The organism is Planococcus sp. CPCC 101016, assembly GCF_007859295.1.
Taxonomy (GTDB): Bacteria; Bacillota; Bacilli; order Bacillales_A; family Planococcaceae; genus Planococcus.
Window position 1 is genome coordinate 115,343 of sequence record NZ_VOHB01000002.1, and the last position, 230,686, is coordinate 346,028.

Here is a 230,686-nt window from a genome sequence, read left to right on the forward strand (position 1 = left end):
TTAACGGTTTGGGAACTGCAGCAGTCGGGAGTCGATGTCACTTTGATCACAGATAGCATGGCTGCGCACACCATTGGAGCCAAAGGAATCGAAGCCATTATTGTCGGTGCCGACCGGATTGCTGCCAATGGTGACACGGCTAATAAAATCGGAACTTATAATTTGGCGTTGCTTGCATCGGCTTTCAACATCCCGTTTTATGTAGCAGCTCCAGCGTCCACTTTCGATTTATCGATTGAAGACGGATCAGCGATTCCGATTGAAGAGCGCAACCCGGAGGAAATTACCCATATGAGCGGCCAGCCGGTTGCTCCTCTCGGCACAAAAGTATTCAATCCGGCATTTGATGTGACACCGTCGCATTTGATTACCGCAATTATTACCGAAAAAGGCATCATCAATGAAGATTACTCAAAAAACATCCCTGATTTGCTTGGCGCATCTACAGGAAAAGGAGAAAGAATATGAAAAAACAATCCATCTGGCTGCTTGCCGCACTCTTGTTGATCAGTATGTTATTGGCTGCTTGCCAACCAAAAGGAGAGGTCAGCGAAGAAGCAACTTCTTCAGGCACTGAAGGCAATGCTTCAGACCATCCACTTGCAGGCAAGGAAATTGCATTGATTATGCAAATTAACCTGGGTACATTTTCTGCCCAGTATATTGCAGGGGTAGAAGAACAAGTCGAGAAATTCGGCGGAAAAGCGACTGTTTTCACTTCCGAAGGTGATTTGGCGAAAATGGCGTCCAATCTTGATGCCGCTATCAACCAGGGTGTCGATGGCATCTTAATTGACCATGGGACAAAAGAAGCCTTGAACCAAGGTGTAGAAAAGGCGCTCGAAGCTGGGATTCCAGTAGTAGCGTTTGATGCAGGCATCGATGTAGAAGGCGTTGTATCTTTGGAACAAGGCGATCAGAAAATGGCTGAAATGACCTTGGAAAAGTTGGCTGAAGATAGCAATGGTGAAGCCAATATCGTTAAAATCTGGACAGCTGGATTTGCTCCGATGGAAAGACGTCAAGTGGCGTATGAAAAATTCCTAACGGACAACCCGGGCATTCAGGAAGTCACATCGTTTGGTGCGGCAACCAATAATACGGCATTGGATACACAGTCACAGATGGAAGCGGTATTGAAGCAATATCCAAATGAAGGTGACATTACAGCAGTATGGGCTTCTTGGGATGAATTCGCCAAAGGCGCTGTCCGCGCAATTGAACAGGCGGGACGCACAGACATTAAAGTGTACGGCATTGATATGAGTGATGAGGATCTGCAATTGATGCAAAAAGAAAATAGCCCATGGGTAGCTTCTGCAGCTGTAGACCCGACAGATATCGGGCGCATTCAAGTGCGTTACCTGTACCAGCTATTAAACGGCGAACAGCCGGAAGAAAAAGTGATTTTAGAGCCGGTTTTTGTTGAAGCGGAGAGCTTGCCGGAAGAAACGGTAACAACCGAAGAATTGAGCGAATACGTGGAAGGCTGGGGCGCAAGCGACCAAGGTTATACAGACGACCTGCGCGAATTGGAAGGCCAATAAACTTCACCATTTCGAGCTGTCCTGAACGATAGGGACAGCTCTTTTAGCAGAAAGGGGCATTTCTATGGGAGAACTTTTACTTTCCATGACCGCCATTGGAAAAAAATTCGGCCCAGTGACGGCGCTTCAAGGAGCGGAATTCCAGTTGAATAAAGGAGAAGTCCATGCCATTCTTGGCGTCAACGGAGCAGGAAAAAGCACATTGATCAAGATTTTATCAGGAGTCTATCCGCAGGATGAAGGAAAGATTCGCCTGGACGGTTCAGATATTCGACTGGAATCACCGAAAGCGGCCAAAGAGCAAGGAATCTACTGCGTCTATCAGGAAGTGGACACTGCAATTGTGGCGGAATTGACGGTTGGGGAAAATATTCTTCTCGACACGTTTGCAGAGAAGGGCAATCCCTTCGTCTCTAAACAGAAAATCAACAAGCGGGCTTATTCGGCATTGCTTGAGCTTCAAGCGGAAAGCATCGATGTCCAGCAAAAAGCTGCAAACCTGACATTGGCGGAAAAACAGATGGTGTTAATCGCAAGAGCCTTGGTCCACTCCGCAAAAATCATCATATTCGATGAACCGACAGCGCCGCTGTCGATTCATGAATCGGAAAAACTGTATGCTGTCATCACGAAATTAAAAGCACAGGGTGTAGGATGTGTTTTCATTTCCCACCGTTTGCCTGAAGTGTTTGAAATCAGCGACCGGATCACGGTTATGCGGGAAGGCACCCTTGTCAAAACCTATGAGACTTCGGAAGCTGATCAAGATCAGGTCATTGAAGCAATGCTCGGGGCAGCGCTAAGCAATGAGCTGGAACCGCGGGCGCACGACATCGGTACGACGTTGCTGGAAGTGGAAAATTTATCGGATGGCCAAAAGCTCAAAGACTTGTCGCTGACGGTTGCACGTGGTGAAGTGGTTGGTGTCGTCGGTTTGGTGGGTGCAGGCAAAACGGAACTGGCGAAAGCATTGTTTGGCGGCACTCCTTTAACCTCGGGTACGATTAAGCTGTCAGGAAAAACAGCTAAAATCAAACACCCAGCAGATGCCATCAAAGCAGGAATGGCACTGATTCCTGAGGAACGCAGAAAAGAAGGGTTATTTGTTCAGGAGTCACTGGAAACCAACGCTTCATTTCCGAACCTGAAGAAATTTTCCAAGCGTCTATTGATGGATCGTAAAGAAGAAAAGCGCTTTGCTGATCAAATCATTGAACGGCTGCGCATCAAAACCAATAATACCGAAACACCGCTTATTCACTTAAGTGGAGGAAATCAACAAAAAGTAGCAATCGGCAAATGGATTTCCCTCGATTCGGCCTTGTACTTGTTCGATGAGCCGACCAAAGGCGTAGACATCGGAGCCAAAGTCGATATATTTAAATTGATTCGCCAATTGGCCGAAAACGGCAAAGGGTGTTTATATTTTTCAAGTGAAATTCATGAAGCCATCGGAATCTCCGATCGTATTCTGGTAATGTACAATGGTCAAATCGTGAAAGAACTATCACGACAAGAAGCGACCCAAGAAAGGATTTTATTGTATGCAAGCGGCGGAAAAGAAGAACTTGGGGAAGAACAAAAGCTCGGTGAAAGACAACGCAATTCAGTTTCTATTTAAATATGGCGCCATTGCGCTGCTGGTCTTTATCATCTTTTATTTCAGCACAATCAGTGATGCCTTTTTCACATATGGCAATTTCACAGACATCCTGCGCTCCATTTCCATCGTCACTTTATTGGCTTTAGGGGTGACGTTCACTTTGGTGGTGGATGGCTTTGATCTTTCTGTAGGTTCGACAATGTCTCTGTCTACGGTCGTTGCTGCCTCATTGATGGTTTGGTATGATATGCCGTTGTGGCTTGTGTTGGTCTTGCCGCTGCTTATTGGGGTTGCAGTCGGAGCGGTCAATAGCTTCCTTATTGTTGTAATAGGCATTCCGGATTTGCTGGCAACTTTGAGCATGATGTATATCGTCGCCGGTTTGCACCGTACGTATACGGAAGGCTACTCCATCTATAACAATATGCCTCTGACTTCGGGTGGGACTGCTCCTGGACAGCTATCGGAAGCATTTTTGTGGATCGGTCAAGGGCAGATGCTGGGTCTGCCCGTTCCGGTTTGGATCATGTTGGTGATGGTTCTCGCTTCTTACGTCATCCTCAACCATACACGCTGGGGAAGAGTGCTTTATATGACTGGTGGAAATGCGGAAGCAGCTACCTTGTCAGGTGTCAGCGTAAAAAAAGTGAAGTTTACCGCTTACGTCGTTTCAGGTATCTTTGCTTCCATGGCCGGTATCCTGTTTACAGCCCGCGTAGGTTCGGGGCAGATTGATGCGGGAGCTCCATTGATGATGGAAGCTGTTGCAGCTGTCTTTGTCGGCTACTCGGTGTTAGGAGCAGGCAAACCGAATGCGCTCGGTACATTTTTCGGAGCTGCAGTCATCGGTATCCTGTTGAACGGCTTAACGATTTTGAACCTTCCTTACTACGCTTTCGATATTATCAAAGGAGGCGTGCTGGTCGCTGCATTGGCAGTCACCTATGTCTACGCCAAAAAGAAATTCAGCAAGACATGATGGCCCAAACAAAAAGGCTCCCTTTAGGGGAGCTTTTTGTTTTGGGTTTATCTGTCCGGAGTATAGCTGGCGATCAGAACACCGGCGTCTGTCGAACGGATTTCCTGGAGGTTGAACATTTTCTGATCGGCGTTTTCCTTGAACAACCGTTTGCCTTCCCCTAAAACCAGCGGGAATGTCATGAGGTGCAATTCATCGATTAAATCATGCTTCAGCAAGGTTTCAATGAGCTCGGCACTGCCGTAGACTAAGAGCCGCTGTCCCGTTTTTTTCAGTCTGGCGACTTCCTGAGGGACATGGGTGGTAATAAGGCGCGCATTCCATTCTGTACGCTTCAAGCTAGTGGAAGCCACATACTTCGGCAATTTGTTCATCCGGTCAGCAAACCCTTCTTCATCTTCCGCCGCTGGCCAAGCTGCCGCAAATCCTTCATACGTTACCCGGCCAAGCAGGAGGGCGTCGCTGCCGAACAGCAAATCCAGCTGGAACTTCGCTATTTCGTCGTCCCAATAAGGTGCAGTCCACGACGGCTCTTCCATGACCCCATCAAGCGTAAGATACATCGCTACAATGATTTTTCCCATGACCATTCTCCTTTGTGAATGAAATAAGAGCGGGCTTTTGTTTTAGTTGCAAAGCAGAGTTAGCGTATTCCCATATACTAAAATAAATTCTAGCTTAACTGGAAATACCCTTTAATTAAGAAGGGTGCTGAAAAATATTCTTGAGAATAGACTAGAAAGGATAAAGAAAAATTTGAACTTTTTAACAAAAAACTAACATCTCTTATGACATATAAAGTAAACTATAAGTACTATATAGCAGGGAGTGAAGCAGTGTGCAATGCAATAGCTGTTCAGTAGCAGCCATTAAGTTTGAAATCAAACTGGAAGGTGAAACAAATCTTTCCGTTTTGCAGATAGTCTTAGATCATTTGAAGAGAAGAGAAATTGAAGTCGTCCAGAAAAAAAACAAGTTGCAGATGACTGAAAAAGGAGCCCGTGAATTTCTGGATTTTTGCGCGGACCTGTTGGATTTAGACCAAGCCGTGTTCCGTATCGATCAGGAAGCATGGCAGCCTTTAAGGGAAATGAGCCAGGTTTTTGCAACCGAATGGATTGACGAGGTCATCAAAAATGAACGGCTGACGTGCCATTACCAGCCGATTGTGGATGCCGATGAAAACATCTTTGCCTACGAAATGCTGGCGCGTTTCCAAAATGAAGACGGTTCGATGATTTATCCGAATGAGATTTTCCCTGCAGCAAAAACCCGCGGTCGTCTTTATGCACTAGACCGGGTTTGCCGAATGACTGCGGTGAAATATGCGGCTGTACTGAAAAAGGAAAAGGCCTTCATCAACTTTATTCCTACCTCCATTTATTCACCTGAATTTTGTCTGCGCTCGACGATTTCGTTGTCTCAGCAATTAGGGGTAGATCCGAAATCCTTGGTATTTGAAGTGGTGGAAACAGAAAAAGTGGACGACTTGGATCATTTGAAGAAAATCCTGGCTTATTACAAGGAAAAGGGATTCGACTATGCCTTGGATGATGTGGGTGAGGGGTATAGCACAATTGAAATGCTGGCGGATCTTAGGCCAAAGTATATGAAACTGGATATGCAATTTGTTCAAGATGTCTCGACTGATCCCGAAAAGCAAAGAATTGCCGATAAGTTTCTGAAGAAAGCATTGGAGATCGGCTCTGTTCCATTAGCGGAAGGAATCGAAACCCAGAAAGACTTTGACTGGCTAAAACAGCAAGGCTATCAATTATTCCAAGGCTATTATTTCGGCAAGCCGGCAGCATCGCCTTTATACAAAAAGCAAATAGAAGTATAAAACAAAACCCAGAACCGAAGAAGGTTGTTGGGTTTTATCTAACTATGATTTTATGGAAAAACGAAATTTTCATAGAACCATTTACATGAAAATAAAAACACAGGAACCTTCGCTAAGAAGATTCCTGTGTTTTCGTTTGTCATTTTTTTAGCAGCAAGTAAATGAAATAAGGAGCGCCGATCAGCGCGGCCATGATGCCTGCTGGAATTCCAGAAGGTTCGAGCAGGTTGCGGCCGACGGTATCCGCCAATAGCAACAGCCAGCCGCCGATTAAAATAGCAAGCGGCAGAAACAGTTGATGACGCGGGCCGACGAGAGATTTGGCGATATGCGGTGCCATCAGGCCGATGAACGCGATTCCGCCAGTAACCGAGACAGCTGCTGCAGCAAGCGCAACAGCGGCGATCAGCAATCCCAGCCTTTCCTTTTCGATGGAAACGCCTATGCCGACAGCGACTGGATCGCTGAGACCCAGGACATTCATTCGATTGGCTTTATAGAGGGTGAAGGGGATCAGCACCAGCAGCCATGGCAGAATGGCCACAATGAATGGCCAATCAGCTCCCCAAATATTGCCGGCCAGCCAACTTGCGATGAAGTCGACTTTTTCAGGTTCTGCCGAAGAAATCAACACGATCATGACTCCGGACAAGGCCATTGAAAAGCCAATTCCGACAAGTACCAAACGGATTGGCTGCAAGCCAGTAGTGCGGGAGTAAGAGAATGCGTAAATAAGTGCAGCGGTCGCAAGTGCTCCGCCAAATGCCACAAGCGGCAGCAGGTAAACAAAAGCGCCAGCCTCTACCGGAATGAACAGGAAGAACACCGCAATGGCGACGCCGGCTCCAGAGTTGATGCCAATGATCCCAGGGTCTGCCAAATCATTGCGCGTTACACTTTGCAAAATCGCACCGGATAAAGCCAGCGCCATACCGGCCAGCAACGTGATTAAAACACGCGGAAGCCGAATGGAAAACAGGATAAAGTCTTCCTTAAACGTCCCTTGTCCGAAAATTGCCGGTAATAGACGGTCATAGGAAATAGGGGAATAGCCAAGGCCCATACTGGCGACCACTGTTAAAACGATTAAAGCAAGCAACAGATAGAACGAAATACGTTGTTTTTTAAGTAAACCTGGATGGATCATGCGAATGCTTTCCCTCCTTTACGGACAATAATCAGGAAGAATGGCAATCCAATGATCGCGATAATTGCTGCAACCGGTGTTTCGTATGGTGAATTGATAGTCCGGCCAATCAGATCGGCGAGCAGCATGAAAATGGCACCGGCCACTGCAGACATTGGAAGGATGAAGCGGTAATCAGTTCCGACAATCGCCCGCACCACATGTGGAATCATTAGCCCGATAAAAGCCATATTGCCGGCAAGTGCAACGGCGGCACCTGCAAGGAGGGTGATAATGACAAAAAGAATTGCTTTGATTTGTGCCGTTTTCTGGCCCAAACCTATTGCAGCTTCTTCGCTCAAACTGAGAATGGTCAATTGCCGGGACAATAGCAGCGCAATGAGCAGAGACACCGCTATGAATGGGACAACTACCTGCAGCTGACCCCAAGAGGTGCCAATCAATCCGCCGGCAGTCCACTGGGAAACGTTTTTTGAGATATTGAAGTACAAACCGATGCCTTCAGCAATTGCTGTCAGAAAGGCCGAAATGGCAGCGCCTGCAAGAACAATTCGGAAAGGGGAAAAGCCGCCTTTTTTCGCAGCGCCGATGCCAAACACCAAGCCTGCACCTACAGCAGCGCCGATAAAGCAGGCAATCATAATGCCAAAATAATTGGCGGCTGGGATGAATGCCAATGTGAAAGCAAGAGCCGCATTGGCTCCTGCCGTCAGGCCAAGAAGACCTGGATCGGCCAGCGGATTGCGGGTCATGCCCTGCATCATCGCTCCTGACACTGCAAGGGCGGCACCTACGAAGATGGCCGCAACTTCACGCGGCAGCCGGATTTCACGAATGACGCCGATGCCATCACTAGAGCTGGTAGAAAACAAGGCCAGCCCTACTTCCTTCAGGCTGATGTCCGCCGCTCCAAAAATCAATGAGACGATAAGCGTAAGCACCAGTAGGAGCAGACTTAAGATAAATTTCATTGGAAAGGGAATTTTAGGACTCATTAATCATCATCTTTTCCTAAGAATAAAAGAGGAATTCCAAAATCAGAATTCCTCTTCTTTGGTATTAAAGTTTAACATAATAAATCACTTTTATAGTTCGCATGAATAACTCTATACGTTGAACTCAAGAATCCTAGCTTAAAGCAGAGCCGCTGTTTTGCAGAATACTGGAAGTGAAAAAGATTCGTTCAACTTATCCGGAGAAAGTTCGATAACTTATCTTAGTCACTTGCCTAAGAAGTTTTCAATGAAGAATTCCAATTGGTATTCCAGTGTAATCGGGTCATTGAAGTAGAATTCTTTTGCGTTAGCTTCAAAGATTTGGCCATTTTTGGCTGCAGGTGTATTTTTGTACAGGTCAGTTTCCTGGAAAGAGTTATCTTGCGTGCTGTCTTTGCTGAAAATCACGTAGTCACCCATGTATTCAGGCAATACTTCCTGTGACAACATATAGTAACCGTCTGCTAAAGCCATTTCTTCCACTTTTGCGGGCATTTTTAATTTCATTTCCTGGTAAAGGATTTCGGTTCCGCGTCCCCAGTTGTCTCCGAATACATATATTTGCTTATCGAAGTTTTCAATAACGGAAACAGTCGTTTCCTCGCCAATTTTAGCACGGATGTCTTCACCGGCTTGCTGTGCACGATCCTGGAAATCAGTAATCCAAGCCTGTGCTTCTTTTTCTTTGTTCAGCACTTTGCCGATTGCCAGGTGCTGATCCAAGTAACTCAACTTGCCGTAAGTGAATGTAACTGTTGGTGCGATTTCGCTTAATTTGTCGATGTTGTTAAGAGTGGAGCCGCCAAGGATCAAGTCGGGCTCAAGTTCAATGATTTTTTCAAGGTCTGTGTCTGCTACTTCTTCCACATCTTTTAGCTCTTCTTCAAAGCGCGGATTGTTTTTTGACCATGAATCGACTCCTACTAGAGGAACGTCCAAGGATAATACGTCACCGGTATAAGAAGAAAGGACAATGACGCGTTGTGGATCTGCAGGAACTTCCACAGGACCGCTTTCAGATTCATATGTAATGGTTTCTGGGGCTTTATCGGTTTCTGCAGCGTCTGCTTCCTCGGAAGTTGAATCGGAATTGCAGGCACCCAGGATCAGCAGCAAAGCAAATAAAAATAAAGGCAAGAATAGTTTTTTCATGTCGGTCAGACTCCTTTGATTAGGTTATATGTAGTGCACATTGGTTTTTGTGTTCTCGGATCCAGCCCGATTTCCGCGTCAATTCGGAAAACCTCTTTTAAGACAGGCTGAGTAATGACTTCATGACAGGTGCCGGCTTTGACAATTTGGCCGTCTTTCATGGCGATGATATGGTCGGCAAATCGTGCTGCCTGATTCAGGTCGTGCAGCACCATGATAATGGTGCGTTCCTGTTCCTGGTTCAGTTGTTGCAGCAGTTCGAGGATTTCCAGCTGATGGGCCATGTCCAGATACGTGGTCGGTTCATCCAGAAAAATCATTTCGGTTTCTTGTGCCAATGCCATGGCAATCCAAACACGCTGGCGCTGGCCACCGGATAAAGCGTCAACCGGATGATATTTAAAGAACTGGGTGCCCGTCACGTCAAGGGCCCAATTGATGATTTCGTAATCTCTTTTCGACAAGCGTCCAAAACCTTTCTGGTATGGGAAGCGGCCGTAGGAAACCAGTTCACCGACCGTCAATCCTGCAGCGCTGTCAGGCGTTTGGGGCAGGATAGCCATTTTCTTAGCCAGTGACTTGGTGTTTTCCTGAGCAATATTGCTGCCATCCAACACCACTGATCCGGATTGATGCGAAATCACGCGAGTAATCGCTTTTAACAGCGTTGATTTGCCGCAGCCGTTAGAGCCGATGATGGTGGTGATTTTTTTATCGGGAATTTGAACGGTCAGATCTTTAACGATCAAACGGTCTCCGTAACCAATATTCAGCTCCTCGGTGAACAAACGCACCATTCCAAAAAACCTCCTTTTCTAAATAAATACTCTTTATCGTTGATAATGATTCTCATTTTCAGTACAATCAATACTATAAGACTAATTTGTGAGGTTGTCAATACAAATTATAGATGAGCGGGAGTGAAGATAGATGGGGGAAAATGAGCTTTTTGATGTAACGATTATAGGTGGGGGACCAGCAGGATTATATTCAGCTTTTTATAGTGGCTTACGGGAAATGAAAACAAAAATTATCGAATTCCAACCGCAATTGGGGGGCAAAATCCATGTCTATCCCGAAAAAATGATTTGGGACGTGGGAGGGCAGCCGCCAATCCAGGGAGCTAAGCTCATCGATCAATTGGTCGCGCAGGGTCTGACATTCCAACCGGAAGTTGTATTAAACGAAAAAGTGGAGTCCATAGCGAAAAACGAAGAAGGAATCTTTGAAATGACTGGTTCATCGGGTATAGTGCATTTATCAAAAACAGTCATAGTGGCAGTTGGGGGCGGCATCCTGAATCCTCAAAAACTGAAGATTGAAGGAGCAGAACGCTTTGAAGTGTCTAACCTGAATTACACCGTCAAGTCCCTGGAGCACTTTAAAGGCAAGACAGTTCTCATTTCAGGCGGCGGGAACTCGGCAATTGACTGGGCAAATGAACTGGAGCCGATTGCCAAGCAAGTGTATGTCACCTACCGCAAGCCCGAACTTGCTGGGCACGAAGCACAGGTAACGCAATTGATGAACGGTTCAGCGATTTGCTGCCTGCACACCAATATCACACGCCTGATCGCCTCGGATGATCGAGATGCCATCGAATTTGTCGAATTGACCCATCAGGAAACGACCGAAAAGCAAATATTGCCGATCGATGAAATGATCATCAACCACGGCTACGAACGCGACATCAGTTTACTTGGCAACAGTCCATTGAATATTGAAATTGCCGATGATTATTACATTGCCGGAACGCCGAGCAGTGAATCTTCAGTGGCTGGACTCTTTGCGGCAGGGGATATTCTTCAGCATCAAGGGAAACTGAATTTAATTGCAGGGACTTTCCAAGACGCGGCAAACGCCGTCAATAAAGCGAAGCATTACATTCAGCCGGATGCGAATAAAATCGCTATGGTGTCTTCTCATAATGAAGTATTCAAAAAGCGCAACAAGGAATTGGTCAAGCAATTGTTGGTGTAGAAAAGTGCTTTTTCGGATTGTTTGATACAGCCCAAACTGAGGTATAGGAGGCTGTTAAGAAAATTCGGAGGAGGAATCGGCTATGGAATTAAAAGATTACGGAGCAGAATCATTCGTAGTGAATATCGAAGAGGCAACCAAGCAAAATGAAACGTTCCGCACGGCATTATGGACAGGTAAAAACTTGCAGGTCACCGTGATGAGCATCGAAGTGGGTGACGACATCGGCCTGGAAGTCCATGAAGGCGATCAATTCTTACGGATCGAAGCTGGAAAAGGCTTTGTCCAAATGGGAGACAGTGAAGACAAGCTGACTTTTGAAGAAAATGCCGAAGACGATTATGCCATCATGATTCCAGCAGGAAAATGGCATAACGTCACCAACACCGGGGATAAGCCTTTAAAAATCTATTCGATCTATGCGCCGCCTGAACATCCACATGGCACGGTTCACCAGACGAAGGCGATTGCTGAAAAAGAGGAAGAATAAGAAAAAACGACCCGAAAGGTGAAGGGTCATTTGAAGTGGTGAAAACTCTATGAAATTGCAGAAGGAGACCTGATTCGCAGCTGAATAGGTCTCTTTTTTTATTTTTAGCTGGGTTAAACAATAGTGCTAGTTTTAAAATTTGAAGAACAATACTTGTGTGCTGCTATCAAACCGACAGCCTTGTTCTTCCGTCATTTTCATCGGTAATGTATTCAATGTTTTCAAATCCGCAATTGTGTGCGTGTGTATACAAAAGTTCAAGTTTCTCGCTATTTTTACAGTAAACAGTCGCATAATAGCAGTCCACTACTAACAAAACAAGTTCACACTCGCTTTTCACAAACTCTTCATAAGTATTGATTTCTGTTACTTTTCCTTTTGGATGTGCCTGCAAATCAGCAACTATAACATAATAAGGGTTGTTTTCCAGCAATTTTTTGAGTAGTTTACCTTCTATTAACTTTTCATCTTCAAGGAACAGGTTTTCACTCAATTCGTTATTTACTACCTTGTAAGACTCTCCGCTGCCGAGGCGCCAACTTAAGGCAGTCATATCAATTGGCTTAAGTATTTCGGCAAGAAAGAATCCATATTCATTTGGCAGTTCAAAAGAGATCCCTCTTTTCATAAAATCCCTCCGATATGCTTCAAGATTTTTTATTTATAAGCTAAAGCAGCAGCATCTGTCCGCTCTTTTTTGCCATGCAATAAATAGTACAGGAACGCAGTGGCAATAACCGCAAAGCCAAGAATACCGTACAGCGAACTATAGCCGATTATTGGAATGACAAAGCCGAGCAAGTAGGGACCAAAGCCAAGTCCTGCATCCATTGAGATGAAGAATGTTGAAGTGGCAAGTCCCATGCGGTGTGGCGGCGTTAACTTAACCGCTACAGCCTGTGCTGTCGACTGCATATTTCCGAAACCGAAACCAATCAATGCACCCGCAACAAGCAAGCCTGTACTGCTGCTCGAGATGCTCAATAGAAACAAACCGGCTGCAAAGACAGCAAAAGCCGGATACATGATAAAGTTAGCGCCTTTCAAGTCCATGAGCCGCCCGGTGAAGGGGCGCGAAACCATTATTGCCAAGGCGTAGACCAAGAAAAAATAGCTTGCAGCTTCGACTAAATTCTCTTCCATTGCATAGAAATTGATAAAGGACAAAACACTCGAATAGCAAAGAGCAATCGCCAAACAAACGAGTGCAATCGGAACCGCTTTTGGTTCGATGTAATCGGCAATTTTGAATCCTTTCTTTTCGTCAGTTCCAGGAGGAATGATAATCGGCGGTACATAAAGAAATAAAGAGACGATTAGGCTGACCACGCCAAGAGCCAGACATAAAGAGAAAATCATTTCGTAGCTGCTGTACTGGCTCATCATCAGACCGATGAATGGTCCGAATGCAGTTGCCAAAGTGGCACTGAGGCTGAAATAACCGATGCCTTCGCCTTTGCGTCTCATCGGAATGATTTGTGCAACGATTGTTCCGGCTGCCGTGCTGGCCATTCCCAATGTCATGCCGTGAAGAAAACGGTTGAGCAGCAGAAAGGGAAGCCCAAAATTCAAAAAATAGAAGAATGTAGTCAGTGTGAACAAAACGAGCCCAATGATCAAGGTCCGTTTCCGGCCGATTTTATCAATGGTTCGGCCAATGACCAGTCTGCCTGCTAAAGCACCGAGAATGAAAATCCCGGTAACCAGTCCGGCTTCGCTTGCGGAAGCCCCGTATTCTTCAACGGCATACACGGCAATGGTAACCATCAAGAGATAGAAAATTAGAATTAAAAAAAAGTTTACCAAGGCAGTGACGATAAAGTCTTTTGTCCATAAAGCGGGTTTTGAATTGTTCAAGAGTATGCTCCTTGCTGTTAAATGTAATCCATCGGACGGAGAAATAGAGAGGCATTAATGCGAAACTTTAATCAGTGGAACCAAATCTCCACTAATCATTAGTTGGTGTAATTGGACTTTTACGGTCAGTGGATCATCTTCTAGAGGGTCTTGCTGGCCGTTCGGGATAAAAGAAACAGACAGCCAAAATTAGGCTATCTGTCTGCAATCATCAGTTTGAAGTTTTCGCTTCAATAAGTGCGGCAATTTTGGTGATGACTAATTCACTGCCAAGCATAGGTGATTCTTTTTTTGGTTCATCGCTGTCTGCATTGGCTTCGGGGCGTTTATGGGCTTCTTTAAAGGTATCACTGGTTTTCCAAGCTTCAAAGTTCTCCAATTTCTCCCAATACATATTAACGTTCAACTCGTCGTATTCGGTTAAGTTCTGTGTAATCGTGACTTCGACTTTGACGAAACCTTCCATTTCCTGCAAAGCACCTGGACGTGCAAAGTTAGGGGCCATTTTTTCTGCGAAGCCCGGTTTCATTTTAATGCGGTTCGTTACGATATACATCAAAAATCTCTCCCTTTTCATTCGTATTTGATTGCTCACTGTAATCAACTTTATCACATTCTTTAAATTGATGTGGGTTCTGATGGTGCATTCATTATTATCTACACAACTGGTCTGGATTGACTTATAATTGTAAGAATATTGAAAGTGGGGTTAATTACATGAAACACCAAATAAAAAAACTCAGTTGGGTAGGGAGTCAGAATGCATATATTGATCAGCCCGATGTTTACCAACCTGCTGAAATGACCGTAACACTTGGCAGGTTCGGTGGGAATTCAGCTGCTGGGCAGTACAAAAATGAAGATGGCTGCCTCATTTGGACAGACGAGCTAGAGGATTGGGAGTTCGTAATGATTTTGGATGCGCATAATTCTACTCAAAGTGCCGAATTGGTCATCGGACAAGTAGAAAAATATGAAGCGGCAGTCACTTCGCTACTATCGGGTAATGTCAGTGTTGGAGTGTTTGATGAAATTGAAAAAAAGTTGCTGGAACTTTTTCAAAAAGACAGCTTTATGGAAGCATGCAGACAAGTGCAAGGTGAAACTGCCTGCCTGATTGCTATAAGAAAAGGCAAATACCTGTACTGGCTGTCTATTGGCGATTGCCTGTTGTACATCTTTCATCCGGAACTGGTCGCTTTTGGGCAATATCAAATCAATCAGCGGCAATTTTACGAATGGATTGGGCAAGTGAATACCTTCGAACAGGCAGTTCCGTGCTTCAGCAGCGGCGTTCGGGAGTTAAGGCAAGGGGAGAACCAGATTCTGCTGACAACAGATGGACTGGTGGAATGTCCGGGAGCAGTGTTTGCAGAGCCTCAGAGCATCTGGCAGCAATGCAAGGAAGCCACAGCTGCTGATGGAGTAGCTTCTTTACTCTCCGCCATCCAAAAAAACCACGTCCGCGACAGCACGACAGTGGTTTCATGGAAAATAAATAGGTCGGAAAGGGCAAGCTATGCCAGCAATCAGTAACTTTCGCTTCTTACTAAATGAGCCGTGCAATTATACAGTGGACAATCCCACTGGCTTTCAACATTTTTCAAAATTGTAATGGAGGTATTGTTTAAAGAGGTTTTTTGAAATTGTCCAGGCAATAGCTTTTTGAGCGTCAGACCAATTAAAGCGCCATGACTGACTAACAGAACGCGCTGGTCTTTGAAATTTTCCAGGACGTCTTCAATGCAGGCAAGTCCTCTTTGGGCTGCCTCGTCCAAATCTTCCATCGCCAAATCAAGTTCGCGCCAGTCCGCTCCCCATTTCGCAAGGCGTTCCTCTTCTGTAGTCCCTTCAATTTTGCCGCCGCTTCTTTCGCGGAGCCGTGTATCAAAATGGCTGACGGGCAAATGCAGCTTACTGCCAATAATTTCAGCTGTTTCTTTTGCGCGGGATAAATCACTGGAAATAATAAGATCCCATCCTTCTTCCGATACCAGCCGGTTCGCCAGCGACTCAGCCTGCAACCTGCCTGTTTCGTTCAAGGGGACATCTGAAGAGCCCTGGGCAATGCCTTGAATGTTCCAATCCGTTATGCCGTGACGTACAAAGCCGATTGTTGTCAATTGAGCCAACTCCTTTTACTTACTGATTAAAATGATAACTGAAATCCGAATTAGAAGAAAGGAAGGACAATCCATGATGTATTTACAAGAAATCTACCGCCAATTGCCCGAAATCGATACGGAACGTTTACTGCTTCGGAAGATAAAGATGAACGATGCCTCGGATCTTTTTGAGTATGCTTCGCAGCCAGCGGTTTGCACCTTTGTACCATGGCAAATGCATCAATCAATTGAGGATTCGAAAGCATTCTTGTCATTGATTTTAGATGGCTACGATCAGCAGTCTAAATTGACATGGGCCATTGAATTAAAGAACAGCAACAAAATGATCGGCACCATTGATTTCTTCAATTGGAGTCAAAAGCGCTATAAAGTGGAAATTGCCTATGTGCTGTCGCCTCAATACTGGGGGAAAGGTTTAATGGCTGAAGCAGCAAATGCCCTACTTTCTTTTGGTTTCAAAAACATGGAGCTGAATAAGGTAGAAGCGTCGATCATGCTGGAAAACCAACAATCCCAACGACTGGCAGAAAAACTGGGAATGGTGCGGGAAGGTGTGGCCAGACAGCACATGATCATGAAAGGCAGCTTCGTAGATATGGCCATGTATGCGGTGCTTAAGAGTGAATTTGAGCCTTACAATTAAATAGCTGCAGAAAAAAAGGCTGCCTAATCGGCAGCCTTTTAAATGGATTATGCAGTTATTCGCTTTTTTTCATTTTTATCAATTACTGTGCTGCCAACAAGGTCACCAGTTACATTCAGTGCTGTACAGCCCATCCCGACTAATGCATCGATGGCAGTCAACAAAGCGACAGCTTCCATCGGCAAGCCCAGCTGAACAAATACCGTAGCAATCATGACAATGCCTGCACCTGGAACGCCAGCAGTTCCAACCGATGCCAAAGTTCCGATCAGAACGACCATTAGCATTTCGGATAAGCTTAAAGGATCGCCCACCAGATTTGCCGCGAATACGGCGGAAACAGCAATGCGGATAGCAGCTCCGTCCATATTGATGGTCGCACCAAGCGGCAGGCTGAATCCGTACAGGCTTTTGGACAAGCCTAAGTTTTTAGCGGCATTCAAAGTCAGTGGCAACGTCCCTGAACTGCTTTGGGTGACAAAGGCAGTCAACATAGGTGTACGCGCCTGCTTGAAAAACTGTCCTGGTGTAACTTTGAATAACAGCAGTACCAAAGTGTAAAGCAGAATCTGTGCAAACAAGGCGATGTATAACACGAGTACCATTTCACCAAGAGACAGTAGCGTATTGAGTCCTTGGCTCCCGACAATCTCTGCCATAATGGCAAAAATACCGATCGGCACATATTGAAGTACAGCCTTCAGCACCAACATAGTCATTTCATTCAAGGCATTTACGGTTTTATACAGGTGCTCACCCAAGCTTGCGAATTCACTTGACTGGCGCATATAGGACAGCGCAATGCCAAAGGCGAAAGCGGTGAAAATGATGCCGAGCAAATTAAGCTCAGTAAAAGCCGTGAAAATATTGGATGGGACAATATTCAACAGCACACTGGTAATTCCAGGATTTTCAGGGACGTCGAAAGTTTCATTGCCCTGCAGCTGCATACCGGTGCCGGGTTGGAACAAACTCGCTATGGTCAAACCAACAACAATGGCAAATGCGGAACTGAGGGTATAGTAGATGAATACTTTCCCTCCCATGCGGCCGAGATCCCTAGTAGAGGATTGGTTGATTCCGACCATCATGGTAAATAAGATCAGGGGGATGATCAGAAAAGTCAGCAGATTCAGCAACAAATCGCCAAACGGAGCTAAAACAGCGGCCTGCTCCCCAAAAATCAGACCGACGGCGATGCCGAGAATAAGTGCAATGGTGATTTTGAAGATCAATGAAGCATTAAGATAATGTTTCCATAAGGATTTCATAGGAGGTCTCCTTTTTAGTAAAATTTTAATTCATATAAATTCTATCGGAATTAACTAGATTAACTTATAACATGTTAAGCCGTGCTGTCAAAATGTCTGCTTGTTCTAATCAAAACTAGTAAGGCATAAAATCCCACACGGTACAATGGCTAAAGGTGTGAGGTCAAAATGCTAAACAACAATAAAATAACCCGCGAAACAACATAGAAGCTGCTGTTTCACGGGTTATTCAAGTTGTTTCTTTAAATAAACTGAAAATGGCCTTTGCCGTTGGCTTTGACCTGATACATCGCTTTATCCGCTTTTTTCATTAGATCCATGGGAGTTGCAGCATCCAGTGGGAAAACGGCAATGCCGATGCTCGGCAGGCTGATAATTTCAGTACCACCGATTTGGTGAGGTTGTTTCAAGGAACCCAGAATTTTCTCGGCGGCCTGTTGGACTGCGTCCAAATCACCGGTGTCACGTATAAGCAATGTGAATTCATCACCGCCAAGCCTTGATGCGATGTCATTTTCACCGACGCAGTTTTTAAGCCTGCTGGCTACAGAAACCAGCAGTTCATCTCCGATGTCATGTCCTAAAGTGTCATTGATCTGTTTAAAATGATCCAGATCAATAAACATGACGGCGAACATTTCGTTTAGAACTTCGGCTTCGGCCACAGTTTTTTTCAACGACTCCCCGAAATATAATCGGTTGGCTAAACCGGTTAAAGGGTCATGATAGGCCAGAAATTGAATTTTCTCTTCATTCTTTTTGTTCTCTGTAATGTCTTTGCCGATTCCAAAGATGCCGACAATATTATTGCGCACCTTAATCGGAATATTGGTGATGCTCAAGTGGTGGAATTTGCCTAGGCGGCTGTGTATCGGCAATTCATAACTTTGGGGCTGGCCTTTTAATGAGCTGGTCAAAATTTCAGAAGCTCTTTGCTGCTTTTCTTTATCGATAAAAACAGTGCTCGAGAGACCAATCAATTCGTTTTTTTCGTAGCCGAAAAGAGCAACGGTGGCAGGATTGGCACTTTCAAAACGTCCTGTTACATCAAGAGAAAAGACAGCGTCGGGATGATAATCAAACAAGGATTTGTAGCGCTGTTCGCTGACATCCAGTTCTTCTGTTTTACAATGATATTGGCGAAGCAGTTGCTGATTTTCCGAAATGATTAAAATTTGCCTCAAGATGACAAGCAAAATTGAAATTCCAGAACCGATGGTGACGATATCGATGCCAGTAGACCTGGAACCCATGAAGACAAATAAAATCAGTACATTTACATAGGGAAGCGAGAGGCGGAAAGCGTCCAATTGTTGTGGAGCCGCTTGCTCGGTTGAAGAAGAGCTTGGTTGCTGAACGGTTTCTGTCCGCAGGAATCCAGCAAATCCAACAAACAGAATAGCCAATATAAACAAAGGATCAATTATACTTCCAGATTCATACTGATCGAGAGAAACCAAATACAGATAAGCAGAATCTGCGGTTATTTGGAAAAAGAGCCCAATCGATAAAAAGAATAAGTTCGTAGTAAAAGAGGATTTTTGTGTGCCAAGATAGATGCTGACAATTCCAAAAAGAAGAGCCAAGTCACCGATCGGATAGGCAAGAGAAACAAGTAAGGGATAGATGGAAAGGTCGCCTGCTTTAATGATCGGACTGATTAAAAAATGCCAGCTGAACGTTGAAGCCACGGTCATGACAATCAAAACATCGAAGAGGTATTTCGTGAATTGATATTTTCTCGTCTCTTTGATTAATTTATAAGAAAAGGCTGCCAAATAAAAAACAATTTGCAGCATGTAAAACAAGTCGGGAGGTCCTGGAAACGGAACTTCGACGCCCGCTATGTTTTCATATGCTATCCACAGAAATTCGGCAATAAAATAACTGAACGTCCCGATCGATAGAAGCAGCCAAAATACCTTTTCGTCTTTGCTGCTTTTTCTAAAAGCTCTAAACAGCCAGATGCAGGCGATGAAGCAGCCTAATGTCGAAAGGATATTGCCTCCCAAAGTTAAAAGTGATTCATGATCTTTCCAAGTGCTCACCCAAAAAAAGTAAAAGGAAGTATAAAACAAAATGAAGAAAATGCCTAAAAGCCCTTTGAATTGTGTAGTCATATGTCATTGCTCCCTGCTTCTTGAAAAATTGACATGAGTTAAGTTCCAGAACAGGAAGTTAACGGGACAGTTCAAGAATAAACGTCTATTATCATACTACTGTATATATGCAAGAAAGATAATATTATTTTGAATTTATTGAGAGAAATTTATAATTAATTAGAACTAATTTACATTTATAAGGGTATTAACATCAAAATTCGTGAGTCGATAAAAAAGAAGCCCTTTTTTTAATAAAGGACTTCTTATTGCAATTAAAAACTGAAATTATCAGGATCTGGACCGACTCTCCGATTTTCGTTGAGTGCTGAAATTCGTTCCATATCGTCATCTGTCAGTTCAAAGTCGAAAATCTGAGAGTTTTGGATAATTCGTACGTCCTTGCTGGATTTTGGAATAGTCACAACGTCATTTTGCAGATCCCAGCGAAGAATAACCTGGGCCACTGTTTTTTCAGTTTTAGAAGCAATTTCAACAAGCGTAGGATGATCCAATAATTTTCCTTGCATTAAAGGAGACCAGGCTTCCAGCTGAATATTATGATCCTTACAATAGTTTTGCAAGTCATTCTGTGTCAGGAGCGGATGGTATTCGACCTGATTGACCATCGGTGTAATTTCCGCGTCTTTCATCAACTCTTCCAATTGGTGAATATGAAAGTTGCTGACGCCGATTGCTTTGACGCGGTTTTCCTTATAGAGAGTTTCAAGAGCACGCCAGGCTTCTTTGTATTTTTCCTCAACCGGCCAGTGAATCAGGTAAAGATCCAAATAATCTAGACCGAGTTTCTTCAAGCTGGTTTCATAAGCGGCTATTGTCGACTCATAACCGAGATCTGAATTCCATACTTTGGAAGTAACGAAAATCTCTTCTCTAGAAATGCCAGCTTCCTTTATGCCTTCGCGGATTCCTTGGCCGACGCCTTCTTCGTTGCCATAGAGAGCGGCTGTGTCGATGCTGCGGTAGCCATGGGAAATCGCAGTTTTAACCGCGTCAATAACTTCTGCTCCTTCATTGATGTTAGATACGCCCAAACCAAACCAGGGCATTTCGACGCCATTGTGCAAAGTAGTGGTATCCTGCAATTTTTTCATTTTACTATCCCCCATTAATTTAGTTGGTAGTGTGTCCTGTAAGGTAAGAAATATTCCGTTACTGAATATTATTTTTTCCGGTCGCCTAGTAAAATTGCGGAAGCACGAATCTAGAAAGAGTGAGTCCTGGTGATTCAGCAACAAAATCATTCCGAAAAGCTGTGAGGGTGAGGTACAGCGTCTTCGTTTGGTACCTTAATTCCCAAAAGAGTCACCATCTGAACTGTCGTTCCCTCCATGTTCCTTGAGACGAAGAGATTCATGGCGATGTTGACCAATCCAGTGTTTGGAAGTAATGTTAGTCCCGATAGCCATGAATACCCTTTGGGTAAAAGCTGGAAACCTCCGAGCCCGAATCCTCTTAAAGCAAAATTCGCGAGGGTACGCGATCATCCTTTAGGAGGATTCGGTGTGCTAAAAAACCATTTACAGATAATCGAAAAAAATGCTAGGATATAAAAAACAAAATGCCTTGAAGAGAAGAGTAGATCCGTTCGTTCTTTCCAGAGAGTTCCGGCAGCTGAAAAGGAACAGGAATGGCTGATTGAAACAAAACTCTGAGCAGCACATCGGAACCGGTTACCGGGTGATGATGTGACAGGAGCTCCTGTTACAGAGCTAAAGTATAAGCAGGGATCCTGCCGTACTTGATGAGTTCAATATGGCGACATATTGAAAAACTGGAGTGGCACCGCGAAAACCAAAACCGCCTCCAAGACGATTGTCTTGGAGGTGGTTTTTTTTTTATTTCTGAATAAAAAGGTGGAGCGGGGAGGAAAAGAAAATGGCTAACTGGAGAACGCCATTTATCATGTTGATGGCCATCGGAATAGCAAATATAGGGGCATGGATTTATTTAATAGCAATGAACTTGCTGGTGTTGGATATGACGGGAGGGTCGGCTCTGGCAGTGGCCGGCCTTTACCTGATGCAGCCAGCCGCTGCATTGCTTACGAATGTTTGGGGAGGAACCTTAATCGATCGGATGAATAAGCGGTCACTGCTCATCGCACTGGATATTTTGCGGGCGGTATTGATCGGGGTATTGCCTTTTTTCCATTCGCTGCCCTTTATTTACTTTTTTGTCTTTCTGATTGGAATGGGAAGTGCCATTTTTCAGCCGGCTTCCATGACCTATATCACGATGCTGCTGAATCCTGAACAACGTAAGAGGTTCAATTCCTTTAGAAGCCTAATTGATTCAGGAGCTTTTCTCGTAGGGCCTGCAGCAGCCGGCTTGCTGTTTTTGATTGGAACACCAAGCTTTGCGCTCTATATCAATGCAGCGGCTTTACTAATTTCAGCTGTACTGATCCTGCTGCTGCCAAACTTGGAGAAGGAGCTCCCTGTCACGAACAGTTTTTCTGTTCGCTTGTTGCTAAAAGACTGGAAGCTTGTTAAAGAATTCAGCATGAGTAACATTGACGTTATGGGAATGTATTTGCTGTTCAGCAGTTTTCTCGTATTTACAGCGGCACTTGATTCACTGGAAGCCGCTTTCTCGATTACGGTTCTAGGCCTGTCACAACAGCAATATGGACTTTTAGTCAGCCTGGCAGGGGCCGGAATTATTGCCGGTTCAATCATTATTTCGGCAGGAGCGAATCGGTTTTCAGTCTCTTTTCTGATGGCTGGCGGTGCGGTATTCACTTCTGTCGGTTACATCATATATGCACTTTCCACCAGCTTTGAAGGAGCGGCGTTTGGCTTTCTGGTGCTGGCGTTTTCTCTCGCTTTTGCCAATACCGGATTCCAGACCTATATCCAGGACCATGTCCCAGTTGGAATGATGGGCAGAGTAGTCAGCCTGTATGGATTGGTGGAAGCGATATTCCTAATTGTAATAATAGTGGCGGCTGGAATGGTAGCAGAACTTTTTTCCATAAGACCAGTAATTTTGATCGGATCCTTATGCATGCTATTAATTGGTGGGCTGATCCTCTATTTGTTTTTGAGCAGAAGGCGGGAAAGCATCCACACTGAAGCGAAAGATCCGGCATTATGACACCTATGTCTTTATTCCATCATAGAAATGCTTACATGGCTGGCCCGGTTGACCATCTTGCTTGAATCAGAAAACAAATTCAAGATACTTCTCCTAGAGTAGAATGTTATGGTGCAGGACGCGTGGTATTTAAGCTTTCCCAGGATACGGAGCGCAAGCCCGCGGAAAGCGTCCGCCTTGAAGCGGAGGATCCGGTACATAGTCTATGACACCTATGTCTTTATTCCATTATAGAAATAATTATTTTTTATCCTACAACTTTAAAGCTCGTTCCTTTTAGAAAGGAACGAGCTTTTTCAGCTATAAACGCTTATACGACATTGCCTCGCGCATATCCTGAAGGGCTTTTTTGCCTTCATTGCCGCGGGCGATCATCAGATTGGTGTAGAGGGCATCAATTAAACTCAATTGGGCAATACGGGAGGACAGAGCTTCAGAACGGAAATCAGTTTCTTCCGAAAGAGTATAGAGGGCAATGTCCGCTTCTTTGGACAAAGGCGATTTGGCGAAATTGGTGACACAGATGATGGTGACGCCTTTTTCCTTCAGAACCCGCAAGACATCCAGCACATCCGTAGTGGAGCCGGAATGGGAAATGACAATCGCTACATCATCCGATTGAAGTTGGGAAGCCGCCATCAGCTGCATATGGGAATCCAAATTCATGGATACTTGAAGGCCCAAGCGGACAAATTTATGGTAACCGTCCATAGCGACCATGGCAGAGCCGCCATTGCCATAGAAATCGATTTTTCGGGCTTTCATCAAGCAGTCAGTCGCTTGTTCCATCGCTATCGCATCAACAATCTGGAGCGTATCTTCCAATGTCTTGATGTTGGAGCGGAATACTTTCTCAGTAACGGCACTGATGCTGTCGCCTTCTTCAATTTTTTCGTGAATGTCTTTTAAAGGAGCCACCACTTCTGCGGCAAGCGATATCTTAAATGCCTGGAATCCTTTAAAGCCGATTCGTTGGCAAAAGCGGAAAATGGTGGATTCAGCCAGTCCCAATTCATCGGCGATCTGGTTAATAGTCAAATGGATGATGTTCTTTGGGTCGTTCAATACATAATCTGCAATCTTTTTTTCTTTCTCACTAAAAAGGCGGTAACTACCGCGTATGGCAGCCAGCGCAAATTGCTGTTCTTTCATGATCCGCGCCTCGTTTCTCTGGAAGTATTTTTGTTAATTATACAATAACATGTTGCGTACGGAAAAATATTTGATACAATGAATTCATTAAGGAAAAAAATTCTTTTATTTCAAAGGAGGATTCCGCAATGGAAATCGGAATTATTGGCTTAGGCAAGATGGGGTTGAACCTTGCATTAAATTTAAGCGATCACGGCCATCAAGTTGTCGGATATGACAGTTACGCAGCAATTGAAGAAAGCGGTTTCAAAAAAGTTTCTTCTATAGAAGAAATGGTGAAAGAACTGAAAGCACCTCGTACGCTTTGGCTAATGGTGCCAGCCGGTGAAATTACAGAATCGGTCATCGAGCAGTTGATTCCTTTGCTTGAAGAAGGAGATTCAATTATCGATGGCGGGAACTCGAACTACAAAGATACGGTGCGACGCGCTGAAACTTTGAAAAACCACGGCATCTACTTTTTTGATTGCGGGACGAGCGGCGGAACAGAAGGAGCGCGTCATGGTATTTGTGCAATGATCGGCGGCGATGCAGAAAAATTCAAATCCATTGAACCGCTATTGCAGGATATTTCTGTAGAAGACGGCTATTTGTATACAGGAGAAGCAGGAAGCGGACATTTCCTGAAAATGATCCATAACGGCATTGAATACGGCATGATGCAATCCATCGCAGAAGGCTTCGACATCCTGAACAAAAGCCCATTTGATTTTGATTACGAAAAAGTGGCTGGCGTTTGGAACAACGGCTCGATCATCAGCTCTTACTTAATGGAAGTGACAAAGAGCGCATTTTCAAAAGATGCTAAATTGGAAAGCATCAAAGGTGTGATGAATTCGTCAGGCGAAGGGAAATGGACAGTGGAAACCGCGCTTGACTTGAATGTTCCGGCACCGGTGATTACATTGTCGCTGATGATGCGCTACCGCTCATTGGAAGAGGATACCTTTGCAGGGAAAGTCGTGGCAGCTCAGCGCAATGAGTTCGGCGGTCACGCAGTAGAGAAAAAATAAAGAAAGTCATTCTTTTATCGCAAAACCGCTGAATGATAGGGAGACTTTATGCTGGCGCATGCAGGGGATGGGCGTCAGCAAAGCTCAGAGCGGAGCAAAAGCTGATTTTTTACTTCAACTTAAGCAGTTGAAGTTACATATTGAGGGGGAGAAAATATGTCGGGTTCAACGTTGATTATGGTCGCACTTGCAGGTATATTCTTATTGTTGTTTTTGGTTATTCGCACTAAATTGCATGCGTTCGTCGCATTATTGCTGGTCAGTTTGCTAGTGGGCATCGCTGCGGGCATGCCGCTGAATGAAGTGATTACCTCGATTCAAAATGGGATGGGCGGAACACTGGGCTTTGTAGCTGTAGTGGTCGGTCTAGGTGCCATGTTCGGTAAAATGCTGGAAGTATCGGGTGGAGCAGAACGTCTGGCCGCTACGATGATCAGCAAATTCGGTGAAGACAAGGCGCAATGGGCGTTGGGTGTAACCGGCTTTATTGTTGCGATTCCGGTATTTTTTGATGTCGGCTTTATTATCTTGGTGCCGATCGTCTACGGTTTGGCAAGAAAGACAGGAAAGTCGCTATTGCATTACGGGATTCCGCTGTTAGCGGGTCTTGCCGTTACACATAGTTTCATCCCGCCTACTCCGGGACCGATTGCCGTTGCTGAATTGGTCGGAGCAGAACTTGGATGGGTTATCTTGTTCGGGGTGCTTGCAGGAATTCCAGCCATGATTTTGGCAGGACCTGTGTTCGGACGTTTCATCGGCAATAAAATTCATGTCGCCATTCCGGATTATATGGAACTTGAACAAAAGGAATACGATAAGGATCTGCCGAGCTTCGGTATGATTACTTCGTTGATCCTGATTCCGTTAGTCTTGATTTTATTGAATACGCTATCAGGTGTCTTGCTGGATGAAGGCAATACAGTGCGTGAAATCCTGACATTCCTTGGTCACCCATTCGTGGCATTGACGATTGCTACATTGCTGACTTTCTATCTATTGGGTACCAAGCGCGGCTATTCAAGACAGGAAGTACAGGATATTGCGACTAAAGCGCTTGAACCTGCCGGGATCATCATCCTGGTAACAGGAGCAGGCGGTGTTTTCAAACAAGTGCTGATCGACTCTGGGGTCGGTGATGTACTGGGTGAAATGATGGGCGATTCGGCTTTGCCGCCTATCGTTCTGGCGTTCTTGATTGCTACAGCTGTGCGTGTGGCTCAGGGTTCTGCAACCGTTGCGATGGTAACGGCAGCCGGCTTGATCACACCGCTTCTTGAAATGGTCGGCATGACCGGACCGGCTTTGGGCTTGATCGTTATCGCCATCGCTTCAGGTGCGACTGTCCTGTCCCACGTCAACGACTCGGGCTTCTGGCTTGTTAACCGTTACTTCGGCATGGATGTCAAGGACACCTTAAAGTCCTGGACAGTCATGGAAACCATTATCGGTCTTACCGGTTTCGTGGTAGTGTTGATCATAAGCTTTTTTATCTAACGAAACTCGAAAAGAAAAAGGGAGCACTTCCTTTTTCTTTTTCTTGTATATAGAGGAGGGCCCTTATGCCTGAACAGTCATATTATCTTGGAGTGGACATCGGTACCACATCCACCAAAGCAGTGTTATTCAATAAATCCGGTAAAGTCATAGAAGCCGATACCGTCTTTTATGCATTGGAGACGCCAAGTCCGCTGATAGCGGAGCAAGATCCGGAGGAAATTTTCCGTGCCGTCTTGACCGCTGTCCGCAAAACCATCCACCAAAGCGATATTGACACGCAGCAGCTAAAACTGGTGTCTTTCAGTTCAGCGATGCACAGCCTCATTGCGGTGGATGCTTCCGGTAACCTGTTGACACAAAGCATTACCTGGGCCGACACGAGAAGTTCCAAGCATGCTAAGCACATAAAAGAACAGCTGAACGGCCATGAAATCTACTTGCGCACAGGAACGCCCATCCATGCGATGTCACCTTTGGCGAAATTGGTCTGGCTGAAAGATGACCAGCCTGAAGTATGCGAAAAGGCAGCGAAATTCATTGGCATCAAAGAATTTATTTTCCACGAATTATTCGGCGAATATGTCATCGACCATTCGATTGCTTCGGCAACAGGACTCTTCAACCTGAAACAATTGGATTGGGACGAAGAAGCTTTGGCGGTTGCCGGTATTACACCTGAGCAGCTGTCACGGCCGGTGCCGACGACGCAGCAGCTGACTGGTCTTGTTCCGGAACATGCGCTGTTCATGGGCATCCCTGAAAACACCCCTTTTATCATTGGCGCCAGTGACGGCGTATTGGCGAACTTGGGGGTCGACGCGATTGAACCTGGCGTTTTAGCAGTAACAATCGGCACAAGCGGTGCTATCCGTACCGTCATTACTGAACCGAAAACGGATCCGAAAGGGCGGACGTTCTGCTACGCGTTGACTGAAAACCATTGGGTTGTCGGCGGACCTGTCAACAATGGCGGCATTGTCCTGCGCTGGCTGCGGGACGAGTTTGCTTCCTCAGAAGTGGAAACAGCGAAGCGCCTTGGCATTGATTCGTATGACGTGCTGACAAAAATCGCCGAAACGGTCAATCCGGGAGCGGACGGCTTGTTGTTCCACCCTTATTTGACGGGGGAACGGGCACCGCTTTGGGATGCCAATGCACGCGGGTCATTTTTCGGGCTCAGCATTCATCATAAAAAGCAGCACATGATTCGCTCAGTTTTGGAAGGCATCGTCTTCAATTTGTATACGGTGCTGCTGGCGGTCGAGGAATTGACCGGCGAACCGACACGCATCCAGGCTTCGGGCGGCTTTGCCCGTTCGGGACTGTGGCGCCAGCTGCTGGCAGATGTCTTCGATAAACCGGTGGTTATTCCGGAAAGCTTCGAAAGCTCCTGCCTCGGCGCTGTCGTTCTCGGCATGTACGCAACGGGAGAAATCGAGGATTTTAGCATTGTTTCCGAAATGATCGGCCAGACACATACACATGAACCTGAAGAAACGGCAGCCGGTGTTTACCGCGAACTGTTGCCGATCTATATCCGCCTATCACGCCTTTTGACAGAAGAATACGAGAGCATCTCAAACTTCCAACGGAAGCATTTGGGGTAAAGTGAAGCACTCGAGACCAGAAAGCTGGTCTCGAGTGCTTTTTTGTGTTGATTTCTTGGGAATATTTTCTTTCTTTATTCGAATAAAATCTGTTACTTGCTTTAAGCAGGATTTACAGTCGCTCAACAAAATTTACGGACGTTCAAGAAAAAATACGGTCGCTCAGCAAAATTTATAGTCGCTCAGAAAAAAATACAGTCGCTCAGTGTTTTCGCGTCAGAATAAATAAAACAGTCAGAAAACGAATGAAAAATATCTATAATTTTCCAATCTCACATGATACGATAAAGAGAAACTTCAATCAGTGGGGCATCCCCACGGATTGTTAGTTGATCCAATCGAGCTTTTATGGTCAGTGGATCTCCCACTTGCAGAGCGGGAGTAATACTGACCGTTAAAGCGGGATAAAAGTAGGAATGAATCATTCAACATCAAGGGGGATGTACGGATGGAATTCGACGCAATTGTGGTAGGGGCAGGCCTTGCAGGGCTGGTGGCGGCAGCGGAAATCGCTGACGCGGGCAAAAAAGTGTTGTTGTTGGACCAGGAACCGGAAGCGTCTTTCGGCGGACAGGCGTGGTGGTCATTCGGCGGGTTGTTTCTGATCGATTCGCCCGAACAGCGACGGATGGGCATTAACGACTCAAAGGAATTGGCTTGGCAGGACTGGCTTGGGGCAGCCGGTTTTGATCGAGAACAAGACGAGGATCATTGGGGCAAAAAATGGGCGGAAGCTTATGTGGATTTTGCGGCGAATGAAAAGCGGACATGGCTTGCCGGCATGGGCGTCAAGTTCTTTCCAGTCGTCGGCTGGGCGGAGCGCGGCGGTTACTTGGCGGAAGGGCATGGCAATTCGGTGCCGCGCTTTCATATTGTCTGGGGAACAGGTCCGGGCATTGTGGCGCCGTTTGAACGGCGGGTCCGTGAACACATAAAAAATGGGCTTGTTGATTATCGGCCAAGGCATCAGGTGGATGAACTGCTGACTGACGGAGAAATTGTGACGGGTGTATCCGGGTCCTTACTGGAACCGAGTGATGCCAAGCGAGGGGAAGCCAGTTCACGGCAAGTTGTCGCCAAATTTCGGTGCGAAGCAAAGGCCGTCGTAGTGACGAGCGGCGGCATCGGCGGCAATCATGAGTTGATCAGAAAAAATTGGCCGAGCCGTTTAGGGAAAGCCCCGGAAACCATGCTGTCCGGCGTACCGGCGCATGTCGATGGCAGAATGCTTGCCATTACGGAAAAAGCAGGCGGGCGAATCGTTAACCGCGACCGGATGTGGCATTACACCGAAGGCATCAAGAATTGGAATCCGGTCTGGAGCAAACACGGCATACGCATTTTGCCGGGACCTTCTTCGATGTGGTTTGACGCCACCGGCAACCGTTTTCCAGCACCTAATTTTCCAGGATTCGACACACTCGGAACGCTCGAGACCATCCAAAAAACGGGCTACAGCTATTCCTGGTTTATTTTGACGCAGAAAATCATCGAGAAGGAGTTTGCGCTGTCTGGTTCCGAGCAAAATCCGGATTTGACCGGCAAGAGCATTCCGCAAGTATTATCACGTGTCCGCGCTGGAGCGACGGCGCCTGTGCAGGCGTTTATGGACAAGGGAGAAGATTTTATCGTAGCGGAGACATTGGAGGAATTGGTGGAAGGCATGAACAGGCTGACCGGGGAACCGCTGGTGGACTTTGGACGGATCAAACAGCAAATCGAATCGCGCGACCGGCAGCTCGACAATGCCTTCTCAAAAGATCTGCAGATTACAGCCATGCGCGGTGCCCGGAATTACCGGGGCGACCGGCTGATCCGGGTAGCGGCACCGCATAAACTAATGGACCGGAAAAAAGGGCCGCTCATTGCGGTTCGTTTGAACATCGTCAGCCGTAAAACTTTGGGCGGCCTGCAGACGGATCTATCTGCAAGGGTGTTGAATGACAGGGGACAACCCGTTCCCGGTTTATATGCCGCAGGAGAAGTGGCTGGCTTTGGGGGTGGTGGTGTCCATGGCTACCGGTCGCTCGAAGGGACGTTTCTCGGAGGCTGTCTGTTTTCCGGAAGAATAGCGGGAAGGGCGATAGCAGCCGAAGGAGGTGCCGGAAATGATGTTTGAAGACGCAGGCTGGCGTTTCGCCCTTTTTTTGCTAGGGGCTGGATCCAGTATCTATTTGGTGAACATACTCTTAAGAAAAATTTTTGGTGTGGAAAGAAAGGAATTTTTTTCAGATAACCGTGTAAATGAAACGCATAAAAAATGGGACAGAATCGTGAATGGCTTATCCGCTGTCATTGTGTTTGTCACGTCGTTTGCGGTTTATGAATATGGTCCAGCCGCCAGCCTGTATTTATTGCTGATTACTGCAGCTGTAGGACTTGTACAGGTATTGGTTCGCGCAGGATTCGAAAAAAAGTACGCGGACAACACGAATGAGTATCTGTATACGCTCTTTGAATCCTTGACGGGAACGGTTATTATTGTCACTTTTGGCGTGAGTTTATTTCCGGAAATGCTCGGCTATATGTTCAACATATAAATCTTGAGGGGGAATAAGAAATGGGCGATATTATTGCAGCACTTGCTTTGCTTTTCCCTGTTTTTATCGTGGCTATGGCAGTGAGATGGGTGCGGATGATTCGTATTAATTCAGAAAAGCAAATCCAGCAAAATAAAGAAATCATCAGCTTGCTGAAAGAGAACAAGGAGAGAGGAAGCCAGTGAATATATCAAAAGATGCGTTGATTCGGCCATACCGTGAAGATGATTTTCCTGCTATCCAACAATTGAATAGGCAGGAACAATGGAATAACCTTGTCGCAAAAGAGCAGGATACAAAACAGGCCTGGGCCAATTCAACAATTGCAGTCGTAGCGGAAATGGATGGGCAAGTGGCCGGTTATTTGCGTGGGCTGACAGACGGCTTTATTTCCCTGTATATTTGCGAATTGCTGATCAACCAGCACTATAGGCAAACAGGTCTTGGAAAACAACTCATGCACCATGTTCACAGTCTCTACCCGAAAACCCGCATAGAATTATTAGCCAGCAGTACTTCCCGCACCTTTTACGAAGCACAAGGGTACCGGTCTTTTTATGGTTTCCGCAAAACAATAGAAGAATAAAACAACTCGGTTATGAGCTGTTTCACGTGGAACGTTTTAACATAAGGGAGCGATGAACAAATGAGGGGCGAACAAGTACATATCAGGTTTTTGCGTGCCGAGGATGCAGCAGAAAAGCTGAGACTGGAAGTAGAGAACCGCGCTTTTTTTGAAGCATACTCAATGACCCGCTACAGCGACTTCTATACATTACCGATACAGCAGGAGCTGATTGAGATTTATGCAGAACAAAAGGAAAACGATCAGGCATACAGCTTCGGAATATTCGAAAACGAAACAAATATATTGGTGGGGACGATCAGTTTAGTTCAAGTGATGAGAGGTCCGTTGCAAAACGCGGTCTTAGGATATGCGATGGATAAGAACTATAACAATAAAGGCTACACGACAGAAGCAGTCAAACTGATCGTTGCTTATGGTTTTCAAAAGTTGGCTTTACATCGTATTGAGGCTGGGGTTATGCCGGGAAATGATGCGTCTATTCGCGTTTTGGAAAAGGCTGGCTTCCATAAGGAAGGACTTGCAGTGAAAAATGTTCAGATTAACGGCGAATGGCGGGATCATCAAGTACTTGCCCGCATCAATCCGAGAGATTGTTGAAAAGAGATGTCAAGAAAGGGGCTGTTTGCATGTATATTCAGTCTGACAGGCTCGAGTTTCGTTCTTACACAGATGAGGATTTCCATTTTTTGTGGTCGTTATTGGCGGATTCCGAAGTGGTCCGCTATATCGGCAAAGGGCAGACTAGAGACAGAAGTGAAGCGCTGGAATTTCTTTATTGGATTTATCGTTCTTATAAGGAAAATCCGCAAGGCGGTCTCCGCTTGCTCATTCGTAAAGAGGATGGCAGGCGAATTGGACATGCCGGACTGGTGTACCAAAACATTGAAGGCATTGATGAGCTGGAAGTCGGCTATTGGATTGCCAAAGAATTTTGGGGACAAGGTTACGCTAAAGAGGCAGCCGTGGCTTTACGCGATTATGGACTGCATCAGCTGGATCGACAAAGATTGATTTCGCTGATTCAACCTGGCAATAAAGCTTCGCAAAAAGTAGCGCAGCATATTGGAATGTCAGTGGAAAAGGAAATTGTGCTGTCGGGGAAAAATGTCTGTGTCTACGCCATTGAAAAGGAGGAGAGCGATGGATTTTCCGATTTTTGAAACCGAGAGACTGCATTTGAATAATGTGGAAGAAGAAGACATGACCGCCTTTTTTGATATCATGTCGCGGGAGGAAGTTATTTCTTATTACGGCATGGATGCTTTGGTTCATCCGGAAGAGGCGGTGGAAATCATCCGTTCGTTTCATACGAACTTCAACTTTAAACGAGGTATGCGCTGGGCAATTCGGTCTAAAGAAACAAACGAATTTATTGGCACAATCGGACTGAATAATTTGAACCTGAGAGCGAAAAAAGCGGAGATCGGCTATGAGCTGCATCCCGATTATTGGCGTCAAGGCTTAATGCAGGAAGCTATAATTGCAGTTTTGCGGTATGCTTTTGCAGAACTTGACCTGTACCGGATTGGAGCGGTAACGTTTCCAGAAAACACTTCATCAAATCAGCTGTTGGAAAAGCTGGGCTTTACACTGGAAGGGCGCCTGCGCGGATATTTGTACCAACGGAATCACTCTTATGATGCGTTCGTATTCTCTTTATTAAAGACGGAATGGCCGGAGTGGGATAGGGCAACGGCCAATTCCAAAGAGGAGGGAGAAGCTTGATAGTCGAAGCGCTCATTCTTTGTTTGGGTTTTATAGTGGTTAATTTTTTTGTGGGGCGGTACATAAGGCGGCGCTGGGAAATCACGAAGCGCAAGGAATGGCTGTATTGGCCACTGAACCGGACTCATGCTTTAATCGAAGCATTTCTGATGATCAGTTTTCTTATTGGAGCAGTCGTTTTAGGAAACCGGTTGATGGGAACCATCAATTGGGTCTATTATCTCTTTTTCTTTTTTGTGGTCGTTTCAGTGAGCCGAGCATTTATGGAATGGAAATACGCCAAAAGCGACAATATGTGGATCAGCCAATTGACAGAAGCAAGTATTGCAGCCCTGCTGCTGCTAAGCTTTTTTTTCCCGCTTTAACGGAGTATAGCCCTTCATCCGCAGTAGATTTTATGGGAGTTTAGCCTGTAAAGGAACTTTTCTTCTGATGATATTAGCACGTCTGAAAAAAGGAAGGATTAAGTGCACCCCTAGAGGGGAATAGCATCAGCAACCAAACTATGCACTACCTAAAGGAGAAGCGGCTATGAAAAGGGAAAAAACGATTGAAGCGGAAATCAGCGGCTATATTTCCGGACTATTGCGCGCTCATTTTGGAAAAGGGCCAACATCAGTGTATGTAGCAGTCCGCGAACCATTTATTGTGATTCATTTGCGTGAATTTTTGTCGCCTACTGAAAAAGTGTTGATGAAGCAAAACGAAACGGTACGAGTGCAAGTCATCAGGGATTTGCTGATGAATGATCTAAATGAGCAGATTAAACTGGATCTGTTAAAGTCTCTGGAACTTGATGTCAAAGAAATTTATGCAGATTGGAACCTGGATAATAAAACTGGGTTGTTGACTCTGGTGCTCAATGAAAAGGCCGTAGAAAAAGCCAGTGAATGGCCGAAGGGCATAGATAAAAAGGCATTTTATGAGGAAGTGGACGAGGCCAGCAGAAAAGCCCAAAAAGAACCTGAAAAAACCGAAGTATTCTGGCTGAATGAGCGGACGGTACTGATTCAAAGAAAAGGGATTTTGATCGAACTTGAAAAAGAGTTGGTCAAAAATAATTTTTCAGAAGAACTCAAATTGGCCAAACGTCCGCTGGAGTCAAAGCTCATTTATAGCTCCTCACTCGAGATGATTATGAAACGTAGAATAAACGAGGCATTTACCAACTGGGATTTTCATGAGGATATGGGGTATATAGTGTTGCTGATCGAACCGGAACGTTGACATTAACTAGTTAGAACACGAAAGCCGAAAGCTTCTATGTCAGATGCTTTCGGCTTGTTTATTTTTCTGGTATTTCAATCATTTTCTGCATGAGCGGCATTACCTTATTGCGCTCAAGAATCTGCATATCAATCCAGTCCATTTCCTTAGCCAGCAGGTGTTTGATATGCAAGGCAGCAGCTGCATGGTCGGCTGGTGTCATCAGGCTGGAGATTTTCTCGATTTCTGTAAAAACAGTTGGCGGCAAGGAACGGCTTATGGTTTTTAAGCCCAATTGCGCCCGGTGGGGTGCATACCGGTGCAGCAAAACCCGCGCTAAATGCTCCAGCACATGTGACAGCATCTTCACTGCCCAGACACCGTTCCCTCTGGCGCCCGCTTTGCGGTACTGAAATAAAAACCAGGCCACATCGATTACATGCTCGTTGTATTCTTCTTCGCTAAGCTTCAGATTTTGTGATTCGGTAAATTGGTTCAATAGATTTTCGGGATCGTATAGAACTTTAAAGTAATCCTTTGGTGAAAATGATTCCACTGTTACCGTAAACAAGTCGATATGCAGCAAATCATCGAAAACCGCTATGAGTTGAGGGGCAATGATGAAGATATCGTCTTGGAACAACACCGGTCGGTAAGTTTGGAGATGAGTCATGCGTTCAGAAAGAAACAATTCTTCGTGTTCTTGGTTGACCAGGCAATACAAATCGATATCTGAATGTTCATCGTGTTCATTTCTGCCCATGGATCCTTTCAGGAAAACAGCCCGGACATAAGGGCTTTCGATTAAACTGGCTGTTATTTTTTCTGTTGCGACTTCCTGCACAAGCATGGGGAACCCTCCTATGGCTGAGAATGTTTTTTTTACTATAGCACAGAAGGATAAACCTTCCAATTTGAAGAATGAATAGAGATAGGAATTTAAGGAAGGTGAAGAATATGCGTCAAATCATAGCGATGGGCGGCGGCGGTTTCTCAATGGAGCCCGACAATCCCTTATTGGATCAATACATACTGAAGCAAGTTAATAAATCCCAGCCGAAAATCTGCTTTATCCCAACAGCAAGCGGAGATGCCGATAGCTATATTGAAAAGTTCTATGATTTCTTTAACCAACAGGAATGCATTCCAAGTCATTTGTCTTTATTCAAGCCGCCGACACGTGATTTGGAGCGGTTTGTACTGGAGCAGGACATCCTATATGTGGGCGGCGGAAATACCAAAAATCTGTTAGTGCTTTGGAAAGAATGGGGACTGGATGAAATTTTAAAGAAGGCATGGAATCAGGGAATTGTGCTGGCAGGACTCAGTGCAGGCTCGATCTGCTGGTTTGAAGAAGGGGTCACCGATTCATACGGCGACCAACTTGAACCGCTCCAGGCGCTGGGTTTTCTGAAAGGCAGCCATTGTCCGCATTATGACGGAGAAGCTGAACGGAGGCCGGCCTACCGCCAATTTATTGACGAAGGACTCCTGCAGGATGGTATAGCGGCCGATGATGGTGCAGCTATTCACTATGCCGGTCAGGAGATAAAGCGCATTGTCAGTTCCAGACCCACAGCCAAAGCTTACCAAGTTTACAAAGGCGGGGAAAATGAACTGGCGACCGAGTATTTGGGCGAGCGTGAGACATAAAGGAGAATAGAGATGCTGGATATTTTTCCGATACCGATAAACTCTTTACAACAAGAGAGAAGGATTCAGGTTTACTTGCCTCAAAGCTATTCGCTTAGCCAAAAGAACTACCCGGTGCTGTACATGCATGATGGACAAAACGTTTTTCGAAACGATGGTGCGATTGGCGGGATTTCTCTGGAGCTTGAGAGATATTTAGATGAAAAAGACTTGGATGTCATTGTAGTGGCCATCGATCAAAACAGCAGCGTACGGAAAAATGAGTACTGTCCTTGGGAGAATGGTGCATACAGCCAGAAATTTTTAGGAGCGGAAAGTCTTTCTTTTGGAGGCCACGGCAAACAATACCTTGAATTCATTGTTGAAGAGCTTAAACCCTATATTGATGAAAAATACAGAACGATAACAAATCGCACGGCAATGGCCGGAATTTCGATGGGCGGTTTGATTAGCTTGTATGCAGCTTGCCATTACCCGAAGATATTCACTGATCTTATTCTTTTTTCCTCCGCATTTTATGCAAATCAAGAAAAGATAGAGGAATTGGTAAAGAGAACAGACCTCTCTAGCATCAACAGTCTATATATGGATTGCGGCACAGGTGAGGCTGGAATTGGAACGTCTACAAGCAAGGAGTTCCTGGTTTCCAATAACGCGGTTTATGAATTGCTGAGAAATAAGGTGCCTGCAGTAAACTTTAATGTCCTGGAAGGGGAGCAGCATAACTATCGATCTTTCCAGAAAAGGGTTCCAAAGCTTTTTTCTTTTTTGGAAGGGAAGTGACTCGATGAAAATTGAACTGGAAAAAGCAACGGCCATGGATGCAACAGCTATATTGTCCATGCAAAGGTCAGCATTTTTGCCGCTTTTGGAGAAGTACCAGGACATGGATACCAATCCGGCAAATGAAACGGCGGAACGGATTCTTACCAGAATAAACAGCCCTGGATCTTTCTATTATAAAATCTTGAATCAAGGAAAAATGGTGGGTGCCATTCGAGTGAAGTCTGATAAAGATCGCCGGTTTTGGATCAGCCCTTTATTCATCGACCCAGCTTACCAAAGGCTCGGGATAGCAGGGCGGGCGATGCAATTAACTGAACTTTTGCATGCAGAAGCCAAAACGTGGGAGCTGGCGACCATCCTTCAAGAGGAGGCGAATTGCCGGTTCTATGAGAAAATGGGATACAAGGCGACAGGTGCCACCGAACGGTTGAATGACAGAGCCACTTTGGGCTATTTCAGAAAATCAGCAAAGGGCGTGGAATAAATGAAACTGACGGCAGAGCTGTCAAAATTCAAAGTCAAAGAAGGAAAAGCGGAAGTGGTCGACCAATGGATGGCTTTCTTGAATGAGCATATGGATAGTGTACTGCTGACACTCGAAGATGAAAAAATGTTTGTCGAAACGATTTTCAAAGAAGAGATCGAGGGAGCAGCCTATTTGTATTGGTATTCAGTTCAAGGAGAAGGGGGAAGCGAACTGGAAAACTCGGATCATGAAGTAGATAAGAAACATATGGAATTCTGGAATGAATGCATCGATTTCAACTATCCATCAACGGACATGGATGCTCAAGTTGTGATGATACAGAAAAAAATCAGAACTGTAATGACGTAAAAGAAGAATATAACAGAGCAACGCACAACTAAACCAGAGCAGTGACCGCCTTCAGCATATCGAAAATGCTAAAGGTTTTTTTGTGTAGAAAAACTTCTTCTTTTTGTTAGGTTTACTGACATCAAATGATGAATTAGTACTATGTAAGCGCTTGAAAAAAGTATTAATGAAGGGTAATGCTGAAAATAGAGAGATTATTTTAAATTTGATGTTAGGTTTAATTACATTTAGAGTTGACAGCAAATGAGTATCCATCTATATTTAATAAAATAAAAATTTGAATAGTTTGATAACTAAGCGAAAGAAAACAAGCTTTCAAAAAATCAAGAACGGCTGCACCTATTCTATTTGGAAGGGTTGATAAGATGAGCAAACAAAAATTACTACTGATCGGCAACGGGATGGCAGGGATACGGGCCATCGAAGAAATATTGAAGCTAGCTCCAGATAAATTCGATATCACGGTTTTTGGAGATGAGCCATATCCCAACTATAATCGGATTCAATTGTCAAAAGTTTTGCAGGGAGATACGGAAATTGCGGATATTACGCTAAATGATTGGAACTGGTATGAAGAGAATGGAATTTCCCTATACACAGGAGAGTCAGTTACTGGCATCGATACAAAACAGCAAACAATTTCCACTGATAAAGGGCGCAAGATTGCTTACGACAAACTGATTATCGCAACCGGTTCAGTGCCTTTTATGCTGCCGCTTCCGGGAGCAGATAAAGAAGGAGTCACCGCTTTCCGCAATATAAGAGATTGCGAACAAATGATTCAAGCTTCGCAGGAGCATAAAAAAGCGGTGGTTATTGGCGGGGGATTACTCGGATTAGAGGCTGCTCGGGGCTTGTTAAACCTTGGAATGACGGTGGATGTTGTTCATCTTTCTGACACCCTGATGGAACGGCAATTGGACAAAACAGCTGGCAAGATGCTGCAAAAGGAATTGGAAAGCCAAGGCATGAATTTTTTATTGGAAAAGCAGTCAGCTGAAATAATAGGAGAAGAACGGGTTGCCGGCTTGAAATTCGCAGATGGTGAGGAAGTCCAGGCCGATCTGGTCGTCATGGCTGTCGGCATCAAGCCAAATGCAGCACTCGCGAAAGACAGCGGCATTGAAGTTAACAGAGGAATTATCGTCAATGACTATTTGGAAACAAACGTGGCCGGCGTTTATGCTGTCGGTGAGTGTGTTGAGCATCGGGGAGCGGTATATGGACTTGTTGCTCCGTTGTATCAGCAAGGACAGGAAATGGCGAAGCGGATTTGCGGAACAGAAAGTGTGGGCTATCAAGGATCTGTCTTGTCTACTCAACTGAAGGTTTCAGGTGTAGATGTTTTCTCTGCAGGGAAAATCGTTGAGGACGAAGAGACGAAATCAGTGAAAGTATTTGATGATTGGCGAGGCGTCTATCAAAAAGTGTTAATAGATGAGGGAAAAATCACCGGTGCAGTCCTATTCGGAGATACCAAAGATGGCAACCGCTTACTGGGCTTGATCAATAAATCAGCGCCTATTGAAGAGTATATGGATAATGCAGCATCGCAAGAAACAGGAGTCGATCTGGTCGCTTCTATGCCAAACGAAGAAATCATTTGCGGCTGCAACGGTGTAACCAAAGGGGCAATTGTCGATGCCATCAACAGCCAGGGGTTGACGACGGTCGAGCAGGTCAAAGGGTGCACCAGTGCCTCCCGGTCATGTGGAGGATGTACATCGCTTGTTTCCGATTTAGTGGCATGTACGATAGGGGATGCTTTTGAGCAGAATCAAAAAGAGTCGGTATGTTCATGTACGACTTTGTCCAAGGACGAAGTAATCGAAGAAATCAAAGCAAAAGGATTGTCTCATACTAGAGAAGTGATGAACGTTCTCGGATGGACATCAGAAGAAGGCTGTTCGAAATGCCGCCCTGCTTTAAATTACTATTTGGGCATGCTGAATCCCACAGGCTATAAAGATGAAAAAGAATCACGTTACGTTAATGAAAGACTGCGAGCCAACATTCAAAAAGACGGCACCTATAGTGTGGTGCCAAGAATGTACGGAGGGGTAACCAACTCAAAAGACTTGCGGAAAATCGCCGATGTTGCAGATAAATACGAAGTGAAATTAATTAAAGTGACAGGTGGACAGCGAATTGATTTGTTTGGTGTTAAAAAAGACGATTTACCGAGCATCTGGGCAGAATTGGATATGCCTTCAGGAGCCGCATATGCCAAAGGCTTACGTACAGTAAAAACGTGCGTAGGCGCAGACTTTTGCCGATTCGGAACTTCAGATTCCATCGGTTTGGGAACACAATTAGAGAAGAAATTTGAAGGCATGAACGCACCGCATAAAGTGAAAATGAGTGTCTCAGCTTGTCCGAGAAATTGTGCAGAAGGCGCCGTGAAAGATGTAGGGATCATCGGGTTGGACGGCGAATACGAAATATACGTTGGGGGAAATGCCGGAACGCATATGAGACAGGCCGAACTACTGGCTAAAGTGAAAACTGAGAAAGAAGTCTTGGAGACGACGGCCGCATTTTTGCAATATTACCGGGAAACAGCGAATTACTTGGACCGGACATCTGTGTGGGTGGAGCGGATGGGAATCGATCATATTAAAGAAGTTCTCGCGGACGAGCAGACCTTTAAAGAGTTGAACAAACGAATGGATGAAAACATGTCTGTCGTCCAGGATGGCTGGAAAGAAGTATTGGAAGACAAAACAATGGCTAGAGATCTTTATGAGAATGTGAAAATACCTGTAGGGACAAAATGATAAAGGGGGATGGATATGGAGAAATTGATCAGCCGTGTTTTTATAGCGAAAGTTGATGAGCTTCCGAAAAATTTGGGGAAGAGAGTCTATGTAGGCGACGGCAATTTAGAATTGGCCGTCTTCAAGCTGGCTAATGGAGACATACGGGCCATCGAAAACCGCTGTCCGCATAAAGCTGGGGTTTTATCCGAAGGAATGGTAAGCGGAGAATATGTTTTTTGTCCCATGCATGACTGGAAAATCAGCGTGGTGGACGGAAAAGCCCAAGGGCCGGATGTCGGTTGTGTCAAAACTTTCAAAGTGGCAGTGGAAGACGGCGAAGTCTATGTATTGCTCGGGGAAGCTGAAGAAGCATCCCTCCCGTCAGAATGCAGCCATTCTTAAGGAAACAGCGATCAATTTCTAAGGCTGTAAAAAAGGGCAGGCAAATGAGGAAAGGTGGCAATAATATGGTGGGTACAGTCTATTTAGTAGGAGCAGGTCCTGGAGATCCTGAGTTAATCACCGTCAAAGGACTTCGCCTTTTGGAGTCTGCAGACGTCATTTTATACGATCGGCTCGTGAACCGGGAACTGCTCGAACATGCGAAAGAAGATGCGCAGCTTATCTATTGCGGAAAACTTCCTCATTACCATACGATGAAGCAGGAAACCATCAATCATTTTCTGGTGAAGTACGCGAAAAAAGGGTTACAGGTCGTCCGCTTAAAGGGAGGAGATCCGTTTGTTTTTGGGAGAGGCGGAGAAGAGGCGGAGGAATGCGCGAAAAACGGTGTTAATTTTGAAGTGGTGCCGGGCATTACCTCAGGGATAGCTGCTGCTGCTTATGCGGGAATTCCGGTGACTCATAGAACCTTAAGCAAGAGTTTTGCGTTTGTTACAGGGCACCAGGCTGGAGATGTAGAAGCCGAGCACCAATGGGAGCATCTGGCTAAAGCAGTGGACACCATTTGTGTATATATGGGCGTTCAGCAATTGCCGAACATTATCAATCACTTGATCAATAATGGCAAGTCTTCAAAAACACCGATTGCACTTGTGCATTGGGGGACATTAAATGAACAGCGTACAGTGGTGGGTACTTTGGAGACGATTGAAAACCAAGTGAAGGAAGCGGATATTTCCAATCCAAGCATGATCATCATTGGTGAAGTGGTCCAGCTTCATCGAAAGATCAATTGGTTTGACGAAGAAATTGTCCCGCACTTGCCAGTTATGCAGAATTGAGAGGGGGTTCTGCCTGTGAAGGCGATATTATATGTAGGGCATGGCACACGTTCAAAAAAAGGAGCTGCAGAAGCGACAGGATTCTTGGAAAAGATTATCGGACAAAATCCAATTTCCATTCAGGAGATCAGCTTCTTGGAGCTAACTGAACCTTTTATTGAAGAAGGTTTTACCCGATGTGTCGAAAAAGGGGCTACAAAAATCACTGTTGTACCGCTTTTCCTGTTGGCGGCCGGACATATTAAGACCGATATTCCAGAAGCCCTTCTTCCTTTGCAACGACAATACCCGCAAATTCAAGTTACTGTTGCCGATCCATTCGGCGTACAGAAGCGGATATTGGATGCAATTGCGGAAATGGTCAGAGCCGGCCGCGTATGGAGCGGCACAGAAGCACTCTTGGTTGTTGGCAGAGGCAGCAGTGATCCCGCCATACATAAAGCTTTTGGGGAAATAGCTGAAGGTTTAAAGCAGCGGTTAGGGACTGAAACCATCTCCCTTTGTTACCTCGCAGCAACAACTCCAACTTTTCAACAAGGCATAAAAGATATTTCCCGGGAAATAGAGTCGCGTGTCATTGTTATCCCGTATTTATTGTTCGAGGGACTCCTGCTGGATGAAATTGAGCGGGAAGTGGACAAGAGAAAAGGTCAGGGCCAGCAAATTTCACATACAGGTTGCTTGAGCCGTCATCAGGCTATACAAGAAATTATCTTGGAGCGTTCGGCGGAGGATCAAGAAGAAACAGGCGAAAGCGGGCGGGTGTCGATTCCCTGAAGTCTTGCTAAGCTTGTTTTTTTATTGAAAAGTAGTTGAAGAGAATTTCTTGAAAGACAAAGAGTGTTCCAATATCGTGGCTTCTGCTATAGTGGCAATAAGGGCGGTATCGTTGTTGAACTGCACCTCTTAAAGATACTCAACAATCGAATAGTTCTGCCTTGATCTTACATCGACAGGGACGGAGAAAACCTATAGTGAATTTACTGCCCGTCTGTCCAGCGTTGGAACCGATGGGCTTTATTTCGGTTTTCCTCCCAAAAGGAGAGAAAAAAATGAAGAATACGGCATCACTCACCAAAATGAAAGCACAGGATGAAAAAATTGCCATGCTAACAGCCTACGATTACCCGTCAGCGAAGCTGGCCGAACAAGCCGGAGTAGATGTAATCCTGGTAGGGGACTCTCTTGGCATGGTTGTCTTGGGTTATGAATCGACTGTCAAAGTGACGCTCAACGACATGATTCATCACGGCAAAGCAGCCAGGCGCGGAGCTCCCGAGACGTTCCTGGTAGTGGATATGCCATTTGCTTCGTTTCATGGAAGCGCTGAGCGCACTCTCGATAATGCGGTTCGCATCTTTCAGGAAACCGGAGCGGAAGCGCTGAAGCTGGAAGGCGCAGATGAAGTCGTCGACGTGGTGAAATTATTGACACGCACTGGAATTCCGGTTGTCGCCCATCTCGGTCTTCTGCCGCAAATGGCGGGTGTCTTAGGTGGCTATAAGGTGCAAGGAAAGACAGCAGATGCAGCACAGAAGCTGATTGAAGATGCAAAAGCATGTGAAGCGGCAGGAGCCTGCATGCTGGTTCTTGAATGCATTCCCTATCAATTGGCTCAGAAAGTCACAGCGGCACTGACGATTCCGGTAATCGGTATTGGGGCCGGCAGTGAAACAGATGGACAGGTGCTCGTTTACCACGATGTCCTGAAATACGGATCACATCATTTAGCGAAGTTCGTCCGTTCTTACGCAGAAGCGGGAGACATCATGAAACAAGGTTTGAGTCAATACGTTGATGAAGTAAAAGCAGGTGCTTTTCCTGCTGAGGAACACCGCTTTACCATGAAAGAAGAAGAGCTCCAGCTATTGTATGGCGGAAAAGAATAGATAGAAGGAAATCCTGGTATCTTGGAGAAGATGCCGGGGTTTTTTATGGTTCAATTGACGATCTGTATTTTCAACTTTGGTTTATGTGCTTCTGCAGCCAAAGTTTGCGATATTTCGTAAATCACCTTAAAAAAGATTGTTTTCTTCGATTGTTTCTAAAAAGCGTTCGTAAAGATTATGTAAATTGGCGAACGTTCGCAAAGTAGTTTGCTGAATTTACGAACGCTCTTTTTGCCGGTTTTAAGTCCTGTTGGGGTGTTCGTAAAGGTATACTTTTACGAACGGTTTTATTCTACTTAAGTTTGTTTATGGTGTTAAGTAGTAAGAATTTTTGTTAAACTTTAGTTAAGGAATTTTATGGTAGATTCAATTCATAAAATAGAATGATTATTTTTCTAGAACTCCAAAGGAGGAGTAATCGATGCTTAAATTCTTGAAAAGAGTCATTTTTACGAGATGGGAATTGTATCATACAACGGCTAATATAGATCAACACTTTTCTATGTTAGAAGAACTTAGAAACAGTGGAATTGATTTTAAAACAAAGGGTTAAATTTTGGTGGGGGATATGGAGGAGGAAGTGGATTTAGTACTGTTTATCATATATATACAAAAAATTAAAGAGCAATCAAAGTGAGAGAAAAAGCAAATCATATCTTCTCTCACTTTTTCATGTGTAAAAGTGTACTTTTACGATCGCTTGAGAGGGAGTAATTCAATTCAATAGAGTTAATAGTTTTGATCAGCTGTCAGCATACTTAAAAAAATACACTGAACTAAATGTATCTATTAGGTCCATTAATAATGAGAGTTCTAAAAAAATTATTAGAGAAAATTTCTGCTTACAGAAAAATTCATAAGCTAAATCTTAAATCAGAAATGTTGGTCAGTAAATTTTCTCGTGCTGTTAAAACACCTGTGGAAATTATAATAAGAGGGGGATATTATGAAAAGATTATCTTTGGGCTTATTAATTTTTATTTTTGTAGTAAGTTTCTTCGTTGTGCAAAACAACATCGAACTTGCTATGAACGTGACTGGAATAATAGGACTCGTAGGCATCTTGATAGGGGGCTTTTTGAAAACAGGTTTCATTAGCTCTACTGCCCCTGTTATCGGAAATTTGGCCATAATAAAATTAGATGAAACACTCAACTTATCAAACACTATCCTCCTGATTGCTTTGCCTAATTTTATCGGGGCCATCTTGTTGTATTTTTTAAATTAGACTATATATTTTGCGGTTAACTAGTTTACATATCATCACTTTATCGAAAGAGAGGAACTTTGTAACAAAGTTCCTCTCTTTTTTATTCATGAAGGTTGATGCAAATATCAGTGAAGTTCAAAAATTTTGCTGCTTTACGTTCTGCCATAAACGATATACTGGTTCCGATCAGTTTTTTTGGCTTCATACAGAGCCATATCTGCGTACTTTATCAGCTGCTTTTCATTGACAGAGTCGTCCGGATAAAGGGCAATGCCAATCCCTGCACCTATCTTAATTTGTACTCCATTAAATGTGAAAGGTTCTTCAAAACACATCAGAATCTGCTTTGCCATATCTTCGGCTACTTCCAATGAATCTAGTTCAGGCAAAACAACCCCCATTTCATCGCCGCCTAGTCGGGCCGCCGTATCAGCTGAGCGAACGCAAGATTGCAGACGGATGGCCATCTCCTTAATGACAGCATCTCCTGCGTCATGACCGAACTGATCGTTGATCTGTTTAAACTTACGTCCATCCAGGAGTAAGACAGCCACTTTTTTGCCGGAACGATTTGCTTGATGGATTGCCGTTTGAAGCCTGTTATCAAAAGTGCGCCGGTTGGGTATGCCCGATAAGTGGTCATAGAAAGCCATTTTTGCAATTTTATCCTGCAGTCGCTTTCTCTCCGTTATATCTCTGGCAATGGTAAGTACTTGATTCACTTTTCCATTTGTTACAACAGGTGTTGGAGATACTTCCATCCAGATCCAATGCCCATCTTGATGTAGAAAGCGAGCTTCAATATTGGCCGGATTGTTTCCATCCAGAAGGGACGTTACCGTTTCGATTAAACCGAATGCATCTTCCGGATGCACGTTAGTGGTAAAGGGATTTCCAATATACGCTGAATCTGGATAGCCCAGAAGCTTCTCATTAGAAGGAGACACGTATTCGATTAGGCCAGCAGGGCTGATCAACGTAATGACGTCGAAAGCACTTTCCGTGATCAGCTTGTATTTCTCTTGGGTTTTCTGCAGTTCCTTTTCGGCCTTTTTAAGTTTCGTCACATTTTTGTAGAAGATGGTTGCACCGATGATTTCTTTGTTTGTATTTTTTACCGGGGTGTAGGAAGAGATTATATTTAATAGTTTCCCGCTCTTTGTTATGCGCATGGTTTCATGTGAAGTAACCGTTTCGCCTTTCATGATGCTTTCTACGATGGCTAAAGGGTCAAATTTCAAATGTTGCGGAATGATGGAACCTTTTTGATTTACCATTTCTTCTTCGCTGTACTCGAACGTTTTTTCAAAGGCCTGATTGACCTTTATTATTTTCCCACTAGTATTAATGAAAAAAACAGGATCCGTGGAATTTTCCCAAAAAACTTCAAGTTCTTCTTTTGTTTCAGCCAACGCTTTCTGTGCTCGTTCTCTCTCCGTGACATCCCTTACGATGGCTAAAATATACTTACAATAGCCTTTTTCTGTCAGGATAGGATTGAGGACGGTTTCCCCTAGGCGTTCTTCGTTTTCAGTTTCTATCTTCTGGGTAAATTCAACCGGTTTTTGCGTAGATTGAACTTCGCGGTAATTCCGGATCAAAAGTTGGGCTTGCACTGGGGGCATCACGTCTTCTATTCGGCTTCCAATAATATTGTCATCGAGGTGGAGAATTTCAAAGGCGGCTGGATTAGCATAAACATAACGAAACGTTTCATGATCTTCCTCCATTAGAAAAACCAAATCTTGGATCAAATCAAAAAGAGCGGTGGAAGCTAAAATATCCAATCCTAATTCCCCTGAAAAATGTTTCATGATTTTGTCTCCCCCTCAGCATCTAAAGTAAAGTTACCTTTTCTATTCGGACTACATGCAGTGCTTCTCAGCATTTTATGAGAACCGCTTCTATTTTTGCTGTTGCTCGTATATCCCAGAATCCCGTAATTTGTTATACATCTTCAACTACAGATGAATAAATTTCCATATTTCTTAAATGTTTTTAGGTATATTGTAACATAATTGGTATTTAAAAAATTTTCAAATTAGTAAATCATTTTATAAAAATAATTCGAAATATTTTTCAGTTTATATATGAGGGGTTATCGATAGGGAAGAGACTTCATAGAAAGTCTCTTCTTTTTTTGTTCATGTAAGTGTACTTTTACGAACGCTTTTTCTAAACTTTATAAACTTACTTTATTGAAGTAAACAAAAATTCTTTTCTATAATTTATATATGAAAACAAAAGACGCTGTGAAGTTGAATAATTTATCAACTTCACAGCGTCTTTTATTTCAGAAAGCATTGCTTCTAGTTTTTTCGGTTCTTTTCCATCATTTCGGCCAATTGCTTCGAATCTGGATTTTCTTCATTGTGCAATTGCTCGACGATGTTCGCATAATCCGTTTCGTTTCGATTCTGGCTTAATTTATAGGCAGCCTGTATTTCTCCAACCTTAATCTTGAATCCAACAATTCCTTTTATTTCTTTTTCCACTAACGAAGGGGAGAGCTTGTCCCAAAGAACGGGATCTTCCCGATGTTTCTCGTATTTGTCCAATAGCTTTGTCAGGTCCTGTTTCAATTCTTCTTCGGCCAAAATAGTGGCAGTTCCATATGCATGCACCGCCTGATAGTTCCAGGTCGGCACATTTTCCTGCTCGTACCAGGAAGAAGAAATATAAGCGTGCGGTCCTTGGAACATCACCAATACTTCTTCCGTGGTTTCAAATGTCCGCCATTGCGGATTGCCGTAAGCCATGTGCCCAGTGATATAAAAATCATCTGCTTCTTTCACGAATTGCAAGGGAAGGTGAGTGGCAATGGGTCTTCCTTTTTTAGTGGTAACAAGTGTTCCGAAGGAATTCGTTTGAACGAACTCCTGGATTTCTTCAAAATCAGTGACTTTAAAATGCTTCGGTGTATACATGACAAGCCGCCTTTCACTAAAAATTATTGGAGTGTTTTCGTCATGATCAGGTCCACTTGTTCGTCATCACCCATAAAAAAGGAGTGGGAGCCGGTTTGGACAAACCCCTTTTTCTGATAGAACGCAATGGCGTTTTCATTATCTTCCCAGACGCCTAGCCAGATTTTCTTTTTCTGCTGTTCCAGCGCAATTTCCATCGCTTTGTTCATCAGGTGTTTCCCAAGACCGTGTTTCTGAAATTTCTTCTTTACATAAATCCGCTCGACTTCCAGTGAGTCATCATCCATTGTTTCTGACTGGGCCTCATCGGTATTAACCTTCAGATAGCCAGCTAGTTCCTCGTCCAAATAAACCAAATAGAATTGCGAAGAGGGATTGGCTATCTCTTGGATGAGTTGGTCCAGGTTGTAGGCTCTTTCCAAATAGGCATTCAAGTGCTCTGGCGAATTCTGTTCCTGGAAAGTTTCTCGGAAAGTTTCCGTGCTGATTGTTTGCAGATTCGAGACATCTTCTAAGGTACACTTCTTCATCATTATCATTTAGGTAGTTCGCCCCTTCAGCTTGTTAGTAATCTCGCTTATTGCCTTTTTTAACAAATTCCCAGTCCTTCTCGACATTTTTCCGGATTCGCTCCAAAAGCTCATAGGCAGTCGCCATTTCTTGATCAGAAAAGCCCGCTAAAGCCATACGATCAGAATGTTCATTTTCCCTTTTGATGAAAGGGTAGACCGTTCTTCCTTTTTCCGTTGGAAATAGCTTTTTATTTTTTTTGTTGTGTGGATCTTCTTTCTTTTCAATAAAGCCGTTCATTTCTAATTTTTGAATTGCACGGGTTGCGGTAGAGCGATCCACCTTAATCATGTCGCTCACTTGTTGCTGAATGATTCCTGGGTTCTCACAGATCCGCACCAAGTACAAATACTGCCCTTTTGTCAGATCCATTTCTTTGAATTCGATATTGCTGATAGAGTCCAATGCGCGGGCTATCATGCCGACTTCTCGTAAAATATCTTTCATAATCGTCTCCTCAATAACTTTATTGTTGCAAATGCACCTATAAAAGTATATATTCAATGTAAATCATTTTTGTTGCAATTGCAACTTAGAATTAATGGAAATTTGAATTTAAAGGGTGGAACAAAATGTTGACAACGAAAATAACAGAACAAGAAGAATTGAAAAAAGCTTTGGCGATTCGTGAAGAAGTATTTGTAAATGAACAAGGTTGTCCTCTAGAAGATGAGTTCGACCAATTTGATAACCTCGATGGCATGTGTAAACACATACTCGTTCATTATCATGATCAAGCGGTCGGAACGGGAAGAGTTAGATTCGTACAGGATGTAGGCAAGTTGGAAAGAATCTGCATTCTTGAACCTTACCGGAAATTTGGTATCGGAAAAGTCATCGTCAGCAAGTTAGAGGAAATAGCCGTAGAACAGGGAGCTGCACAAGTAAAATTACATGGGCAGACGCATGCAGAAGGTTTCTATCATAAACTTGGTTATCAAACTGCATCTGAATCGTTTATCGAAGATGGCATTCCACACGTTCTCATGATAAAGGAAGTAGCTAATTAAGGCTTGGTAATTGGGGGAATAAAATGAAATATGTGTTCTATATTATCGGGATTTTACTGCTGACCCTTGGTCTTTCACTCACGATTCAGTCCAATCTAGGAACGTCGCCTTTTGACGCCGTGTTGGTAGGGCTAGCTAGAAATGTTGGCCTTACTGTGGGAAGCTGGGAAATCATATTGGCTGTGTTAATGATCGGCTCCAATTCGATTTTAATACGGAAAAAACCGGAAGTACTGGGAGTGGCCACTGCAATTGTAGCGGGAATTGGCATTGATTTTTGGCTTTTCTTATTGGGCAATTCGATTACGCCAGAACTCTGGCCACAAAAAGCCGTGTGCTTTTCTGTAGGCTTAATCACTATTGGAATCGGAACGGCCATTTATTTGCATACAAATTTTGCACCGATACCAGTGGACCGTTTCACCTTAATCCTGAAGGAATTGACCAGAACCAATTTGTTTTTTTCAAGAACGCTCGTTTATCTCCTGTTCTTAATTTTGGCCATACTTGTAGATGGACCAGTCGGCATTGGAACGGTGTTAACGGTCTGTTTTGGTGGACTGATCCTTAATTTCTTCATGCCCCCTATTGGCAAAGTATTGGACGGTATATCAATGATTTTAACTAAATCGCTTAATAATCTCGAAAGATAGAATCAGAAGTTACAAATTAACCTATCATGCCTAATCGTAAATTGCAGGGAATCCTCCCGCATCTAAAATCAAAAGGAAGAAATTATGCTTATAATTGAGCACGATTTCTTCTTTTCTTTATGGAACCGATCTATTGAGATCGTCACTTTTTTAATGGTTCAAGTCACTCTTTCTTCTGCTACTTACATGGGAAGGCGCTAGTTAAACTAATGAGGGAGTTAGGACGAATAAAATATGATTCGGTTCATCACTCTTGTTTAAAAACCGGTGTTTTACGTTTGGTGGAATGCGGACGACATCTCCTTCATTTAAAAAGTATTCGGTGCTTTCCAGTTCGACATACGCTTGTCCTTTCATGACGACCGCGATTTCTTCTTGATTGCCGTGTGAATAATGGCTTTCCGTTGTGCTTGAGTGTGCCTTTAAATCCATAATTAAGAGTTCAATAGGAGCTTTCATGAAGTCGGGTGTCAACACATCATAGACAATATGATCACTATTTTCACGATATACATTCTTTCGGTCCTGTTTTCTGGATATGAGCGAATCCGTATCAATTTCGTTGATGAAGAGGGTGAAGAGGGGAACATTCAAAGTTTGCGCAATCAATGTAAGCACGCTTAACGAGGGATTTGCCTGTCCTCGTTCAATTTGGCTAATAAGTGACGTGCTGATGCCTGCAGACTCGGCGAACTCCCGAATGGTCATACCATTTTTTTTTCGATAATTTAACACGGTTTGCCCGAGGCGATGATTGTTCATCGAATAACTCCTTTCTAACATAATGTCTGTTTCCTTCATTCTGTGCTGACTTACTAAACACGGAGAATTAAACTCCCATCCGCCACAGAAGTATTTTATACTTACATTTGTACAGTATAATGGATTCATTTTATTATTGTATACAGACAGCTAGGGGGAAACAGAAGTGAAATCACCATTTATTGCGTACGCAGCTTTATTTTTGGGCGTATTTGCATTATCGACTTCAGCCATTTTTGTAAAGCTGGCAGATGCACCTGCGGAAATTACAGCATTTTACCGGATGCTTTTTGCAGCAGCCATGCTTTTGCCCTTCTTATTGGTCAGTAAAAAGAATCAGCAAGAATTACGGGGGCTATCAAAAAAACAATGGGGATTGGGTTTGTTATCAGGCGTATTTCTGGCAGCCCATTATGTGTTGTGGTTTGAATCCTTAAATTACACCTCTGTAGCAAGCTCGACAGTTATAGTTACCTTACAGCCCCTCTTTTCGGTGGTGGGCGGTTATTTTCTATTCAAAGAACGCTTCAGCAAAGGGGCTATAACGGGCTGTCTCGTTGCGATTGCCGGAAGTATTATCATCGGTTGGCAGGATTTTCAAATCAGCGGGCAGGCCTTATTTGGCGATATACTGGCATTTATCGCAGCCGGCATCATCACGGCCTACTTTTTCATTGGCCAGCATGTCCGGAAAACGCTCTCCCTTGTCCCCTATGCGGTTATCGGGTATGGGAGCAGTGCTGTGTTTTTAGGGATTTTTGCCTTCAGTCAGCAAACCCCTTTCTTTACTTATTCTGCGAACACCTGGTGGTCCTTTATCGGGTTAGCGTTTATTGCCACCATACTAGGGCAAACCGTTTTCAATTATCTGTTGAAATGGTTAAGTACTTCAATTATTTCAATGGCTATATTAGGCGAGATCATTGGAACTTGTTTACTGGCTTATTTCATTTTGGGTGAGGTGATTACTTTGCAGCAAGGTTTGGGAATCGGATTCGTTCTGATCGGCTTAACATTATTTCTACTGCAGCAAAGAACGAAGAAACCTGTCTCTGATACAGATAGTTAAAATTAAAAGCTAAAAGTATTCGACGGAGAATTAATAATCTTAAATAGAACATCAAATAATTTTGGGAAGAAACATTGAAATATTAAGTTTACATATGACACCTTATCGGAAGGAGAGAAGTGATAGACATAGCTTCTCTCCTTTCTTTTGTTTGTAAAAGTGTACTTTAATGAACATTTACTCATAAATAGTTACCTGAGCTGGCATCTAAAAGACCCTAGTGTGTTGTAATGAATACTTATTGAAAGTTTCATTACAACACGCTAGGGTTTTTACAAAATGAAGGTTATTTATTAATGATAATTGATAATTTATAGTTCACATGCTCATTTAATTTAACCAGAAACTCATCCAGTTTCTCGTTGGATGGAAATTTGCATTCGAGAATATAGCAGCTGTCACCACTGATTTTGTAGTTGTTGATTATATATTGCTCTTGTGTCTTCAAGAAAGACAAATACGGCTGATGATGGGTACTTTTGGTGAAGATGTTTATCATTGCATGAACAAAATAACCCATCTTCGTCTGGTTCACTTTAATAGTGTATCCTTCAATTATGCCCGCGATTTCCAACTTTTCCACTCGTGCCGAAGTGGCGGGACTGCTCAAATGGACCCGTTCACTCAACTCTTTCATGGTGATTCGGCTGTTCTTGGAAAGTTCATCCAAAATTCGCAAATCCGTCTGATCCAAGATTTTTTCAATTCCTTTCATTTATAAAGTCAAAGCGGCAAAAGACTTTAGTTAATCTATATAAATTCGAATTGGCTCTAGTATACAATGGGTGGACATCAAACAAAAGGAGTTGGAATTATGAACATCCACCACATTCGTAACGCAACCTTGGTTGTAGACTATGCAGGGAAAAAGTTTTTAGTTGATCCATTTTTAGCTGAGAAAGGGACGCTTCCGCCTTTTCCGAATTCAGCAAGACAAGACCAGAACAATCCGCTCGTCAGCTTACCCATTTCCATTGAAGAAGTAACTGCTGGCGTAGATGCCGTGATTGTCACACATACCCACTTGGATCATTGGGACGACGCAGCAAAAGACGCGTTGCCAAAAGACATCAAACTGTTCACACAAAATGAAGAAGACAAAATTGAGATTGAAGGCGCAGGCTTCACTAACATCGAAGTGCTTCAGGAAGATACGGTATTTGAAGGCATCCAATTGATTAAGACAAAAGGCGAACACGGCAGAGGCGAAATCTTGAAAATGGCTGGCCATGTATGCGGCGTTGTCTTCAAGCATGAAGATGAAAAAACACTTTATGTAGCCGGGGACACTGTGTGGTATGAAGAAGTACAAAAAACGATTGATGCCCACCATCCGGAAATTATCGTCGTAAATGCAGGAGACAACCAATTTCTTGAAGGCGGTTCGCTCGTCATGAACGAAGATGATGTTTACGAAGTGCACAAAGCTGCACCAAAGGCAAAAATTATTTCTGTTCATATGGAAGCGGTCAATCACTGGGCTTTATCCAGGGAAAAATTAAAGAATTTCGCTCAAGAAAAAGGAATGTCTTCAAATTTAATGGTCCCTAACGATGGAGAAGCGTATTCATTTTGATTGAAATACGAATGAAAATGAAATAAAACTTACACCATTTTAATCATTTAAAAAGAAGGAAGAATGCCGAATTTTAAGCATCCTTCCTTCTTTTTCTCGCTTACATTGCGGATTGTAGCTTTGTAAGAAATAAATCAAAAAGGTTTTACTCGGAGAATATAATGTTTTTTGTCAAAAGATGATCAAACCTCTTTACATACTGTGGGGGGGTATTGTATATTGGTTTACGAAGATAGGAGAGCGTACGAATCGAAATCAGCATCTTAAAAAGGGTCGATTCGAAGCTTCACATACAAAAGAATTTTCTTGAAATATGTCTCAGAAAATTCTGCAACCACTCGTGGAGATCTTCATCAGAATAACCGAATAGGCAGATTTCTTCGCTAATTTTTTTGTATTTTATATACCCCATAGATGTATAGAGTATAGTTTCGGTGTTTGATGATTGCTGCATTCCTCTATACTACCGATATAAAAAAGAAAGGAAGGCAAAGACGAGTATGGAAAACAAAGAGAAAGTAAAATTGCCATTAATGGCGGCATCGGATTCAGGGCCAAGCTCACAGCCAAACAACTGGTGACCATTTCAAAATACATGGACGAGCAGGATGCACTGGCAAATTAACTGGAACTAGGAGGAGATTCAACTATGGCAACACATTCACAACCACTTCAACAAGCAGATCCTAAACGCTGGAAAGCGTTAGCGCTTTTGTGCTTTGCAAACTTCCTCGTCATGATGGATTCGGCGATTGTCCAGATCGCCCTGCCCTCGATTAAAGAGACGCTCGGCTATAGTCAGGAAAGCCTGCAATGGGTGATGAGTGCTTTTCTGCTTTTCTTTGGGGGATTCCTGCTATTAGGCGGAAGATTAGCGGATTTATTCGGCAACCGCCGCATCTTTAATCTAGGGGTTATTATTTTAATCGTATCTTCTTTGTTTGCCGGTCTGGCTTGGAATGAAACGAGCTTGAACGCAGCACGAGGCGCCCAAGGATTGGCCTCTGCTTTCATTGCACCGGCTGCGCTCTCCTTGATTATGCTGCTGTTTTCCGGTAATTCAAAAGAGATGGGGAAAGCTTTGGCTTTCTGGGGGCTTTCCGGGGCAGCAGGTGGCGCTTTGGGCATCGTCTTCGGCGGTGTGATCACGGAATTGTTCAGTTGGCGCTGGACATTATTGATCTATGTTCCACTGGGCATGATTGTACTGTTCCTGTCACCGAAGTTTTTACAGAAAACCGCGCGCAAAGCGGCTGGCCGCGTCGATTACTTGGGTGCTGTTTTAGTGACCGTTTCACTTATGTTTATTGTGTATGGCATAGTCATGGCGGAACAAAACGGCTGGCAGTCGTTCAATACCTTGGCTGCGATGGCAGTCGGGGGAATCCTGTTCTTGGTATTCCTGTTGGTACAGGCCAAGAAAACAGATCCGCTCGTGCCGCTCAACATTTTCAAATCGCCTAATCTGACCATCGGGAACATCTCGGTCTTCCTGATTGCGGCATCGTGGTTCCCGCTGATCTATATTCTCGTTTTGTATTTGCAGCAAGTCTTGCAGCTTTCGCCGTTAGGCGGGGCGATGGCCTTGTTGCCAATGCCAATCTTGATGGCTATCTTCATGATTGCCGTAGCAGAAAAACTGATGGCCAAACTCGGCATCAAAAAAACGATGATTGTCGGTTTCATCATCCTCGGCAGCGGGGCCATCCTGTTTTCACAAACAGCCGCAATTGACGGGAATTACTGGACGAATGTCCTGCTGGCTTCACTGCTGACGGCACTCGGCAATGCGCTCGCATATTTGCCTGCTACTACGGCATCTGTTTCCGCAGTTCCATCAGAAAGTTCTGGACTGGCGTCAGGTCTGTACAATACGTTTTACCAAATCGGTTCCGCGATCGGTCTGGCCGTCATGGTGGCCATTGCTGGGGCAGCGACGGCTTCCAGTGCTTCTGCCGATCCAGTTGTGGCATTGAACGCCGGCTTTCAGCAAGCATTCTTCTGGTCAGGATTAGTGGCTTTCGCAGGAGCTATACTCGCATTTGCGTTTGTCCGTTCACCCGAACTGGCAGCAACTCCTGTAAAAAAATCAGAAGAATCTCCAACGAATCAGTTGCTTTGACAATCTCAAAAACCCTTAGTATAATACGGGTATAGGGTATAAAACCAGGAGGTCAAAGAAATGGAAGAAACGATGAAATCGACAGTGCAGCCAAACAAACAGCAGCTTTTGAACCGACTAAAACGGATTGAAGGGCAGGTTCGCGGGGTTCATCAAATGGTGGAAAACGATCGTTACTGTGTAGACATCCTGCATCAAGTCAGTGCCATTCAATCGGCGATGAATAAAGTCTCTCTGGCTTTATTGGAAGACCATACACATCACTGTGTAGCAAAAGCCATTAAAGAAAATAAGGGCGAAGAAGCCATCAATGAATTGATGGAAGTTATGAAAACTATGACGAAGTAAGTGAGAAGAAACAAAAAGCTTGATATACCCTCTTAGTGTATATTAGGCTTAAGGAAATCAAATCTTAGGAGGAAATCCAATGAATGAAACATTAAAAGTAGAAGGCATGTCTTGTGCACACTGTGTAAATGCGGTTGAATCGAGTGTCGGAGAGCTTCAAGGCGTTTCGTCTGTAAAAGTTGATCTTCAAAACGGCCAGGTTGCCGTAAATTTCGATGACAGCAAAACGTCACTGGGCGAAATCAAAGAAACAATCGAAGACCAGGGATATGACGTAGTTTAAGAGTGCTTGAGCAGCACTCTTCTCTTTTAAACAAAATATACCCCCTCATAGTATAGGGAGGAGGAGAACATTATGGCAACAGAAACAAAAGAAGCGAATTTTCAAATCACAGGAATGACCTGTGCTGCCTGTGCAACTCGAATCGAAAAAGGGTTGAGCAAAATGGAAGGTGTCGAAAAGGCGAACGTCAACTTGGCGCTTGAAAAGTCATCGATCCAATACGATTCCACAAAACTTACTGAAGCGGATTTTGAAAAGAAAATCGATGCGCTTGGGTACGGCGTCGTAAAACAGAAAGCGGAATTTGATATTACTGGCATGACCTGTGCGGCATGCGCAACCCGAATCGAAAAAGGGTTGAACAAACTAAGTGGAGTCGGGGCGGCGAACGTCAATTTGGCGCTCGAAAAAGCCACCATAGAATTTAACCCTTCTGAAGTAGCGATTGGTGATATCATCGCGAAAGTGGAGAAATTAGGCTATGGAGCACATCAGCAACAGGAAGACGCGGAGAAAGTAGATTACCGTGAAAAAGCCATTCAGGACCAGAAATGGAAGTTCATTGCTTCAGCCCTGTTGTCTCTGCCTTTACTGTGGACGATGGTTGGTCATTTTTCCTTTACATCTTTCTTATATGTGCCGGAAATCCTGATGAATCCGTGGATTCAGATGCTTCTGGCGACACCGGTGCAATTTATCATCGGGAAACAGTTCTATGTGGGAGCGTACAAAGCGCTTCGCAACGGCAGCGCGAACATGGACGTACTGGTCGCGATGGGGACGTCGGCCGCTTATTTCTACAGCGTCTACCAGGCGATACTGCACGCCGGTTCCCCTCACGCAGCACATTTGTATTTTGAAACCAGTGCTGTCTTGATCACCCTGATTGTTCTGGGCAAATTGTTCGAAGCGAAAGCGAAAGGCCGTTCATCGGAAGCAATCAAGAAACTGATGGGTCTCCAAGCGAAAACCGCTGTCGTTCTGCGCAGCGGCGTCGAAAAAGTAGTGCCATTGGAAGAAGTAGTAATTGGCGATACCATCTTCGTTAAACCGGGTGAAAAAATTCCGGTAGACGGTGAAGTGCTGGAAGGAACCACGGCGGTCGATGAGTCAATGTTGACGGGTGAGAGCTTGCCGGTGGATAAAGCGGCAGGTGATCTGCTGTACGGTTCAACCATCAACAGCAACGGCTCGATTCAAATGAAAGCAACGAAAGTAGGGCGCGACACAGCGCTGGCACAAATCATCAAAGTCGTGGAAGACGCGCAAGGAACAAAAGCGCCAATCCAGCGAATGGCAGATAAAATCTCTGGCATTTTCGTTCCGATTGTTGTCGGAATCGCCATTCTTACGTTCCTTGTCTGGTATTTCCTGGTTGAACCGGGCAATTTCACACCGGCGCTGGAAGTGCTGATTGCAGTATTGGTCATTGCCTGCCCATGTGCACTAGGCCTTGCAACACCGACCTCCATTATGGCAGGCTCCGGCCGGTCAGCTGAGATGGGCGTCCTGTTCAAAGGCGGGGAGCATTTGGAGCAAACTCAAAGCATCGACACGGTAATCGTCGATAAAACGGGTACAGTCACACACGGCAAACCGGTATTAACCGACGTTTCACTTGCTGATGGACAAGACGAAGAGCAAGTCCTTTCGTTAATCGGGGCAGCCGAGAAGCAATCCGAACATCCACTCGCGCAAGCAATTGTGCAAGGCATTCAGGAAAAAGGCATCGAACTCGGCAAAGTCCAATATTTCGAAGCTGTTCCTGGCTACGGCGTGCAAGCTACAGTATCAGGACAAGGCGTTCTGGTTGGCACACGCAAACTGATGCAGCAATATGGCATCGACGTTTCAGCGGTTTTGGCTGAAATGGAAGCATTGGAAAGCGACGGCAAGACAGCGATGCTTGCTGCAATCAACGGTGAGTATGCCGGCATTGTTGCGGTAGCGGACACAATTAAAGACACCTCCCGCGGCGCAATCGCACGCCTTCAAAAAATGGGGATAAAAGTTATCATGATGACAGGCGACAATGAGCGGGCCGCTCAAGCGATCGGCAAGGAAGTCGGCGTCGATGCAGTGATTTCGGAAGTGCTTCCGGAAGGCAAAGCGGATGAAGTCAAGAAATTGCAGCAGCAAGGAAAAAAAGTGGCGATGGTCGGCGACGGGATTAATGATGCACCGGCACTTGCGACAGCTGATATCGGCATGGCAATCGGCACAGGAACCGATGTGGCCATGGAAGCTGCGGACATCACATTGATCCGAGGCGACTTGAACAGCATTGCCGATGCGATTCTTATGAGCCGCAAGACGATGCGCAATATCAAACAGAACCTGTTCTGGGCATTTGCTTACAATACGGTGGGCATACCAATTGCCGCCATCGGCCTGCTAGCACCATGGGTAGCGGGTGCTGCGATGGCCTTCAGTTCCGTGTCGGTTGTCTTGAACTCATTGCGATTGCAGCGGGTGAAATTAGGGAAATGATTTTGAATAAAATGATTAGAGAAGACCAAAAGTGAATATTGCTTTCAGGTCTTCTTTTTATAAAAAAGTGAAAATTATAACAAGGTATGGAACAGAAATAAGCGGTTAAGAGGTGTATTTAAATGGCGAAAAGTGAAGAACATCACCAAGATGACCATAAACATACGCATCATCATTTCGAGCAGGATGAATCCACAATGCAAGAAGACCAAGCAGAACACGGGAACGGCAATCACGACCATGGAGGCCATCAGGGACACGGAGATATGGTGGAGGATTTCAAAAAACGCTTTTATATTTCGCTGATCCTTACCATTCCGATTTTGGCATTGTCGCCGATGATCCAGCATTTCATGGGCGTCGATTGGCGCTTTGATAACGATATGTATATCTTGTTCGGCCTATCGACGGTTGTCTTCTTTTATGGGGGCTGGCCATTTCTGACTGGCGGCATTTCTGAACTGAAAGACCGGAATCCAGGTATGATGACTTTAATTGCGCTGGCGATTTCCATCGCCTATACCTACAGCACGCTCGTCGTGTTCGGCTGGGACGGCAACCAGCTCTACTGGGAACTGGCGACACTCGTGGTCATTATGCTGCTTGGCCATTGGATTGAAATGCGTTCCATAATGGGAGCTTCGAATGCCCTGGAGCAATTGGTGAAATTAATGCCGAATGAAGCACATAGACTGGATGAACACAATCAGGTCCAGGACGTTCCGTTATCAGAAATCCGGAATAAGGACCGGGTATTGGTGAAACCGGGTGAAAAGATACCGGTTGATGGAAGAATAGTGGAAGGCAAGTCGGCGATTGACGAATCGATGCTGACAGGTGAATCCATTCCGATTGAAAAAGAAGAAGGCAGTGAAGTGATTGGTGGCTCCGTGAACAAAGAAGGTTCCTTAATTGTCGAAGTGGAAAAAACCGGTGAAGAATCGTATTTGTCCCAAGTGATTACGATGGTCAAGGAAGCACAGGAATCCAAATCCAGAACACAGGATTTGACGAACCGCGCAGCTAAATGGTTGTTCTATCTGGCATTGGTTGCGGGCTTTGTAACTTTGTTCGCTTGGCTGGCACTCGGCTATTCGTTTGATGTTGCCATTGAACGAATGGTGACCGTCATGGTCATTACCTGTCCCCATGCTTTAGGTCTGGCAGCGCCGTTGGTGATTGCCGTCTCCACATCTATTTCTGCTAAACAAGGCCTATTGATCCGGAATCGGGGAGATTTTGAAGGAGCACGAAACCTGAATGCGGTGGTATTCGATAAAACTGGAACACTGACGAAAGGGGAGTTTGGTGTCACAGATATCGTCTCCGAAAGCGGCTATACCGATAAAGAAGTATTGCAATTGGCAGCAGCCATCGAACAAAATTCAGAACACCCGATTGCGACAGGAATCGTGGCATCTGCCAAAGAAAAAGAGATTTCGATTGGCCGGGTAACCGATTTTGAATCCATCACAGGTAAAGGCATCGAAGGGCGCGTCGACGGACGGAAAGTGAATGTCGTCAGCCCTGGATATGTGAACAGCAATGGATTAGACTACAATCAAGTTCTTTTTAATGAACTATCGGAAAAAGGAAAAACGGTCGTATTCGTTATCGTGGAAGATGAACTGGCGGGTATGATCGCTTTAGCCGATATGGTGCGGGATACTGCAAAAGAAGCTGTAGCTGCCTTAAAAGCGAAAGGCATCCATTCGATTATGCTGACAGGCGACAATCGCAAAGTGGCAAACTGGGTAGCGGAACAAATTGGAATCGATGAAGTCTATGCAGAAGTGCTGCCAGACGACAAAGCCAATCAAATCAAAAAAATCCAGGAAAAAGGCTGGAGAGTCGCGATGACGGGAGACGGTGTGAACGATGCACCAGCCCTTGCGACAGCAGATCTCGGAATCGCTATTGGAGCTGGAACGGATGTGGCGATGGAAACGGCCGATGTCGTTCTTGTGAAAAGCAACCCGAATGACGTAGTGGCGTTAATTGATTTATCGAAAAAGACTTACCGGAAAATGGTCCAGAATTTATGGTGGGCTACCGGCTACAATATTTTTGCTATTCCGTTGGCTGCCGGCGTACTAGCACCATGGGGGATTGTGGTGAGCCCGGCAATTGGTGCCGTATTCATGAGTTTGAGTACCATTATTGTGGCTATTAATGCAAAACTATTAAAAGCTTGAATTGTAAGAACAACAATACGCATAACCGTACTGCAAATTAAAACTATTTGTTCGCGAATATATTGCTAAAACTGTTAGAAAATAAGAGAAGTGTTCCATAGAAAAAAGCATTGGCCCACCCAAAAGGGGCCAATGCTTGTCTTGCTGAATATTATAGCTCTTTCCCATTTGTAGCAATGAGGTTTTGGTACCAGTAGAAAGACTTCTTCTTCGTGCGCTCAAGAGTACCGCTTCCGTCATCGTGCTTGTCGACATAGATAAAGCCGTAGCGCTTGGACATTTCACCAGTGGAAGCACTCACTAGATCGATGCAGCCCCAAGGAGTGTAGCCCATCAGTTCAACGCCGTCCTCGATCGCTTCACCCATCGCTTCAATATGCTCGCGCAAGTATTTGATGCGGTAGTCATCATTGATGCTTCCGTCTTCTTCTACTTTATCGTACGCGCCAAGCCCGTTTTCTACGATGAATAACGGTACCCGGTAGCGGTCGTATAATTGGTTTAATGCAATCTGTAAACCGGTAGGGTCAATTTCCCAGCCCCAGTCACTTGCACTTAAGAATGGATTTTTTACACCTGCCATGATGTTTCCTGCTGATTGCTCTTCTGCGGTTTTTTCTTTCTTTTCCGTACGTGACATGTAGTAGCTGAGAGAAATAAAGTCAACCGGGTGGTGTTTAATGATCTCTAAGTCGTTTTCCTGCATGTCGATATGGATGTCATTTTCTTTGAAATAGCGTTTGGTAAATGCAGGGTATTCACCACGCACCTGAACATCTCCGCAAATGTAGTTGAAGATTTGCTCTTCCTTCATTGCATGCAGCACATTTGCTGGATTGCTGTCGTATGCGTAAACCGGAGCGTACAGCAACATGCAGCCGATTTGGGCATCAGGACTGATTTCGTGGCAAGCTTTAACTGCTAAGCTGCTCGCTACAAATTGGTGGTGCAGCCCTTGGAAGCTTTCCTGCAAACGAACTTCTTCAGTAGCAGGAGAAAAGCCAAGACCGAAAATTGGCATGTGTGTTGCGCCGTTGATTTCATTGAAGGTCAACCAGTATTTCACTTTATTTTTGTACCGGTTGAATAAAGTTGTGGCATAGCGCTCGAAGAAAGCGATGACTTCACGGCTTCTCCAACCACCATACTCTTTGATCAAGTATAAAGGCATCTCATAATGGGAAATCGTTACAAGGGGTTCCATCCCATGCTTCAAGCACTCATCGAATACACGGTCATAGAATGCAAGGCCTTCTTCGTTCGGCTCAAGCTCGTCGCCGTTCGGGAAAATGCGTGACCAAGCAATTGACAGACGGAAGGTCTTGAAACCCATCTCCGCAAATAGGGCAATGTCTTCAGCGTAACGGTGGTAAAAATCAATGGCATCATGGTTTGGATACGTATACGTTTCCTTGTCAATTTCAAAATCGAATCCAGGTGAAGTGATTAGTTTGAAACGAATTTTTCCACCCGGCATAACGTCTGCGAGGTTCATTCCTTTACCGCCTTCAAGATGCGCACCTTCTAATTGATTGGCAGCTGTCGCGCCGCCCCATAAAAAGTTTTCGGGAAATTGATATGTCTTTGTCATTTAAAAAACCTCCATTTATGTATGATGATTGCGTTTTCATGCGGGTAATAAAAAAACCTAAATCACGTAGGGAGACATACTCGTCCCGTAATCTACGTGATTTAGGTTTTGCCTGCATAATCAGTAACAATCCTAGAATATTTAATTGAATTAACTTTAACATTGCTTTTTTGATTAGGCAAATAATTTACAGAAAACTTTTCCGTTGTCTTTTCTGGTTTATGAAGAAACTTTCAAGATACTGAAAAGAGTGGAATACAAACAATAGCTTAAATTTAAAACTGTCTGGATAACTAAGAGAGAAGAGAAAGTTAGGAGTGTTCCCTTTTGATAGATCCTCTTCATTGCTTTGATCTTTATAAAGAAGAACTTATTCCAAACGAATAAATCAGCAGGTGCAGTAAACTTCAAAGTAAGGTTTTGCATAGATTTTTCGGATCCGAGTAAGCACCCCGACTCCATTGACAGGGAGTTGTGATTCCAGAAGTTTTGAAAACCAACTGAAACTCTTGAAGTTTTCGTAAAATTAAAAAATTTTAATGAAAGCGTTGACATCTAATTTCAGTGCTGATATATTTAACCCATCAACTACATATCAATCCCTTTAGGGTTGTTACTGGTGAAGCAGGCAAAACCTAAATCATAGAACGGTACAGAGATCTGTCTCTGACGTTGTATGATTTAGGTTTTTTTGTTTCTAAAATTAAATTGGTTGAATATCATGGGGGTGGAAAAGATGAAGTATGAGAAGTTGGCAAAAGAGATTATCGAGAATGTTGGAGGCCGCGAAAATATTAATAGTGTGGTGCATTGCATTACCCGGCTTCGCTTTAAACTGAAAGACGAAAGCAAGGCGAATAAAGAAGTATTAAAGAACATGGATGGTGTTGTAACAGTCATGCAAAGTGGCGGCCAGTATCAGGTGGTGATCGGCAATCATGTGCAAGACGTATACAAAGCAGTAGTTGAAGTAGGTGGCTTTGGAGCTAACGATGCGCCTGCAGAAGATTCAAGCGATACAAGTCTATTCAACCGATTTATCGACGTGATTTCCAGTATTTTCTCGCCTATTCTTGGCGTCCTTGCTGCAACCGGGATGATCAAAGGATTAAATGCATTGTTTGTAGCACTTGGATGGCTCGACACAACATCAGGTACATATCAGATCTTAAATGCAATCGGCGATTCACTCTTTTACTTTTTCCCTATTTTCCTTGGCTACACAGCAATTAAAAAATTCGGCGGCAGTCCTTTTATCGGAATGGCCATCGGAGCAGCACTTGTATATCCGACACTAACCAGTGTAACAGCAGGTGAACCGCTTTATACGCTGTTCAGCGGCACTCTTTTTGAATCACCTGTTTATATCACCTTTTTAGGGATTCCGGTAATCTTAATGAGTTATGCATCATCCGTTATTCCAATTATTCTTGCTTCATTTTTTGCAGCCAAAGTAGAAAAAGGATTTAGAAAAATCACACCGGATGTTGTAAAAACATTCATCGTTCCGTTTGCCACGTTGCTTGTCGTAGTGCCGATTACTTTCCTGTTGATTGGGCCAATTGCTACTTGGGCAGGCCAACTGCTTGGTCAATCGACACTCTTCATCTTTAATCTAAGTCCAATCATTGCTGGCTTGTTTATCGGAGGGTTGTGGCAAGTCTTTGTCATCTTTGGTCTGCATTGGGGACTTGTCCCAATTGCGATCAACAACTTGTCGGTTTATGGAGCAGATCCTGTCCTTGCGATGTCATTTGCAGCTTCATTTGCGCAAATTGGTGCTGTTCTTGCAGTTTGGATAAGAATCAAGGATCAAAAACTGAAATCACTTAGCATTCCGGCGTTCATCTCGGGTATTTTCGGTGTTACAGAACCGGCGATTTACGGAATTACGCTCCCATTGAAAAAGCCATTCATCATAAGTTGTATTGGTGGTGCTGTTGGCGGTGCCATTCTCGCGTTTGGGAATTCAGCGTTTTACATGATTGGCGGCCTTGGAATCTTTGGAATTCCGACGTTTATTCCCCCTACAGGAGGACTAGGTTTTAGTTTTTGGGCGGTGATGGCAGCAATTGCGGTTGCTTTTGTTCTAAGTTTTGTGCTTACTTACTTGTTCGGTATGCCGAAAGCAAGCACAACAACCGATCCTTCATCAGAAAAAGTAGCAGTTCAAAAAGAAGAAGCATTGCTTGTAGGAAATCAAATTGTAGCAAGCCCTATGCAGGGACTTGTTAAACCGCTTTCGGAAATCGGGGATGCTGCATTTTCATCAGGTGCTTTAGGCCAAGGGGTAGCAATCGAGCCGACAGAAGGAAAGTTGTTTGCACCGGTTTCCGGCACTGTCACCGCATTGTTTCCAACAAAACATGCAATCGGCATTACAGCAAACAGCGGTGCGGAAATATTGATCCATATTGGCATGAATACAGTTCAGCTTAACGGTCAGCATTTCACTGCTCTTGTAAAACAAGGTGCCCAGGTAGAAAAAGGGCAGCTGCTGATTGAATTTGATATTGAAGCAATTAAGAAAGCTGGATTTGAAGTGACAACGCCTGTAGTCATCACAGATACTGGAAAATATGCTCAGGTCAACACAACAACAGACAAACAAATCAAGTGGGGCGAACCGCTCATTTCATTGGACATTTAATATCATAAAAATAAGTAGGAAGAAAAACGGAATTTCGTTTTTCTTCCATACATAAAAAAGGAGATAAACTCATGACATCTACTACATTTCCAAAAGGGTTTTTATGGGGCGGCGCGACAGCTGCCAATCAATTAGAAGGCGCATATAATGAAGGCGGAAAAGGGCTGTCGATTTTCGATATGGTATCGTTTGTACCGAAAGAAGAGCGCGGCAACGAAATTGAAATGGATGTAAAAAGCGAAGAAGAATTGAACGCACTGCTAGCGGAAGACGGGAAAACCAATTTCCCGAAGCGCCGTGGTATTGATTTCTATAACAGATACAAAGAAGATATTGCGCTTTTTGCAGAAATGGGATTTAAAACATATCGTCTGTCGATATCTTGGCCGCGTATTTTTCCAAATGGCGACGAGCAAACGCCAAATGAAGAAGGATTGGCCTTCTACGATCGAGTGTTTGATGAATTACAGAAACACGGCATTGAACCGTTAGTGACATTGTCCCATTATGAGATGCCTCTTCACTTGGTGCAGAAATACAATGGTTGGACTGATCGTCGCCTGGTTGACTTTTTCGTTCATTATGCAGAAACGGTCTTCAACCGCTACAAGGACAAAGTAAAGTATTGGCTGACATTCAATGAAATCAATATCTCTGTATTCTCACCATATATCGGCAGCGGAATTTTGGTTGACCGAGTTGAAAACAAAGAACAAGCTGTATATCAAGCGCTGCATCATCAATTTGTGGCAAGTGCAAGAGCGGTAAAGGCATGTCATGAGATTATACCTGGTTCACAGATCGGCTGTATGCTGGCCCGCATGGAATCTTATCCGGAAACATGCAGCCCGGACGACGTGTTGGCAGCATTGGACGAAGATCAGAAAAACTTATTTTTTACAGATGTTCAAGTACGCGGCTATTACCCGAGCTTCATGAACCGATATTTCAAAGAAAATAATGTTCAGATTGAAATGCTTCCAGGTGATAAAGAAATCTTGCTTCAGCACACTGTCGACTTTTTGTCATTCAGTTATTACATGACAATGGTTGCAAGCGGGCATCCTGATAAAGCAAAAGAGAAAGGAAACTTTTCTTTTGGTATCAAAAATCCGTATTTAGAAGCTTCGGATTGGGGATGGCAGATTGATCCGAAAGGCTTGCGCATAACGTTAAACAAAATGTATGACCGCTATCAAGTGCCGTTGTTCATAGTTGAAAACGGCTTAGGGGCATATGATGTAGTGGAAGAAGATGGCTCGATCAACGATGATTACCGCATCGATTATCTACAAGCTCATATTGAACAAATGGCAGAAGCAATTGAGGACGGCGTTGATCTTATGGGTTATACAAGCTGGGGATGCATCGATTTAATTTCAGCAGGTACATCAGAAATGTCGAAACGTTACGGGTTTATCTACGTTGATCAAGACGATTACGGCAACGGCACGCTGGAAAGAAAGAAGAAAAAGTCATTTGACTGGTACAAAAATGTAATCGCTACTAATGGCGAAGAATTGCATCAGAAAAGCTTAGATGAAGTGAAGTAATGAAAAAGTGCCTTACTCAATAGAGTAGGGCACTTTAAACTGGTTGTGAAAAAGTTTCCAGGTAAGGGCAGAAATAAACGAATGCTTTATACTGAATGATAGTACTATGTTTGAATTTAGGATAAGAGGGGGAGAATAATGAAACTGATTGCGATTGATTTAGATGGCACGTTGCTGTCACCCAAAATGGAAATTACGAAAGAAAATCTTGCAGCAATACGGGAAGCACAGAACCAGGGAAATATAGTGATGATCTGCTCCGGTCGCGCTCCGGAAGATATTCAACAAATCCTTGAAAAATATGATTTGTCGATTCCGTTGGCCGGAAGCAACGGATCCGTTGTGCAAGCCGAAGGCCGCGTCTTGCAAAGTGTATCTATGAACAGAGAAGATATCATCAAGACTGCAGAGAAGCTAGACGAGGATAAGTTTCCATATCGAATTTACACGAATTACGGGATTTATATACCTGCAGACTGGTCAGAACGAGTAGAACGTGCGATGAAACAGAAACAGATCAAGGTCGAGGGACTTTCAGAAGAAATTTATCAAAAGATTACGGAACAACCTCAAAAATCTAGTCTCATTAACTTTTTCGATCATTACAGCGAGTTATTTAACAGAGAAGAGTTAACCATTCAAAAATTCTTTGTACTGACTTTAAACGACGACAGTAAAACAGCATTAGCCAGCTATCTGGAGGATATCTCTACTATCGGCATTACTTCCTCGAGCCCTTTGAATATCGAAGTGATGGATCAGCACGGTAATAAAGGAAGCGCCCTGAAAAAAGTAGCTGAGCACTACGACATTCCTTTACACGATACCGTGGCTATTGGAGATAACTTTAATGACATTCCGATGCTTGAAGTGGCAGGGCTCTCAGTTGCCATGGGAAATGCAGAGCTTCAAGTGAAAGAGATTTGTGATGTTGTTACCCAGTCAAACGCTGAAGATGGTGTGGCGTATGCCATAAATAATTATGTGTTGACTACTATACAAGCCAAACAGTAAAGCCGGCAGGGATAAACGGTTAAAGCAAAAAAAGATGCCGAATACGGGCATCTTTTCTTTTTTCGGTATATAAGCGTCTTTTATGAAAGACTTGTACGTACTGTGTGATCTATCTTTTTACAACGCGTTCAATGTGAATCGTTAAGTAAAGCATTTCTTCATTGGTCAATTCATGGCCGTATTCTTTCTTAATGTATTCCTTGATCCTGTTTGTGCATTTTGCCGCGTCTGGATGCTTTTGTTTGACCATAGTATACAAATCGTCATCTGTACCTTCATAATGCGTACCTTTAAAAATGCGTTGTGCGAAAAATTTTAAATGGGTGATAAAGCGCATATAATTCAAGGAATCTTCTTCAAACTCTACTTTGAAATGATATTTGACGATGGTAATGATTTGGTGAATGAACTTGGTGATATCCAGCGTAGTCGACACATCTTCATTCATCTCTGCATTAATTAAATGGATCGCGATAAACCCGGCTTCGTCTTCGGACAACGACACATTGAATTTTTCGTTTATATGTTCTACTGCTTTAACGCCAACTAGAAATTCTTCCTTATAAAGCTGTTTAACTTCCCATAACAAAGCATTTTTTATTTCGATGCCATCCCGAAACCGCTCCATCGCAAAATTAATGTGATCTGTTAACGAAACATAGATATTTTCATTTAACTTCTTGCCCAGTTTATTTTTGGCATATGTAATGATTTCTTCAACCGCCACCATATGATCAACAGGCACTTCCCGAAGAAGCATTTTAAAATTATCGGACGTTTCTTTGTTTTTTAACGCAAATACTTTTTGGATTTTTTCTTGATCAACTTCTTGGCCAGGCTTTTTTTGAAAAGCCAGTCCAGTTCCCATTATAACCAGTTCCGAACCATCTGACTGCAGCACACTAATCACATTATTATTAATAACCTTGGCAATTTTCATGGCTTCTCCTCAGTTCTTTTGCTATCAAATATAAATAACCTAAGCCATACTAAAAACGGGAAAAATCACAGCGATTTTAACCTTTTAGCGACTTAGGTTTTGCCTGCACAACCAGTAACAATCCTAATTGCAATCTATTAATTTAGCTCAGTATATCGTTGACTTGCAGTCTTGTCAACGCTTTCAAAATTGCATTTTTGAAACTGAAAAATAAAATCCTTAGAAGTTCAGCGTCTGCAATTCTTATCAAATAGAATACCGAGAGTGGAACATGAATTCTCTCTATAGTGAAGTTTGATTGTCAGCAAAAAAGAGATGGGAAAACCTTTTTTGCTGTCTTCGATTAGTTTGTCAGATTATATTTCAGAGGCGTTAGTAAGGGATTAATTTATTGCGTTTGCTTCTTTCATCTGCTATTATCGTTTCAAAGCTAACGATTTTTAAAGTGCAAAGGCAGCCGATATTTGACTCTTTAATGAAAAAATAAAAAGGCAGGTGCAATGATGAGCAAAATTATTTTTATGGATATTGATGGGACGCTGGTTAATGACAAGGGTGTCATCCCTGAATCAGCCAAACAGGGCATTCAAAGAGCCAGAAGAAATGGCCATCTTGTTTTTATTTGTACGGGGCGGTCTAAAGCTGAATTGTTTCCAGAAATACTAGAAGTGGGATTTGACGGCATCATTGGCGCAGCTGGCGGCTATATCGAAGTGGAGGAAAAAGTCCTGTTACATGAACAGGTAAAGAAAGCGGATATTAAGCATCTTGTGGATTTTTTCAATCAGCATGAAGTCGATTTTTATTTGGAGTCGAACGGAGGATTGTTTGCTAGCGAAAATTGTAAAAAGCATATCCGTGCCATTATAGAAAAAATGATGGTTGAAAACCCCGAAGCTAAAGAAGAAATTGAAAAAGGATTGCAGCCTTTTCATGATCTATTAATAGAGGGGCAAGAATTAGTAAGGGATGATATTAACAAAATTTCTTTTTTAGGATCAGATGTACCTTACGAAGTTATAAAACAAGAATTTCAATCGAAATTTTTGGTTATTCCCAGCACGGTCCCAGCATTCGGTGAAAACAGCGGCGAATTATCGGTTATCGGTATTCATAAAGCAACGGCTATAAAGAAATTGATAGAGCACTTGGATTTAGAAAAACAAAATACATATGCTTACGGCGACGGAATAAACGATATCGAAATGCTTCAATTTGTTCAATACGGAATCGCCATGGGGAATGCAAAAGAAGCAGTAAAGAAAGCAGCCGATGATATTACGGATTCACATGATGAAGATGGCATTTACAATAGCTTTAAAAAATATGAATTGATTTAACTAATTGCTTAAGAGAAAAGAGCTGTTCCAATAGGTGCCTTTTTTCTTGCGTCTAAAAAAAATCTACTGACAATCTGTAAGTGATTTGATGCAACGAGTAAGATAAAATAGACAGTAGCATAGGGTGTAGGAGGTGAAAATATGACTGAAATTCAGTGGATAAGCAAGCAAGAAGAAGCTGAATTACCTGCATTTAAAAGTCATGAAGAAGCCCGAGATTATTTTGAAGAAAAGTATGGAGAAAAATTCGTGTTCGAAGAGTCTTCAACTGCAAGTGACGGATGGTGTTTCTTCTATCGACTAATCACAGATGAAGAGGCTTATATAAAAGGAGTTTCAGAGTTGAATGCCACTGGAAATATCGGGATCGAATTTATGAATAGCTATCAGCCAATTCAGATCATGGAGGACGGCAGCATACGTATCGTTCATTAAAAAAAGGGAGTCGAAGCTCCTAAAGAGCAAAATCATGGGGACAGCTGGATATGGCTGCCTCTATTAGCAGAGGGAAGTTTCAAAAGTGGCTTTTTCCGTTGCACTCCTTAATATGAAGGGACCTTTTCTAAACAATATAAAAAGCCTGCATCTTCCAAGAGATGCAGGCTTTTATCATATCATCGAATATAAGGAGTTGGGTTAACGGCATTTGAGCGCGCGCCATTCCAAGGTCCTACATGGATTTCAAAGTGAAGATGTGTTCCTGTTGAACGGCCTGTATTCCCCATTCCAGCAACTTGCTGGCCTTGTGAAACTGATTGGCCTACAGAAACGTTAATTGAGTTTAAGTGGGCATAGACAGTAGCGTGTGTCTGACCATTAATGGAATGTGTAAGAATAACCACATTTCCGTATCCGCCCATGTTGCCAGCGAAGGAAACCATTCCACTCGCTGCGGCAATGATCGGTGTGCCGGTTGAGTTTGCAATATCCATTCCAAGATGTGATTCAGCGCCGTCTCCGATGTCACGCCCACCGAATCCAGAAGTGAAGCGTCCAGCCGCAGGTACGATGAAGGTTGAACTGCCAGCGTTTGAAGAAACGGAAGCTTGTGTAACCGTTGCTGCCGGTGCTGAAGCAGCTGAAGCTTTCGATGCTGCAGCTTGACGTTGAGCTTCTGCTTTACGTGCTGCAGCTTCTTTGGCTAAGCGCGCTTCTTCAGCTTTTCTAGCGATTTCGGCCAGACGTGCTTGCTCTGCGCCAATTTTCTTCTCAAGGTCTGCATTAATGTTCATTGTTTCCGCATGTTCAGCTTGTAGAGAGGATTTCTCTTTCGCTAGGCGTTCCTGTTCTGCTTTTAAATCTTTTACAAGTTGTGCCTGTTCTTTCTTCTGTGCATCAAGTGAGTTTTTCAAGCTGACCAATTCTGCTTTTGCAGCTTCCTGTTCAGCCAACTTCGTTTCCACTTCAGCTTTTTGTTCAGCCAGCAGTTTTTTGTCAGCTGCTTGCTCACGCATAATTTCACGATCTGCTTCAATTAGGATGTTGACTGCTGAAAAGCGGTCAATAAAATCGACAAAGCTGTTAGCTCCAAGAAGAACATCTATATAATCGACTGAGCCGCCGCTTAACTGAATCGCACGTGCCCGCTCTTTCAAAAGTTCTTCACGTTCAGCAATTTTTCTTTCCAATTCTTCAATAGATTTTCTTAATTCGTCGATTTCGATTTTAGTTTGATCGATTTCGGCTTGAACTACGTCAATTTTGGTTTGGGTTTCGATGATTTGATTGTCCAACTCGCGGATTTTTGCGATGATTTTTTCGAGTGTGGTTTGGTTTTGAGAGATTTCATTTGTTTTCTGTTGAATCCCGGAGTTCAATTCGCTTTGCTTCTGTTGAACCTCCTGTTTTTGTTTCTCTAAATCGCTTAATTTGTCTGCATTTGCTGTAGGCAGAAACATTGTTAAAGCCAATACAGCTGACAAAGCGATCATCAGAAATTTTGATAATGTAGTCAAACTCTTGCTCCCCTTCCTTTTTTCCGTATTCATCTATAAGTTATTCTGAAAAATTTTTATATAATCGGTTGATTTTTTCCGAGCAATTTGATTGCTCCAGGAAAAATCCAGCAGACCCATTGTACCATCGCATAAACCTATTTATTATTACAGTTTCTTATCAATTTGAATTCGAACATGACAAAGTATCAGAAAACTCTCTTGAATTCATTGTTTATTTGTATTAATATGATGTTTTAGTGGAATACCATTTTCTTCTAGTAATTTTTTTGTTAATTAACTGATTCATATTAATACTCATGAAGTTTACAATTATGGTGAGGAAAAAAGGGCAAAAAAATGCCTTTTCCAAAAATCGTATTGGAAAAGGCTATCAGTTATTCATCTGCTAATACATCAGCCTGTTCTCTGCGGACGACCAATACGTCGCATTTGGCTGTGCGGACAATTCGCTCTGAGACGCTGCCCATTATGAATCGTTCTGCAGCATTCAATCCAGTAGCGCCGCAAACAATGACATCGATCTTCAGTTTAGGTGCCAATTCTTTGGGGATGGCAATCTTTGGAACGCCATATTCAATGATGACATTCACTTTCTCTACACCAGCAGCCAATGCTTCTTCTTTATACTTGGCTAATAATTCTTCGGATGTTTTTTTGGTGCGATCAGCAATTGTGCGATCATAAGCTTCGATGGAACCAAATGAACGGTTATCGATAATATGAGCCAAGTGCAAAGTGGCCTTATTGCGTTTGGCTGCGGCTGCGCCTTTCTTAAAGGCCAATTCAGCTTCTTTGGAACCGTCAACGGCTACTAAAATATTGGTATACTTTAAAGTCATCCAGCATTCCTCCTCGTCTCTATACTAAGGAACTTCGCTATCGGGACATGGAGTTCCTTCTTATCTGTTGTATTCTTTTGATGAGTCTGCAATGATTCTCATCTATATCGTGATTATGACGATGTTTCTGTCACCTCAGGCTGTTGAGCCGAAGGATGTGGTCGATTTCCCGATGGCCGAAAGCGATATAAGCCATACGCCGAAATGGCTGGAAAACTGGTGGGTTTGGATTGGACTCGCCATCGCTCTTATTTTAATTGCCTATGCGATTCCGTTAAGCCATATGATTCACCATGCACCACCAGGCTCAGAAGGATTCAAAACTTGGCAGGAGTTGAAGCGCAATGTTCACAATGGTCATCTCATTAATGGTTGTCTTTATCGCATTCACAGCGATGTTGGTTGAAATCTCTTCAACAGAAGAATGAACTAAAGGCAGGATTACCGGTTTTTCAATGTGATCTGGAAAAAGTAGCTAATATCTCATGAAAGAGCTCTTTGCGAAGAGCTCTTATCTATGCGTATTGGATTTATGGTCGTTTGGGCGAATTTGTGGTCGTTCAAAAAGATTTACGGTCGTTCAGCCCGATTTGCAGTCGTTCAAACGGATTTACAGTCGTTCGGCTGTAATTCTCACAAAAAACTCTTCTGCTGGAAGGTGGATTAAGCGAGTAAGCTTTAAAAAAAGTCAGCTTGTCGGCCGTTTCAAAGATGCCTGCGTTGCTATGAAGCTTTCTGGCAAGGGATAGCAATTGTATTGTTTTAACATGTTCTATATATTGAAGGAAAAGAACAGGAAGTTGAGGATTCTTTTATGACAATTATTGAATGGCTTTTTACGGCAGTGAGCTTATTTTGGGTTAGTGAATTCCTGATTTTCAGAAATCGCGGTATCGGTCAAGGCGACCCATTAGAAAAACGCACGTTCTTTTATATTTTATCTGCTTTGATCGGCACAATACTTGCAGCGGCTGTTTTGCAGGAGCTGAGAGGGATCGCGAGCATAGCTTTAATCAGTCAACTGGTAGGAGTCATTTTGTTGGCGCTCGGCGTATTTTTGCGGTTTTGGGGAATTGTTCACTTAAAGTCGCAATTCACACGTTACGTCACAGTTCGTGAAGGAGATGAAATTGTCAGCACCGGTCCTTACCGGAATCTGCGGCACCCGCTTTATACCGGTTTGCTGCTGATTACACTCGGTATGGCCTTTTTCTTCGGCAGCGCCATCGCGGCAGTCCTTGGCGGCGGCGCAATGATTTGGGCATTGCTGCAGCGCATCAATTACGAGGAGCGGCTGCTGATCGAGAAGTTCGGTCCGGATTACCAGGACTGGATGAAGCATCGGGCACGTCTGATTCCTTTCATTTATTAATCGTTGTCATCCGCATAGCTAGTAAAGAGGCATGCGTTACTAAAAGCTTTTATTCACCGCCATGGCGAATAAAAGCTTTTTATATTTTATTAACTTGAGCACATCCTTTTACATCGTACACGATATAATTTAATATAGATCGTGTAAGATATAAATGGATGGAGGAACTTAACAAATGAAAACACTATTTGAAACGACTATGATCAATACAGGCGGAAGAGACGGGGCAGTTTATTCACCGGATAACATTTTCTATTTGGATGTAGCAAAACCACAGGCTCTTGGAGGCTCAGCAACAACGGCAACGAATCCGGAACAGTTATTTGCAGCTGGCTATAGCGCCTGCTTCAATAGCGCATTGGAATTGGTGCTGGAAGCTGGTAAAGTGGAAATAGAGAAAAGCGAAGTAACGGCGACTGTCGCATTGATCGGAGACAAGGACAATGGCGGCGTTAAGCTGGCAGTAAAGCTTGTTGTAGATATTACTGGCATCGATGAAGATAAAAAACATGAATATGTAGAAAAAGCGCATCAGTATTGCCCATATTCAAAAGCCATCAAAGGATCTGTGGATGTGGAAATAAGCGTTCTATAATACTTAGTATAGGTGAGATGTAAATGGAGAAACCCACGAAACTCGAGCAGCAATTATGTTTTGAAGTCTATAAAGCTTCCAGCAATTTTTCGAAGATGTATGCCAAAGCATTGGAGCCGTTTAATCTAACTTTCCCGCAGTACCTGGTAATGTTGGTCCTATGGGAAGAGGACCAGTTGCTGACAAAAAACATCGGAGAACGGCTGGGGCTTGGCACCGGAACTTTGAATCCTATCATCAATCGCATGATCGAGCAGGGGCGCCTGATCAAACAGCAGTCTGAAACAGATAAACGTGCCTTTACAATCTCATTGACGGAAAAAGCGAAGAGTGAACAGGCGGACGTCGAACAGGCTGTTTTTAATAAACTCGTCAGCTGCAATTTTATGGGCGTAAATGCCATCACATTGATGAAAAACCTGAAAGAACTGAACGCCTCTTTCAAAGCCATGGATCTGTAACAGAAGATGCTTTGAGTCGCCACTTAAGGAGTGATGCCGGATGAATATTTATGATATCACCGTACCGAAGCCGAACGGAGAAGAATACCAATTAAGCGAATACAAAGGCAAAGTAATGCTAATTGTCAATACGGCCACGAAATGCGGACTGCGGGACCAATTCGACAGCCTGGAAAAAATGTATGAAGAGTATAAGGATCAGGGATTAGTGGTTCTGGGATTCCCATCCAATCAATTCGGGCAGGAAAAAGACAGCGGAGAAGAGGCACAGGAAGCATGCCGGATGGCTTATGGCGTCACTTTCCCGATGCATGACCTGATCAAAGTCAACGGCAAGAATGCGCATCCGCTTTTTAATTATTTGACCGATAACACAAAAGGATTTTTGTCGAGCGGCATCAAATGGAACTTCACAAAATTCCTTATTGACCAAAATGGCAACATTGTTTCACGGTTTTCACCGAAAGACAAACCCGAATCATTCGAAAAAGACATTCAAAAAGTGCTTGCTCAGTAAAGGGCGGCATGTAGAGCAAAGCCGTTTCATCACGGACTTGCTCTTTTTTTTACGCGAAAAATGACACTGTGTCATTTTTCGTTTGACATGTGACACTGTGTCATGTTATTCTTTATTTATCAAATATGACACAGTGTCATTCGAGTGTGGAAGAACGGCAGCCCAATGAATTAAGATGGAAAATCGAAGGAGACAATAAAATGGATGCTAGCTTAACCAAGGATTTAAGACAAATGAAAGGTTTCAAAAAAGAAATGATGCGATTTATGATGGGTTACAAATTCGCATTGGATGAAATCAATACAAAAATTACAATTTTGCAGCAGGAGTTTCAATATATTCATGACTACAACCCAATTGAAAATGTCAGTTCACGGGTGAAATCTCCTGAAAGCATCATGAAAAAAGCTGCTAAAAAAGAGATCGACCTTTCCTTATCAGCCATTAAAGCCGACATTAAAGATATTGCAGGAATCCGAATCACCTGTTCATTTGAAACGGATATTTATCAAATAAGCGACATGCTGCAAAACCAGGATGATTTAAAGGTGATTGAGGTAAAGGATTATATCAAAAATCCGAAATCAAACGGCTACCGCAGCCTGCATTTATTGCTGGTGGTGCCCATCTTCATGTCGGACCGTGTAGAGGAAATCTGTGTGGAGGTACAGATCAGAACCATTGCGATGGATTTCTGGGCAAGCCTCGAACATAAAATCTACTACAAATACAATAAAGAAGTGCCGCCAGATATTATAAGAGAATTGAAAGAAGCAGCGGATTCAGCTACTCAGCTGGATCGTAAAATGGAAAAGATCCAGTTGCGAATGAACAAGCTGAAGGATCAGGTGGGTGCGGATGAGGACTTTTCGGAAATATTAATTGATAAAGAGCGTTTCCGCTTGCCGAATACCTTCATATTAAACGGACCGGATGGCACCGGCCGTTAGAAAGGAGAGAGGAAATTGCCGAAACTGACTTTCTATAACCTATCTAAAGAAAAACAGCTCCATTTAATTGAAGCAGCTAAGGAAGAATTTTCAAACGCTTCTTTGTCGGACGCTTCCATTGCCAACATCGTTAAGGCAGCCGGAATCTCCCGGGGAAGCTTCTACCAGTATTTCGAAGGAAAAGAAGACCTGTACTTTCATTTGCTGAACAGCTATACGGCAGAACGCAAAGAATTCTTTAGAAAAACGCTTCAAAAAACAGATGGAGACCTGTTCCAAGCTATCAGGAACTTTTATATCTCTACAGTAAACGAAGAAGAATTACTCGATTTTAAACGGAATGTCCTTTTAAATATGACCGAGCAGGTGGAAACCAAATTCATCAAAATTGTCAGTGAAGAAGAATCCGAAGAGGCATTCAAGACTATCAGCAAGCTCATCGACGTGACTAAGCTGAATGTTTCAGGGAACAAAGAGCTGTACCACCTGTTGAAAATCCTCATGTCGGTGACCATCAGGAATTGGATTGAGCATTTCGCCAAAAATTTGACGATCAAAGAGTCCATTGCTAATTATGAACTTGAATTGAGGTTGTTGAAAAAAGGCCTTTCCCATCCGTAATGAGAACATTTCTGTTTCACTCTAAGCCTTGATGTGATAAGCTGTACATCATCGCAGCAGTAATGGAGTGATTAGAATGAGCAAAGCAAAAGCGAAAGCAAAAAGCGGTACAGGTCAAGGAACCGGCAAAAAAGGTTGGACCCGTTGGAAAGCTGGGGCCAATAAAGCCAAGAGCTTCAAGCCTTACACCAGCAAAACAAACAAAAAAACCGACGAGCCAAAAACAGAAAAAGAAATTGCCTCTCAATGGATTGATGCATAGATAAAGAACTAGAGTTGTCCGAAGGGGCAGCTTTTTTTAACGCTTTTTTAGCGGAAGTCTTTGAAGAATTCAAAACCCTTTACTCTACGAGTAAAGGGTTTTTTGCGGGCTCATATAGTTGATCTTCAAGGGGCGTTTCGATTGTTGCACTATCTTTTACGGGTGGGTTTGCCAGTAACGCCGCTACGATGCCGAAAATCGGGAAAATCATTAAAACCCATAAGATTTCCAGGTAGCCGCCGAAGACATCAAAAGCAATCCCGAGCGGCAATGGGCCAAGGGCCGATCCAGTGACGACCATGGCCATGGAAATGCCGCTGATGCTGCCGATATGCTTCCGGCCGAAATAATTTGGCCAGACGACTGCCATGACGATCCGTTCGATGCCCATGCTGATGCCCCAAACGACACCAAAAACAACAGCTGCTGCCAAGAAATCAGCTTTCTGCAAAAGGAATAAAGACAAAAGCTCTCCTGTAAAAACGAGTGTCAGCATATACTGTACTTTTACCTTTTCCAGAAGAATACCTGTGATGAAAGTGACCGGTAAGCCAATCAATGCCGTTAAACTTAAAATGCCGGCTGCAGTTTCAAGCGATAAGGATTTCTCGGCGAATATGGAGACCAGATGGAAGGTTAATCCCGTATTGACGATTCCAGGAATCGCGGCACACAGCAGCAATAGCCAGAAGGCTCTGGTTTTTGAAGCTTCGTTCACCGACCAGTTGACTTCTTCGAGTTCCTTTTTTACAGGTTCCTTCTTCAGCGCGTTGCCGTTGTCCGGCAATAAACCCATTTCTTCAGGAGAATTTTGAATGAGGAAAAGCGCAAGCGGAGTAAAACAGACAATGATGATGATTCCCAAAATGAGCCATGAACTGCGCCAGCCGAATGCTTCAATCAGCCAGACATTCAGCAGCGGGAAAGCTGCGGAACTGACCAGTCCGCCAATTGCGGCAATGCTGATGGCACGGCCTCTTTTTTTGACGAACCATTGCGGAATGAGGGAACTTGAAATAAGCGCCATGGATCCTTGTCCAAGCAGGCGGATAAAAAAGAAGCCGATGAACAGCATGACCAGACTTGTGACAAAACTATTGAAGAAGCAGGCGACAGCCAGGGCAATGGAAACAGCAACTGCCATTTTACGTGAACCGTTGCGGTCAATAAGGCGTCCAACAAAGAACAGCAAAAAGCCTGCTGTCAATGTTGCTGCTGAATAGATGCCGGAAACCGTCGAGCGGCTCCAACCGAATTCTTCTATATAATAGTCGATAAAAATCGAATTGGAATAAGTTTGTCCGGGGCCTGAGAAAAATTGAGATAAGGCAGCGATCGCGATAATGACCCAGCCGTAGTGAAAAGCATTTCCTGTTAATTGTTTCATCTTGCATCTCCAATTGCTATAACTTAAGGTTATTGTATTTCCAAATCCAGTATCTAAAAATAGTCTAAAATAACAATTTCCTATCATATCACAAATTTTCTACTACAATACTTTTGAAATATAACTGTAAATAAAAGAATGATTCAGATATTTTCGGAATCAGTTGAACCATGAAAGTTTTTCTGGAAAAGTGTAAGATAGAAGAACCGGCAGTTTCTGAGCCAGAAGGAGTGAAAGAAAATGCCCAATGTATCTACCCAGCCCTTAAGCATTTCTGAAAAAGAAGAGCTGTATCAGCAGATTGTGGAATATTCCGACGAAACAACCGTTATTCATTCAAATCAGAAAGTCCTATACATAAATCAGCCAGGTGCGGATTTTTTCAAAACGAGTAAAACGGCGCTGATCGGCGCCAATGTAGTAGACGTTTTTACTGAGGATTATCAGGAGTTAATCATTGAACGTATCCGTAAAGGGATGGAAGACCGAACAATCGCGGGGCTTATGGAGACGACTGTTAAGCGTGCTGATGGCAGCGTTGCGGATGTTGAATTGTACTGTTATCCAGTTCAATACGGAAAAACAGCAGCCATCCAATCAATCATCCGTGATGTAACTGCGCAGAATCAAACAATGCGCGACTTGCAGCAGTTGGAAAATGAAATTTCAACTCCTGTTGTTCCTATCATTGATGGCCTGGCCATATTGCCGTTGGTCGGCTCGGTAGACGGGAACCGAACAACTCAGCTGCTCGATATCATCCCGCAAAAAATCGAGGGGCAGAATTTGGATTGCCTCATCATTGACGTATCGGGAATCTACAATATCGATCATGTAGTAGCTGAATTCCTTTATAAAATCGATCACATTATGCGCTTATTGGGCATTAAGCTGATTTTTACAGGTATTCGTCCGGAGTTAGCGTTAAAAGCGATCGAAGCTCGTGTAGATTTCAGTCAACTGAAGACAATGGGAACGGTCAAGCAAGCATTAAAGCAATATTTGACCGCTAATTAAAACGCTCACGTTACGAGAGCTGCCTATTAAACAACTAGTGAGCTTGATTTTTTTCTGAATCAGAGCGAGCTCACTAAAAAGATCAAGAAGAAAGTTTGGATTGTGTCTATGAGACTAATATAACGCAACCATGGCTCAGCATAAGGTCTTATGCCGAATCGCAAATGTAAAATAAATAGTTTATTTTATAGAGTTAAAATTCCTTGTGAAATTCACGAAAATGTTTTATAGTTTATAAATACAATATTTAGTGATTTTTTCGCTTTATTAACGCTATATCAACTATATATAGTGGAACCGATAATGAGGGTGCCGATAAGGCATAATAGGGAATCCGGTTAAATTCCGGAGCTGTTCCCGCAACTGTAAGTGCTGACGAGCTATCATGATCCACTGTCCAATGGATGGGAAGGAGATAGCAGAGGGTGACGCACAAGCCAGTAGACCTGCCTTCGTTATAGTTTATGATCTTCTCCGGGAGTTGAGAGGGATAACGAAGGTATTATGCTTGAGGCAGTTGTTTTTTACTGTGCTCATCTGGTATTCTGCGTTTTCAGACCCATCCTCCTTGAGAGGATGGGTTTTTCTTTTTTATCAGAGCGGAGGATTGAATACATATGACGCAACCATTAGCCGCAGGCGTGGCGAGGACGATTCAAACAAGGCTGGTGCTGCCGCCGGACACCAATCACATGGGCACCATATTCGGTGGAACCGTATTGGCATATATTGATGAGATTGCGGCCATTACAGCCATGAGGCATAGTGGCAAAGCAGTCGTGACGGCTTCAATTGATACTGTCAACTTCTTATCTTCTGCTAAAGTGGGAGACATCCTCATTTTGGAGGGAGTCGTCATTTCTACAGGAAGAACATCAATGGAAGTGTACGTCAAAGCCGAATGCCAGCACATTGAAACCGGCGATAAAAGTTTAACGACTACGGCTATCCTGACGATGGTGGCTGTCGACAGCGAAGGCAAGCCGACGCCAGTAACCGGAGTGATTCCGGAAACGCCAGCTGAAGAGAAATTATTTAAAAGTGCACAAGAGCGGAAACAGCGCCGCATGAAAGTAAACGAATACGCAAAGGAGTTGGGCTGATATGAATACGAAAATTGAGGCAACAGAAATGAATGCAGTTGAAAGAGCGCTGCAACGGGCGACAGAGGTATACGGACTGGATACACGGGAACTGCTTGAACGAGCAGCGAATTTGGCTGAACAGGCAAAAGGAGAGCAGTCATTGCTGTATGCTTTGAACCGCATTACCATGGATGAACCGGCTTGGACCTACGTGGCGGCGGAATTATATGCCGGCGACTTGTACAAAAAAGCTGCAGAAAGCCGCAACTTTTCCGCTTCAGAGAAGTACGGCGACTTTTACAGCCTTATCGAAGAGCTTTCACAGATCGGCATTTATTCCGGAGAGCTTCTTACCGCTTATTCGAAAGAAGAAATCGCTGAACTAGGCAAAGAAATCGATCCGGAGCGGGATTTGCTGTTCAATTACATAGGCCTTTTCCTGCTGGCCGACCGCTATTTGGCGAAAGACTATGAAGGGCGTTTGTTCGAACTTCCACAGGAACGTTTTTTAGTCATCGCTATGACTTTAATGCAAAATGAATCGAAAGAGCAGCGGCTGGAATTGGTCAAAGAAGCTTACTGGGCAATGAGCAATCTTTATATGACCGTGGCGACACCAACTTTATCAAATGCCGGAAAGAGCTTCGGTCAATTGTCCTCGTGCTTTATCGATACAGTCGACGATTCATTGGACGGCATTTACTTGAACAACTGGGATATCGCGCGCCTTAGCAAAGATGGCGGCGGAATCGGGATTTATTATGGAAAAGTACGTGCTTTGGGGTCAGATATCAAAAAATTCAAGGGCAATTCATCAGGAGTTGTGCCGTGGATTCGTCTGGTCAACGATACAGCAGTCAGTGTCGATCAGCTTGGACAGCGACAAGGCGCAGTAGCGATTTACCTGGATGTATTCCATAAGGACATCATGAACGGATTCCTGGACTTGAAAACCAATAATGGCGACGAACGCCGCAAAGCGCATGATATTTTCACAGGCGTGTCGATTCCGGATTTGTTTATGGAACGGTTGAAGGAAAAAGATGAGAACGGCCGCAGCATCGGGGAGTGGCATACGTTCTGTCCGCATCAAATCAAGCAAGTGATGGGCTGGAAAGACGAAAACGGCAATGCGTTGGGTCTGGAAGACTTCTACGATGAAGCCGATGAAAAATACTTCAGCGACAAATACCAGGAAGCTGTGGATCATCCGCTATTGCCGCGCAAAACTTACCGTGCAATGGAAATCATGGCACGCATCATGGTATCCCAGCTGGAAACCGGCACACCTTATATGTTCTACCGGGACGAAGTCAACCGCCAGAACCCGAACAAGCACACAAGAGGCAGAGGGCTGACATCGATCTACTGCAGTAATTTGTGTACGGAAATCATGCAGAACATGTCTGCAACAACGATTATGAAAGAATACACCGACGAAGACGGCAACCTTGTAATGATCCGCAAGCCGGGAGATTTTGTTGTCTGCAACCTGTCGTCCATCAATTTGCCGAGAGCGGTCAAAGCAGAGGTGCTGGAGCGGCTGATTCCGATCCAGATGCGCATGCTTGATAATGTCATTGACTTGAATACGATTTCTGTGGGACAGGCCGATGCAACAAATAAAAAATACAGAGCAGTTGGGTTAGGAACTTTTGGCTGGCACCATCTATTGGCTCTTGAAGGAATCCATTGGGAAACTGAAAAAGCCGTCGAGTTTGCAGATGAGCTTTACGAGGAAATCGCTTATCAGACGATTCGCGCCTCTATGCAGCTAGCCGAAGAAAAAGGGTCTTTCAGCAAATTTTCAGGATCTGAATGGCAGACAGGCGAATATTTTGAGCGCCGGAACTACAAAGGTGAACGCTGGAACCAATTGCAGCAGGAAGTTGCAGCAACGGGTGTCCGCAATGGCTGGATGATGGCGGTCGCACCGAACTCGTCGACTGCAAAAATTGGCGGGTCAACGGACGGCATCGATCCTCTATATGCAGTAGAGTATGCGGAAGAGAAAAAGAACTTCAAATTCAAAGTGACAGCGCCTGACCTGGACCACAACACCTATGACTACTACCGCCGGGCACGCCACGTGCTGGATCAGAAATGGAGCATCCGCCAGAATGCAGCACGTCAGCGGCATATCGATCAGGCCATCAGCTTTAATCTGTACGTACCGCATACCATCAAAGCGAAAGAATTGCTGGAGCTTCATCTGGAAGCATGGCAGCAACACCTGAAAACGACTTATTATGTCCGCAGCACATCGCAGGCTGAAATTGAAGAATGCGAAGCATGCCAAAGCTAAAGGAGAATTTCCATGACCATACATGAACCATTAAGAAAGATTAAATTATTGAATCCTGAGCACCCGAATAAATCGACTGGCGTTTTGAACGGCCAGTCTTCGGGTCTATTGAATTGGAATGATATCGCCTATCCGCAAATGTACGATTTGTATCAGGCTTTGCTGGCTAACTTCTGGAAGGCGCAAGAAATCAATATGCAAGATGACATTAAGCAGTGGGACAGCTTAACCGATGTAGAAAAAGATGTCTTTTTGCGCATCAACACGCAGCTGGCTTCACTCGATAGTTTACAGACGCCGACAATGAGCCAGGCAATGGATTACGTCACCGACTCCAGCTTTAAGGCCATATTCGCGGTCATTTCTCAGCAGGAAGCGGTTCATACCGAGTCATATTCGTATATTTTAAGTTCGTTGGTATCGGTGAGCGAGCAGAATGCACGTTTCAATCAGGCGAAAAGCGATCCGGTTGTCCAAAAACGCAATGATTTGATTTTGGATGCCTATGAGGAATTCCGCCAAAATCCGACGCCGCAGAACCTGTTCAAGCTGAGCGTTAATTCCATCAACCTGGAAGGGATTTACTTCTATGCCGGCTTTGCCTTTTTCTATCACTTGGCACGCCAGCAGAAGATGCTGAAGACCAGCACAATGATCAGCTATATCCAGCGCGACGAAATGCAGCATGCGTATTTTATCGCTCAGTTTATCCGGATTATGTTGACAGAAAATCCAGAACTCAATACAGATGAGAATATCCAATATATCTACAAGACCATTGATCAAGCTGTACAGCTCGAAAAAGAATGGGCTCATTACATTTTGGCTGATATCGAAGGCTTGGATTTGGCAGAGTTCGAAGGCTATGTGGAGTATTTGGCCAATAAACGCCTGCGTCAGCTTGGATTGGATAACCTTTATGAAGAGCGCAGCAATCCAATGCCGTGGATTCAAGTGTTTGGCGACGATATGATGAATGAAACAAAATCCGACTTTTTCGAACAAAAATCACGGACTTATACGAAAGTATCGCAGTCCAATGGCTTTGACGAACTCTAGTCCGACACTGGCAATTATTTATGCATCGGTCACAGGCAACACGGAGCAGCTTGCTAATATGGTCCACAAAGCTGCGTTGGCTAAAGGGTTCAGAGCCGAGCTTTACGCAATAGAAGACTTTCCGCTGACAACATTGTCGAAATTCAATGTTGTGCTGATCGGCACCTATACATGGGGAAGCGGAGAGATTCCAGAAGAGCTGCGTGATTTGTATCGGACCTTCGAAACACTAGACAAAAAAGAACTTCAGACCGCCGTCTTCGGAACCGGTGACAGTTTTTTTGCGGAGTTTTGCGGGGCCGTGGACCGCTTCCGTGACATGCTGTACGTGCACACGAAACTTGTAGCGACATTGAAAGTGGAATTGATGCCACAGCCGAGTGATTCCATACGCTGTGAAAAACTGATTGAACTGATCAAAGTAAAAAGGATGCAGATGTTTTCCTCAGAAAACCACGGGTATAGATAACTATACAAAGTTCTTTGAGGAGCGATGCATATGCCACAAGCAAAATGGCTGAAATTAGGGACTGCTGCGTTTTTATCCATTGGCATACTAGCCGCCTGCGGCAACAGCGAACCAGAAGCACCAAATGGAGAAGATGAAAAGAATACGGAAGAGCAAGAAGATGACTCTTCTGATGAGCAAGAAGAGGAAGAAGAGGAAGATTAATTTTACTTCCTACTTTTAAGAAGAAAATGCAGCTGTTTAAAAAATCGCCGAAAGGCGGTTTTTTATTTTTTGTGCGAAAAGTGTTTTATTTGAAAAGAAGGGGTATATGAAGAAAAAGAGGATAAACGATAAAATGATTTTTAATATACAAACTGCAGGAACAACTGAATTTTTTTCGGTGTGAAATCTCGTTGTTCAATACGCTCGTCGATGCATCAGAAAAATAAGTGATTGCTTCTTCAAAAACCAAGAAATCAATGGCAAACAGAGCGGCAATTTTGTTTCTTGCTTTAGTACAGTTTGAAAGATTAACAGAATATAGATGGAAATCCATCAATTATGTGGCTGGATGTGACAGACGATAGCGCTGTAGACAACGCCGAAGAGAATTTACGGATTCTTTTCGGCGTTTTTTGTGACAAAATTTCCTGTTTTATTAAAATCCAATACATTGGCTGGAAAAACAGAAAGGATGAGCAGGATGGAACAGTTAGAGCAATTGGCTGAACAAGTGGGCATGTTAATGAATTCAGAAGTGGAGCTTCAGGCAGGTGAATGTTTAATCAAAAGAAAAAGAAACATCAATATTTCATCAAGGGATAAAAGTTTCTCTTGTACTTTAGATCATGACATATCTTTCAAAAATTTAAAAGATAACGGAAAAGCATATAACCAAGCAGAGATATTTTTATTGCCGGGGGAGTTGGCTTCGTTTATCAATGCGCTTCACCGTCACCCGATCCCATTGCCGACAAATTACCAGCATCGTATAGACAGCAACCCGGACATCATCTGCGTCTATCTGTCCTCAGAAGAGGCTCCTGAGAATTTTGCTGCCAGGCTTTCTGCCGCTTTTGATGCCATTGAACAAAAAACTTTAATTTGAGCAACTGCTAAAGGAAGGAGATACACATGCTGAACAGGTACAAACCAGCACATCAGAAAATCGCTATGGGGCTGTTATCTTTTATGCCTAAGGAGCGAAACGTCAAACAACTCAGAAAAACGATGGAACTGTATCATGAACGCCCGGACTGGCAGCTTTTTCTTTGGAAAGAAGGAGATGATTTTGTTGGAGCGATCGGCATTCATGTAGAAGATGAAGAAAGTTTTACTGTCCACCACATTTCGGTGATTCCTTCATATCGTGGAGAAGGAATTGGCCATAAGATGTTAGGGCGGGTTGAAAAGCTCATGGGAAATCGGAGAGCGAAGCCGATAGAAGAAACGAAAGCTTTTCTAATGAAATGCAGAGTATGAACAAACTCTATATGCCCAAAAAATCGGCTGCCGTTTTTGACAGCCGATTTTTCTATAGGCAAATTTCCATCTTCGCCTATACACAGCGTATAATAAAAGGAATAGGTAGATTAAAAAAGTGGAACAAAGAGGTGCTCATCATGATCATCATCATCGATAATCAAGATTCATTCACATACAATCTGGTTCATTACTTTGAGCAATTGGATGCAACTGTGCTTGTGTTTCAGAACGATGAACTTACAGCAAAGCAAATAGAAAAGTTGTCGCCGGATCTTATTGTGCTATCGCCCGGTCCGGGACGCCCTGCCGCAAAAGGCGCTAGCAGAGAAGTATTGACAGAGCTGAACGGCCGGATACCGATTCTCGGCGTCTGTCTTGGGCATCAAACCATCATTGAGCATTTCGGAGGCCGGATCGTTAAAGGAAGCCGGCCCATGCATGGGAAAGTCTCTTTGCTGACACACGATGGCGAAGGGCTATTCAATGGGATTTCCAATCCGACAACCGTGACCCGCTATCACTCTTTGGTAGCGGAAGAAACAATACCGGATTGCCTATCGGTGACAGCCCATTCAGAGGACGGGGCCATCATGGCAATCCGTCATCGGTCGCTGCCAGTTGAAGGTATTCAGTTTCATCCGGAATCGATTTTGACGGCTGAAGGTTTCAGTATGCTGAAGAATAGTTATGAGTTTGCCAAACGATGGAAAGAAAACAATAAGGGAGGTGCTGGCTATGTCAAACCCTTACCTACTGTTTGAGTTTCGGAATGAAGATGGAGAGATTGAACCGCTTGTCTTCAACGAACCTATAAAAATCCTTGAAACTACGTTGCTTTCGGAAGTGCAGGAGGTTATGAAAAAAGTCGAAAAGGCAGTAGGCGCCGGGTTTTACGCGGCAGGCTATGTTGCCTACGAAGCAGCACCGGCTTTTCATCCGGAAATGAAGGTACAGCCAGCGGGTAAAATGCCGCTTGTTTGGTTCGGTATCTTTAAAGAACCGAAAAAAGGTTCACCCGTTTCCGAAGAGCAACAGCCATACAGCGTCTCTGATTGGACAATGACCAGTTCCATGGAACGCTACAAAGAAGGGATTCAGCGCATCAAACTGGCGATAGAAGAAGGGGATACTTATCAGGTGAATTATACGGAACGTCTAATTGCCGAATTCACTGGCAGTGACTCAGCATTCTATCATCAATTGGCGAGAAATCAGCAGGCGGATTACGCTGCGTATTTGAACTTAGGGAGATTTCGTGTACTGTCCACTTCTCCAGAGCTGTTCTTTAAAGTGAGAAGCGGCAAACTGACAGCTAAACCGATGAAAGGCACCGCCCCTAGAGGACGCACGACAAGTGAGGACCAACGCAATATAAAGGCATTGAAGGCTTCTGAAAAAGAGCAGGCTGAAAATTTGATGATCGTCGATCTGCTGCGAAACGATATGAGCCGATTAGCGAAACCAGGAACGGTTAAAGCGGATCCGTTATTCACAGTGGAAACGTATCCGACAGTTCATCAGCTGACCTCTACGGTTGAAGCGCAATTGGATGAGACTTCAACCATCCTGACCTGGTTTCAGGCATTATTTCCGTGCGGATCGATTACCGGTGCTCCTAAAATCAGCACGATGAATTACATAGCTGCTTTGGAACAAACGCCAAGAGAAGTATATTGCGGCGCAATCGGCTTTATTACGCCCGATAAAGACGCTATTTTCAATGTGCCAATCCGCACAGTCGTCATCGATAAAGAAATGGAGACCGCGCGTTACGGTGTGGGTGGAGGCATCACTTGGGATTCGACTTTTGAAGGGGAGTACCGGGAACTGCAGACAAAAGCGGAAGTGCTGACAGCAAAGCGACCGGTTTTCAACCTGCTGGAATCTTTGAAACTGGAAGATGGGCAATATCCTCTGCTGCCATATCATTTGGCGCGCCTTCAAGATTCTTCGGATCATTTTCATTTCCCGGGAAATATAGATGAAATTGAATGGGAATTGATGAAGCTCGCAAAAAAATATCCAAAAGGCATCTATAAAATCCGCCTTCTATTAGATGAAAAAGGGCTCTTGGAGTTGCAGGCTCAGAAAGCGGTACCTACCGAAGAACCGGTCAAATGTATGTTGGCATCTTCTCCTGTAGACAGCAAAAATCCATTTCTGTTCCATAAAACAACCCACCGAAAAGTCTACGAAAAAGCCGGTGAAAATTTGCCGAAAGAACTATTTTCAGTATTATTATGGAACGAAAAACACCAGCTGACCGAATTCACCATCGGCAACCTGGTGGTGGAAAAAGACGGCCGGTTTTTCACTCCACCGATTTCCTGCGGGCTGTTGGCTGGTACATTCCGACAGTATCTTCTGGATCAAAAGTTGATCGAGGAGAAAATATTAGATAAACAGGATTTGGAAAATTGTGACGCCATCTGGTTTGTAAATAGCGTGCGCGGCTGGCTAGCCGTGGAACTGTTAAGTTAATCTTCTCTGTAGTCTGCTGATTGAGCCATGGTTAAGTTGTAACATTCAGTCTACTGGGGTTTAATAGGGGATGAGAGTATTTTCCAATACTAGGAGGCGGAACAGATGGAGTTAGCAGGAAAAGTGGCAATTGTAACAGGTGGGGCATCCGGTATCGGTTTGGCGACAGCCAAAGCATTTCTCAATAAAGGAGCGAAGGTAGTCATTGCAGATTTTAATGAAGAAGGCGGCAAGCAGGCCGAACAGCAATTGAAGCAAGGCAACGCCGAATTGGCCTTCATTAAAGTGGATGTGGCCAGCGAAGAGTCGGTTGAACAATTGGTCGCAGCAACTGTCGAACGTTTCGGAAGAGTCGATATTATGGTCAACAATGCAGGTATAGGTGTCCTTAGTGTGACACATGAATTAACATATGAAGATTATCACAAAGTTGTCTCGATCAATCAGGACGGCGTCTTTTTCGGTGCCAAGCATGCAATTAAGAACATGCTGGAAAATGGCGATGGCGGTGTAATCATCAATACTTCATCAATTCTTGGATCTGTCGGTGAAGGCGGTGCATTTGCCTATAACGCGACGAAGGGCGCCGTTAATCTGATGACTAAATCGCTGGCACTGCAATATGCAGAGCATAAAATCCGTGTCAATGCAGTGGCTCCTGGCTATGTTGAATCCGGTATGGTCAGCAAAGAAGCGTTAGGCGATTTTTATGACGCATTGGTGGACAAGCATCCTGTCGGCAGAGTTGGACAACCGGAAGAAATTGCCCATGCAGTTGTTTTCTTGGTTGAAAATGAGTTTGTTACCGGCAGCACACTGATGATCGATGGCGGATATACTGCTCAATAAGAATGAAAAGAAAAAGAGCTGTCCTGTGCAGCTCTTTTTTTGCTGAAGTGTTTTACATCTCGCCATTAGGGAATTTTCAGGTAAGATGATTTTATGAAATGAACAACGAAATAAAGAAGAAGGTAGGGGATCAGTATGAAGAAGCTGGGAATGATCGGAGGAACAGGTCCTGAGTCCACGGTCGACTATTACCAATCGATTATCAGCAAATTCCAGGAAAAGACCGGAAGTCAGGAGAACTTGCCGGAACTGCTGATCTATAGCATCAATATGTACAAGATATTCGATTTGCTCCAAAGCGGGGAAGAAGAAGAACTGGCGGAATATTTGGCTGCGGCAGTACTGAGCCTGGAAAGAGCGGGGGCCGACTTTGCGGTTATTTCTGCTAACACCCCGCACATCGTTTTCGACAAGGTTCAGCAGAAAGTGAACATTCCGATGATCAGCATCGTGGAAGGGACCTATCGGAAAGCTGAACAGCTAGAACTTCAGAAAGCTGGATTGCTTGGAACCAAATTCACTATGGAAAATGAATTTTTTAAAGAACCGTTTACTGCGAATGGCAAAGAAATCTTTGTGCCGAATGAAACCGAACAGCAATACATTCATGAAAAAACAGTTAAGGAACTGGAACAGGGAATCGTGGAAGATGAAACAAAAAAAGAATTTCTAGCAATCGCTGGCAAGTTGATCGAACGGCATAATATCGATTGCCTCATCCTTGGCTGCACTGAATTTCCGATGATTTTAAAACCTGAAGATTTGGATATTCCTCTATTGAATACTGTGGAGATTCATGTTGAAGAAATCGTGGAAATGATGCTGGAAGACTAGTTGCAGAGATTGAACGCATCTGAAAAAAGCAGACTTTCCAAGGAAGTCTGCTTCAGACTATAGACAAAGTAAAACCAAAATCAATTGGATGTATAATCCAGCCGATCTGGCGACTTCGCTTTCCGTGGGCTCAGCTTCAGCCTCTCCGTCACTGGAAAACCCATGCTCCTGCATCGCTGCGCTGCTTCTAACAGAAGTCTTCGTGGCCAGCCCGGTCGGGATCGTATGGTTTCAATCAAAGGAAGAAGCCTGCTAGTCAGCTCAGGGTAAATAAAGCCTGAGTAAGGCTGTCAAAAAAACCTTCACTCGAGGATTTGAAGCGCAGGATCCGGTGTAAGTAAGATGAAATGAGAATTCATTCGGTTAGTGATATATATTCTTTAGTCTACAACCTCAAGCAGACTTTCTAAGGAAGTCTGCTTTTTTTAATTTCTGTTTATTTTTTGCTCAACAATTTCTTGGATATACTTCATTGTTTGCTGCTGCGCTTTTTCAGCAGTGTAATGATTGCGTTTATTCAAGAAGTTTGAGAACATGCCTTGCCACACCAAATTTGTTAATTCATTCAATTCTTCAGCAGCATCTTCATCCAAAAGACCCTCTTGAACGATGAAGTTGATGGCGAACCGTCCACGCTCTGTAAGACTTCTCTCCAATAAACCTGGCAGTAATTCCTCTGGAACTTCTACAAGGTCAGATGGATACAATTCATAATAACGTTTCAGCATATTTTCAGGGTGGTCGCCAAGATCCATCAGGAAAACAGCATTGAAAATTTCAGGGATCTTGAAAGAATACTCGCTGAAACATTTCCAGGCTATCAGGTACTTCTCAACAGGGTTTTCCGTTTTATCCATTTCATCGGTGACGGTCTGGATATAAGGGCGTAAAAACTTTAAAGAAGCAAAAAACAGCAAGTGGGAAAGTTCATCGAAATAATTATAGATCGTAGCGCTGTTGTATCCTGCCTTTTCGGCCACTTTTCGGATAGTTACATAACGAAATCCTTCTGTCTGAATCAATTCTTCGGTCGCATCAATAAAGTAAGTCCACATGCGCCGCTTTTTCAGCATATTCTTTTCCACTAGCCGATTCTCCCCCTAATTATCAAACTATTCTTATATAATGTTGTATTGCTCTATACTATCATGATAACCTAAATAGACAGAAAAGTAATCATGATTATTTTTTAATCATGATTTTATTTTTTAAAATCTAGGGGGAAAAAAGATGAATAAGGTAAAAATTGATCCACTCGTATTTTGGTCTTCTTTAATCGTGATTGTTATAGCTACTCTAGGCCTGGTAATTTTTCAAAACAGTGCAGAACCTGTATTAAATTCGATGCTTACAGGAATCACCTATAATCTTGATTGGGCATTTCAGTTTTTGACATTCGGATTATTTATATTACTGATGTACTTGGTGTTCAGTAAATACGGAAAAGTAAAACTTGGAGATGAACCTCCTGAGTTCTCTACATTCAGCTGGGGAGCTATGTTGTTTTGTGCAGGCATGGGGACGAGCATCATGTTCTGGTCGATGATGGAACCAATGTATTATTTCATGGGTCCGCCATTCGGACTGGAGCCAAACAGCAGCGCTGCAGCAGAATGGGCAGTCGCATACGGAATGTTTCACTGGGGAATTTCTGCATGGGCGCTTTACGCCTTGCCTACAGTGACGATTGCTTATTCTTTTTTTGTAAAGAAAAACCACTCGCTAAAAATTAGTACGGCCTGTCGGGGAGCGTTAGGAAAACACGCTGATGGCTTTATCGGTAAAGCTATTGATATCTTGGTCATCTGGAGTTTGGTCGGTGGACTCGGCACTTCTCTTGGGTTGGGCGTACCAATGGTATCGGCAGTCATAGGAGAAATTTTTGGTGTTCAACAATCGATGATGTTAAGCATCATCATCATTATTATTTGGGTCATTATTTATAGTGCAAGTGCTTATATGGGACTGTATAAAGGAATACGGAAACTCAGTGACTGGAACGTCTACTTGGCATTAGGCCTAGCGCTTTTCGTATTGCTGGTGGGACCAAGTTTGTTTATCCTATCTAATTTCAGCAATAGTTTTGGATTGATGCTGCAAAACTTCGCTTTCATGAGCTTTTCGACTGATCCCATCAACCAAGGCGGCTTTCCGCAAAGTTGGACAGTCTTTTATTGGGCTTGGTTTGCAGCTACGGCTCCTTTCATCGGTTTGTTTGTTGCCCGCATTTCAAGAGGGCGGACAATACGTGAATTGATTACCCATATTTTGATCTGGGGGTCTGTCGGCAGCTGGATTTACTTTGGTATTTTTGGTGGCTATACCTTGAATCTTCAATTGAGTGGAGCGCTTGACGTCATTGGAATTATGAGCGAAAGAGGGGACCCTGCCGCAATTGTTGAAATCCTGAAAACCTTGCCGCTCAGCTTCATCGTCTTGCCGTTCTTCGCACTACTCGGATTTATATTCCTCGCAACGTCGTTGGATTCGGCTACTTATATTTTAGCGGCGATTACGACAAAAGAACTGACTGCAGGCCAAGAGCCGGCCCGCTGGAATCGGATGCTTTGGGGCATGGTACTGGCTGCATTAGCCGTGTCTTTGCTATTGATCGGCGGTTTGAAAGTGATCCAGACATCATCCGTCATTGTGTCGGTGCCGGTAATCATTCTTTATGTACTGCTTTCGGTTTCACTTCTGAGATGGCTGAAGCAGGATTATCCTGATACAGCAAAGTCAACTGAAAAAGGAGAGCTAAAGTAATGGTATTTAATGTAAGAGAAAGCACAAGGTTAATAAAAGAAGATTTTCCACACGAAGTGGATATAGTCGAGCATTTATGGATTCCTATGTCAGACGGAGTTCGGTTGTCGGCGAAATTATGGATTCCAAAATGTGCAGCAACAAAACCGGTGCCAGCGGTATTGGAATACCTTCCTTACCGGAAGAATGAATTCACTGCATTGCGGGACTCAATTCGCCATCCGTATTTTGCAGGGCATGGATACGTCAGCATCCGTGTCGACATGAGAGGGTGCGGAGATTCAGAGGGCATCATGTACGATGAATATGCGAAACAGGAACAGGACGACGCACTCGAAGTGCTCGACTGGATTGCAGAGCAGGACTGGTCGACTGGTTCTGTCGGCATGATCGGAAAATCCTGGGGCGGTTTCAACGGCCTTCAAGTTGCAGCACGTCAGCATCCCGCTTTAAAAGCGATTATTACGCTTTGTTCTACTGATGACCGCTACGCTGATGATGTCCATTACAAGGGAGGCGTGATGCTCGCTTCCGATATGCTATGGTGGGCTTCGACGATGCTGGTTTATAACGGCCGGCCTGCCGATCCGCAAAATGTAGGGGACGCATGGCGGGAGAAGTGGCTGGACCGACTGGAAAAAACACCTCCATTTATAGAAGCGTGGATGAGTCATCAGCGGCGTGACGCTTACTGGAAGCATGGATCAGTTTGTGAAAACTACGGGGATATCAAAATTCCAGTCTATGCAGTCGGTGGCTGGGCTGATGGCTATACCAACGCAATCTTTCGGATGGTACAAAATTTAAAAGGCCCAAAAAAAGGATTGATTGGCCCTTGGGCTCATGAGTATCCGGAAGTTGCGGTTCCCGGTCCACAAATCGGCTTCCTGCAGGAATGCTTGCGCTGGTGGGATCAATGGTTGAAAGAAGAAGAAACAGGTATTATGGATGAGCCCGTCTTCCGCATGTGGCTGCAGGATGCAGTTCCACCGAAGACCGATTACGATGTCCGTCCCGGTGAGTGGGTTCTTGAGAACAGCTGGCCGACAGAAAATGCCAAAGAACAAACCATGTACCTGGGTGACTTGCAATTAATTGACAAGCCGGATGGCGGCAAGGAAAGCTTAATGACTCATCAACAGCATGGATTATATGCTGGTGTTTACTGCCCTTTTGGCCAAGAGGGGGATATGCCGTCAGATCAGGCAATCGAAAACGGATTGTCCAACACCTTTACTGGCCCTGTACTTGAGGAAGAGCTGGCGATTCTCGGATTTCCTAAAATGCAGGTGAAGCTTCTCAGCGACAGTAGACGGGCAAATTTGGCCGTGCGTTTGAGTGATCTGTCACCTTTTGGCACATCGAAGTTGATCAGTTGGGGTCAATTGAACCTGACGCACCGCAACAGTCATGAGTTTCCTGAAGATGTGCCGACCGGTGAAGAATTTATCGTAACCGTGGAGCTGGATGCCATCGGCTACAAAGTGCCAAAGGGGCATCGCCTGCAATTATCCGTGTCCCCAGTCTATTGGCCGCATGCCTGGCCCGCAGCAGAAGAAGCGGACCTCCAGATCATCAAAGATCAAGATACGAAATTGCTGATTCCGGCTTACACCAATAAAACAAAGCCTGAAGATATTGCAGCTTTCGAGCGTCCCGAAACTGCTGCTGTGATGGATCGTGAAATAATTCGGGAAGCGGGAAGGGTTCGTGAAATCCGTCATAATACGGTGACAAATGAGTGGGTTTTGGAAGATTTTTCAGATGAGGGATGCCGTCGCTTGCCGGCAAATGGCCTGGAATACGGCAGTACCAATAAAAACGTTTACCGCATTACTGAAGGAGATCCTTTATCGGCTTCTGTAGTCTGCGATTGGACGTTGACAGTGGGCCGTGAGGATTGGCAAACACGTCTGGAGTCTACAAGTACTATGACTTCTGATGCTTCGAAATTCTATATAACCAGTGGATTAAAAGCTTTTGAAGGCGACAAAATGGTTTATGACACATGCAGGAAATTCGAAGTGGAACGAGATTTTAATTAAGGTTAGAAAAGGAGCATTCCATTTCAATGGAAGCTCCTTTTTTTTCAATCTGTTTAATTATTGAATCGTTATTCAAGTAGTTTTTTCAGCATGTTCAGGGCAATGGGCGATTAGCTTGTTGGTATCTTGTCTTTTTTAGCCAATAGTTACAAATTCTCTGAATGGAAAACAGGGGCAGGATAAAGTATGATAAAACCACAAGCAAAACCCTTGCCTTTAAAGGAGGTGGTATCAGATGACAATCGCAGTTCAATTGTCAGCGTCAGAAAAAACTCATGCAAAGCCTGGTATTTGGAGAGGCGATACTTTGCATGGGGGTACAAGCAAGATCTAATCGCTCCCATAAAATCTAGCCGTTCTTTACGCCGGGCTTTCTTCCTTATATACGCAGCCAATAAAACATAAGGAGTGGGCTTACATGATCCATGTAAAAGAAACCAATCAGAACAGTGACAGCACGGCAGAAAATCCAAAAGCTTTTATCCGGAACGACCAATATAACTTCATCAAAGACCAGACGAAAATCCTGGTGGCAGGACAAGCAAGCGCCAATGATGCCGAGGTGCTGAATGTTCTGCGGCATCTGGCATACGAAAAAGTCAATAAGCTGTTCCCGTCACTTACCGAGCAGCAAAAGAAAATCCTGGGCCCCTTGGTGCAGGTAAAGGAACTTGGTGATGCGGAAACATTCCTGGAACAGCTACAGCCCTATATTATTCCATTCAAAGCAGTGACCGACCAGGGATTGAAGAAGTTATTCCCGAAAGCAAAAAAATTTAAAGGACCAAAGCTGGAGACGATTAACTTCAAAAGGACTTCCTATTTGGCCTGGACGGAAAGCTCCAATCTGATGTATTTGGTGGCTGATGAAAATGATCGGCTGATCGGCGTCCAAGGCAGTTTTACCCGCAGCGGAAAACAGGGAATCTGCACCATTTGCAACCGTCACAGTGAGGTAGGCATGTTCATCGCCAAGACTAAAAGTTCGGGGCAGGATCAGTTTATCAAACGAGGCAATTATATTTGTCAGGATTCTGCAGCCTGCAATGAGAATATCAAAACTTTGGACCGGCTGAATGAATTCATTGGCCAATTTCAAAAGTAAACTAGCTTTATCAGAACCGCTCATGACAGTCACGGAAGATGACTTCAGGAGCGGTTCTTTTTTGTTGCAGAACCTTTTCAGCCAGTAGCGAGAGTATCAAAAGTAGCAGCATTGAAAAATGGTGTTCTTTTTTTATTTTCAGGAACAATAAAAGCAATTTAAAAATAAATAGAATTTTCTTTTAATTAACTATTGATTTATCGTGTAAGCGCTTTTATAATAAGTGATAATATCAAATGTCACAACACTGAACAAATGTAAAAGGGGAGGCGAAAAAATATGTGGGGATGGTTCATCGTTGTTTTTGCTGCAGTCTGGCTGCTTCAAATTTGGATGACCAAGGCGCAACTAAAAAACTATCACGAAACAATCAGAAAGTTGAGCAGAAGACCGTCGGGGTATTTGGGAGTGGGAATCCAGAAGCAGAAGCTTGGAATAGGGGCAATAGCCATCCTGGTTATCGATGAAACCGGAACCATCGTGGAAAGTCAATTGATGCGGGGGGTCACAGTATTCAGCCGTTTTGAACCGTTTACAAAATATATTGGTTTGCCATTAGATGCAGTTAAGGCAGTTCTTGGAGAAGAACCGGTGGATCTGGCTTTTAAGATGGCAATTGAAAAAATAGAATCTCAAATGAATGAAAAGACAAATCTAGCGGTATAAGGAGGAAGAAAAATGGACTTTTTAGTTAGATTGGCAGAAGGGTTTATTGGTATGTTCCAAGCAGGTGGAGATACTTTTGTAGGTCTAGTGACCGGTATTATTCCATTGCTTGTTGTCCTGATCACCGCAGTCAATGCATTTATCCGTTTGGTGGGAGAAGAGCGGATCAACAATCTTGCACGCAAGAGTACCAAAAATATCATTTTGCGATACACGCTGTTTCCTGTCTTAGCGGTATTCTTCCTGACCAACCCGATGGCTTATACCTTCGGGAAATTTTTACCGGAAAAGCAAAAGCCGGCCTTCTACGACTCGGCAGTATCTTTTGTGCATCCGATCACAGGGTTGTTCCCGCACGCCAATCCTGCTGAGTTATTCGTTTACTTGGGGATTTCAGCTGGTATCACACAATTAGGCTTCTCGTTGGGGCCGTTGGCGATTCGCTTCTTTATTGTAGGGGTTATCGTCATTTTGATACGAGGCATTGTCACCGAAATCATCACAGTACGCATGATGAAAGCGCGGGGCATGGAAGTCTAATCATCCGAGTGGTTTAAAAAAGGGAGGTAAAGAAAATGAGCAGCATTCAGACGCCATTGAACTATAAGCCAGTAACAGTAACGAAAGGCAGAGGCGGTTGGGGCGGTCCGTTGACCATTCGGCCAAATGAAGAAAAACGGTATATTGTCTCTGTAACAGGCGGCGGTATTCATCCGGTCGCTGAAGAAATTGCGAAACTGACCGGTGCCGAAGCAGTGGATGGATTTAAAGGTTCCTACGGTAAAGAGACCATGGCTTGTGTCATCATCGATTGTGGCGGGACTGCCCGTTGTGGGGTTTACCCGAAGATGGATATTTTAACGATCAATGTCAATGCGACATCGCCTTCGGGACCATTGATGAAGTTCATAAATGAAGGAAACTTCGTATCCGGTGTCACGCTTGAAAACATCAGTGCAGTAGCTGCTCCTTATGAAGATCAGGATGCAGTAGAAGATGCGGTCGACAAAGTGGAAAGTCCGGCAGCGCGCCAAATGACTCCACAGGAGATAAAAGAAGAAGCGAAGCGGAAAGCGGCTGGCTACCAGAAGCCGAAAAAAATGAACATCATCGAGAGAATCGGCCGTGGGGCCGGTAAAGTTGTTGGGATTTTCTATCAGGCAGGACGCGAAACCATCGATCAAGTGCTGAAGAACATCTTGCCGTTCATGGCCTTTGTCAGTATGTTGATCGGGATTATTACCTATACCGGAATCGGTGACTTGATTGCCAATTTCGTCTCGCCTTTAGCTGGAAATATCGGCGGCTTGCTGCTCTTGTCTGTTATTTGTGCATTACCGATCTTGTCCCCGTTACTTGGGCCAGGAGCCGTTATTGCACAGGTAGTCGGAGTTCTGATCGGTGTGGAAATTGGCCGTGGGAATATCCCGCCGGAATTGGCGCTGCCTGCACTATTCGCCATCAATCCGCAGGTTGGGGCAGATTTTGTGCCAGTTGGTCTGACATTGGGAGAAGCAGAACCTGAAACGATAGAAGTCGGCGTTCCGGCAGTGTTGTTGTCACGTGTTATAACCGGTCCAGTTGCGGTTGTTATTGCATACTTGTTCAGTTTTGGTCTGTACAGCTAGAAAATAAGGAGGTAATAAGGTGGAGGATATTATGACGAAAAAATACGAAGCGAAAATCACAGAAATCGGTGAAGAAGTGGAAATCTTTTTGGAGGAAAACATGCTGGTCATTTTCAACGACACAGTGCCCGAATCGCTGCGGTCTATCGGAGTGATCCATGAACGGGCAGACCTGCTTGAGAAAGTTGAAGCCGGAGATGTGCTGGAAATCAACGGACAGCAGTACGATATCTTATTTGTCGGAAGCAAAGTAAATGACACGTTGGAGGAAATCGGCCATTGCACCATCGCTTTTAACGGTGAAACAGATGCCAGCTTGCCGGGAACAATGTGTGTGGAAAATAAGGCGTTGCCTGAATTGCAGATCGGCACCACTATTCGGATTGTGAAAATTTAAAAAAGAGGAGGTTAGTTCATGCTAGGAATAAATAGAAAACTCGAAGAACTTGAACGGAATGGTGAAATCATCAAAGTCGGCGTAGTGGGAGCTGGCCAGATGGGACGCGGAATGATTTCCCAGATTGAAAGTATGGCAGGTATGCGTGTTGTCATCACCGCGGATATTCAAATCGATAACGTCACGAATGCTTATGTGAAATCGGGCGTTTCAGAGTCTGACATTGTAGAAACCAATAACGTAGAGCAGGCGAGCTCAGCAGTGAAGGAAGGAAAAGTGGTGTCGACAACAGATGCGCAATTGGTCACTTCACTGCCTGAAGTGGATGTCATCGTCGATGCTACGGGAGTTCCCGACATCGGGGCAAAAATTGCCTGGGATGCCATTCTTAACCGTAAGCACATTGTGATGCTGAATGTAGAGGCTGACGTAACGGTAGGGGTCATTCTGAAGAAAATGGCAGATGCCAGCGGAGTCGTCTACACAGGGTCAGCAGGCGATGAACCGGGCGCCATTATGGAACTGTATGATTTTGCCGATGCACTTGGCTTTGAAGTCGTGGCTCTTGGGAAAGGCAAGAACAATCCATTGAATCTGAATGCCAACCCTGATTCAGCGGCGGAAGAAGCTGCCAGAAAAGGAGCCAGTCCGAAAATGCTTGCTTCTTTCCAGGACGGAACGAAAACAATGGTTGAAATGACAGCAGTAGCAAATGCCACAGGTTTCTTGCCGGATCAACCGGGCATGCATGGATTTGTCAGCGACGTAAAAGGACTGCCGGAAATCTTCAAATTGAAAGAGGATGGCGGACAAGTCAATAACAAACAGATTGTTGAATACATCAACGGTGTTGCACCCGGTGTATTTGCCATCATCGCTTCTGAAAAAGAAGAAGTAAATCACGAATTGAAATATTTGAGCATGGGTGAAGGACCGAATTACGTGCTATACCGTCCTTATCATTTGACCAGCCTGGAAACGCCTATTTCCATTGCACGCGCGTATATTTACAATGAAGCGACGATTGCACCTTGGCATGGGCTGAAGGCGGAGACCGTGACAGTAGCGAAAATCGATCTGACAGCTGGAGACTTTTTGGACAGCATCGGAGGATTTACAGTATACGGCCATATTCTTACCGCACAAGAGGCGAGCGAAAAAAATGCATTGCCACTTGGATTGGTCGATAAGAATGTTCGCTTAAAACGGGATATCAAAAAAGGTGAAGTCATCACCTATGAAGATGTGGAACAAACCAAAGATTCAACGATTTGGCGCCTGCGCCGTATGCAGGATGACACATTTAAAGCAGGAGCCCAGAAGGAAATTCCGGTCAAAGCATAAGGTTTAGCGCTCTCCAACTCATGTAGAGGAAAAAACCCAATCAATCGAATGGGAGGTGTCCAAGCATGAAACTGAAAACTATGGAAGCGGCATTATTCTGCAACCATTGTAAAGAAGAAGTGAATCATGAAATTACGTATATCAACGATGACATTAAAAGCATCCGTTGTGAGCAGTGCAATAAAACAAAGCAGCTCAAGGTAGACGTTAATAAGAAATTCTACAAAGAAACCTATGACAGGATTTCATCGAAGCCGACAAGGATCACGCAGGAATACAAAGACGATTTGAGCCATCTGCTGATCTCGCTGCCGGTTCGGACTGTCAGTAAACCGTATCGGCTGCTGAAGGATGTCAATGCTTCACGAAAAATCATTAAGCAGTACAAGTCCAAAAAAAGCCGAGCTAAATAGTATCACTGTCCTAGGGCCAAACTTCTCCATAACCATTCGAGAGGGATGGCCCTTTCGAATTACTTGACTAAATAATCAAAAAATATTATATTTTACATATGTCACATACGTGAACATATGTAAAAGGAGGAAGACAAATGACTCAAAAACTAAAATTGCCGCCTCAAGTAAAAGAGACGGAGTTAAGAGAACTATATAAGCAGATGTGGCTGATCCGATTTTTTGAAGAAAAAGTCGATGAGTTTTTCGCAAAAGGGATGATTCACGGCACGACTCACTTAAGTGTCGGACAAGAAGCCTCCGCAGTCGGTGCTATCGCAGTGTTAGAGGACAAGGACAAGATCACCAGCACACACCGTGGCCATGGACATTGCATTGCCAAAGGCGCCACTGTCAATGGCATGATGGCTGAGCTTTTCGGCCGGACGACCGGGTACTGCAAAGGCAAAGGGGGTTCGATGCACATTGCGGACGTAGATAAAGGGAATCTTGGGGCCAACGGAATTGTAGGAGGCGGCTTTGCGATAGCTGCTGGAGCAGCCCTGACTTCGCAAATGAAAAAAGAAGGATATGTTGTATTGTGTTTCTTCGGAGACGGCGCGTCCAATGAGGGAAGCTTTCATGAAGCGCTAAATCTGGCATCTATTTGGAAATTACCGGTCATCTTTATTTGCGAAAACAACCAATACGGCATGTCAGGACCGGTCAAGGAAATGATTAACATCGAAGACATCGCCGATCGTGCCGCAAGCTATGGCATTCCAGGCAAAGTGGTCGATGGAAATGATGTCTTTGACACGATGAATGGAGTCAGCGAAGCGGTGGAACGGGCACGCAACGGAGAAGGACCTTCTATCATCGAAGCCAAAACTTACCGTTCAAAAGGTCATTCGAAGAGCGATGCCAAAAAGTACCGGACGCGCGAGGAAGAGAAGGAATGGCTCTTGAGAGATCCAATTAAATTGATGGCTGAAGTAATGATCGAGGAAGGAATCTTTACGCAGCAAGAAGCAGATCAAATTAAAGCGGATGCGAAAAAAGAGGTTGAAGAATCTGTTGAATTTGCAAAAAATAGCCCAGAGCCGACATTGGATGCATTGATGGAAGACATTTACGCATAAGACGAAGTAAAGGAGAATCGACGCATGAGAGAATTGACATATTTAGAAGCGGTAAGAGAAGCCATGAGCCAGGAAATGCGTGAGAATGAAGATGTTTTTATATTAGGAGAAGATATTGGCGTCTATGGCGGCGCATTCGGTGTCACACGCGGAATGATTGAAGAATTCGGTCCAGAACGGATTCGCAATACCCCTATTTCTGAAGCGGCCATCTCAGGTACGGCAGTCGGAGCGGCATTGACGGGAATGCGGCCGATTTTGGAATTGCAGTTTTCCGATTTTATGACCATTGCAATGGACAATATGGTCAACCAGGCAGCAAAGATTCGCTATATGTATGGCGGAAAAGGAAAAGTGCCGATGGTGCTCCGGACACCGGCTGGTTCCGGAACAGGGGCTGCGGCGCAGCATTCCCAAAGCCTTGAGGCCTGGATGGCTCATATACCGGGATTAAAGGTGGTTCAACCTTCCACGGCCTACGACGCCAAAGGATTGCTGAAAGCAGCAATTGATGATGATAACCCAGTTATATTTTATGAACACAAGCTTTGCTACCGTACAAAATCCGATGTTCCGGAAGAAGCTTACTCGATTCCGCTTGGCAAAGCCGATATCAAAAAAGAAGGAACGGATGTGACGATTGTCGCAACTGCCATTATGGTCCACAAATCATTGGAAGCGGCTGAAGAACTTGAAAAAGAAGGCATTCATGTCGAAGTAATTGATCCGCGGACACTTGTGCCGCTTGATATCGAAACCATTGTCCAATCCGTCAAAAAGACCGGACGCCTCGTTGTCGTCCATGAAGCAGTAAAGCGCGGAGGATTTGGCGGAGAGATTGCCAGTCTCATTGCGGAAAGTGAAGCCTTTGATTATTTGGATGCACCCATCAAGCGGCTTGGCGGTAAAGCGGTTCCAATTCCTTATAATCCAGAGCTCGAAAAAGCGGCGGTTCCTGGAGTGTCCGATATTGTTACAGCCGTTAAAGAAACGTTAAACCGCCTGTAGGGAGGAGAAACAGATGCCTAAAGAAATATTCATGCCGAAGCTGAGCAGTACGATGCAGGTCGGCACATTGCTTCAATGGTTCAAGGAAGAAGGAGACTCCGTCGAAGTGGGGGAACCGCTATTTGAAATCATGACCGATAAAATCAATATCGAAGTGGAATCCTATGAAGATGGAATTCTGCTGAAACGTTATTTTGAAGAAGACGACGAAGTTCCAATCAACCACGTGGTCGGCTATATTGGTGAAGCGGGAGAAGAAGTTCCCGAATCACCGCCTGGAGAATCAGGTGTCAGCAACAAGCCGGATTCACCAAAATCACCCGAATCATCTGAGCAGCAAACAGAAACTGCTCCACAAGAGCAGCCCTCTGAACAGCCGGAGAAAGTCCGGGCAACCCCGGCTGCCAGAAGAGTGGCCCGGGAACGGGAAGTCAGCCTCGCTGAAATCGAAGGCTCAGGTCCGAAAGGGCGGGTCCATCAAGCGGACGTTGAAAGCTTTACCACGACTGCCAGTGCCGCTGCCTCCAGTGCCAGCAGTGCTACGCCGCTTGCTCAAAAAGTAGCAAAAGCGGAAGGCGTGGAGCTGCAGGACATTGCCGGCAGCGGACCGCGAGGCAAGATTTATCGTGCAGATGTTGAAAAAGCCAAACAACCCGAAGCCGCTTCTCAAACGGTTCCTGCTAAACGTGTGAAAATGGCAGGAATGCGAAAAATCGTGGCGGATCGGATGCTCCACAGCAAGACGACTGCACCTCATGTCACGCTCAATAGTGAAATCGACATGGTGGAAGTGGTGGCAATGCGCAAGCGATTACTGGACCCTGTCGAAAAACAGACCGGTTACCGGATCAGCTACACGGAAATCATTATGAAAGCGACAGCACATGCTTTGAAGCGCCATCCGAATATCAACATTTCCCTTGAAGGCAATGAAATTGTCCAACACGATGCCGTCCATATCGGGTTGGCAGTCGCTCTTGAGGATGGATTGCTGGTGCCGGTCATCAAAGATGCAGACCGGAAAGGATTGGCTGAACTGACGGCAGACTGCAAGTCAGCCGGACAGAAAGCAAAAAGCGGAAAATTAAAGCCGGATGAAATGTCTGAGGGTACTTTCACGATCAGCAATCTTGGAATGTACGCAGTTGATACGTTCAACCCGGTCATCAATCAGCCAGAATCAGCCATTCTTGGAATCGGCCGAATCAATGAAAAACCGGTGGGTGTGGATGGGCAGATTGTGCTTCGTCCGATGATGGGAGTAAGCTTGTCGTTCGATCATCGCGTTATTGACGGTGCGCCGGCTGCAGCTTTTCTGACCGATTTAAAGGCCATTCTTGAAAATCCACTTGAATTATTAATGTAAGGGGTAGATCCTATTGAAAACATATGAAGTGGCGGTGGTTGGTGGCGGGCCGGCAGGATATGTAGCGGCCATCAGAGCTGCGCAGCTTGGCAGGTCGGTTGTGCTGGTGGAAGCGCGGGAACTGGGCGGAACATGCCTTAACCGCGGCTGCATTCCTTCCAAGACCCTGCTTCGGCACGCCGAAGTCATCGAAAATATTGAAAAAGCAAAAAGCTGGGGCATTGAAACGGGACCCGTAACGGTATCAATGTCCAAGATGATGGCTCGGAAAGATGAGGTTATCCAAAAACTACGTACCGGAATCGCTTATTTGATGAAACAAGGGAAAATCGATGTGCTGAACAGCTATGGGAAAGTACAGGCGGATGGAAGTATTACAATTGATGAAAATGGTGAGAAAAAAGTGGTGAAGGCCGATAAAGTCATTCTAGCCACCGGATCGCAGCCCGTCGTTCCTCCTATTCCAGGATTAGAAAAAGAGAATTTCCATACCAGCGATACTATTTTTGACATCAAAGAGATTCCCTCGTCACTGGTCATCGTTGGCGGTGGAATCATTGGCGTGGAATTTGCCTGTATATTTTCTGCGCTGGGTGTCCCAGTGACCATAGTGGAAATGAGCGACCGAATTGTGCCGAGTGAAGATCCACAGGCCGGAAAAGTCCTGGCAAAGTCGCTGAAAAAGAAAGGAATTTCTATTCTAACTTCAACGAAAGTGACGGCAGTAGAGCAAGGGGACAGCGGGCGCCTGGTTCAGATTGAACGCCAATCAGGGCAGACAGAAACCTTGAATACGGATTTGATTCTTCTCTCGGTCGGCAGATCCCCGAACACTTCGGCGTTTCAGTCCCTGAATTTGGAGATGAATGGGCCTTTCGTGAAAGTAGACGAACACATGGCTACCAGTTTGCCTAATGTCTACGCAGCCGGTGATTTGGTCGGCAACTGGCAGCTGGCACATGTTGCCAGTGCGGAAGGGCTGGTGGCTGCAGCAAATGCAGCTGGAGAAACTGAGACGATGGATTATCATGTAGTGCCGCGTTGCGTTTACACAAGTCCTGAAATTGCCAGTGTCGGGATGACTGAAGAACAAGCAGAGCAAAGTGGCATTGCTTACAAAGTGATAAAAGTGGATCATGCCAGCAACGGCAAGGCGCTGACCTTGGATGAAAAAGAAGGCTTCACTAAATTGATTGCGGATACCACCCATGGAGAAATTCTGGGTGTCTCCATGGTCGGCTTCCATGTGACGGAAATGATTGCAGAACCGTCTGCCTTTATGCGACTGGAAGGGACAGTCGACGAGTTGGCATCCATGATTCATGCCCACCCGACCGTGACAGAAACACTCTACGAAGCCGCTGCTACTTGGCTCGGAAAAGGAGTCCATCAATAGAAAAGCGGAAGCGCCTATCCAGAACCGACAGGCAAACGGACTTAAGACCCCGAGGTTCTAGGCGCTGGAGCTAGACAATCAGAAAAGCGGAAGCGTCCGTGTAGGTCTGACGGGCATAAGACAGACCGGCAAAGCGGCGCACTTTGCCGCACAGCCGGGTTGGCTTATGACCCGAAGAGCTGGGCGCTGGAGCTAGACAACATAGAAAAGCGGAAGCGTCCGTGTAGGTCTGACGGGCATAAGACAGACCGGCAAAGCGGCGCACTTTGCCGCACAGCCGGGTTGGCTTATGACCCGAAGAGCTGGGCGCTGGAGCTAGACAATACAAAAAAGCGGAAGCTAAAAAGCCGGTTGACCCGATGCATTATGCATCGGGTCAACCGGCTTTTATGTATGTAGCATGTACAGAAAAGCTGAATTTGTCATTTTTTGGTGCGAAGCAGCAAGTCTGCCGTAATATCATCGATAACCAGCACATCCAGATATCCGCCTTTCAGAGCAGCTCTGATGCCTTCCACTTTATGAGCGCCTTCGACGATGCCGATCACTTCCGGAATGCGTTTAAATTCCTCCAGATCAAGACCAATGACAAGGTCGTTCAAGGGGTGTTTGATCTGGTTGCCGTCAGCATCAAAAAAACGTGAGCCAATATCTCCTGCAGCTCCAGCCAGCTTCAGTGAATCCAAATCTTCGGGAGTCAGGTATTGCATATCAATCATGGTTGAGCCTTCGAACGGATTTCCTAAACCGACAACCGCCATTTCCACATTGCGTCCTTCTTTCAAAACCATTGCAATATCTTCTGATTGGACAAGGCGTTCCCTTAATTCCCGTGACTCCACCATGGCCGGTGCGTATAGATAAGAACAGTAAGAATTCATTTTTTGCGCCAGCTGATAAGCAAGCAAATTTGAGTGGATATCCACAAATTTTCTGCCCATCCCGCCAACCAATGGAACGATCTGTAAATCACGGTGCTGTTCATACGGATATTCCTGAACAAACTTGGATAAGGTGCGGCCCCAGGAAATTCCCAATGATTTGATGTCTTTGAGATTCTTTGAGACATAAGAAGAAGCCGCTTTTCCTAGGGAATGCTGGACCATATCCGTACTGAGATTGGACGCGGGCACCACCAGCGCCTCCTTCAGATGATATTCTTTCTCCAGCTGCTGCTCCAATTCTACTGTATGGGCATTTTCGTCTTTAATATAAATTTCCACTATGCCCATTTCCCGGGCTTTATTCAGTAATTTTGAAATTACGGGACGGGAAACGCCCATTCTATTGGCGATTTGTGCCTGGGTTTGGCCGTCGAAATAGTAGAGGTTAGCGACCTTTACGATCTGCCTGCGTTCTTCCCAATTCATCATCGTAGCACCTTCTCATCAGAGTCCGATTTGCGGCTGTAAGCTCTTTTGTAAACCGCTTTCATGTCTTTATTATACGGTTTTCATGGTTCTTTGTATACCGTTCAAAAGAGGGAAGAACCAACTTGGTAGAGCTCTAAATCCACAAAATGTCCATTTTTGTTTCAATTAATTTAAATAAAAGAATTTTCTGTCAACTTTAGTGTAAAATTAAGACGAGCGAGTCAATACATAGCTGGAGTTCTCAGTAGAGAAAATCTGGGCTCCAGACAAAGGGGAGGAATTTGCATATGCGTTTAGCGACAATCAGGCAGTCGAATCAGGAAGTAGCCGCATTGGTGCTGGGATCCGGTGTTGTGCCGATGGAGCGATTGAACGAGACATTCAATCAGAGGTGGGCAATAAATCTTCTGGAATTGATAGAGTCTGATCAGTTGAGTGCTTTGAATCATTGGTTTCAGGACGAATTCCAGCAAAAAATAAAAGAAGAATCTTTCAAGGAGCTCATCATCCCTTTTGATCAAGTCAGCTATGCGCCGCTTTACCGACAGCCGCGGAAGATTTGGGGAATCGGGTTGAATTATGTGGAGCATGCCGCCGATCTCCATGAAGTATCGCCTAATACCGAACCAGCGAGTTTCATGAAACCGGATACCACCATTATTGGAGCTGGCGACACCATTAAAGTGCCGGTGCAGTCGGAGCGCACTACAGCGGAATCGGAACTTGGCATCATCATCGGCAAGAAATGCAAGGATGTAACGGAAGAAGAGGCGCTGGATGTCGTAGCTGGCTATACCACAATTGTCGACATGACAGCGGAAGATATTCTGGAGAAAAATCCGCGGTATTTGACGCGTGCCAAAAGCTTCGACACGTTTTTCAGCTTCGGTCCGCACCTCGTTACACCAGATGAAGTAGAAGATGTTCTCGAGCTGAATGTATCGACCGTCATTAACGGGAGGGTCCACCGGAAAAATGCGGTATCGAATATGACTTTTCAGCCGCAGTTTTTGATTTCATTCCATTCCAAGGTGATGACGCTGCTGCCGGGTGATATCATTTCAACCGGAACACCGGGAGCCGTCGTCATTCGGCAAGGGGATGTGGTCGGCTGTTGGATTGATGGATTCGAGCAATTGGAAAATCCGGTGGAAGATCTGAAAGGGTCTGCTCAGTAAATTCCCATGAAATAATTAAAAGACCGCCGTTGTCCAATCGTAACTGGATAGAGGCGGTCTTTGCATGATCAAGAGGGGAATAGCCCTTAAAATGCATAGTGAAATAGCGCGTAATAGAGCGGGCCAAGCAACACCACCATAAAAACACCTGAAATGATGGTCATGGATGCCGTATCGGCTTCCGGTTCTTCCGCGGTAAAATAGGCTTTGATGAAAAAGAAAAATAGCAGATCCCACAGCACTACGGCTGCAAGAATTACTTGCCAGACAAAAGGCGTGAAGATTTGATGATGGGTGACAAACCCGAACAGTCCGACCCAGGCAATGACTGAGAAGGCTAGGTCAATCAGGAAGACAGGGCTTCTATAGGCACCGTGTATAAAAAATCCGATTGTGGATGTGGCAAGAAATGCTGCGTATACATACCAGAAAATTTGTATCATGAGATTATTCCTTCTTTCGTAGACATCTTACCCATTATAAGAGAAGGCGGCTGGAAATAAAATTTTTTCGCTTGAGAATTTTAGGACTGTAAAGGCAAGATTGAGGATGCATCTACTCATTTTCAGTTATAGAATGGAGAAAACAGTAAAAACGGGATAGCTGAAGATTGTGGGATACTGGGATATAATGAGGCAAAGGACGCGCGCGTGACCAATAAAGCAATTGGCCGCGGGTTAAGTGGAGGGGAATAACATGGTGGAGAAAGCACATTTTTCCTTTGAAGAGATGTGGGAGAAGGTTTTAAATTGTGACCGGAAATACGACGGTCTTTTTTACACGGCAGTTAAAACAACCAAAATCTACTGCCGGCCATCCTGCAGGTCCCGGAAACCGAAAAAAATCAATGTCGAATTCTACTCGACCATGACGGAAGCTGAAGCGAAAGGCTATCGGGCATGCAAAAGATGCCGCCCTGAAACGGAACATTCGCCTTATGAAGAACTGACACGAAATGTGGTTGCTTACTTGTCGGTCAACTACAAAGAAAGTATTAAATTGCAGGAAGTTGCTGATCATGTCGGCTTGAGCCCGACCTATCTCGAGCGCGTATTCAAGCAGGAAACTTCTGAAACACCGCGCTCCTGTCTGGAGAAAATCCGAATTGACAAGGCAGCCCACCTCTTAACATGCACCAGCCTGTCAAATCTGGAAATTTGTTTTGAAACAGGTTTTCAAAGCCCGTCCAATTTTTATAAAATTTTTCGCAAGCTGAAAAATCATTCGCCCAGTGAATTCCGGAAATCCAGCGAGGCTATTCTATTATGAAGAAAACAGCTAACGAATTTTACGTGGAGATCTTCACGCCTGCTGATTTTAATTTCACTGAATGCCTCGTCCATCTTGGCCGTTCTCCGCAAGAAAACCTGTTTCACCTTAAAGACGGCAGGGTAACGAAACTGCTAGAGCTTGAAGGCCAGCTCGTGCTGTTTCGCATCGTTCCTGCAAATGGTGCATTGCGTATCGAGTTTCCACTCGGCACTCCGTCTGTAAAGAGGCAGGAACTGGCTGCCGCTTACGTTAGAGAATGGTTTGACTTATCGACGGATTTGAGCGGGTTCTATGTCATGGCAGAAACGGATCCGGTTTTGAGTGAAGTAGTGCAGCGATATTACGGATTGCGGGTCATAGGCATTCCCGACTTGTTTGAAGCATTGGTATGGGCTGTCATGGGACAGCAAATCAACCTGACTTTTGCCTATACGCTGAAAAAAAGGTTTGTTGAACAGTATGGAGAACATGTAGTTTACGAGAGGGATCATTACTGGGCATTTCCGAGTCCTGAGATCATTGCCGAGTTGCCTGTCGCTGATTTAAGAGCATTGCAGTTAACGGGCAGGAAGGCGGAGTACATTATCGGGATTGCGTCGGCAATGGCAGAAGGCCATCTGCAAAAGGAACGCCTGCTTCAGGAACCGGACATGGAGCAGGCTTTACTGAAAATCAGAGGAATCGGCGCCTGGTCGGCTAATTACGTCATGATGAAATGCCTGCGCAGCCAGTCAGCTTTCCCGCTGGCGGATGTTGGCCTTCACAATGCATTGAAGGCTCAATTGAAGATCGATCGAAAACCAAGCCTTGCAGAAATTACAGAGCTTGCGAAAAATTGGGAAGGATGGCAGGCATATGCCACATTCTATCTATGGAGGTCCTTATTATGAATCAACTGCATCAAGCTGAATTCCAATCTCCAATCGGCATCGTGGAAATTATCGGAACAGAAGAGGCGATCATTTCCATCCTGTTCACCGAAAAAACGGAAGTCAGCAAGCCAGTCCATTCGGATAGCCCGCAGGTCATCATTGAGTGCCAGCGGCAGCTTGAAGAGTATTTCAAAGGAGAACGCATGGAATTTACGATTCCCTGCAAATCCACAGGCACTGAATTTCAACAGAAAGTATGGGCTGCGCTGACGGAAGTTCCATACGCAGAAACGGTTTCATATGGCTCGATCGCCAAAGCGATCGGCAGCGATAAGGCAGTAAGGGCTGTGGGAAACGCCAACAGCAAGAACAAATTGACCATCGTCGTGCCTTGTCACCGGATTATCGGATCGACCGGAAAACTGACCGGCTACGCAGGTACCTTGACCCGCAAAGAATGGCTGCTGCGGCATGAAAAAGAGTTCGGAAAAAACAGCATCCCCTTAAGCAATGAACGATAAAAACCAGCTGATTTTAATTAGCTGGTTTTTTTATGGCTTGAGATTTATTTTGTATAGGAATAAAACGGATGGCAACTTCCTTGCCATCCGTTTTAAGTCATATGCGTTTCCTCTTCGTGTAAGGATTAAACAGATTCTGTCTTTGCAACGTAAACTCTGCGCCATGAAATTTGAGCGACTGTCAGTATGATCAGAGCTGCGATTCCGATGAAGGCATAAACCATAAATCCGGAAGAGTATGTACCCGTCACTTGTTTCAATGTGCCTAGAATATTCGGTACAAAGAAACCGCCGACTCCACCCGCTGCCCCGACAACACCTGTCACCATGCCAATTTCCTTTTGAAATCGCTGGGGAACAAGTTGGAAGACGGCTCCATTTCCCATTCCGAGAGCCATCATGCAAAGGAAAAGCAAAATCGTCACAACCGCCAGTGAGGGCAAGGTGCTTACACCGAACATCGTTATAGCTACAGCTATAAATAAGAATCTCAGCAGTTTGGCTCCACCGATTTTATCAGCAATCAGTCCACCAACAGGACGGAACAAACTGCCGGCAATGACACAAATCGTTAAAAAGTCGCCGGCTCGCACACTTGAAAGCCCGTATTGATCGACAAAGAAAATACTCAAAAAGCTTGTCAGTCCAACAAAACCGCCAAACGTTACTGCATATAACAAGCAAAAATACCACGTATCTTTTTGTTTGAATACTTTAAAGTAGTTAATGATTGGCTGTGGCGCCGGCTGAGAAGGCGGGTTCTTGGCAATCAGTACATATACAATAAACACCAATACAAGCGGAATCAATGCTACACCCATAACACCATGCCAGCCGATATGCTCAGCAATCCGAGGTCCAAACAGTGTAGCGAGAACAGTTCCGCTGTTTCCGGCACCAGCGATGCCCATCGCCACACCCTGTAAATGAGGAGGATACCAGCGGCTGGCCATCGGCAACGCTACCGAAAAACTTGCGCCAGCCACACCAAGCAGAATTCCGATAAAGTAAAGTTCCGAAAGGTTGCTGCCAAACAAAAATCCCCATAACAATGGAATCATTGTAAGGATCATTCCGCCGATTGCCGTTTGGCGAGGTCCAATGCGATCCGTTAAGATGCCGAGGACAATTCTGAAAAATGAGCCGGCTAATATAGGGATTGCTACGATCATTCCTTTTTGTGAGGGGGATAGGCCAAAGTCTTCTGTGATATAAACTCCTAATGCGCCAAGCAATACCCAAATCATAAAGCTGATGTCGAAATACAGAAATGAAGCCAATAATGATGGTGCATGCCCACTTTTTCTTAAATCCATTAATTTCATCGTTCCACTCCTTTTTAATAATTCAGATTTTTGTTGATTGTGTAAGTCTATACGAAAAGAAAAAATATTTCTACCACTTATGTAAGGAAACCTAACGTATTTTTTAGAAAATTACATAAATTTGTTGACTGATGAGAAAAATGGCTATACTATGTTAGTTAACCTAACGTGTTGTCATGTGATTTGAAGTGGCATGCATGAATGAAAAGGAGTGTTCGAGATGAGAATCGTAAATTTCTTTTTAAACTTTGTGACAAATGGCGATGCATGCAAAGTGACTGCACAACAAATGAATGAGTCTTACACAGGAAACGAACTTTATTGGAACCCGACTTCAAAATCAGAATGAGCGGGAGGGAAGCTTTGATGGTAAACAAACGTAAATTAGTGGTCATAGGAAACGGCATGGCCGGTGTCCGTGCAGTAGAAGAAATATTGAAGATTGATTCTGAAGCTTTTGATATAACAATATTCGGCAAAGAGCCGCACCCAAACTACAATCGTATTTTGCTGTCTAAAGTTTTACAGGGAGATACGACTGTAGAAAGTGTTACCTTAAACAATTGGCAATGGTATAAGGACAATGGCATTATACTTTACACCGATGAACAGGTCGTTCAGCTCGTTGCAGAGGAGAAATACGTCGTGACAGCCAAGCGCCGGAAGGTATACTATGATGATTTGATCATTGCGACCGGTTCCATACCGTTCATGTTGCCCCTGCCCGGTGCAGAAAAAGAGGGCGTGACGGCTTTCCGAGATATATCAGACTGCGAAAAAATGATTGAATATTCCGCTAAATATAAAAAGGCGATTGTAATCGGCGGTGGATTGCTGGGGTTAGAAGCAGCCCGTGGCTTGTTGAACCTTGGCATGAAAGTGGATGTGGTTCATATCGCTGAACATTTAATGGAACGCCAGCTCGATTCATTGGCGGCCGAGATGCTTCGTAAAGAACTTGAAAACCAAGGAATGAATTTTTTATTGCAGGCCAGTTCAGTTGAAATCACCGGCGAAGAGCGGGTAGACGGCATTCGATTTGCGGACGGAAGCTGGAGAGAAGCCGATTTAGTGGTGATGGCTGTGGGGGTCCGTCCGAATACCGAGATTGCGGCGGATACGGAAATTGAAGTGAATCGTGCGATTGTAGTCGATGATTATATGAGAACAAATTTGCCGAATGTATATGCTGTTGGGGAATGCGTGGAGCATCGCGGTTCCGTTTACGGTTTGGTTGCGCCTTTGTATGAGCAAGGCAAGGTATTGGCTGCAGTGCTTTGTGGACAATCTCATGAAGGCTATCAAGGTTCTGTGTTATCAACGCAACTAAAAGTTTCCGGGGTTGATGTGTTTTCAGCGGGGGAGTTTACGGAAAGTGAAGAGACCGTCCTATTAAAATGGTATGACGGTGTCAAGAACACATATAGAAAAGTGGTTCTCCGAAATCAGGAAGTGGTAGGGGCAGTCATGTTTGGCGACACTTCGACAGGTTCAAACTTACTGAACATGATCCAGCAAAAAGCAGGCTACGAAGAAGTTGAAAAAGAGTTTGCGGCAACGGCAGTCGATGTAGACGGTCGAATAGCTGCAATGGCAGATCACGATTTGGTTTGCGCTTGTAATGGTGTCACAAAAGGAACTATTACCAATGCGATATGCGACGAAGAACTTGATAGTGTCGATGATGTTAAAGCGTGCACGAAAGCGTCAAGTTCATGCGGGGGGTGCCGTCCGTTGGTTGCAGATATTTTGGATTATGTTCAACGATGCGGGGTAGCCACTAAGATAAAGCAGCCGATGTGCACTTGTACTACGGCAGATCATAGTGAATTGATTGAAATGATCAAGGAGAGTGCAGAGGACACGCAAGAAGCAATTATGCTTCGTCTTGGTTGGTCGACAGTGGGTGGATGTGAAATTTGCCGTCCGGCAATTCGATATTACATGGGTGTACACAGTGCCAAGATCCCGGAAATAATAGAAGAAAAAACTGCGGATGGCACATATATGGTTTCGCCGAGGCTTCACGGAGGTCTAATAGGAACCGAGCAGCTCTTGAAAATAACAGAAATTGTTAAGAAATATAATATTCCGCTTGTTAAATTGGCAACTGGGCCGCGAATGGAGTTATACGGAATCCGGCAACAGGAAGTAGCTGCAGTGCGCACTGAATTGGCTCTTGAAGTCCATTCATATGGCTATGGGCTTCGGGCTGTCAGTACATGTTCGGGTAGCCGATACGGGAAAAATGCTATGCAAGATTCTCTCTTGCTGGGCTTCCAACTGGAAAAAGAATTGGAATCGTCTCGTTTTCCAACTGAAATCACTATCGGCATATCCGCAGGGGTTGATGATCAGGCAAAAGCTCGGAGAGAGGACATCAGCTTGATCGGCGCACCGGGGGGATGGGAACTTTACGGCGGCAGTGAGAGATTTTATACTGCTATGACAATGAGTGAGGCGCTGTCGATGACTGAAGCATTGTTATCTTTATATCAGCGAACGGCTTTCTATCTTGAAGAGCTGGCTGAGTGGGTAGTGCGCACCGGCATTCTTTCGATACGGGAAGAAATGATTAGTCAAAAAGCGGCGAGAAGGTCAGCGGACAAAAAGCGGGAAACAGAAGTTGCTTTGTCTCATGCCATGGGCTGAGGACCGGCAAATATCGATCATTCTATAAAGCGGGTGAAAAGATGACGACGTCAGCAGAAACGGTAATGGAAACCCAATGCCCATTTTGCAGTGTGCAATGCAAAATGGAAATCACTGAAAAAGTAAATGAAGGAATTCGCAGCTATACGATCGAGCCAAAGCAAAACGCTGCGTCGGAAGGCCGTTTATGTGTTAAGGGAGTGAATGCCTATCAGCATGCCTTAAGCAATGAGCGTATTTCAGAGCCCTTAATGAAGAGAGGCAAAGAATTTGTGCCGGTTTCATGGGAGGAAGCATATGCTTTGATTGCTGAGAAAATAACGGCTACCCAGCAACAGTATGGTTATCAAGCAGTAGGGGTTTATGGAGGCGGCTCGCTGACTAACGAATCGTCTTATTTGCTTGGGAAATTCGCGCGGGTTGCATTGCAGACTCCTTATATTGATTACAATGGGCGTTTTTGCATGTCGGCAGCGGCAACTGCCGGCAATCAGGCTTTTGGGATAGATCGGGGGCTGACGATGCCGCTTTCCGATATCCGCATTTCAGACTGCATCGTTTTAGCAGGTACTAATATTGCGGAATGTCAGCCTACCTTGCTGCCATACTTCATGGATGCAAAAGCCAATGGCGCTTATATCATTGTTATTGATCCGCGTCTTACTCAGACTGCAGAAATGGCGGATTTGCATTTGAAAGTGAAGCCTGGCATGGACGCGGCATTGGCAAATGGCTTGTTGAAAGTAATCATGGACGGCGGGTTTATCGACCATGCCTTTTTAGAGCGCCGTACAACAGGATTTGATGAAGTAAAGTCCCATATTGAAGCACTTGATTTGAGCGATATCGCGAATATTACGGGTGTGCCAAAAGAAGATATTGAATTGGCAGGAACGCAGTTCGGCAAATCCGCTTCTTCGCTTATTTTTACTGCTCGCGGCGTCGAACAGCAGACAGACGGCTCCTTGGCGGTGCGGAATTTCATCAATATGCTGTTGGCAACTGGCAAAATGGGTAAACCCGGAAGCGGATACGGCGCTGTCACGGGACAGGCAAATGGACAGGGAGGACGGGAGCATGGCCAAAAAGCCGATCAGCTGCCCGGATACCGTTCCATTGAAAATCCGGAACATCGAAAATACATAGCTGAAATATGGGGGATTGATCCGGTTGAATTGCCTGGAAAAGGTGTGTCGGCTTATGAAATGATGGAAAAAATCCATGCACAGGAAATTCGTTCTCTTTTCTTGATGGCGTCCAATCCGATCGTTTCTAATCCGAATGCCAATTTTGTTGAAGAAGGAATAGACAAACTGGATTTTCTTGTAGTTGTCGATATGCTATTGTCAGAAACGGCCCAGCATGCAGACTTGATATTGCCGACATCCTCTTATTTGGAAAGTACCGGCACGTTAACCAATTTGGAGGGTCGGGTTTTACTGCGTGAAGCTGCCCGACCGGCAATCGGGGTGGCGAAACAGGATTGGGAAATCCTTTCGGATATCGCGGCATCACTTGGAAAAGGCCATTATTTTCAATACAAAAAAGCGGAAGAGATATTTGAGGAATTGCGGATCGCGAGCCGCGGTGGCCTGGCTGACTATTACGGTATTACATACGACCGGCTCCGGAAAGAGGAAGGTGTCTATTGGCCTTGCCCTTCACTGGATCATCCAGGTGAAGAGCGACTATTCGAAAAGGGTTTTTCAAGACCTGACAAAAAAGCCGAAATGAAGGCTATTCCCAATCACTTTCCAAAAGAAAGAACAGGAAGCCAATATCCGCTGTCCCTTACTACTGGCCGAACATTAGGCCATTACTTAACGGGCGTACAGACACTTAAAAGTCCGACACTTGAAGCGCGCCAGTTTGAATCATTCGTGGAAATCCACCCGAAAACAGCGCGGCGGTTTAACATTAAAGATGATACACTCGTCAAACTGCGTTCGCGGCGTGGAGAAATTGTCGTCCGAAGCAAACTGACAGCAGCTATTCGTGAAGACACCATTTTTGTGCCCATGCACTGGGGCGGTATTCAAAACATTAACAAGCTGACGAGCGAAGAACTTGAACCGGCATCCAAAATGCCAGGCTTTAAAGTTTGTGCTGCAGCAATAGAACCTTTGTTTACTTAATCATGACATACTTAGTCAACCCTTCATTTATTCCAGCCCATCAAAAGCTATATTGTTGAAGGTCGCTGAAAAGAAGAATGAGGGAAGCGGAAGTTTTCCGCTGGACATAAAAAGAGATGGATCAAGTGCAAGGGCACTTGGTCCATCTCTTTTTGTTTGTCGGAGCCGCTTTGGCTCTTTTACTGGGCTTCCGCTTTTTCGGATTCGTTCAAATCGACATCTACAGAAGTAACGAAATAGCGTTTCGTATCATCTGTTTTGAGTTCGACTTTCTTTCTGTCGAACAAGGAAACCGTTTCGATTTTCTTCAGTTCGCCTGTCTCGATGTCTTTTTCATAGATGCGGTAGCCGATAATGGCATCATCACGCACAGCGTGCCAAGAGATGTTGAACGAAGTAGCTGTTACGTTTGCCGGAGATTCCGGTTTGGTATCTTTGACACTGGAATCTGAAATCAGTTCGGCTGTGACAACCAGGCGTTCTTCATGTGAGCCGATGTCACGGTTAAAGTCGCCGGTGCACGTAATCAGGTTGATCATCCGCTTATCCGAGCTGCCGAAGATTTCTTCAATCGGTGCTTCGTCGGTCTCATAGCTGGTCAGGTTTTTTACTTCAAAGACCATTTCCCGGCCATCAGCATCTGTCAGAATCACAGTTTCCCCAACTTCGACATTCTTAAGTTCATAAAAGACAGCGGGTCCAGTCAAGCTGTCGACATGGCCTGCCAAAACAGCATTGCCTTTTGCGCCTGCTTTAAAGCCTGGCTTAAACCAGCCGACTTGGTCGACATCTTCCGGTACACCCATTTCCCCATTATCAAGAATGCCGGTCGGTTCTATGTTTGCTTTGACGCCAATAGAGGGAACTTCGATCTTCGCAGGCTGCATGCCTTTTATGCTTTCCTGGCGTTGCTGCTGCAGCATTTGCAGCTTTTCCCGCTGTTCCGGAAGGATCGGAAATTCCGCAATCTTGTCGACATAGTTGCCGGATGCTGCTTCCTCTTCTGCCGCTTGTTCTGTTTCCATAGGCTGTTCCACCTTATCGGCTTTTTCTTCAAAAGTCGGGCTGGCTGCCAAAGGTTTTAGAATGAAGAACAAAACAAGACATAAAATGATAGCGGTTCCCATCGTGACAAGCTGCTTCATCTGCAATCCCTCCTTTCCAATCAGGAACAGAGAGAGCCAGTGGCCCTCCCTGAACTAATTATTGCTGGTTTTTGGTTTGACGATAAGTGATTGTACCAGCTGCCAATAAGATCATTGTGCTCAATGTAACCCAAAGGATCATTGTATTTGATTGTTCAGCCGTGCCGCCGAATCCAGTGGCAGGCATTTTTTCAGGTGCTGCATTTTCGAAGTTCTCAGGGAATTGGTCGACAATAGCCCCGCTCAATCCTTTACCGATATCAAACATAATAGCATATCCTGAACGGTATGTTTCGTAAGATGCTGCGTAATCGCCTGATACATACTGCTGGAATGTGTCGACAACAGATGTTTCATGTGCTTGTACACCTGCAATGGTTTCATCTAAAGGCATACGGTCTTCAGTTGCGCTGTTCAAGAATGTTCCAAGATCAGTTGCAAATGTGCTTGTCAAAGTCGATGTTGCTTCTTCTACTGCAGGCTGATCGTCAGCTGCTGCAGCGGTAGCCAAGTCGCCTTGGACCGAAATATGCTGGTTGTTCCAAAGTTCAACAAATTGGTTGCTCGCTTCTTCACCGTAAACAGAAGCAAGTGCCCCGCGGAATTCCTCTGTGTTTTGGTCTTGTGCCCAATCGGCAAAATCAAAGTCTTCAGAACCGTTATAGCCTTTCGTCATACTCAGTTGCGCTAAAGCGAAATGCTCGGCTGCGATGCGGTTTACTGTCGAACGGAAATCACCAGCTGGTGTGTTCGGATCAGAAAATTGGTCCGGGAATTGAGTGGAGATCGCACCACTGATGGCACTTCCAGCTCCAAAGATTTGTGTGAAGCCTTCTAAGTAAGATGTGTACGCAGCTTCGTAATCGCCCTCTACATACAGATCAAATGTTTCTTGAACATAGTCTTCATGTTCGCGAAGAGCTGCAGTTGCACCGTCTTCTGGAAGATTGCCTTCTGTTGCCGTGCCAAGAAATGCGCCCATGTCGTCAACAAACGACTGAATTTCTGTTAGCGCTTCTTCTTGCATCGCTTCATCGCCGTCTTTTACTGCGGCTGCGTACTCGTCAGTGCCCATATTGTGTTTGTCGAAGATTTCAACAAAAGCGGCTCCGCCTTCTTCACCGTATACAGAAGCGATGACCGGCTCCATATCTGCTGCGTTGGCATCAAGTGCTGCCGCTGCCGCTTCTGCCGCTTCATCCCCGTCATAAATTTTCATCATGGAATCTACGGCCAACGCGTAATGCTCTGACAACAAAGAATCCAAGGTTGCGCGAAGTTCCACGCCTGTTGTTTCAGTTGGCGGCAACTCATCTGCCAATGCGGTTGTTGCCATTCCTGGAATCAATAACGCGGCTCCGAGTACAGGTGCTAAAACTTTATTCCATTTCATATAAAACCACTCCTCTTTTTTTAATTCTTACCAACATAACGGAGTGGGTTTAAAATTAGATCACTTTTTTTCAAAAAAAAATAAAGACGGCTCGTAAGCCTGTCTTTATTTTTGGATTGCCTTGTCTTATTTCACACCAGAACTTCTTAAGAAGCTGAGCAGTTCATTGTTGAAGCGCTCTGGTTCGTCGGCATTGATGCCGTGTCCGCTGTCTTTAAACGGAACAAGGACGGAGTTGGGGATTTGCTTCTCCAGTTCTTCGCCCAGTTCATAGGCACAAATTTCATCTTTTTTGCCATGGAAAATGGCAGTTGGAAGTGTAATGCCCGCCAATTCTCCACGCAAGTCTTCATCTCTTAGCGCAATTGCGGAGTTGATGGTTGAATGCGCTCCAGCTTCGAGCCCCACTGTCTGGAACCAATGCAGGAACTCCGGCGAATGCTTCTGTTCAAAGAACATGTCCGCAAACTCAGAAAGGAAAGCCGGGCGATCTTCTTTAATCTGCTGGATGATGTCATCCACTTCTTCAGGCTTCAGGTTGATTTTAAAGTCTTCGCGCTGTGTGAACAACGGAGCAGCAGCGGATAACAGCAATAATTTATCTACGCCTTGCTCACCGAACTTCGACAGGTAACGGATAGCGATCGGGCCGCCCATGGAGAATCCGGCAAGCACGAAGTTATCAAGTTTCAAATGATCAACAACCGCTTTGACGTCGCTCGCTTGTGTATCGTAATCATATCCTGACCACGGTTTGTCTGATTTTCCGTAGCCACGGAGGTCAATGCCGATAAAACGGAAATTCTGTGAAGCCAGTTCGCTGACTTGAGCTTCAAATGCTTTGCTGTTTAGCGGCCAGCCGTGAATAAATACTACCGGTTGGCCCGATCCCACATCTTCTACATAAACGTTTACGCCATCTTCCACTTCGATATAATGTCCCAAAAATTTTCCTCCTCTAATTTAAAAACTGGTAGTGCTCTGTAACGTTCCCCATATTGTTTTTAACTAAACTTCTATTGAAGGAAGAACTATTTTTTAGGTAGACCTTATCGGGAATAAGCAAGCCAGCTTTTCAGCTGCTCTTAGTTCACTTTCCCTCCATTAATAAAGACTTCTTCTGCATGATGCTGCAGTTCGAACGGTTTGCCGCTCCAAATGACGAAGTCGGCGTCTTTTCCAGTCTCGATGGAGCCTACACGATTTTCCACACCCAGGTGCTTGGCGGCATCGGAGGTCAAAGCGCGCAATGCCTGTTCTTCTGAAATGCCATGGTTGATGGCGTGAATCGCGCTTGTCAGTAAATAATTGATGCCAACCACTGGGTGGTCTGTCGTAATTGAACAAGGCACTCCGGCGTCAAGGAGTGCCTTGATCGTTGACCATTGCTTGTCCTTCAATTCCACTTTGGAACGCGTCGACAAAGTAGGCCCGACCGAGACACGCACTTCATGTTCCGCGATATACGCTGCAATCTGATGGCCTTCGGTGCAATGTTCAATGGTGATATCGATTCCAAACTCGCGCTTTAAGCGCAGTACCGTCACGATATCATCCGCGCGATGTGCATGGACACGAAGAGGGATTTCTTTGTTCAAGACTCTCCCCAAGTTCTCCATGCCGAGTTTTCGTTCTTTTTTCTCGCTGTCCAGATAATTTCGCGCATCGATCAGGTTTTCCCGCAAGAGTGCCGCTACGCCCATGCGTGTAGTCGGCATTTTTCCTTTTCCGCCGTGGAAGACTTTCGGGTTTTCGCCGGTTGCTGCTTTCATGCCGGAAGGCGAGCGGATGACCATCTCGTCAACAATATAGCCGGCCGTTTTCAACACCGACATTTCGCCCCCGATGACATTGGCGCTTCCTGGCATGACTTGGACTGTGGTGATGCCAGCTTGCCGCGCATCTTCAAATCCTCGATCCTGCGGATTTATCCCATCAATCGCCCGAAGCTGCGGAGTAATGGCACTGCTTGTTTCGTTATGGTCTTTTCCATCTTTTCCGATGCCTTCTTCTGTAATGCCAAGATGTGTATGGACATCGATCAATCCCGGAGTGACGATTTTACCGGCTGCATCAATTATTTTGCAGTCAGGCGGTGATGCCAGATCCTTGCCAACACCGATGAATTTCCCTTTGTCGACCAATAAAGAGCAGTTTTCAATCACTTCTCCGGTACCATCCCAAACACACGCATTTTTAATCATAATCATCAATAAAAATCCCCTTTCAGAATAGACTCATTAATCAGTTTACCATTGCAGAGAAGAGGAAAAGTGCTTGATGGCGGATATTGAATCGATTCTTTCTGGAAAAAACGGAATTTTCCGAAAGACTGCCCGTCTATTTTCAAGTAGAATGAACGTTGTAGAGATTGATCAAAAGGAGGAAGTATATGTTTAAAGAACGATTTTTCCAAGAACTAAAAGAGCTTGCAGCTTTGCCGGGCGGTCCCGGAAGAGAACACCAAGTAGTCAAGCGAATGGCTGAATTGCTGGAACCGCTCGCAGCTGTGGAAATTGATCACATGGGCAATATCTATGCTGTCCTGGAAGGTGATCAGCCAGGTCCGACAGTTTTGGTGTCGGCGCATTCGGACGAAATCGGCTGCATGGTCAGTGCGATCGACAGCAAAGGCTTTTTGCGTATGGAGCGGACCGGCGGCATGATGGATGCATTGCTAGTCGGACGCAAAGTCGAAGTGAACGGCCATTTTGGCGTAGTCGGCGTAAAAGCCGGACATCTTCAAACTGCCAGTGAACAAACCAAGGTGTTGCCGATTGAAGACATGTACGTCGACGTCGGGGCAGCATCCGAAGAAGAAGTGCTCCAAATGGGCATTCAAATCGGCGATTCGATTACTTATATCAGCGATCTTGATCGGTTTACCAATAGTGATTTGATTTGCGGCAAAGCGATCGATAACCGCAGCTGCTGCGTCATGCTTGTAGAATTATTCAAGGCGTTTCAGGACAAGAAGTTCAGCGGAACGCTTGTCGGCGTGATCACTGTGCAGGAAGAAGTGGGCCTTCGTGGTGCACAGGTAGCGGGCTATAAAATCGACCCGGACTATGCCGTCATCCTCGATACCATTGCATGCGCAGACACACCGGATGGCAATACATATCCGATTGCCATCGGCAAAGGGCCGGTGCTGCCTTTATTGTCAGGCGGCGGTGCACGCGGCAATTTAATGGCGCCGCAGATGAAAGACTTGATCATCAAGTATGCAGAGAAAAATGATGTACCGATCCAGTTATCAGTCATGTCAAAAGGAACAACGGACTTATCGGCGATTCATTTGGCGAGAGAAGGCATCTTAGGTGCAGCCATTACATTCCCTCGCCGCTATTCCCATTCGCCGGTCGAAATGGCGAATTTAAAGGACTTTGAAGCAGGCTTTACCTTATTGGAAGCGATGCTGCGCGACAGTTCCCAATGGGGCAGCTTGAAATTCGTGTAGCAGCAAAAAATTTCACGTAAACTACAAAAAAACCGAAGCCATTGTTTCAATGGACTTCGGTTTTTAACGGTTTTATTGATTGATGGAAACGTTTCGCAGCTGATAGATTCCGGCTGCGTTGATTTCGAATCCGGATACTGCATCAGCAACGCCCACCAAGTAATCCTGGTGAAGCAAGTAAGCCATTGGGGCATCTTCAGCTAACATCGCTTGTGCTTCTGCATAGAGCTCTTCGCGCTCAGAAGCTTCAGTTGCACGGCGTGCCTCATCTAACAAAGCGTCAAATTCGGGATTTTCGTAGAACGTACGGTTCCCTGGGTTCCCTAAGGAAGCTGAATGGAACAATGGATACAAGGTATAATCTGCATCTCCTGTAGAGTTGGACCAGCCAAGGATGAACATATCATGGTCTCCGGAAGCAGTTCGTTCGATATAAGAACCGAATTCCATCACTTCAATGGAAACCTCAATGTTCAATTCAGCAAGAGCCTCTTGTACAAGTACCGCAATCGACTGGCGCTGCGGGTTGTCATTTGTCCAAATGCTTGTGGTGAAGCCGTCAGCCAAGCCAGCTTCTTCAAGAAGGGCACGCGCCTGGTCCATATCGTACTCAATCGATTCCACATCTTCGGTGTAGCCGAAAATGCCTGGCGCAACCGGCCCTTTCGCTACAGTTCCAACACCATCATAAATACCGGAGATGATCGCTTCACGGTCGATGGCATAAGAGATTGCCTGCCGCACCAACGGATCATCAAATGGCGCTTTTTGTGCATTAAAGCCTAGATAAGCGATACTCGCAGATTGCTGCTGCACAATTGAAGCAGATCCTGAATTCTCAATACGCGCTACTTCGTTCGGCTGAACCGGATCGATAATATGAACGTTCCCGGTTTCCAAATCGGCTGCACGCACCTGCGAATCAGGAACAACGCGGAATGTTACAGTATCTACGTTTGCTGGAGTGTCCCAATAATCTTCGTTTTTCGATAAGCGAATTTCAGAGCCCGGCTCCCAAGATTCAAATTTGAAGAAGCCTGTACCGATTGGGTTTGCAGAAACAACCGAGAATGGATCAGCACCTCCGGCAACTGCTTCATAATCGGCTTCAATCGATGCCGGTGAAATCATGCCGCCGCCTGCGTGAGAAAGGTGGGCTAGCAATGGGGAAAAGGCATATTCAGTCTTAATCTGTACTTCGTAATCCCCAATCACTTCAACATCCGTAATCATTTCGTATAAGTTAAAGCGCGGTGATGCCAGAGATTCGTCGCGAATGCGGTCCAAGTTCGCTTTGACCGCTTCGGCATTGAACGGTTCACCGTCGTGGAAAGTTACATCTTCACGCAGTTTAAAGGACCAAGTCAACTCGTCGATTGGTTCCCAAGACTCGGCAAGACCTGGAATAATTTCGTTGTTTTCATCACGGTTTACTAAAGTTTCAAAAATATTCGCTTGGATGACCGATGACGGCACGTCATTGGCACCATGCGGATCCAAAGAGGAAGCATCCGATAAGACCGCGAGGATTAAATCTCCTCCTTGTGCGGCTTCGCCGTCTGCAGGAGCTGCTCCGTCTTCCGATGATCCGGAAGAGTCATCGCTGCCCCCGCCACCTGCACATGCTGCCAGGAACAGCGCTAGAACAAGCAATAATAGAAAAGACCAAACTGATTTTCTCGGTAATGCCATTTAGTTTCCCCCTGTATATCGTATTTAGAATACCACGCTAGACGCAATATTCTGATAATAATAATAGCATACTCTTTTTACTAAAACAATCTAACATCTCTTGATTTATTCAGTACGGTGTCTGAAGATAAGGAAGAAAAGGCTTACACAAATACACGGTCAGAAAAAGAGCGCATCTATTTTGCAAAAGAAAAATTTATAAAATCAGTGTTGGGAGAATTTTGTGTTCAGCTGGTGAAAGTAGCTAATTTTCTTTCGCATCCAAAACGACTTGACATTTAGGGGAAAAAGAGTAAAAATTAAGTAAAATAATTTACTTAACTTATTTATAAAAGTGGGGTGGAAGGATTGGCTACAATTAAAGACATCGGTGAAAAATCCGGGTTTTCTATTTCTACAGTTTCGCGCGTTCTTAGCAATGACCAAAGCCTATCTGTTCCCGAAGAAACTCGTGAAAAGATTTTTGATGCAGCGGAACAGTTGAATTACCGTAAAAAGACGGTTAAAACGCTAGTGAAGAATATCGCCTTTTTGTACTGGCTAACTGAAAGAGAAGAATTGGAAGATGTGTATTTCAGAACAATGAGAATCGAAATAGAAAAAATGGCCAAGCTTTCGAACGTGGAATTGACAACGTATAAAATTGAAGGCGGCATCAGCCAAATTCCAGAGAACATCGAAGGTTTTATCGCAGTCGGAACGTTTTCGGAAAAAGAGATTAGCCATCTTCGAAAACTGACGCCCCACGGTGTTTTTATTGATTCAACGCCAGATCCGGAGCATTTTGATTCGGTGAAGCCGGATTTAGCGCAGATCACCCGAAAAACAATCGACTTTCTGATTGAAAAAGGCCACCAGGATATCGGATTTATAGGCGGCACTTACCATAATCCGAATACAGATGGGGACGAAATGGATATTCGCGAACAGACTTTCCGGGATCACATGGAGAAAAAAGGATTGCTGCAGGATCGGAACGTTTACTGCCATAGGGGATTTTCAGTGGATAACGGCTACCGGCTGATGACCAAAGCCATTGAAGAACTGGGGGATCAGCTGCCTACCGCCTTCTTCATCGCAGCGGACCCGATCGCTGTCGGATGTCTGCAAGCTTTAAATGAACAGGGAATCCAAATACCGAAAAGAGTCAGTGTCGTCAGCATCAACAATATCAGCATCGCCAAATACGTGTCACCTCCTTTAACCACATTTCATATCGACATGGCGGAGATATGCAAGAACGCAATTTCGCTATTGCTGGAGCAATTGCTTGAAAAACGGAAGTGTACGAAGACTTTGTACTTGGGTGCCAACTTAATTGTGAGAAAGAGTACGAATTAACAAAACGACCTGGTAAACAGGTCGTTTTTTATTTTCGTAAAACTTTTTACTATTTCAAGTAAAATAATTGTTTACAGTTTTTTCTAACAATGCTATATTGTTTTTCAGGAAGCGCTTTCAACAGAAACTTGTGGGGAGAGTTTCGAAAACGATTTGAGAGGGTGTACGTTCGTGAAGAAATACAATAAGTATATTGGGTTAATGAATGGAGTGGCTTTGAGTTTAAGTTTGGCGGCATGTGGACCTCAGGAAAGCGGGGAAGGTTCTTCCGGCGGGGAAGCTGAAGCGCAGGATCGTGAACTGATTGTTTGGGAAGATATCGAAAAATCCGATGGGATCAAAGAAGCGGTTGCAAAGTTTGAAGAGGAAAACGACGTGACAGTTAAAATTGTTGAGAAGCCTTATGCACAGCAAATTGAGGACCTGCGTCTGGATGGACCAGGCGGAACAGGCCCGGATGTTTTGACGATGGCAGGCGACCAAATTGGAACTGCAGTTGTTGAAGGCTTGGTCAAAGAAGTAGCGGTGGGCGAAGACGTTCAATCCATTTATACAGATGCGGCGATGCAATCGCAAATGGTGGACGGAAAAGTCTACGGATTGCCTAAAGCGGTAGAGTCGACAATTCTTTACTACAACAAAGACTTGATTTCGGAAGAAGAATTACCGACCACACTTGAAGAGTGGTACGACTATTCAAAAGAAACGACAACAGGCGACCAGTTCGGATTCCTGGCATTGTTTGACCAAATCTATTATGCACAAAGTGTCATGAGCGGCTATGGCGGCTATATTTTTGGACAGGATGCAGAAGGTAATTACGATCCGACCGATGTTGGGTTGAACAACGAAGGGTCTATTGAAGGCGCCAACTATATCCAAAAATTCTACAGCGAAGGCTTATTCCCAGCTGGAATCATCGGGGAGCAAGGCATCAACGTATTGGAATCGCTCTTTACAGAAGGAAAAGCGGCTGCGATTATTTCCGGGCCGTGGAATGTGGATCCGTTTACAGATGCGGGCGTCAACTTTGGAATGACAAAATTGCCCGAACTTGAAAATGGCGAAAACATGAGCTCGTTTATCGGAGTGAAGAGCTATAATGTCAGCGCCTATTCAAAAAATGCTGAACTTGCCGAAGAATTGCTGGTGTTCCTGGCAAATGAAGAAAATTCACGCACACGTTTTGAAGAAACACAGGAAGTTCCTGCAGTAGAAGCGTTGGCTAGTGATCCTGTCGTAGCTGAAAGCGAAGTTGCACAAGCTGTAGCAGAGCAATCCATATTCGCAGAATTGACACCGAACATTCCGGCGATGAACGAAGTGTGGACACCAGCTGACTCTGCTCTCCAAACAATTGCAACAGGCAAAGCAGAGCCGGAAGATGCATTAAACCAAGCAGTGGAAACGATCGAAGGACAAATTGAAGCCACTCATAGCGGCAACTAATCAGCAATAGCGAGAAATGGCGTCAAACCTTAAACCTGTTTGACGCCGTTTGTTGTAAAGACCGGTAAGTGAGTTTTGTCCGGTCATACATAAAAAGAGGTGAAGAATGTGCAAGCTCGTAAAACAGCCTTATTGTTATCTATCGTGCCCGGATTTGGCCAGTTTTATAACAAGCAATGGATTAAAGGGTTCCTGTTTCTTGGTATAGCGATATCCTTCTTCCTGGTGTTTGGAGATCTTCTGAACATGGGATTTTGGGGACTTGCCACACTTGGAACTGAAGTGCCGCGCGACAATTCGATTTTTCTTTTGGCAGAAGGTCTGATTGCCGTCATCGTGACGGTTTTCGGTCTTGCTTTTTACTATGTGAATTTGAGGGATGCCTACAAAAATGGCAAGCGACGCGATGAAAATCAGCCATTAAGCTCATTGAAAAATGATTACCAAAACTTAATCGCACAGGGTTACCCGTATTTGATCAGCGGTCCGTCTCTGTTCATTCTGATTTTTGCAGTCATTTTTCCTATTCTGTTCAGTTTTGCACTGGCATTTACAAATTACGATTTATACCATTCCCCGCCGGCTAATTTAGCCGATTGGGTTGGATTTGATACCTTTGCAAAAATTTTCACAGTCGATATCTGGCGCTCGACTTTCTTCAGTGTTCTTGGCTGGACCGTCATCTGGACGCTTATCGCTTCGACGCTGCAAGTCGCTCTTGGGATTTTCATGGCGGTGCTCGTCAATCAAAAAGACCTTCGCTTTAAGAAGTTTTACCGGACCGTTCTTGTTCTGCCTTGGGCAGTTCCGGGGTTTGTCACCATTCTAATTTTTGCGGGCTTGTTCAACGACAGCTTCGGTGCCATCAACAATGATATTTTGGCAATGGTAGGCATCGATGCAATTCCATGGCTGACAGATGAAAACTGGACCAAAGTGGCCTTGATTCTGATGCAGGGGTGGCTTGGCTTTCCATTCATTTTCCTGGTGACGACAGGTGTGCTTCAATCGATTCCAGACGATCTTTATGAAGCGGCTCGAATTGATGGAGCTTCCATTTTTGCGCAGTTCCGGAACATCACCATGCCGATGATTTTAATTGCTACGGCGCCGGTCATCATTACACAATACACATTCAACTTTAACAACTTTAATATTATCTATCTTTTCAATGGCGGAGGCCCTTCTGTTCCCGAATCTACTGCCGGGGGAACCGATATACTCGTTTCCTGGATCTACAAGCTGACCTTGCAGTCAAGCCAGTATTCGCTGGCCGCTGCGTTAACGATTCTGCTGTCCGTATTTGTCATTGCGATAGCGCTTTGGCAGTTCAGACGAACCGATGCATTTAAGGAGGGGGCTTGAAGATGAATAAAGCAAAGTTTTTTCGTCTCTTGATTTCCCACTCGATTTTGATTTTTATGGCGATCATCATCATCTATCCATTGCTTTGGACGGTGGGTGCCAGTTTTAATCCGGGCAATAGTCTGATCAGTACCACCATGATTCCGCAAAATCCGACCTTGGATCATTACCGTGAGCTATTCGCAGGAAGCGAGAGCCTGCAGTATGTCCAATGGTATTTAAATTCTTTGAAGATCAGCATCTTCACAATGATTGGAGCGGTGATCTGTGTTTCCTTTACTGCTTACGCCTTTTCGCGATTCCGTTTTAAAGGAAGACAAAATGCATTGACCTTGTTTTTGCTGCTGCAGATGATTCCTCAGTTTTCTGCGTTGATCGCGCTTTTCGTTTTAGCGCAGATACTCGGAATGATGAACAGCCACTGGCTATTGATTCTGCTGTATATCGGCGGATTGATCCCGCTGAACACGTATTTAATGAAAGGCTATATGGATTCCATTCCGATGGATCTGGACGAAAGCGCCAAAATCGATGGCGCCAGCAACACCAGAATTTTTCTGCAGATCATCATGCCTTTATCAAAGCCGATGATCGCAGTAGTGGCGATGACCGGATTTACAGGGCCGCTTGGAGACTTTATCCTGGCGTCGACGATTCTGCGGTCGCCCGAATACTATACGTTGCCGATCGGGCTATACAACCTGGTGAATGACGTCATGGGTGCAAGCTTTACGACCTTTGCCGCCGGGGCTATTCTGATCAGCATTCCGATCGCGGTCATCTTTATCCTGCTGCAAAAGAACTTTGTATCAGGATTGACGGCCGGAGGTACGAAAGGCTGACAGCTAAAATTGCAGTGACTGGCACTGGAAGGAGAACATTATGAATAAAAATGAAAAAACTTATACCACCTCGGCAAACTTTATGCTGCATGGGGGAGACTACAACCCTGACCAATGGTTAGACCACCCTGAAATTTTGGCGGAAGATCTGAAATTGATGAAGCTTTCAGGCAGCAACACGTTTTCGTTGGGCATCTTCGCCTGGAGCACGCTTGAACCGGAAGAAGGCCAGTGCCACTTCGAGTGGTTGGACAACATCATCGAAAATATTCACAGCATTGGCGGACGCGTCATTTTAGCGACTCCAAGCGGGGCGCGTCCAGCCTGGATGTCGCAAAAATATCCGGAAGTATTGCGGGTCGACGAAGCGCGCGTCCAGCAATTGCATGGTGGCCGTCATAACCATTGCTTCACTTCACCGGTCTACCGCGAAAAAACGGCTCAGATGAACCGGCTGCTCGCGGAACGCTACGGCAAGCACCCCGCATTGCTGATGTGGCATATTTCCAATGAGTACGGCGGCGAATGCCATTGCGATCGCTGCCAGGATGCTTTCAGAAATTGGCTGAAGGCGAAATACGCGGACGATTTGAAAGCTTTGAACGATTCCTGGTGGGGACCATTCTGGAGCCATACGTTCAGCGACTGGTCGCAAATCGAATCGCCGTCTCCGATCGGCGAGAGCATGGTTCACGGCCTGAATTTGGATTGGAAGCGCTTTGTGACAGATCAGACGATTTCTTTCTTTGAAAATGAAGTGACAGCGATCAGGGAGCTGACGCCGGAGATTCCGATTACCACCAATTTCATGGCAGACACGCATGATTTGATTCCTTTCCAAAGTTTGGATTACAGCAAATTCGCCAAGCACTTGGACGTCATCAGTTGGGACGCATACCCGGCTTGGCATAACGACTGGGAAACGACGGCAAATCTCGCGATGAAAGTCGGCTTTATCAACGATTTATATCGGAGTTTGAAGCAACAGCCGTTTTTGCTGATGGAATCCACGCCAAGCGCTGTCAACTGGCATAAGGTCAACAAAGCTAAACGACCGGGCATGCATTTGCTGTCTTCAATGCAGATGGTGGCTCATGGTTCAGACAGTATCCTGTATTTCCAATGGCGGAAATCGCGCGGTTCTTCGGAAAAATTTCACGGAGCGGTCGTCGATCATGACAACAGCGCGGAAAACCGCGTCTTTAAAGAAGTATCCAAAGTCGGCGAGACCTTAGGCAAGCTGTCCCCAGTGGTCGGAACCAATCGCCCGGCAGACGTCGCCATTCTGTACGACTGGGAAAGCAACTGGGCGCTCAACCATGCCCAAGGCTACGGAACCGAGACGAAGTCTTATCCGCAAACTTTGCAGGAGCATTACCGGACATTCTGGGAGCAAGATATCCCGGTCGATGTCATTACAAAAGAACAGGATTTCACGGGTTATAAATTGCTCGTAGTACCAATGCTGTACTTGGCAAGCGAAGAGACGATTGCCCGATTGAAGCGCTTTGTGGCAGACGGCGGCACCGTGGTGATGACTTATATCAGCGGCGTCGTCAACGAGTATGACCTAACGTATTTAGGCGGCTGGCACCAAGATCTGCAGGATGTATTCGGCATCAACCCGGTTGAAACCGATACGCTGTATTCAAGCGATCGGAATGCGGTCCATTACGGCGGGCGTTCCTACGAACTGACGGACTACGCGACAGTTTTGGTAAATCGGTCGGCGGATGTGGTCGGGACTTACGAACAGGATTTTTATGCTGAGACTCCAGCCGTGACAAGCAACCGTTATAAAAAAGGGCAGGCGTATTATATTGGCGGCCGTTTGGAGGAGCAGTTCCACCGCGATTTCTATCAAGGAATGATCAATGAATTGTCGCTTCAACCGGTGTTTCGTGTTGCGCACGGTCCGGGTGTTTCGGTCCAAGTACGCCAGGATGCAGATGCCAATTATGCGTTCGTCATGAATTTCACGGAACAAGAGCAAACTGTATCGATCGATTCGTCAGCGAAAGACTTGCTGACGGGTGAGGATCTATCAGGCGAGTTGGCATTGGCGAAATATGAAGTGCGGATTTTGGCGGTCAATAGTTGAGGAAGAGGGTTTTATTGCTGGAAAATGAGGTTTTTTAATAAAAAGACCCTTTGGAAAGTATTTGGACTGCTTTGGAAAGTAAGAAAGCGGTTTTGGAAAGTATTTCGCATGAAACAGAAAGTATTTAGAGTTTTATAGAACGTATGTCCAATTGTCTGGGAATTAGTGTTGTGATAACAACTGAAATACAGAATGTAATTATAGAAAATCTCTTATATAACTGTCACTGGCACCCGTTCTTAATAGGTAATCTGTTAAGCGGGTGCTTTTTGAAAAAGTTTACCTGTTCCCGGTTATAAAAGGATTTTACAAACTCCTTTTTGACAATAAATCAAAGGAAGTGGAAGAAGATGAAAAAGAGTGGTAAATGGAAAGCGACGCTTGCAGCTGCATCAGCAGCTGTCATGGTCATGGGTTCACTTGGTTTAAGCAATACAACCGCAATGGCCGCAGAGCCGGAACCGGTAAAGGCGGATATCTTCGTTGAACGCGTTCCTGGAATTGATGACGATTTTATTAAAGGAGTCGACGTGTCCAGCATACTTGCGCTGGAAGACAGCGGGGTGAAATTCTACAACGAAGCTGGGAAAAAGCAGGACATTTTCAAGACACTGGAGCAATCCGGCGTCAACTATGTCAGGGTGCGAATTTGGAACGATCCGTATGATTCGAAAGGTAGAGGTTATGGCGGCGGCAATAACGATGTCGAAAAAGCCATTGAAATCGGCAAAAGAGCCACTGCAAATGGCATGAAGGTGCTGGTGGATTTCCATTACTCGGATTTCTGGGCAGACCCTGCCAAGCAGCAGGCACCAAAAGCTTGGAAAAACCTAAACTTTGAAGACAAGAAAACGGCGCTTCACGACTTTACTAAAGACAGTCTCCAGGCGATGTTAGATGAAGGCATTGACATCGGCATGGTACAGATTGGAAATGAAACAAACGGCGCTATGGCTGGAGAAAAAGACTGGAAAAACATGAGCCAATTATTCAATGAAGGAAGCCGGGCAGTCAGAGAGCTTGACTCCGAGATTCTAGTAGCATTGCATTTCACTAATCCCGAAACAGCGGGAAGATACGCGTCAATCGCAAAAACTCTTAAAGACAATAAAGTGGACTACGATGTATTTGCCAGCTCCTATTATCCGTTCTGGCATGGCACTTTAACAAATCTGTCGACGGTCCTCAAAAATGTCGCTGATACGTACGGCAAAAAAGTAATGGTGGCGGAAACTTCCTATGCTTATACGGCAGAAGACGGCGATGGCCACGGAAACACGGCGCCGAAAAGTTCTGGTCAAACCTTGAATTATCCAATTACTGTTCAAGGCCAGGCACATGCAGTCAGAGATGTAGCGGCAGCTGTGGCAAAAACAGGAGAGGCGGGTCTTGGAGTCTTTTATTGGGAACCGGCCTGGATCCCAGTAGCACCAGACAAAAAGTTGAAGAAAAGCAAAATGATTTGGGAAAAATACGGTTCAGGCTGGGCGACAAGCTTTGCTGCGGAATACGATCCTGAAGATGCCGGTGAATGGTATGGCGGTAGTGCAGTAGACAATCAGGCACTGTTCGATTTTAACGGCCGTCCGTTGCCGTCGCTAAATGTCTTCAAGTATTTGGAGACCGGTGCGGCAGCGCCTGTGAAAATTGATGATGTGAAAGATCTGACCATCTCTGTTGTGGCAGGAGACGCTATCGTCTTGCCTGAAACGGTGAAAGTCACTTACAACGACAGAAGCGAAGGGTCAGCTTCCGTTACCTGGGATGATGAAGCACTGCAGCAGGCGATCAATAACGGAGCTGGCAGTTACGTAATCAAAGGAGAATTGGAAGGCGGCCAGACGGTCAATGCGAATTTGCAGATCAGCCCGGAAAACTTCGTCAAGAACCCAGGATTTGAAAGCAGTGACCGAAGCATGTGGAACATCACTTACCGCAATGGGTCTCTTGCTCACACAAGCTACCAGAACAAAGCGTCAGACGCCAAATCCGGCAACTATTCGCTGCATTTCTACTCAGCAAGCGCAGTAGATTTCCAAGCTGAACAAACCATTACAGGCTTGGAGCCAGGATATTACAAACTTTCAGCCTTTGTACAAGGCGGAGATGCCCACAATTCTGAAATGTACATTTACGCTGAAACAACAGACCAACGTTACACAATGAACACTTCTGTAAACGGATGGGCCAACTGGAGTCAGCCAGAAATAGAAGGAATTCTTGTGGAAGACGGAACAGTGACGATTGGTGGCAGTGTGAAAGCGGATGGCGGCGCTTGGGGAAGTTTGGACGACTTCTCGTTGTACCAAGTACAAGAAACTGGTGCAGCTAATCAATAAATGAAAGTCCAATACGGAAATTGGAGAGCGAGTGTCGGGAGTGAGCGGGTTTTGCTCACGGACAGAGGCAGTTTGCCTGGGCAAACTGTTTCCATTTAGTTTTAGTTGTGGAAATTGAGTTTGGCTGGTAAAAGGGATTGTTTGGACAGTAATCAAGCTCTTTTGGACAGTATTCGGCGCCGAATGGACTGTATTTTGGTCAACTTGGACTGTATATCCAATTTTCTGGGAATATCAGCAGCCAGAACATCTGATTTTCTCAATTAATCTTTATAAAAACTTCATAAATAAAGAAAAAACCGCCCATTGGCGGTTTTTTTATATCACGTTGCGCGAACATCTTCAAAAGCATCAAGCTTTTGAACGTCCTCTGGAGAAATAATAAAGTCCAGTTGGCTGTTTTCGATGATGCGTTCTTCATTTGTTGATTTGGGAAGCGGCAATGTGCCATGCTCCAGGCAATAACGGATACATAATTGAGCAGGCGTTACGCCGTATTTTTCAGCCATTTCCTTGATTTCAGGACTGCTCAAGATCTGACCGGTTGCAAGCGGTGAATAGGCTTCTACCACAATGTTATGTTGTTTGCAGAATTGCAGCAGGCTCTGTTGGTCGCGGCCGATATAGAACGGAATCTGGTTGGCCATCGGCACGATGTCGCAGGCGTCGAGAAGTGCTTGAATATCACTTTCCGAAAAGTTAGAGACGCCGATTGCGCGGATTTTGCCGTCTTTATATAGCTTTTCCATCGCTTTCCACGATTCGATATTGCCTTCTGTGCAGTCCTTGCCGATTTCATCCCATGGCCACGGTGCATGAATCAAATAAAGGTCCAGATAATCAACACCAAGGTTCGAAATCGTTTCTTCAAAAGCTTCCAATGTTACATCGTAGCCTTTGATTTGCGCCGGGAGTTTGCTGGTGATAAAGACCTTTTCCCGGGAAATATCGAAATCTTTAATCGCTTTTCCGACGTTTTCCTCGTTCTTGTAGGCCAAAGCCGTATCAATATGCGTGTAGCCATTTTTCAATGCAGTTGTCACTGCTTCGTAAGCTTCTTCGTTTGGAATCTGCCAAGTGCCGAATCCGATGTCTGGAATTTCTACCCCATTGTGGAACGTGAAAACTTTGTCGTTTGCCATAGAAAATTGTCCTCCCTTTGCTTATCGTTCTTCGTTATTGTACGTCTTTATTAGAAAGAAAATCCAGAATTTAGAATTCTCTGAATCGTAAAAGTTTCGAAGGACGAAACTTCCGGTTCTCTGAATCGTAAATAAAGAAACAGGAAAATAAAGGGGGGCTGAACATGTGGCCAACTATCGCAACTGTACTGCTTCTCATCCTTTCAGGATTTGCAGTCAATAAAATCTTCAAGAAAATGAAAGAAACGCCTGCCACAGATCCCGAAAGCCTGGTGACTTCGATCTGCTTTTTGCTGATTGGCGTAGTCAATCTAGCGGGCTATTGGTTGGGCTTTCCTGGAGTCTCCACTATGGCGCTGACCGTGGCATTGCTGATCATCGGCGCTTATTTTACCCGCTACCTGCAAGTAGATGGTGCAAAATATCCACGATAAAAAGGAGTGTAAGGATGCCAAACTGTAAAAATTGCGGACGAAAATGGACATGGAAGACCATTGTCCTGAACACGTTGAAACTTACGAATAAAGTAAACTGCCCCCATTGCGGGGAAACGCAATACATTGTCCCGAAGTCCAGAAAGCTAACTGGGGTCTTCAGCTTTTTGCCGGCTTTCATCATTATAGGATCATCAATGATTTTCGATTTAGATGGATGGGACCTTATTTTGCTTACGCCGACGTTAATTTTGGCTGCCCTATTTGTGTATCCGTTCTTTATGAAACTGTCCAACGACAATGAAACTGGGCTATTAAAGTGAGAAGCTGCACCCAAAAAATAAAATACTCCGACAACCAAGAATGCTTCGCATCAAGTTGATCCAACTTGCCGCAAAGCTTTTTTTATAACTTTTTCTCGAAAAGATTGACAATTCCATAAAAAACTTGTTACTGTGTATGTGAATATACACAGTGGAACAGTAGAAGAGGAGTGATTACCCATGCATACATGGAAACAAGCATATTGGCTGGCCGGCTTTGAATTGAAGGCGAGGATGAAACGTTCTTTGCTTATGCTGGCCTTTTATACAGCTGTCGGCTTTGTCTGCATATCGTCATTTGATGTTTACCTGACAGAAAACTTCTATGCTTTCGATTTATTATTTTTGCTGCTGTTCATCATGTTTCCGGCCTGGATGAAACCGAAAATATTCCAGATGCAGAAAATGGACGGGGATTTATGGACAGTACCCGCAGTCATCATGCTCCAGCAGCTGCCGGTTCCGAAAGCGGTTATCGTCAAAAGCCGCTTTATCATCCACAGCGTGTATTCTTTCCCGTACCAGCTGATTTTATTGGTCATGTTGTTGGCAGTGTCTCCCGCTTTTCGGGAGATGATCACGCCTTTAAGCTATATGGCCTTCCTCATCATCTGGCTGGCCGTCTCAGTTGCAGCAGGTTTTGCCATGGCGGCAAGTGAAGCAGGGGGAACATACGATACGAAACTACTTGCCAAGTCGATGATTTATCTTGTGCTCGGCATTGCCATTTTCTATGCCGCTTTTCAGTGGTTGGCAGATGAAGGCCTGATTTACTGGACGATCGGGCTGGCTCAAAACTGGCCGCTGATGTCCATAGTTGTTTCCCTGCTGATCATCTATGCGGGATGGAATTACTGGCAAAGGGTCATGAAAAAAGATATCGAAAAAGCGGATTATTTATGAAAGGAGGGCCTGGTCTTGCTGCCGATACGCTTATCCAAAGAATCGCGTGAACCCATTTACCATCAGATTGAAAAGCAATTGAAGGCATTGATTGCAGGCGGCCATCTCACTGCCGGTACGCCGCTGCCTTCCATCCGGGCCCTGTCAAAAGACCTTGAAATCAGCGTCATCACGATACGCCGAGCCTATCAGGACCTCGAAGCGCAAGGCTTTATCGAAACGGCACACGGCAAAGGCACCTACGTAGCGGAAATAAAAGATGTATTGAAGCAGGAAGTGAAAACGGCTTCGGTTTCTGAAAGTTTCGAACGGGCCATCGAGACTGCTCGCAGCTACGACTACAGTGATGAAGAAATGACAGCGATTTTCCATGCAATTCTGGAAAAACGGAAGAAAGGAGAGTAAGCGATGCCTTCATGGATAGAAATAAACGGTCTGCAAAAAAGCATGGACGATTTTCAGCTGGGGCCGATCAGTTTGGCGATCGAGCCGGGGACGATCACCGCACTGGTCGGCAATAATGGTTCAGGAAAAAGCACCCTGCTGAAACTGGTCATGAATTTAGCGAATGCTGATGCGGGCAGCATCGAGGTTTTTGGCAAACCCGTGGATGGCAAAGACGAAAGCTGGAAACGGAAGCTCGCTTTTCAACCCCAAAAGATCATCGGGTGGGATGCTTATACCGGCACGACGCTGAAAAAGATGATTTCTTCTTTTTATGAGAAATGGGATGAAGCCTTATTTGAGCGGATAGTGAGGCTGTTCGATATCCCGCTGGATAAACGGTTTGGAAAACTGTCTGAAGGCATGCAGCAGAAGCTGAGCTTGGCTTTGGCGCTGCCGCGAAATACGGACGTACTGATTCTGGACGAGCCGACGGCGTTTCTGGACATCCCGTCCAAACGCTACTTCATGGATCTGTTGATCGATTGGATGGAGGCGGAAGAGCGGGCCATCATTATCGCCAGCCACCAGACAGATGATTTGCGGAAACTGGCGGATTACCTCTTCGTCATGAGGGAGGGCAAGGCGATTGGCCATTACGAAAAAGAAACGCTGCTGGAAAGCTACCGGCGCTACTGGCTCGACGAGACACCTGATGGTTCTGTTCCTGGAGAAGTGTCGAGAGACCGCCAGCGAATTGTATCCGCTGATCCGGCTGCTGCAGAACATTATTTTGCGGTCGAGAACATCCGTATAATCGACCATGCCGCATTGGATTTAGAGGAAATTATCGACATGCTACTCAAGTAACCCGATCTCGAAAAAGAAAGGATGAGCGCAAGTGGAAACGATGCTGGCCGTAGAGAATTTAGGAAAGTCTTTCAAAGATAAAAAAATTGTAGCGAATATCTCATTTGAAGTGAAAAAAGGGGAGATTATGGCGCTTCTGGGACCAAATGGCGCAGGGAAATCAACCACGATCCGCAATATCATGGGCATCATGTATCCCGATGAAGGGAGCATTACATTCCAGAACAACCAAAACAAAGAAATTCCCCGCAATAAAATCGGCTATTTGCCGGAAGAACGGGGCTTGTACAAAAACGTCAAAGTCATGGATATTTTGTTGTATTTAGCGGAATTGAAAGACTATCCGCTGGACCGTGCGAAAGAACGTGCGCTGGAACTGTTGAAGAAATTCGACTTGGAAGGAAAAGATAAAGTATCGGTGGAAGAGTTGTCAAAAGGAATGGGGCAGAAAGTCCAGTTTATCGCCGCTATTCTTCATGAACCGGAACTCTTGATTCTTGATGAACCTTTTTCAGGCTTAGATCCCGTCAGCCAGGAATTGTTCAAAAACGAAATCCGTGGCTTGGCGCAAAACGGCACGGCAATTTTGCTGTCTTCGCATCAAATGAATCTGGTTGAAGAAATGGCCGATCGACTGTTCCTGATTCATCGCGGCACAAAAGTGATTTACGGACCGCTGGATGACGTGAAAAAGCAATACGCCAATTTCAAATGCACAATCCACGGTGTTAATGAGCGGAGTTTATTGGAAAGCCTGCCTGAAGTCGAGCGTGTCGAGCAAACCGAAGAATCGGCGGTGCTGTACTTGTCGAAAGATGTACAGCCGGCCACGTGGCTGAAAAATCTGCCTGCCGAAATGGATGTCCAGGAATTATCCATCGACCGGATTTCCCTGCATGAAATCTTCATCGACATCGCAACAGATAAAAATCTCTTGAAGAGAGAAGGTGATTTGGATGCGTAACACGAAGAAAGTCGCCAAATGGGAAATCAAACGGAATATGAAAAACAAAACATTCCTGATCGGCTTGTTTATATCGCCTATTCTGTTTTTGGCATTTTACCTTATACCCGATTTGTTCAACAACTCGGATGAGGACCCAGTGTCGACAACGGTATTCGTCAACGATCAGCTGGGCGTCTATGAAGATCTGGAGGCAACAGTCCAGCAAGCTGGAGCCGAATGGGAACTGCAGCCAACCGATATTTCAGAAGAGGAAGCTGCAGGGGCACTCGAATCTGAAGAAAACAGTGCGTATGTCTTTATCGATGAGCGGGCATTCGACGGAGGCGTCTTGCCGGTTTACCAAAGCGAGGAAATCAGTCCCCTTTTCATGAATGAAGTGCAGCTGCTGGGGGCTCCTTTGCAGGCGATGCAAATCGAAGAGCTCGGATTGACGCCTGAAGAAGCGACAGTCATTGCCCAAGGTGTCGTGTTTGAAGACGCTTCTGCCGGCGCAGCAGCAGAAACCGAAGCGAGCGCAGGGATGGACGAAGATTTACTAAGGAGCATCGTGCCGGGCATATTTGCGGCAGCCGTCTTGCTGTCGATCGTCTTTACCGGCATGGCAATCTTCCAAAGTGCGTCTCAGGAGAAAAAAGACAAAATCGCTGAAATCATTTTGTCTTCACTGACGCCGGGTGAGCTGATGCAAGGCAAAATTATCGGGTATTTTGTGCTCGGAATCATTCAGGTGATCGTCTTTATCGTACTGGTGCTGCCGGTTCTTGTCTGGAAAATCGATGTTCCGATACTTGAATATTTATTCGTACCGGAACTGGCGTTGATGCTGGTCATTGCGATACTGGGCTACTTGCTGTATGCAGCTCTTTTCGTCGGCATCGGGGCAACGATGGCAGACATTTCAACAGCTGGAAACTTCCAGGGGATGATCATGATGCTGCCGTTTACCGCGTTGATTTTCGTTGGACCGGTGTTCAGTGACCCAAGCGGCATATGGGCGCAAATCGGCTCGTATATTCCGTTTACATCACCAGCGATATTGATCCTCCGTTTGTCGCTCTTGGAAGAGTGGCCGTGGGTTGAAATCATCATCGCGCTGGCCATCCTCGTTGTCAGTGTTTGGGTCTTCATGAAGCTGGCCGGGAAGATATTCAAGATTGGTATTTTGATGTACGGAAAAAATGCAACACCGGGTGAAATCTGGAAATGGATACGCGCTTAGAAAAATGCATCCTTTCAATTGAAAAAGGGCCACTCCTAAAATTTATAGGAGCGGCTCTTTTTGCGTACATATTGGCAACGGTCAATCAGCTTTCTTTCGGGTACTGGTCAAGATTTTAACCCATTAATCTCCCTAGTCAATTCAATAAACCGCCGGTCAAGCTCTGCATACTGAGGATCTTTCGTTGTCATAAAACTCAATTTCCCCAATACTTCCTGCCGTTCCGTTTCTAACCGCATCAGCAATTCTTCAGTTTCGTCCCGTTTAGAAGCAGGTGCGTCGAGTTGTTTCTCAATGCGGTGATCCGCAATGACCAGTTTGCTGGTGGTCGTTTTTTCCCGGAAGGCCTGGTCATGGGAGACGACCAGCAGGGTGCCTGTATACTGCGCAAGCGTTTCCTCGAGCTGCTCGCGCGACGGCAAGTCGAGGTGGTTGGTCGGTTCGTCGAGAATCAGGGCATCCCGTTCCTCCAGAATATAGACCATCAGTTTGCACTTGATGCGTTCGCCCATGCTCATGGCGCCGATCGGTTCTTTCCACTGCGCTGCCGTAAAGCCGAGATGCTTCATCAAGTTCTGAACTTTGCCGCGCGCTTCGAACGTCTCTTTGTAGAACAGCTCACCCGGCGTTTTTTCGAGCGGCAAGTCAAACACTTCCTGCGTCAAGTAGCCGATGCTCGCAGAAGGGGACATCCAAACACTGCCGTGCGCAGATTCCTGTCCGAGCAGGATTTTCAATAAAGTCGTCTTGCCGCTTCCGTTTGCGCCTTCGATGGCGACTTTCTCACCGTGCAAAATAATGAAATTCACTTTTTCAAACAGCAGTTTGCCGCCGAACGCTTTTGACAGCCCTTTCACTTCGAGAAAGTGTTTGCCGGTTTTATGCGTGGCGTTCATCGAGAAGCTGACTTCGTATTCCGGCTCGGGCGCTTCCGCATGGATCCTGTCCAACTCTTTTTCCAGCCGCTTCTGCTTGGATTTGACTTGCTTGTCCATGCGTTTGGCTTTCATTCGGTAATGTTCTTTATAGCCTTCCTGCGTGGTCGATTCCTCATGGGCTTTATGCGACCAGGAAGTGAGCACGTCCATCTGCGATTCGATGCGCTCCACCATCTTTTGCTGCTTGTCGTATTCGCGCTGCTGGGTCAGTCGTTTCTGCTGGCGCGCTTCCATGTAGCTGGTGTAATTGCCGCTGTGCTCAATCAATTTATGGTTTTCGAGCGACCAAATTTTCGTCGCAACCGCATCCAGAAAGTGGCGGTTGTGCGACACCAGAATGATGGTGCCCAGATGATTGCGGATTTGTGCCAGCAAGAGCTCGATGCTGTCGTTGTCCAGATGGTTGGTCGGCTCGTCCAGCAACAGCAGTTGGGCGTTCCGGGCCAGACCAGCGGAAAGCCGGGCTTTCAGTTTTTCGCCGCCGCTGAGAAGCGGGAAGTCGTGTTCCGGCACACTCCATTTTTTCAGCAATGCGCTTTCGGAAGCTGTAACTTCACTGAACGAGTGTGTTTCCGTTTCCTGTTCCACAAAGACGATTTCAATATTCGGTTGGAGCCAGTGGAACTCTCCTGTTGATGGCTCCAACTCCCCAGCTATCAGCCGAAGCAAGGTTGACTTGCCAGCTCCATTTTTGCCGATAACGCCGATGACTTCGCCTTGTTGGACACTGGCGTTAGCTTCTTCAAAAATCACCGTATCCATCAATTCAAAGCCGATATCCTGTAATTTCAACAGTTCTTTCATCCAATCATTCCCTTCAATTCAGGGAGAACTAAAAAATCCTCCCAAATAAATTTGGAAGGATTAGCCGTATGGTGCCCGATCGAATAAGCCATCAATGTATAATGGCTCGACAGTTTTTTGGATGTGGGCAGACTAATCCTATTTTGCGTGAGTTGAAATTATAAATTTCAGCCGCTAAAACAAGATTAGTTGCGCATCGTCCACCCATCAGCCTTTCTGTCGTTTGATAAGGTCAGTATAGCACAGGAGTTAACCCGTTTACAGCAGAAAACATGAAGACTTTGGGGGCGTTTTTCAAAAATATGGAAAAGCATCCGTTTTGCCCTTGCAGCCAAAGGGTAACCAAGTATTGTCTAATATAAAAAACAATTCGTCTACACAAGGAGGCAATCATGGAATATATTTATTTAGGAAACTCAGGCTTGCGTGTTCCGAAGTACATACTGGGGACCGTGCCATTCAGTGGAACAAACGGTTTTGAAGCAGCAGGAAATATCGATGAAAAGCTAGCGCGTCGTATGGTCGACATGTCGCTTGAAGCGGGTATCAATATGTTTGATACAGCGAATCTGTATTCGAAAGGGGATGCAGAAAAGGTATTGGGTGCAGCCATCAAGGGGCGCCGCGACGAACTCTTGCTGACCTCAAAAACAGGCTTTCCGATGGGGGATAACCCTAACGCTAGAGGAGCGTCGCGAAGCAACATTCTGACGTCCATCGAAGGGTCGCTTGAGCGTTTGGGTACGGACTATCTTGACCTATACTTTGTCCACTTATGGGACGGGCAGACGCCAATCGAAGAAACTGTGGAAACGATGACCAGCTTGGTGAAGTCCGGAAAAATCCGCCATTGGGGCGTATCGAACTACAGCGGCTGGGCATTGGCCAGAACATTTTCAGTTGCCGAGCAGTCCGGCAACATTCCGCCCATCACCCAGCAAATCTATTACACACCGGAAGCGCGGGAGGCGGAATACGAACTGCTTCCGGCCGGAAAAGAACTCGGTGTCGGCTCAATGATCTGGAGTCCGCTTGGTGAAGGACTGCTGAACGGCAAAATTGGGCGCAACAAGCAAGCGCCTGAGAACACACGCCAAGGCGGCGGATGGCCGGAGCCATGGGTTCAGGATCAAGAGCGGTTGTATCAAGTGATTGATGCTTTGGAAGAAGTCGCAGCCAACCACAATGCTTCGGTGCCGCAGATTGCCTACGCGTGGGTTCGGGACCGTCCGAACGTCGGGCCGATTGTCATCGCGGCCCGCAACGAAGAGCAGCTTCAAGAGAACATTGCTTCGTTCGAGATCAAGCTGACTCAAGACGAGCATGACCGGATCGAATCTGTTGCACGTCCAGTGCCGCTCTATCCGAATTGGCACCGCGCCATGAGTTCGTTCGACATGAGCAGTTCGTCTGAGAAGACGTATTTGGAAGGCTACAAGAAGTCGATGGGGATAGATGAATGACAACCAGTTTCAAATAAAGAGAATGCACCGAACCCAGTTACGGGTTCGGTGCATTTTGTTGTTCTTTCGTCAAAAAATCTTCCTGATTTGAAACAAGCAGAAAATGAGAAGATAAGGAATTGATTCGGAACAGACCTAGAGTGCATTTTTAATTAACTTTCAATTCTGACGATCTACGTTTACAATGTGAATTGATTGATGATGGAAACGGGAGGGGAAGTTTTGTGGACCATTTGGCAAAACCCTGCTGTTCGCCCAGCAAGCCGCGGCAGCTGAAAGAAACCGCTAGAGAGACGGAGGTTTCTCTGCCGACCCGCAAAGAAATCCGCTTTAAAGAAAAAATGGTTTTCATTAACGGTGGGGAATTTTTGATGGGAACGGAAAGCGGAGAAGGGCATCCTGCAGACTGCGAAGGTCCTATACGAAAGCGGCAGGCAGCGCCGTTCTACATGGACAGCACAGCTGTGACAAACGAAGAATTCAAGCAATTTATCAAGGAAACCGGTTATCAAACGGAAGCGGAAGAATTCGGCTGGTCTTTCGTCTTTTATCAGTTTCTAGCTTCTGACCTCAAGGCGGTTGTCAGGCAAGTAGCCAATACGCCTTGGTGGTGTGCGGTAGAGAGCGCTTATTGGTTTCAGCCGGAAGGACCGGGAAGCGAAATAGACAGCCGAATGGATCATCCGGTTGTCCATGTATCCTGGAAAGACGCGAACGCTTTCTGTGAATGGGCAGGAAAGCGGCTGCCCGATGAAATCGAGTGGGAGTATGCCGCAAGTGGAGGATTAGAGCAAAAGCGGTATCCATGGGGAGATGAGCTGAACCCCAACAACGAGCATCTCTGCAATATTTGGCAAGGAAGGTTTCCGACATCCAATACGGCTGAAGACGGATTTAAAGGGACGGCTCCTGTATCTTCCTTTTTGCCAAACGGGTTCGGCCTTTATAACATGGCCGGAAATGTATGGGAATGGTGTTCGAACGCATTTACAGAACTGCGAGACCCGGCAGTCGGCCAGATGAAGGCCGAAGAAGATAAGGCCATGCGCGGCGGTTCCTATTTATGCCACGACTCCTACTGCAATAGGTATCGGGTAGCGGCTCGGTCTTCCAATACGAGCGATAGTTCTGCAGGGAACATCGGCTTTCGATGCGCAGCTGATGTGTAAAGAAGACGTGAAGCGGCCAGATAATACAAAAAAAGGAGGCGCCAATATGACAGGGAAACCGAATATCCTCCTGGTCATTTCGCATGATACAGGAAGGCATTTAGAAAGCTATGGACGCAAAGTGAAGACGCCGGAACTGAACCGGATGGCAGAAGAAGGCATCCAGTTTGACAATTATTTTTGCACGCAGCCGCAATGCAGTCCGAGCCGGGGCAGTATCCTAACTGGGCAATACGGACATAATCATGGATTGATCGGCCTGACCCATTTAGGGCATACAATGAAAGCGGGCATCAAAACACTTCCTTCAGAAATGAAACGAGCTGGCTACGCTACCTGGCTTTTCGGTTTTTTCCATGAATCCATCGACGGAATTTATGAAGGGGAAAAATTAGGCTACGATCAAGTAGTCAAAGTTCCAGGAAATGCAGCAGAAAAAGTGACGGATGAAGTGGAGAAGTTTTTGCTTGAACGAGCGGAAGCCGGCGATGCAGCACCTTTTTATGCTTCGGTTGGATTTGAAGAAACACACCGCCCTTTTGATGATTTTGAACCGGATCCCATTGATGAAGTGGAAGTTCCGCCGTATTTGCCGGACACGAAGCAAGTCAGGCAAGACATTGCCCAATTTCAAGGCTCTGTTAAAGAACTGGACCGCGCAATCGGAAGGATAAGAAAATTATTGGAAGATACCCGGTTAGATGAAAACACGCTCTTGATCTATACGACGGACCACGGCATTGCTTTTCCAAGAGCAAAAGGCACGTTGACGGATGCAGGTCTGGAAACGGCGTTGATCATGAAATTCCCGAAAAGAATGGACAGAAAAGGAATCAGGCAAAAACAACTCTTGTGCAATATTGATTTGATGCCGACTCTTCTGGATATTGCAGGCGGAGAAGTTCCCGCTGGGATTGATGGACGGAGTTTCCTGCCGTTGATCCGAGAGGAAAGCTATACAGAACGCGAACATTTCTTCTGCGAACTGACGTGGCATGACCGCTATCATCCCATGCGAGGCGTAAGGACCGCCAAATACAAGTACATAAGAAATTTTGAAGACGGTCCTAAAGTATACCTGCCCTTCGATATTCACGAGAGCCTTTCAGGGCAAGTGGTGCGGAACGACTATTACGTTCCCAACACCAAGGAGGAATTATACGACCTGGAGACGGATCCGCAAGAGCAGAACAATCTGGCTGAGCTGGAGGAACACCGGCACATCTTGGCAGAACTGCGTGGAAAAGTGGAACAGTGGATGGTTGATACGGACGATCAGTTGCTGTCGGGTTCTATTGAAGGGCAAGAAGCAAAAGAATGGGAACAAGAAAAACAGTCAGGACGCGTGTACAAACCTTAATTTCGAATCTGCAAAGCCTCGAGACAAATCAAAATTCTTCAGAATTTTTTCGGCTGAAGAATTTTGTTTTTCGTTTTCCGGTTTTGATTTTCTTGACTATTCAAAATATAGAACCTATAATAAGTCGTGTAAGCGCTTTCCATAAAATTCAAGAAGTTCTTGTTTCAAAGGAAAGCTTGCTCGAGGAGAAGCGGAGATGTTTCTCAGACGGAAGCTCGGATATTTTTTTCGAAAAAAACTAAAACGTTTTCGTAAACACGAAAGGGGGCGGCTTCTGTGATGGATTATTCCATCGGCACAGGGGAATTCAAAGACTGGATCGTAGCAGAGACAAGCTTTTCCACCGATGCACTGGGAAAAAGCGAAGCCGTTATGATGCTTGGAAATGGCTACATGGGGCTGCGTTCTGCGACAGAAGAACCGTATGGCCGGGAAACCAGGAACTTATTCATCAATGGAACTTTCAATAAATCACAGGAAAATGAAGTGACCGAACTTCCGAATGCAGCGGATGTCACTCAATTGGATATTCGAATCGACGGAGAACGGTTCAGCCTGGAACTCGGAAACACCAGCGAATACAGCAAACAGCTTAATTTAAAAACAGCTGAACTGGCCAGGTCTTTTATATGGGAATCGCCAAAAGGGAAAAAATTGCGGTTTCACTTTAAGCGTTTTGTGTCGCTCGATCACCTGCATTTGATTGCGATGAAGATGGAAGTGGAAAGCTTGACCCATCCAGTGGCGATTTCGTTTGACAGCGGCATCAATGGACGGATGGCCAATTCAGGGTCGCAGCATTTCATTGAAGGGGAACGGAGAATACTGAAAGACCGCTTGATCCAGCTTGTTCAGAAGACCAGCCAATCCGGTGTGGACATGGTTTTCAATGCGATACATAACATCCGCTTGAATAACGAAAGCATCATTCCGGCTGCAGACAAGGACATGGCACGCCGGAAAGTGTGGATGACCTATGATTTCCAGCTCGAGCCGAATGACAAGCTGGAGGTGGAAAAACTGGCGACTGTGCATACGAGCCGGGACGGGCAGCAGTCGAATGATTTTGGCCAGTTGCGCAAGCAATCTCTCGACGAATTGCAGCATCTTGCAGGAAAAGGATACGACACCCTATTCGGGCAGCATTGCCAGGCATGGCAGGAAAAGGTGTGGGACATCTACAATTTTGAACTGGAAAGTGAACAGCCGTTTGACCAGCTGGCACTCCGGTTTTCACTGTACCACTTGACGGCGATGCAGCCGCCGCCAGCTCAGGAATACTTGGGCGTGGGAGCGAAAGCAATGAGCGGAGAAGGATACAAAGGACATACCTTCTGGGATTTGGAGATTTTTATATTGCCTTTCTTCATTTATTCCAATCCTGCAGCAGCCAAATCCTTGCTCACGTACCGGTACCATGGACTTTCCGGAGCGCGAAAAAAAGCAGTGGAAAACGGGTATGCCGGCGCTATGTATCCATGGGAAATGGCTTGGCCGGAAGATGGAGAAACCACACCGTTGTGGGGAGACATTGACATTGTGACAGGAGAACAGTCGAAGATCTGGTCAGGAATCATCGAACAGCATATTTCCGCAGACATCGCTTATGCCGTTTATCAATACGAAAAAGTGACAGGCGACTCCGAATTCATGGAACGCTGCGGTTACGAGATGGTCTTTGAGACGGCAAACTTCTGGTCAAGCAGGCTGGAATGGACTGAAGACGGGAAAGCGTATGAAATCCGCAATGTTCTCGGGCCTGACGAATACAAAGAGCATGTGAACAATAATGCTTTCACCAATTATATGGCGTATTTCAATTTGAAACTCGCTGAACGGTACGCTAACCAACTGTCATCCGAAAATCCGGAGCTTTTCCAACAATTCGGGTTGGAAGAAGCGCGTCTGGATTGGAAAGAAAAATCGGAAAACCTGTATTTGCCGAATCCGCGAGCGATGGACTTAGTCATTCCGCAAGATGATACGTATTTGCAGCTTCCGGAAATCGACCTTTCAAAATACAAGAACCAAACGAAAGTGAGAACCATTTACCGGGATCTCAATGCGGAGCAGATCAATGGAATCCAAGTGACGAAACAAGCGGATACAGTATTGTTATTCTACTTGCTGGAGCAGACGTTTTTAAGCGGGGACGCCCGCTTATCGAACGCAGCCAAACAGCAGAATTACCGGTATTATGAACCCCGCACTTTGCATGACTCTTCCTTGAGTTTAGCGGTCCATGCCGTTGTCGCGAACGATCTGGGAGAAACCGATAAGGCCTACTCCTTGTTCCGGCAAGCATGCGAAATCGATCTCGGGCCGCAAATGGATACTTCTGATGAAGGCATACATGCAGCGGCTATTGGGGGGATTTGGACTTCGGCGGTATTCGGCTTTGGAGGCGTACGGCTATCGGATGAAACACTGCGGATCAATCCCCTGTTGCCGAAGCACTGGCGCCGGATGAAGTTTACAATCTACTGGCAGGGGACGGCATTGACAATCGAAATCACAGACCAGTCACTCAAAGTCACCGCACACAGCGGAAAAGCAACATTTGAGACTGGCGGTCAGATTTACAGAGCGGACAAAGTGATGGAAGTGCCGCTCGCAAACAAAGCACAAACCCATTCGGGATGACTAGGGCAGTAATAAAATGATTCGTTCATTTTATTTACTATAAAAAAATCAAAGGGGGCATTACACATGGTTTTTAAAAAGAAGTTCACGGCAGGCATAGCGTTGGCTGCACTGATGACAGGATTGGCTGCATGCAGCGGAGGCGAAGAAGCGACAACTGAAGGCGGCGAAGGAGGAGCAGAGAAGATCACGATATTCCAAACGAAAGTTGAAATTTCCGATCAGCTCGAAGCAGCGGCAGAAACGTATACGGAAGAAACCGGGGTGGAAGTGGAAGTCATCGGGACGACCGGGGATGATTATTTCCAGCAGCTTCAGATCCGCCTCAATAATGGAACCGGCCCTTCGATTATGAGTGTGCAAAATGCCACAGTGGCTGAAAGTTTGCAATCGTATCTGCATGACTTGAGTGACGAAGAATTTGTCAGCAATATTGCACCGGACATGGCGTTGACGCTTGAAGACAAAGTGGTCGGGATTCCGTATGGTGTCGAAGGATTCGGGATTATCTACAACAAAGATTTAGTGAATCCGGAAGACATCCAAGATTACGAATCATTCGTAAGCACATTGGAAAAATTCAATGCTGAAGGCATCAACGGCTATGCTTTGTCATCAGAAGCTTACTTCCTCATCGGCCATATGATTAACTATCCATTCTCGATTCAGGAAGAGCCGATAGAGTTTATGGACAGCCTTTCTGCTGGCGAAGTGACGATGGCGGAAACGGAAGAATTCCTTAGATTCGGCGAGTACATGGAAGCCATCAGAGCCAATACACCGAGCCCGTTGAGCACTTCTTATGACCAGCAGGTAGGAGATTTTGCAGCTGGAAAAACAGCGATGATCCACCAAGGAAACTGGGCATGGGGCTTGCTTCAAGATTTCGAAGTGGATTTTGAAGTCGGTATGGCGCCATTCCCGCTTGAAGGAAATGACAAGCTTGCAGTAGGCGTCGGCAGCAACTGGGCCGTCAACTCAGATAAAGAACCGGAAGAAATCCAAGCAGCTACGGACTTCCTGGAATGGCTGCACACAAGCGAAACCGGCAAACGCATCATCGTTGAAGACTTTGGATTTGTCCCTGCGATGACGAATATTGAAGCAAATGACTTGGATCCGTTATCGCAAGCGATTCTGGAAGCTTCCAACAGCGGCGAAACAATTCCTTGGTCACATAACTACTTCCCGGCAAACCTTGTATTGAATGATTTTGCACCAGCTGCAGAGAAATTCTTTGTCAATGAAGAGATGACAAGTGAAGAGTTTATCACCAACTTGGATGCAGCTTGGCAGAATGCGATCAAGTAAGCCTATGGTTTTTGGATGACCTATGAATAAAGAGAGCACGCCTGTGCAGGCGTGTTCTGCTTTTTCTCTATCAAAATGAAAAACGTAAAAGGAAGAGGGGATGGATGTGGCCAACAAGAAGAATATCGGCTGGTATCTCATATTTACACTGCCGCTGCTCATCATTTTTACAATTATTGTCGTCATTCCGTTTGTCATCGGAATCTATTATGCCTTTTTTGAATGGGATGGCATCAATGCCAACCCGAAAGTGTTTGTTGGCATGGAGAATTTTCTGACCTTGTTTTCAGATGACCGGTTCTTGAGATCCACATGGCTTACGGTGCTGTTCACCGTGCTGTCCGTGATTTCGGTCAACGTCGTGGGGCTCGCATTTGCTTTGCTGGTGACTTCAAAACTGAAACTGGGCAATTTAGCGCGCACCATGTTTTTCATGCCTTACTTGATCGGGGGTTTGATTTTAGGCTATATCTGGCAGTTTGTGTTCCTGGATGTCTTTACATTCGTCGGCGAATTGCTCGGACTCGAAAGCATCTTTTTCAACTGGCTGCTTAACGAGAACTTTGCCTTGTTTGCCCTGGTGTTTGTTTTCACTTGGCAGATGGCAGGCTACGTCATGATTGTCTACATTGCAGGGATCCAAGGCATACCTGGAGAGCTGATCGAAGCTTCAAAAGTCGATGGTGCCAGCAAATGGCAGCGGCTGATGAGGATTACGTTCCCGCTGCTCATGCCCGCATTTACCATCAGCTTGTTTTTAACCCTGTCGTACGGCTTCAAAATCTACGACGTCAACTTATCCTTGACGGGCGGCGGACCGGCAAATGCGACGGAACTGTTTGCAATGAATATTTACAATGAAATCTTTGGCTACGGAAATTATGGGTACGGTCAGGCAAAAGCCATTTTGTTCTTCGTAATTATCGCAGCCATTACATTGACCCAAGTTTACCTGACGAAGAAACGGGAGGTTGATATGTAATGCACATACTCAGCAAATGGTCGAGAGAGATTATATTGATACTGGTTGCTTTAGTCTTTCTATCTCCCATCTACATCATTTTTGTGAACTCGTTCAAAACGAGACGGGAATTGTACGAAAATGCGCTGGCTTTTCCCGAAGCGTTCAGTTTCCAATTCTATACGGAAGCAATGGAGAAAATGAATTTCTTTAGCGCATTTTTGAATTCGATGTTTGTCACGATCGTTTCCGTGTTGTTTATCGTCATCTTGTCTTCGATGACGGCCTGGATGCTGGTCCGTTCCGGAAACCGGATCAGTACGATCATTTTCATGACGCTGATCGCCACAATGCTGATTCCTTTTCAGACGCTCATGATGCCGCTTATGCAGCTGGTTACCGGAATTACAGCCAATCTCGGCATTCCGTTGTACAACACGCTGAGTGGTCTGGTTTTCATGAATATCGGTTTCCATGCGGCGCTTTCCGTCTTTCTGTATCATGGGTTTATCAAATCGATCCCGATTTCCCTTGAGGAAGCGGCCACCATTGACGGGGCTTCGAAGTTCGGTGTTTTCTGGAGGATCATTTTCCCGATTCTGACACCGATTACCGCTACGGTCATGATTTTGAATGTCATCCTGATCTGGAACGATTTCCTGTTGCCATCATTGACACTGGTCGATAAGGAACTGCGGACGATTCCGTTGTCTGTTTTCTACTTTTTCGGAGAATTCACTATTGAATGGAACTTAGCCATGGCCGGATTGACCTTAACGATTATCCCGGTTGTGATTTTCTATATTCTTGCACAGAAATACATTATCAAAGGAATCGGAGAAGGGGCTGTCAAATAAGCTCTTTTCAGAAGGAGGGGAAAACATGCAGGAGTTGAACGGGATGATGGGTGTGTTTTATACGGCAAGCGAATGGTTTTTGAAACTGGCGACGGTTAATTTCATCTGGTTTATCATGAGCCTTCCATTATTCGCTGCATTTGTAGTCATAGACCTCAGTTATGCAGCCGGAATTGTGTTCTTTGGTGCTGCTGTCCTGCTGTTTACGCCCCTTTTGTTTTTTCCGGCGACGGTCGCTGTATTTGCGACTGTCCGGGATTGGCTGCTCGACCGCGATTCTTCTTCGGTGAAGATGTACGTAAACAATTTAAAAACAAATTACAAAGAAAGCATGAAGATGGGTGTGCCTTTTGCGGCAATATGGCTGATTTGGTATTATGGGTATTTCTATTTCAGAACAGGAAGCGCTTCGCTCGATTTGCTGTTTTTGATCCTAGGCTTAGCCCTGTTCGTCTATACCGTGAACTTTCTGTCCATCAGCGTCCATTACCGCATGAATACGAAAGAACGGCTGTTGAATGCGTTCTTTGTGTCAACTGGCAGCCCGCTGCTGGGGTTGATCATTCTGATCAGCAATGGCTTGCTCATATGGATCAGTGTCAGTAAGCTGCTCGTGCTGTTGCCGCTTTTGACGGGTTCATTGAGTGCTTTTCTGTCATTTACAGCATTTTACAGCTTTACCTTACGGGTTAAGAACAAACAGGAGGCCAAAACCTCCAGCTGAAATGACCTGTTAACCGGATAAACTCATGTAGGAAGTGAAACAGCAAATGTCGACAATAAAAGAAGTGGCAAAAAAAGCGGGGGTATCCGTCAGCGTGGTCTCCAAATCGTTTAATAATTACGCAGATGTGAAAGAAGAAACACGGCAGCGCATTTTTGCGATTGCGAAAGAATTGAATTATTCACCGAACCTCAATGCCAAAAACTTATCCTCCAAAAAACAGACGACGCTTGGGCTCATTTCTTCCGGCGTACTGAATGACAATGAAAATGACAGCAATGCGTTCAATATTTTTAAAGGCGTCTATCAGGAAGTGACGAACAGCCGCTTTGAATTGTCCATTTACCTGATCGATTCCCAACAGCAAAAACACCAGAGCTATGTCCGATATTGCCGTGAACGCAATATCGGCGGAGCCATTTTGCAGGGAATCCGGACAGACGACCAGTATTACAAAGAGCTGATCGACTCCAGCTTGCCTTGTGTGGTGCTCGACATCATGGCCGAAACGGTCAATGGCTTGATCGGCAGCGTATCCATCGATAATTCCAAAGCTGCTGAAGAAGTCGCCGCTTATTTGCTGGAACAAAATCATCGCAAGCTGGCGGTCGTGTCCGGAACGCGTGAAACCTACGTCAATTCAGAGCGCTGGAAAGGCTTGGAGAAGGCATTGCATACCCACAAGATGAAGTTGAGTGACGTCGATATTCTGGAAGCTTCTTTCTCGGAAGAACTGGCCTATGAACTTGCCAAAGCGTATCTTCAGGAAAAACAGCCCACGGCTTTTCTGTGCTTCAGTGATTTGATGGCTTACGGCGTGATGAAGGCCGTGAAAGAAGCGGGCTTAAGAATTCCGGAAGATGTTTCCATCACCGGCATTGACGATTTGCTGCTCAGCCAGTACATGCAGCCGCCGCTGACGACGATCCGGCAGGATTTTGTGGAAATCGGAAAATTGTCCGCCCGTTTGCTTCAGGAAATCATTGAAGGTAAATCGGAACGGCAGCACGTCTGGGTTCCGCATCAGCTGTTGGAGCGGCAAAGCGTCCAACGCCTGCCGAGCAATTAACTGACGCAGCAAGAAGAAAGGAGAACGACATGACCCGACAACCGAAACTGTTTATATACGACCTTGACGGCATCCTCACGGACACGGCTGAATTTCATTACATGGCTTGGAAAAAGCTGGCCGAAGGGCTCGGGATTTCTTTTGACTATGCGTTCAACGAGCAGCTCAAAGGAATCAGCCGCATGGATTCACTGGACCGCATTCTGGCACTGGATCTTTCCGGCGGCCGGTTTACAGATGAGGAAAAACTGAAGCTGGCGACGCAAAAGAACGACGCTTATTTAGAGTTAATTGAAGAAATCACGCCGGCACATATCCTGCCCGGCATCGAAGCTTTTTTGGAAGCCAATAAAAGATCGGGTGCTAAGCTGGCGCTTGGTTCGGCCAGCAAAAATGCGCCAGCCATTTTGGAGAAGCTCGGCCTTGCCGGCTATTTTGATTACATAGTAGACGCGGCAAAGGTCAAAAAAGGAAAGCCGGATCCGGAAACCTTCACGGTTGCTGCAGAGGCTTTCGGAATCGATTACCGGGATTGTGTGGGAATAGAAGACGCAGCAGCCGGTGTGGAAGCAATCAACCGAGCCGGAATGTTCTCTGTGGGTGTCGGGGATAGCGCTTATCTGTCCCATGCGGATTATTTGGTGGCGGAAACCTCGGAGTTGGACTTTGATAAAGTGGTCCGGCAGTTCGGCAAGAAAAACGCCGGCTTGTAAAGGAGTGGAAGCATGACTTGGAAACTGACGAAATTTGAACTGGACAATCCGAATCTGCTGGTGAACGAAAGCCTTCTCTCATTAGGGAACGGCTATTTGGGCGTCAGAGGAAATTTCGAAGAAGGGTACGAAGAAGGATACAAATCGATTCGCGGCGCCTACATCAATGCATTTCATGATGAAACGGAAATCAGCTACGGCGAAAAGCTGTACGGATTTCCAGCCAAGCAGCAAAAAGTCTTGAACGTCATCGATGCGCAAACGGTCGAGATCTACTTGGATGATGAACGGTTTTCGTTGTTTGAAGGTGAGGTATTGGTTTATGAACGCAATTTGCATATGGATGCAGGCTTTGCTGAACGGATCGTCCACTGGATTTCCCCGCAAGGAAAAGAAGTGAAGATTCATTTCAAACGGCTTGTTTCATTCGTTGCAAAAGAATTGTTCGCACTCGACATTACCATTGAACCGATTACGCCGGTGGGGCAAGTGAAGATTGTTTCAACGCTCAATGGAGACGTCTCCAACTATGTCGACAAAGAAGATCCGCGCCTGGCTTCCGGCCATGCGAAGCGCCTTCATGTAACAGATGTGCGCCAGGAAGAACGCATCAGCCTGGTCAAAGATACGACCTACAGCACACGATTGGAAGTGGCGTGCGCATCGATTGCTAAGGTGCAGGCAGAAAATCATGATTACAGCAGCGAGCTGAAAGAAATGAGCGTAGAAGAAACGTTCTTCTGCACAGGCACAGCACCGATCCATTTCACCAAGTACGCAGTTTATACGGATACGCTGCGTCACGGAGACGATGTCGCCGAGAGAGCGATAAAGCTTCTGAAGCAAACGCAAAACAAAACCTTTGTTGAGTTGCTGGCAGCGCAAAAAGCGTATTTGGACGATTACTGGGCAATCTCGGATATTTCAATCGACGGCGACGAACAGGTCCAGGAAGGGATCCGCTTTAATCTGTACCAGCTCCTGCAATCGGTGGGCAAAGATCCGGCCAGCAATATTGCAGCAAAAGGCCTGTCAGGTGAAGGCTACGAAGGCCATTATTTCTGGGACACGGAAATCTACATCTTCCCGGTCTTTTTAATGACCAATCCGACAATCGCCAAAAACCTGCTGCTGCACCGCTACTCCATCCTCGACAGTGCCAGGGAGCGGGCAAAAGAAATGGGGCATGAAAAAGGGGCTTTGTTTCCGTGGCGCACCATTACGGGTCCGGAAAGTTCTTCCTTTTTCCCGGCCGGCACGGCTCAGTACCACATCAGCGCGGATATCGCGTACAGCTACATTCAATTTTATTTGGCTACCCAAGATGAAGCCTTTTTGAAAGATTATATGGCGGAGGTGCTGTTTGAAACCGCCAGGCTGTGGGCAGACGTTGGGCATATGCAAAACGGCGAGTTCCGGATCGACAGCGTCACGGGACCCGATGAATACACCTGCATCGTCAACAACAATTACTACACGAACGTGATGGCCAAGCACAATCTGCTATGGGCCGCTAAAGTGTTTGAGCGCTTGAAAGAAACAGACGGCGAACGCTTGCAGCAGCTGGCGGGCGGGTTGGAACTGACGGAAACAGAAGTGGCCGGCTGGAAGACTGCTGGTGACAATATGTACCTGCCGTATGACGAAACCTATAAGATCAACGCACAGGACGACAGCTTCCTGAAAAAGGACCGCTGGGACCTGAAAAACACGCCGACGGAAAAATTCCCGCTCCTGTTGAATTACCATCCGCTGACTTTGTACCGGTACCAGGTGCTGAAACAGGCGGACACAGTGCTCGCACATTTCCTGCTGGAAGACGAACAGGATTTTGAAACGATGAAGAACTCCTACGATTATTATGAACAAATCACGACCCATGATTCTTCCTTGTCTTCGTGCGTCCATAGCATCATGGCCGCGAAACTGGGCTATTTTGAAAAGGCCTACGAATACTTTAATGAAACTGCGCGGCTGGATTTGGAAAACACGCACAAGAACACAAAAGACGGCCTGCACATGGCGAACATGGGCGGCACGTGGCTCGCCATCGTCTATGGATTCGCCGGATTGCGCCTGAAACAAAGTGGCCTGTCCTTTGCGCCTTCTCTTCCGGCGGAGTGGAATTCCTTTGAGTTCCGCCTGCAATACCAAGGGCGGCTGCTGAAAATCCGCAAAGAAAGAGAAACGACGAGCTACACGGTTTTGCAAGGCGATCCGTTGACCATTGCCCACAATGGCGAAATACTCGGTTTGGAAAGTGGGAAAGAAACGCTTGTCTAAAAGAGTGGAAAAACGGGAGAGTCGGAGAACAAAAAAGGGGAAATAGCCCGAATCGAACCCTGAAGGGTAGATAGTTTAAAGAAGTGGCTACATTGTAAAAGAATCTACAAAATTATGCGGCTGTTGCACATGGGGCCGTCCCAAAAGGTCATAAAAAATGACTTTTAGGGGCGGGCCTTTTTTGCGTCTAAAAAAAGGGACGATGTCCGTTCCGGCGGAGATTTTCTTATCATTAATTTTCGACTGTTTTAAAATTATAAAACGGAAGATTGACAATTCTGAATTTTACAAGCTATAATAACTTAAATTCAATATATGAAAACCGAGTTTTACATTATAAAACAAAATCGTGAAGCTTACGGTTAACATGAGGAAGGGAAGTGTGAGAAGGATGAAGTTTAAGGGCATTATCCCGCCGGTTGTTACGTTATTTGATGCAGGAGGAAATCTGGATCTGGATCTGAACCGACGGTATCTGGAGTTGCTGCTTCAAAGTAATATCCACGGCATTCTATTGACCGGCAGCTCTGGAGAATTTACTTCTTTAACAATGGATGAAAGAAAGCTTTATGTTAAAGAGATGATTAAAACAGTTGATAACCGTGTGCCGGTCTTAGTAGGAATTGGGCATACGGTGATGAAGGACGTTTTAGAATTGTGCGCGCATGCAGAGGAAAACGGTGCGGATGGGGTACTGGCAGTGAGTCCGTATTATTGGCCGCTCAGTGAAGATCAATTATTCAATTTCTACTCTATTATTGCTGAGAATACAAAATTGCCTGTTCTTCTTTATAATATTCCTTCTCTTACCGGGCAATCGCTTTCGGTTGAATTAGTGAAAAGGCTGGTTACCACTCATCCGAATATTTGTGGAATAAAAGAAACTGTTAGCGAGATTAGCCATTTAAGGCAGATGATTATTGAAGTGGCAAGAGTAAAAGAAGACTTTATGGTCTTTTCGGCTTTTGATGAACATCTATTGCCAGCTTTGATGATTGGTTCGGCCGGAAGCATTAACGGTACGGCTGTTTTTGTTCCTGAAATATCTGTAGGACTATTTGAAGATTACCAGCAGGGCAACTTAGCTGATGCCGAAAAGAAGCATCAGAAGTTATCGCTGCTTATGGAAATATATACGTTATGTCCATCTTATTTCACCTCGATGAAAGAAGCCGTACATCAGAGGTGGTTTAGCGAAAAAGCGGGACATCGAGCTCCATTTGATGTATATCCTTCAGATCTTTCAGAAAAAGTATCTTCTTTATTGGCAGAAGCAGGGCCTATGCAAAATCAAGGGAAAGTGGATATAACGTAATCTGGTTAGTTACTATTTCTGCAGATTTTATGAAAGCGTTCTCTTCGTTACGGAAGGTGAATATATTCAGTCGAATTTGCTCTATCGGAAAAAAATTTAAAAAAATTGAATTCTAGCCGATGGAAACACGGTTGCTTTAAAGGCTCCGGAAACTACAAGCCGGACCAGAAACTAAAATGCAATGAAACGGGAGGGGTACATAAACATGTCTATTTATCCGAATATCAGCAATAACGTTAATCCCTATAGAGACAATGTCCAAGGAAAAGCGAACGAACCAATCACGGTTGCCGGGCTGCTGGACCGCTCGAAGCAAACGCTTGGCTCCGAATATGACGGCCCAGCTCCGGATTGGACACTCGAAGAAATTTATAACCGCTTAGAAGAAAATGCGCCTCGAATTGCGATTGTCGGAGGTTCTTCTGATCACCCGGCGCATATTATGGATTTTAAAACTTCTTCGCACGCTGCTATCCGCATTTGGCAAAATGGAGGAGTTCCCTTTTACTTCTCAACTCCTGTTATGTGTGACGGCACAGCTCAAAGCAATCAAGGAATGAGTTATTCACTTCAAAGCAGAAATGCCGTTGCTCAGATGGTGGTCAATCAAATGGAAGCACATAGTTATCACGGTGCATTTGTCATTCAAGGCTGTGATAAACAGCCTCTTGGAGTCGTCAGTGCGATGGCGCATCTGGACCGGATTCGCCAATACCGGGGCGAAGCGCCATTTTTTGCAACATTTGCGCCTTCGCATGTGTTGCAAGGCGGAACAATTCCGACAGCTTTGTTTGCAGAGCTGGAAGAAGTAGCGAAAAAAGCAGAAAAGGATGGAGCGGCAGACATTGCGGATGATCTGCGGGATGCAATGGCTTATATATTGCAATGTTCTTCCAACACGGCCTTTCAGGGAGTTCTCGAACGCGCTACAGAGAGAGGGATTATTACAAAAGCGGCCCATAAAGATTATGAAAAGCAATTGGCCGTAGCAACTTGTGATGGCAGCGGTGGTGTCTGTGCGTTTAACGGGACAGGCAATAGCTCGCGTCATCTAGTAGCCGGCATGGGCTTAGTTCACCCCGCTTTGGAATTATTGACTCAATCACCGAACCAATCACAAGTGAATAAAGCATTGGATAGCCTAGCGACAATGATCAATGATCCGGTTTATGGCGCAGCGAATATTATGGCGACAAATATACGCAATGCCATCCGCATTCACAGCGCTTCAGGCGGTTCAACTAACCTGATGATGCATATCGTAGCGGGCATGCTCTATGGTGGTTTTAAGTTCAGTTTAGCCGATTTGGATGAAATTCATCACTCCCATCCGATTCCTGACTTGTTCAATTACAGCCTGACAGAAGGAAGAGATATCTTCTCGCTTGCTATGCAATGCTGTGACAGTGAAAGCAGAGGAATGGAGAGTTTATTCTATGAACTTCTTCAAAACGGCGTGCCAATGGACGTCGAAGCTCCGACTGTTACAGGGAACACGTGGGGAGAAAGATTGGTTAAAACAGATAACCTGCCGGCAAGCAATGTAGAAGACAATCCGGTAATTCTGTCTACGCCAAAAAGAGCTTACAGCGGAGTCGACGTACTGACTGGCAACTTTTTTGAAACGGCTGTGGTAAAAATCAGCGGAATGTCCACATGGCAGCTCGACCAATTCGATAAGAAAGTCGCTTTTGTCCTTTATTTTGAAAATGAAGAATTGGCAAACCGTAATTTGCTGGATACCAATCTAATTCCGAGAATCAAAGAAAACAGAAGTTTCAGCCATGAAAATATGCTCGCACTCCTTAGACAAAACGCACCTGAGCATTATGAAGAGTGGAAATCCGATGAGTATGACACCCTTTTCGATAAGATGGTTGATCAAAGTGTCTTGAAAATTGCCATCATTATCTCAGGGCAAGGTCCCGTTGCCTTTGGAATGCCGGAAATGTTCACGTCGATGCAGCATATTAATGCAAACCGCAAATTGAAGCGCTTGGCTACGTTGATAAGCGACGGCCGTTACTCGGGAGTTACCTACGGAGCGGCAGTCGGTCATATGACCCCTGAAGCCAAAGACGGCGGCGGTATTTTATACCTGGAAACTGGCGACTTGCTGCATTTGAGCTTGCGCGGGGGGAAAATCGAGTTTGTTGATGAAGCTGCCTTACGTGAAGGGAAATTGGAATTTGAATTCGAATCAGTTCGAAACAGCAGAGCCGCACTTGCAGAAGAAAGGTTGGCCGTTATCAACAAACGCCAAAAACGTGTGGCTGCCGGCAACCGGATGATCGGCCATACTGATGCCGCAAACGGTGTTGTTCCTATTGCAGTTGCAGAAGAAGCAGAGTTGGATTATAGAACGGATATCCACTTTCCAGAAAAAAAAGAAACGGTTATAACCGGTAACAATGAAACCCTATAAATCACATCAGCCAAAATAAGAGGAGGAAAACAGATGAAGCAAACAAAAGATTTTATTAAAAAATTGGGGTATCCGGTTGGTGGAACAGAAGAGTTGCCGAGCTCTACAAAAACTTTTCCAGATGGAGCACAATACCGTGTGGAACTGCCAAGTGTTGAAGGACCAGCTTCTTTTGAAGCATTGATCGAAGCTTGCGAGAAATATGATGTCCATATTCACCGTATTTCTCAAGGAAGCGGAATTATGCTTTTGACAGATGAAGAATTGCAGCAGATGGCAGAAATCGGCCGCAGAGAAAATTTGGAAGTCAGTTTGTTCGTCGGCCCCCGCGGCACGTATGACGTTACGCCGATGCAACTTGCAAGCAATGGTAAAATTGCCGGACTGCGCTCACAAGGAATGGATCAGCTGGTTTATGCCATCGAAGACATTAAGCGGGCTTGCCATTTTGGAATCCGGAGTATTCTTGTCTCAGACGAAGGGTTGCTGGTGCTTATCAATGAATTTAAAAAGGCGGCAGAACTCCCAGCGGATTTGGTTGTGAAAATCTCCGTTCAAATGGCTCAGTCGAATCCGGTTTCCATTAAGTTGATACAAGATAGTGGAGCGGACACTTATAATGTGCCGACAGATCTGACTTTGGCGAAGTTATCGGAAATTCGTCAGGCGGTTGATATTCCGCTTGATATTTATGTGGAAGCCCCGGATGATGTGGGCGGCTTTATCCGTCATTATGAAATTGCGGAAATAATCCGTGTGGCAGCTCCTGTTTATATTAAATTTGGTTTAAGAAATTCACCCAATATTTATCCGTCCGGAACACATTTGGAGAATACATCAATTGCGCTTTGCAAAGAACGGGTGCGCCGCGCGAAAATTGGACTCGACCTTCTGAAGCGTTATTCCCCCGACGCTATAACTTCAGAAAAAGGGGCAAAAGGATTAGCCGTACCTGTCGAAGAAGCTGCGGTATTGAACTGAGTCTTCCTTATCGCCATTTTGTATATTGTTTAAGGTGGAGTATAATACACGTTAAACAATCAGAAAAGGATGAACAATATGCCAATCATTCAATCGGTAGACCGCGCTCTTCATATTCTTGACTTGTTCGATGAATACCACAAAGAGCTAAAATTAACTGAAATCACGGAACGGATGAATCTCCACAAAAGCACCGTCCATTCCTTGCTGAAAACTTTGCAAAAGCATCATTATATTGAGCAGAACAAAGAAAATGGCAAGTATACATTGGGCATGAAACTTTTTGAACGGGGCAATTATGTAATTCAAAGCCTCGACCTCCGGACCATTGCCAGAGAACATCTGATGGATCTCTCAAAAAGAACAGGAAGAACGGTCCACCTGGTTATTCTTGACGGCAAAGAAGGCATATATATCGACAAAGTGGAAAGCTCGAATGCCACCATTCTCTATTCTAGAATTGGAAGAAGAGTGCCGATTCACAGCAGCGGTGTCGGAAAAGCGCTTGTAGCATTCAAGGAACCCGCCGAATTGGAAAAGATTCTGGAAGCTTATGAATATACAAAGCAAACTCGCTATACGCTGACCGATAAAGATTCTCTTTTGGAAGAGTTGAAAAAAGTGAGGGAACAAGGCTATGCGACTGATAATGAAGAAAATGAGCCCGGCGTCTTTTGCGTAGGCTTGCCAATCAGAGATCATTCCGGCCAAGTGGTGGCGGCGATCAGCAGTTCAACAACAGCAGGCCATATTACCGAAGAAAGCTTGAAGAACATGGTTGATGATTTGAAAATAACGGCAAACAAACTTTCTGAGAATTTAGGGTTTGGATTTCAAACGACAGTAAATGAATGAGGTAGTTGTTAGAAAAAGCAGCAACTATAAATGAAAAGTGGATGGGTAATAGATATTACCGATTCAGGCGGAAGTTTAACCAGGAGAATTATTTGTTAGGTGAAAGATGCCGGCAGATCACCGGCGGCAGGTACCACTGTAAACGAAGTCACTGATTTGCCGTATTCGGATTTCATGTCTTTGGTTGTTAAAGCAGGCGTTGATATCAGAACGCCGTTTGGGATAGTAAAACAAAATGCTGAAAACGGAGAAAAAGATAAGAAAAAGGAGCTAATCATTTTATGACTACCACAACTCAAACCGTAACTCACAGCAATTTCATTAATAACGAATGGGTAGAAAGCGCATCTGGAAAAACGATCACTAGTATAAACCCTGCAACTAAAGAAGCGATGGGGTATGTTCAAAGTTCATCAGAAGAAGATTTAAATAAAGCAGTGGAAGCTGCACATCATGCGAAGAAAGTATGGCTTAAAACCGGTCAGGCAGCACGCGGCCAGCTATTATACAAAACAGCTGACATATTAGAAGCAAACTTGGAAGAAATTGCTGTTTCCATGACAACAGAAATGGGCAAGACGCTCCCGGAAGCCAAAGGGGAAACGGCACGCGGCATCGCAATTCTTCGTTATTACGCTGCTGAAGGCATGCGTAAAGAAGGCGACGTCATTCCTTCTACAGACAGTGAAGCGCTGATGTTCACGAAACGCACACCGCTGGGAGTAGTTGGCGTTATTACACCTTGGAACTTCCCGGTAGCCATTCCGATTTGGAAAATTGCTCCGGCACTCGTTTATGGAAATACAATCGTGTTCAAACCAGCGAGTGAAGCGGCCGTGACAGCTGCCAAAGTTGCAGAATGCTTCGCGAAAGCAGGATTTCCTGAAGGTGTTTTCAATTTTGTTACCGGTTCCGGTTCAGTAGTCGGCCAAAGCTTGATGGATCATCCGAAATTGAATGCGATTACGTTTACAGGTTCTGAGGGAGTGGGGCAAAACGTAGCGAAATCCGCTGCAGCCCGCGGCATTAAATTCCAACTTGAAATGGGGGGAAAGAACCCGGCCATCGTTACGAAAAATGCCAATATTGAACAGGCGGTTGGAGCTGTGATCAGTGGAGCTTTCAAATCTTCTGGCCAAAAATGTACAGCGACGAGCCGTGTAATCGTGGAAGAAGCTGTATATGAAGAGTTTAAGCAAAAACTTGTGGAAGCTACTGAGAAAATTACCGTCGGCAACGGACTTGAAGAGGGTATTTGGATGGGACCTTCTGCAAGCGAAAGCCAATTCAACACATTCAACGAGTATGTTGAAAAAGGCAAGCAAGAAGGAGCTAAACTTATCCATGGCGGCGAAGTGCTGACAGGCGAAGGCTACGATAACGGTTTCTACGTGACTCCCGCAATTTTTGATGAAGTCACTGTCGATATGGCGATCTCACAAGAAGAAATTTTCGGCCCTTTCATCGGCCTGATTAAAGCTGCCGATCTGGAAGATGCATTGAGTAAAGCAAATGACACGAAATACGGTTTATCGGCTTCGATCTTTACTTCAGACATCAGTTCAATCCTTGAGTTTATCGATGAAATTGATGCCGGGCTTGTCCGGATTAATGCTGAAAGCGCAGGAGTTGAATTACAGGCTCCTTTCGGCGGTATGAAAGGGTCAAGTTCAGGGTCCCGCGAGCAAGGCGAAGCTGCAAAAGAATTTTATACTGCCATCAAAACAATCTTCATCAAAGGCAGTTAATCAGATGGGAAAAAGGATTTCCAAATTTGGAAATCCTTTTTTATTGCCCTTCATGGCCACGGATTCGATATAGAAAACTTTGATATGCAGTATAGGAATAGGTGCCTCCACATGTAGACGCATCGCTTATAGGGGTGCGTTTTTTAGTTTGTAACCTTTTTATTCGTCAATAGGTCTAATCGGTATAAAGGGGGAAGAGGAATGAAGTTGAAGGCTGGGATTTTGGCAACAATCATCCTATTGGGGATGTCGGGCTGTTCGAAAGAAAAGGAAGCTGTACCAGCTGAGAATCCTGTTAATCCTCCAATCGAAAACAGGGAGAATCTGGGTGAAACGCCTCCGGCTCTCAAGGTCCTGGTAGACGGAATGGAAATCGCTGCACTACGGGGCGGCTACAGCTGGAGTTATTTTGACGAAAAGGAAAACGCCATGGTTTCGATGGAAGCGGAATCTCTTTCCCCGCAAGAATTAGCTAAGAATCAGAAAGCGCCGTCCGTAGATGCGGATACAGAAATCGAGCTGCAGTTTGACAACGAGCCAACCGCTTATGAAGTTCAAGTTTGGGACGCAACGGGCGCTGTGAAAGAAAATTCTCCTGAAATCGTAGTCGATGATTCTCCTGGAAAAAGCATCTATCAAGTACTCGCGCATTGGGAACAGGGGACAGGCAGTTATGTTTTTTCGATAACTACTAACTGAAGAGAAGATTCGGTCTTTTGGTTAGTATTCCTTTTGTAGAGCTAGTCAATTATGTAGGTTATGGTAAAATGTAGCTATCTCTATCGGAATGTGGAAGAAAAGTGGTTAGAGGGTTTTCTGATTAAAAGTATCTTCTAAAGAACGAGCTTACGGGTTCCGACAAATAAAAGCGTATTCTAGTTGAGCGATAAGCAGGCAAGCGATGAATTCAACGGGCGTAAGAGCGGACAGGTTTTTGCGAACGACGTCCTGTATATAGATAGCGAAAAGTGGTACAGACAAAGGGGATGATGGTATGTTGGGTGAGAAAGATGAAGACGTATTTGCGAAGAAACCGGTAGAAAAACGCAGACTGGGTGAACCAACAGGGGCGTTCAAAGGGGCAGCATGGGGCGCTTTGCTCATCGGCGTGACCTCGTATTTAATCGGTTTGTACAATGCAACAATGGAACTGAACGAAAAAGGCTATTATATTACCTTATTGATTCTGGGGCTTTACGCTGCCGTATCGCTTCAAAAGGCAGTCAGAGACCGCGACGAAGGCATCCGGGTGACGAATTTGTATTTCGGCATCAGCTGGTTTGCGCTGATTGCGGCGCTGGCGCTCATGGCGATTGGCCTGTTCAACGCTGGAAGCATCACCTTGAGCGAGAAAGGCTTTTACGGCATCTCGTTCGTCTTGAGTTTGTTTGCCGTCGTTACTGTGCAGAAGAATGTGCGCGATACGGAAGAAGCGAATCAGGATAACTAAATTGTGAAAAACGCCTAACCGGTTAATCGGTTAGGCGTTTTTTTATGTAGCGATGGAAACTTATGTAAACCCTTGTCGTTGTTATTTATAGCAGCGGCAGGGGTTTTTGTCTGCCTAAAACTAATCAAAAAACCTGACTCTCTTTATGGAAAGGAGGAAAAAAGAGTGGATGTCTTTGAACCAATTTACATTTTTTGTTTTTTGCTCTTATTAGGATTGATTTACGTACCAGTTTTTCTTTACACGCTTTTAAAGTTCAAATTTAATCTGGGTGGTTTCGTGTTCATTGTCCTGTCTCTTGGCAGTTACTTGCTGCTCGGCACATACATGGTTGGTGCAGGGTATTATTCCGATGGACAGTCATCAGGAATGTTAATGGGTTACGGGTTCCTTGAATTAACACTGCTATCTTATCCGTATATTTTTATTGCGTTATCTGTTTTGCTCGGGAAAAAAGGAGAACGGTTTTAAGGTTTCGACTACTTATCCGAAAGGAGTCTTAAGATGCGAAAATATCTAGGCATCGTATCTCTCTTGTTTTTGCTTGCCACTTATTTGATTTTAGATTCTCTTGTTGGAAAGCAGATTGGCCAGTTATGGGTTTTAATCATTGTAATCGGGTACTTAGCTTCGGCCATTGCTTCCTGGTGCAGCCCAAGCGGATTCTGGAAAAAAGCATCATTGGCTATATTGATCGCCCTTCCAGTGGGATATTTGCTCATCCTAATTGTATTTATGCTTGGGTTGTCTGGTTTTTAAAATGACTCTCTGTTCATATAAGGCCGCAGGCTATTCATACAAAACAGCCGCAAGGAAATGAATAGAGCCATTTCTTTGCGGCTGTTCTATTTTTAACCAAATCTACTCAGCCAGGAACATTTCCTCTAGAGACGGTTCGTCGACTTCGACCCGAAAGATGTTCAAAATGTCATTTTTATGGTTTAAACAGTAAAATACTAAGCTGAAAGATAGAGGGGAAATGATGAAATAAACTATTATGATATAGTTATTTCCGAAGAAATTAAAGTCGGTATTAGGTCTGCTTTAGAACGTAGAAAAGAGTACAAGTAAATATGTTAACATAATCTAAATAAAATATTTTAAAGGAGCTTACCTATGCCTATATACAACAAGCTAGTCCGCGATGCAATACCGGAAGTAATCGAAAAGACCGGGAAAGAATACTCAACGCGTATTCTTGAAAAAGATGAATACTACGCCGAAGTAAAAAAGAAATTGACCGAAGAACTTACAGAATATAAGGAATCAAAATCAAATGAAGAAGCAATTGAGGAATTAGCTGACATTCTTGAACTTCTTCATGCAGCAACAAAAATTCACGGTTCTTCTTTTGATGAGTTGGAAAAAGTCCGCAACGCAAAAGCAGAGAAGCGTGGCGGTTTTGATAAACGTATATTTCTGATTGAGGTTGAAGATGACTAAGCTGGAACTGGTGACTTCGCAGCTTGTTTCACATTTGGAGAGATTAACAAAAGAAGCGATTGAGATACAATGGATTACGGCATTTGCGATGAAGTCGGGCATAAAAAAGATCATCCCTTTTCTGAAACAAGCCGCTGAAAGAGGCGTGCCGATTAAGCTGCTGGTAGGTGATTACCTGTTTGTTACGCAGCCGGACGCCTTGCAGTTGCTCTTGGAAGAACTGCCTTCTGCGGAAATACGGATTTGGAAAAGTGAAGGCATTTCTTTTCATCCAAAATCTTATTTGTTTCGGGGGACAGAAGCTTCACATTTGATTGTGGGCTCTTCCAATTTATCAGCTTCTGCTCTAACAACAGGGGTGGAGTGGAACTTAATTGCACCCACTTCTGTTGATGCAGAAGTTTTTGAAGAAGCGGTTACTCAATTTCTTAAGTATTTTTATGCCGATCAGACGGTGTGTTTAAACACGGAAACACTTGAGGAATATCGGTCATTACATAAAGCAGCGAATCTTAAGCGGCCTATCAGTCCTGTATGGTCTGAAGCGGAAGAAGTCGAAATGACCGTAGGGCCGACTCTCCCGCAGCAGCCGGAAGTAGCGGAGACTTCAGTACCTTATAATGCTCCGATTTCTCCGAGACCGGCGCAAAGAGAAGCACTGGAGGCTTTGGATAATGTACTTGCTGAGGACTACAATCGAGCAATGGTGGTCTTGGCAACCGGACTCGGCAAAACTTATTTAGCCGCTTTTTTTGCAGAGAAATTCAAGCGGGTGTTGTTTGTTGCGCACCGGGAAGAAATTCTTATACAGGCGGAGCAATCATTAAAGCACGTTCATCCAGACAGATCGAGTGCCTACTACAACGCTTCAGAGAAAAAGACAGATGCTGATTTTATTTTTGCTTCAATCTATACATTAGGCAGTCAGTATCACCTGAATCAATTCGAAAAAGACGCGTTTGATTTGATTGTAGTTGATGAATTTCACCACGCAGCTGCGGCGACATACGAGCGTCTGTTGAACCATTTTGAACCGAAGTTTTTACTGGGAATTACGGCAACGCCTGACCGTATGGACAATAAAGATGTATATGCATTATGTGATGGGAATGTCGCGATTTCGATTCACTTTCTTGATGCCATTGAACGCAACTGGCTTGCACCGTTCAACTACTATGGTGTGTATGATAATACCGATTACTCGGCCATCCCTTGGAGAGGAACCTGCTATGACGAGCAGGAATTGCTTCAGGTACAGCTGCGTGAAGATTTTGCAGAAAAGATTTTTGAAGAATGGAACCGGTACAAGCAGACAAGAACGATCGTTTTTTGTTCTTCAGTAAAACAAGCAGTCTATATGAATAATTTCTTTCAGCGCAAAGGTGTCCGTTCGATTGCGCTCCACGGTGAATCGCATCCACAAGAGCGTAAAACGGCACGATTTAAACTGGATTCTGGCGACCTCGAACTCATATTTACAGTTGATTTATTCAATGAAGGCGTCGATATCCCGAAAGTAGACACGCTCCTTTTCATCCGTCCAACAGAGTCGCTGGCAGTTTATACGCAGCAAATTGGCCGCGGTCTGCGAATTGCGGAAGGGAAATCGCATTGTGTCATCATTGATTTTATCGGAAATTATCGAAATGCTGATTTGAAGTTGGCCGTATTTGATGAGGCAGAAAAGGCTCCAGGAAATAAAACCATTGGACCGCTTGTCCCAGCCCGGTGTGAATTCAACCTGGACCTGCAGGTGATTAATCTATTAGAGGAAATGCGGAGAAAAAGAGCCCCCCGCAAAGAAGCGCTGGTCAACGCGTATCACGAGTTGAAAAAAGAAATAGGAAGACGTCCAAGGTATCTGGAATTCCACCTTCACGCCAATCTTGAGTCCAAAACGGTAAAACAAGAGTTTGGCAGTTACGTTGGAATGCTCGCCTATGCAGATGAGCTGACAGAAAAAGAGCAAGATGTCTGGCTGAAACACAAGAGCTGGTTTTTGGAAGTTGAAAAAACTGGAATGACCAAAAGCTATAAGATGGTTGTTTTAAGTTATATGTTGTCAAAAGGTAAGGAGAGGTGGCTTGAACCGTTAACTGCGGTTGAAGCAGCGCCTTTCTTTCATAATTATTTAATTGAAAAAGAGTACCGAATGAATATCGATTTCAGCGATGCGCAGGGCAAACGGCTGCGCACATACGATGAAAAGAAAATATCAAGTTTGATAGCTGAAATGCCTATGACGAAATGGAGCGGAAGTGCAAAAGACGGCATTGTTTCTTTTAAAAATGACATTTTTGAAGTTAACTTGCAGACTTCCGAAGAAGAAAATGAATACTTGTATAAATGGACGCAGGAGACAGCAGAATATCGACTGCATGTTTATTTTGAAAGGAAATCTACCTCTGCAATGATGAACTAAACTGTTACGTAAGTTCAGAGTTAGAGTGTGTAAGGTTTTAAAAACAGTAACAACTAAACTAATGAGAAAATTTATTCCACTTAGACATCTAAGTAAAAGAAAAATACCCGTTAACCAGTGGCTATTACCCCAATAAAGAGTTATCATAAAACCAACTGCTGCAGGTCAAACGACAGTTTTCAACCGTGGCAATAGCTAATCAGCTAATAGATAACATCAACTAATTCTTACGAAGGGGGCTTTCCATTGCCTTATCAATTGGGGAAAAACTTTAAGCTGTTTACATTGAATTCAAATCCGGAATTGGCCCAGGAAATCGCTGATTTGCTTGGCTGCGAGCTGGGGAAGAGCTCCATCAACCACTTTAGCGATGGGGAAGTCCAAATCAGCATCGAAGAAAGTGTTCGGGGGAAAGAAGTCTATTTAGTCCAGTCGACGTCCCAACCTGGCAGTGAGCATGTCATGGAGCTGTTGATCATGATTGATGCGTTGAAACGGGCATCTGCTGAAACCATCAATGTAGTCATTCCCTATTACGGCTACGCTCGTCAGGATCGGAAAGCGAGTTCGCGTGAACCGATCACCGCAAAATTGGTAGCCAATATGCTGGAAAAAGCAGGGGCGACCCACATCATCACCATGGATCTGCATGCACCGCAAATCCAGGGATTCTTCAATATGCCGGTCGACCAGCTGCTTGGCGGCAGAATTCTAGAAAAGCATTTTGCTGATAAAGGATTGGAAGATGTCATCGTTGTAGCGCCGGATAACGGCGGGTTGGGAAGAGCCCGTACCTTGGCAAACTATTTGGACGCGCCAATCGGCTTTATCGACAAACGCCGAATGGAGCCGGGTGAACCCGAAACGGTGAACATTGTGGGAGACATCGAAGGAAAGAACGTCGTCATCATCGTGGATATCGTCGATACGGCAACGACCATCGCGTTAGCTGCCAATGTCCTAGTCGAAAACGGGGCGAAAGCTGTTTATGCTTGCTGTACACATGCCGTCTTATCAGGCGATTCGGTTCAACGGATCGAAGAGTCGGCGGTTACAGAACTGGTTGTGACGAATACGATCCGCGTGCCAGAGGAAAAACGGACGCCGAAAATCACGATTCTTTCGGTTGCACCTTTGCTGGCTGAAGCGATTGAACACGTACACAACCAAAAACCGGTAACGCCTTTGTTTGAATAAGAGCTGTTTTGGCAGCCGAATTTTTTGTTTTTGATCCGTATGACCACTTCTTAAATTTAAAAAGTATTGCACTGAATCACTCGAAAGGCGCCGCTATATGCGGCGTCTTTTTGTGTTTTCCAGCATTTTAAGATAAATTTCTCATTTTACAATTAAAGCGGAAAGGTAGCTTCTTGCTTACTTAAGAGAACCAAATAAACCTCTTAAACCCTTGTTGACAAAGGGTTTTCAATCTATTTTCTGGCAATCTTCTAAGAAGGATCCATCACAGATTTTCATTACAAATCACAATAAAAATAAAAAAATAAATTAAATTATCAAATTATATTGACTATTTAAAATACTTCAGCATATAATACTAATTAATATAACGTCATATGACGTTATAAATCTTGGAGGTGTTGAAATGAAACAGGAGCAAGGTACAATTATTGAAGAAACAGCAGGCGGAATCATCAATGAAGTGCAAGGAACGGCCATGAAGCCGGAGCACGCCACACAGATTGCCAATGTAGTGGAAGCGGTAAAAGCCCGTGACATCCAGAATGTCTATTTCGTCGCATGCGGCGGTTCAATGGCTTCGCTGTCGTTCGGAGAATATTTCATCAGCAAGGAAACGGAAGTCCCAAGCTTCGTTTACACAGCGAATGAGTTTATCCACCGCAACCCGAAAAGTGTCGGTGAAAATTCACTGGTGATCTTGCGTTCCCATTCAGGCACAACTCCTGAGACGGTTGAAGCGGCAAGCTTTGCACGCGAAAAAGGCGCATTGACCGTGTCCATCTCAATGGAAGCGGATTCACCGTTATGCCAGGCGGCAGAACACACCGTTCACTACAACTACAAAGACGGTTCGGATGCGATCGACGGAGAAGTCGGTATTTTCTACACATTGCTCTTCGAAGTGCTGAACGCACTGGCTCCAAATGAAAAATACAAACGCTTCATCAGTCAATTGCAGAATGTCGGTGAATTGATCGAGAAAAACATCGAACAATTTACCGATGTGGCAAACGAATTCGGCAAAAAGAACAAGCGCGAAAAAATCATCTACACCATGGCAAGCGGTGCTTACATTCACCACGCTTACTCGTTCACGAGCTGCCTGTTGATGGAGATGCTGTGGATCCATTCAAACGCGATCCATTCCGGAGAGTTCTTCCACGGACCGTTTGAAATCACGGATTACGATGTGCCATTCTTAGTTGTCAAAGGCGATGGAGCAAGCCGCCCGCTAGACGAGCGTGCCCTCGACTTCGTACAGAAATTCAGCGATAAAGTGGAAGTGGTCGACATTGAGACCTTGAACTACGACGGTGTGGACGAAGACTTGAAAGAATACTTCGGGCCGGCACTTACCGGATCGGTTCTTCGCCTGTATGCAGATGCACTGGCTGAACACACAGGGCACCCATTGTCCGTCAGAAGATACATGTGGAAAATGGATTACTAAAAAATAAGCGGGGTTCATCAGAAAGGGGATACGAAATGAAGAAAACATTGTGCTTTTCGATTTTGTTGCTTCTGCTTTCGACGTTTTTAGCTGCATGTAATTCAGGGGGAGGAGAACAAAGTGCCAATGCTGATGGGAAAGTCGAAATCGACTTTTTCCACAGATGGCCGAACGAACCAAGAAAGTCCTTTTACGATGACAAAGTCAAAGAGTACATGGAGCAGAACCCGGACGTTCACATCAACGTGGATTATGTCCTGAATGACGCTTATAAAGAAAAGGTCCGCGTTTTGGTATCAAGCGACGAACTGCCGGATATCTTCACGGCCTGGTCGGATTCATTCGCTAAAAACCTGGTTTCTTCCGAGCGCATCATGCCATTGAATGAAGTCATTCAAGAAGACGAGGAATGGTCATCGAAAATCATCGATTCCCAGTTCGGCGGATTCACTTTTGATGAGACAACCTACGGCGTTCCTTTCACTGTAGACGGAAAAGCATTCTTCTATAACAAAGCGGTTTTTGAAGAAAATAATATCGAAGTTCCAACAACCTATGATGAACTGCTTGCAGCACTCGACAAGCTTCAAAAAGCAGGCTATGAACAGCCATTGGTTGAAGGGTTGACCAATACATGGGCGATTTCGCATTACCTCGGCACGATTTTTGAACGTGTAGTGGATCCGGCAGTATTGGACAAAGACTATAACGAAGAAACAGCGGAATTTACGGACCCAGGCTACATTCAAGGTCTTGAAATGTTTGAGGAACTGACAGGCTATATGGGAGACGTTTCCACTGCCATTGACCATGAAGCGGCACGCAATATGTTCGCGGCTGGCGAAGTACCGGTCTTGTACATGCAGTTTGCGGAAATCAAAATGGTCGAAGAAGCGGGAGATGTGGAATTTGGATTCTTTGACTTCCCGGCAATTGAAGGTGCAGCAGGCGATCCGACTGCACTGACAGGCGCACCGGAAGGATGGATGGTCAGCAAGAATGCTCCTGAAGAAACCATCGACTTCCTGAAATTCCTGACTTCAGAAGAAACAGCTGCTGAATTTACGAAAACAGACGGTCAATTGAATGCTATTGAAGGCGCGGTGACCGAAGAGAACGTCAACCCGGCAAGTCTTGAGGCGTATGAACTGATCACCAATGCTTCTTCGACAGCACCATGGTTCGACAATGCCGTCAACATCAACGTAGCGGATATCTTCATGCGCGGAGGGCAGAGTTTGGCTACCGGCCAGACAACGCCTGAAGAGATTTTGAAAGAAGTGCAGCAGGAAATAGCAAACAAGAAATAGCAGCAATGCAGAACTGGATAAGTCCTAATGTTCACTTGAATATTAGGACTTATTAAAATGAAAGAAGGTGCACGTATGATAGCCAGAAGAAACCGCATGATCCCAGCCCTATTCATATTGCCCAGTCTCTTGTTTTTGGGAATCTTCATCTACATTCCACTGGTCCAAAACTTCTACAACAGCTTTTTTGACTTTAGTGTCTTTTCGCCGACGAAAGAATATGTCGGGTTCTCGGCTTTTGAGCAGCTGTTTGCTGATAAAGTCGTCATGACTGCTTTTATCAACAACGTCAAATACGCAATCATCTCTGTGATTTTCCAGGTGGCCTTCGCATTGGTTCTGGCTACGATTCTTGAAGATAAGCTGTTCCGGCGGATTGCACCGATGCTGCGGGTTATCTATTTCATACCGGTCATGATTTCGATTTCGGTTATCGCGCTGTTGTTCAATTTCGTCTACAACCCCCAAATGGGACTTCTGAACAGCTTCTTGGAGCTGATTGGATTGGGCAATCTGACGGTTCCTTGGCTGGGGAATGCGACGACTTCGATTTATGCAGTCATCGCCATGTCGCAATGGCAAAGCATTGGATTCATCACCATGCTGTTCATTGTAGCGATCCAAAAAATTCCGAAAGAGCTGTATGAAGCGGCCAATATAGACGGTGCCGGAAAAATTCGGCAATTCTTCAGCATTACCGTTCCGCAAGTAAAAGAAGCGCTGTTCGTCAATATGCTGATCACCATCACAGGATCGATGCTCGTGTTCAACGAACCGTATATCCTCACCAACGGCGGACCAGGCACGAGCTCGATGACATTGTCGGTATACATGTACCAGCAAGGCTTTTTCAAAGACAATATGGGTTATGCATCGGCTGTCGCCACACTGATTTTCGTCGTGACTGCGATATTCGCCCTTATCCAAATCAAGGTCTCGGGAACCGGAAAGGATGAGTAGGATGACAAAAACAAATGAAAATATCAAAGCCGATCTGTTCACGTCCGATACGCAAATCAAAAAAGCCCGTTTAGCTAAAATGGACAAAACGACAAGAAGAACGAATCTGCAGGGCAAAATTTCGAAGAACATGATTCTTCTCGGCCTGCTGCTGTTTGCTTTTATCATCCTCTATCCACTTTTTTGGATGGTGGTTTCTTCGATGAAAAGTTATGATGAAATTTATAACAATGTATGGGGCTTGCCGTCTGTCTGGCATTTTGAGAATTACGCGACAGCCTGGTCGATGGGGATCTCGGGCTATTTCTTCAATAGCCTGTTCGTCACCTTGGTCACGATTGTCCTCGTCGTCCTGATCGGTTCGATGGCAGCGTTTACGCTGTCGCGCTACAAATCAAGATGGATTGACGTGGCATTGATTTTCACCATCGGTGGCATTATGATGAATCCGCAGGTAGCGCTCATTCCATTGTTTGAAATGCTGACTTGGATGGATTTGATCAATACGCATTGGGCACTGATCTTGACCTATGTAGCCTACCGGCTGCCGTTGACGATCATCCTGATACGCGCATTTTTCCTGAGCATTCCAAGAGAACTGGAAGAATCGGCAATCATCGACGGCTGCAGCGAATTCGGCATTTATGCACGCATCTACCTGCCGCTGTCGATTCCAATCATCGTTACGACGATTGTACTGACGGCATACTTTGCCTGGAATGAATTTATGTTTGCGACCGTGTTTATTGATTCGGACGTATTGAAGACAATCCCTTCAGGCCTGATGAATTTCAGGGACGCACTCAGAACCGATTGGGGCGTGCTGCTCGCAGGGATGGTGATTGCGACGATCCCGATGGTCATCCTGCTGGTATTCCTGCAGCGGTATTTGGTCAGAGGGCTGTCGGAAGGATCTGTTAAAGGATAAGAGGGGGAATTTGGAATGAAGCTGATTGCGGTTGGAGATAATGTGGTGGATTGCTATTTGGATCAACAGAAATATTACCCGGGAGGAAACTGCGTCAACGTCGCAGTTAATGCTCGGAAAAACGGCGCAGAAAAAGCCGCGTACATTGGCATTTTTGCAACCGACGACAAAGCGCAGCACATCAAATACGCTTTGCAGGAGGAAGGCATCGACTTCGGATTGTCGCGTACAGCGGAAGGCATAAGCGGCCAGCCGCGTGTGGCCTTGACGGAAGAAGGCGACCGGGTATTTATAAGCGGTGCAAAAAACACGGTCCAGCGCATGCTGAAAATGCAGCTGATCGAGGAAGACCTGGAGTTCATCACCGAATTTGATGTCTGCCACGTCAGCTGCTACTCGTCCATGGAAAGTGAACTGGAGAAGCTGGCAAAAGTGATCGACATTTCCTATGACTTCTCCAATCACCTGGAACTGGACTATATTGAAAAGGTTGCGCCATTTATCAAATACGCGTTTTTCTCAGCAGCGGACTTGTCGGAAGAAGAGCTGAACTGGTTTATCCAGAAGCTGAAAGGCTTTGAATTTAAAGCAGCAGCACTGACAAGAGGCAGCGAACCGGCTTTGTTTATCAGCAAAAACACGGTCTATGAACAAAAGCTGAAGGAAATTTCCGTCGTGGATACGATGGGAGCAGGTGATAGTTTAATCGGCGGGTTTTTGGTGAATTATATAAACGGAGCAACAATGGAAGAGGCAATCGAACAGGCCACAAAGTCTGCAGAAACGACATGCGGATTCTACGGCGGTTTCGGGTACCCGAAGGAATTCTAAAAAATTGTTTTCGAACTGCTCCTCATGTACAGTTAAATGACACAAAGTCTTAAATTTTGAGTATAGGGGGAGTCTGGATATGAATCAAAACAGCGTCGATTTGGATAGTCCCATCTTGTTGTACGAGCAGATAAAAGCAGGCATCAAGGAATTGATCAAAACCAATAGTTTAAAACCGGGAGATAAGATTCCGAACGAGTCCGAGCTGTGCGGAATCTTTGATGTCAGCCGCATCACAATACGCAGGGCAATCAAGGAACTGGGTGAAGAAGGGGTCATTGAAGTGATTCGCGGCAAAGGCACGTTCGTCCGGGCTTCTAAAAAAGACTTGCATCTATTGAATTTGAAAGGCTTTACAGAAGGTCTATCGACTGAAGAAAACAATATTGAAAAAGAGATTCTGCATAAACGGATCATCACGGACGATGGCGAAATCGCAAAAGCCTTTGCGCATGAACAAACCGAATTCGTAGAGCTAGTACGTCTCGTGAAAGATGCGGAAGGGCCGTTCAGCGTGGATTACGCCTATCTGCCGCTGAACATCTACCCTGGCATTCAGGACCTGCTGGATGACAGCGTCTCCACATTCGCATTGATCCGGGAAACCTATAAAGTCCCCTTCACAAAAGTAAAAAAAGAGATCGAATATGTCCATCCGCCGGCAGAACTTTGCAAATGCCTGGGCATCAATAAAACCTCTTCCGTTATCCTCGTGAAGAAAATCATTTATGGACCGGATGGGACACCTGTCCATTACTCCAAATACTATATGGTCGGCGAAAGGGTGAAGTTTTACATCGAAGCGGATTATACAGAATAAGCGGGTTGTTTAATCTTCATTATTTAATATCGACTAAAACCGATAAAAGACAAATAAAGCACCGCAGAAAATTTTCTGCGGTGCTTTTGCTGGTTCTCTATCCTCGGCGGCTTTGGATTTTGTTCTTTTGTTTCTTGTGAAGCGAATAAAAGAACGCCGCAATCAGTAGCGAAGCGACAAAGGCACCGGTGGTAACTTCAGCAGGAAACAGGAACGACAAAATCAAAAAAGCCACTCCGATAATGATCACCACGATCGACAACAATAGGTTTGCACTCATTGGAATTCTCCTCCGCCCTATTCTAAATTCAGCTGAACCATCCACTCTTTTTTGAACAATAAAGAGCAGCGCAGAAAATATATGTCATAATGGCATTATACAATAAATGGATGATTCGTAAAATGAGGAGGAGAGCTAAATGGACTCGAAGAAGACGGCAAAAGAAAACAGAGAACGTTTAAGGCAAAACGAGTTGAAGCATAACCCCGGCGGATCCATGCGGGATGGATTTAACAAGGGCGACGCAGCGGGCGATATGGGATGGAAAGGCATGGCGTTATTAATTTTGGTGTTGTTCTTAGGCTACGTCATCTACCGGTTCTTTTTCAGTTGAAGGCGGACGGTGAAAAGTCATCATGTAAGGAGGAACTGATATGCTGTGGTTGAAAATCGGTTTGTTTCTTGTGATTTTATTTGTGTCGGCTTCGGTAGTGAAGTTTGCCCTAAGGAAACTTTTCGACATTGAGAAAGTAAAAAAAGATTGGTTTTCCTATAATCATATCAACAAAAAGCACAAAAAGATGGATTCGGTTGTAAGATTGGCCACAACGATAGTACTGATTGCGGTTGCATACTTGGTCATTGTCAAAGAGTATTCCATCCTGTTTTATATTGTTCCGTTAATCCTGCTTACGGTATTGGACTATACCGTAAGGGCATTCTTTGAATGGAAATACACAGAGAATCCAAAACAATCTATTTTAACCATGGGCGAAATAATTATGATACTAACAGCAACAGCCGTCATTATTCAATTTGATTTGCTTCATCTATTGTCATGAAAGTTCTTCTTTCAATGATTCTATTTTGCCTATCTAAGAAAAATGTGGTTGCTTTTAGTTATCCGAAATTCTCATTGGGTAGAGGTCTTCGCCATTCTTATTATATAAAGTGATAAACGGAAGGAAGGTGGTTTCCAGATTGTCGGGCAGTTTCTTATAGATCACAAAAGTCTCTTCTTCGGGTAGAGTTGATGTAAAGCTGTAATCTTTGTTGCTTGACTCAACGGTGACATGGTCAAGTTCCATCCCCCGATTTTTGCCAGTCAACAACCCAAAAATTCCTTTATTCGTTTGGAGATCACTAAAAGAAACCAAGTTTGTGCCATACCCTGACCGTACAATCTTAAAGTTCCCGTTCCACCCTTTGATCAACTGAGCAAACCCAACATTTTCATCCGGCGTTTCAAAAAAGACAATATGTGAAGTCGTATCCGGTAGTTGAATGATCTCTACTATAGTGAAGTTGAATTCTTCCATTTCCCCTCTGTTTTGCCACTTTGTCAACTCTGCATGAATAGACGCTTCGTTTGGTTCTACAGCGTACTGATTTGAATAGAAAAAAACATAGCCTAATCCGGCGACTCCGATTATTAAAGCAATGTACATCAACTTTTTTCTCATCTATTCATCTCCTCGGGAATCTATAAACCTAGTTCAGATAGTCAAATTTTACATTTTATGGGTTCAACTTAAGTTTAATTCAAATCTTTGAGTAAATATATAGCAGGGAGTATAAAGCTGTTAAAAAAGAGGGAATTCATGGGTTTGCGCTCTAGAAGTAAAGATGGCATGCTTTTGATAAAGTAACGGAAGTGTAAAGTTCCGTCATAAAAGTGAACTAACCATTTTATAATCCATAAAAATACACCAGCCTATAAAGGACTGGTGTATTTCTATCTTTATTGAACTGCTGCCCGGTTGTTTTTGATAAACAAGGAACCAATCAATCCAATGATTGCAGCGATCAAGACTGCGTAAAACGCATAATGGGTACCAGATGCTAAAAATTCTGCAGGGTTGGCGGCGCCGAATTCCGCAATGTAATTTTTTTGCCCGGCTGTAAACAGGGTGATGGCGATTGCCGTACCTGCAGCGCCTGCAACTTGCGTCAGCGTGTTCATAGCGGCTGAACCATCTGCATACAAATTCTTCGGCAGCTGATTCATTGCATGGGTTTGTGCCGGCATGATGGTCATCGAAATTCCGACGAACAAGACACAAAGCGCGGCAATCACTTGCCATACTGGAGTGGTGGCGGAAAGAATCGCAAGAAATCCGATTGCTGCCACTGTCACAAAGGCGAAGCCTGTACGGGTAAAGATGCGGGCGCCTACCCGGTCAAAATTGGAACCGACAATCGGTGCCATGATAATATTCAGTAAGTTGGCTGGCAGCATCAACAGGCCAGCGGCAATCGATGTGTAAGCCAGTACGCTCTTCAAGTAGATGGGAATCAAGATTGCTACTGAAAGGATGACGAACAGGGTAATGACCATCAGTAAAGTTCCAAGTGCGAACATTGGGTATTTGAAGACGCGCACGTTGACCATGGGCTGTGCCATCTTCAGTTGGCGGACAATAAACAGCAGCAAAGCTGCGGCTCCCGCCAGCAATGGAATCCAGACAATTGGCTCTGCAAAAGGCGTTTCAGCCAAGGTTGATAAGGAATAGATGATTCCTCCAAATGCGATGGTCGATAACAATAACGAACCGACATCAATTTTAGGTTTGGTAATATCCGAGACATTTTCCATTTTCAACGCGCCAATTAATAGCACAAGGTTCAACGCGACCATTACTGCGAAAATATAATGCCAGCTGCTTGCGCTGATGATCAATCCGCTTAGCGTCGGCCCTAAAGCCGGACCGGCTGTAATGACCAAGCCGACAATCCCCATTACCGATCCCCGCTTTTGGATCGGGAAAATCAGCAGAATCACACTGAACATCAATGGCAGGAAAATTCCTGTGCCGATTGCTTGTATTAAACGGCCGATCAGCAGGATAGCGAAACTAGGTGCTAATGCAGCAAGCAGCGCACCCAGTGAAGAAATGGTCAATGCGGCGACAACCAGTTGACGTGTGGTAAACCAGCGGACGAGATAAGCGGACAGAGGCACTAGAATGGCTAAGACCAATAAATAGCCTGTCGTCAGCCATTGCGCTGTACCAGCGCTGATGGAGAAGTCCTCCATGATATTTGTTAAAGCCATATTTAATGCCGTTTCACCAAACAACCCGATAAACGCACCAAGCATTAAAATAGCAGCCATTGTTTTTGGTTTTTTTACCTGTACATGAGATTCCATAATCAAACTTCCTTCTATACTATAGTTTTGACTCACTGACTTTCCAAAGATTCTTTAAAAGATGGGGATTCAAAGCTTTTGATAAAACCGTTTAGTCTATTTGCAACTATAGCAAAAAAACTTTTAAAAACTCAATGTAATTTTAGTGAGAAAAGAGCATCTGATAGAGTTTTAGACACAAATTCTTCCAAAATGAGTTGGGAAATGAATAATAAAAATGGATAAGGCATCTAATCTAAAGTAAAAGCGCTTATTTTTATAAAAATGGAGTAAAAAACGAAGAAGCAAGGGCCGAAATGTCTTACTCCAGCAAGGGTTTCGTCGTTTTTCGGAATATGTGTTACCACTTCACTTGAAATTTCAATAGCCAGATGGACGAATTGAACTAAATAACTAAAAAAAGATAAGAAACTAAAATGGAGTAACGCTTTTATTTTCCTAAAGACTGTTAAAATGCCTTGTCAGCTAAAAAGCACAATCGACTGTGTATAGGCCGATTGTGCTTTTCATTTCAGCGAATCACGTAAAGCTGCGTTTTCGAAGAACCAGTAAAAGTTGCGTGATGACGGCAAGAATCGGCAATTCAAGCAAAGGGCCGATCACCAAAGTCAGCGCAATCAGCGGCTGATCAGGAAACGCAGTCAGCGCAATGGCCAGGGCGATAGGGGAATTTCTCGCCAATGTAGTAAGGTTGAGGCTGACTTTGTCTTCATAGGAAAACTTCATCAGCTGTCCAGTCTTTTGGCCAACAATGAAATTCACCGTGAAAAACAAAAGGATAGGTATAAGGAGCAGCCACATCGACTTCAGATTATCTAATAAAAGCGCGCCTTGGGAAGCGAATATTGCGGCAATGGCCAGACTGAGAAAAACAACCGGCAGCGCACTGAGTAAGGGCTGAGATATTCCGCTGAAGCATTTCCTGCTTTTCAAAAACCTCTTTGTAGCAATCGCGAGCAGCAAAGGAAGCAGCAGTACAGCAAATACGCTTTCTGCTAAAAAGGAAAGCTCGACTACACCCGCAGTTCCACCGAATAGCAGAAGGTAAAACGGCAATAGGAGAATCTGAAGGATCAGATTGACCGGCAGAATCGCCGTGGACAAAGCGAGGTTCCCTTTAGCAATTCCAGTGAAGACCAAGTACCAGTCCGTACACGGCGTAACCAGCAGCATGATAAACCCGATGTAAAGAGCCGGCTGTTCTCCGAGAAACAAAGAAGCCAGAAACCACGCCAGAAGAGGCGTCCAGACAAAATTCATCAGCAGTGAAACGGAAGAAAATTTAGTGTTTCCGAAAGCCTGCTTCGCTTTTTGGAGCGGAATCTGCAAAAAGATGATATACAGCATCAGCACCAGCAACGGAACGATAAAACGTTCCGCATTTGCTTGGATGGCATCGATTTGCCCAATAAAAATGCCAATTGCCGCAGCCGATAAAATAATAAGGGCATATAGTTTTTCGAATAAATTCATCGCGGATTCACACCTGACTCATTCAGAATGTATGGTGAATTCAATAGTAGCATAGTGGATGCGGTTGGAAAGAAACAGCTTTGACTGATTTGTTCTTTTGGGAAGTTTGTTAAAGAAATTACCAATCAATTTACAATTTTTATGGTATAGTAGCAGTAATTACATAACGTGTAGGAATAGGTGCTTATGAAAATAAGCTTAAAAGGGAAGCTTGGTGGAAATCCAACACTGTCCCGCAACTGTGAATTCGGAGCGAGTCATAACAAGCCACTGTGAAAACGGGAAGGCATGATGAGCGTTGATGATAAGTCAGGAGACCTGCCTTATTCCAGTACACACCAGATACCTGCGAGGAAATAGGTGGTGCTTTGTGCGAATTAGACGTTTAATGGAGTGTTAACGTTTTTTTCTTATGCATAAAAAGTCTAAGGCTATTTCTGGAAATCAGAGATAGCCTTTTTTCGTTGGGGATATGTAAGAACACTAGGGGCTGCAAAGAGGCGAATCAAAAGTGATTGAGAAGGAGTGGAGAAATGACATCGATTTACGAAGAACGGTTCAAGGTCTATATTATGCAAGGAATGTCGACAGGGAAAACAAACAATCTGAAATTCTATCTTCAGCAGCTGATTGATGAAAACAAAGAAGCCTACGCCGAAATCAATTTTGCTTATCTGAAAGTGAAAAAGGAATTGTTAGGCTAACCATTTTCAACGCGTATCTCTTAAAGTGGAAAAATTTTGGCTGTCTATCAGTAATAGAACTATAGCTTGTTCTTTATTAATAGATTCTAGAAGAAATGCGCCTTTCGTCTTTCGTCGCTGGAAATAAACGAATGGAGTGAATGCAGCATGGAAGCAAAAATGTTAAAGATGGTATTGCTGATTTTGGGGATTTCTTCAGGAGTTCTTTCCATTGGAATATGCGTGTATGTATTTAATCATTCAGCAGCCGACAATGTCCACTCTTTATTGAAGCTTTCTTTTTTGTTGATTACGGCTACAGCTCTTTCAAGTTTAGCAGTGAGTAATTTGAGAAACTCTAAAAGGTGGGAACGTGAAGAGTAAGTATAAATTGAACGGAATATAGTTTTATATCAAGTAAGGAGTGATATTTTTTGATTCATTCAGTTGGAGCTCTGCTAGAACGATACAGTGCCTTTATCATGGCAGCCAGTTGTTTTTTCACGGTACTTGCTTCCTGGGAAACCGAGCAGTGGACGATAAAAGGAATTCTTGTTGCAGGCGCCATCATTTGTTCGTTCATCGGAATTTCAGATGTGAAAAAGTACAAGCCCCGGCGCAATTAAAGGACGTTAAAAAAGAAGGACAGGTCATATAGTGAGTTTATTTAACCATCTGTCCTGAATTATTTAATATGCTGCTTCCTCAAGTCAAAATAGGAACCAGTATCCATTCAATGGCCCACTTGATGATGTACATAACAACTGTGACGATCACTACGCCAGCAAAGAAGTAGCAGATCAACTTTACGTTATCCGAAATTGCACCAACTAAATCCACAACAAAGCTTTTCATATTCACTGCCTCCATGTTAAAGGATTTTTAACTCCATTAAGTTCGTTGATTTGATTAAGACAAGCGTCTTTGTACTGGCAATGCCACTGCAACAAGCGCCATCAAGGAAATGAAATACATGTTTGATCAAGAGTTAAATTAGTAAATAATGGTATTGTTGGGAGTGTTTAATCCAATAATACCATTATTTTTTTATGATTGTCTCTATATCTGCAGAATCCCTGATTCTATTTTTTCTTGCACAAATACTGGCAAAACACCTTTATCACAAAAAAGTTAGGGTATTTGGAAGATAGAAGGATATATAAGTTACATTCAAAAGGAGCTCTTCATGAAAACAAAACATAGAAATGCCATTTTTTCATCAGTATAGTGTTACCTTACTTGTTCATAGGGAGCCCTATTGGATATTTGGAATTGGAATCGCGATAGGCAGCTTCATTTCGTATTACCTGATTATTGATAAAACAGTTAGAAGTTCTTAAATAGGAGGTCAAAAAATGCCACACTGTCAAAACTGCGGCCGCAGGTGGGGCCTGAAAGATACATGGGAAATCGTTTTCAACTTTGGTGACAGCAAAGGGAGGAAGTGTCCGGAATGCGGAGAAACCCAATACATATCCAAAAAATCAAGGAACCGCTCAGGGATCATCGGTATTCTTATGCTTGTCCTCATTGTTCTGCTTCGGCCATTGTTTGGTGATGGATTGGGCGCTGCTATGCTGATGGCTATCCCGTTTGCTGTGATGTTAGTGATAGTGAATCTGTGAATCTTTTCCTGGTGGATCTGTCCTCTGAGCGGGAGGGGGACAGGTGAAAAGCATTACTTTCTTCGGCTATAAACACAAAAAGGCTATCCCGAAGTCATTGCCATGACTTTTTGGGATCGCCTTTTTTGTTGTTAGTCTTCAGTGAGGAGCTGACCTGTTTCTTCATCATAAAATCGAAGTAAATCTCCATTGATCACTCGCTCTGAGTATTCCAGTTCTTCAAATGCACGATCTGAAATCGGCGCACACAATCGCTGGTCAAGTTGTGTGCCGGTTCCGTTTTCGTAACAGGTGTTGCCGGCATAAACATAGTCATCTGTCACAAAACGTCCGTCACGGAAAACCACGAATTCTTCGTGCTCGTCAGCGAACAAGTCACTGCCGAATTGCATGTCAGTGTCGGTTTCTTGCCCCATTAAATTGAGGATGGTCGGACGCATATCGATTTGGCCGCCGATCTCTTCGTTTACATGTCCCTGTCCGGAGCCTGGGATATGCACGAAGAACGGAACTCGCTGCAGCTGCGCTGATTCGTAAGGAGTGATTTCTTTGCCCAAGTATTGAGCCATGGCTTCGTTATGGTTTTCCGAAATGCCGTAATGGTCTCCATACATGACAATGATCGAATTCTCGTAAAGGCCGCTTTCTTTCAATTCATCAAATAATTCTTTTACGGCTTCGTCCAAATAGCGGGTGGTCTGGAAAAAGCGGTTGAGTGTACCTGAATTCGAATCAAATTCATCAATCAGTTTATCTTGCGGATCCAACGTGAATGGATGGTGATTGGTTAACGTAATCAGCCGGCTGTAGAACGGCTGCGGCATTTCAGCCATGTGGGCAACGGACTGTTCGAAAAACGGAATGTCTTTCATGCCCCAATTGACCGCCTGCCCTTCGCCCACTGTATAGCTTTGGATATCCAGGAATTCATCGATTCCAAACGATTCGTACATCATGTCGCGGTTCCAGAAGCTCTTGCTGTTGGCATGCTGGACGTTCGTTGCATATCCTTGGTTGCCGAGTTTTTCAGCCATCGAATGGTAGGTATTGCCGCCATGTGTAAAGAATACGGCTCCGCCGCTTAACGGGTACAGGGAATTCTCAAGCAGAAACTCGGAATCCGAAGTTTTGCCGAGGCCAGTCTGATGATAGAAGTTAGGGAAATAAATGGTGTCTTCGTCTTCTGTCAGGCTATTAAGGAACGGCGTGATGGTCTGGCCGTTCATTTCCTGGTTCATGGTGAAAGTCTGCATTGATTCAAGCGTCACGATGATCAGATTTTTTCCTTCAGCTATCCCGTGCATGTCACTGGATGGTTCCACTTGGTTGGCGCGCACGTAGTTGTGGACATCCGTCAGTTCCGAGCCGTCCGCAAAGGCACGCTGTGCTTGGGACTTGGACTGGATATAAATATCATAGAGATGATAATTGTACATCCCGATATTTTTTACGAGCATTTCCCGGTCAAAGCTGCGTGTCAGCAATTGCGGCCGCTCGGCTTCAGCCAATCCAAGGTTCAAAAATAAGGCGGCTGCGGAAAGGGCGAAGTAGGCCTTCCGGTGGTTGTTGCGGGAATCCAGTTTGTCTTCTTTGATCCGCAGCCATTTAGCTGCAGCCAATAGAAGAATCAAGTCACTAAAATAAAAGATATCTGTCGGGTAGATGCTTGCGGCAGCACTCGACCCCAAATCTCCGAAGTTGTCGGTCTGAAATAGAACCGGCAATGTGATGAAGTCGCTGAAAAAACGGTAGAAAGCGACATTGCCATATAAAATAATCGAAGTAATCAATGTCATCACAATCAAATAGCGGTTTTTATTTTTTTGTTTTTTAAAGAACAATGATATTCCGTACAGGAACAGCAGCAAGCTCAGTGGACTGATGAACAGGATCATTTGCTGCATGAAATTATCAATCGTAATCGAGAAGCCCGTTTGATAGGTGATATACGTTTTTACCCATGTAGCGATCACGGCGATCGCCAGTATGGTGTGTTTCGGCCATTCTTTATGTAACATGTAGATTCTCCTTTTTAGAAACTTGCCGGGCGTTAATTCTCTAAATAACGATAGAGAGTGGATTTGCTGATGCCGGTCTTTTCTTTGATAGCTGCTAAGCTGTATTGTTTGCTTTCATACATTTCAATCGCTTTTTTTACATTTTCGTCGGGTTTTCTTGGACGGCCTGATACAGCTCCTTTTTCTTTTGCTGCTGATAGGCCGGCTCTTGTTTTTTCGCTGATGGCGTCGCTTTGAAATTCAGCCAATGAATGCAGAATGGTTTTGAAAGGATAGGTTTTGCCGCTATCCGTATCAATATCTTCAAGGATCGACAGGAAAGTGATGTTCTTCGAACTCAATAGTTCCATAAGCTCCACTAAATGCCGGGTCGAATCGGCCAAGGTATAAAGCCGTGCCACGACAATTTTATCGCCGGATTCTGCTCGTTCGAGCAAACGATGAAGTTGCTCACGTTTTTTCGGAGAGCTGTGTTCTTCTATATAAACCTCAGTACAGCCTGTACTTTTCAGCTGTTCCATCTGCTTTTGACAATCTAAATCTTCGGTATTCGGTCTTGCATATCCTATTAACACGTTAAAATCCCCTTACATGACAAGTTTAATCTATCATACCATAAATCAATTAAAAAAAGTCCCAAAAAGGTTCTTTTTTAGGAATAAAGGTGATACACTAATGCCGTTGTAAGAAAAGCGACATTTTCTCTCGGTGTGAAAAGATTTAAAAATATAGAGGTAGAGGAGCAAGATAACGTGTTAGAAAAAATTAAAGTTCAATGGTTTGGAAATGTCCGTGGGGACGTCCTTGCCGGGATCGTTGTCGCACTGGCATTGATTCCTGAAGCCATCGCCTTTTCCATCATCGCCGGTGTGGACCCGATGGTCGGATTGTACGCTTCGTTCAGCATCGCGGTCATTATCGCCTTTGTGGGCGGCCGTCCCGGAATGATTTCCGCGGCTACCGGTGCCATGGCCTTGTTGATGGTGCCGCTCGTACGGGACCACGGCTTGGAATATTTATTGGCAGCGACCATCCTGACAGGTGTCATCCAAATTTTGTTTGGCGTATTCAAAGTAGCAAAAGTGATGAAATTCATTCCCCGGGCTGTCATGATCGGCTTCGTCAATGCGCTTGCCATCCTGATTTTCATGGCCCAATTGCCGCATTTCATCGGCATCAATACCATGACATATGTCTTTGTCGCAGTGACATTGGCAATTGTCTACATCGTTCCACGGTTCTTCAAAGCGATACCAGCTCCGCTGATTGCCTTGGTCCTCTTGACCGCTGTTGCCATCTATTCAGGTTTCAATTTGCGGACAGTAGGGGATTTAGGAACCATTAGCCAGACTTTGCCAACCTTCCTGTTGCCGAATGTTCCGGTTAACCTGGAAACCTTGATGATCATCCTGCCGTATTCATTGGCTTTGGCAGTGGTCGGCTTGCTGGAATCCTTATTGACAGCCAATATCGTCGACGACATGACCGGCACCGCCAGTGACAAGAACAAGGAATCCAGAGGACAGGGAATCGCCAACTTCGTCACCGGATTTTTCGGTGGAATGGCGGGCTGTGCCATGATCGGCCAGTCCATCATCAACGTCAAATCGGGTGGACGCGGCAGGCTGTCGGCTTTAGTAGCGGGTACCTTCCTGATGTTCCTGATCATCGTCTTAGGAAATGTAGTGGTACAGATTCCGATGCCGGTATTGGTCGGCATCATGATCATGGTGTCCATCGGTACGTTTGACTGGTCATCGTTTACCTATTTGAAAAAAGCGCCAAAAGCCGATTCGATCGTCATGCTCGCAACAGTTGCGATTGTCGTCTACACCCATGATTTGTCCATCGGTGTACTGGCAGGCGTATTGTTGAGCGCGATTTTCTTTGTTGCAAAAATTTCAAAAATCAAAGTGAAGAAGAAGTTGCTTGAAGACACGCATTACCAAGTAGTTGGCCAATTGTTCTTCGCTTCTGTCGAAGATTTCCTGGAGAAGTTCGACTACGAAGTGGAAGGGCAGAGAATCTTCATCGATTTCAGCGACGCCCATATCTGGGATGATTCCGGAGTAGGAGCAGTTGACCGGGTTGTCCTGAAATTCAGGGAAAACCGCAATAACGTGGAAATTACCGGCTTGGATACCGGCAGTCAGAAGCTGATCGATCAACTGGCGATCTTCAAAAGTGCAAACGCTAAATTGCCAACTCATTAAACAGGAAAAAGGAGTGTTGGAACATGTATAACCGCATCTTGCTGGCAGTGGACGGCTCGGATCATTCGCTGCGCGCGACAAAACAGGCAGTCAAATTAGCGTCAGGGTCAAAGGAATCTCAAGTGACCGTCGTTTTTGTGGCAGACTATGACAATGCAAAACACGAAGTGCTGCACAGCGGCAGTTCCGTGGAGCTGGATCTGCAGCGCCGGAAGAAACTTCAGCCGGTCGAAGAAAATTTGGCGGCGGGTGACATCCGGTACAAAGTGGAAATCCTTCACGGGACGCCGGGTCCTGCAATCGTCAAGTACGCCAACGAAGAAGGATTCGACGTTTTGGTCATCGGGAGCCGGGGGTTGAATGGCCTGCAGGAAATGGTTCTTGGCAGTGTCAGCCATAAAGTAGTGAAACGTGCCAATTGTCCGGTTTTAATAGTAAAATAAATAGAAAAAGTGAGATGGGGCTCTTATGGAGCTCTTTTTTCTTTGGAGGAGAGGCAAATGCGAGAAAATGAAAAACAGGGCCCTATTGTGGCTAAATCTACCGCTATACATACCCCATTCTATTACGGTTGGCTGATTGTAATGATTGCCGGGCTGTCCCATTTTTTCTCGGGTCCTGGCCAAACCTATTCGAACGCAATCTTCATCGACTACTACATCGAGGAATTCGGCTGGAGCCGATCTGCGATTTCCGGCATCTATTCATCGGCGACCTTGCTTGCAGGATTTATGCTGTTCATGGTCGGTCGGCTCATCGACAAATTCGGTGCACGGAAAATGTCGGTTGTCATTTCGATTTTTCTTGTGGCAGCGTGTATGTTCAATAGTTTTGTCATCAACTGGGCCATGCTGTTTTTCGGCTTTTTTGCCATCCGGCTTCTCGGCCAAGGATCGATGTCTCTTATGCCAAATGCATTGGTGCCGCAGTGGTTTATCCAAAAGCGCGGCAGGGCCTTGAGCTTGGCTGCGCTCGGCGCAATGGTCGGTTCTGCAGCGTTTCCGCTCATCAATGTATGGCTCATTGAGCTGTACGGCTGGCGCACAACGTGGCAGATTCTGGGGGCCTCCATCCTCATCATTTTCACCCCGCTGGCATTTCTGTTTATCCGCAACCGTCCGGAAGACATCGGGCTGCGGCCGGATAACGGACCTGTTTTGAGCAAAAAAGAACAGCAGAACCAGCTGTCAGCGGATGTCAGCTGGACGGTGAAAGAAGCGAAAAAAACGCGCTCTTTCTGGCTGCTGTTGTATTGTGTAGCCGTCCCGGCGTTGGTCAATACGGGCATGACCTTTCATCTGGTCTCCATCTTTTCACTTCAGTCCCTGACGCCGGAAACAGCGGCGGCTGTATTGAGCCTCATGGCAATCATTGGTTTTCCTGTAACATTTCTGGCAGGGTATCTATTGGATAAAATAAGTGTTCAGTGGATGCTTGCAGCTGTTTTTGCAGGAGAGCTGGTGTCCATATTCCTGTTGAAAGAAGCGACTGTCTTTTCAGCGGCCATTCTTTTTGCGGCCGTCTGGGGCTTCATGCTGGGCATCGAGCGTGTCACACTCAGTGTCGTCTGGCCGAATTATTTTGGCAGACAGTATTTAGGGAGCATCACAGGGATATCCATGGCTGTCATGGTGGTCGGTTCTGCGCTCGGCCCGTTGCCGTTCGGGCTTTTCTTTGACCGGTTCGGCAGTTACAACGAAGTGCTGTGGGTGATCATGATATTCCCGTTGCTTGGCATTATTGCTGCATTAATGGCATCTCCTCCGGAAAAAGCAGCCGTGCGCGAATGACCATTTCTCTCTAGAAATCTTTTGGGCAAAAACCGGCACACGTCGGTGGCTGGAAAAACTATCTATTCCAAGGATTCTCCCGTATAATGAGCGCACTGGAACGAACATAGTTTACCAGCCACTTAGGAGGAACTAACTAAACAATCCAAGCACAGGTAAGAAGTTATGTCTCTTACTCTACGGATTTTGTCTCTAATAAAAAATTCTCGCGAGCCGGCAGGAAATAAGATACGTACAAGAAGCAGGTGTCTTCTAAAGGAATTACCTCTAAGCAGAATTTAGCTTAAAACTATTTAAATATAAAAATTTCGGCGATAAGCCAATTTAGTCAAATAATCGATTATTTCTGATTTTGCTAATAAAAATAATAGTATTTGATGAAAGACACTTACGGATAGTAAAAAAGGATAAACCAATAAAAGAGACACTTGAACAACGTGTGTTGAAAAAGGGGGCAAGTTTATGCCAGATGACCTTACAATTTATGAAGTTCGCGAAGTGAAGCAATTGCTTTCTTTCAAGACGGCTGATCTTGTAAAAAGCCGATTGTTTACTAAAACAATTAGCAGCAATCAATTTAAAGATATCCTGGAAAACGATATCGAACTTTCCTGTGGAGAAATTGAAGATCTCGAGAATATACTAATTGCTTCTACTTAATTAAGTAGAGCCTAAAGAAGGACAGAAGCGAAGCAACGCGCTTTCTGTCCTTCTTTTTTATTTGGTTTCTTCCAGCTCCAACTTGCTTCCTGCAGAAAAGCTTAATAAGGCACCCAGTTTCAGAAATCCTGCAAATATTCGTTGGTGATTATGAATTTTTCTTTTGCCTTAATTCTATAAAAAACCCCGAATCTTAGTGTGAGCACTAAGGTTCGGGATGCAGCATCTCTTGAATCTTCCTTTTTCTGAAGGCACTCAGTTATCATCCGAAAGCCCGTTTTCCCCCAATGTCTTTTTAAGCTCTTTTTTCCTGTTTTTAGACACCAGAATATACAGAATATCATTTGTTTGAATGGTCGTTTCACCATAAGGCGTGACTAATTCTTCATCCCGAATGATGGCGTTGATCAGAACCTCCGGAGGAAAATCAATTTCCGCCAGACTTTTGCCTAAAATCGGTGTTTCATTGCTGACGGTATATTCGACTATTTCGGCATTCGCTTTGCCGATGGAGACAAGCTCCAATGTGTGGATCGGTGCCACTTTCTTCGGCCCCGTCAGTCCCAGCTTCTCGGCAAAAGGAGAAATTGTAGCGCCTTGGATCAGCGCCGAAGTAAGGACGACGAAGAAGACGACGTTAAAGAACAGCTGGGCATTTTCCAACCCTGCAATCATCGGGAATGTCGCCAGTACAATCGGGACAGCGCCTCTTAGGCCAGCCCAGGAAATGAGCGTTTTTTCCTGCCAAGTATAATCGAAACCAAGTGTGGAAACCAACACGGCAAGAGGACGTGCCACTAGGATTAGAATGAACGATAACAGGAAGCCCTTAAAGATAATATCAAGCGTGAAGAGCTGACTTGGGAATACCAATAATCCCAGAATCACGAACATCAGCAATTGCATCATCCAGGCAAACCCTTCATTGAAATGAAAAATAGTATGGCGGAATGTCAAATCACTGTTGCCGATGACTAAAGCAGCTACATATACCGCGAGTAGTCCACTGCCGTTCAAGTTGGCAGCTACGCTATAGGTCAAAATGGCAAATCCCATAGCGAGAATAGGGTAAAGTCCGCCTGAATCCAAGTTGATCTTATTGATGGCCCATGAAGCAAGACGCCCCAATAGAAGACCGAACAGGAGTCCAAGACCCATCTGCAGGAAAAATACGCCGATGATGTTCAAGATGCCTTGTTCGTCCGATACGATCAATTGGATAAATGCCAAAGTTAAAAACATGGCCATCGGATCGTTGGTGCCGGATTCCGCTTCCAATGTAGCGGCCAGACGATTTTTAATATTTTGCCCTTTAAGGGCAGCGAAAACGGCAGCTGCATCTGTGGAACCGACAATGGCACCGAAAAGAAGGCCTTCCATCCATGTCACGTCCAAGACAAAGGTAGCAGCAATAGCGACTATGAAAGTGGTGATTAAGACGCCGGCAGTCGCGAGGACCAGTGAAGGAAAAACCACAGGTTTAATGGTCGTCCATTTTGTTGACAAACCGCCTTCAAAAAGAATGACAACCAAAGCGAAAATCCCAATGAATTGAGCGTAAGAGGGGTTATCAAAATAGAGGAGTCCAAAGCCGTCACTGCCGGCAAGCATTCCGATTGCGATGAACAAAATGAGGGCAGGAACGCCGAAACGTGAAGAAAATTTCGTCGTAAAGACCCCGATGATAAAAAATAAGGCGAGTACAAACATCAAATAATCCGGAGTAATAATGTTATTCATCATGTTCGTGTGACATGCCTCCTTCTGCGAATCAGATACTGTAGTTGAATCATTTTTTCAAGAAAGTAAAACCTGATGCTATTTCTCCGTTGAAGGTTTTAAAGCCAAAGCCAAATCTGCTGGCGCCAGGCCGCCGGATCTTACCTGAACTTCTTTAAAATAACTATATTCTTATTTTAACTTTTTCTTCTGGCGAATCAAAGGCTAAAGCTGTGTTTCAGGGAAGTACTGCAATACGGTTGCCAGGAACTCACGCTACTCAGCTTGAAACTTACGGCGACAAATTAGTCGATCTTGGAGTGAACTTGGAAGGCGCTAAAATCGGATTTGTTGTTCCAGCTTATATGGACATCGATTCTATTGAAGATTTGACGCCAGCTGAATAAGTAATTCTTATAGCAAGAACGAAAACCCCGAATGGCGGCACCTATTAACTGCCTGCCATTCAGGGTTTTATTCTGTCTTTTTTTATTCAGGTAGTTAAAATCATTCCATCTTGCGGAGAGTCAGCAGTTGAACTTGGGAAATCACGTCGATGTGCTTTTCTCCTTTGGTATAAGAAACGGAAGCACCTTCTCTTTCCTGCTTGTCCCATCCGTTCAGCTTCAGAACCAGTTCGTAGCCAAGTGGAATACCGTTTTCTTCAGATGCTTTTTTCCAATTGTATATTCTGGCATCCTGGTTTTCTTCCAATAACTCCGCTTTTTTGGGGATTGGAAAACCGGAAAAAGCTTCAGAAGCTTGGTAAGAAAAAAACGTTGTATAATAGAAAATTCCACTTGCCATGAGAATCAAAGCTAAGATGGCCAAGCCTGCTTTTCTTTTCAATTTCTTCACACCTTCTTTCGAAAACGAATTTCTATCCTATAAATTTTACGTCAATCCAAAGCTGCTGTTAATTTCTTCTATTATATACTAGAACAAGGTTAGCAAACTTTTAAATTTCCGCTGGTGATATGTTAACTTAAGAGGAAGGAGGGGGTTTGATGGCGGGTATTAAGGATGTTGCGAAACTAGCAGGAGTGTCTGTTGCCACTGTTTCACGTGTCTTGAATAACCATCCCTATGTGAAGCAGGAAAAAGTGGAAGCTGTAAAAAAAGCCATTGCCGAAACAGGTTATATCCAAAACATCAACGCAATCAATTTGAAAAAAGGCAAAACGAATTTGGTAGGCGTTGTTCTGCCTTTTTTGGACCACCCTTACTTCTCACAATTGGTCCAAGGAATTTTCAAGGCAGCTTCTACTCATAGATATAAGCTGGTCCTTTACCAGACAGGTTATCATGAAGGGCAAGAAATGGAAGCGCTGGAAATGTTGAAGTTAAAGCAAATCGACAGCCTGGTCATTTGCTCAAGGCAAGTGTCCTTGGAGGTAATCGAAGGATACCGTGAGTACGGAAACATTGTGCTGTTTGAAAATGGCGGAAATACACCGCTGAGTTATATCTTTGTCGATCATTACGCATGCTTTACGAATGCGTTGACTTATCTGTATGACAAGGGGCACAGGGAGATCGGGTTTTGCATAAATCGGACGGACGGAACCAACAGCAAGCAGCGAGAACAGGCATATCGGGATTTTTTAGAGACGAAAGGATTGTTCTATCAGGAGGAATACATCATCAAAGATTGTATTTACTTGGAGGACGGGGAACGTGTTTTAAAAGAGCTTTCCCATTTAACTCGTCGGCCGACAGCTTTGATTGCAACGAGTGACCAGGTGGCAGCGGGAATCATTATTGCCAGTCCTCAATATGGCATAGCCATTCCCCATGATTTAGCGATCATTGGATTTGATAATCACGCGATTGCCAAAGCTTTGAACATCACTACCGTAGGCGTCCCTTTGCATTCCATCGGGCAACTTCTTTTTAAGCAGACTTTGTTAGAAGAAACTTCACATAAAGAAGTGGCTGTCGAATTGATTCAAAGGCAGACTGTTTAAACTCAAGGAATAATGAAGGATTTCGATATAGGGTAAACTGTGTAAGGTGAACAAAAGAATTTAACCTTATTTACCGCTTCGGTCGCTTTGGGATGGCCTTTGCCGAGCCCTAGACGTGCCTCCGCTAGCAATTTCGCGATAGCGAACATAGAAGCAGTCCAATCAAAGTTGAAGACAGAGAACGATACGCGATCATGCCCCGAAATGGGTTACACTCACGTAAGCATTCGCTGTCTCAAAATGATTTGGAACTGCTTCTTACCTTAAGCTTAGTTTATGATATCGTTCTCAGGTCAAGGGAATTCAATAGCTTTATTAAATAAAACTGTTTATCTTGTTATATAGAAGAAACTCAACTAAAAAAAGCGGATTGCATCTATGTGCAATCCGCTTTGTGTTTTATTGGACAGGCTTCAGCTGCTTTCCACTTTCTTCGTATCCAAGTTCTGCTCCATATAATCTTTGCCCCACTCATACATAGAGTCCAGAATCGGGATAAGGCTTCGTCCTTGCTCCGTAAGCGAGTACTCCACTTTTGGAGGGACGACCGGATATACTTCGCGATGCACAATCAAATGGTCTTCAAGTTCACGCAATTGGTTCACCAGCATGCGTTGGGTGATGCCCGGCATCAGGTTTTTTAATTCGCCGAAACGTTTTGTGCCTTCTTTGCCTAGATGCCACAGTATCAGCATCTTCCACTTGCCGCCAATAATTGAAAGTGTCAGTTCTTTTTCGCAATTAAAGCTTTTTTCTCCCAAGTTGGGCATGTTCTTCGCTTCCTTCCGTAGTAACGACAGCCATTTCCGGTTCCAGAATAAACTGATCGATCGCATGACGTACACCTTCGTCATTGTTTGTCAAAGTGGTGTAGTCCGCAATGTCTTTTACTGCCTGTACGGCATTTCCCATGGCGATGCCAAACCCCGCTGCCTTGATCAGTTCGAAATCATTGTGGTTGTCGCCGATTCCGATGACTTCTAAGCGGTCGATGCCAAGTTCGTTCGCCAGAAACAAAAGAGCGTTCCCTTTATTTGCTTCCGGATGTGTCACTTCCAGGTAGTTTGTTTTCGATTTCTCGATATAGGCGAATTCGCCGAAAACTAATTGCAATTCTTTCTGCAGCCCATCAAGCGCACCGGGTTCATCGATAAAGAGCAGTTTCGTAAACCCTTTCTGTGCCAGTTTCATCAGATCCGGCTCTATTACGTACGGAACATTGACTGCTTTTGCGTAAGCAACCAGCTTATCGGTTTCAGCTGCACCGTAAAGGGTGTCGTCCTGATAGACTTGCAGGTGTATGTTCTTCTGGTGCGCAATCTCAATTAAGGATTTTGCGATTTCCGGGGAGACAGAGCGCTCGTACAATACTTCCCCGTCATTTGCAGCTTTGATCATCGCCCCTTGATATGTAATGAGCGGGGCAGTAATTCCCAGCTGCTGTGCTATAAGTTTGGCGGAAGAAAACATCCTTCCCGTCGCAATTGTTACAACTGCTCCCATTTCAATCGCTTTTCGGATCGCTGCTGCAGTGCCAGGTGAAATCAGCAGATCATCTGTCAGCAGGGTGCCGTCAAGATCGATCGCAATCATTTTGTACATATGTTCTCTCCTCAATCTTCTTTTTATCGCGCTTTAGAAGTGGATCAAAAACTGAGCCCTTCGAACAGCAGGACCCTTGCAGGTGAAGCTTCCGTTCCTATCAGCTTTAACGGCGCTGCCACCAGGAAGTATTCACCTGTTTCCACTTCCTTTAACTGCAGGCCTTCTACAATGATGATGCCATTGGAAAACAAGGTTTTATGCGTCGGATGCCCTTCTTGGCTTCTTTCGATCCCAAGAGAATCGATTCCAACTCCTTGAATCCCTATCTCAACCAAATAGTTTGCACCATCTTCTGCAAGAAAAATAAAATCAAAGTTAAAGTTAACATCAAATGAGTTTTTTGTTTTCAGTAGAATGAAATCGTCTTTCTGGATCTCGAACTTCTCCAGATCCGTTTTTGAGATGTGATTCTCTGCGTCAGTCAAATCCAATACTTTGCATCTTCCTACGAGCTTTTCCATCGAAATCGATTCAAAGGTTTCGCCGTCATTAGTCATATGAAGTGGGGCGTCGATATGGGTTCCGGTATGGACATTCAGTTCTAGGCGCGTTTCGGTAACATAGCCATTCGTCTGCCGGTCCATTCGTGGCTGCTTTTCCGCATTGTCATTGTAAACGGGCATTCCTTCGTAAATTGAACCTGTTACGTCATACATTTTCATTTGATCAACCCTTCCGTTGCTGAGATGGTTTTGAACTGTACGTTCACTTTGGCATGTTACGGATTCAGCTGTCCAGTGAAAACGCTTGAGTTCCAAACGCTTCACACCGCCTATTTCTCTTTATCACAAGAAACAATCAGAAAAGAGCCTGAAACTGAAGTGATTCAGGCTCAGACTCTTTCCGTTTTTATTCCAAATTTGCATGTCTGCCGTACATCGTGTTGGAGTTCAGTCCTTTTTGGTCCATGAACCGCAAGATGACAGCATCATAAAAAAGCAACAGCGATTGCTCAAACAGTGAACCCATTGGCTGAATCGACTTGCCGCTGGAACCGTCTGCCTTTGCTTGAGCCGGGATGGCAATCCGGATGTCTCCGAGGCGGCCTATAGTTGATTCAGGATTGATCGTAATCGCCGCTACCGTGGCACCGATGGTTTTGGCTTTTTCCGTCATCGCTGCAAGACCCTGGGTTTCACCGGAACCGGAACCGACGATGAAAAGATCATCCGCTTCCAAATTCGGTGTAACCGTTTCTCCGATAACATATGCATCCAGACCCATATGCATCATCCGCATAACAAACGCTTTTGCCATAAAGCCGGAGCGGCCTCCGCCTGCAACAAATATTTTTTTTGCCTGCAGGATGCCGGTTACCAGCTTTTCAGCTTCCACGTCGTCGATGAGCGTCAAGGTCCGTTTGAGTTCAGCTAAAATTTCATCTGTGAAGCCTGTGGTCTTCATATTAAGCCGTCACGCTTTCCTTGATCAGCTTTTGGATTTTCGCTGCTTCTGCGCTTTTGTCTTCTTTGCCTGTGATGCCACCGCCGACGATGATCAAATCGGGCTGTGCTTTGATTACTTCCGGCAATGTTTCCAATTTGATGCCGCCTGCGATGGCTGTGCGGGTATTTTTTACGACGCTTTTAATGGTGCGCAAGTCTTCGAATGAATCTTTGCCCTCTGCCTGCAAGTCGTAGCCTGTGTGGACACAGATATAATCAGCGCCAAGCAGATCAAGTTCGGCAGCCCGTGTTTTGATGTCTTTTACTGCGATCATGTCGATCAAGATTTTTTTCCCTAATTTTTTCGCTTCTTCAACTGCACCTTTAATGGATGAATCTTCTGCTTGTGCCAGAATGGTAACGATGTCTGCACCTGCAGCAGCAGCATTTGATACTTCGTAAGCTGCAGCGTCCATAATTTTTACGTCTGCAAGAACTTCCAAGCCAGGAAATGCGGCTTTTACTTCAGCAACCGCTTTTAATCCTTCTTTGTTGATCACAGGAGTTCCGAGTTCCACGATGTCGATATATGCCTCTACTTCTTTGATGACTTCGATTGCTTGTGGAATGTTTACCAAATCTAATGCTAGTTGTAATTTCATATCTATATAAATCTCCTCAGTTTCGTATTTTGGGTCAGCCTCAGTGTAAGTCCTGCTATCCATAATGTGAAGTACGCACTTTAAACGCACATACTGACAAAAACTATACTGTCAGTGTGCGTAAGGTTTCAGTGGACAGCTAGTTTTGACAAAGCTTCTCCATTCGACGCTGCTGAAGACAGGCTAGCCAATTTTTATGGCCTGGTAGATTTCCTCGATTTCTTGCGGCGAAAGGGGACGGTTGAAGTAATAGCCCTGTGCATGGTTGCATTTCTGGTCTTTCAGAAAATCCAGCTGTTCCTTCGTTTCCACTCCTTCAGCAATGACGTTCAATTCCAAATCATGTGCCATTCTGATGATCGTTTTCACCAAGGCTTCATCTTTTGAATCGGTATCGATGTTCCGGGTGAAATGCTGATCGATCTTTAATGTGCGAATGGGAAACAGCTTTAAGTAACTTAAGGACGAATAGCCTGTGCCGAAATCATCGATAGATAAATGCAGTCCAAGTGAAGACAGTTCCTGCATGGTGGCAATTGCGCTTTGGTCATTTTGAATGACCGTTTCGGTTAACTCCAGTTCCAAGTATTGCGCGTCCAGCCCAGATGCCTTTAATATCGTTTCCACTGTTTTCGGAAAATCCGCTTGCGCAAACTGCCGGGCAGAGATATTGACAGCTATCCGGAAAGGGGGAAGCCCGGATTCTTGCCACGCTTTGTTTTGCCGGCATGCTTCCATGAGGACAAACTCTCCAATTTTAGCGATGCTGCCTGTTTCTTTTGCAATGGGAATAAACTCCGCAGGAGAAATATTTCCCCACTCCGGGTGATTCCATCGAATAAGGGCTTCCACGCCAATGAGGTCCTCGTTATCCAGACTGATCTGCGGCTGGTAATGAATGGCAAACTCCCCGTGTTCGATGCCTTTTCGCAATCCGGTTGCCAACTTGGATTTTCTGGAGATGGATTCGTTCATGCGCTGCGTAAAGAACTGGAACCCATTCTTGCCATCTTCTTTTGCTTGGTACATGGCGATATCGGCATTTTTCATCAATGCGTTGCATTCTCTTCCGTTAGAAGGATACAGGCTGATGCCGACTGAGAGGCTGGTGAAGATCTCTTCTCCTTCCAGTTGAAACGGTTCGTTCAGCGCAGTGACCAGTCTTTTGGCAATATTCGAAGCTTGGCCGTATTCCGTATGAGGGAGCAAAAGGACAAACTCATCTCCTCCAACACGGGAAAGCGTATCCTTGCTGCTGATATTGTGTTTAAGCCGCTCCGTCACATTTTTCAGGAAAAGGTCGCCGATGGCATGTCCGAAACGATCGTTGATCATCTTGAAATTGTCCAGATCCATATAAAAGAGGGAGAAAGTGGCTTGTGTTTCCTTGGACTGTTCCAAAAGTGAGGTCAACCGATCGTTGAAAAGGCGACGGTTTGGCAAGCCAGTCAATGGATCCAAATATACCAAGTCATTTATTTTCTCTTCGGAAATTTTTCGTTCGGTAATGTCTCGGATAATGCTGCTGAAGAACATGCCTTTTTCCGTTTCCCAGGAACCCAGCGACATTTCAAGAGGAAATTCGCTGCCGTCTTTTCTGGATCCCATCAATTCGACAGTTTGTCCGATAACTTGTGCCATTTTTGTTTTCCCATGTTCCTCTGTTTGTTGTGCGTCAACTTCCGGCAGGCGCCTAGGGATAATGGAATCTATATTCGAACCGAGTATTTCTTCCGATGAGTAACCGAAAATCCGTTCCGCCCCTCGGTTCCATTGAATGATGCTGCCATGAAAATCCGCTACAATGATGGCGTCTTTCGCTGATTCTATGACCGATTTGAACTTCAGTTCGGATTCTTCTGAATGGGCTTTTAATCGTCGGTCAATCTGCACGCTGATAAAAGCGGATACGAGAATCAGCAGCATGCCAGCACCAATTCCGTAGGCCAGCAGCGAATTGTCGATTGAAGAACTGGCAGAATGTGCCACCTCCTGCGAAGAAGGCGCAAACTGGGCTGCCGCCATCCCCGTGTAATGCATACCGGATACGGCCATCCCGATAAGCAAGGCGCTGGCAAGCTTGCGCCAATGAAATCGTGGAACATCCGGCAGGTAAAACAATAGATACAAGCCGATGTAGGAAGCTGCAAAAGCGATGGCGACAGATATGCCCCATAAAATCGGATCATATACAATGACCGCATCCATCTGCATGGCCTTCATTCCTAGAAAGAGGCATAAACTTATTTGTAAAAATTTTTATTTTAAAGAGATAATCAATCAGAACTAGAAAAAGAATATTCGGACATTTCGTTTGAAACTGAGAGATATTTGTCTTATGATGAAGGGGCATCAAGGAGTGAAGGTTCATAGAGAAGAAGAATGATCACAAATTGAGGAGGAAACAATTCATGACAAAGATCGGTATCATCACAGGAAGCACACGCCCTGGGCGTAATAGTATCCAGGTGGCGGAATGGGTAAAAGGCATTGCAGACAAACGAGGAGACGCTGAATACGAAATCGTCGACTTAAAAGACTTTAATTTGCCGATGTACGCGGAACCGATTTCTGCAGCCTATAGTCAGGACTACCAAACTCCTGAAGCGATTCCCTGGTCTAAAAAAGTAGCAGAACTGGATGGTTATGTCTTTATTTGTCCAGAATACAATCATGGCGTTACGTCAGCCTTGAAGAATGCCATCGATTATCTGTACGTAGAATGGAACAACAAAGCAGCAGGAATCGTCAGCTACGGTTCTGCAGGCGGCGTAAGAGCAGCTGAGTCTTTGCGGACCATTTTGGCGGAACTGCAAGTAGCTTCTGTCAGAAGCCATCCCGCAATGTCACTGTTCACTGATTTCGTCAATATGAACGAATTCAAGCCGGCAGATGTCCACGAAGGTGCTGTAACTACAATGCTGGATCAAGTCAATGCGTGGACCAACGCTTTTGAGCCACTTCGCAACAACTAATAAACCCTAATAGGAGATGAAGAGGAATCCAAATGTTGGATTCCTCTTTTTAGTAGGCGTAAGCGGAAATACGTGTGCCCGCATGCAGTGCATATAGAAATGAAGAACAGGGTATAGATGTAAAGTCAAAGGGTTGACGTCGTAAATTGGCCATGTTATGATTATCTCGAATTAAAGATAAATTAATTCAAGGTAAATGAGGTGAGCCAGTTGGAAGTGCCGAATCTTAACTTGAAAGCATTGACTGTATTGGTTCGAGCCACGGATTCTTTGCATGAGCTTATTAAAAAAGACGTGGCGCAGTACGGATTAAATCCTACTGAATTTTCGGTGTTGGAATTGCTGTATCACCGGGGCAAACAGCCGATTCAGATGATTGGAAAAAAAGTTTTAATTGCCAGCAGCAGCATCACATACGTAATCGATAAACTGGAACTGAAAAATTACGTCGTCAGGCAAGCCTGTCCGGAAGACCGCCGCGTAACTTTCACGGAGCTGACAGATGAAGGCCGGCGATTGATGAAGACGATTTTTCCGAAGCATGAGCAAGTGATCAATGATGTGTTTCAAGGAATGGAACAGCGGGAGATAGAAGAAATGATTGAAGCGGTCAAGAAAATCGGCTGCAAATCACAGAACGCTTAAATTTTTTTAATCCTATATCTCGAAACCGAGACATTAAAAAACTACTAAACGAGGAGAGATACCGATGAACGAATTAAGAGGAATGCACCACGTAACCGCCATTACCAGCAGTGCCGAAAAGAACTATGAATTTTTTACTTATGTACTGGGCATGCGCTTGGTAAAGAAAACTGTAAATCAGGACGATATCCAGACCTATCATTTGTTTTTCGCCGATGACAAAGGTTCAGCGGGGACTGACATGACTTTCTTCGATTTCCCAAACATCCCGAAAGGCACTCACGGCACGAATGAAATCTACAAAACGGCTTTCCGTGTGCCTACAGATGAAGCTTTAGCCTACTGGGTCAAACGTTTCGATAAATACGAAGTGAAGCATAAAGGCATCCAGGATGTATTCGGCAAGAAAACTCTTTCCTTTGTCGACTTCGACGATCAGCAGTATATGCTGGTTTCAGATGAGAACAACAAAGGCGTGGCTTCCGGCACCCCATGGCAGAACGGACCGGTGCCACTGGAATTTGCTATCACCGGCTTGGGTCCCATCCATATCCGCATTGCCGAATTCGATTATTTCAAGCAAGTGCTGGAAAAAGCCATGCTGATGCGCCAAGTTGCAAAAGAAGGCTCTTTCTACTTGTTTGAAGTCGGTGAGGGCGGAAACGGAGCGCAAGTGATTGTAGAGCACAATAAACTGCTTCCGGAAGGACGCCAAGGCTACGGCACTGTTCACCATGCGGCATTCCGTGTAGCGGATACCAGCGTCTTGCAGGAGTGGATCGACCGCATGCAGCAGATGGGCTTCAGTACGTCTGGCTACGTCGATCGTTTCTTCTTTGAATCCTTGTATGTACGTGTCGCACAAGGCATCCTGTTCGAATGGGCAACAGATGGCCCTGGCTTCTTGGGCGATGAGCCTTATGAAACACTTGGAGAAAAATTATCCTTGCCGCCATTTTTGGAACCGAAGCGTGAACAGATAGAGAAATTGGTGCGTCCGATCGATACTGTGCGCAGCACACGCACCATTGAAAAAGAATATCTGTAAAAAGGGGAAAAAAAATGAGCATTTTCAGTAAAATCTTCGGTAAACCACTAGAGGAGGAAATACAAATGACACCATTGAACATTGGAATTATCTTAGGATCAACACGTGAAGGGCGCTTAAGCCCGCAAGTAGGGAATTGGGTAAAAGAGTTGGCTGACAAACGCGGAGACGCGAACTATACAATCATCGATATCGCAGACTATAAGTTGCCGTTATTAGGTGAAAATGGAGGAGACGCATCCGGCGCAGCAGGATGGTCTGAAGCAGTCGCAAAACAGGATGGCTTTGTCTTCATTGCACAGGAATACAATCATTCGATTACAGGTTCATTGAAAAATGCGTTAGATTATTTGCGCGTGGAATGGAACAACAAAGCAGCCGGTATTGTATCGTATGGATCTGTCGGCGGCGCTCGCGCTGCTGAACATTTACGCGGGATTTTGGGCGAATTGTCGGTAGCGGATGTGCGCGTACACCCGGCATTGTCTTTATTCACAGATTTTGAAAACGGGTCGGAGCTGAAAGCAGCACCAGTCCAAGCCGATTCCGTAAACCAGATGCTGGATCAAGTTATTCCTTGGTCAACGGCTTTGAAAACCATCCGTTAAGTTAACACTCATAATGAAAAGAAATTTTAGATGGAAGAGTGCTCAACTAGAGCATTCTTCTTTTTTTATAGTGAAATAAATTCCCCTGAAAAAGCAGGAAATATCAAAAAATATCTATGTTTTCAGTAAACTTAATACGGGAAAAAGAATACTAACAAATAAAACACAAAAGGAGAAGAGGCACTAATGGCAAATGGCAATAGGGATGAAAATAGCAAAAACCAGCAGTTGGAACAGTTTCGCGTTGATGATCAAGACAAGGCGTTGACGACCAACCAAGGGCTGAAAGTTTCCGAAGATGAATTGTCGTTGAAGGCAGGTGTACGAGGTCCTACCCTTATGGAGGATTTCCACTTTCGTGAAAAAATGACCCATTTCGACCATGAACGAATTCCGGAAAGGGTCGTGCATGCCCGCGGGTTTGCAGCACATGGTGAGTTTGAAGCTTATGGAACAGCAGAACCTTACACAAAAGCAGGATTCCTTAAGAAAGGAAAGAAAACCCCCGTATTTGTCAGGTTTTCGACGGTAGTGGGTTTCAGAGGTTCAGCGGAGACGGTACGGGATACCCGCGGCTTTGCGACCAAATTCTATACCGAAGAAGGAAATTACGACCTGGTAGCCAATAATATGCCGGTGTTTTTCATACAGGACGCCATCAAGTTTCCGGATCTTGTTCATGCCATCAAGCCGGAGCCCCATACAGAAATGCCTCAGGCAGCAGCAGCCCATAATACGTTTTGGGACTTTGTCGCTAACAATACCGAATCTGCCCATCATGTCATTTGGAATATGGCGGATCGGGCAATTCCCCGCAGTTTCCGCATGATGGAAGGTTTTGGTGTGCATACATTCCGTTTTATCAACGATGAAGGAAAATCCCATTTTGTGAAATTTCATTGGAAGCCGAAACTGGGTGTCCATTCGCTCGTGTGGGATGAAGCACAGAAAATTGCCGGAAAAGACCCGGACTTCAATCGCCGGGATTTATGGGAGTCTATTGAAGCTGGGGATTATCCGGAATACGAATTTGGTGTTCAGATTTTACCTCAGGAAGACGAATTTAAATTCGATTTCGATGTTCTGGATCCGACGAAAATTTGGCCGGAAGAAGATGTACCGGTAACGATGATCGGCAAGATGACATTGAACCGCAATGTCGATAACGTCTTTGCCGAAACTGAGCAAGTGGCGTTCCATCCGGGTCATGTGGTGCCAGGCATCGATTTCACCAATGATCCTCTTCTGCAAGGACGATTGTTCTCCTATACAGACACACAGCTGATTCGTTTGGGCGGACCGAACTTCCATGAAATTCCGATCAACCGGCCTGTCTGTCCATTCCACAATAACCAGCGGGATGGCTATAATCGCCAGACCATCAATAAAGGCGCAGTCAGCTACCGCCCGAATTCGATGGCGAATAATACACCCGCGCCTGTGAGCCCGGCGGAAGGCGGATATGAACATTACCAGGAGAAAGTAGAAGGACGGAAAGTGCGTGCCAGAAGCGAAAGTTTTAACGATCATTTTTCACAGACCAAACTTTTCTGGAATTCGATGAGCGCCACAGAGAAAAAGCATATTGTGGAAGCTTATAGTTTCGAGCTTGGGAAATGCGATATGCCGATCCGGGAAATGAATATTGACGTACTGAGGAACGTTGACTTGGAGCTTGCGCAGAAAGTAGCGAAAAATATCGGGGTGGCACCACCAGGGAGCGGGGGATCGGATGTCACAAAATCTTCCCCGGCACTCAGTCAGGAAAATACAGTGAAGCTGCCGGATACCCGGAAAGTCGGTGTGCTGATTGCAGATGGATTCACTGGCAGCGAAGTCGCCCAAGTGCTTGATGGGCTCGAATCCCATAAAATGAAGTATGAAATCATCAGCGAAAATCAAGGGACGGTCACAGGTTCGGATGGCAAGCAGTTAACAGTTGCCCATACTTTCAGCACAACCGACGCTGTATTGTACGACGCGCTGTTCGCTGTCGGCGGTTCGGATGTGTCCAAGACATTCGCCAAAAACGCTGCGAAATTCCTCGGTGAAGCATTTGATCATTACAAGGCGATTGGTGCTTTGCAGGAAGGCGAAAAATGGTTGGCGGCTGCGGAAATGCTGGATCAGCCCGGAGTGATCACCGGAGGAGAGGCCGCTGACTTCACGAAAAGCTTTATTGAAGCAGTTACTGCACATCGCCATTGGGACCGGGAAATCAGCTGAATGCAAGAAACGGAATCCAGAAAGTCCCCTTTCAAAAATTGAAAGGGGACTTTTTGTGTTTGGTGATAGATTTGCTGAACTTGAAGTTTTTAAAGCGGCAGAGCTGGTTGCTTGCCATAAATCAGGCTAGGTCATTTTAAAGAAGATACCCTTTTCATCAGCATACCTGTAAATTGTTCTGCAGGAAGCGGTTTACTGTACAAGTAGCCTTGGATTTCATCACAGCCCAAGTCTTGCAGCAATGCCAGCTGTTCTTCAGTTTCCACACCTTCTGCAATGACCGACATGTCGAAGCTATGCGCAATGAAAATCATAGCTTTGACGAGAGCTTTGTCGTGAGGATTCGCAGTCATGTCCTGAATGAATGGCTGGGCAATTTTCAGGTTGTTGAGAGGGAAGCGCTTCAAGTAGCTCAGCGAAGAGTAGCCGGTGCCGAAATCATCAATAGCAATCTGCACACCCAAGCTTCTCAATTCCTGCATCCTGAAAATGGCCTTTTCCGCATCTTCAACAGCAACACCCTCCGTAATTTCAAGTTCCAGGGAAGACGCCGCAAAGCCGGTCTTCGTTAAAGCAGTTTGAACAGTGAACAGTAAGTCGTCGTGCAGAAACTGCAGAGGAGATAAGTTCACTGCCAACTTCAAATGGGAATGCCCCAAATCGTGCCATTCTCTTGCCTGTTTGCAGGCTGTATAAAGCACCCACTCATCGATCGGAAGAATTAAGCGGGTTTCTTCCGCCAATGGGATGAATTCTCCAGGCGAAATAACGTCGCCGTCTGCGGTCTGCCAGCGGATCAACGCTTCCATACCGATGATTTCACCTGTCGCAGCCTGAATTTGCGGCTGATAATGAAGAACGAACTCTTCTTTAGCCAGTGCACGGCGCAGATCGTTTTCAAGTTTTATTTTACGGGAAGCGGTAAAAGCCATATCGTCCGAAAAGAACTGATAATGATTTTTCCCTTTTTCCTTTGCACTGTACATTGCACTGTCTGCGTTCTTCAGCAGTTCGGTAGTCGTCTCACCGTCTTTCGGGAAAACCGCGATGCCGATGCTCATCGAGATATGCAATTCCTGGCCAAGGATGGTCAAGGGGCTTGCAAGTGCAGCTTGCAGCCTGTTGATCATCGGTGCAATATCTTTTTCAGTTTGAATATTATTCAGGATCAATGTGAATTCATCACCGCCTTGCCGGGAAACGATATCATGGGAACGCAGGTTTTCTGCAACTTTTTGTGAAAATCCCTGCAGCAGCAAATCCCCGAAGTCATGGCCGAACGTATCGTTGATGTTTTTAAACCGGTCCAAGTCAATGAACACGACAGCAATTTTTTGCGATTTTTGTTTAGCGCCCGATATGGCAGCTTCAAGCTTTTCCAAGAACAGCCTTCTGTTCGGCAAACCGCTCAATACATCATGGTAGGCCATGTGCTTCATTTGCTGAACAGCTTCCTCCAGTTCTTCATTCTTAGCAGTGACTTCCACCGTTCTTTGTTCGATTTTGTGTTCGAGGACAGAAGTCAGTTGATGGTAGTTGAACAACAGCTTCCGGTTATCGCGCAAGGTAAAGACCTGCCGGGTAATGACCAGGATCACTGATGTGCCGGCTCCGGCAATCAAGCCATTCATATCGCCTTTTTGCTCGAAAATCATGACAATAAACAGCAGCACCAGGCTGAAATAAGGAAGCAGCAGACGCAAGGAAATCACATCGTCAGCAGGTTTGGATTCTGTAACTGGAACTGCAGCCCCTACAGTTTCCAGTGCGTACAAACCGGCAAATGCCATCAACAGAAGACCAAGAGACCATAACGGATCGTACAAAGTGCCTGAGTTATAAGTGGAAGCGATGGTCGTATAAAGATACGCCGTATCCGCCAGAACCTGGACCATCAAACCGGCAACAATCAAAGTCAGCACCCGGCGCTGAAAAAAGTAGGCAGAACCGATATAGAAACTGATTGCACCAAACAACAGGAACAAATCGCCAATCGGATAGCCGATCGATACGGCGAGCAGGATAGGGGAGACCGCATCTCCTGTAGACAGAGGATGAATCAGGAAATGCCAGCTGAGTGCTGAGAAAACAGCAATAATGATGGCCATGTCGAAAAGAAACTTGATCTGATACGAGTTTTCTTTTTTCTGCCAGAGTTGATAAGCAAAAGCCGTTAAATAACAAAAGATTTGGAGAAAGTAAAACAGATCCGACCAGCCGGGGTAACTTGCTTCGATGCGCGCAATGTGGTGGGTGTAAAACCAAATGCTTTCAGCGATGGCATAGCTGAAACAGCCGAATGAAGCAAGCAGCCAGAAGTAGCGGTCCCCGTCAGTCAATTTTAAATAGACGATAAAAAGGACAGTTCCGGCAACCAGAGGAGCGGTCCAGGAAAAGAGATTGGCCACCAGCAGATGAACATTGTCATTCCCGGGATTCAGTAAAATCCAGGCATAGTAGATAGAGATATGAAGGAAGATATAAGAACCAAATAGGGTTTTTGCTTTAGAGAGAGTAATGCCTTTCACCTCATTTACTAAAATGAATTGTATGAATAAAAATTCTGAATTTAACGAATTCGTTGTCATTTATTTCATTATAGTGAAGTTTACTGGAAAAAGAAACATTTATATTACATATAATAACATTTTTATACAGAATATTAACTATTTTAATGTTTTGGACGTAGGAGTATATGCTTTAGTAAAAGCTGGAAAGATGCGGAGGTTAAAAGTAGAGTTACATGAAGTTTGTACCTGCGGCCAAAAAGAAGGATACTAGAGTTGTAGTAAACAATTGTACGATAGATGGGGAGCGTTAACATTTCAGTACACGCACAATAAAATCTGAAGGTTAGATGCCAGAACCCATGAAAGAGGAGGATATGCATGTCGATTTATTCATTCCAGACAACATTATCAAACGGGGAAGAACTGCAGCTCGAGAAATTCCAAGGCGAGGTCCTGCTGATTGTGAATACAGCCAGTAAATGCGGATTGACCCCTCAGTACGAAGAATTAGAAGGTCTCTACAAAGCGCATAAAGCAAAAGGATTTGAAATCATCGGCTTCCCATGCGATCAGTTCGGTGGACAGGAACCGGGAACGGACGAAGAAATAATGGAATTCTGTTCTGCCAACTTCGGCGTCAGCTTCCCGCTTACCCGAAAAACGGAAGTTAACGGCGAAAATGCGCATCCGGTCTATCAGTATTTGCGCAGCCAAGCGCCGGCTGATGAAAAGTTTGATGAGGCGGGCGCTTTGCAGAGAGAAGATCGCGATATGGTGGAAAGTTCCGATATCCAATGGAATTTCACTAAATTCCTGATCGATCGCAATGGAAATGTGGTCCATCGTTTTGCTCCGACCGTAAAACCAAAAGAAACTGAAGATATTATTGAGAAGTTATTGGGCGAAGTTGTATAAGGTGATTTATAAGAAGTGAAATAAGCACAGCTGAAATGGTTAGCGCCATTTCAGCTGTGCTTATTTTTCTTTTTAATTAAAATTTTTGGCTGCCTTTTGTATTGTATAGCCTTTATATAGAAGATAAGTGAAGCAAATCTTAAAAAGAGTAAGAAAATTTAAATACTTCGTTGACAGGCAATCTATATTGTCTTACAATAAAACATATTAACAATCAGAATATTTTAAATCTATAGTCTATCGAGGAGGATCAGTATGGTTGCGAAACACGAAGACGTTTTTTCAGGAGCGTTTCTCTTAGTTGTAAGCGTTATCATTTTTATTACCAGTTTCAGCTTTGAGGCGCTGACTACCAGTTTAGTAGGTCCGGCTTTTATGCCCCAAATCATTGCAATAATAATGGCCATATTCAGTGTGATCATCACTGTAAGTGGCTTCAAAAAAAGCAAGTCCGCAACAGAAAAGACAACTACACCAGAAGAAGTTAAGGAAGAAGAACTTCAAGAAGAACTAATAGTAACCGAAAAGAAAAGCTATAAACCGGTATTGATAAGTTTAGCGCTAATGATTGGATATGTCGCGCTGCTGTCTTATGTCGGATTCCTGATCATGACCATCGTGTATATTTTCTTGCAGATGCTGCTGTTAAGTCATATCACCCATCGCAAAGTTTGGCTGTTTCTTCTAATTTCCGTTGTTACATCCGCTGCAATCTATTACCTTTTCCGCAATGTATTTTACGTCATGCTTCCTACTGGAATCATTGGCTAAGGAGGATGAATTATGTTCGATATGCTATTTGCGGGCTTCGGGTCCGTCATGACTTTACAAATTATCATGCTTATCGCAGCCGGTGTGGCTTTAGGGCTCGTATTCGGTTCGATACCGGGTTTGACTGCCACCATGGCCGTCGCCATTTGCTTACCGATTACTTACGGAATGGATCCAATCGCAGGAATGTCACTCTTAATGGGCTTGTACATCGGCGGTGTTTCAGGCGGGCTGATCCCGGCGATCTTATTGAAGCTTCCGGGTACACCCTCTTCAATTGCGACAACGTTCGATGGTTATCCGATGGCTCAAAGGGGAGAACCTGGGAAAGCATTCAATTATGCCATCGTTTCCTCTTTCCTGGGAGGACTCCTCAGTATTATCGTCCTGATTATGATTGCACCTCCTTTGGGAAGAGTGGCTTTGCAATTCGGACCATTCGAGTTTTTTGCCATCGTTATATTTTCCTTGACCTTAATCGCAAGTCTGTCAGGAGATTCTTTGTCAAAAGGCATCATGGCTGGTTTACTGGGAATTTCTTTTGCCATGGTAGGAGCAGCGCCTATTGATGCATTTCCGCGTTTTACATATGGATTCACTGACATGAACGCAGGATTTAATCTGCTTCCGGTATTGATCGGGTTGTTTGCTTTATCGGAAATCTTTTTAGCTGCTGAAAAGAAAGTTAAAAAAGGCTTAAATGCAAAACTCGCCAAAGTGAATTACAGAGTGAGCATGAAAGAATATATGGCGCAAGGCTGGAACTTTTTACGCTCAAGTCTTATTGGGCTGGGAATCGGGATTCTGCCGGGTATCGGCGGCGGTACGTCCAATATTATTGCGTATGTGGCTGCGAAGAGTTCTTCGAAAAAGCCGGAAGAGTTTGGAAAAGGGAATCCTGCCGGAGTTGTTGCTTCTGAGTCATCCAATAACGCTGCAGTAGGCGGAGCGCTTGTTCCGCTTATCTCTTTAGGGATTCCTGGCGATACAGTAACAGCCATGCTTTTAGGTGGACTGGTATTGCACGGCTTGCAGCCCGGCCCGTTGCTGATGCAAAACAGCGGGGATGTAGTGTACGGAATTTTTGCTGCACTTCTCATCGCGAATGTCTTCATGATTCTCTTCCTATTCATGGGCATGAAAGGCTTTATCCGCTTGTTGAGCATTCCACAGCATATTCTCTATCCGATTATTCTTGCGCTTTGTGTGGTAGGGGCTTTCGGAGTCAATAATAGATTGTTTGATGTAGGTGCTTTGCTGTTCTTCGGCGTATTGGGTTATCTGATGATTAAGTTTGGCTTCCCGCTGACGCCGCTTGTTCTTGGCTTTATATTAGGGCCGCTGCTGGAAACTAATTTGCGAAGAGGGCTGATGCTTTCACAAGGTGATTTTATGCCATTCCTGACTTCACCGATTGCGGCTGCTTTCCTGCTGGTTGCCGCAGCTTCCGTAATCTTCGTAATTTATAATAATCACAAGAAAAAGAAAGGCGCCAGTGTTCTGGATGTATAAACTGCTTTGCAGAGGGGTTCGTTTTTAATGGGCTTAGACCCGTTGAAATAAAAAATAAGGGGGAAATTAGATGAAGAATATATTAAAGAAGACTTTGTTCGGTTCGGTTCTGGCAACATCACTATTATTCTTAGGAGCTTGTGGAGGAGATGAAGCAAGCAGCGACGCTAATGCGAACAATGATCCTGCTACGGATTATCCATCAGGGCCGATTACGGTTGTTGTACCTGCTGGAGCAGGGGGAGACACGGATTTAAATACACGGATCATGGCTAAGTATTTGGAGAAAGAACTCGATACGAATATCGTCGTATCGAATGTCACCGGTTCAGGTGGTGCAACAGGAACACAAACAGTTCTGGATGCGAAGCCTGACGGGCAAACGGTGTTAGCGTTCCATAATTCCATGCTTTTAAATAATGTTTTCGGATTAACAGACTACACCTACGATGAATTTAAAATGGCGGGTGTCGGTGTGTTGGACCAATCGAACACTTTCCTTACGTCTCCAGATTCCGAATTCCAGGACATTCCGTCTTTGATTGAATATGCAAAGGCTAATCCTGGAGAAGTAACGATGGCCACTGAAATTGGTTCGATGACGTATATTCAAACATTGCAGTTCCAGGAACTTGCAGGGGTTGAATTCAATATTGTAGACATTGGCGGTGCATCCGATAAAATTGCAGCTCTTCTTGGAGGGCGTGTGGATATTGTGCCAACATCTCTTGGATTAGTAAGTGGCTATATCGAATCCGGGGACATGGTGTCACTCGGTATTATGGCAGAGGAACGCCTTGAAGGAGCGCCTGACGTTCCGACATTCAAAGAGCAGGGCATCGATATCGTCATCGACAAAATCTTCTACTGGGGCTTTGATCCTGAAACGCCAGATGAATACGTAGCAAAATTTTCTGAAGCGATAGAGAAAGTTGTTGCTAACGAAGACTACCAAAAAGAAATCGAAGATTCATGGTTGTCGCCTGTTTACTTAGATCAAGAAGCAACAAACACGAAATTAGAAGAAATCAATGCCAGCTATCAAGAGGCATTCGAGAAGTCTGAACAATAATCAACTCTTCTTATATAAACCCAGTAAGTTAACGAATCTACAAAATGGAGACAGCAGCTCTGAGAAGCGGCCATAGAACAGAGGGTACTTCAAGGAGCTGCTGTCCTAAATTTAAGGAACAACAAGCAGTCGATAAATTGTGAAGAGGTGATTTGGGAAATGATGAAAGTTTCTGTAACGGTGAATACGACAGATTTAAGTGATATGGATTTGCAGCAAATGTCCCAACTTGGGGTGGATTGTGTTGATTTTGGAGCTGGCGGTTCTTTTGCCGGGGTAAGCGAACAAGGATTTCCGGATTTAGACGAATTATTAAAACTGCAAAGACGGATCCGATCGTACGGAATGGATATCAACAGAGTGACGTTGCCAAATATGACCGATGATTTTATGCTGAATCGTCCAGGCAGTGAACGGCAGCTGGAAAACTCCGTGAATGCAGTAAAAGTGTTTGGACAGGCAAATATTGAGATTGTCAGGCAGCGCTTTGAAGGCGACGTTTTCTACGGGCTTTCAAGAAATTATAAAGCAGTGCAGCGCGGAGGAGCGATTTCTCGTGGAGAAAGCCTTGGATTAATGAAGGAAAAGCAGCCTACTCCTACTTTGGAGGAATTGGAATCATGGTGGGGCAACGTTCAGACAGCTTATAAGGAACTGGTGCCGACTGCACAGGATAACGGAGTAAAAATAGCCATGCATCCATCCGATACGCCTCATCCCGATTCGCCATTCGGCGGCATCGGCTTGCATCGCATAATCGATGACTTCCCGAACAAGAATGTTGGATTGGTTTACTGTATCGGGACACGCGCAGAAGCGGGCGGTTCATCACTGGTACTGGACGAGATCAATCATTTTGGACGCAAGGGCAGAATTTTCCTTGTTCACTTCCGGAATGTCAGAGGCAGCTTGCCAACTGCTGGAGCTTTTGAAGAAGCATTGTTGGATGACGGCGACATGAATATGTTCAAGTTGCTGCTGGAATTGAAAAAAGTCGGCTATGACGGCTGCATCAATCCTGACCATGTGCCAACAATGGCCGGAGATCAACCTGATTTGGATACACGTTGGCAATACTCAAACATCGGTTGGAAGAAATCCAGTCTTGGATTTGCTTACTCGGTAGGCTATATCAAAGCGTTGTTTGCTGCCATGACGGAATTTGAAGGTAAATAGGCGGTCGCCTTTACATAAATAAGAGGAGTGAAAACATGGAAAATGAATCGAATGCAGAAATTCCCTTGTTTTTAAAAATGAACGCCGCGGATAATACGGCGATCATCGTGAATACAGGCGGATTAAAACAAGGAGTTCAGTTTTCGTGTGGCCTGACGCTTATTCAACGAATTCCTCAAGGACATAAAGTCGCGCTCTGCGACATTCCACCAGGTGAAAAAATCATTCGCTATGGTGAAGTAATCGGCTATGCCGAAAAACTGATAGAGAAAGGCAGCTGGGTAAAAGAGTCGCTAGTGACTCTTCCGACAGCTCCAGAATTAGATTCTCTTCCATTTTCAACAAATATAAAAGAAGTAAAGCCATTGGAAGAATCTTATACATTCCTCGGCTACCGGAATTCAGATGGCACCGCGGGAACAAAAAACCTGCTTGGCATTACGACGAGTGTGCAATGTGTAGCGGGTGTTCTGGAATATGCGGTCAAAAAGATCAAACAGGAATTGCTGCCGCTGTATCCCAATGTCGATGACATCATCGCCTTGAACCACAACTATGGCTGCGGCGTAGCGATCAATGCGCCCGATGCAGAAATACCGATTCGGACAATCGAAAATTTAGCGAAGCATCCGAATTTTGGCGGAGAAGTGATGATTATCGGATTAGGCTGCGAAAAACTCGTGCCTACTCGTTTAAATAACGGAAATGACGATGATAATATTTTGTCTCTTCAAGACGAAGACGGCTTTAGTAAAATGATTGAGTCCATCGTCAAAATGGCTGAACAGCGTCTGGCCCGATTAAACGAACGCCAAAGAGAAGTCTGTCCGGTTTCTGACTTGGTCATCGGTGTTCAATGTGGGGGAAGCGATGCTTTTTCAGGAGTCACTGCCAATCCTGCACTGGGCTATGCGACAGACCTTTTAGTTAGAGCGGGTGCAACAGTGCTTTTCTCGGAAGTCACAGAAGTCCGGGATGCCATCCATCTACTAACTCCCCGAGCAGTGAATGAAGAAGTCGGCAAATCCTTGCTGAGAGAAATGAAATGGTACGACGACTATTTGAACAGAGGCCAAGCGGACCGCAGTGCGAATCCATCACCCGGCAACAAACGGGGAGGATTATCGAATGTAGTTGAAAAATCACTGGGCTCCATCGTCAAATCAGGCACATTGCCGATAGCCGATGTATTGAGTCCAGGGCAGCAGGTAAGAAAAAAAGGCCTGGTTTTCGCTGCTACTCCTGCCAGTGACTTTGTCTGCGGAACTCTTCAGTTGGCTTCAGGCATTCACCTGCAAGTATTTACAACCGGAAGAGGGACGCCTTATAACTTGAGCATGGCATCTGTCATAAAGGTTTCTACACGGAACACCTTACAGGAACAATGGCACGATCTAATCGATATCAATGCCGGGAAAATTGCTACCGGTGCAGCTTCAATCGAAGAAGTCGGGTATGAAATTTTTAATGAGATTCTGGAAGTGGCTAGCGGTTCGAAGAAGACATGGGCCGACCACTGGGGCATCCATAACGATTTGGCCTTATTTAATCCATCTCCAGTAACATGAGTAAATTATTTGAATTGACAGAACAATTTAATTGTCTTACAATATTACTATTAAATAAAAAGAATTGAAGGTGGAAATGATATGACAAACAAAAGGCAATCACCCACAGGAATTTTAGGCTTTCCGGTAGCTCCATTAACAGATAAAGGGCTATTAGATTTAAATGGACTGGAAGCGAATATCGATTTTTTGCTGGATCAGGGTCTGACTTCAATTTTCGTAGCATGCGGAGCCGGTGAGCTTCATGCGATCAATACAGCAGAATACCATGCAATGGTGGAATTGGCTGTCAAAAAGACAAAAGGAAAAGTGCCCCTTTACACAGGAGTCGGCGGCAATATTACAGCGGCTTTGGAACAGGCGAAAATATCTGAAGAGCTTGGCGCAGATGGCTACTTGATTTTACCGCCGTACTTAATCGATCCTTCCCAAGAAGGTCTATACAATTACATGAGTGAAATCATCAGCAGCACCGATTTAAATGCGATTGTTTATAACCGTGACAATTGCATTATGACCGCAGAAACATTAGGCAAGCTTTGTGAATTTCCACAATTGGTCGGCTTCAAAGACGGTGTCGGCAATATGGAAACAGTAGCTGAGTTCACGCATCTATTCGGAGACAGATTGGAATGGATCAACGGGATGCCGCTCGCGGAAGTTACGATGGGCGCTTACCTGAACCTCGGCTATAAAACGTATTCATCAGCAATTTCAAATTACATCCCGCACATTTCAAAGCTCTATTTTGAAGCATTAAAGAACGGGGACAAAAAAGTCGAGAAAGAAATATATGGAGATGTAATTTTACCGATTCACAGCATCAGAAAGCAGAAAAAAGGATATGCGGTGTCACTGATCAAAGCCGGCATGAACATCATCGGGCTTCCGGTGACGACAAATGTAAGAGCGCCGATTGCACCAGTAGAAGAAGCGCATTATGCACAGTTGAAAGTGATTGTCGAAAAAGCGCTGGAGAAATACCCGGCAAAAATAACGACTAAAAACTAGGAGGATTTTATGACTACTAATACAGAAGTAAAAACATACTTGAACTACATCAATGGTGAATGGGTGGCAGCAGATACAGGTAAAACCAGTGAAAGCTTTAACCCTTCCAATAAAGATGAAGTACTGGGTTCTTTCCAACTGTCTTCCGCCAATGATTTGGATAAAGCGGTAACTGCAGCAAAAGCGGGTCAAAAAGTGTGGAGAAAACTTGCTGGCAGCGACAGAGGCAATTACCTGTTCAAAGTGGCGAATGTACTTGAAGAGAAGGTGGAGTATGTAGCAGAAGCCATGACGAAGGAAATGGGCAAAACGTTTGCGGAAGCAAAAGGCGAAACCCTTCGTGGTGTAGCGATTCTCCGTTATTACGCTGGCGAAGGCATGCGGGCAGTTGGAGATGTTATCCCCTCGTCAGACAGTGAAGCGCTTATGTTTACAACGAGAGTGCCGTTGGGCGTAGTCGGCGTGATCACGCCTTGGAATTTCCCGGTGGCCATTCCAATCTGGAAAATGGCACCTGCATTGATTTACGGAAATTCGGTTGTCTTAAAACCGGCCAGTGACACAGCAGTTACTGCTGCTCGTGTGGTTGAATGCTTCCATGAAGCAGGTCTTCCGGAAGGCGTCATCAACATGGTCACGGGTTCGGGTTCTGTCATTGGACAAGGCTTGGCGGAGCATCCGAGTGTGGATGCCATCACCTTCACCGGTTCGAACGCAGTCGGAAAACAAATTGGCCGTGCAGCATTTGACCGCGGCATCAAATACCAGCTTGAAATGGGCGGCAAAAATCCAGTTATTGTAGCGAACGACGCGGACCTTGATCTGGCTGTCAGTGCGACAATTTCCGGAGGCTTAAAATCTACTGGACAAAAATGTACGGCTACCAGCCGAGTCATCGTTCAAAGCGGTGTATACGATGAGTTCCGTGAAAAGCTGCTGGAAAAAGTTTCAGAAATTACAGTAGGCAATGGCATGGAATCAGACAGCTGGATGGGACCTGTTGCAAGCGAGAGCCAATTGAATACGGTATTGTCTTATATTGAAAAAGGAAAGCAAGAAGGGGCGAAGTTGGTGCATGGCGGGAATCGCCTTACAGGCGATGAAACCGCAAATGGCTATTTTGTAGAACCGACCGTATTTGATGAAGTAACAGCGGATATGGCCATCGCAAGAGAAGAAATCTTCGGCCCTGTACTGGCCTTGCTGAAAGTTGATACAATAGAAGAAGGGCTGGCCATGGCCAATGATTCGGAATATGGCTTGAGTGCATCCATTTTTACAACGAATATCGGCAATATGCTGGAGTTCATCAATGACATGGAAGCGGGACTTGTACGCATCAACGCAGAAAGTGCAGGCGTGGAATTGCAGGCACCGTTCGGCGGCATGAAGCAGTCGAGCTCGCATTCCCGTGAACAGGGAAGAGCGGCGATTGAGTTCTTCACATCCATTAAAACAGTATTTGTGAAAAAATAAAAAAAGGGGAGTTATGCGCAAAAAGCGTAACTTCCCTTTTTTAAAAATTTATCCCGTCTTCAATCATACTTCTATACATATCCAATTTATACTAAACAATGACGATGGAGGAGTGAATGTATGTTAACACAAAATGAAAATCACCAAAAAACTTCAGCACCGCGAGTTGCCAGTATGAGAGTCATTCCGGTTGCCGGACGTGATAGTATGCTATTGAATTTGAGCGGCGCGCATAGCCCGTTTTTCACGCGCAATATTGTCATATTGGAAGATGATCACGGAAACATCGGAGCAGGAGAAGTTCCTGGAGGAGAAGCCATCCGCCAAACTTTGGAAGAAGCAAAAGAATATGTACTCGGTCAGCCAATTGGCGCCTACAACCGGATTTTGAATAAAGTCCGCAAAGAATACGCTTTCAAAGACGCGGGCGGCAGAGGCAGCCAGACATTCGATTTGAGAACAACAATTCACGCAGTAACGGCACTCGAAGCGGCATTGCTCGATTTGTTGGGGAAATTCCTGAATGTCCCTGTGGCCGAATTGCTGGGGGAAGGCCAACAGCGGACCCATGTAGAGATGCTTGGGTATTTATTCTATATCGGGGACCGCAACAAAACGGACCTTCCTTATTTGAGTGAACCGGATGCCTTTGACGATTGGCTAAGACTGCGGCATGAAGAAGCATTGACGCCTGAATCGGTTGTTGCGTTGGCAGAAGCTGCCCAAAAGCGCTACGGATTTCAGGATTTCAAGCTGAAAGGCGGCGTATTGAAAGGCGAAGAAGAGATCAAGGCAGTAACGGCTTTAGCGGAACGCTTTCCTGAAGCACGCATCACACTGGATCCAAATGGCGCCTGGTCATTAGAGGAAGCGATCCGCCTCTGCAAAGGCAAAGGCGATGTACTGGCTTATGCAGAAGATCCATGCGGAGCGGAAAACGGCTATTCTTCACGTGAAGTAATGGCGGAATTTAGAAGAGCGACTGGGCTGCCGACAGCAACGAATATGATCGCAACCGACTGGCGTGAAATGGGGCACGCGATTCAATTGAATTCTGTTGATATCCCGTTGGCAGATCCACATTTCTGGACCATGCAGGGATCCGTAAGAGTGGCTCAAATGTGCAATGAATGGGGCTTAACATGGGGGTCGCATTCGAATAACCATTTTGATATTTCACTTGCGATGTTTACGCATGTTGCAGCAGCGGCTCCGGGGAAAATTACAGCAATCGATACCCATTGGATTTGGCAGGATGGCCAGTACTTAACTAAAAATCCTTTCCAAATTGTAGATGGCAAAGTCGAAGTGCCTCAATCAGCGGGCCTCGGCATAGAAATCGACTTGGAAAAAATCGAAAAAGCGCATCAGCTCTACAACGAACACGGTCTTGGAGGACGTGATGACTCTCAAGGCATGCAATATTTGATCCCTAACTGGAAGTTCGATAATAAAAAGCCTTGCCTGGTAAGGGACTAATTCAACAAGTAAGTGTAAAAATAATGTAAAATAGAAAGAAGCAACGCATGAGCGCTAGTTTGCTCTTGCATAAAAAGGCGGTGACAGGTTATATGATGGATGGTTATATAGTGGATACAGTCCGAAGAAGTACGCTCTCTCAGCAGGTGTTGGAGAAAATTGTATTTCTATTGGTTGACGGCCAACTGAAGCCTGGAGACAAACTACCTCCTGAGATGAAGCTGATGGAGCAATTGGGAGTGAGCAGGCCCGTATTGCGCGAAGCTTTGAGTTCTCTCGAGACGCTGGAGATCATCACAAGAAAGCCCCGTGGGGGAACGATTGTAAATGACAAAGTAGGAAGTGATCCATTTACAGCAATGCTGGCCCTTTCAATCAACAATCTTCCTGCAGTCATAGAGGCGAGAATGGCATTGGAATTGGGCTTGGTGACAATCGCGGCTGAAAAGATTTCGGATGAACAATTGGATCAGCTGCTGCAGACCATCAAAAGCATTGAGGATAATGCCCATACCAACTACGGGGCATTGGATAAGGAGTTTCATCGCATTATTGCGTTAAGCGCCAATAATCCAGTAGTGGAGGGTATGATCACCTCATTGCTGATTACACATGAAAAGACAGACAGCTTAATTAAGCATCGGGATCCCGACATTACAGTTGAGCACCACAGAGCAATCTACGAGGCATTGAAAAAAAGAGATCCTCATGAAGCGTTTACGCAAATGTATAGGCATTTAAGCTTTGTCCGCAAAAAAATTCTGGACAATATGCCAGAGGAAACGGATTAAAAAGAAGCAGACTATAAACGCGAATTGTTTATAGTCTTATTTTTTTTTATAAAAAATACGAAGTTAAGCAGAAATGAAAGCAGGTGGGGACATGAATAGGATAAAAAGCAGTTTAATCATCCTTGTTCTGCTGCTCTACTTTTTAACCGTTTTTATAGACAGTGAAACCATCTATACGTGGCTGTCGATTTTGGCTTTTCTATTATTGATTGTTGCCATTCCTTCATCGAAGGCTATGACAAAAGTGATGGGAATCAGCCTTCTTGTAATTGGATTGGGAATCAGCATCTTCATGAATGGCTCTACTTTAATCGAAAGTGTGCAGGGCATCCAGCTCAATTTGCCGCTGCTCATCCTGATCCTATTGGCGCCGCTCCTATCTATTCCGTTAAAAAGTGGAACTCTATTGAATGCTCCGATGGCCTACATTGAACAGGTCAAGGATAAACCCGGCCAATTATTTCTCGGTATTTCAAGTTTTTTGGCTTTGCTTGCTCCTGTATTAAATGTGGGATCGGTAAGAATTTTGGCCGATTTAATGAAAGACCGTAAATTGTCCGGCGAACTGTTGGGCCGCTCCTATTTTACAGGATTCTCTACAGCAATGGTGTGGTCGCCTTATTTCGGATCTGTAGCACTGGTGCTGTACTACTTGGATATCCCATACAGCGAGTACGTTATCATCGGTTTGCTTTTTGCAGCTGCACAACTGCTGACGGGCAATCTGCTGTTTGCCTTGAAAAATGGAGTAGAAGAAACAATGCCAGGAGAGAAAGACCAGGTTGCTGAAAAAATACATATTTTGCCGCTGGTATTGAAGTTTGTCGTATCGTTAGGAATTTTAATTTCTGCTTTGATTTTTCTGGAACAGGCAACGAAATTGCCGATGATCGTATTGGTAAGCATGCTGGCTATCATCATCCCGACAATCTGGATGGCGCTTGCCGGCAAGTGGAAAAGCTTTGTCGATCAGGTCATTATCTATAAAAATCAGGTGACGGGTGGAAACGGCACTGAAATGGTTCTGTTTCTGAGTGCGGGTATTTTTGGCAGCGCAATTTCGAATTCCTCCATATCGGATTGGATCAAGCGTTTCCTGTTGCTGATTTCTGAAGGGTCTTTTATTTTCTTTGTCATATTCATCGTTTTTACCATCATGTTCTTCGCTTTGATCGGTTTCCATCAAATTATCACCGTCCCGCTGCTGGTGATGCAAGTCGACCCGGCGGCAATCGGTATGCCTCCTGTCGCAATCGCCTTCGTCTTCATCTTGGCTTGGTTCATGTCTGCCATCATCAGTCCAATAAACGCGGTCACTATTCTCATATCAAATGCAGTGAGCAAGAAGTTTTTCACAGTAGGGTTTCGTTGGAACGGACTTTATGTCTTATCGATGTTTTTGATCGGCTGCGTCTTTATCTATGCACTGCAGGCTATTTACCGCTAGTTCATCTTTATAAACGGTCCATTCAAGTTAGGTGAAGACAACCAAAAGGGAGGAATGGAAATGGCTTTCAAAGTGTTGATTCCAAGAACGGTAGCGATTGAAGGAATAGATTATTTAAAAGAAAATGGCTGTGAAGTGGATGCGAGAGATGAGATGGACGCTAAAGAACTGAGGGCCGCAATCAAAGAGTACGATGCGGTTTTACTTAGAACGGATCTGCTGGATGAAAAGACGATTGGCCTGGCAGAGCGGCTGAAAATCATCGCGCGCCACGGAGTCGGCTTTGATAACATTGATATCGATGCCGCTGCGGCAAAAGGCATTTATGTATCCTATACACCTGCTGCCAATATCAATTCCGTAGCAGAGCATGTAACAGGGCTGATGTTGGCAATTTCCCGGCAGACAGTGAAGGTCGACAGTGCAGTTAGGCAAGGAAACTTCGGCGTAAGGGATTCAGCGTACGGAACAGAGATGAAAGGGAAAGTGCTGGGCGTAATCGGACTTGGCAACATCGGAAAGCTCGTGGCAAAAAAATGTGCACACGGATTTGAAATGGATGTCATTGCCTACGATCCTTATGCTAAACCGCCTGAAGAACCATATATAAGAAAAGTAGAAAGCGTGGATGAATTGCTGGAACAGGCAGATTTCATCTCCTTGCATCTGCCTTACAACAAAGCGCTGCACCATTTCATCAACCAGGAGAAATTGAGTTTGATGAAACCGATAGCTTTTCTGATCAATGCCGCAAGAGGTGGCTTGGTGGACGAAGCTGCATTGGCGGAAGCATTGGAGAACAAATCAATTGCCGGTGCCGCACTGGATGTCTTCGAACAGGAGCCTGTACCGGCAGATCACCCTTTGCTGAAGCTGGATAACCTGATCGCCACGCCGCATCTTGCCGCTTTGACAAAAGAAGCGATGAGCACGATGTCTTTGGATTGCGCAAAAGAAATTGTGCGGGTTAAGAATGGGCAGGAACCGCTCGTGTGGCTTAATAAGGAACAGATGAAGAAGTAGTTGAATCAATTTAGAATAATAAAAAGCACAGATGAAAAGGGGGATTCTGCCGTTTCTACTGTGTTTTTTGTCTCATTAGTAGCTTACAAGTTGTTTATTAAGAAGCTCAGCTAATTACATGAGTACTTTAATTTGAACAAGGGAATGGAACCTTCAATAACGAAACTAATAAGAAGGACGGAAAACTAAGCAAAGAAAAAATAACGAATCAATCAGTTCTAAAATAATAGAGGAGGCGCTAGATGAAACCCAAAGTGTATATCGCCCGGTCTGTGTCAAAAGAAGTGGAAGAATTTATTGGAGATTATTGCGACTACAGGAAGTGGGAAGGCGATGGGGAAATTCCATCGGATATTCTAACAGAAGAAATAAAGAATGTGGATGGAGTGCTTGTGCAGCATGCGCCCATTACAAATGAACTGCTGGAGCAGGCACCGAATTTGAAAATCATCAGCAACTCAGCCGTCGGCTACGATTCCTTTGATCTCGAAGCCATGAAGCGGCATGGAGTGCTTGGCACGCATACGCCTTTTGTGCTGGATGAAACGGTGGCGGACCTGGCGTTCAGCCTTGTGCTTGCCACGGCGAGAAGAGTGCCGGAGCTGAATAATTTCGTCAAACAAGGGAAGTGGGATAAAGAGACAGAGAGCCGACAGTTGTTCGGCGTCGATGTGCATCACTCCACCATGGGCATTATTGGCATGGGCCGCATCGGTGAAAAAATTGTCCGAAGAGCGAGATTCGGTTTTAAAATGGAGGTCCTTTATAATAGCCGAACACCGAAACCTGAACTCGAGGAAAAATACGGCATCGTCTACAGCGAACTGGACGCACTTCTGGAAAAATCCGATTTCGTTGTGCTCATTGTGCCGTTGACACCTGAGACGCATCATTTGATGGGGGAAAAGCAATTCGAAAAGATGAAGGACAACGCCATATTGATCAATTGCGCAAGAGGAGCGGTAGTGGATGAAAAAGCGCTGATCGAAGCTTTGGAAAAAGGTAAGATCCGTGGAGCGGGGCTTGATGTTTTCGAGGAGGAGCCCGTCAGTCCAGACAATCCGCTCCTGCAGATGGAGCAGGTCGTCGCGCTTCCGCATATCGGATCGGCTACAGAAAAAACACGGGCAGACATGCTTATGAAAGCGGCTGAGAACCTGGTCGCTGGTGTGACGGGCGGCATTCCTCAAAACGTGGTTAAAGAACTGCAGGGGCTGTTGGAGAATCAGTCTTAGCATTCAAAAAGGCCAAAGAAGCGAAATGAGCTTCTTTGGCCTTTTTCTTATATTCTTCAGCGTTTAGAAGGAAGCATGAACAATAGACTTCTATGCATCCTTGACTTCTTTTTTAGAAGCCCGAACGTACTCGAGCCAGAAAAACCACAAGGTCGCAGCGGCGCCAACCCAAAGAGAAGGACTGGTGAGCGAAATGCTGCTATTAGACTCTCCGCCGAGCACCGATAAGATAAACAGCACAAGTACTGGAACGGCAATCATTAGCAGCGGGAATATGAGCATGTAGCGTTTCTTTTCCCGGCGCTGCTTAAGAGTCAGTACGCTCAAGACGCCCATGAGTGCAATAACGGCAAATAATATCCAAGGAGGAATTCCGAGGGAGGCAAGCGTGCCCGGGAAATAATCATTGACCAGAAGTGTACATAGATTAATCAGTAATACAATAACGATAAGCCAATAAGTTTTCAAAGTAAAAATCCTTTCAATGCCGGCATATTAATTCAGCTTATCGTTAAGTGTAACAAAAAATATTGGGTATAACAGGAAATTGAGAAAATCCGTCTTTTAGTATGAAGGATTAGTTTTTATTAGAGAAGTTTAGAACGACGGTGCTTGGACGCTGGCGTTGTTTTGAGTACTTATGCATCAGCGAATTATAAAATGAAATACAGGATGGATATCACCAAATAACAGACGGCCCACATCAGCAGCGCAAATTTAAGATTCAGTTTAAATGCGATATGGACAGATGTCTTTCCGCTTATGGCTGCGAGCAGCAAATTCAATCCGGAAAACGGAGAAGATAAAATGGCCAGCATCCAGCTCGCAAGCAAACCTAGGCTCAAGTAGAGATGATCATCCGCGAACAGCGGAGAGTTGCTTAAAGTGATCGCCAGAATGGCAGCGGTAATGATCGGATGGACTCCAATCCAAGCTGAAATGGTCATCAGCAACGCAATCACCGGAATCAAAACCAGGACATGGCCGATATTCAAGGTTTCCAGAAGAGAGCGGATCCAGTCGTCTGCCCCATTATTCAGCAAGGCTGTACCGAAAGCGCCGGCAATAATAAAAATCGATAACTCATTGCCCATCGAAGGCACTTTGACGGTGAGGTATGCTTGCAGGTTCACCAAAAATTCGCGCGGAGTGCCAATCAACAATGACCATACGACAGAGACGACAATTGCGGTCAACGGAATAATCGTCAGCACTGACAGGCCAGTCAAGTTTTCAGCAAGCAGAATGGCTATCGTGACCGTCAGCAGAATCACAACCAGTTCAAGCACTTTTCGTTTAGCCGCTGCCAGTGTCAAAGAGTTCTGGGCAGAGGCAGCTTCTGGAATGGTGCGATTGTATTTTCGTTCGAGAAAGAAGCCAATTCCCATCATGATACCTGTGATAGCAAGGCCGATTGGAGCAAGCTGCAGCCAACTGACGTCAAAATAGGAAAGTACCAAAGCCATAGAGATGAAATAAGGCGACCACATGAAAGCCATCACAAAGCCTCTGCTCAATGCTTTCAAGCGCACTTCGTCAAACGGTTTGAATGATGTGGTATCTGTCAGGTCGTAGAGAATGGGAAGAGTCCCAACATTCATGACCGCGCCGATACTGCCCGCCGCTATAGTGGAAAATAGATAAAGATGGTGTGTTTTCTTGATGTAATAGGAAAAGATAACTTCTATGTACTTCAAGTACTGCCCCTGCTGAATCGGTATGGACAACAACGGCACAAATATGAAAATCGCGAGGAGGTTCGCATTGGTCTGAAGCGCAAGAAAAAACGTCTGCATTCCGCTAATGCTGAAATCCAACAATAAGCCCGCAAAAAACAAAAGTGAAATCAGGATTTTCGGCGTCCACGGTAAATACGGAAAATAGGAAATGAGCACGGCCAGCGCGAAGAGGCTGATCAGGAAAGGGGCATATGAAAAAGAAACAAAGAAAGAAAGCAGATAAGCTCCACCCATCAGCAGAGTGCTGAGAGGCCGAATGACGGGTTTCATAAAAAGCACTCCTTTTAAAAGACACAGTTGGACGGTTTTACTTAGTTTGACAGAAAATTTCTGGAGCGTCTTTATTAATGCTTTGAGAGGTGGAGGAGTTAAGGATTTTTTAAATTAAAGGGGAGTTGCTATGACTTTATTTGATGCATTTGTCTCCTTTTTCACTCGTCATGCCTATCTCTAAAGTAACCGACACCCGCTATCCCAGCGAGAGTCCAAACTTGCTTTAGAGGAGGACGAAACAATGAAAGAATACTTTGTGAGGAAAATCCAGCACCTCCAGGAAGGTGAGCTTTACCAATTCTTTGAGTTGAACGCTGAAACCGGCAAAGAACAGACCATCGATCCTTTTGAATCGGGGATGCTGCAGCTCCATCCCGAAACAGAGCCAACACCTGAAATCTTTTCCATCACCTCCAAACGCGGAGCGGATGCGACCGGGTTTTATCGGGAAGAGCGGTTTGTTGTGCAGCGGGGCTCCAAGTTTGCGGCGTCGACTTCGCCAAAATGTCCGAAAAAGTACATTAAGTTGCGGGAGGAGTTGGTACTTGATCAGCTGCTTGTGCCATTTGAGCATCAGTTCCTGCTGATGGCGGATACCGAGTTCGTTTCGCCGATGATGGCCATGGGTGCAGTGATTGGCGGCTGGGTGCGCGGTTCGCATGATTGGAAAGAAAGGAAAGGAAAATAGCATGGATACACGAAAAAGCGGAAGGGCTGATTTCAGCCCTTCCGCTTTTTCTTATTTGAAACTACTATCTGTACTGGCCGAATTTACACGTTAACAATGGTCCGTCCTAAATGCTGGCCATTTTTGATGGCCTCAATCGCCTCGGTCAATTCTTCCAGCGAAATCTCGTTTACAAGAGTGGTTTCGGTAATGTTCCAGTCGCTGGCCATCTTCTCCCAAATGCTGCCTCGCTTCTCGATCGGCACATTGACTGAGTCGATTCCGAGCAGGTTTACGCCTCGGAGGATAAACGGCAGCACCGTGGTGTTCACTTGAAGACCGCCCGCGTTGCCGCACATGCTCATGCTGCCGCCGTAGGAAATTTGGGGAATCAAGGCAGAAGCGACATCTCCGCCGACTGTATCGAGTACAAAGTCGAATCGGGTCTTGCCGAGTGGCTTCTTGGAGTCTCCAAGCTCCTCTGCGAAAATGACAGTGGCTGCGCCGAGTGATTTGGCGACTTCGACTTGATGTTCTTTGCGCACCAAGGCGGAAATGTTTTTATAGCCGATTTTAGAGAGAATCTGCAGCGCGATGCTGCCGACGCCGCCGGTTGAACCGGTCACCAGTATTTGCGGATTGTTCGCGACATCCATCCCGCTTTTTTCAAGTGCCAGAATGGAAAGAGCCGCCGTAAAGCCGGCTGTTCCGAACACCATGGCATCCTTCAAGCTGAAACTATCCGGCATCGGTACAATCCAATCTGCTGGGACGCGTGCATATTCTGAGAAGCCTCCTGTATGGTTCATGCCCATAGCAAAGCCTGTCACGATTACCTCTTGGCCTTTTGTGAAGCGCGAATCCGTTGACTCGACGACGGTGCCGCTCAAATCGATTCCCGGAATCATCGGGTAATTCCGGATGACGCCTGCATTTTTCTGAACAGCCAGCATGTCTTTATAATTGATCGAAGAATAGGCGACTTTGATCAAAACATCCCCTTCGGAAAGCTGATTTGCATCAACGTCTTCTAAACCATAGATTACTTGATCTTCTTGTTCTGTGACTCTGACAGCCTTGAATGAGTTCATAAGTATTGCCCCTTCCTGTTTCCTGTTTCTGCAGAATGGTTCTTTTAATAAAACTGGTTTCATACAGAATCTACCATTCTAAGCTGGAACCCGTCAATCCGTAACTGTCCGAAGGGCAGAATGGCTCTGTCCTTTCTCAATGATCGGGCATAAAAATACAAGCTTCACGGAGGAGAATGTTATATTTACTTTAAGTGATTTACACAAAGAGGAGGGCCAATATGGAAACTGTCTATTTGGCAGGCGGATGTTTATGGGGAGTGCAGGCTTTTATTAAAACTTTGCCTGGAGTTGCATTCACGGAAGCAGGAAGAGCGAATGGTACAAGCCACTCACTCGAGGGTGATTATGATAGCTATGCTGAATGTGTAAAAACAGGATTTGATCCTTCAGTTGTAAGCATTCACGAATTGATGGGGTATTTATTTGAAATCATTGATCCCTATAGTTTGAACAAACAAGGGCAAGATGTTGGCGAAAAGTACAGAACAGGCATATATAGCGAAAAGCCGGAACACTTAAGAGAGGCGATGGCATTTATAAGCGAGAGAAAAGATGCTGATCTGATTATGGTCGAAGTATTGCCGCTCACTAACTATGTGAAAAGTGCAGAAGAACATCAGGACCGGTTAACCAAATGTCCAGATGATTATTGCCATATTCCAGAAGAAGTATTAAACAGGTACAAATAAAAGTTGAATGGTCCTAACCCTCCAATTAAATAAAGATTATTTAATTGAGAACTATTATCACTTGTAGTATAGTTGATTGATAATAGAGAAAGATAATTGAGAGGGGAACAAATCATGCAAATCTATTGGACGAAAATAAATAAAATTATTGAAGAAACGCCTGAGGTCAGAACCTATCTGCTCGACCGTCCCGAAGACTTTATCTGGCAGGAAGGCTCCCACACCCATTTCGCTTTGGAAGGGTTTAATGCCGGTGAGAAACCGAACCGCGGCTTGATCCGCCACATGTCAATTTCCACGTTGCCGCATGAAAATTCAATCGGCATCACTACGCGCATCAAAGAGCAATGCTCTGAGTTTAAAGCGGTTTTACGAAATCTTGAGATTGGCGATGAAGTGGCGATTTTTAAAACGCATTCGAATGTCCCGCTTAAACGGGAAGACAAGAATGTTTACCTGCTGTCATCAGGTGTTGGCCTGGCGACTTTTAGACCACTTGTGCTGGATTATTTAGAGCATGCCGACAATGTCAATCAAATCCATTCCCTAAACATCGACTCGTCAAAAGATTTCTTGTTCACGAATGTTTTTGAGTCCGCACCTGACAAGAAGTTCATCTCCCAATTCGTCGATAACCGAAAAGATTATTATGCCGAAGTGGAGAATCTTGCGGCAGATAAAGAGGGGCTCTTCTATGTTGTCGGAAGCGATGAATTCCTTATGCATAACATTAAAGTGTTGCGCGAGCAGGGCATCAAGCCGGAACAGATCGTACTCGATAAGCGTGAACAGTCGCTGCCTGAGTTTTTATCGGTTGATTTGGCAATCTAAACGCGATCATCCAGTTCTCGGTAAAGGCTGACTGGATGTTCCACGACTACTGTAAGCTTTTAACATAAAGGTCAAAAGCCTGATTCCCCCTTAAAAAACAGGGAATCAGGCTTTTTGGTTTCAAAATTTTCACGCTGCAGTCTTATGCTTAGGCTGGCAAACAATGAGGCTGCCTTAATTCCTCTTACAGCAGTTTCTTTTTCAAACTCAACTGTTTCTTCTTTTTCTTTTCGGAGACCAGTGGCTTAGGCGCCGGATTGTAGTCGTCGTCATACAGCCCGGTATAGGTCTGGTACCAATTGAACAGGTGCACCAGGATCACTTTGCTGACGGCGTAGGCCGGGATGCCGAGAATGACGCCCGGAATGCCGAAGAGATTCCCCGCGGTAAGCAGGACGGCGATAATGGTGACAGGGTGGATGTTCAGGTTACTGCCGAGAATGAGCGGCTGGATGACGCGCCCTTCCAATGTCTGCTCGATGAAAAAGACGATCAGCACCTTGGCCAGCATGAGCGGCGGGTGAAGCACAATGGCAATGATGACGATTGGGAAGAAGGCGATGAACGTACCCAGAAACGGAATCAGATTCAAGGCGCCTGCCAGGATGCCGAGCGTCAGCGCATATTCCAAGCCGATGATGCTGAAGCCGATCCAGAACATCAGGCCGACAAAAAAGGCGACGAGCAGCTGGCCACGGATATACTGACTGATCTGCAGGTTCATTTCGCGAAGCAGCAGGTAAGTATGCTCACGCATTTTTGATGGCACAAGCTTCATGATGTGGTAGGGCAGGTGATGGCCGTCCTTCAGCAAGTAGAAAAGGATGAACGGGGTCGTTATCACTGCCAGCACAGTGGTCGACAGGATGCCGAAGACACTGCCGAGGCCGGTGACAGTCGTCCCTACGACGTCATCCGCCTGGTCCGTAATGGAAGTGGACAGGCTGTCGTCGTCTCCGGTCAATTGCATCTGCAGCTGTGACAATAAATCGCTTTGAAAAAAGGTATCGATCTGCGAGATGAAGCTGGTCAAGTAATCCTGCCAGTTGTCGAGAAGGCTCAGCGTCTGTTCCCGGATGATCGGAATCAAGGTCGCGATGCCCCAGGCCAGTAAACCTGCAATCACTACAAAGACAATGGTGATTCCGCCAGAACGCGGGATGTTCTTCGTCTCCATCCAGTCGATAAGTGGATTCAGCAAATAATACAAGACGCCGGCCATGATCAGCGGCAGTCCCATGACATTGAAAAAAGCAATAATTGGCTGGAAAACGAAACTGACTTTCGGCAGCAGCAATAAATTTAACAGAATCAATAGAACGATGACCAAAACGGATACCGCCTTATTGTTCAGCACCCATTTTACAAACCAGGAAGCTGCATGGCTTAGTGCATTTTTGTTTCTGTCTTGCTCCATCACCTACACCTCTTTTCTAAATACAGCCTTATCAGCTGTCCGCCAAATGATAGAAACGATCATTCAGTTATATGCTTAAAATACCCGTACCGTCCATTTTTTATACCAGAACGAATTTTTATTTCAACTATACGGAAATTTTATTTTTCAAAGTCATAGATGTGGGCGAGCCAAATAAAATTTATCAGTTGTTTTGGAGAAAACCGGTCTTCTCCCTCCATTGATCGGCGACGATTAGGTGACCGCCCTTGCAATCTTATCCACATGTGGATAAAACCGAAAGAATGACGAAACGACAAAGTTATCCCCGTTTTCGAGCGAAACCATCCACATATTCAAGATTAGGTGGGATAAGTCGAGTAGTTCTTCATTTATTTACGTCTTATGGGGGGGAGTTGGGGATAACAATGACGCCTCTTACGTAATGGGAACTGGACTCCATGCAGAGGCGGGTTATACTTTGCAAAGAAATGGCGGAAGTATAACGAAACTGAACAAGATATCTAAAAGCCCGGCAAATCGATTGTGATTTGCCGGGCTTTTGTAAGTTTATGAAAAATTTTTTTATATAACAGATCATCTATTTGCGGCGAAAAATCCGCTCACATTAATCTATTAGTTAGCAGTAATGGCTCCCACTAGCTGTGTTAATCCTTCTTTTAAAGGAGTCACGGGGCGGCCGAGAAGCTTTTCGAAACCTTGGCTTTCAACGTCCAACGTGCCTTCACGAATGCCTTGCTGAATCCCCACAAGC

At 44.9% G+C, this 230,686-nt stretch carries 218 protein-coding genes, 2 pseudogenes, 2 riboswitches and 1 other annotated feature (2 of these 223 cut by a window edge); of the genes and pseudogenes, 163 read left to right on the plus strand and 57 right to left on the minus strand.

The features are described 5' to 3' along the window. The 4 genes from mtnA to FQV26_RS00560 all read left to right on the plus strand — a co-directional run. Nucleotides 1-468, plus strand: the end of a protein-coding gene (mtnA, locus tag FQV26_RS00545) for an S-methyl-5-thioribose-1-phosphate isomerase (RefSeq protein ID WP_146555434.1). It extends 594 nt beyond the left edge of the window; only the last 468 of its 1,062 coding nucleotides appear in the window; its start codon lies beyond the left edge, outside the window; it ends in the stop codon at nt 466-468. After that, nucleotides 465-1,547: a sugar ABC transporter substrate-binding protein gene (locus tag FQV26_RS00550; protein WP_146555435.1), complete on the plus strand. Its 1,083-nt coding sequence runs from the start codon at nt 465-467 to the stop codon at nt 1,545-1,547. The genes mtnA and FQV26_RS00550 overlap by 4 nt, the downstream gene beginning before the upstream one ends. A gap of 64 nt (nt 1,548-1,611) precedes the next feature. Beyond that, nucleotides 1,612-3,168 carry a sugar ABC transporter ATP-binding protein gene (locus FQV26_RS00555; RefSeq protein WP_146555436.1) on the plus strand — a complete coding sequence of 519 codons (1,557 nt, stop codon included), beginning with the start codon at nt 1,612-1,614 and terminating at the stop codon, nt 3,166-3,168. Beyond that, the gene (locus tag FQV26_RS00560) at nt 3,092-4,129 is read left to right on the plus strand and encodes an ABC transporter permease (RefSeq protein WP_146555437.1); all 1,038 of its coding nucleotides are present in this window, start codon (nt 3,092-3,094) and stop codon (nt 4,127-4,129) included. Before FQV26_RS00555 ends, FQV26_RS00560 begins: the two co-directional genes overlap by 77 nt. 47 nt (nt 4,130-4,176) lie before the next feature. Here the strand turns inward: FQV26_RS00560 and FQV26_RS00565 are convergent, their stop codons facing one another. Continuing rightward, a complete protein-coding gene (locus FQV26_RS00565) occupies nt 4,177-4,713 on the minus strand; it encodes a dihydrofolate reductase family protein (RefSeq protein ID WP_146555438.1) in 537 nt (178 codons plus the stop codon). 254 nt (nt 4,714-4,967) lie between these two features. Between FQV26_RS00565 and FQV26_RS00570 the strand changes: the two genes are divergently transcribed. Continuing rightward, complete coding sequence (locus tag FQV26_RS00570; protein ID WP_146555439.1) at nt 4,968-5,972, plus strand: EAL domain-containing protein; 1,005 nt, start codon at nt 4,968-4,970, stop codon at nt 5,970-5,972. Nucleotides 5,973-6,111: 139 nt separating this feature from the next. Here the strand turns inward: FQV26_RS00570 and FQV26_RS00575 are convergent, their stop codons facing one another. The 4 genes from FQV26_RS00575 to FQV26_RS00590 all read right to left on the minus strand — a co-directional run bounded on the left by FQV26_RS00575 (nt 6,112) and on the right by FQV26_RS00590 (nt 10,063). Then, nucleotides 6,112-7,119, minus strand: a complete 1,008-nt coding sequence (locus FQV26_RS00575) for a FecCD family ABC transporter permease (RefSeq protein WP_146555440.1) — start codon at nt 7,117-7,119, stop codon at nt 6,112-6,114. Further along, nucleotides 7,116-8,114 carry a FecCD family ABC transporter permease gene (locus tag FQV26_RS00580; protein ID WP_146555441.1) on the minus strand — a complete coding sequence of 333 codons (999 nt, stop codon included), beginning with the start codon at nt 8,112-8,114 and terminating at the stop codon, nt 7,116-7,118. Before FQV26_RS00580 ends, FQV26_RS00575 begins: the two co-directional genes overlap by 4 nt. A gap of 225 nt (nt 8,115-8,339) precedes the next feature. Then, the gene (locus tag FQV26_RS00585) at nt 8,340-9,266 is read right to left on the minus strand and encodes an iron-hydroxamate ABC transporter substrate-binding protein (protein ID WP_146555442.1); all 927 of its coding nucleotides are present in this window, start codon (nt 9,264-9,266) and stop codon (nt 8,340-8,342) included. A gap of 5 nt (nt 9,267-9,271) precedes the next feature. Continuing rightward, nucleotides 9,272-10,063, minus strand: coding sequence for an ABC transporter ATP-binding protein (locus FQV26_RS00590; protein WP_146555443.1), 792 nt, complete (start codon nt 10,061-10,063; stop codon nt 9,272-9,274). A gap of 133 nt (nt 10,064-10,196) precedes the next feature. Between FQV26_RS00590 and FQV26_RS00595 the strand changes: the two genes are divergently transcribed. Then, nucleotides 10,197-11,246 (plus strand): NAD(P)/FAD-dependent oxidoreductase, encoded by a 1,050-nt coding sequence (locus tag FQV26_RS00595; protein WP_146555444.1) that lies wholly within the window; start codon nt 10,197-10,199, stop codon nt 11,244-11,246. Nucleotides 11,247-11,328: 82 nt separating this feature from the next. Then, nucleotides 11,329-11,736, plus strand: a pseudogene (locus tag FQV26_RS00600) (cupin domain-containing protein); the annotation flags it as partial. 166 nt (nt 11,737-11,902) lie between these two features. Here the strand turns inward: FQV26_RS00600 and FQV26_RS00605 are convergent. The 3 genes from FQV26_RS00605 to FQV26_RS00615 form a co-directional block, all read right to left on the minus strand. Further along, nucleotides 11,903-12,364 carry a DUF2691 family protein gene (locus tag FQV26_RS00605; protein ID WP_146555446.1) on the minus strand — a complete coding sequence of 154 codons (462 nt, stop codon included), beginning with the start codon at nt 12,362-12,364 and terminating at the stop codon, nt 11,903-11,905. Between the two features lie 29 nt (nt 12,365-12,393). Continuing rightward, nucleotides 12,394-13,593, minus strand: a complete 1,200-nt coding sequence (locus FQV26_RS00610) for an MFS transporter (protein ID WP_146555447.1) — start codon at nt 13,591-13,593, stop codon at nt 12,394-12,396. 211 nt (nt 13,594-13,804) lie between these two features. After that, nucleotides 13,805-14,149 (minus strand): heme oxygenase, encoded by a 345-nt coding sequence (locus FQV26_RS00615; RefSeq protein WP_146555448.1) that lies wholly within the window; start codon nt 14,147-14,149, stop codon nt 13,805-13,807. 161 nt (nt 14,150-14,310) lie between these two features. On the opposite strand from FQV26_RS00615, the gene FQV26_RS00620 reads away from it, so the two are divergent. Beyond that, on the plus strand, nt 14,311-15,129 hold the full coding sequence (locus FQV26_RS00620) for a PP2C family serine/threonine-protein phosphatase (protein WP_146555449.1): 819 nt from the start codon (nt 14,311-14,313) through the stop codon (nt 15,127-15,129). On the opposite strand, the gene FQV26_RS00625 is transcribed toward FQV26_RS00620, so the two are convergent. Beyond that, nucleotides 15,123-15,716, minus strand: a complete 594-nt coding sequence (locus FQV26_RS00625; RefSeq protein ID WP_146555450.1) for a histidine phosphatase family protein — start codon at nt 15,714-15,716, stop codon at nt 15,123-15,125. The two genes, FQV26_RS00620 and FQV26_RS00625, sit on opposite strands and share 7 nt — an antisense overlap. Before the next feature lie 73 nt (nt 15,717-15,789). Here FQV26_RS00625 and FQV26_RS00630 point away from each other — a divergent pair, with 73 nt between their 5' ends. Beyond that, complete coding sequence (locus FQV26_RS00630) at nt 15,790-16,362, plus strand: GNAT family N-acetyltransferase (protein ID WP_261384233.1); 573 nt, start codon at nt 15,790-15,792, stop codon at nt 16,360-16,362. 47 nt (nt 16,363-16,409) lie between these two features. Here the strand turns inward: FQV26_RS00630 and FQV26_RS00635 are convergent, their stop codons facing one another. The 3 genes from FQV26_RS00635 to FQV26_RS00645 all read right to left on the minus strand — a co-directional run bounded on the left by FQV26_RS00635 (nt 16,410) and on the right by FQV26_RS00645 (nt 20,847). Beyond that, nucleotides 16,410-17,633, minus strand: coding sequence for a dicarboxylate/amino acid:cation symporter (locus tag FQV26_RS00635; protein WP_146555451.1), 1,224 nt, complete (start codon nt 17,631-17,633; stop codon nt 16,410-16,412). A gap of 242 nt (nt 17,634-17,875) precedes the next feature. Continuing rightward, the gene (locus tag FQV26_RS00640; RefSeq protein WP_146555452.1) at nt 17,876-19,753 is read right to left on the minus strand and encodes a DUF4084 domain-containing protein; all 1,878 of its coding nucleotides are present in this window, start codon (nt 19,751-19,753) and stop codon (nt 17,876-17,878) included. Between the two features lie 254 nt (nt 19,754-20,007). Further along, nucleotides 20,008-20,847 (minus strand): aldo/keto reductase, encoded by an 840-nt coding sequence (locus tag FQV26_RS00645; protein ID WP_146555453.1) that lies wholly within the window; start codon nt 20,845-20,847, stop codon nt 20,008-20,010. A gap of 463 nt (nt 20,848-21,310) precedes the next feature. Continuing rightward, nucleotides 21,311-21,564, plus strand: a binding site (T-box leader). 67 nt (nt 21,565-21,631) lie between these two features. On the opposite strand from FQV26_RS00645, the gene FQV26_RS00650 reads away from it, so the two are divergent. Next, on the plus strand, nt 21,632-22,852 hold the full coding sequence (locus tag FQV26_RS00650; RefSeq protein ID WP_146555454.1) for an MFS transporter: 1,221 nt from the start codon (nt 21,632-21,634) through the stop codon (nt 22,850-22,852). Between the two features lie 300 nt (nt 22,853-23,152). Here the strand turns inward: FQV26_RS00650 and FQV26_RS00655 are convergent, their stop codons facing one another. Then, on the minus strand, nt 23,153-24,004 hold the full coding sequence (locus tag FQV26_RS00655; RefSeq protein WP_146555455.1) for a MurR/RpiR family transcriptional regulator: 852 nt from the start codon (nt 24,002-24,004) through the stop codon (nt 23,153-23,155). Between the two features lie 128 nt (nt 24,005-24,132). Between FQV26_RS00655 and gnd the strand changes: the two genes are divergently transcribed. The 12 genes from gnd to FQV26_RS00710 all read left to right on the plus strand — a co-directional run bounded on the left by gnd (nt 24,133) and on the right by FQV26_RS00710 (nt 34,205). After that, complete coding sequence (gene gnd, locus FQV26_RS00660) at nt 24,133-25,017, plus strand: phosphogluconate dehydrogenase (NAD(+)-dependent, decarboxylating) (RefSeq protein ID WP_146555456.1); 885 nt, start codon at nt 24,133-24,135, stop codon at nt 25,015-25,017. Nucleotides 25,018-25,173: 156 nt separating this feature from the next. Further along, nucleotides 25,174-26,514, plus strand: coding sequence for a GntT/GntP/DsdX family permease (locus FQV26_RS00665; protein WP_146555457.1), 1,341 nt, complete (start codon nt 25,174-25,176; stop codon nt 26,512-26,514). A 65-nt stretch (nt 26,515-26,579) separates the two neighbouring features. Further along, nucleotides 26,580-28,124, plus strand: a complete 1,545-nt coding sequence (gene gntK / locus FQV26_RS00670; RefSeq protein ID WP_146555458.1) for a gluconokinase — start codon at nt 26,580-26,582, stop codon at nt 28,122-28,124. 448 nt (nt 28,125-28,572) lie between these two features. After that, complete coding sequence (locus FQV26_RS00675) at nt 28,573-30,243, plus strand: FAD-binding dehydrogenase (protein ID WP_146555459.1); 1,671 nt, start codon at nt 28,573-28,575, stop codon at nt 30,241-30,243. Further along, nucleotides 30,233-30,664, plus strand: coding sequence for a DUF4181 domain-containing protein (locus FQV26_RS00680; RefSeq protein WP_146555460.1), 432 nt, complete (start codon nt 30,233-30,235; stop codon nt 30,662-30,664). Before FQV26_RS00675 ends, FQV26_RS00680 begins: the two co-directional genes overlap by 11 nt. Before the next feature lie 20 nt (nt 30,665-30,684). Continuing rightward, complete coding sequence (locus tag FQV26_RS18655) at nt 30,685-30,849, plus strand: hypothetical protein (protein WP_186759567.1); 165 nt, start codon at nt 30,685-30,687, stop codon at nt 30,847-30,849. Beyond that, a complete protein-coding gene (locus FQV26_RS00685; RefSeq protein ID WP_146555461.1) occupies nt 30,846-31,250 on the plus strand; it encodes a GNAT family N-acetyltransferase in 405 nt (134 codons plus the stop codon). The genes FQV26_RS18655 and FQV26_RS00685 overlap by 4 nt, the downstream gene beginning before the upstream one ends. A gap of 60 nt (nt 31,251-31,310) precedes the next feature. After that, on the plus strand, nt 31,311-31,850 hold the full coding sequence (locus tag FQV26_RS00690) for a GNAT family N-acetyltransferase (RefSeq protein ID WP_146555462.1): 540 nt from the start codon (nt 31,311-31,313) through the stop codon (nt 31,848-31,850). A 29-nt stretch (nt 31,851-31,879) separates the two neighbouring features. Further along, entirely contained in the window at nt 31,880-32,413 is a 534-nt protein-coding gene (locus FQV26_RS00695) for a GNAT family N-acetyltransferase (protein WP_146555463.1), read from the plus strand. Next, the gene (locus FQV26_RS00700; RefSeq protein WP_146555464.1) at nt 32,394-32,978 is read left to right on the plus strand and encodes a GNAT family N-acetyltransferase; all 585 of its coding nucleotides are present in this window, start codon (nt 32,394-32,396) and stop codon (nt 32,976-32,978) included. Before FQV26_RS00695 ends, FQV26_RS00700 begins: the two co-directional genes overlap by 20 nt. Next, the gene (locus tag FQV26_RS00705; RefSeq protein ID WP_146555465.1) at nt 32,975-33,343 is read left to right on the plus strand and encodes a DUF4181 domain-containing protein; all 369 of its coding nucleotides are present in this window, start codon (nt 32,975-32,977) and stop codon (nt 33,341-33,343) included. The genes FQV26_RS00700 and FQV26_RS00705 overlap by 4 nt, the downstream gene beginning before the upstream one ends. A gap of 166 nt (nt 33,344-33,509) precedes the next feature. Next, nucleotides 33,510-34,205 carry a Na-translocating system protein MpsC family protein gene (locus FQV26_RS00710; protein WP_146555466.1) on the plus strand — a complete coding sequence of 232 codons (696 nt, stop codon included), beginning with the start codon at nt 33,510-33,512 and terminating at the stop codon, nt 34,203-34,205. Between the two features lie 58 nt (nt 34,206-34,263). Here the strand turns inward: FQV26_RS00710 and FQV26_RS00715 are convergent, their stop codons facing one another. Beyond that, the gene (locus tag FQV26_RS00715) at nt 34,264-35,034 is read right to left on the minus strand and encodes a nucleotidyltransferase domain-containing protein (RefSeq protein ID WP_146555467.1); all 771 of its coding nucleotides are present in this window, start codon (nt 35,032-35,034) and stop codon (nt 34,264-34,266) included. Between the two features lie 107 nt (nt 35,035-35,141). Between FQV26_RS00715 and FQV26_RS00720 the strand changes: the two genes are divergently transcribed. From FQV26_RS00720 to FQV26_RS00765, 10 genes are all read left to right on the plus strand, one after another. Next, nucleotides 35,142-35,837: a Type 1 glutamine amidotransferase-like domain-containing protein gene (locus tag FQV26_RS00720; RefSeq protein WP_146555468.1), complete on the plus strand. Its 696-nt coding sequence runs from the start codon at nt 35,142-35,144 to the stop codon at nt 35,835-35,837. Between the two features lie 12 nt (nt 35,838-35,849). Next, nucleotides 35,850-36,620 (plus strand): alpha/beta hydrolase, encoded by a 771-nt coding sequence (locus FQV26_RS00725; RefSeq protein WP_146555469.1) that lies wholly within the window; start codon nt 35,850-35,852, stop codon nt 36,618-36,620. Between the two features lie 4 nt (nt 36,621-36,624). Continuing rightward, the gene (locus FQV26_RS00730) at nt 36,625-37,107 is read left to right on the plus strand and encodes a GNAT family N-acetyltransferase (RefSeq protein WP_146555470.1); all 483 of its coding nucleotides are present in this window, start codon (nt 36,625-36,627) and stop codon (nt 37,105-37,107) included. 6 nt (nt 37,108-37,113) lie between these two features. Then, nucleotides 37,114-37,458 (plus strand): DUF6176 family protein, encoded by a 345-nt coding sequence (locus FQV26_RS00735; protein WP_146557718.1) that lies wholly within the window; start codon nt 37,114-37,116, stop codon nt 37,456-37,458. 365 nt (nt 37,459-37,823) lie between these two features. Next, on the plus strand, nt 37,824-40,235 hold the full coding sequence (nirB, locus tag FQV26_RS00740; protein ID WP_146555471.1) for a nitrite reductase large subunit NirB: 2,412 nt from the start codon (nt 37,824-37,826) through the stop codon (nt 40,233-40,235). 9 nt (nt 40,236-40,244) lie between these two features. After that, nucleotides 40,245-40,619 carry a nitrite reductase small subunit NirD gene (gene nirD / locus FQV26_RS00745; RefSeq protein ID WP_146555472.1) on the plus strand — a complete coding sequence of 125 codons (375 nt, stop codon included), beginning with the start codon at nt 40,245-40,247 and terminating at the stop codon, nt 40,617-40,619. A gap of 65 nt (nt 40,620-40,684) precedes the next feature. Continuing rightward, nucleotides 40,685-41,461: a uroporphyrinogen-III C-methyltransferase gene (gene cobA, locus FQV26_RS00750; RefSeq protein ID WP_146555473.1), complete on the plus strand. Its 777-nt coding sequence runs from the start codon at nt 40,685-40,687 to the stop codon at nt 41,459-41,461. 15 nt (nt 41,462-41,476) lie between these two features. Then, nucleotides 41,477-42,238 carry a sirohydrochlorin chelatase gene (locus tag FQV26_RS00755; RefSeq protein ID WP_146555474.1) on the plus strand — a complete coding sequence of 254 codons (762 nt, stop codon included), beginning with the start codon at nt 41,477-41,479 and terminating at the stop codon, nt 42,236-42,238. 275 nt (nt 42,239-42,513) lie between these two features. Then, nucleotides 42,514-43,350 (plus strand): 3-methyl-2-oxobutanoate hydroxymethyltransferase, encoded by an 837-nt coding sequence (panB, locus tag FQV26_RS00760; RefSeq protein ID WP_146555475.1) that lies wholly within the window; start codon nt 42,514-42,516, stop codon nt 43,348-43,350. Nucleotides 43,351-44,296: 946 nt separating this feature from the next. Then, nucleotides 44,297-44,578, plus strand: a complete 282-nt coding sequence (locus FQV26_RS00765) for a hypothetical protein (protein WP_146555476.1) — start codon at nt 44,297-44,299, stop codon at nt 44,576-44,578. 134 nt (nt 44,579-44,712) lie between these two features. On the opposite strand, the gene FQV26_RS00770 is transcribed toward FQV26_RS00765, so the two are convergent. From FQV26_RS00770 to FQV26_RS00785, 4 genes are all read right to left on the minus strand, one after another. Continuing rightward, the gene (locus FQV26_RS00770) at nt 44,713-46,374 is read right to left on the minus strand and encodes a PAS domain S-box protein (RefSeq protein ID WP_146555477.1); all 1,662 of its coding nucleotides are present in this window, start codon (nt 46,372-46,374) and stop codon (nt 44,713-44,715) included. A 495-nt stretch (nt 46,375-46,869) separates the two neighbouring features. After that, complete coding sequence (locus tag FQV26_RS00775; protein ID WP_146555478.1) at nt 46,870-47,487, minus strand: FMN-binding negative transcriptional regulator; 618 nt, start codon at nt 47,485-47,487, stop codon at nt 46,870-46,872. Between the two features lie 23 nt (nt 47,488-47,510). Then, a complete protein-coding gene (gene paiA, locus FQV26_RS00780; protein ID WP_146555479.1) occupies nt 47,511-48,026 on the minus strand; it encodes a spermidine/spermine N(1)-acetyltransferase in 516 nt (171 codons plus the stop codon). A 25-nt stretch (nt 48,027-48,051) separates the two neighbouring features. Next, nucleotides 48,052-48,504 (minus strand): MarR family winged helix-turn-helix transcriptional regulator, encoded by a 453-nt coding sequence (locus tag FQV26_RS00785; protein ID WP_146555480.1) that lies wholly within the window; start codon nt 48,502-48,504, stop codon nt 48,052-48,054. A gap of 125 nt (nt 48,505-48,629) precedes the next feature. On the opposite strand from FQV26_RS00785, the gene FQV26_RS00790 reads away from it, so the two are divergent. Continuing rightward, complete coding sequence (locus tag FQV26_RS00790) at nt 48,630-49,067, plus strand: GNAT family N-acetyltransferase (protein WP_146555481.1); 438 nt, start codon at nt 48,630-48,632, stop codon at nt 49,065-49,067. Nucleotides 49,068-49,090: 23 nt separating this feature from the next. After that, nucleotides 49,091-49,720 (plus strand): YczE/YyaS/YitT family protein, encoded by a 630-nt coding sequence (locus FQV26_RS00795; protein WP_146555482.1) that lies wholly within the window; start codon nt 49,091-49,093, stop codon nt 49,718-49,720. 201 nt (nt 49,721-49,921) lie between these two features. On the opposite strand, the gene FQV26_RS00800 is transcribed toward FQV26_RS00795, so the two are convergent. Then, nucleotides 49,922-50,482 (minus strand): helix-turn-helix domain-containing protein, encoded by a 561-nt coding sequence (locus tag FQV26_RS00800; protein ID WP_146555483.1) that lies wholly within the window; start codon nt 50,480-50,482, stop codon nt 49,922-49,924. A gap of 166 nt (nt 50,483-50,648) precedes the next feature. Between FQV26_RS00800 and FQV26_RS00805 the strand changes: the two genes are divergently transcribed. Beyond that, a complete protein-coding gene (locus FQV26_RS00805; protein WP_146555484.1) occupies nt 50,649-51,551 on the plus strand; it encodes a DMT family transporter in 903 nt (300 codons plus the stop codon). A 286-nt stretch (nt 51,552-51,837) separates the two neighbouring features. Here the strand turns inward: FQV26_RS00805 and FQV26_RS00810 are convergent, their stop codons facing one another. Then, on the minus strand, nt 51,838-52,248 hold the full coding sequence (locus tag FQV26_RS00810; RefSeq protein WP_146557719.1) for an Lrp/AsnC family transcriptional regulator: 411 nt from the start codon (nt 52,246-52,248) through the stop codon (nt 51,838-51,840). 117 nt (nt 52,249-52,365) lie between these two features. On the opposite strand from FQV26_RS00810, the gene FQV26_RS00815 reads away from it, so the two are divergent. The 6 genes from FQV26_RS00815 to FQV26_RS00845 all read left to right on the plus strand — a co-directional run bounded on the left by FQV26_RS00815 (nt 52,366) and on the right by FQV26_RS00845 (nt 60,565). Continuing rightward, nucleotides 52,366-53,127, plus strand: coding sequence for an MBL fold metallo-hydrolase (locus FQV26_RS00815; RefSeq protein WP_146555485.1), 762 nt, complete (start codon nt 52,366-52,368; stop codon nt 53,125-53,127). 649 nt (nt 53,128-53,776) lie between these two features. Beyond that, entirely contained in the window at nt 53,777-55,249 is a 1,473-nt protein-coding gene (locus FQV26_RS00825) for an MFS transporter (RefSeq protein WP_146555486.1), read from the plus strand. Nucleotides 55,250-55,309: 60 nt separating this feature from the next. Continuing rightward, nucleotides 55,310-55,597 (plus strand): metal-sensitive transcriptional regulator, encoded by a 288-nt coding sequence (locus tag FQV26_RS00830; protein WP_146555487.1) that lies wholly within the window; start codon nt 55,310-55,312, stop codon nt 55,595-55,597. A 79-nt stretch (nt 55,598-55,676) separates the two neighbouring features. Continuing rightward, nucleotides 55,677-55,880, plus strand: a complete 204-nt coding sequence (gene copZ, locus FQV26_RS00835; RefSeq protein WP_146555488.1) for a copper chaperone CopZ — start codon at nt 55,677-55,679, stop codon at nt 55,878-55,880. A gap of 72 nt (nt 55,881-55,952) precedes the next feature. Then, nucleotides 55,953-58,370: a heavy metal translocating P-type ATPase gene (locus FQV26_RS00840; protein WP_146555489.1), complete on the plus strand. Its 2,418-nt coding sequence runs from the start codon at nt 55,953-55,955 to the stop codon at nt 58,368-58,370. A gap of 122 nt (nt 58,371-58,492) precedes the next feature. Next, on the plus strand, nt 58,493-60,565 hold the full coding sequence (locus FQV26_RS00845) for a heavy metal translocating P-type ATPase (protein ID WP_146555490.1): 2,073 nt from the start codon (nt 58,493-58,495) through the stop codon (nt 60,563-60,565). A gap of 151 nt (nt 60,566-60,716) precedes the next feature. Here the strand turns inward: FQV26_RS00845 and FQV26_RS00850 are convergent, their stop codons facing one another. Further along, nucleotides 60,717-62,156, minus strand: coding sequence for a glycoside hydrolase family 1 protein (locus FQV26_RS00850; protein ID WP_146555491.1), 1,440 nt, complete (start codon nt 62,154-62,156; stop codon nt 60,717-60,719). A gap of 736 nt (nt 62,157-62,892) precedes the next feature. Here FQV26_RS00850 and FQV26_RS00855 point away from each other — a divergent pair. The 3 genes from FQV26_RS00855 to FQV26_RS00865 all read left to right on the plus strand — a co-directional run bounded on the left by FQV26_RS00855 (nt 62,893) and on the right by FQV26_RS00865 (nt 67,373). Continuing rightward, nucleotides 62,893-64,806: a beta-glucoside-specific PTS transporter subunit IIABC gene (locus FQV26_RS00855; RefSeq protein ID WP_146555492.1), complete on the plus strand. Its 1,914-nt coding sequence runs from the start codon at nt 62,893-62,895 to the stop codon at nt 64,804-64,806. A gap of 71 nt (nt 64,807-64,877) precedes the next feature. Continuing rightward, nucleotides 64,878-66,359: a glycoside hydrolase family 1 protein gene (locus tag FQV26_RS00860; RefSeq protein ID WP_146555493.1), complete on the plus strand. Its 1,482-nt coding sequence runs from the start codon at nt 64,878-64,880 to the stop codon at nt 66,357-66,359. A 138-nt stretch (nt 66,360-66,497) separates the two neighbouring features. Further along, complete coding sequence (locus tag FQV26_RS00865; protein WP_146555494.1) at nt 66,498-67,373, plus strand: Cof-type HAD-IIB family hydrolase; 876 nt, start codon at nt 66,498-66,500, stop codon at nt 67,371-67,373. A 109-nt stretch (nt 67,374-67,482) separates the two neighbouring features. Here the strand turns inward: FQV26_RS00865 and licT are convergent, their stop codons facing one another. After that, a complete protein-coding gene (licT, locus tag FQV26_RS00870) occupies nt 67,483-68,313 on the minus strand; it encodes a BglG family transcription antiterminator LicT (protein ID WP_146555495.1) in 831 nt (276 codons plus the stop codon). Nucleotides 68,314-68,813: 500 nt separating this feature from the next. On the opposite strand from licT, the gene FQV26_RS00875 reads away from it, so the two are divergent. Both FQV26_RS00875 and FQV26_RS00880 read left to right on the plus strand, forming a co-directional pair. Then, nucleotides 68,814-69,653 carry a Cof-type HAD-IIB family hydrolase gene (locus FQV26_RS00875; RefSeq protein WP_146555496.1) on the plus strand — a complete coding sequence of 280 codons (840 nt, stop codon included), beginning with the start codon at nt 68,814-68,816 and terminating at the stop codon, nt 69,651-69,653. Nucleotides 69,654-69,794: 141 nt separating this feature from the next. Beyond that, entirely contained in the window at nt 69,795-70,088 is a 294-nt protein-coding gene (locus tag FQV26_RS00880) for a hypothetical protein (protein ID WP_146555497.1), read from the plus strand. 179 nt (nt 70,089-70,267) lie between these two features. Here FQV26_RS00880 and FQV26_RS00885 read toward each other — a convergent pair whose 3' ends face one another. After that, on the minus strand, nt 70,268-71,608 hold the full coding sequence (locus FQV26_RS00885; protein ID WP_146555498.1) for a murein hydrolase activator EnvC family protein: 1,341 nt from the start codon (nt 71,606-71,608) through the stop codon (nt 70,268-70,270). Between the two features lie 377 nt (nt 71,609-71,985). Continuing rightward, nucleotides 71,986-72,450: a universal stress protein gene (locus FQV26_RS00890; RefSeq protein ID WP_146555499.1), complete on the minus strand. Its 465-nt coding sequence runs from the start codon at nt 72,448-72,450 to the stop codon at nt 71,986-71,988. A gap of 67 nt (nt 72,451-72,517) precedes the next feature. Here FQV26_RS00890 and FQV26_RS00895 point away from each other — a divergent pair, with 67 nt between their 5' ends. The 8 genes and pseudogenes from FQV26_RS00895 to FQV26_RS00930 all read left to right on the plus strand — a co-directional run. After that, nucleotides 72,518-72,856, plus strand: a complete 339-nt coding sequence (locus tag FQV26_RS00895) for a hypothetical protein (protein ID WP_261384234.1) — start codon at nt 72,518-72,520, stop codon at nt 72,854-72,856. Between the two features lie 408 nt (nt 72,857-73,264). Beyond that, nucleotides 73,265-73,822 carry a methyltransferase family protein gene (locus FQV26_RS00900; protein WP_146555500.1) on the plus strand — a complete coding sequence of 186 codons (558 nt, stop codon included), beginning with the start codon at nt 73,265-73,267 and terminating at the stop codon, nt 73,820-73,822. A 175-nt stretch (nt 73,823-73,997) separates the two neighbouring features. Then, nucleotides 73,998-74,417 carry an organic hydroperoxide resistance protein gene (locus tag FQV26_RS00905; protein WP_146555501.1) on the plus strand — a complete coding sequence of 140 codons (420 nt, stop codon included), beginning with the start codon at nt 73,998-74,000 and terminating at the stop codon, nt 74,415-74,417. A 23-nt stretch (nt 74,418-74,440) separates the two neighbouring features. Continuing rightward, nucleotides 74,441-74,878, plus strand: a complete 438-nt coding sequence (locus FQV26_RS00910; RefSeq protein ID WP_146555502.1) for a MarR family winged helix-turn-helix transcriptional regulator — start codon at nt 74,441-74,443, stop codon at nt 74,876-74,878. Between the two features lie 40 nt (nt 74,879-74,918). Beyond that, the gene (locus FQV26_RS00915; RefSeq protein ID WP_146555503.1) at nt 74,919-75,395 is read left to right on the plus strand and encodes a glutathione peroxidase; all 477 of its coding nucleotides are present in this window, start codon (nt 74,919-74,921) and stop codon (nt 75,393-75,395) included. 200 nt (nt 75,396-75,595) lie between these two features. Beyond that, the gene (locus FQV26_RS00920; protein WP_146555504.1) at nt 75,596-76,345 is read left to right on the plus strand and encodes a GTP pyrophosphokinase; all 750 of its coding nucleotides are present in this window, start codon (nt 75,596-75,598) and stop codon (nt 76,343-76,345) included. A gap of 15 nt (nt 76,346-76,360) precedes the next feature. Beyond that, nucleotides 76,361-76,966, plus strand: a complete 606-nt coding sequence (locus FQV26_RS00925) for a TetR/AcrR family transcriptional regulator (protein ID WP_146555505.1) — start codon at nt 76,361-76,363, stop codon at nt 76,964-76,966. Nucleotides 76,967-77,042: 76 nt separating this feature from the next. After that, nucleotides 77,043-77,174: pseudogene (locus tag FQV26_RS00930) on the plus strand (DUF3934 family protein); the annotation flags it as partial. A gap of 133 nt (nt 77,175-77,307) precedes the next feature. Here FQV26_RS00930 and FQV26_RS00935 read toward each other — a convergent pair. Beyond that, nucleotides 77,308-78,615 carry an MFS transporter gene (locus tag FQV26_RS00935; protein ID WP_146555507.1) on the minus strand — a complete coding sequence of 436 codons (1,308 nt, stop codon included), beginning with the start codon at nt 78,613-78,615 and terminating at the stop codon, nt 77,308-77,310. Nucleotides 78,616-78,855: 240 nt separating this feature from the next. Here FQV26_RS00935 and FQV26_RS00940 point away from each other — a divergent pair, with 240 nt between their 5' ends. The 12 genes from FQV26_RS00940 to FQV26_RS00990 all read left to right on the plus strand — a co-directional run bounded on the left by FQV26_RS00940 (nt 78,856) and on the right by FQV26_RS00990 (nt 90,181). Beyond that, nucleotides 78,856-79,632: a PAS domain S-box protein gene (locus tag FQV26_RS00940; RefSeq protein WP_146555508.1), complete on the plus strand. Its 777-nt coding sequence runs from the start codon at nt 78,856-78,858 to the stop codon at nt 79,630-79,632. 290 nt (nt 79,633-79,922) lie between these two features. Then, nucleotides 79,923-80,100, plus strand: a riboswitch (cobalamin riboswitch). Between the two features lie 149 nt (nt 80,101-80,249). Beyond that, on the plus strand, nt 80,250-80,735 hold the full coding sequence (locus FQV26_RS00945) for an acyl-CoA thioesterase (protein WP_146555509.1): 486 nt from the start codon (nt 80,250-80,252) through the stop codon (nt 80,733-80,735). A 1-nt stretch (nt 80,736) separates the two neighbouring features. Then, nucleotides 80,737-83,022: a ribonucleoside-diphosphate reductase subunit alpha gene (locus FQV26_RS00950; protein ID WP_146555510.1), complete on the plus strand. Its 2,286-nt coding sequence runs from the start codon at nt 80,737-80,739 to the stop codon at nt 83,020-83,022. 12 nt (nt 83,023-83,034) lie between these two features. Then, complete coding sequence (locus FQV26_RS00955; protein WP_146555511.1) at nt 83,035-84,081, plus strand: ribonucleotide-diphosphate reductase subunit beta; 1,047 nt, start codon at nt 83,035-83,037, stop codon at nt 84,079-84,081. Next, nucleotides 84,062-84,550 (plus strand): flavodoxin domain-containing protein, encoded by a 489-nt coding sequence (locus tag FQV26_RS00960; RefSeq protein ID WP_146555512.1) that lies wholly within the window; start codon nt 84,062-84,064, stop codon nt 84,548-84,550. Before FQV26_RS00955 ends, FQV26_RS00960 begins: the two co-directional genes overlap by 20 nt. Before the next feature lie 30 nt (nt 84,551-84,580). Further along, nucleotides 84,581-84,754, plus strand: a complete 174-nt coding sequence (locus tag FQV26_RS18660; protein WP_186759575.1) for a hypothetical protein — start codon at nt 84,581-84,583, stop codon at nt 84,752-84,754. A gap of 481 nt (nt 84,755-85,235) precedes the next feature. Then, nucleotides 85,236-85,640, plus strand: a complete 405-nt coding sequence (locus FQV26_RS00965) for a DUF1259 domain-containing protein (RefSeq protein ID WP_146555513.1) — start codon at nt 85,236-85,238, stop codon at nt 85,638-85,640. Nucleotides 85,641-85,666: 26 nt separating this feature from the next. After that, a complete protein-coding gene (locus tag FQV26_RS00970) occupies nt 85,667-86,014 on the plus strand; it encodes a GNAT family N-acetyltransferase (protein WP_146555514.1) in 348 nt (115 codons plus the stop codon). Nucleotides 86,015-86,154: 140 nt separating this feature from the next. Then, the gene (locus tag FQV26_RS00975) at nt 86,155-86,778 is read left to right on the plus strand and encodes an anthranilate synthase component II (protein WP_146555515.1); all 624 of its coding nucleotides are present in this window, start codon (nt 86,155-86,157) and stop codon (nt 86,776-86,778) included. Continuing rightward, entirely contained in the window at nt 86,753-88,498 is a 1,746-nt protein-coding gene (gene pabB / locus FQV26_RS00980) for an aminodeoxychorismate synthase component I (RefSeq protein WP_146555516.1), read from the plus strand. Before FQV26_RS00975 ends, pabB begins: the two co-directional genes overlap by 26 nt. 105 nt (nt 88,499-88,603) lie before the next feature. Next, a complete protein-coding gene (locus FQV26_RS00985; RefSeq protein ID WP_146555517.1) occupies nt 88,604-89,347 on the plus strand; it encodes an SDR family NAD(P)-dependent oxidoreductase in 744 nt (247 codons plus the stop codon). 135 nt (nt 89,348-89,482) lie between these two features. After that, nucleotides 89,483-90,181 (plus strand): aspartate/glutamate racemase family protein, encoded by a 699-nt coding sequence (locus tag FQV26_RS00990; protein ID WP_146555518.1) that lies wholly within the window; start codon nt 89,483-89,485, stop codon nt 90,179-90,181. Nucleotides 90,182-90,606: 425 nt separating this feature from the next. Here FQV26_RS00990 and FQV26_RS00995 read toward each other — a convergent pair whose 3' ends face one another. Further along, a complete protein-coding gene (locus FQV26_RS00995) occupies nt 90,607-91,266 on the minus strand; it encodes a TetR/AcrR family transcriptional regulator (RefSeq protein WP_261384235.1) in 660 nt (219 codons plus the stop codon). Nucleotides 91,267-91,411: 145 nt separating this feature from the next. On the opposite strand from FQV26_RS00995, the gene FQV26_RS01000 reads away from it, so the two are divergent. From FQV26_RS01000 to lpdA, 13 genes are all read left to right on the plus strand, one after another. Next, entirely contained in the window at nt 91,412-92,944 is a 1,533-nt protein-coding gene (locus FQV26_RS01000; RefSeq protein ID WP_146555519.1) for a BCCT family transporter, read from the plus strand. Further along, a complete protein-coding gene (locus FQV26_RS01005) occupies nt 92,944-94,989 on the plus strand; it encodes a CocE/NonD family hydrolase (protein ID WP_146555520.1) in 2,046 nt (681 codons plus the stop codon). Before FQV26_RS01000 ends, FQV26_RS01005 begins: the two co-directional genes overlap by 1 nt. A gap of 418 nt (nt 94,990-95,407) precedes the next feature. Then, a complete protein-coding gene (locus FQV26_RS01010) occupies nt 95,408-96,094 on the plus strand; it encodes a FusB/FusC family EF-G-binding protein (protein WP_146555521.1) in 687 nt (228 codons plus the stop codon). A gap of 279 nt (nt 96,095-96,373) precedes the next feature. Further along, the gene (locus FQV26_RS01015) at nt 96,374-96,760 is read left to right on the plus strand and encodes a transcriptional regulator GutM (protein WP_146555522.1); all 387 of its coding nucleotides are present in this window, start codon (nt 96,374-96,376) and stop codon (nt 96,758-96,760) included. Between the two features lie 12 nt (nt 96,761-96,772). Beyond that, nucleotides 96,773-97,300 (plus strand): PTS glucitol/sorbitol transporter subunit IIC, encoded by a 528-nt coding sequence (gene srlA / locus FQV26_RS01020; protein WP_146555523.1) that lies wholly within the window; start codon nt 96,773-96,775, stop codon nt 97,298-97,300. 35 nt (nt 97,301-97,335) lie between these two features. Next, nucleotides 97,336-98,388, plus strand: coding sequence for a PTS glucitol/sorbitol transporter subunit IIB (gene srlE / locus FQV26_RS01025; RefSeq protein ID WP_146555524.1), 1,053 nt, complete (start codon nt 97,336-97,338; stop codon nt 98,386-98,388). Between the two features lie 19 nt (nt 98,389-98,407). Continuing rightward, nucleotides 98,408-98,785 (plus strand): PTS glucitol/sorbitol transporter subunit IIA, encoded by a 378-nt coding sequence (locus tag FQV26_RS01030; RefSeq protein WP_146555525.1) that lies wholly within the window; start codon nt 98,408-98,410, stop codon nt 98,783-98,785. 18 nt (nt 98,786-98,803) lie between these two features. After that, entirely contained in the window at nt 98,804-100,129 is a 1,326-nt protein-coding gene (locus FQV26_RS01035; protein WP_146555526.1) for an NAD(P)H-dependent oxidoreductase, read from the plus strand. A gap of 65 nt (nt 100,130-100,194) precedes the next feature. Further along, nucleotides 100,195-100,542, plus strand: coding sequence for a bh protein (locus FQV26_RS01040; RefSeq protein WP_146555527.1), 348 nt, complete (start codon nt 100,195-100,197; stop codon nt 100,540-100,542). 137 nt (nt 100,543-100,679) lie between these two features. Then, on the plus strand, nt 100,680-101,663 hold the full coding sequence (locus tag FQV26_RS01045; protein WP_146555528.1) for a thiamine pyrophosphate-dependent dehydrogenase E1 component subunit alpha: 984 nt from the start codon (nt 100,680-100,682) through the stop codon (nt 101,661-101,663). Between the two features lie 24 nt (nt 101,664-101,687). Beyond that, nucleotides 101,688-102,671, plus strand: a complete 984-nt coding sequence (locus FQV26_RS01050; RefSeq protein WP_146555529.1) for an alpha-ketoacid dehydrogenase subunit beta — start codon at nt 101,688-101,690, stop codon at nt 102,669-102,671. A gap of 13 nt (nt 102,672-102,684) precedes the next feature. Continuing rightward, on the plus strand, nt 102,685-104,037 hold the full coding sequence (locus tag FQV26_RS01055; RefSeq protein ID WP_146555530.1) for a dihydrolipoamide acetyltransferase family protein: 1,353 nt from the start codon (nt 102,685-102,687) through the stop codon (nt 104,035-104,037). Nucleotides 104,038-104,050: 13 nt separating this feature from the next. After that, complete coding sequence (gene lpdA, locus FQV26_RS01060; RefSeq protein ID WP_146555531.1) at nt 104,051-105,433, plus strand: dihydrolipoyl dehydrogenase; 1,383 nt, start codon at nt 104,051-104,053, stop codon at nt 105,431-105,433. A 422-nt stretch (nt 105,434-105,855) separates the two neighbouring features. Here lpdA and FQV26_RS01065 read toward each other — a convergent pair whose 3' ends face one another. Next, a complete protein-coding gene (locus FQV26_RS01065) occupies nt 105,856-106,806 on the minus strand; it encodes a sugar-binding transcriptional regulator (protein ID WP_146555532.1) in 951 nt (316 codons plus the stop codon). Nucleotides 106,807-107,093: 287 nt separating this feature from the next. On the opposite strand from FQV26_RS01065, the gene FQV26_RS01070 reads away from it, so the two are divergent. Beyond that, on the plus strand, nt 107,094-107,984 hold the full coding sequence (locus tag FQV26_RS01070) for a fumarylacetoacetate hydrolase family protein (RefSeq protein WP_146555533.1): 891 nt from the start codon (nt 107,094-107,096) through the stop codon (nt 107,982-107,984). 86 nt (nt 107,985-108,070) lie between these two features. Here FQV26_RS01070 and FQV26_RS01075 read toward each other — a convergent pair whose 3' ends face one another. After that, nucleotides 108,071-108,427, minus strand: coding sequence for a hypothetical protein (locus tag FQV26_RS01075; RefSeq protein ID WP_146555534.1), 357 nt, complete (start codon nt 108,425-108,427; stop codon nt 108,071-108,073). Nucleotides 108,428-108,680: 253 nt separating this feature from the next. On the opposite strand from FQV26_RS01075, the gene FQV26_RS01080 reads away from it, so the two are divergent. Genes FQV26_RS01080 through FQV26_RS01090 form a run of 3 tightly spaced genes read left to right on the plus strand, consistent with a single transcriptional unit; the run spans nt 108,681 to nt 110,649 of the window. Further along, nucleotides 108,681-109,253, plus strand: coding sequence for a bifunctional transcriptional activator/DNA repair enzyme AdaA (locus tag FQV26_RS01080; RefSeq protein WP_146555535.1), 573 nt, complete (start codon nt 108,681-108,683; stop codon nt 109,251-109,253). Then, on the plus strand, nt 109,250-110,146 hold the full coding sequence (locus FQV26_RS01085) for a DNA-3-methyladenine glycosylase family protein (protein WP_146555536.1): 897 nt from the start codon (nt 109,250-109,252) through the stop codon (nt 110,144-110,146). Before FQV26_RS01080 ends, FQV26_RS01085 begins: the two co-directional genes overlap by 4 nt. Then, entirely contained in the window at nt 110,143-110,649 is a 507-nt protein-coding gene (locus FQV26_RS01090; RefSeq protein ID WP_146555537.1) for a methylated-DNA--[protein]-cysteine S-methyltransferase, read from the plus strand. The genes FQV26_RS01085 and FQV26_RS01090 overlap by 4 nt, the downstream gene beginning before the upstream one ends. A 125-nt stretch (nt 110,650-110,774) precedes the next feature. Here FQV26_RS01090 and FQV26_RS01095 read toward each other — a convergent pair whose 3' ends face one another. Continuing rightward, nucleotides 110,775-111,974 carry a NarK family nitrate/nitrite MFS transporter gene (locus FQV26_RS01095; RefSeq protein WP_146555538.1) on the minus strand — a complete coding sequence of 400 codons (1,200 nt, stop codon included), beginning with the start codon at nt 111,972-111,974 and terminating at the stop codon, nt 110,775-110,777. 220 nt (nt 111,975-112,194) lie between these two features. Between FQV26_RS01095 and FQV26_RS18955 the strand changes: the two genes are divergently transcribed. The 3 genes from FQV26_RS18955 to nasC are packed head-to-tail and all read left to right on the plus strand — an operon-like array spanning nt 112,195 to nt 116,761. After that, on the plus strand, nt 112,195-112,323 hold the full coding sequence (locus tag FQV26_RS18955; protein WP_261384236.1) for a hypothetical protein: 129 nt from the start codon (nt 112,195-112,197) through the stop codon (nt 112,321-112,323). A gap of 17 nt (nt 112,324-112,340) precedes the next feature. Beyond that, on the plus strand, nt 112,341-114,626 hold the full coding sequence (gene nirB / locus FQV26_RS01100) for a nitrite reductase large subunit NirB (RefSeq protein ID WP_146555539.1): 2,286 nt from the start codon (nt 112,341-112,343) through the stop codon (nt 114,624-114,626). Between the two features lie 41 nt (nt 114,627-114,667). Then, nucleotides 114,668-116,761: an assimilatory nitrate reductase catalytic subunit NasC gene (gene nasC / locus FQV26_RS01105; protein ID WP_261384237.1), complete on the plus strand. Its 2,094-nt coding sequence runs from the start codon at nt 114,668-114,670 to the stop codon at nt 116,759-116,761. A gap of 179 nt (nt 116,762-116,940) precedes the next feature. Here nasC and FQV26_RS01110 read toward each other — a convergent pair whose 3' ends face one another. The 4 genes from FQV26_RS01110 to FQV26_RS01125 all read right to left on the minus strand — a co-directional run bounded on the left by FQV26_RS01110 (nt 116,941) and on the right by FQV26_RS01125 (nt 121,509). Further along, nucleotides 116,941-117,906, minus strand: coding sequence for a class F sortase (locus FQV26_RS01110; protein WP_146555540.1), 966 nt, complete (start codon nt 117,904-117,906; stop codon nt 116,941-116,943). A gap of 58 nt (nt 117,907-117,964) precedes the next feature. Beyond that, entirely contained in the window at nt 117,965-119,299 is a 1,335-nt protein-coding gene (locus FQV26_RS01115; RefSeq protein WP_146555541.1) for a hypothetical protein, read from the minus strand. A 126-nt stretch (nt 119,300-119,425) separates the two neighbouring features. Then, on the minus strand, nt 119,426-120,244 hold the full coding sequence (locus tag FQV26_RS01120; RefSeq protein WP_146555542.1) for an alpha/beta fold hydrolase: 819 nt from the start codon (nt 120,242-120,244) through the stop codon (nt 119,426-119,428). Nucleotides 120,245-120,384: 140 nt separating this feature from the next. After that, on the minus strand, nt 120,385-121,509 hold the full coding sequence (locus FQV26_RS01125) for an amidohydrolase (RefSeq protein WP_146555543.1): 1,125 nt from the start codon (nt 121,507-121,509) through the stop codon (nt 120,385-120,387). A 182-nt stretch (nt 121,510-121,691) separates the two neighbouring features. Between FQV26_RS01125 and FQV26_RS01130 the strand changes: the two genes are divergently transcribed. Next, nucleotides 121,692-122,759, plus strand: coding sequence for a M42 family metallopeptidase (locus FQV26_RS01130; RefSeq protein WP_146555544.1), 1,068 nt, complete (start codon nt 121,692-121,694; stop codon nt 122,757-122,759). 72 nt (nt 122,760-122,831) lie between these two features. Here FQV26_RS01130 and FQV26_RS01135 read toward each other — a convergent pair whose 3' ends face one another. Beyond that, entirely contained in the window at nt 122,832-124,451 is a 1,620-nt protein-coding gene (locus tag FQV26_RS01135) for a glutathione ABC transporter substrate-binding protein (RefSeq protein ID WP_146555545.1), read from the minus strand. Between the two features lie 348 nt (nt 124,452-124,799). Here FQV26_RS01135 and FQV26_RS01140 point away from each other — a divergent pair, with 348 nt between their 5' ends. The 6 genes from FQV26_RS01140 (at nt 124,800) to FQV26_RS01165 (ending at nt 133,888) form a co-directional block, all read left to right on the plus strand. Then, on the plus strand, nt 124,800-125,792 hold the full coding sequence (locus FQV26_RS01140; RefSeq protein ID WP_146555546.1) for a galactan degradation operon transcriptional regulator GanR: 993 nt from the start codon (nt 124,800-124,802) through the stop codon (nt 125,790-125,792). Between the two features lie 171 nt (nt 125,793-125,963). Continuing rightward, on the plus strand, nt 125,964-127,241 hold the full coding sequence (ganS, locus tag FQV26_RS01145) for a galactooligosaccharide ABC transporter substrate-binding protein GanS (RefSeq protein ID WP_483878909.1): 1,278 nt from the start codon (nt 125,964-125,966) through the stop codon (nt 127,239-127,241). Between the two features lie 108 nt (nt 127,242-127,349). Then, nucleotides 127,350-128,606, plus strand: a complete 1,257-nt coding sequence (gene ganP, locus FQV26_RS01150; protein WP_146555547.1) for a galactooligosaccharide ABC transporter permease GanP — start codon at nt 127,350-127,352, stop codon at nt 128,604-128,606. A 2-nt stretch (nt 128,607-128,608) separates the two neighbouring features. Then, a complete protein-coding gene (gene ganQ, locus FQV26_RS01155; protein ID WP_146555548.1) occupies nt 128,609-129,448 on the plus strand; it encodes a galactooligosaccharide ABC transporter permease GanQ in 840 nt (279 codons plus the stop codon). Nucleotides 129,449-129,485: 37 nt separating this feature from the next. Next, nucleotides 129,486-131,549 carry a beta-galactosidase GanA gene (locus FQV26_RS01160; RefSeq protein WP_146555549.1) on the plus strand — a complete coding sequence of 688 codons (2,064 nt, stop codon included), beginning with the start codon at nt 129,486-129,488 and terminating at the stop codon, nt 131,547-131,549. Between the two features lie 350 nt (nt 131,550-131,899). After that, complete coding sequence (locus tag FQV26_RS01165) at nt 131,900-133,888, plus strand: glycosyl hydrolase 53 family protein (RefSeq protein ID WP_146555550.1); 1,989 nt, start codon at nt 131,900-131,902, stop codon at nt 133,886-133,888. 323 nt (nt 133,889-134,211) lie between these two features. On the opposite strand, the gene FQV26_RS01170 is transcribed toward FQV26_RS01165, so the two are convergent. After that, complete coding sequence (locus FQV26_RS01170; RefSeq protein WP_146555551.1) at nt 134,212-135,030, minus strand: aldo/keto reductase; 819 nt, start codon at nt 135,028-135,030, stop codon at nt 134,212-134,214. 164 nt (nt 135,031-135,194) lie between these two features. On the opposite strand from FQV26_RS01170, the gene FQV26_RS01175 reads away from it, so the two are divergent. The 7 genes from FQV26_RS01175 to FQV26_RS01205 all read left to right on the plus strand — a co-directional run bounded on the left by FQV26_RS01175 (nt 135,195) and on the right by FQV26_RS01205 (nt 140,130). Continuing rightward, a complete protein-coding gene (locus tag FQV26_RS01175) occupies nt 135,195-135,464 on the plus strand; it encodes a hypothetical protein (RefSeq protein ID WP_146555552.1) in 270 nt (89 codons plus the stop codon). 14 nt (nt 135,465-135,478) lie between these two features. Next, nucleotides 135,479-135,787 (plus strand): TIGR04104 family putative zinc finger protein, encoded by a 309-nt coding sequence (locus FQV26_RS01180; protein WP_146555553.1) that lies wholly within the window; start codon nt 135,479-135,481, stop codon nt 135,785-135,787. 180 nt (nt 135,788-135,967) lie between these two features. Beyond that, nucleotides 135,968-136,690, plus strand: a complete 723-nt coding sequence (locus tag FQV26_RS01185) for a hypothetical protein (protein WP_146555554.1) — start codon at nt 135,968-135,970, stop codon at nt 136,688-136,690. Between the two features lie 15 nt (nt 136,691-136,705). Then, nucleotides 136,706-137,095, plus strand: a complete 390-nt coding sequence (locus FQV26_RS01190) for a GntR family transcriptional regulator (protein WP_315898428.1) — start codon at nt 136,706-136,708, stop codon at nt 137,093-137,095. Nucleotides 137,096-137,098: 3 nt separating this feature from the next. Beyond that, complete coding sequence (locus FQV26_RS01195; RefSeq protein WP_146555555.1) at nt 137,099-137,944, plus strand: ABC transporter ATP-binding protein; 846 nt, start codon at nt 137,099-137,101, stop codon at nt 137,942-137,944. Nucleotides 137,945-137,975: 31 nt separating this feature from the next. Then, entirely contained in the window at nt 137,976-138,908 is a 933-nt protein-coding gene (locus FQV26_RS01200; RefSeq protein WP_146555556.1) for an ABC transporter ATP-binding protein, read from the plus strand. Then, complete coding sequence (locus FQV26_RS01205; RefSeq protein ID WP_146555557.1) at nt 138,901-140,130, plus strand: ABC transporter permease; 1,230 nt, start codon at nt 138,901-138,903, stop codon at nt 140,128-140,130. Before FQV26_RS01200 ends, FQV26_RS01205 begins: the two co-directional genes overlap by 8 nt. A 107-nt stretch (nt 140,131-140,237) precedes the next feature. On the opposite strand, the gene abc-f is transcribed toward FQV26_RS01205, so the two are convergent. Then, nucleotides 140,238-141,872: a ribosomal protection-like ABC-F family protein gene (gene abc-f, locus FQV26_RS01210; RefSeq protein ID WP_146555558.1), complete on the minus strand. Its 1,635-nt coding sequence runs from the start codon at nt 141,870-141,872 to the stop codon at nt 140,238-140,240. Nucleotides 141,873-142,264: 392 nt separating this feature from the next. On the opposite strand from abc-f, the gene FQV26_RS01215 reads away from it, so the two are divergent. The 30 genes from FQV26_RS01215 to FQV26_RS01360 all read left to right on the plus strand — a co-directional run bounded on the left by FQV26_RS01215 (nt 142,265) and on the right by FQV26_RS01360 (nt 176,563). Continuing rightward, nucleotides 142,265-143,335, plus strand: coding sequence for an aldo/keto reductase (locus FQV26_RS01215; RefSeq protein WP_146555559.1), 1,071 nt, complete (start codon nt 142,265-142,267; stop codon nt 143,333-143,335). Nucleotides 143,336-143,559: 224 nt separating this feature from the next. After that, complete coding sequence (locus tag FQV26_RS01220) at nt 143,560-144,504, plus strand: formylglycine-generating enzyme family protein (RefSeq protein ID WP_397430212.1); 945 nt, start codon at nt 143,560-143,562, stop codon at nt 144,502-144,504. Nucleotides 144,505-144,550: 46 nt separating this feature from the next. Further along, on the plus strand, nt 144,551-145,864 hold the full coding sequence (locus FQV26_RS01225; RefSeq protein ID WP_146555560.1) for a sulfatase family protein: 1,314 nt from the start codon (nt 144,551-144,553) through the stop codon (nt 145,862-145,864). 279 nt (nt 145,865-146,143) lie between these two features. Next, nucleotides 146,144-148,507, plus strand: a complete 2,364-nt coding sequence (locus FQV26_RS01230) for a glycoside hydrolase family 65 protein (protein ID WP_261384312.1) — start codon at nt 146,144-146,146, stop codon at nt 148,505-148,507. A gap of 66 nt (nt 148,508-148,573) precedes the next feature. Further along, nucleotides 148,574-149,818: a sugar ABC transporter substrate-binding protein gene (locus FQV26_RS01235; protein ID WP_146555562.1), complete on the plus strand. Its 1,245-nt coding sequence runs from the start codon at nt 148,574-148,576 to the stop codon at nt 149,816-149,818. A gap of 100 nt (nt 149,819-149,918) precedes the next feature. Then, a complete protein-coding gene (locus FQV26_RS01240; RefSeq protein WP_397430215.1) occupies nt 149,919-150,800 on the plus strand; it encodes a carbohydrate ABC transporter permease in 882 nt (293 codons plus the stop codon). Further along, complete coding sequence (locus FQV26_RS01245; protein WP_146555564.1) at nt 150,800-151,636, plus strand: carbohydrate ABC transporter permease; 837 nt, start codon at nt 150,800-150,802, stop codon at nt 151,634-151,636. The genes FQV26_RS01240 and FQV26_RS01245 overlap by 1 nt, the downstream gene beginning before the upstream one ends. A 25-nt stretch (nt 151,637-151,661) precedes the next feature. Continuing rightward, nucleotides 151,662-152,360: a YesL family protein gene (locus FQV26_RS01250; RefSeq protein WP_146555565.1), complete on the plus strand. Its 699-nt coding sequence runs from the start codon at nt 151,662-151,664 to the stop codon at nt 152,358-152,360. Between the two features lie 46 nt (nt 152,361-152,406). Continuing rightward, on the plus strand, nt 152,407-153,429 hold the full coding sequence (locus FQV26_RS01255; RefSeq protein ID WP_146555566.1) for a LacI family DNA-binding transcriptional regulator: 1,023 nt from the start codon (nt 152,407-152,409) through the stop codon (nt 153,427-153,429). Between the two features lie 29 nt (nt 153,430-153,458). Further along, entirely contained in the window at nt 153,459-154,142 is a 684-nt protein-coding gene (pgmB, locus tag FQV26_RS01260; protein WP_146555567.1) for a beta-phosphoglucomutase, read from the plus strand. A 12-nt stretch (nt 154,143-154,154) separates the two neighbouring features. Next, nucleotides 154,155-156,425, plus strand: coding sequence for a glycoside hydrolase family 65 protein (locus FQV26_RS01265; protein WP_146555568.1), 2,271 nt, complete (start codon nt 154,155-154,157; stop codon nt 156,423-156,425). Between the two features lie 391 nt (nt 156,426-156,816). Further along, complete coding sequence (locus FQV26_RS01270) at nt 156,817-157,740, plus strand: dihydrodipicolinate synthase family protein (protein WP_146555569.1); 924 nt, start codon at nt 156,817-156,819, stop codon at nt 157,738-157,740. A gap of 205 nt (nt 157,741-157,945) precedes the next feature. After that, entirely contained in the window at nt 157,946-160,165 is a 2,220-nt protein-coding gene (locus tag FQV26_RS01275) for a dihydroxy-acid dehydratase domain-containing protein (RefSeq protein WP_186759577.1), read from the plus strand. Nucleotides 160,166-160,198: 33 nt separating this feature from the next. After that, on the plus strand, nt 160,199-161,146 hold the full coding sequence (locus tag FQV26_RS01280) for a U32 family peptidase (RefSeq protein WP_146555570.1): 948 nt from the start codon (nt 160,199-160,201) through the stop codon (nt 161,144-161,146). Nucleotides 161,147-161,224: 78 nt separating this feature from the next. Beyond that, nucleotides 161,225-162,001 carry an IclR family transcriptional regulator gene (locus FQV26_RS01285; RefSeq protein WP_146555571.1) on the plus strand — a complete coding sequence of 259 codons (777 nt, stop codon included), beginning with the start codon at nt 161,225-161,227 and terminating at the stop codon, nt 161,999-162,001. 99 nt (nt 162,002-162,100) lie between these two features. Next, entirely contained in the window at nt 162,101-162,286 is a 186-nt protein-coding gene (locus FQV26_RS01290) for a hypothetical protein (protein WP_146555572.1), read from the plus strand. Then, nucleotides 162,283-163,749: an alpha-ketoglutaric semialdehyde dehydrogenase GucD gene (gene gucD, locus FQV26_RS01295; protein ID WP_146555573.1), complete on the plus strand. Its 1,467-nt coding sequence runs from the start codon at nt 162,283-162,285 to the stop codon at nt 163,747-163,749. Before FQV26_RS01290 ends, gucD (FQV26_RS01295) begins: the two co-directional genes overlap by 4 nt. Before the next feature lie 201 nt (nt 163,750-163,950). Then, entirely contained in the window at nt 163,951-164,448 is a 498-nt protein-coding gene (locus tag FQV26_RS01300) for a hypothetical protein (protein ID WP_146555574.1), read from the plus strand. Nucleotides 164,449-164,743: 295 nt separating this feature from the next. Continuing rightward, the gene (gene yiaA / locus FQV26_RS01305; RefSeq protein WP_146555575.1) at nt 164,744-165,199 is read left to right on the plus strand and encodes an inner membrane protein YiaA; all 456 of its coding nucleotides are present in this window, start codon (nt 164,744-164,746) and stop codon (nt 165,197-165,199) included. 165 nt (nt 165,200-165,364) lie between these two features. Further along, complete coding sequence (locus tag FQV26_RS01310) at nt 165,365-165,670, plus strand: hypothetical protein (RefSeq protein ID WP_146555576.1); 306 nt, start codon at nt 165,365-165,367, stop codon at nt 165,668-165,670. A 33-nt stretch (nt 165,671-165,703) separates the two neighbouring features. Further along, entirely contained in the window at nt 165,704-165,958 is a 255-nt protein-coding gene (locus FQV26_RS01315; protein ID WP_146555577.1) for a hypothetical protein, read from the plus strand. Nucleotides 165,959-166,315: 357 nt separating this feature from the next. Next, complete coding sequence (locus tag FQV26_RS01320; protein WP_146555578.1) at nt 166,316-166,642, plus strand: nucleoside triphosphate pyrophosphohydrolase; 327 nt, start codon at nt 166,316-166,318, stop codon at nt 166,640-166,642. Further along, entirely contained in the window at nt 166,635-169,064 is a 2,430-nt protein-coding gene (locus FQV26_RS01325) for a DEAD/DEAH box helicase family protein (protein WP_146555579.1), read from the plus strand. Before FQV26_RS01320 ends, FQV26_RS01325 begins: the two co-directional genes overlap by 8 nt. Nucleotides 169,065-169,310: 246 nt before the next feature. Then, entirely contained in the window at nt 169,311-170,261 is a 951-nt protein-coding gene (locus tag FQV26_RS01330) for a ribose-phosphate diphosphokinase (RefSeq protein WP_146555580.1), read from the plus strand. Nucleotides 170,262-170,667: 406 nt separating this feature from the next. Continuing rightward, complete coding sequence (locus FQV26_RS01335) at nt 170,668-171,714, plus strand: SIS domain-containing protein (RefSeq protein WP_261384238.1); 1,047 nt, start codon at nt 170,668-170,670, stop codon at nt 171,712-171,714. A 35-nt stretch (nt 171,715-171,749) separates the two neighbouring features. Then, nucleotides 171,750-173,024 carry an ABC transporter substrate-binding protein gene (locus tag FQV26_RS01340; protein WP_146555581.1) on the plus strand — a complete coding sequence of 425 codons (1,275 nt, stop codon included), beginning with the start codon at nt 171,750-171,752 and terminating at the stop codon, nt 173,022-173,024. Between the two features lie 78 nt (nt 173,025-173,102). Beyond that, entirely contained in the window at nt 173,103-173,984 is an 882-nt protein-coding gene (locus FQV26_RS01345) for a carbohydrate ABC transporter permease (RefSeq protein WP_397430996.1), read from the plus strand. Between the two features lie 34 nt (nt 173,985-174,018). After that, nucleotides 174,019-174,912, plus strand: coding sequence for a carbohydrate ABC transporter permease (locus tag FQV26_RS01350; RefSeq protein ID WP_397430998.1), 894 nt, complete (start codon nt 174,019-174,021; stop codon nt 174,910-174,912). Nucleotides 174,913-174,927: 15 nt separating this feature from the next. Continuing rightward, the gene (locus FQV26_RS01355; RefSeq protein ID WP_146555583.1) at nt 174,928-175,743 is read left to right on the plus strand and encodes a PfkB family carbohydrate kinase; all 816 of its coding nucleotides are present in this window, start codon (nt 174,928-174,930) and stop codon (nt 175,741-175,743) included. Nucleotides 175,744-175,822: 79 nt separating this feature from the next. Further along, nucleotides 175,823-176,563 (plus strand): GntR family transcriptional regulator, encoded by a 741-nt coding sequence (locus tag FQV26_RS01360; protein WP_146555584.1) that lies wholly within the window; start codon nt 175,823-175,825, stop codon nt 176,561-176,563. Between the two features lie 97 nt (nt 176,564-176,660). Here FQV26_RS01360 and FQV26_RS01365 read toward each other — a convergent pair whose 3' ends face one another. Further along, nucleotides 176,661-176,843, minus strand: a complete 183-nt coding sequence (locus FQV26_RS01365; protein WP_146555585.1) for a hypothetical protein — start codon at nt 176,841-176,843, stop codon at nt 176,661-176,663. Nucleotides 176,844-176,982: 139 nt separating this feature from the next. Between FQV26_RS01365 and FQV26_RS01370 the strand changes: the two genes are divergently transcribed. Together FQV26_RS01370 and FQV26_RS01375 are read left to right on the plus strand one after the other, a co-directional pair. Next, complete coding sequence (locus tag FQV26_RS01370; RefSeq protein ID WP_146555586.1) at nt 176,983-177,177, plus strand: DUF6366 family protein; 195 nt, start codon at nt 176,983-176,985, stop codon at nt 177,175-177,177. Between the two features lie 40 nt (nt 177,178-177,217). Then, nucleotides 177,218-177,625: a DUF4181 domain-containing protein gene (locus tag FQV26_RS01375; RefSeq protein ID WP_146555587.1), complete on the plus strand. Its 408-nt coding sequence runs from the start codon at nt 177,218-177,220 to the stop codon at nt 177,623-177,625. A 54-nt stretch (nt 177,626-177,679) separates the two neighbouring features. Here FQV26_RS01375 and FQV26_RS01380 read toward each other — a convergent pair whose 3' ends face one another. The 3 genes from FQV26_RS01380 to FQV26_RS01390 form a co-directional block, all read right to left on the minus strand. Further along, nucleotides 177,680-178,246 carry a hypothetical protein gene (locus FQV26_RS01380; protein ID WP_146555588.1) on the minus strand — a complete coding sequence of 189 codons (567 nt, stop codon included), beginning with the start codon at nt 178,244-178,246 and terminating at the stop codon, nt 177,680-177,682. A gap of 278 nt (nt 178,247-178,524) precedes the next feature. After that, on the minus strand, nt 178,525-179,934 hold the full coding sequence (locus tag FQV26_RS01385) for a DHA2 family efflux MFS transporter permease subunit (RefSeq protein WP_146555589.1): 1,410 nt from the start codon (nt 179,932-179,934) through the stop codon (nt 178,525-178,527). Between the two features lie 519 nt (nt 179,935-180,453). Continuing rightward, entirely contained in the window at nt 180,454-181,407 is a 954-nt protein-coding gene (locus FQV26_RS01390; RefSeq protein WP_146555590.1) for an arsenic resistance protein, read from the minus strand. A gap of 161 nt (nt 181,408-181,568) precedes the next feature. Further along, a riboswitch (cobalamin riboswitch) is annotated at nt 181,569-181,748 on the plus strand. 192 nt (nt 181,749-181,940) lie between these two features. Here FQV26_RS01390 and FQV26_RS18665 point away from each other — a divergent pair. From FQV26_RS18665 to FQV26_RS01400, 3 genes are all read left to right on the plus strand, one after another. Next, a complete protein-coding gene (locus FQV26_RS18665; protein ID WP_186759579.1) occupies nt 181,941-182,111 on the plus strand; it encodes a hypothetical protein in 171 nt (56 codons plus the stop codon). Between the two features lie 147 nt (nt 182,112-182,258). Next, the gene (locus FQV26_RS01395) at nt 182,259-182,474 is read left to right on the plus strand and encodes a hypothetical protein (protein WP_146555591.1); all 216 of its coding nucleotides are present in this window, start codon (nt 182,259-182,261) and stop codon (nt 182,472-182,474) included. Nucleotides 182,475-182,524: 50 nt separating this feature from the next. Continuing rightward, a complete protein-coding gene (locus tag FQV26_RS01400) occupies nt 182,525-182,716 on the plus strand; it encodes a hypothetical protein (RefSeq protein WP_146555592.1) in 192 nt (63 codons plus the stop codon). Between the two features lie 79 nt (nt 182,717-182,795). Here FQV26_RS01400 and FQV26_RS18670 read toward each other — a convergent pair whose 3' ends face one another. Beyond that, nucleotides 182,796-182,945, minus strand: coding sequence for a hypothetical protein (locus tag FQV26_RS18670; protein WP_186759581.1), 150 nt, complete (start codon nt 182,943-182,945; stop codon nt 182,796-182,798). Nucleotides 182,946-183,445: 500 nt separating this feature from the next. On the opposite strand from FQV26_RS18670, the gene FQV26_RS01405 reads away from it, so the two are divergent. Next, nucleotides 183,446-183,715, plus strand: coding sequence for a TIGR04104 family putative zinc finger protein (locus tag FQV26_RS01405; RefSeq protein WP_146555593.1), 270 nt, complete (start codon nt 183,446-183,448; stop codon nt 183,713-183,715). A gap of 131 nt (nt 183,716-183,846) precedes the next feature. Here FQV26_RS01405 and FQV26_RS01410 read toward each other — a convergent pair whose 3' ends face one another. Together FQV26_RS01410 and FQV26_RS01415 are read right to left on the minus strand one after the other, a co-directional pair. After that, complete coding sequence (locus FQV26_RS01410; RefSeq protein WP_146555594.1) at nt 183,847-185,733, minus strand: LTA synthase family protein; 1,887 nt, start codon at nt 185,731-185,733, stop codon at nt 183,847-183,849. A gap of 32 nt (nt 185,734-185,765) precedes the next feature. Next, nucleotides 185,766-186,308 (minus strand): recombinase family protein, encoded by a 543-nt coding sequence (locus FQV26_RS01415; protein ID WP_146555595.1) that lies wholly within the window; start codon nt 186,306-186,308, stop codon nt 185,766-185,768. Nucleotides 186,309-186,485: 177 nt separating this feature from the next. On the opposite strand from FQV26_RS01415, the gene FQV26_RS01420 reads away from it, so the two are divergent. The 4 genes from FQV26_RS01420 to FQV26_RS01435 all read left to right on the plus strand — a co-directional run bounded on the left by FQV26_RS01420 (nt 186,486) and on the right by FQV26_RS01435 (nt 190,396). Further along, entirely contained in the window at nt 186,486-187,946 is a 1,461-nt protein-coding gene (locus tag FQV26_RS01420; protein WP_146555596.1) for a SulP family inorganic anion transporter, read from the plus strand. 23 nt (nt 187,947-187,969) lie between these two features. Then, on the plus strand, nt 187,970-188,389 hold the full coding sequence (locus tag FQV26_RS01425; RefSeq protein ID WP_146555597.1) for a universal stress protein: 420 nt from the start codon (nt 187,970-187,972) through the stop codon (nt 188,387-188,389). A gap of 57 nt (nt 188,390-188,446) precedes the next feature. Further along, nucleotides 188,447-189,736 (plus strand): MFS transporter, encoded by a 1,290-nt coding sequence (locus FQV26_RS01430; protein ID WP_146555598.1) that lies wholly within the window; start codon nt 188,447-188,449, stop codon nt 189,734-189,736. Nucleotides 189,737-190,198: 462 nt separating this feature from the next. Beyond that, the gene (locus FQV26_RS01435; RefSeq protein WP_146555599.1) at nt 190,199-190,396 is read left to right on the plus strand and encodes a hypothetical protein; all 198 of its coding nucleotides are present in this window, start codon (nt 190,199-190,201) and stop codon (nt 190,394-190,396) included. Between the two features lie 255 nt (nt 190,397-190,651). Here FQV26_RS01435 and FQV26_RS01440 read toward each other — a convergent pair whose 3' ends face one another. Continuing rightward, nucleotides 190,652-192,139: a potassium/proton antiporter gene (locus FQV26_RS01440; protein WP_146555600.1), complete on the minus strand. Its 1,488-nt coding sequence runs from the start codon at nt 192,137-192,139 to the stop codon at nt 190,652-190,654. A gap of 236 nt (nt 192,140-192,375) precedes the next feature. On the opposite strand from FQV26_RS01440, the gene FQV26_RS01445 reads away from it, so the two are divergent. Beyond that, complete coding sequence (locus FQV26_RS01445) at nt 192,376-192,522, plus strand: glycine betaine ABC transporter substrate-binding protein (RefSeq protein ID WP_315898429.1); 147 nt, start codon at nt 192,376-192,378, stop codon at nt 192,520-192,522. Between the two features lie 100 nt (nt 192,523-192,622). Here the strand turns inward: FQV26_RS01445 and FQV26_RS01450 are convergent, their stop codons facing one another. Continuing rightward, nucleotides 192,623-192,964 carry a hypothetical protein gene (locus tag FQV26_RS01450; RefSeq protein ID WP_261384240.1) on the minus strand — a complete coding sequence of 114 codons (342 nt, stop codon included), beginning with the start codon at nt 192,962-192,964 and terminating at the stop codon, nt 192,623-192,625. A gap of 158 nt (nt 192,965-193,122) precedes the next feature. On the opposite strand from FQV26_RS01450, the gene FQV26_RS01455 reads away from it, so the two are divergent. Continuing rightward, nucleotides 193,123-194,082 (plus strand): LacI family DNA-binding transcriptional regulator, encoded by a 960-nt coding sequence (locus tag FQV26_RS01455; protein WP_146555601.1) that lies wholly within the window; start codon nt 193,123-193,125, stop codon nt 194,080-194,082. A 413-nt stretch (nt 194,083-194,495) separates the two neighbouring features. On the opposite strand, the gene FQV26_RS01460 is transcribed toward FQV26_RS01455, so the two are convergent. The 6 genes from FQV26_RS01460 to FQV26_RS01485 all read right to left on the minus strand — a co-directional run bounded on the left by FQV26_RS01460 (nt 194,496) and on the right by FQV26_RS01485 (nt 199,957). Beyond that, nucleotides 194,496-194,852: a winged helix-turn-helix transcriptional regulator gene (locus tag FQV26_RS01460; protein WP_146555602.1), complete on the minus strand. Its 357-nt coding sequence runs from the start codon at nt 194,850-194,852 to the stop codon at nt 194,496-194,498. Then, nucleotides 194,824-195,684 carry a Cof-type HAD-IIB family hydrolase gene (locus FQV26_RS01465; protein WP_146555603.1) on the minus strand — a complete coding sequence of 287 codons (861 nt, stop codon included), beginning with the start codon at nt 195,682-195,684 and terminating at the stop codon, nt 194,824-194,826. The genes FQV26_RS01460 and FQV26_RS01465 overlap by 29 nt, the downstream gene beginning before the upstream one ends. 44 nt (nt 195,685-195,728) lie before the next feature. Continuing rightward, nucleotides 195,729-196,349, minus strand: coding sequence for a cyclase family protein (locus tag FQV26_RS01470; protein WP_146557728.1), 621 nt, complete (start codon nt 196,347-196,349; stop codon nt 195,729-195,731). Between the two features lie 187 nt (nt 196,350-196,536). Beyond that, nucleotides 196,537-197,091, minus strand: coding sequence for a 6-phospho-3-hexuloisomerase (hxlB, locus tag FQV26_RS01475; protein WP_146555604.1), 555 nt, complete (start codon nt 197,089-197,091; stop codon nt 196,537-196,539). Nucleotide 197,092: 1 nt separating this feature from the next. Next, a complete protein-coding gene (gene hxlA, locus FQV26_RS01480; protein ID WP_146555605.1) occupies nt 197,093-197,734 on the minus strand; it encodes a 3-hexulose-6-phosphate synthase in 642 nt (213 codons plus the stop codon). A 183-nt stretch (nt 197,735-197,917) separates the two neighbouring features. After that, nucleotides 197,918-199,957 (minus strand): putative bifunctional diguanylate cyclase/phosphodiesterase, encoded by a 2,040-nt coding sequence (locus FQV26_RS01485; RefSeq protein WP_146555606.1) that lies wholly within the window; start codon nt 199,955-199,957, stop codon nt 197,918-197,920. A 188-nt stretch (nt 199,958-200,145) separates the two neighbouring features. Between FQV26_RS01485 and FQV26_RS01490 the strand changes: the two genes are divergently transcribed. The 5 genes from FQV26_RS01490 (at nt 200,146) to FQV26_RS01510 (ending at nt 205,236) form a co-directional block, all read left to right on the plus strand. Beyond that, nucleotides 200,146-200,709: an NADPH-dependent FMN reductase gene (locus FQV26_RS01490; protein WP_146555607.1), complete on the plus strand. Its 564-nt coding sequence runs from the start codon at nt 200,146-200,148 to the stop codon at nt 200,707-200,709. Nucleotides 200,710-200,919: 210 nt separating this feature from the next. Beyond that, nucleotides 200,920-201,354 (plus strand): MarR family winged helix-turn-helix transcriptional regulator, encoded by a 435-nt coding sequence (locus FQV26_RS01495; protein ID WP_146555608.1) that lies wholly within the window; start codon nt 200,920-200,922, stop codon nt 201,352-201,354. Nucleotides 201,355-201,418: 64 nt separating this feature from the next. After that, nucleotides 201,419-202,402 (plus strand): ring-cleaving dioxygenase, encoded by a 984-nt coding sequence (locus FQV26_RS01500; RefSeq protein ID WP_146555609.1) that lies wholly within the window; start codon nt 201,419-201,421, stop codon nt 202,400-202,402. A 14-nt stretch (nt 202,403-202,416) separates the two neighbouring features. Continuing rightward, nucleotides 202,417-203,010 carry an NADPH-dependent FMN reductase gene (locus tag FQV26_RS01505; protein ID WP_186759583.1) on the plus strand — a complete coding sequence of 198 codons (594 nt, stop codon included), beginning with the start codon at nt 202,417-202,419 and terminating at the stop codon, nt 203,008-203,010. A gap of 186 nt (nt 203,011-203,196) precedes the next feature. Beyond that, nucleotides 203,197-205,236, plus strand: a complete 2,040-nt coding sequence (locus FQV26_RS01510; RefSeq protein ID WP_146555611.1) for a catalase — start codon at nt 203,197-203,199, stop codon at nt 205,234-205,236. A 131-nt stretch (nt 205,237-205,367) separates the two neighbouring features. Here the strand turns inward: FQV26_RS01510 and FQV26_RS01515 are convergent, their stop codons facing one another. Continuing rightward, the gene (locus FQV26_RS01515) at nt 205,368-207,824 is read right to left on the minus strand and encodes a putative bifunctional diguanylate cyclase/phosphodiesterase (protein WP_146555612.1); all 2,457 of its coding nucleotides are present in this window, start codon (nt 207,822-207,824) and stop codon (nt 205,368-205,370) included. Between the two features lie 300 nt (nt 207,825-208,124). On the opposite strand from FQV26_RS01515, the gene FQV26_RS01520 reads away from it, so the two are divergent. From FQV26_RS01520 to FQV26_RS01580, 13 genes are all read left to right on the plus strand, one after another. Then, nucleotides 208,125-208,661, plus strand: coding sequence for a glutathione peroxidase (locus FQV26_RS01520; RefSeq protein WP_146555613.1), 537 nt, complete (start codon nt 208,125-208,127; stop codon nt 208,659-208,661). 255 nt (nt 208,662-208,916) lie between these two features. Beyond that, complete coding sequence (locus FQV26_RS01525) at nt 208,917-209,432, plus strand: tripartite tricarboxylate transporter TctB family protein (RefSeq protein WP_146555614.1); 516 nt, start codon at nt 208,917-208,919, stop codon at nt 209,430-209,432. Nucleotides 209,433-209,444: 12 nt separating this feature from the next. Beyond that, entirely contained in the window at nt 209,445-210,944 is a 1,500-nt protein-coding gene (locus FQV26_RS01530) for a tripartite tricarboxylate transporter permease (protein ID WP_146555615.1), read from the plus strand. Nucleotides 210,945-211,014: 70 nt separating this feature from the next. Beyond that, on the plus strand, nt 211,015-212,016 hold the full coding sequence (locus FQV26_RS01535; RefSeq protein WP_146555616.1) for a tripartite tricarboxylate transporter substrate binding protein: 1,002 nt from the start codon (nt 211,015-211,017) through the stop codon (nt 212,014-212,016). Between the two features lie 159 nt (nt 212,017-212,175). Next, entirely contained in the window at nt 212,176-213,192 is a 1,017-nt protein-coding gene (locus FQV26_RS01540; RefSeq protein WP_146555617.1) for a mannonate dehydratase, read from the plus strand. A gap of 35 nt (nt 213,193-213,227) precedes the next feature. Next, nucleotides 213,228-214,760, plus strand: coding sequence for a galactarate dehydratase (gene garD / locus FQV26_RS01545; protein WP_222433888.1), 1,533 nt, complete (start codon nt 213,228-213,230; stop codon nt 214,758-214,760). Between the two features lie 81 nt (nt 214,761-214,841). After that, nucleotides 214,842-215,771, plus strand: a complete 930-nt coding sequence (kdgD, locus tag FQV26_RS01550) for a 5-dehydro-4-deoxyglucarate dehydratase (protein ID WP_146555618.1) — start codon at nt 214,842-214,844, stop codon at nt 215,769-215,771. Nucleotides 215,772-215,780: 9 nt separating this feature from the next. Continuing rightward, nucleotides 215,781-217,247, plus strand: a complete 1,467-nt coding sequence (gucD, locus tag FQV26_RS01555; RefSeq protein WP_146555619.1) for an alpha-ketoglutaric semialdehyde dehydrogenase GucD — start codon at nt 215,781-215,783, stop codon at nt 217,245-217,247. Between the two features lie 120 nt (nt 217,248-217,367). After that, nucleotides 217,368-218,726, plus strand: coding sequence for a glucarate dehydratase (gene gudD, locus FQV26_RS01560; protein WP_146555620.1), 1,359 nt, complete (start codon nt 217,368-217,370; stop codon nt 218,724-218,726). 92 nt (nt 218,727-218,818) lie between these two features. Further along, nucleotides 218,819-219,517: a FadR/GntR family transcriptional regulator gene (locus FQV26_RS01565; RefSeq protein WP_146557730.1), complete on the plus strand. Its 699-nt coding sequence runs from the start codon at nt 218,819-218,821 to the stop codon at nt 219,515-219,517. 91 nt (nt 219,518-219,608) lie between these two features. Beyond that, entirely contained in the window at nt 219,609-220,964 is a 1,356-nt protein-coding gene (locus FQV26_RS01570; RefSeq protein ID WP_146555621.1) for a hypothetical protein, read from the plus strand. A 60-nt stretch (nt 220,965-221,024) separates the two neighbouring features. Continuing rightward, a complete protein-coding gene (locus FQV26_RS01575) occupies nt 221,025-221,987 on the plus strand; it encodes a hydroxyacid dehydrogenase (RefSeq protein ID WP_186759585.1) in 963 nt (320 codons plus the stop codon). A gap of 242 nt (nt 221,988-222,229) precedes the next feature. Then, a complete protein-coding gene (locus tag FQV26_RS01580; protein WP_146555623.1) occupies nt 222,230-223,222 on the plus strand; it encodes a 2-hydroxyacid dehydrogenase in 993 nt (330 codons plus the stop codon). 90 nt (nt 223,223-223,312) lie between these two features. On the opposite strand, the gene FQV26_RS01585 is transcribed toward FQV26_RS01580, so the two are convergent. Continuing rightward, nucleotides 223,313-223,690 carry a hypothetical protein gene (locus tag FQV26_RS01585; RefSeq protein WP_146555624.1) on the minus strand — a complete coding sequence of 126 codons (378 nt, stop codon included), beginning with the start codon at nt 223,688-223,690 and terminating at the stop codon, nt 223,313-223,315. A gap of 185 nt (nt 223,691-223,875) precedes the next feature. Continuing rightward, nucleotides 223,876-225,231, minus strand: coding sequence for a hypothetical protein (locus FQV26_RS01590; protein ID WP_146555625.1), 1,356 nt, complete (start codon nt 225,229-225,231; stop codon nt 223,876-223,878). Nucleotides 225,232-225,475: 244 nt separating this feature from the next. On the opposite strand from FQV26_RS01590, the gene FQV26_RS01595 reads away from it, so the two are divergent. After that, a complete protein-coding gene (locus FQV26_RS01595) occupies nt 225,476-225,922 on the plus strand; it encodes a DUF4357 domain-containing protein (RefSeq protein ID WP_146555626.1) in 447 nt (148 codons plus the stop codon). 83 nt (nt 225,923-226,005) lie between these two features. Here the strand turns inward: FQV26_RS01595 and FQV26_RS01600 are convergent, their stop codons facing one another. Continuing rightward, nucleotides 226,006-226,992 (minus strand): YhdH/YhfP family quinone oxidoreductase, encoded by a 987-nt coding sequence (locus FQV26_RS01600; RefSeq protein WP_146555627.1) that lies wholly within the window; start codon nt 226,990-226,992, stop codon nt 226,006-226,008. Between the two features lie 221 nt (nt 226,993-227,213). On the opposite strand from FQV26_RS01600, the gene FQV26_RS01605 reads away from it, so the two are divergent. Continuing rightward, nucleotides 227,214-227,684 (plus strand): peptide-methionine (S)-S-oxide reductase, encoded by a 471-nt coding sequence (locus tag FQV26_RS01605; RefSeq protein WP_146555628.1) that lies wholly within the window; start codon nt 227,214-227,216, stop codon nt 227,682-227,684. 114 nt (nt 227,685-227,798) lie between these two features. Beyond that, the gene (locus tag FQV26_RS01610) at nt 227,799-228,515 is read left to right on the plus strand and encodes a ferredoxin reductase domain-containing protein (RefSeq protein ID WP_146555629.1); all 717 of its coding nucleotides are present in this window, start codon (nt 227,799-227,801) and stop codon (nt 228,513-228,515) included. A 184-nt stretch (nt 228,516-228,699) separates the two neighbouring features. Here FQV26_RS01610 and FQV26_RS01615 read toward each other — a convergent pair whose 3' ends face one another. Both FQV26_RS01615 and FQV26_RS01620 read right to left on the minus strand, forming a co-directional pair. Beyond that, nucleotides 228,700-229,932 (minus strand): AI-2E family transporter, encoded by a 1,233-nt coding sequence (locus FQV26_RS01615; protein ID WP_146555630.1) that lies wholly within the window; start codon nt 229,930-229,932, stop codon nt 228,700-228,702. Nucleotides 229,933-230,547: 615 nt separating this feature from the next. Next, on the minus strand, nt 230,548-230,686 hold the 3' portion of the coding sequence (locus FQV26_RS01620) for an SDR family oxidoreductase (protein WP_146555631.1). 731 nt of this gene lie beyond the right edge of the window; the window shows 139 of its 870 coding nt (coding positions 732-870); its start codon lies beyond the right edge, outside the window; the stop codon is at nt 230,548-230,550.

Coding starts and splice junctions, on each gene's coding strand:
- FQV26_RS00550 (WP_146555435.1), top strand. CDS start 465: ATGAAAAAACAATCCATCTGGCTGCTTGCCGCACTCTTGTTGATCAGT.
- FQV26_RS00555 (WP_146555436.1), top strand. CDS start 1,612: ATGGGAGAACTTTTACTTTCCATGACCGCCATTGGAAAAAAATTCGGC.
- FQV26_RS00560 (WP_146555437.1), top strand. CDS start 3,092: ATGCAAGCGGCGGAAAAGAAGAACTTGGGGAAGAACAAAAGCTCGGTG.
- FQV26_RS00565 (WP_146555438.1), bottom strand. CDS start 4,713: ATGGGAAAAATCATTGTAGCGATGTATCTTACGCTTGATGGGGTCATG.
- FQV26_RS00575 (WP_146555440.1), bottom strand. CDS start 7,119: ATGATCCATCCAGGTTTACTTAAAAAACAACGTATTTCGTTCTATCTG.
- FQV26_RS00580 (WP_146555441.1), bottom strand. CDS start 8,114: ATGAGTCCTAAAATTCCCTTTCCAATGAAATTTATCTTAAGTCTGCTC.
- FQV26_RS00585 (WP_146555442.1), bottom strand. CDS start 9,266: ATGAAAAAACTATTCTTGCCTTTATTTTTATTTGCTTTGCTGCTGATC.
- FQV26_RS00590 (WP_146555443.1), bottom strand. CDS start 10,063: ATGGTGCGTTTGTTCACCGAGGAGCTGAATATTGGTTACGGAGACCGT.
- FQV26_RS00595 (WP_146555444.1), top strand. CDS start 10,197: ATGGGGGAAAATGAGCTTTTTGATGTAACGATTATAGGTGGGGGACCA.
- FQV26_RS00605 (WP_146555446.1), bottom strand. CDS start 12,364: ATGAAAAGAGGGATCTCTTTTGAACTGCCAAATGAATATGGATTCTTT.
- FQV26_RS00615 (WP_146555448.1), bottom strand. CDS start 14,149: ATGTATATCGTAACGAACCGCATTAAAATGAAACCGGGCTTCGCAGAA.
- FQV26_RS00620 (WP_146555449.1), top strand. CDS start 14,311: ATGAAACACCAAATAAAAAAACTCAGTTGGGTAGGGAGTCAGAATGCA.
- FQV26_RS00630 (WP_261384233.1), top strand. CDS start 15,790: ATGATGTATTTACAAGAAATCTACCGCCAATTGCCCGAAATCGATACG.
- FQV26_RS00635 (WP_146555451.1), bottom strand. CDS start 17,633: ATGAAATCCTTATGGAAACATTATCTTAATGCTTCATTGATCTTCAAA.
- FQV26_RS00640 (WP_146555452.1), bottom strand. CDS start 19,753: ATGACTACACAATTCAAAGGGCTTTTAGGCATTTTCTTCATTTTGTTT.
- FQV26_RS00645 (WP_146555453.1), bottom strand. CDS start 20,847: ATGAAAAAATTGCAGGATACCACTACTTTGCACAATGGCGTCGAAATG.
- FQV26_RS00650 (WP_146555454.1), top strand. CDS start 21,632: ATGGCTAACTGGAGAACGCCATTTATCATGTTGATGGCCATCGGAATA.
- FQV26_RS00655 (WP_146555455.1), bottom strand. CDS start 24,004: ATGAAAGAACAGCAATTTGCGCTGGCTGCCATACGCGGTAGTTACCGC.
- gnd (WP_146555456.1), top strand. CDS start 24,133: ATGGAAATCGGAATTATTGGCTTAGGCAAGATGGGGTTGAACCTTGCA.
- FQV26_RS00665 (WP_146555457.1), top strand. CDS start 25,174: ATGTCGGGTTCAACGTTGATTATGGTCGCACTTGCAGGTATATTCTTA.
- gntK (WP_146555458.1), top strand. CDS start 26,580: ATGCCTGAACAGTCATATTATCTTGGAGTGGACATCGGTACCACATCC.
- FQV26_RS00675 (WP_146555459.1), top strand. CDS start 28,573: ATGGAATTCGACGCAATTGTGGTAGGGGCAGGCCTTGCAGGGCTGGTG.
- FQV26_RS00680 (WP_146555460.1), top strand. CDS start 30,233: ATGATGTTTGAAGACGCAGGCTGGCGTTTCGCCCTTTTTTTGCTAGGG.
- FQV26_RS18655 (WP_186759567.1), top strand. CDS start 30,685: ATGGGCGATATTATTGCAGCACTTGCTTTGCTTTTCCCTGTTTTTATC.
- FQV26_RS00690 (WP_146555462.1), top strand. CDS start 31,311: ATGAGGGGCGAACAAGTACATATCAGGTTTTTGCGTGCCGAGGATGCA.
- FQV26_RS00695 (WP_146555463.1), top strand. CDS start 31,880: ATGTATATTCAGTCTGACAGGCTCGAGTTTCGTTCTTACACAGATGAG.
- FQV26_RS00700 (WP_146555464.1), top strand. CDS start 32,394: ATGGATTTTCCGATTTTTGAAACCGAGAGACTGCATTTGAATAATGTG.
- FQV26_RS00710 (WP_146555466.1), top strand. CDS start 33,510: ATGAAAAGGGAAAAAACGATTGAAGCGGAAATCAGCGGCTATATTTCC.
- FQV26_RS00715 (WP_146555467.1), bottom strand. CDS start 35,034: ATGCTTGTGCAGGAAGTCGCAACAGAAAAAATAACAGCCAGTTTAATC.
- FQV26_RS00720 (WP_146555468.1), top strand. CDS start 35,142: ATGCGTCAAATCATAGCGATGGGCGGCGGCGGTTTCTCAATGGAGCCC.
- FQV26_RS00725 (WP_146555469.1), top strand. CDS start 35,850: ATGCTGGATATTTTTCCGATACCGATAAACTCTTTACAACAAGAGAGA.
- FQV26_RS00730 (WP_146555470.1), top strand. CDS start 36,625: ATGAAAATTGAACTGGAAAAAGCAACGGCCATGGATGCAACAGCTATA.
- nirB (WP_146555471.1), top strand. CDS start 37,824: ATGAGCAAACAAAAATTACTACTGATCGGCAACGGGATGGCAGGGATA.
- nirD (WP_146555472.1), top strand. CDS start 40,245: ATGGATATGGAGAAATTGATCAGCCGTGTTTTTATAGCGAAAGTTGAT.
- cobA (WP_146555473.1), top strand. CDS start 40,685: ATGGTGGGTACAGTCTATTTAGTAGGAGCAGGTCCTGGAGATCCTGAG.
- panB (WP_146555475.1), top strand. CDS start 42,514: ATGAAGAATACGGCATCACTCACCAAAATGAAAGCACAGGATGAAAAA.
- FQV26_RS00765 (WP_146555476.1), top strand. CDS start 44,297: ATGAAAAGATTATCTTTGGGCTTATTAATTTTTATTTTTGTAGTAAGT.
- FQV26_RS00770 (WP_146555477.1), bottom strand. CDS start 46,374: ATGAAACATTTTTCAGGGGAATTAGGATTGGATATTTTAGCTTCCACC.
- FQV26_RS00775 (WP_146555478.1), bottom strand. CDS start 47,487: ATGTATACACCGAAGCATTTTAAAGTCACTGATTTTGAAGAAATCCAG.
- paiA (WP_146555479.1), bottom strand. CDS start 48,026: ATGATAATGATGAAGAAGTGTACCTTAGAAGATGTCTCGAATCTGCAA.
- FQV26_RS00785 (WP_146555480.1), bottom strand. CDS start 48,504: ATGAAAGATATTTTACGAGAAGTCGGCATGATAGCCCGCGCATTGGAC.
- FQV26_RS00790 (WP_146555481.1), top strand. CDS start 48,630: ATGTTGACAACGAAAATAACAGAACAAGAAGAATTGAAAAAAGCTTTG.
- FQV26_RS00795 (WP_146555482.1), top strand. CDS start 49,091: ATGAAATATGTGTTCTATATTATCGGGATTTTACTGCTGACCCTTGGT.
- FQV26_RS00800 (WP_146555483.1), bottom strand. CDS start 50,482: ATGAACAATCATCGCCTCGGGCAAACCGTGTTAAATTATCGAAAAAAA.
- FQV26_RS00815 (WP_146555485.1), top strand. CDS start 52,366: ATGAACATCCACCACATTCGTAACGCAACCTTGGTTGTAGACTATGCA.
- FQV26_RS00825 (WP_146555486.1), top strand. CDS start 53,777: ATGGCAACACATTCACAACCACTTCAACAAGCAGATCCTAAACGCTGG.
- FQV26_RS00830 (WP_146555487.1), top strand. CDS start 55,310: ATGGAAGAAACGATGAAATCGACAGTGCAGCCAAACAAACAGCAGCTT.
- copZ (WP_146555488.1), top strand. CDS start 55,677: ATGAATGAAACATTAAAAGTAGAAGGCATGTCTTGTGCACACTGTGTA.
- FQV26_RS00840 (WP_146555489.1), top strand. CDS start 55,953: ATGGCAACAGAAACAAAAGAAGCGAATTTTCAAATCACAGGAATGACC.
- FQV26_RS00845 (WP_146555490.1), top strand. CDS start 58,493: ATGGCGAAAAGTGAAGAACATCACCAAGATGACCATAAACATACGCAT.
- FQV26_RS00850 (WP_146555491.1), bottom strand. CDS start 62,156: ATGACAAAGACATATCAATTTCCCGAAAACTTTTTATGGGGCGGCGCG.
- FQV26_RS00855 (WP_146555492.1), top strand. CDS start 62,893: ATGAAGTATGAGAAGTTGGCAAAAGAGATTATCGAGAATGTTGGAGGC.
- FQV26_RS00860 (WP_146555493.1), top strand. CDS start 64,878: ATGACATCTACTACATTTCCAAAAGGGTTTTTATGGGGCGGCGCGACA.
- FQV26_RS00865 (WP_146555494.1), top strand. CDS start 66,498: ATGAAACTGATTGCGATTGATTTAGATGGCACGTTGCTGTCACCCAAA.
- licT (WP_146555495.1), bottom strand. CDS start 68,313: ATGAAAATTGCCAAGGTTATTAATAATAATGTGATTAGTGTGCTGCAG.
- FQV26_RS00875 (WP_146555496.1), top strand. CDS start 68,814: ATGATGAGCAAAATTATTTTTATGGATATTGATGGGACGCTGGTTAAT.
- FQV26_RS00880 (WP_146555497.1), top strand. CDS start 69,795: ATGACTGAAATTCAGTGGATAAGCAAGCAAGAAGAAGCTGAATTACCT.
- FQV26_RS00890 (WP_146555499.1), bottom strand. CDS start 72,450: ATGACTTTAAAGTATACCAATATTTTAGTAGCCGTTGACGGTTCCAAA.
- FQV26_RS00900 (WP_146555500.1), top strand. CDS start 73,265: ATGACAATTATTGAATGGCTTTTTACGGCAGTGAGCTTATTTTGGGTT.
- FQV26_RS00905 (WP_146555501.1), top strand. CDS start 73,998: ATGAAAACACTATTTGAAACGACTATGATCAATACAGGCGGAAGAGAC.
- FQV26_RS00910 (WP_146555502.1), top strand. CDS start 74,441: ATGGAGAAACCCACGAAACTCGAGCAGCAATTATGTTTTGAAGTCTAT.
- FQV26_RS00915 (WP_146555503.1), top strand. CDS start 74,919: ATGAATATTTATGATATCACCGTACCGAAGCCGAACGGAGAAGAATAC.
- FQV26_RS00920 (WP_146555504.1), top strand. CDS start 75,596: ATGGATGCTAGCTTAACCAAGGATTTAAGACAAATGAAAGGTTTCAAA.
- FQV26_RS00935 (WP_146555507.1), bottom strand. CDS start 78,615: ATGAAACAATTAACAGGAAATGCTTTTCACTACGGCTGGGTCATTATC.
- FQV26_RS00940 (WP_146555508.1), top strand. CDS start 78,856: ATGCCCAATGTATCTACCCAGCCCTTAAGCATTTCTGAAAAAGAAGAG.
- FQV26_RS00945 (WP_146555509.1), top strand. CDS start 80,250: ATGACGCAACCATTAGCCGCAGGCGTGGCGAGGACGATTCAAACAAGG.
- FQV26_RS00950 (WP_146555510.1), top strand. CDS start 80,737: ATGAATACGAAAATTGAGGCAACAGAAATGAATGCAGTTGAAAGAGCG.
- FQV26_RS00955 (WP_146555511.1), top strand. CDS start 83,035: ATGACCATACATGAACCATTAAGAAAGATTAAATTATTGAATCCTGAG.
- FQV26_RS00960 (WP_146555512.1), top strand. CDS start 84,062: ATGGCTTTGACGAACTCTAGTCCGACACTGGCAATTATTTATGCATCG.
- FQV26_RS18660 (WP_186759575.1), top strand. CDS start 84,581: ATGCCACAAGCAAAATGGCTGAAATTAGGGACTGCTGCGTTTTTATCC.
- FQV26_RS00965 (WP_146555513.1), top strand. CDS start 85,236: ATGGAACAGTTAGAGCAATTGGCTGAACAAGTGGGCATGTTAATGAAT.
- FQV26_RS00970 (WP_146555514.1), top strand. CDS start 85,667: ATGCTGAACAGGTACAAACCAGCACATCAGAAAATCGCTATGGGGCTG.
- FQV26_RS00975 (WP_146555515.1), top strand. CDS start 86,155: ATGATCATCATCATCGATAATCAAGATTCATTCACATACAATCTGGTT.
- pabB (WP_146555516.1), top strand. CDS start 86,753: ATGTCAAACCCTTACCTACTGTTTGAGTTTCGGAATGAAGATGGAGAG.
- FQV26_RS00985 (WP_146555517.1), top strand. CDS start 88,604: ATGGAGTTAGCAGGAAAAGTGGCAATTGTAACAGGTGGGGCATCCGGT.
- FQV26_RS00990 (WP_146555518.1), top strand. CDS start 89,483: ATGAAGAAGCTGGGAATGATCGGAGGAACAGGTCCTGAGTCCACGGTC.
- FQV26_RS01000 (WP_146555519.1), top strand. CDS start 91,412: ATGAATAAGGTAAAAATTGATCCACTCGTATTTTGGTCTTCTTTAATC.
- FQV26_RS01005 (WP_146555520.1), top strand. CDS start 92,944: ATGGTATTTAATGTAAGAGAAAGCACAAGGTTAATAAAAGAAGATTTT.
- FQV26_RS01010 (WP_146555521.1), top strand. CDS start 95,408: ATGATCCATGTAAAAGAAACCAATCAGAACAGTGACAGCACGGCAGAA.
- FQV26_RS01015 (WP_146555522.1), top strand. CDS start 96,374: ATGTGGGGATGGTTCATCGTTGTTTTTGCTGCAGTCTGGCTGCTTCAA.
- srlA (WP_146555523.1), top strand. CDS start 96,773: ATGGACTTTTTAGTTAGATTGGCAGAAGGGTTTATTGGTATGTTCCAA.
- srlE (WP_146555524.1), top strand. CDS start 97,336: ATGAGCAGCATTCAGACGCCATTGAACTATAAGCCAGTAACAGTAACG.
- FQV26_RS01035 (WP_146555526.1), top strand. CDS start 98,804: ATGCTAGGAATAAATAGAAAACTCGAAGAACTTGAACGGAATGGTGAA.
- FQV26_RS01040 (WP_146555527.1), top strand. CDS start 100,195: ATGAAACTGAAAACTATGGAAGCGGCATTATTCTGCAACCATTGTAAA.
- FQV26_RS01045 (WP_146555528.1), top strand. CDS start 100,680: ATGACTCAAAAACTAAAATTGCCGCCTCAAGTAAAAGAGACGGAGTTA.
- FQV26_RS01050 (WP_146555529.1), top strand. CDS start 101,688: ATGAGAGAATTGACATATTTAGAAGCGGTAAGAGAAGCCATGAGCCAG.
- FQV26_RS01055 (WP_146555530.1), top strand. CDS start 102,685: ATGCCTAAAGAAATATTCATGCCGAAGCTGAGCAGTACGATGCAGGTC.
- FQV26_RS01065 (WP_146555532.1), bottom strand. CDS start 106,806: ATGATGAATTGGGAAGAACGCAGGCAGATCGTAAAGGTCGCTAACCTC.
- FQV26_RS01070 (WP_146555533.1), top strand. CDS start 107,094: ATGCGTTTAGCGACAATCAGGCAGTCGAATCAGGAAGTAGCCGCATTG.
- FQV26_RS01075 (WP_146555534.1), bottom strand. CDS start 108,427: ATGATACAAATTTTCTGGTATGTATACGCAGCATTTCTTGCCACATCC.
- FQV26_RS01080 (WP_146555535.1), top strand. CDS start 108,681: ATGGTGGAGAAAGCACATTTTTCCTTTGAAGAGATGTGGGAGAAGGTT.
- FQV26_RS01085 (WP_146555536.1), top strand. CDS start 109,250: ATGAAGAAAACAGCTAACGAATTTTACGTGGAGATCTTCACGCCTGCT.
- FQV26_RS01090 (WP_146555537.1), top strand. CDS start 110,143: ATGAATCAACTGCATCAAGCTGAATTCCAATCTCCAATCGGCATCGTG.
- FQV26_RS01095 (WP_146555538.1), bottom strand. CDS start 111,974: ATGAAATTAATGGATTTAAGAAAAAGTGGGCATGCACCATCATTATTG.
- FQV26_RS18955 (WP_261384236.1), top strand. CDS start 112,195: ATGAGAATCGTAAATTTCTTTTTAAACTTTGTGACAAATGGCGATGCA.
- nirB (WP_146555539.1), top strand. CDS start 112,341: ATGGTAAACAAACGTAAATTAGTGGTCATAGGAAACGGCATGGCCGGT.
- nasC (WP_261384237.1), top strand. CDS start 114,668: ATGACGACGTCAGCAGAAACGGTAATGGAAACCCAATGCCCATTTTGC.
- FQV26_RS01110 (WP_146555540.1), bottom strand. CDS start 117,906: ATGAAGCAGCTTGTCACGATGGGAACCGCTATCATTTTATGTCTTGTT.
- FQV26_RS01115 (WP_146555541.1), bottom strand. CDS start 119,299: ATGAAATGGAATAAAGTTTTAGCACCTGTACTCGGAGCCGCGTTATTG.
- FQV26_RS01125 (WP_146555543.1), bottom strand. CDS start 121,509: ATGATTATGATTAAAAATGCGTGTGTTTGGGATGGTACCGGAGAAGTG.
- FQV26_RS01130 (WP_146555544.1), top strand. CDS start 121,692: ATGTTTAAAGAACGATTTTTCCAAGAACTAAAAGAGCTTGCAGCTTTG.
- FQV26_RS01135 (WP_146555545.1), bottom strand. CDS start 124,451: ATGGCATTACCGAGAAAATCAGTTTGGTCTTTTCTATTATTGCTTGTT.
- ganQ (WP_146555548.1), top strand. CDS start 128,609: ATGAATAAAGCAAAGTTTTTTCGTCTCTTGATTTCCCACTCGATTTTG.
- FQV26_RS01165 (WP_146555550.1), top strand. CDS start 131,900: ATGAAAAAGAGTGGTAAATGGAAAGCGACGCTTGCAGCTGCATCAGCA.
- FQV26_RS01170 (WP_146555551.1), bottom strand. CDS start 135,030: ATGGCAAACGACAAAGTTTTCACGTTCCACAATGGGGTAGAAATTCCA.
- FQV26_RS01175 (WP_146555552.1), top strand. CDS start 135,195: ATGTGGCCAACTATCGCAACTGTACTGCTTCTCATCCTTTCAGGATTT.
- FQV26_RS01180 (WP_146555553.1), top strand. CDS start 135,479: ATGCCAAACTGTAAAAATTGCGGACGAAAATGGACATGGAAGACCATT.
- FQV26_RS01185 (WP_146555554.1), top strand. CDS start 135,968: ATGCATACATGGAAACAAGCATATTGGCTGGCCGGCTTTGAATTGAAG.
- FQV26_RS01195 (WP_146555555.1), top strand. CDS start 137,099: ATGCCTTCATGGATAGAAATAAACGGTCTGCAAAAAAGCATGGACGAT.
- FQV26_RS01205 (WP_146555557.1), top strand. CDS start 138,901: ATGCGTAACACGAAGAAAGTCGCCAAATGGGAAATCAAACGGAATATG.
- abc-f (WP_146555558.1), bottom strand. CDS start 141,872: ATGAAAGAACTGTTGAAATTACAGGATATCGGCTTTGAATTGATGGAT.
- FQV26_RS01215 (WP_146555559.1), top strand. CDS start 142,265: ATGGAATATATTTATTTAGGAAACTCAGGCTTGCGTGTTCCGAAGTAC.
- FQV26_RS01225 (WP_146555560.1), top strand. CDS start 144,551: ATGACAGGGAAACCGAATATCCTCCTGGTCATTTCGCATGATACAGGA.
- FQV26_RS01230 (WP_261384312.1), top strand. CDS start 146,144: ATGGATTATTCCATCGGCACAGGGGAATTCAAAGACTGGATCGTAGCA.
- FQV26_RS01235 (WP_146555562.1), top strand. CDS start 148,574: ATGGTTTTTAAAAAGAAGTTCACGGCAGGCATAGCGTTGGCTGCACTG.
- FQV26_RS01240 (WP_397430215.1), top strand. CDS start 149,919: ATGGATGTGGCCAACAAGAAGAATATCGGCTGGTATCTCATATTTACA.
- FQV26_RS01245 (WP_146555564.1), top strand. CDS start 150,800: ATGCACATACTCAGCAAATGGTCGAGAGAGATTATATTGATACTGGTT.
- FQV26_RS01250 (WP_146555565.1), top strand. CDS start 151,662: ATGCAGGAGTTGAACGGGATGATGGGTGTGTTTTATACGGCAAGCGAA.
- FQV26_RS01255 (WP_146555566.1), top strand. CDS start 152,407: ATGTCGACAATAAAAGAAGTGGCAAAAAAAGCGGGGGTATCCGTCAGC.
- pgmB (WP_146555567.1), top strand. CDS start 153,459: ATGACCCGACAACCGAAACTGTTTATATACGACCTTGACGGCATCCTC.
- FQV26_RS01265 (WP_146555568.1), top strand. CDS start 154,155: ATGACTTGGAAACTGACGAAATTTGAACTGGACAATCCGAATCTGCTG.
- FQV26_RS01270 (WP_146555569.1), top strand. CDS start 156,817: ATGAAGTTTAAGGGCATTATCCCGCCGGTTGTTACGTTATTTGATGCA.
- FQV26_RS01275 (WP_186759577.1), top strand. CDS start 157,946: ATGTCTATTTATCCGAATATCAGCAATAACGTTAATCCCTATAGAGAC.
- FQV26_RS01280 (WP_146555570.1), top strand. CDS start 160,199: ATGAAGCAAACAAAAGATTTTATTAAAAAATTGGGGTATCCGGTTGGT.
- FQV26_RS01285 (WP_146555571.1), top strand. CDS start 161,225: ATGCCAATCATTCAATCGGTAGACCGCGCTCTTCATATTCTTGACTTG.
- gucD (WP_146555573.1), top strand. CDS start 162,283: ATGACTACCACAACTCAAACCGTAACTCACAGCAATTTCATTAATAAC.
- FQV26_RS01300 (WP_146555574.1), top strand. CDS start 163,951: ATGAAGTTGAAGGCTGGGATTTTGGCAACAATCATCCTATTGGGGATG.
- yiaA (WP_146555575.1), top strand. CDS start 164,744: ATGTTGGGTGAGAAAGATGAAGACGTATTTGCGAAGAAACCGGTAGAA.
- FQV26_RS01315 (WP_146555577.1), top strand. CDS start 165,704: ATGCGAAAATATCTAGGCATCGTATCTCTCTTGTTTTTGCTTGCCACT.
- FQV26_RS01320 (WP_146555578.1), top strand. CDS start 166,316: ATGCCTATATACAACAAGCTAGTCCGCGATGCAATACCGGAAGTAATC.
- FQV26_RS01325 (WP_146555579.1), top strand. CDS start 166,635: ATGACTAAGCTGGAACTGGTGACTTCGCAGCTTGTTTCACATTTGGAG.
- FQV26_RS01335 (WP_261384238.1), top strand. CDS start 170,668: ATGAAACAGGAGCAAGGTACAATTATTGAAGAAACAGCAGGCGGAATC.
- FQV26_RS01340 (WP_146555581.1), top strand. CDS start 171,750: ATGAAGAAAACATTGTGCTTTTCGATTTTGTTGCTTCTGCTTTCGACG.
- FQV26_RS01355 (WP_146555583.1), top strand. CDS start 174,928: ATGAAGCTGATTGCGGTTGGAGATAATGTGGTGGATTGCTATTTGGAT.
- FQV26_RS01360 (WP_146555584.1), top strand. CDS start 175,823: ATGAATCAAAACAGCGTCGATTTGGATAGTCCCATCTTGTTGTACGAG.
- FQV26_RS01365 (WP_146555585.1), bottom strand. CDS start 176,843: ATGAGTGCAAACCTATTGTTGTCGATCGTGGTGATCATTATCGGAGTG.
- FQV26_RS01370 (WP_146555586.1), top strand. CDS start 176,983: ATGGACTCGAAGAAGACGGCAAAAGAAAACAGAGAACGTTTAAGGCAA.
- FQV26_RS01375 (WP_146555587.1), top strand. CDS start 177,218: ATGCTGTGGTTGAAAATCGGTTTGTTTCTTGTGATTTTATTTGTGTCG.
- FQV26_RS01380 (WP_146555588.1), bottom strand. CDS start 178,246: ATGAGAAAAAAGTTGATGTACATTGCTTTAATAATCGGAGTCGCCGGA.
- FQV26_RS01385 (WP_146555589.1), bottom strand. CDS start 179,934: ATGGAATCTCATGTACAGGTAAAAAAACCAAAAACAATGGCTGCTATT.
- FQV26_RS01390 (WP_146555590.1), bottom strand. CDS start 181,407: ATGAATTTATTCGAAAAACTATATGCCCTTATTATTTTATCGGCTGCG.
- FQV26_RS18665 (WP_186759579.1), top strand. CDS start 181,941: ATGACATCGATTTACGAAGAACGGTTCAAGGTCTATATTATGCAAGGA.
- FQV26_RS01395 (WP_146555591.1), top strand. CDS start 182,259: ATGGAAGCAAAAATGTTAAAGATGGTATTGCTGATTTTGGGGATTTCT.
- FQV26_RS18670 (WP_186759581.1), bottom strand. CDS start 182,945: ATGAAAAGCTTTGTTGTGGATTTAGTTGGTGCAATTTCGGATAACGTA.
- FQV26_RS01405 (WP_146555593.1), top strand. CDS start 183,446: ATGCCACACTGTCAAAACTGCGGCCGCAGGTGGGGCCTGAAAGATACA.
- FQV26_RS01410 (WP_146555594.1), bottom strand. CDS start 185,733: ATGTTACATAAAGAATGGCCGAAACACACCATACTGGCGATCGCCGTG.
- FQV26_RS01425 (WP_146555597.1), top strand. CDS start 187,970: ATGTATAACCGCATCTTGCTGGCAGTGGACGGCTCGGATCATTCGCTG.
- FQV26_RS01430 (WP_146555598.1), top strand. CDS start 188,447: ATGCGAGAAAATGAAAAACAGGGCCCTATTGTGGCTAAATCTACCGCT.
- FQV26_RS01435 (WP_146555599.1), top strand. CDS start 190,199: ATGCCAGATGACCTTACAATTTATGAAGTTCGCGAAGTGAAGCAATTG.
- FQV26_RS01440 (WP_146555600.1), bottom strand. CDS start 192,139: ATGATGAATAACATTATTACTCCGGATTATTTGATGTTTGTACTCGCC.
- FQV26_RS01455 (WP_146555601.1), top strand. CDS start 193,123: ATGGCGGGTATTAAGGATGTTGCGAAACTAGCAGGAGTGTCTGTTGCC.
- FQV26_RS01460 (WP_146555602.1), bottom strand. CDS start 194,852: ATGCCCAACTTGGGAGAAAAAAGCTTTAATTGCGAAAAAGAACTGACA.
- FQV26_RS01465 (WP_146555603.1), bottom strand. CDS start 195,684: ATGTACAAAATGATTGCGATCGATCTTGACGGCACCCTGCTGACAGAT.
- FQV26_RS01470 (WP_146557728.1), bottom strand. CDS start 196,349: ATGAAAATGTATGACGTAACAGGTTCAATTTACGAAGGAATGCCCGTT.
- hxlB (WP_146555604.1), bottom strand. CDS start 197,091: ATGAAGACCACAGGCTTCACAGATGAAATTTTAGCTGAACTCAAACGG.
- hxlA (WP_146555605.1), bottom strand. CDS start 197,734: ATGAAATTACAACTAGCATTAGATTTGGTAAACATTCCACAAGCAATC.
- FQV26_RS01485 (WP_146555606.1), bottom strand. CDS start 199,957: ATGAAGGCCATGCAGATGGATGCGGTCATTGTATATGATCCGATTTTA.
- FQV26_RS01490 (WP_146555607.1), top strand. CDS start 200,146: ATGACAAAGATCGGTATCATCACAGGAAGCACACGCCCTGGGCGTAAT.
- FQV26_RS01500 (WP_146555609.1), top strand. CDS start 201,419: ATGAACGAATTAAGAGGAATGCACCACGTAACCGCCATTACCAGCAGT.
- FQV26_RS01505 (WP_186759583.1), top strand. CDS start 202,417: ATGAGCATTTTCAGTAAAATCTTCGGTAAACCACTAGAGGAGGAAATA.
- FQV26_RS01510 (WP_146555611.1), top strand. CDS start 203,197: ATGGCAAATGGCAATAGGGATGAAAATAGCAAAAACCAGCAGTTGGAA.
- FQV26_RS01515 (WP_146555612.1), bottom strand. CDS start 207,824: ATGACAACGAATTCGTTAAATTCAGAATTTTTATTCATACAATTCATT.
- FQV26_RS01520 (WP_146555613.1), top strand. CDS start 208,125: ATGTCGATTTATTCATTCCAGACAACATTATCAAACGGGGAAGAACTG.
- FQV26_RS01525 (WP_146555614.1), top strand. CDS start 208,917: ATGGTTGCGAAACACGAAGACGTTTTTTCAGGAGCGTTTCTCTTAGTT.
- FQV26_RS01530 (WP_146555615.1), top strand. CDS start 209,445: ATGTTCGATATGCTATTTGCGGGCTTCGGGTCCGTCATGACTTTACAA.
- FQV26_RS01535 (WP_146555616.1), top strand. CDS start 211,015: ATGAAGAATATATTAAAGAAGACTTTGTTCGGTTCGGTTCTGGCAACA.
- FQV26_RS01540 (WP_146555617.1), top strand. CDS start 212,176: ATGATGAAAGTTTCTGTAACGGTGAATACGACAGATTTAAGTGATATG.
- garD (WP_222433888.1), top strand. CDS start 213,228: ATGGAAAATGAATCGAATGCAGAAATTCCCTTGTTTTTAAAAATGAAC.
- kdgD (WP_146555618.1), top strand. CDS start 214,842: ATGACAAACAAAAGGCAATCACCCACAGGAATTTTAGGCTTTCCGGTA.
- gucD (WP_146555619.1), top strand. CDS start 215,781: ATGACTACTAATACAGAAGTAAAAACATACTTGAACTACATCAATGGT.
- gudD (WP_146555620.1), top strand. CDS start 217,368: ATGTTAACACAAAATGAAAATCACCAAAAAACTTCAGCACCGCGAGTT.
- FQV26_RS01565 (WP_146557730.1), top strand. CDS start 218,819: ATGATGGATGGTTATATAGTGGATACAGTCCGAAGAAGTACGCTCTCT.
- FQV26_RS01570 (WP_146555621.1), top strand. CDS start 219,609: ATGAATAGGATAAAAAGCAGTTTAATCATCCTTGTTCTGCTGCTCTAC.
- FQV26_RS01575 (WP_186759585.1), top strand. CDS start 221,025: ATGGCTTTCAAAGTGTTGATTCCAAGAACGGTAGCGATTGAAGGAATA.
- FQV26_RS01580 (WP_146555623.1), top strand. CDS start 222,230: ATGAAACCCAAAGTGTATATCGCCCGGTCTGTGTCAAAAGAAGTGGAA.
- FQV26_RS01590 (WP_146555625.1), bottom strand. CDS start 225,231: ATGAAACCCGTCATTCGGCCTCTCAGCACTCTGCTGATGGGTGGAGCT.
- FQV26_RS01595 (WP_146555626.1), top strand. CDS start 225,476: ATGAAAGAATACTTTGTGAGGAAAATCCAGCACCTCCAGGAAGGTGAG.
- FQV26_RS01600 (WP_146555627.1), bottom strand. CDS start 226,992: ATGAACTCATTCAAGGCTGTCAGAGTCACAGAACAAGAAGATCAAGTA.
- FQV26_RS01605 (WP_146555628.1), top strand. CDS start 227,214: ATGGAAACTGTCTATTTGGCAGGCGGATGTTTATGGGGAGTGCAGGCT.
- FQV26_RS01610 (WP_146555629.1), top strand. CDS start 227,799: ATGCAAATCTATTGGACGAAAATAAATAAAATTATTGAAGAAACGCCT.
- FQV26_RS01615 (WP_146555630.1), bottom strand. CDS start 229,932: ATGGAGCAAGACAGAAACAAAAATGCACTAAGCCATGCAGCTTCCTGG.